Here is a 227,740-nt window from a genome sequence, read left to right on the forward strand (position 1 = left end):
TGCTCTCTGCGTACGACGCCAGCTTCGGGGCCGGCCTGCTGGAAGCCTTAAGTCAGGTGGTGGTCGAACATGCCAGCGCATTGCTGATTGCCTGCGACAGCACGTATCCGGAACCGCTGCACCAGGTGAGGCCGATTCCCGACGAATTCGGGATTGGTCTGGTGCTTGCGCCACAACGCAGCGCCAATTCGCTGGCCAGGATCAGAGTCTGGCTGACGTCCGATAGGGCCGACCAGATGACCGACATCGCACTGGAAAATCTCAGAACCGCAATCCCGGCCGCGCGCGGCCTGCCGCTGCTGCGCGCGCTCGCGAACCGCGCATCGGCCACGCTGGTGCTCGATTACCTGGGCACCACCCGTCTCGCGGTGGAGATCGAATCGTGGGCCTAGTGGACCTGGACCGCGCGTGGATCGCTGCGCACATCCCGCATCAGGGCCAGATGTGCCTGCTGGATCGGGTACAAGACTGGGATGCGCAAGCTGTGCGCTGCAGCGCCATCAGCCATCGGGCAACCGACAACCCGATGCGCGCACACGGGCGGCTGGGGGCTGCCTGCGGCATCGAATACGCGGCCCAGGCCATGGCAGTGCATGGCGCGCTGCTGGCGCTGCAACAGGCACCAGCGCAGACGCCAGCGAAAGTAGGCTTCCTGGCCAGCGTGCGTGCGGCCACATTGCATGTCGGCCGGCTCGACGATATCGCCGCCGATCTGACGGTGGAAGCCAGGCAATTCAGCAGCGATGGCAACAATGTCTTATACGATTTCTGGGTCCGCGCCGAAGGTCGCATCCTGCTGGAAGGCAGAGCGGCGGTGATCCTCAATGCGCGGCAGAGTATTGCGGCGGCTGCCGATCATAAAACCCCCTGACCCCATCAACCTTTGCAAGCGGGACCACATCCATGAAACAAGCTCTTGTTACCGGCGGCAGCGGCGCGATCGGCGCTGCGATCTGCCGCAGTCTGGCGGCAGATGGTCACCATGTGCTGGTGCATGCGAATTCCAGGCCGGCGCAGGCGCAGGCGGTGGTGGACGCGATCAGCGCGCAGGGCGGCAGCGCCGAAGTGCTGGTGTTCGACGTCACCGATGCGGCCGCAGTCGCGGCTATCCTGCAGCCGTTGATTGAGCTCAAACCGATCCAGATCCTGGTCAACAATGCCGGGATTCACGACGATGCAGTGTTTCCAGGCATGCAGCTGGAGCAATGGCAGCGCGTGATCGACGTGTCGCTGCACGGTTTTTTCCACGTCACCCACACCCTGATGATGCCGATGATTCGCAGCCGGTGGGGGCGCATCATCAATATGTCATCGGTGGCTGCGCTGGGCGGCAACCGCGGCCAGGTGAATTATTCCGCCGCCAAAGGCGCACTCAACGCCGCCACCAAGTCGCTGGCGCTGGAAATCGCCAGTCGCGGCATTACCGTCAACGCGGTGGCGCCGGGAATTATCGACAGCGAAATGAGCCGGAGCGCATTCGATGCGCAAGCGATAAATCGCATGGTGCCGATGAAACGCGCGGGCCAGCCGGAGGAAGTCGCCGATTTGGTGAGTTTTCTGGCCTCGCCACGTGCAGCGTATATCACCGGCCAGGTCATTTCGATCAACGGCGGGCTGCTGTGATGCTGTTAGCGCAGCTTGCGCACCAGCAATAACGGCAGGCGCAGCAGGAATCCCAGCAACAGGCGGCTGTGCATCCAGCTCAGCAGCAGGTTGTCGCGCAGATAGCGGAAATGCGACACGCCGCCTTCTTCAACGCTGAAATAGCGCACCGGCGCCGTCAGGTTGAGCGGCTTGACGCCGTACCAGCACAGCCGCACCACCGCTTCCGGATCGAAGTCGAAGCGCCGCATCCAGGGCTGGCCCCGCATCACCGCGCGCAACGGCGCAATCGGATACACCCGGAACCCGAACAGCGAATCGCCGATGCCGGCCCACAAGGTTTCCAGGTTGGCCCACCAGTTCGAGATCTTCCGCCCCTGCACCCGCAGACTCGGCGCGCTGGCGTCGAACCGCGGCAGACCGAGCACCATGCAGCCGGGCTCGGATTGCGATGCGGCCATGAAGGCGGGAATCAGTTCGGCCGGATGCTGGCCGTCCGAATCCATCGTCAGCGCATGGGTGAATCCTAGGGCGGCGGCGTGCTCCAGGCCATGCAATACCGCTGCGCCTTTGCCGCTATTTTTCGGCAAGACAATGACCCGCAAACCGGCGTCGCTGGCAGCCATTGCCTGCAATTGCGCGGTGGTGCCATCGGTGCTGCCGTCGATCACCAGCCAGACCGGGTTCCAGTGCTGCCGCGCTGCGCGCACGGTCTCGTACACTTTCGGGCCGGGGTTGTAACTGGGAATCAGAACCAGGTGGGTCAGGGAGGGAGAGTTCATCGAAGCGGACGCTAAAAATAGGTTAATCGGCAGCTGCCGGGTCCGGTGGCGCAGCAAGCTGAGCGGCAAAATACTGGCTTAATTCTGCCATCAATGCGGCGCTGCTTGCAGGCGCAGGGAAACGCTGACCCACGCGCACCCGGTAATGCATCGGCAGCTGCGGTTTTTTGAACAGCGGCCATTCCTTGCTCAGGAATGGCGAATCGGTTTCAATCAAGACCGTCTGCACCGGCGCCTGGGCGCGGCGTGCGATCACGCCTATGCTGGCTGTCAGAGCGCCGATCGGGTGTCGCACGGTGCGGGTTCCTTCCGGAAACAGCAGCAAGTGGCTGCCACGCTGCAAGTCCTGCACCGCCAGCACCACCATCTTGCGTGACGATGCGTTGCTGATGTAGCGTGCCAGACGGGCGCCGCCGCCAAGAAATATATTCCCGAGGATTTCGGCTTTCATGATGCAGGCGACGTCTGGCAGGCGCGACGCAATCAAGACTACATCCCATAACGATGGATGATTGGAGGCAATAATCAGGGATTTTTCGTTGCGCAGTGCATCCAGTTCGCGCAAATCGAAATGGAAACGGCCCGATAGCTTCAGCGCAGCCAGGGTCAGCCGGAACACAGTCATGATCGCCAGTCGTCCCAGCGCGCGCCCCAGCCGGGCCGGCAGCAGCGGATACAAGACCAGGGCCAGCAGCGACCAGAGCAGCAGCAGCAAGCCGACCCAGACCAAACCAATCCAGCAGACCAGGGTATCGTAAGCCGTCAGCAATATACTCATTCCATTTCTACGCACCATGCTGTGCCCGTCGGAGCGTCGCCCTGTAAAAAAGCGATTAATGCATCCGATAAGCGGCCAGCGGAAGGTTTTTTTGAATTCGGCATGATACAACATGGGCCTGATCCTGCCGCCATTGTTCCCCGCCAGTGGTTGCGGCTATCGCGCAGCATCTCATCTGCCACCGACAAGCAGTTAAGATGCGTGAAGCTGGGTGAAGCTGAAACTCCGCCGCCAAAACTATTTTGGCAATCCATTGCAAGCTGTACTGACAAAAACCCATCTTTCGAAAGATTATTCAAATCATGACTAAAAATCTTGTGCGCGACGTGTTGAGCGCAATCGCGATCTTGCCCGTGACAGCTGTTTGCGTGTCGGCGTATGCCGCGCCCCTGAAAGTCGGCTTCGTGTATGTCAGCCCGATCGGCGAAGCCGGTTGGACCACCCAGCACGACCTGGCGCGCAAGGAAATGGAGAAAAACCTGGGCGCAAAAATCACCACCAAGGTGGTCGAGAACGTACCCGAAGGAGCGGACGCCGAGCGCGTGATCCGCGATCTGGCGCAGCAGGGCAACCAGCTGATTTTCACTACTTCGTTCGGCTACATGAACCCGACGCTGAAGGTTGCCAGGCAGTTTCCGGGGGTGAAATTCGTCCACCTGACCGGTTACAAGACCGCCGCCAACGTCGCCACCGCCAATGCGCGCTTTTATGAAAGCCGCTACCTGGCCGGCGTACTGACTGGAAAAATGAGCAAGACCGGGGTGGCCGGCTACGTCGGCGCGTTCCCGATTCCCGAAGTGCTGCAGGGGATTAACGCGTTCACCCGCGGTTTCCGCAGCGTCAACCCGAAAGCCGAAGTCAAAGTGGTCTGGGTCAACAGCTGGTTCGATCCGGGCAAGGAACGCGATGCGACGCTGACCCTGATCGGCCAGGGCGCCGACGTGCTCACGCATCACACCGATTCCACCGCCGTGATGCAGGCTGCCGAAGAGAAGGGCAAATACGCGGTCGCCTACCATTCCGACATGAAGAAATTCGGCCCCAAGGCGCAAATTGCCGCCGTCACCCACCACTGGGGCAAGTATTACACCCAGCAAGCGCAAGCTGTGATCGACGGCAAATGGAAAACCAGCGCCACCTGGGGCGGCCTCAAGGCTGGCATGGTCAAGCTGGAAGGTTACGGCCCGGCGGTGCCGAACGACGTGAAACTGTTCGTCCAAGCCAAAGAGAAGGAAATCGTGGCCGGCACTTTGACGCCGTTTGACGGCCCGGTCAAAGACAACGAAGGCAAGGTCAGGCTCGAAAAAGGCCACATGAACGATGACGGCCTCAACAAGATGAATTATTTCGTCGAAGGCGTAGCCGGAAAATTGCCTAAAAATTAATCGCGGCAAGGGGCGCAGTGCTGCAAGCAGCGGCGCCCTGTTTTAATTGCAATGGAGTATGCCTATAAACACATGCTTTGCCGCATATATTAATTGCATGAATAAAAAATACTGCCTGATTTAACTTCAATGTCGCAGACGCTGAACAGCCACAAGAAATCTCGCGGAAACAACGTTCGCATATCGCCCTTGCGCGTATGCACTGCCGGGCTGGCGCACCGCACAACCGCACATAGAGCGCTGCGCTCAGGCCTCGGTCAAGCCGATCTTGGCGCTCAACGCTTTGCGCCGCAAGCGCTCCAAGTCTGACGATAATCTGCCATCTAAAAATTCCGTAGGGCAATTGACCTGCGCTAATGATTCCTGTAAAAGTTGGGAGCGCCACCGTTCCAGCATGCCAGCAGCACTGTCCGGTTGATGCCCATACCGCGTCAGGGGCCTGTCGGACTGCGTGAAGCGAAGCGAAAATTAGCTGCGCGATGGCAGATCGATATTGCCACGGCAGCACGTTTGCCAGTTCTGGCTGTTCCATCCCCCGAAGGAGAATCTTTCTTGGTCAAGACTTTATTTGCGGCCGCCATTGCCGCCGCGTTCACCGTCTCGCTGCCGGCCGTCGCGCAGCAGAAATACCAACCTGAATATCGTTTGTCCACCGTGCTCGGCACCGCTTTCCCGTGGGGCAATGGCGGCCAGCGCTGGGCCGATCTGGTCAAGGAAAAAACCCAGGGCCGCATCAACATCAAGATGTATCCCGGCACTTCGCTGGTAGCGGGCGATCAGACCCGCGAATTCACCGCGATCCGGCAGGGCGTGATCGATCTGGCGGTGGGCTCGTCGATCAACTGGTCGCCCCAGGTCAAGGAGCTGAACCTGTTTTCGCTGCCGTTCCTGATGCCGGATTACCGCGCGATCGATGCGCTGACGAAGGGCGAAGTCGGCCGCGATCTGTTCAAGGTGATCGAAAAAAATGGCGTGGTGCCGCTGGCTTGGGGCGAAAACGGTTTTCGCGAAATCAGCAATTCCAAGCGTGAAATCCGCACTCCGGCCGACATGAAAGGCTTGAAATTCCGGGTGGTCGGCTCGCCGCTGTTCAACGATACTTTCACCGCGTTGGGCGCGAATCCGACCCAGATGAGCTGGGCCGATGCGCAGCCGGCGCTGGCCTCGGGCGCAGTCGATGGCCAGGAAAACCCGATCTCGGTGTTCACCGGCGCAAAAATCCACGCGGTGGGACAAAAATACCTGACGGTCTGGGGTTATGTCGCCGATCCGCTGATCTTCGTGGTCAGCGGCAAGGTGTGGAAAAGCTGGAGCAAGGCTGACCAGGAGGCGGTGCGCGCGGCCGCAATCGAAGCCGGCAAGGACGAAACCGCGCTCGCGCGCAAGGGCTTGACCAGCGCCAACAGCGGCATCTACAAGGATGTCGCGGCTCTGGGCGTGAAAGTCACGCACCTGACGCCGGCTGAAGTCGACGCATTTCGCAAGCTGACCAAGCCGACGTACGACAAATGGTCGAAGACCATCGGCGCCGATCTGGTCAAAAAAGCAGAAGTGGCGATTGCCGCCCGCAAGTAACCGGTTTGCGCCGCCGCAGCGCCCCGTTCGCTGCGGGGCGCTTTTTGTTTTTTGATGTTTGTGTCATCAGCCGGGCGCTGCCCCCGACACGTTTAAACCTTGAATGAAATGACCGATGCCATGAGCGATCCATCCGACACCTCCCACCCGACCGAGGAAGCCCCGCGCGTGCCGGTCAAAATCGAAGAATTCTGCGCCGCGATGGCGCTGGCGCTGATTTGCTGCATCACCTTTGCCAATGTGCTGGTGCGTTATTTCACCGATGTCTCGTTTGCCTTCACCGAAGAATTTTCAATTTTCCTGATGGTGGTGCTGACCCTGTTCGGCGCCGCCGCCGCGTTTGCCCGCGACACCCACATTCGCATGACGTTCATCACCGAACGCTTGCCGCGCAAGCTGGCGCGCGTGCTGGAATATCTGGTGCTGGCGCTGGGCGCGCTGATGTTTGCAATCATGGCCTGGTATGGCACTTTTCTGTTCTGGGATGACTGGCAGTACGACACCACGTCGCCCGGCATCGGCATCCCGCAATGGATTTACACGCTCTGGCTGCCGCTGCTGTCGGCGGTGATTTTCCTGCGCATCATCGGCCGCATGCTGCGTTTTAGCCGGCAATCCAGCCCGGCAGATCGGAGTGCAGCATGATCGCCGAAGGCAGTCTGATTTTATTCGCCGGCTTCGCGCTGCTGCTGGCGATCGGCGCGCCGCTGGCGATCGCGCTCGGCATCGCCGGCACCGCGGTGATTCTGATCGAAGGCCTCGGCATCATGGCGGTGCCGACCAACGCTTATGGCGGCATCGCCAAATATCCGCTGCTGGCGCTGCCGGTGTTCGTATTGGCCGGCATGATGTTCGAGCGCGCCGGCGTTGCGCTGCGGATCGTGCGCTTCGCCTCCGCCATCGTCGGCAAGCGGCGCGGCGGCCAAGGCGTGGTGGCAATTCTGGTCTGCATGTTTTTGGGCGGGATTTCCGGCTCCGGCCCGGCCGACGCCGCAGCGGTGGCGATGGTGATGATTCCGAGCATGTTGAAGCAGGGTTATCCGAAGGAGTTTTCGGCCACCTTGATCGCCGCCGCCGGTTCCACCGCGATCCTGATTCCGCCGTCGATTGCGCTGATCGTATATAGCGTGCTGGTGCCGGCAGCGTCGGTGCCGGCGCTGTTTGCCGGCGGCATGCTGCCCGGCATTCTGGCCGGATTGGCGCTGATCGTGCCCACCCTGTACCTGTCGCGCAAGAATGGCTGGGGCTCGGCCTCAGACGAAGAAACGCCGCGCTTGTGGGACAGCTTCAAGGAAGCGATCTGGGGCTTGCTGGCGCCCGTGATCATTCTCGGCGGCATGCGCGCCGGCCTGTTCACGCCGACCGAGGCCGCGGTGGTGGCCGCTTTCTACGGTTTTTTCGTCTACCGCACGCTGGACCTGCACAAGGTATATCGGGTGCTGGTCGAATCGGCCGAAATTTCGGCGGTGGTGCTGATCATCATCTCGCTGGCCGGCGTATTCGCCCATGCCGGCTCGACGCTCGGCGCGTTCGATGCGTTCGCCAAGCTGCTGCTGGGCTTCGCCGGCAATGAAGCGTTGATGCTGGTGATGATCAGCGTGATGCTGCTGATCGCCGGCATGCTGCTGGATGCGGTATCGATCTTTCTGGTGTTCCTGCCGATCCTGCTGCCGATCATGTTGATCTATGGCTGGGACCCGGTCTGGTTCGGCATCGTCATCACGATGAATATGGCGATCGGACAATTCACGCCGCCGATGGCGGTCAACCTGATGGTCACCACCCGCATCGCCGGCGTCTCGATGGAATCGACGGTGCGCTGGGCGTTGTGGATGGTGGGCGCGATGCTGGGGGCGATGACGCTGGTGATGGTGTTCCCGCAGCTGGCGCTGTGGCTGCCGCGTTTGCTGGGCTATTAGCCAGCATATTTGCTGGATGGCGCACCTCCTGCAGCGGCAAGCCGCCCCGGGTTTGTGCCGGCATGGACGGCGCGCACCATAGCATTGACGTGCCGCAAAGGAGGGCGCGCCAAATGCAGCACACTTATCAAAACAACATGATAAGGAGCCAGCCATGCATCTCGCCATACAACTTCCCGATTTCGATATGCTGGCGTCGTTGTATCGGGACGACCCTGAATCCTTCGAAGCGTTTCGCCGTCACGTATTGCGCGAGGTGGTCGATGCCGCGCCGCCGGCCCAGCGTCCCACTCTTGAACTGTTGTTAAGTCATCTTGAGGCGGTCCGCACGGAAGCTGCCACGCCGATGGAAGCGACAATTATCGCTTTTCGCATGATGCAGAATTCGGTTGGCCAACTGCACACACTCTGGGAGCAAACTCAGGAGGCGGTCGCAAGCTTGCAGACTTCGATAATTATTGCCCAGGTGCGTAAATAATCAAGACCGGCCGGGCGGTGACGCCGACCTGATGATCGCCGACGCCACCACCAGCAAGATTGTGGCCTTGCTGCCCGCCTGGCACCGCACACTGCTCGCTGACACCCGCAGTTTCATCGTGCTGCCGCTGGTGGTGCGTTCGGTTCCGCTCGGACTGTTTTATGCCGACCGCACCGCACTGGCGCCGGAAGGCGTGACGCCGGATGAAGCGGCTCTGATCAAGGCCCTGAAAGGGCAAGTGCTGGCGGCGCTGCAGGCGCGGTAATCGCCATCCAGCGTCTATCCAACGTCAATCCGACGCCGCAGCTCACCACTGCGCTGTACCGGCCGGGCTGCCATCGGTTATCCTTGCACTCGTTCCATTAACATCAGGGCTGCGCACTACTTGCACCTTCTTGCGTGCGCCCGCAACCTGAAAAAGACCCGAAAGCCATGGCAAATTACGTCTACACAATGAATAAAGTCGGCAAGATCGTGCCGCCCAAACGTCAAATCCTGAAAGACATTTCGCTGTCCTTCTTCCCCGGCGCCAAGATCGGCGTGCTGGGCCTGAACGGCTCCGGCAAATCGACGCTGCTGAAAATCATGGCCGGCATCGACACCGACATCCAGGGCGAAGCAGTGCCGATGCCGGGCCTGAATATCGGCTACCTGCCGCAAGAGCCGGTGCTCGATCCGGAGCAAACGGTGCGCCAGGTGGTCGAATCCGGCCTGGGCGAAGTATTCGAGGCGCAAGCCAAGCTGGAAGCGGTGTACGCCGCCTACGCCGAAGAAGATGCCGATTTCGATGCGCTGGCCAATGAGCAGGCGCGGCTGGAAGCGATCATTTCGACTGCCGACGGCGGCAACCTGAACCTGCAACTGGAAATGGCCGCCGATGCGCTGGGCCTGCCGGCGTGGGACGCCAAAATCGGCGTGTTGTCAGGTGGCGAAAAGCGTCGCGTCGCACTGTGCCGTTTGCTGTTGTCGAAGCCGGACATGTTGCTGCTGGACGAGCCGACCAACCATCTGGACGCCGAATCGGTCGAATGGCTGGAGCAATTCCTGCTGCGCTTTCCCGGCACCGTGGTCGGCATCACACATGATCGTTACTTCCTCGACAATGCCGCCGAATGGATTCTGGAACTCGATCGCGGCCACGGCATTCCGTGGAAAGGTAATTACAGCTCGTGGCTGGAACAGAAAGGCAACCGCCTGAAGATGGAAGAAGCGACCGAATCGTCGCGCCAGAAAACCATCGCCAAGGAACTGGAATGGGTGCGGCAGAATCCGAAAGGCCGCCAATCCAAGAGCAAGGCGCGGCTGGCCCGCTTCAATGAGTTGTCCGAGCACGAATACCAGAAGCGCAACGAAACCCAGGAAATTTTCATCCCGGTGGCCGAGCGTCTGGGCAATGAAGTGATCGAATTCAAGAACGTCTCCAAAGCGTTCGGCGACCGCTTGCTGATCGACGACCTCAGCTTCACGATTCCGGCCGGCGCGATTGTCGGCATCATCGGCCCCAACGGTGCCGGCAAAACCACGCTGTTCAAGATGATCACCGGAATCGAGCAGCCCGATAGCGGCGAAGTCGCGATCGGCCAGACCGCCCGAGTCTCGATTGTCGACCAATCGCGCGACTCGCTCGACAGCGCCAAAACCGTGTTCCAGGACGTCTGCGACGGCAACGACATCATCACCGTCGGCCGCTTCGAGATGCCATCGCGCGCCTATCTGGGCCGCTTCAACTTCAAGGGCGGCGACCAGCAAAAAATCGTCGGCAATCTATCCGGCGGCGAACGCGGTCGTTTGCATCTGGCGAAAACATTGATGCAGGGCGGCAACGTCTTGCTGCTGGATGAGCCCACCAACGATCTGGACGTGGAAACCCTGCGCGCGCTGGAAGACGCGTTGCTGGAATTTGCCGGTAGCGTGATGGTGATCAGCCATGACCGCTGGTTCCTGGATCGGATCGCGACCCATATCCTGGCCTGCGAGGGCGATTCGAAATGGGTCTACTTCGCCGGCAATTATCAGGAATACGAAGCCGACAAGAAGAAACGTCTAGGCGAAGAAGGCGCGAAGCCGAAGCGGATTCGCTACAAGCCGCTGACGGTGTAAGTTGCTTGCCGGAAGCCGGATGCACCTCAGCATCCGGCTTTTTTTGTTATTTGCTGACGATATTGCGCACCGCCGTAGGATGGGTGAAACCCATCATGCAAGTTCGATATGCGATGGGTTTCGCCCATCCTACGGTGCTGCTTGATATGGAGTATATGCAGTAAACATGCATTCGCCGCATTGTTTTAATGCGCAAAAAATAATACGCACCCCCGTATAGTGCTTACGGCGCGTAAACTACATCCTTGGGAACCACCATGAATCTCCAACTCAGCGATGTCAGTCACATCATCCAACTTTCGATTGCGCCGGTCTTCCTGTTGAGCGGCATCGGGCCGCAGTTGATTGTGCTGACCAACCGGCTCGCGCGCATCATCGACCGCTCGCGCAAGTTGGAAGACTTGCTGCGCCACACCGACGCCCCGGCAAAATCCGAACTGCTGACCCAGCTCACCATCCTGTATCGGCGTGCGCACCAGATCAATTATGCGATCACCCTCAGCACTGCCTGCGCGCTGCTGGTGAGCCTGATCATCGTGGCGTTGTTTATCGGCGACGCGCTGGGTCTGGCGCTGGATCGTCTGATTGCGGTGCTGTTCGTGGTGGCGATGCTGGCGCTGATCGGCAGCTATTCTTTCTTGCTGCGCGAAATATTCATCGCCACCAAGTCGCTCTCGTTGCAGCGGGTGCTCCAACCCAGGCCGTAGGCGCGCCGGCTCAGTCCTGATGCGGGCGCAGCGCGCCGGGAATCCGGTATTGCGTGAGCCCTTCATTGTCGAGCCAGCGCCGGGTGCTGCTAGCGGCGCGTTCGATCAAATCCCTGGCCTGTGAAAAGTCATACGGCGACACCGCCAGCGGGCACAAGGGCGGCACCGTCAATACCGACACTTTGCCGGCCAGCAATTCCAGGTCTTGCACCAATTGATGCGCGATCAGCATGTTCAACGCATGCAGCGCATTGCCTATCGCGCTGATCGGTGGCGCGGTCAGCGCGCAGGCATAGCCGGTGGGCAACACGATCAGCCGGCTGGCTCCCAGCGCCACCGCCGCCATGATCGGGGTATTGCTGGCGATGGCGCCGTCGATCAGGTAATTGTTGCCGAGCAGTACCGCCGGATATATCGCGGGAATAGCGCAGCTGGCCAGGATCGCGTCAATCGCCGGGCCGCTGGAAAGCCGGATCGAGCTGCCGTGCAATAGCTCGGTGGCCATCACATGCACCGGGATTGCGGCTTCTTCCAGCAAGCGGTACGGCAAGTGGTGTTCGATCAGCCGGCGCAGGCCGGATGCTTCGAGCAGCGAGGGCGTATGAGAAAACAGGCCGGCGATGCGTCCCCAATTTACCTGCAGTACATCGCGTCGCCGCAGCTGGCACCAGATCTGTTCTAGCTGCGCCACCCCGGCGGGCGTTGGGTTGCCGGCAAAATAGGCGCAATTGAGCGCCCCGACCGAGGCTCCCACCACCAGATCGGGTTTGATGCCGTGCGCCACCAGCGCCCGCAGCATGCCGACCTGGATCGCGCCGAAGCTGCCGCCGCCGGCGAAAACAAAGGCTGTTTTCTCTACCGTGATATTCGTCATATTCTTCTCCCGAATGGCGCCGCGCAGCGTTTCATCCTGAGGCGTCCAACCCGATTATTGCCTGCTGTAACTGGCACTTAGCTATGTGTGGATCATGGCTTTTTTACCAAGTTTAATGTGAATTGACGCACATCAAAAACAGTTGTGAAAACTCGCATAGGCTGATCTATGTAGTTTTACATTATTCATTGTATGAGTCCCCCAAGGAGATGAACATGAGCTATCAAGATCGCGATAAATATGGGATGTACAGCAACGAGACCAGCGAAGGTCCAGGACCTGGGTTGATGGGTGCGGACACGCTGCTCGGCAACGATGTCTATAACGACCAGGATGAAGATCTCGGCGACATCAAGGAAATCATGCTGGACATGAATACCGGCAAGGTAAGTTATGCAGTGTTGTCTTTCGGCGGATTTCTGGGGATGGGTGAAAAACTGTTCGCGGTGCCGTGGAATGCATTGACGCTCGATACCGTCAACAAGCGCTTCATCCTGAAAGTCGCTAAAGAGCGGATCAAGGATGCGCCGGGATTCGATTCGGATCATTGGCCGGATATGGCAAGCACCGCGTGGGCCGATGAAATTCATTCTTATTACGGCACCCAACCCTATCCGAACGAGCGGGTGCTCTGATTTTCCCTGCAAACTCACATTAAACAGAGTGGTCATTGATCGCCATGCCGCCGTCTTTCCATTGCAAGCGCCGTTGCCGGCATGAATGCAATAGAAGCTGGCGGTCAATGCCTGTTATGCGTTGTCGATAAGCATATTGTTGCCAAGGAGGCTGAAATGAAATGGGACATTATCGAAGGAAACTGGAAGCAATTCAAAGGCAAGGTCAAAGAGCAATGGGGCAAGCTCACCGATGACCACATCGATCAGATCGAAGGCAAACGCGATCAGCTCTCTGGAAAAATCCAGGAGAAATATGGTGTGACCAAAGACGAGGCTGAAAAACAGATCAAGGATTTCGAAGAGCGTAACAAGGATTACAAGCCATGAGTTTTGGTTGGCAACGGGTGCTGGTGCGGGACAGGGCGGGCGTATCGAGTGTCGATAGTCCGCCCGAGACCGTCGCGGGAATAAAAATTCAAAGGAATGAAAATGAAAAAAATACTCGTAAATATTTTTCTCGGTTTCGCCACTTTCAGTTTTGCTGCAGCTGCCTTTGCGGCGACCGATGCAGAGAAAGCCACCTATAAGTCGGCCAAGGACAGCGCTACCGCAACCTATAAAGCGGCGCGCACCCAATGCGATACCTTGAAAGCAAATCCGAAGGATGTCTGCATCGCGGAAGCCAAGGCGGCTGAAAAACACAGCAAGGCGGAAGCCGAAGCCCAGTACAAAAATACCCCGAAAGCGCAGATGGACGCGCGCGTTGCTAAGGTAGATGGAGACTATGCGGTGGCCAAGGAGAAGTGCAACGCCCAAAGCGGAAATGCCAAGGACGTCTGTGTCAAGGAAGCCAAGGCAGTGCATACCAAGGCAGTTGTCGATGCGAAAGCCAGCAAGGAAATCAGCGAAGTGAAAACGGACGCGAAGGTGGATAAGAGCGACGCCGATTACAAAGTGGCAATCGAAAAATGCGACGCCTTAGCGGGTCCCGCGAAGGAAGCGTGCGTCGCATCGGCCAAGTCGAAATATGGCAAATAGATCCGCATAAAAACGCCGGCGGATCACGTCTCAGCCAATGCGCGATCCACCCCGGCGTGCGGCCCTCAAAGACCAGATGTTTTACTTAGCCGGCTATTCGTAGCGTTTCGTTCCATTAGTGCCATGCATGCAGTTTTAGAAAAATATTCCGATGCGCTGCTGTCGGTTATTCAATAAACATAGGAGGCTCACATGAGTATCGGAACAATCCTACTGATCGTCCTGATCCTGATCTTGATCGGAGCGCTGCCGAGCTGGCCCCACAGCCAAGGCTGGGGTTATTTCCCCAGCGGGATTGTTGGCATTGTGGTTGTGATTCTGCTTATCATGCTGCTGACCGGGCGGCTATGAAGCCGGCACACTTTTTTTAACCTAGGGGACTACATGAAAACCATTTCAAGAAAAATGATGCCTGTCTTGTTGGGTGCGCTAAGCGTGGTAATGGTGGCAGGCTGCGCCTCCAAAGCGGGCATGTCCGACGGCAAAACGTCCGACATGTCGAGCAGCAAGGTGCAGAGCATGCCAGACAGCAAGATGCAGAGCATGCCAAGCAGCAAGATGGAGGGCATGTCCGAGATGAAGCTCGACGGCAGTCATGAAGTTCCGCCGGTCAATACCGCAGCTACCGGGCATGGCGCGATTACGGTGTCAGCAGATAAATCGGTAAGCGGCAGCATCATGACCACCGGCATCGAGGCCAAGGTGGCCCATATCCACGAAGGCGCTGTCGGCACCAATGGCCCGGTCATCTTTAAGCTGACAAAAAGCGCCGACGACGCATGGATGGTTCCGGACGGTGCGATGCTTACCGATAAGCAATATGCCAGTTATATGGCGGGCAATCTGTACGTCAACGTCCACAGCGCAGCCTATCCGAACGGCGAAATCCGAGCCCAGTTAAGCCCGAAGTAAGCGTCTTTAATTTGGAAACAGTAGTGGGACAGGCGCGAGTGTGCGCTCTGTCTGTGATGCCGCCGACCAGCTAGGAATCCAAGGCCAGCCGAATCCGGTTGGCCTTTTTCATGTCAACTTTTGGCCGCCAGGAAAGCGAGCAATGCCATGGATCATTACCCGGAACCACCGTCCAGCGCGCAGCAACTCGACGAGCTGATGCAGCAGATCGATCTCGGGGTCGGCAGCTTCGCCGCGTTGAGCGACGAACAGCGGGCCCAGTTAAAAACCGGCTTGAGCGAGGATTGGATCGCCGCCTATCTGGACAAATACCCGGTGCCGGCCGCGCTGGCGGCGGCAACCAGCGAATATCGCGCGATCGAAGCGGGGATTCGGTACCCGAATCTGCCGGAAAATGTGCGCGAAGATATCTTGCTGGAGTTTAATGAACATCACGGCGAGGGCGGCCCGGATCACTGGGCGACTGCTTAAAATCCGGCGCCCGGCTGGCGCAAGTATTCCAGTTCGGCTGCCGTCGATGGGCGGCCCAAAATGCTATTGCGATGTGGAAAGCGGCCAAAGCGGGCAATTACCGCACGATGCTGCAGCGCGTAATCGAGCGCAGCGGCGAAATCGCCGTGTTTTTGCGCACTTTTTTGCTCACTTTCCTGCTGCAACTGGGAAAACAACGCCACCGAACGTTCCTGCAGCGCGAGATCTTCGGCATGCTCAAACGGCAAATAGAGGAACCAGCGTTGTAGCGGCGCAAACTGGCGGTCGGCACCGACGTCAACTAATGCCTGCGCGCCGGCAAGCGCCAGCGCATCGCCGGCAAAGGCACGCGGGCTGTCGCGAAAAGCGTTGCGGGCGAACTGATCGAGCAACAGAATTCGGGCCAGCGCACCGGACGGGCTGGCGTCCCAGTCAGTCAGGCCGCCCGCTTGCGCCTGTTCTAGCAACGGGCCAAAAAGTGAGCGAATTTGTGCATCGAAGGCCGCATCCTTGCGGAACCACGCAGCCCGGGCCTGGCCGTACCCGGGATTGTCGGCTGGCAAAAACCAGAAATCGAGTATCGGCTGCCAAGGTAAGGTATGCATCGTTGCATCTCCGGTTGAACTAACTATAGAGGCAGATCATTACTGTTGCAGATTGCGCCCGGCACCCTGTTTGCGTAGTGCGCTCTATGCTATACATTATATGAATGACATACTTTTTCCTTCTTTTAGCAATTACCTGTACCGCACTGGTATGGAAGAAAGAAGGGACGCTGAATGGCAGCATCGAAGTCAGCGTTAAACGCAATCACGAAAAAGGTCGCATCTTGTTCGAGATACAGGTGAGCGGACTGGTTCGCGCCACGCCGCAGCAGACTTGGGCGGTGCTGACCGATTACGGCCGGCTGTCTGAATTCATACCCGATCTGCTGTCTTCGACGCTGCTTTCGCGCGGTGGCGATGAAGCCATCATCGAGCAACAGGGCAGCATCGGTTTTTTCTTCATGCGGCAAGCAATCCATCTGGTGGTGCGCGTGACCGAACATCCGTTTTCGACGCTCGACGTGGCGCTGGTGGCGGGCGACATGAAGCACTACGCCTCGCGCTGGGAACTGACGCCGGTGGAGTCGGGCGCCGGCACCTTGATTACCTATCGCGGCAGCATGGAGCCGGATTTTTTCGTGCCATTGCTGCTGGGCCGCGTGATGGTGCAGGCCGATGTGCACAAAATGCTGACGGCGGTAGTAGCCGAAGTCGAGCGGCGTCTCTGAGCTGCGTCTGCCGCGGGTAGCCGGGCGGCAGAGGGTGGTCTGCTAGGCTTCGATCCGAAGCGCGGCATTCCACTTTGCCGGCGTGACAGGATAAAATCGGCCAGTTCACACTTTTTTGGCGCATGCATGCGAATTCGGCCCTGGTACATTCTCGGCGTTGCACTGGCAACGAACTTGTTTTTGTCTTCCTGCGATCGGCTCGGTTTTGTCGATCCGGCCAAGGAGGTGGCAAGCCGCGATGCGGAATCGAGCGCCACCGGCAGCGCCTGCCGTTACGCCGGCCGGGGGATTGAAGATTGTTTTGCGCGCAATCCCGATACCAGGCGGGCTGCGGTTTTCAGCGGCTGGAAGGAAATGGACGGCTATATGCGCGAAAACAAGATCGATATCGTCAAGCCTGAAGCAGCCTTGCCTCCGGCCCAAAATGCCGGGCTAGCAGCCAAGGAAGCAATTGCCAACTAAGCTGAATTTTGAAACCGATGAAATGCTCCAATAGCATACAAATCTGATGCAACCAACCATGGCTGAACGCCCGGAATCCCGCGAGCACGACACACCGCACAAGCAGCAGGCGGCGCGGCGCAGTATTTTGGTCAGCGTCTTCGTCAATCTGATATTGACTGCGCTGCAAGTCACGGCCGGCCTGTTCGCCAGTTCGCAGGCGCTGATTGCCGACGGCATCCATTCGCTCTCGGATTTGCTGGCTGATTTTGTCGTCCTGCTGGCCAGTAGGCACAGCAGCAAAGCCGCCGATGCAGATCATCATTATGGCCATCATCGTTATGAAAATGCGGCGTCGCTGGTGCTGGGCGGCCTGTTGCTGGCGGTTGGTCTGGGCATGCTGTGGACGGCCTTCGTCAAGATCGAATCGCCGCACACGATTTCCCAAGTCCATGTGATCGCGCTGTATGTGGCGCTGGGCGCGTTGCTGGCCAAGGAATTGCTGTTTCGCTACATGCTGGCGGTCGCCAAGCGCCTGCGCTCTTCGCTGTTGGTAGCCAACGCTTGGCATGCACGTTCGGATGCGGCGTCCTCGCTGGTGGTGGCGCTTGGGATTGGCGGCAACCTGCTGGGTTTTGCGCTGCTGGACCCGATTGCGGCCCTGGTGGTGGGCCTGATGGTGACGCGGATGGGCGCTATCTTTGCCTGGAATGCCTTGCATGACCTGATGGACCGCGCGGTCTCAGTCGAAGAGATCGCCGCCATCGACCAGACGTTGCGCCAGACTCCCGGGGTATTGGGATTGCACGACTTGCGCACGCGTCGGGTGGGCGACCTGGCTATCGTCGATGTGCATCTGGAGCTGGATGCCGGCATGACCGTTGCGCAAGGCCACGATATAGCAGTCGATGCGCGCCAGCGCGTGATGGCGCGGCATCAGGTGCTCAGTCTGATGACCCACGTCGATCCTGTGGTGCCGGCTGCGCGGTCGCTTTAACGCTCAAAAAACTGCCGGATTTGTGCCGGGCGGATTTTTTTCCGGCAAGTTAGGGATATCCGATTGCGCATTATCTCTCGTGGCTATTTCAAGCCTGATCAATGCATCAGATTCCTGTCGCGCAATAAGTGAATGAATTGGTCGGCCGCAGGGGAAAGCGCGCCGCCTTTCCTGGTCACGATGCCGAAGGTTTGGTATTTCGATTTCAATTCCAGCGGAAGAATCCGGATCATCTTATGCCGGACAAAAAAATCGGCTACGTCGGTGGGCAATAACGCCACGATGTCAGTACTGCGCTGCAAGATTGAAATGGTGACGAAGGTCGATGCAGTTGAAATTTGATTCGATGGCATGCTCAAGCCGGCCAGATCCATTTCCCTCTCCAGTAGCGCATGCATCGGCATGTGGCTTGGATACACCAGCCAGCGGTGATCCTTTAAGTCATGAAAGATAAGTTCTTTCTTCTCAAGTGGAGGGTGCGCATAACCTACCACCACTGAAATTGGCTCATCCCGCAGCGGTTGATAGTGATATTTTCCAGGTTGATCACTGACGCTCGAGCGTCCTATCACCAAATCCAGGCGTCCATCGTCAAGCATCGAGAGCATCCGACGACTTGTATCTTCAATTACCTCGATCGAGAGATTTGGCTGTCTGGTATGGAGCCAGTTCAAGATCGGCACCACTACGTCCGGAATTGCACCCATGATGGTCCCAATGGCCAACCGGCCACCCTTGCCGGATCGTATTTCAGCAATGTCCTGACACAAGGCTGACAGATCTGCCGCCAAAAGCCGCGCATAGCGAATGATGCAATGGCCGAACTGGTTTGGCAGCATGCCGCTTTTAGATCGCTCGAACAACGGTGCTTCAAACATGGATTCAAGTTCATGCAGCGCCTTGCTTGCTGCCGACTGCGTCATGGCCATCACGCCTGCGGCCTTGTGCAGCGATTTGTGATCGTCGAGCGCAATCAATAGCTGTAATTGCTTCATTCGCAGCCTGGACATCAGTACGTCAATCGTGCTTTTCATGTGAGTCGTAAAAGTGATCACGTTATGGAAACAATTCAATATACAGCAGGAGCGAGCCCACCTATAGTCGCTGCATAAAATGATATCCCGGCGAAACGCCAGGGAAATAGGCAAAGTCAGATAAAGACGCCTACAGGAGACAGCATGCGATTAATTCAATTCTTGGACGATAAAGAGCGGCGCCGCGTCGGGGTTATCCGGACTGACGACGAACGTGTCGGTGTCGTCAAGGATGTCCGTTCGACGCGCCGGATTGCGATGGCCGCGATCGTCAACCGGCGCAGCCTGGAAGCCGAGGTCGAGGCGCTGGGCGAGGAGGGAGATGATTCCTATAAGGCAATTCTCGCGGAATCTCGCATTCTGGTTCCACTGGACCATGACGAAGATCCCGCGCATTGCCTGCTTAGCGGAACCGGGCTGACCCATCTGGGCAGCGCCTCCCTGCGCGATGCGATGCATCAGGATCAAGTTCCGCATGAAGCGATGACCGACTCGATGCGGGTATTTCGCTGGGGGCTAGAAGGCGGCCGTCCGCCATCGGGCACGCCAGGGGTGCAGGCAGAGTGGTTCTACAAGGGCGACGGCAGCATTCTGATCCATCCGGGTTGTGCGATTCCGGTTCCCGGATTTGCCGAAGATGCCGGGGAAGAGCCCGAACTGACCGGGCTTTATGTTATCGGACCTGATCGCAAACCTTACCGACTGGGCTTTGCGGCCGGTAACGAGTTTTCCGATCACATCATGGAGCGGCGCAACTACCTTTACCTTGCGCATTCCAAATTGCGCTATTGCTCATTCGGCCCCGAGCTGCGGGTCGGCACTTTACCCAAGAAGCTGTCCGGCTTTAGCCGCATCTTCCGCGACGGCGAATTGTTGTGGGAAAAGCGCTTTCGGACCGGCGAAGAGAATATGAGTCACACCATAGAGAACCTTGAATATCACCATTTCAAATATGCGCAATTTTTGCGCCCGGGCGATGTGCATGTGTATTTCTTCGGCTCCGCCAGCGCGTCTTTTTCGGATGGCGTCGCCACCTGCGAGGGCGATATCTTTGAAATCAGTTTGCCGGGATTCGGCGAGCCGCTGCGCAATACATTCAAACGTGTCAGCAACGTCTTCAATGCAGGTGACGTCAACCAACTCTAATAATAAAAGCACCGTCGATTGACGCGTGCAATCAAGGAGATAACACAATGGATTACGAATTCGACTTCAGTTTTTTGGCAACGCACTGGCGCGACATACTCGATGGCATCTGGCTCACCATCCGCATGTCGGTTCTCAGCATTGCCTTCGGTTTCATCGCCGGCGCGGCCTTCTCGATCGCGCGCGTGTACGGGCCGCCATGGGCCCGCAAAGCGGTGACGTGGTACGTGGATGTGATCCGCAATACGCCGTTGGTGATTCAGGCGTTCTGGCTGTTTTTCGGGTTGGCGGCGATGCATGTCCGGGTTCCCGCCTTGGCCGCTGCGATCTTTGCGCTGGTCATCAATGTCGCGGCCTACAGTACCGAAATCATTCGCGCTGGAATCGAGTCCATTCCCAAAGGTCAGCTGGAAGCGGCCGAGTGCCTCGGCCTGCCGCGCTGGCGTGTGATTTGGCACGTGATCCTGCCGCAAGCGGTGGAAAAAATGTATCCATCCCTGATCAGCCAGTTTGTCCTGATGATGCTGGCGACATCAATCATGTCGCAAATTTCGGCGGAAGAACTGACGGCGATCGGCTATCGCATCCAGTCCGAGACATTCCGGGGGTTTGAAATCTACATCGTGATCGCCGTTGTCTACCTGGTCTTGTCGTGGCTGTTGCGCTTGATCATGGAACAGGGCGCCGATATTGCCTTCCCGCGCCGCCGCCGTCTGAAGGCTAATGGTTAATCCTCAGGAGACTGACATGCACGGAATAACAATCGATCATTTGTTTTTCATCTTTAAAGGCGCCGGCTGGACCATCATCCTGTCCGCCCTGGGCTTTGTCGGCGGCACGCTGCTTGGATTGCCGATCGCCCTGGCGCGCAGCAGTCGCAATAAATGGATCAGCAAGAGCTCCGGCTTGCTGGTTCAGCTGATCCAAGGCGTACCACTGCCGATCATTATGTTCATGGTGTATTTCGGCATCAGCGTGACAGGATTTAACCTGCCTGCCCTGGTGGCTGCCGGCATTGCCATGACTGCTTATTCTGGCGCGTATTTGGGCGAGATCTGGAAAGGCTGTATTCAAGCTGTACCGCGCACCCAATGGGAAGCAGCCGAATGCCTGGCGCTGTCGCCGGTAAAAACGGCCGCGCATGTGATCTTGCCTCAGGCGGCCCGGCTTGCGGTGCCGCCTACGGTCGGGTTTCTGGTTCAGATTGTGAAGAATTCTTCCTACGCGGTAGTGATTGGCTTCTTTGATCTGACCTATTCGGCTCGGGTGGTAAACAACTCTACGTTCGAGCCCTTCATCATCTTTACCATCGCCGCAGTCATTTATTTCGCAATGTGTTATCCGCTTTCCCGACTCGCCGCCAGGCTTGAGCGGAAATTCAAAAGAAGCTAACAGGAACCAGGAGACCAGCCATGAACACCATCGTCAAGTTTGACAATGTCCGCAAATCCTTCGGAGCCACGGAGATATTGAAAGGCGTCAGCTTTGAAGTGACCAAGGGCCAAGTCGTAGCCCTGATCGGTCGCAGCGGGTCCGGCAAGAGCACCGCGTTGCGCTGCATTAACGGACTTGAGAGCATCAACAGCGGCGAACTCTATGCGTGCGGCCGCGCGATGCACCAGCCGAATGTCAACTTGCATGCGCTACGCAAGGACGTCGGCATCGTTTTTCAAAGTTACAACCTGTTTCCGCATCTCACTGTGGAAGAAAACATCACGCTTGCGCCGCGCAAGGTGAACGGCGTCAGCGGACATGATGCACGCGACCTGGCGCGCGATGTGTTGAAAAAAGTGGGGCTCGAAGACAAGGCCGACGCATATCCGGAACAACTGTCCGGCGGCCAGCAGCAGCGCGTCGCCATTGCGCGCTCGCTGGCCATGAAGCCGACTCTGATGCTGTTCGATGAAGTGACGTCGGCACTGGATCCGGAATTGACCGGCGAAGTATTGAAAGTCATCGAGAACCTGGCCGCCGACGGCATGACGATGGTTCTGGTAACGCATGAAATGGCCTTTGCGCGCAACGTGGCAGACCAGATTTTGTTCATGCATCACGGGGTTGTATGGGAGCGCGGGAACGGGGACATGCTGCAGCAGCCCATTACCGCCGAGTTGAATCAATTTGTTTGTAGCGGACTGTAATTAACCGGCCGCAAGGCCAATAACGGAGTGAGACCATGAAAAAACATAATCTATTAATCGGCAGCATGTTGGGACTTTGCCTGGTGAGCCTGTCATCCTTCGCCAAGGCGGATACTCTGGACACCGTCCGTCAGCGCAAGAAAATCATGATCGCCGTCGATATCGGCGCGCCTCCTTACGGCATGCTCGATGGGCAGGCCAGGCAAAGCGGCTCGGACATCGAAACTGCGCAACTGCTGGCAAAAGACCTTGGCGTAGAACTCGAAGTAGTGCCCGTGTCCGGACCGAACCGGGTTCCTTTCCTGTTGACCAAGAAAGCGGACGTCGTCATCGCATCTTTTTCAATCACCGATGAGCGCAAGAAGGTAATCGATTTCTCGGTTCCGTATGCAGTGATCCAGGTGGTAGTCGGCGGCCCGTCCAAGAGCAAAATCACTGCGTTTTCCGACCTCGCCAATAAAACCATTGCGGTCACGCGCGGCACCACCAGCGATCAGGAATTGTCGCGCGGCGTGAAAGAAGTCGCCGACGTCAATATCGTCCGCTACGAGGATGACGCGACCACCAATACCGCCGTTTCAACCGGACAGCAAGACTATATCGCTGCCGCGATGAGCGTTATTCCGGCCGTCAAAAAGAACAATCCGTCACGCGATGTCGAGCCGAAATTCGTGATGAAGATGTTCCCGCTCGGTCTCGGCATTCGCAAGAATGATCCTGAACTGAAGGCATGGCTGGACAAATGGACCCAGGCCAACCTGAAAAACGGCAAGCTCAACGAGATTTACAAGAAGTACTTTGGCGTGTCGTTGCCTAAAGAAATGCTCAATTAAACTGGATGGATTCCGAAATGCCTACAACGCAAGACGTGATGAACGCCCCAGTGGCAACGCCGGCTGCTTCGATGCAAGCGGTACGGCTGCATAAAGACGATGACGTCGTCATCGCTCGCAGCCAGTTAGTTGGCGGAACTGTATTGTCCGGCGAGGGTATCAAGGTATCGGGCTTGATACCGGCCGGCCATAAGGTCGCCGCGAAACGGATCGAGCAAGGCCAGCCCGTCAAGCGTTATGGGCAAATCATCGGTTTCGCCAGCCGTACGATTGTTCCTGGCGAGCATGTCCATACGCACAACCTGGCGATGGGCGAGTTCACCCGCGACTATGCGTTTTGTGCGGATGCCAAGCCAACGGTGCTGGCGGAAAATCCGGCCACCTTCGACGGCATCGTCCGTCCTGACGGCCGGGTTGCAACGCGCAATTACATCGGCATCCTGACCTCGGTGAATTGTTCGGCGACGGTGGCGCGCGCGATTGCCGAGCGCTTTCGCCGCGATGTGTATCCGCAAGCGCTGGCGGCTTTCCCGAACGTGGATGGAGTGGTGGCGCTGACCCATGGCGCCGGCTGTGCGGTTGATCCTGAAGGCGAGGGCCTGGCCATGCTCCAACGCACGCTGGGCGGCTATGCAACACATCCGAACTTCGCGGGCGTGCTGGTGATCGGCCTGGGCTGCGAAACCAATCAAATTTCCAAAATCATGGAAACCCAGGGCCTGGTTGAAGCCGAGTTTCTGAAAACCTTCAATATTCAGGACACCGGCGGCACCGCCAAAACCATCGCGCTCGGCGTCGAACTGGTCAATGCGATGCTGGCTAAGGCGAACCAGATCAGCCGGCAGCCGGTTCCGGCAAGCCACCTGATCGTCGGCTTGCAATGCGGCGGTTCGGACGGCTATTCCGGCATTTCGGCCAATCCTGCGCTCGGTGCCGCGGTTGATCTGCTGGTGCAGAACGGCGGCACGGCGATCCTCTCGGAAACACCGGAAATTTACGGTGCCGAACATCTGCTGACCCGGCGCGCGGTCAATCGCGAAGTCGGCGAAAAACTGATCCGTCGCATTCACTGGTGGGAAGACTACTGCGCCCGCAATCACGCCGCGATGAACAATAATCCATCGGCTGGAAACAAGGCCGGCGGCCTGACCACCGTGCTGGAAAAATCCCTGGGCGGCATCGCCAAGGCCGGCAATACCAATCTGATCGAGGTCTACGAATACGCGCAACAAGTGAGCGCCAAAGGATTGGTATTCATGGATACCCCAGGCTATGACCCGATCTCCGCGACCGGGCAAGTGGCGGGCGGCGCCAACCTGATTTGCTTCACCACCGGCCGCGGCTCGGCCTATGGCTGCGCGCCGACGCCATCCCTGAAAATCGCCACCAATAACGTGCTATGGAATCGCCAGCAGGAAGACATGGACGTGAATTGCGGCACGATTTTGACCGGTGAAGCGACCATTGAGGAAAAGGGCCGGGAACTGTTTCAACTGATGCTCGATACCGCCTCCGGCAAGCAAAGCTGCAGCGAAAAACACGGCTATGGCCAAAATGAATTCGTGCCCTGGCAAATCGGCGCGATCACTTGATTTTTAATTGCTCGGCATGAACCGGAGCCGACGTAGAGCGCTGCAAAAAATCGCCGGCCTTGCGTCACTTACCATTTGAAATCGGAAGCAAAAATTCATGAACAATAAAACTATCAAACCTTATTACCGCGGCGTTTTCCCGGTGGCTCCAACAATTTTCACCGATCAGGGCGCGCTTGATCTGGACGGCCAGCGCCGCTGTCTCGATTTCATGATCGATGCGGGTTCCGAAGGCATTTGTATTCTCGCCAATTTCTCGGAACAGTTCGTTCTCAGCGATGACGAGCGCACGATTTTGATTCGTACCGCGCTGGAGCATGTAGCCGGGCGGGTGCCGGTGGTCGTCACCACCACGCACTTCAGCTCGCGCATCTGTGCCGAGCGCAGCCGCAGCGCGCAAGATGCCGGCGCGGCAATGGTGATGATCATGCCGCCGTATCACGGCGCCACCTTCCGGGTTGCGGAACGCGGTATTTATGAATTTTTCAACACCGTATCCGATGCGATAGATATCCCGATCATGATTCAGGATGCGCCCGCCAGCGGCACCCATTTGTCCGTGTCATTCCTGGCAAAAATGGCCAAGGAAATTGAAAACGTTTCTTACTTCAAGATTGAAGTGCCGCAGGCTGCGGCCAAGCTGCGCGAACTGATAGCGTTGGGCGGCGACGCCATTGTCGGGCCATGGGACGGCGAAGAAGCGATTACGCTGATGGCCGATCTCGATGCCGGCGCCACCGGTGCGATGACCGGCGGCGGCTTCCCGGACGGGATTCGCAAGATCATTGATGCTTACGTCGCCGGCGATACCGAACTGGCGGCCGAACATTACCAGCAATGGCTGCCGCTGATCAACTTCGAAAATCGGCAAAGCGGGCTGGCTTCCTCCAAGATTCTGATGAAGGAAGGCGGCGTGATTGCCTCGGACGCGGTGCGCCATCCGCTGCAACCGGTTGATCCTGCGACGCGCGCCGGCTTGCTGCAGATTGCCCGTCGCCTGGACCCCCTGGTTCTGCGCTGGGGCAAATAAAGCGCACAGCGATGCGGCGGCTGCGCTGAGGGCGAGCGGAACATGCTTTCGGCCGCCGCATTTTCATTTTTTTTCAAGGAATCAGGAATGAACATTTTGGGCAATTTACTGATTGGCGATCAAGCGGTGCATGGCACCAATGGCGCGATCAAGGGCATTAATCCCGCCAGCGGCGCGACGCTGGAACCATCGTTCGGCGGCGCCACCCGCGAACATCTTGAGCAGGCTTGCGCACTGGCATGGCAGGCATTCGATCTGTATCGCGAAACTTCGCTGGAAGCACGTGCAAAATTTCTGGAAACGATTGCCGAAAACATCCTGGAAATCGGCGACGCCTTGATTGAGCGCTGCGTTAGCGAAAGCGGCCTGCCGCGTGCGCGCATCGAGGGCGAGCGCGGGCGTACAGTCGGCCAGCTGCGCATGTTCGCCGGCGTGGTCAGAAACGGCGACTTTCTGGAATTGCGGATCGACCCGGCGCAACCGGACAGAAAACCTCTGCCGCGCGTCGATTTGCGGCTGCGCAACATCGCGCTGGGTCCTGTTGCGGTTTTCGGCGCCAGCAACTTTCCGCTCGCCTTTTCGGTCGCCGGCGGCGATACCACATCGGCGCTGGCGGCAGGATGTCCGGTAATCGTCAAAGCGCATTCCGCCCATCCCGGCACTTCCGAACTGGTCGGGCGGGCGATTCAAAAAGCAGTCAGGGATTGCGCTTTGCCGCCAGGGACGTTTTCGCTTTTGTTCGATAGCGCACGCGATATCGGGCAAGGACTGGTTTCAGATCGTCGCATCAAGGCCGTTGGTTTTACCGGATCGCGCGCGGGCGGCACCGCATTGATGCAGCTTGCAGCAGCCAGAAGCGAGCCGATCCCGGTGTATGCCGAAATGAGCAGCATCAACCCTGTGTTGCTGTTTCCGCATGCGCTGTCCAAGCGCGCCGCAGCAATCGGCAAGGCATTCGCAGCTTCGCTGGTGATGGGCTCAGGACAGTTTTGCACCAATCCCGGGCTGGTTCTGGCGGTTGACGGTCCGGAACTGGACAGTTTCATCGAAGCGGCCGAGGCGGCGCTGTCCGAAGTCCCTGCATCGACCATGCTGACGCCCGGCATTCATCAGGCTTACGATTCTGGCGTTGCAACGTTTGCGTCCCACCCCGAGGTGAAAACCGAGGGGCGCGGCAAGAGCGGCGCGCAGCATCAAGGCCAGGCCGCGCTGTTTTCCACTACTGCAGCATCGTTCCTGAAACATGCGGGCTTGCGCGACGAGATATTCGGCGCAGCGTCGCTGGTTGTGCGCTGCCCCGATCTGGCGACCATGCTGGAAATTGTGGAAGGACTTGAAGGTCAATTGACCGGCGCTCTTCACATCGATGAAGCCGATTATGGCGACGTCCGGAATTTTCTGCCCGCATTGGAACGGCGTGTCGGCCGGATCTTGGTCAACGGCTTTGGCACGGGTGTGGAAGTCGGTCACGCTATGGTGCATGGCGGGCCTTATCCATCCACCTCCGACGGCAAGTCCACTTCCGTCGGCAGTCTGGCCATTTTCCGTTTTCTGCGACCGGTCAGCTATCAGGATATGCCGGCGTCACTGCTGCCGGAGGCATTGAGAACAGACAATTCCCTCAATCTTGTACGCCGGATAGATGGCGTACTACAGAGCAAGAAATAGTTTCTGAGGCGCTGCTGCAGCCGTTTTGCAGCAGCGCGAAGAGCCAAAGGCAGCGTCAATGTGCCGAAAGAAAAGCTGCCACTCCCAAATTCGGCAGCTTTTTTTGAGCGTCAAAGGACTCTCGGCGTGACGATCGTGGGCATGGCCGCCCGGATTAACCGCTGGGCTTCTGTTCGTGGCGGCGTTGTGCCAGTTGTTGGGTGGCATCGGCCAGCGCACCATACAGCGTACCCGCCGCGCTATCCCAGGCGGTGACTGCCGCTTGCTGTTTGGCTACGGTGGCCAGATCGCCGCGCGCAATCGGCCCGGTCAGCGCCTGTTCGGGACCGAGCCTGAAAATGTTGGCGAGGGTTTCGGAAATCAAAGGTTGCGCCATCTGGCGCGCCAGATCGGGCGCGATGCCGGCGGCAATATAAGCCCGCAGCGCAGTATCGATAATCGTCGTCAGATAATTGCAGGCAAACACCGACGCCGCGTGATACAGCGTCTTGGCGCTGGCATCCAGCGGCACCGGCTGCGCGTCAATCGCCAGCAAAGCCGGCTGCAATACCTGCAACGCGCGCGCGTCGCCTTCGACGCCGCAAAAAGTGCCGGCGAATTGCTGCGCCACCGCTTCGGCATCGGCAAAGCTGCGCACCGGATGCACGCTTGCCACCGCCGCACCGCAAGCGCGCGCGGCCGACAATACTTCTGACGACAACGCGCCGCTGCAATGAAACACGATGCTGTCTTTGTTCAGCAAACTCGTTGCCGCCAGCGCCGCGCAAGCCGCGCTGATCTGGTCGTCCGGCATGCCCAGCAGCGTGATATCTGCACTGTGCAATTCCGCCATATCGGAGCAGGCCCGGCCGGCACCGATAAAGGCCGCCGCGTCGCTGGCGCTGGCCAGTGAACGCGTCAGCACATCCTGCACCAGAAATGCGTTTTGTTGCGCAAACAAGCGCCCCAGAACGCTTCCGACGTGGCCGCAACCGATGATGTTCAGGCTTGGCTTCAGAACCTGACCGGTTTTCGATATTTGCATATACTACAATCTGTATTATTTAATAACGCATAGTATATATGCGGACAATGCTATAAATAATGCCATACTCCCTGTTTTTTAAGATGCATGGAAGGTGCGCAAGCCATTCACATCGACGATCAGGATGCCGCCGTAATCGACCCGCAACAAGCCGGCTTTTTCCAGCACTTGCAGCGCCTGGTTGGCGCGCTGGCGGGAGGTGCCGGACAAGTAGCCGATTTCTTCCTGCGAAATTTGCAAATGGCTGGCGCTGCCCGGATACAGGTGCGGATTGAACATGCTGGCCAGACAGCGTGCCACGCGCGCGTCGACATCGAGCAAGCGGTCGTACTCGACGGTGGCGATGAATTGCCCGAGCCGCTCATTGAGCTGCATCAGTAGGAACTGGGTAAACGGCAAACTGTGATCGAGCAGCCAGCGAAACGTGCTGCCGGGCATGCGTGCAATCCTGCTGTCGCGCAAAGCCATCACGTCATATTTGCGCGGCTCATCCTTGAGCAGCGAGCCCTCGCCGAACCAGCCGCCGGTAGGCACTCCGGTAAAAGTCACCGATTTACCATTCAAAGACAGGTTGTTGATTTTGACCAGGCCATCGATGACGCCGATCCAGGCTTCAACCTTTTCGCCTCTGTGGCAGACGTAACCGCCGGCCGGAACCTGTTGCTCGATAATTTCGGTTTCAACATGCTGCATCTGCAGCGGGGTTAAGCATTGCGCCCATATAGTCTGGCGCAGCGCATCTAATAGGCTGGAACGGGGAATTGTCATGGTGCGTCGCAATATCAAAAGTCGCTAAATTGTCACTACATTGTCTTTGAAATGACAGCAGCACTGCATCCTGCAGCCTATTATCATCCCATAAATACACGGTGCGTTGAAGTAACAGACACTGTAAGACCGACGTAAGCGTGCTGTCTGAAACTGGCAGTCGCAATACATATAAGAGGTTGGAGATGATGGAGACAAAACAAAGTCCGGGGGGACTTACTTTTCCCCGGCTATTGCTGCAACACGCACAAACGCGTCCAGGCAAGCCTGCTTACCGCGAAAAAGATCTGGGCATCTGGCAAACCTGGAACTGGCTGCAAGTCAATGAAGAAGTGCGTGCGCTGGCCTGCGGCCTGGCGGCGCAAGGCTTTCAGCGCGGCATGCACCTGGCGATTGTCGGCGACAACCGGCCTCGCCTGTACTGGGCAATGATTGCCGCCCAATGCCTGGGCGGGATTGCGGTGCCGTTGTATCAGGACGCGCCCGCCGCCGATATGGCGTATGTGCTCGACAATGCCGAAATCTCTTTCGTGGTGGTGGAAGATCAGGAGCAGGTCGATAAGCTGATGGAGCTCAAGGCCCAATATCCGGGCGTGGCCCACATCGCTTATGAAGACGAACGCGGCATGCGCCATTACGCGCAGTCGGAACTGATCTCTTACCGCAAGCTGCAAGAGCTAGGCCGTGACTATGACCGCGCCCATCCGACTTTCTTTATGGATACCGTCAATGCTGGCCAGCCCGACGATGTTGCCGTCATGCTGTACACCTCCGGCACTACCGGCAAGCCAAAAGGCGTTTGCCAGACCCATGCGGCGCTGATCTCCGCGGCGACTGGCGGCGCTTCGTTCGACAAGCTCACCGAAGACGAAGATATCCTGTCCTATCTGCCGATGGCATGGGTCGGCGACAACCTGTTTTCCTATGCGCAAACGCTGGTGGTCGGTTTCACCGTGAATTGCCCGGAATCGAGCGAAACCGTTTTGAACGACTTGCGCGAAATCGGCCCGACCTATTATTTCGCGCCGCCGCGGGTGTTCGAAAACATGCTGACTTCGGTGATGATCCGGATGGAAGACGCCGGTGCCATCAAGCGCCGGATGTTCCATTACTTCATGGAAGTGGCGCGCCGGGTTGGGGTCGATATCCTGGATCGCAAGCCGATCTCGATGCTGGATCGGCTGCAATACACGCTGGGCAATCTGTGCATTTACGGCCCGCTGAAAAACGTGCTGGGACTCAGCCGGGTGCGGGTCGCGTACACCGCCGGCGCTGCCATCGGCCCCGACCTGTTCCGTTTCTATCGCTCGATCGGGGTCAATCTCAAGCAGTTGTACGGCGCTACCGAAACTTGCGCTTATGTCTGCTTGCAGCCGGACGGCAATATCAAATTCGACAGCGTCGGCATGCCGGCGCCGGGGGTCGAAGTCAAGCTGTCCGAGAATGGCGAAGTGCTGGTCAAATCGGTCGCGATGCTCAAGGAATATTACAAGCGTCCGGACGCCACCGCCGAGGTGATCGATGCGGAAGGTTACTTCCACACTGGCGACGCCGGCATTTTCGACGACGACGGCCATCTGAAAATCATCGACCGTGCGGCCGATGTCGGCAAGATGCACAAGGGCGACATTTTTGCCCCCAACTACATCGAAAACAAGCTTAAATTCTTCCCCTTCATCAAGGAAGCGGTTGCCTTCGGCAGCGAGCGCGATACCGTGTGCGCGTTTATCAATGTCGATATCGCAGCGGTCGGCAACTGGCTGGAACGGCGCGGCATTGCCTATTCCGGTTACGCCGATCTGGCCGGCAAGAAGGAAACCTACGACCTGATCAACGAGTGCATCGAAAAAGTGAATGCCGACCTGGCCACCGAAGCGATGATGTCCGGCACCCAGATTTCCCGCTTTCTGGTGCTGCACAAGGAGCTCGACCCGGACGACGACGAACTGACCCGCACCCGCAAGGTGCGGCGCAAGTTCATCGCCGAAAAATACGCGGTGTTGATCGACGCCTTGTATGCAGGAAAATCCAGCCAGTTCATCGAGACGCTGGTGAAATTCGAAGACGGACGGCAGGGCAATGTCAGCGCCGATCTGCAAATCCGCGACGTCAAGACTTTCCCGCCGCTCCATAAAGCCGCGTAAGCCAGAGATAGGGACACCAGCATTATGACGACTGAAAATAACATTAGCGTGGCCGGCCGACGCAAGATCGGTGAAGTGATCCTCGACCTGCAAGGAATTTCACTTTCGTTCGGCGGCGTCAAGGCGCTGACGAATATTTCCTTCGATGTCAAACAGCACGAAATCCGCGCGATCATCGGCCCCAACGGCGCCGGCAAGAGTTCGATGCTCAACGTGATCAATGGCGTGTATCACCCGCAACTGGGCGACATCGTGTTTCACGGCAAGCGACGCCACGAGATGGACCCGACCAAAGCCGCGAGCCAGGGGATTGCCCGCACTTTCCAGAATATCGCGCTGTTCAAGGGCATGTCGGTGCTGGACAACATCATGACCGGGCGCAATACCAAAATGCGCTCCGGCTTTCTGGCCAATGCGCTGTGGATCGGGCCGGCCCGTAGGGAAGAGAACGAACATCGTCAAAAGGTCGAGGAAGTGATTGACTTCCTGGAAATCCAGCACATCCGCAAGACGCCGGTCGGACGCTTGCCCTACGGCTTGCAAAAACGGGTCGAGCTGGCGCGCGCGCTGGCTGCCGAGCCCAGCATGTTGCTGCTGGACGAGCCGATGGCCGGCATGAACGTGGAAGAAAAACAGGACATGTGCCGTTTTATCCTGGATGTGAACGACCAGTTCGGCACCACCATCGTGCTGATTGAACACGACATGGGGGTGGTGATGGATATTTCGGACCGCGTGGTCGTGCTCGATTACGGCAAGAAAATCGGTGACGGCACGCCGGCTGAAGTCATGAGCAATCCTGACGTGATCAAAGCCTATCTCGGCACCTCGCACTAGCTCCCAGTTACAGGCCGCATTCTCTCTGCCGTCGCTCCCGCTTGCGGGCGCGACGAGCGAAGCGAGTCGCTACGCGGCTTTTACGTTAAAAGGATAAAACGATGCAATTCTTTTTTGAAGTCACCATCAACGGCCTGCTCTCGGGTTTGATGTATTCACTGGTCGCGCTGGGCTTTGTGCTGATTTACAAGGCTTCCGGCGTGTTCAATTTTTCCCAGGGCGCAATGGTGTATTTCGCCGCGCTGGCGGTGGTTGGCCTGATCGACATGGGCCTGCCGATATGGATTGCCATCATCGGCTCCTTTTTAGTGATGTTGGTCATGGGTCTGGCGACCGAGCGTTTTGTGCTGCGCAAGTTGGTCAATCAACCGCCGATCACGCTGTTCATGGCCACCATCGGCCTGACTTTCTTCCTCGAAGGGCTGGGCCCGCTGCTGTTCGGCAACGAGGTGCGCGCGATCAATCTGGGCATCGTCGATGAACCGATCAACGCCATCATGGAAAGCACCGGCCTGATCATTTCCAAATTCGACCTGTTTGCCTCCGGCACCGTGCTCTTGCTAGTCACCGTGCTGACGCTGTTTTTTCAGAAAACCAAAATCGGCCGCGCATTGCGGGCGGTGGCGGATGACCATCAGGCGGCCTTGTCGCTGGGCATTCCGCTGCAGCATATCTGGGCCATCGTCTGGGGTGTGGCGGGCTTCGTGGCGCTGGTTGCCGGGCTGTTGTGGGGCTCGCGCAACGGGGTGCAGTTCGCGCTCACGATGACCGCGTTGAAAGCCTTGCCGGTGCTGATCCTGGGCGGCTTTACCTCGGTGCCCGGGGCAATCATCGGCGGCCTGATCATCGGCGCCTCCGAGAAGCTGGCGGAAATCTATATTCCACCGGTGATGCAGGACATGTTCGGTGGCAACTTCGGCGGCATCGAAGGCTGGTTCCCTTACGTGTTTGCACTGATTTTTCTGCTGTTTCGGCCGGAAGGGCTGTTTGGCGAAAAACATATCGATAGGGTGTAGAGCGGTAAGTACAAAACAGCACGCTTCAGAACGTATAAAAACCCATGCAATACATGTGCGCCGCACCAAGATGCATCGCATTGATCAGGAGAAGAGCCCATGCTTTACCGTGAAACCGGCCAGTTCAAGACTTCGTATGTAGCCGATAGTCAGATTTTCCCGATTCGCCAGGACCGTATCGGCGTCGGCCTGTTGCTGGCGGTAGCCTTTCTGGTAGTGCCGCTGGTGGCCAGCGAGTACTGGTTTTCAGCCTTGCTGATTCCATTCCTGGTGTTCGCGCTGGCCGCCCTGGGCTTGAATATCCTGACCGGCTATTGCGGCCAGTTGTCGCTCGGCTCGGCCGCTTTCATGGCGGTGGGCGCTTATGCAGCCTATAACTTCCAGCTGCGCATCGAGGGCATGCCGATTTTGCTGTCGTTCGTGATGGGAGGGCTGTGCGCGGCTGCGGTAGGCGTGTTGTTTGGCTTGCCATCGCTGCGCATCAAGGGTTTTTATCTGGCGGTGGCAACGCTGGCGGCGCAATTCTTCGTGGTCTGGGTATTGACCAAATTTTCCTGGTTTTCGAACAACAGTTCATCCGGCGTAATTGATGCGCAAAAGCTGGAAATGTTCGGCTATGCGATCGATACCCCGATGCAAAAATATTTGTTCGTGTTGGTCATCGTCTCGGTACTGGCACTGCTGGCCAAAAACCTGGTGCGCTCCAGCACCGGCCGCGCCTGGATGGCGGTGCGCGACATGGATGTCGCCGCTGAAGTGATCGGCATTCCGCTGATGAAAACCAAGCTGCTGGCGTTTGCGGTCAGTTCGTTTTATTGCGGAATGGCGGGCGCACTGTACGCGTTTTGCTATCTGGGTTCGGTCGAGCCGGATGGCTTTTCGCTGGACCTGTCGTTCAAGATCCTGTTCATGATCATCGTCGGCGGCGTCGGCAGCATCCTTGGCTCGTTTCTGGGCGCTGCGTTTATTTTGCTGCTGCCGATCTTTCTCGACAATCTGCTGCCGCCGCTGGCGGGGCTGCTGCACCTGCCATTCACCAATGCCAGCGTGTCGCATATTCAGATGATGGTGTTCGGCGGCCTGATCATTTTTTTCCTGATCGTCGAGCCAAACGGCCTGGCGCGTCTGTGGCAAATCGCCAAGGAAAAGCTGCGTTTATGGCCCTTCCCGCATTGATCCCAACTTTTTTACCAGCACCACGTACCTCGCACCACGTTTTATCCGCTTATAAATATGAAGGAGACACGCATGAAACCCATTAAAAAAATCCTGCTGGCTGCGGCCGCTGTAGCTACTTTAGTGCTGCCAATCGGCCAGGCGCTGGCGCAAGCGAATGAACAGTTCATCGCACTGCCGAGCTACCGCGTCGGCCCGTACGGCGCCAACGGTCAGGCCTATTACGGCGGCATGATTGACTACATGACTTACGTCAATATGAAAGAAGGCGGCATCAATGGCGTCAAGCTGGCGTGGGAAGAATGCGAGACCGAGTACAACAACGCCAAGGGCGTCGAGTGCTACGAGCGCCTGAAGGCCAAGGATCCGGTTGCGCACGGCACCGTTTTCAACGTGATGGCGACCGGCATTACCTATGCGCTGATCGAAAAATCAGTCCAGGACAAAGTGCCGCTGCTGTTCCCCGGCTACGGCCGTACCGATGCGGTGGACGGATCGGTGTTCCCGTATGCGTTTCCGCTGGTGACTACGTATCAGATGCAGATATCGGCCATCGTCAAGTTCCTGGCGTCGAAAAACAAAGGCTCGCTGGCCGGCAAGAAAATTGCCTATATGTATCACGACTCGGCCTACGGCAAGGAGCCTATCGCGGCGCTGGATGCCGAAGCCACGCTCGGCAAGTTCAAGGTGATACAGATTCCGGTCGCCCATCCCGGCAATGAGCAGGGTGCGCAGTGGCTCAGGATTCGCCAGGAAAAACCGGATTATGTGATTTTCTGGGGTTGGGGCGTGATGAACCAGACCGCAATGAAAGCGGCGCAGAAAGTCGGCTACCCGCGTGACCAGATGATCGGCTCCTGGTGGGCTGGCTCGGAAGAGGATACGGTGCCTGCCGGCGAAGCCGCCAAGGGTTACATGAGCGCCACTTGGAATGTTGCCGGCGACACGCCACCAGCCATTGCCGGCATCAAGTCGGTTGTGTATGGCGCCAACAAGGGCAATATGCAGGACAAGAACAAGGTCGGCTCGGTGCTGTACAACCGCGGCGTATCGATTGCGATTGTCACCGTTGAAGCAATCCGCAACGCACAGGCGAAATTCGGCAAGGGCAAAACCATCACCGGCGAACAGATGCGCTGGGCGCTGGAAAACCTCGACTTGAACAATGCGCGTCTGAAGCAGCTCGGCGCAACTGGTTTGTTGCCTGAAATCAAGACTTCCTGCCAAAACCATGAAGGCTCGGGCAAGATCAAGATCCAGCAATGGGATGGCAGCAAATGGGTCATGGTGTCAGACTGGATCGAAGGCAACAAAAATCTGATCCATCCGCTGTTCAAGGCTAGCGCAGCCAAGTATGCAAAAGAAAAAGGCATCACTCCGGGCTGCATGAAGTAATCCGGATCGTGCGCGGCGAGCCGGAACCGGATCGCCGCTCAGAGCCAATAAGTGCAGGAAGCAGGATGCGCCATGCGCATCCTGCTTCTAACCAGCGCAGCAAAAAAGCACAGCAACACGTGTAGCAAAAAGCGGAGCCGACATGAGCGCAGGACTAAGCATCAACAATATCGAAGTCATTTATAACCACGTGATTCTGGTCCTCAAAGGCGTGTCGCTGGAGGTGCCGGAAGGCAAAATCGTGGCCCTGCTGGGTGCCAACGGCGCCGGCAAAAGCACCACCCTGAAAGCCATTTCGAATCTGCTGGCGGCCGAACGCGGCGATGTCACCAAGGGCAGCATCGAATACCGCGGCGAGCGGATCGATCAGCTGACGCCGAACGGCCTGGTCAAGCGCGGCGTGATCCAGGTTATGGAAGGCCGCCATTGCTTCGCCCATTTGTCGATTGAAGACAATCTGCTGACCGGCGCTTATACGCGCGAGATCAGCAACGCCGAGGTGAAAGTCGAGCTGGAAAAGATTTACGACTACTTCCCGCGCCTGAAAACCCGCCGCAAGTCGCAGGCCGGCTACACCTCGGGCGGCGAACAGCAAATGTGCGCGATCGGCCGCGCGATGATGGCCAAGCCGTCGATGATCCTGCTCGACGAACCGTCGATGGGTCTGGCGCCGCAGATCGTCGAAGAAATTTTCGAAATCGTCAAAGACCTCAACAGCAAGGAAAACGTGTCTTTCCTGCTGGCCGAACAAAACACCATGGTGGCGCTGCGCTACGCCGACTTCGGCTACATCCTGGAAAACGGCCGGGTCGTGATGGAAGGCAAAGCTAGCGATCTGGCCACCAATGAAGACGTGAAAGAATTTTATCTCGGCATCTCCGGTGCCGGGCGCACCAGTTTCCGCGACATGAAGTTCTACCGCCGGCGCAAACGCTGGCTGGCCTGATGGTCGTACGGGTGTAGTAGGGGTTTCGAATGGCACGCCATTCGCCTACGAAACGACACAGGCTTGCAAGCCTGTGTGCGCCCTGCAAGGGCGCATGACGCACCGTACGCTTTTTCCAGCACTACTCACTCGATTACACCTCTGCTCACTAGCGCTTGCGCCCCTGAAATAGGTTCCCCATGTCCCAATATCTTGATGCACTAGAAATCCGTGCGCCCGACGCACGCGAACGCGAGCTGATGCTGCGCCTGCCAAAATTGATCGCACTGGCACAACAGGCCGCTGGCTGGCAGCGCATCCTGGGCCAAACGGTGGCCGCCGACATCACGTCGCGCGCTGCTTTGGCACAGTTGCCGGTAACGCGCAAATCGGACCTGCATGACTTGCAGCGGCAGGCGCTGCCATTCGGCGCGATGACCACCAAAACGCCGTCGCAGATGCGCCATTTGTTCATGTCGCCGGGGCCGATTTTCGACCCGGAAGGGCAGGGCCAGGATTGGTGGCGCTTTGCGCGGCCGATGTACGCGCTGGGTTTGCGCGCCGGGCAAGTAGTGCAAAACTGTTTTTCCTACCACTTCACGCCGGCCGCTTTCATGGTCGAAAGTGCGGCGGCGCAACTCGGTTGCCCGGTGATCCCGGCCGGCAGCGGCCAGACTGAAATGCAGGTGCAGGCGATGGTTGCGCTCAAGCCCGATGCCTATGTCGGCACCCCGAGTTTCCTGAAGATCATCGTCGAGAAGGCGATTGAGATGGGGGCCGACATCAGCAGCGTGCAGCGTGCGCTGGTCGGTGCCGAAGCGCTGCCGCCGTCGCTGCGGAAATGGCTGCAAGAGCATGGCGTGCCGCACGTGCTGCAGCTGTATGCGTCGGCCGACATCGGCAATATCGCTTTTGAAACCGAAACCGAGGGCCAGATCAATCCCGGCATGGTGCTCGATGAAGATATCCTGCTGGAAATCGTGCGCCCCGGCACCGGCGATCCGGTCGCGGCCGGCGAAGTCGGCGAAGTCGTCGTCACTTCGTTCAATCCCGATTACCCGTTGATCCGCTTCGGAACCGGCGATCTGTCGGCGATCCTGCCGGGCATTTCGCCGTGCGGGCGCACCAATATCCGCATCAAAGGCTGGATGGGCCGCGCCGACCAGACTACCAAAGTGCGCGCGATGTTCGTGCATCCGTCGCAAGTGGCGCAAATCGTCAACCGCCATCCTGAAATAGCCAAGGCGCGGCTGGTGATCTCCGGCGTCATGGCCAATGACATCATGACGCTGCACTGCGAAGCAGCAGAAGCGCTGTCGGACGCTGCCGCGCTAGCCATCGTCGAGACCATCCGCGATGTCACAAAATTGCGCGGCCAGGTGCAACGAGTGGCCGCCGGCACGCTGCCCAACGACGGCATCGTGATCGAAGATGCGCGCAAGTATGAGTGAATGGTTGATTCAAAGCTGACGGTGCATTGACGGTTAATGGGCTGCTAATCGACGGTTGCAACGGTGTTGCCGTTGCGGATTTGGTGGCACAATTCCATTCCCGTCATTTTTATCGTCAGCGAGATTACCGTATGCCGCATTTCCACGCACAACAGGCCCGAGAGATTCTCGCCAATGCCGAACTGATTTTTGATGAAACCGCAGTCCAGGCAGCGGTGGACCGGATCGCCGCCGACCTCAATGCACGCTTTGACCATGCCGATAGCGAAGCCTATCCGTTGGTCCTGGGCGTGATGGGCGGCGCAGTCGTATTCGCAGGCCAGTTGCTGACGCGCCTGAAATTCCCGCTCGAATTCGATTACATCCACGTCACCCGTTACGGCAACCAGGATCAGGGCGGCCATATCGAATGGAAAGTCGAGCCGCGCGCCGATGTCCGCGGCCGCACCCTGATCGTGCTCGATGACATCCTCGATGAAGGCGAAACCCTGGCGCACGTCAAGCAACGACTGCTGGACATGGGCGCCAAGGAAGTCGTGCTGGCGGTGTTTTCGGACAAGGATATCGGCAAGAGCAAGCCGGTCGCGGCGGATTATGTCGGCCTGGTGCTGCCCAACAAATTCGTCATCGGTTACGGCATGGATGCCTACGGTTACTGGCGCAACCTCGGCAGCATCTGGGCGATTACGCCGAAGTAGTGTGATGTGCTGGTAGGTGCGAATTTATTCGCACCTAAGGCGCTGCTGTCACAACGTGAAAAAACGCGACTGTGCGCAGAGCATCTACGATATGTGGCGTATTGCACTATTTTTATGAATTTCATATGGAGTATATGCAGAAATACTGCTTTTTCCGCATATATTCATTGCGTTACATAAAAATACAAATAGCAGTATAAGATCAAGCGCCTTTCTGGTCGCGCAACTGGCGGCGCAGAACCTTGCCAACGTTAGTTTTCGGCAATTCTCCGATAAATTCAATCTGCTTCGGCCGTTTGTAGCCGGTCAGTTGATGCGCGCAATACTCTTTCAGCGCCTCGGCGGTCAGCGCCGGATTGCGCTTCACCACGAACAGCTTGACCGCTTCGCCCGAGTGCTGGTCCGGCAAGCCGATGACCGCGCATTCGAGCACGTCCGGATGCGCGCCGACCACTTCCTCGATCTCGTTCGGATAGACGTTGAAGCCGGACACCAGGATCATGTCTTTCTTGCGGTCGACGACCTTGATGAAGCCGCGCTCGTCCATGACGCCGACGTCGCCGGTCTTGAAGTAACCGTCGGGCGTCATCGCGTCTGCCGTTTCTTGCACCCGCTGCCAGTAGCCCTGCATCACTTGCGGCCCGCGCAGCGCGATTTCGCCGGGCGCGCCCGCGTCCACATCAAAGCCGTCGTCGTCCAGCAGGCGCACTTCGACGCTCGGCATCGGCAAGCCGATGGTGCCGCTGTGCTTCACCAGCGTGGCGGGATTGCAGATCACGGCGGAGGCGGTTTCCGACAGCCCGTAACCTTCGGCAATCGGGCAGCCAGTGATTTCCAGCCATTTTTGCGCCACCGATGCATGCACCGAAGTGCCGCCGCCGACCGTCATCGACAGTTGCGAAAAATCGAGCTTGGCGAACTCAGGGTTGTTGGCCAGCGCATTGAACAGGGTATTGACCGCCGGGAAGAACTGCAGCGGATACTTCGACAGCGTCTTGACCGTGGCCGCAATGTCGCGCGGGTTCGGGATCAGCACCACCAGGCCGCCGGTGCGCATGCCGAGCAGGCCGCACGTGACGAAAGCGAACACGTGATACAGCGGCAACGCGCAAATCAGCGTCAACTGGCCGTCGATCGGCTTGCGGTCGAGGCCGGGTTGCATCCAGGCCTGGGTGGATAGAAGATTGGCAAGGATGCAACTGTGCAGCAGCGTCGCGCCCTTGGATACGCCGGTGGTGCCGCCGGTGTATTGCAGCACGGCGACGTCATCGGCCTTGATGTCCGGCCGGTGCAGCCGCAGCGTGCGGCCCAGCTTGATCGCGCCGTTGAAGCGCACAGCGCCCGGCAGCGCATAGGCCGGCACCATTTTCTTGCGCTTGCGCAGCACATAATTGACGATGCCGCCCTTGATGGCGCCGAGCATGTCGCCCAGGCTTGCCAGCAGGATGTGCTTGATCGACATATGTTGGAGCACTTCCTCTAAAGTGCTGGCAAAGTTCTCCAGAATGATGATTGCCTGCACGTCGGCGTCCCGCAACTGGTGTTCCAGCTCGCGCGGGGTGTACAGCGGATTGACGTTGACCACGATAAAACCGGCGCGCAGGATGGCCGCCACCGCGACCGGATATTGCAGCACGTTGGGCAGCATCACTGCAACGCGATCATTGCGTTGCAAGCCGCGCGACTGCAGCCAGGCGCCGAGCGCGGCAGAGAGCGTGTCGATGTCGCCGTAAGTGATTGCCTTGTCCATGCACACGTAAGCCTGGCGTGCCCGGTACAGGCTAAAGCTCTCTTCCAGCAGGGCCACGATGGAACTGTATTTGCTGACGTCGATGGTGGCGGGTACGCCGGCTGGGTAGTACTGCAGCCACGGGCTGTTGTTCATGCATTCTCCTTGCGCCAGGTTGACCTGGTCGATGTTTGGCGGCGGTGCTGGGCTGGTTGGGCTGCTTGCTCCGGAGTCATCCTGAAGCAAACACATCGGCATTTTAGCCGCACAAAGGGCGCTGCGGACGCCGTCCGACAATATTTTTGACCGATCGTGCTATTTTTAGGTCGAGTGAAAATTTGGGGGCTTGTATTTTTTCTGGTGTTGCGGTAGTGAGTTAAAGATCAGTAGGGCGGAAAAGCATAGTCCTACGGTGCTGTCCCCTATTTCTCCGGGAACGGGCCGGCGCGAACGAGGTTGATTTCAGGACACATTCAATTCACCGGCCTGTTCCCGGTCGGGTCTAGCGTTTTGTTAGGCGTTTCGGCCAAGAGTTTCTCAGCGGTCGCGTCAAGAAGTCGAGTCATGCGCGCAGCAAAAATAGGGGCCAGTCCTGCCAAAGCTGCGAGCGAGATGCCGACCACTATACGCACGGCATGAGAAAACGACGGCTCATTGAAGTCGCACGCAAGCGCGACTCCAAAGTAAAAGAGGGGAAGCGCGAACGCCATCAGAGCATGCCTCAACTGGAGAAGCTCAAGAGCCTCTTTCAGGAGCTGTGGCTGCTGAAAGGATTCGATTCGACTGACGAGCAATAATTCGCTTTCGGTCGCGTCCGCGAGGTGCCTGAAAGCCACGCTGGAGGCGGCGAAATTGATCATGCCGATGACGTAAGCGGTAAGAGCAATGATCACGATGAAAATGTTTTTGAACTCGTTGTTCAGCATTGCGGCGACCTGGTCAAATGCGCTCTCTCCACTTCCAAATACGTCGGCCCAAAAAAGGGTTCCGGCCATTAGCAGGGCGCCGGAATGGAACGCGACGACTACTCGACTAAACGTCTGGAGAAATTCAAGCATAAAATTTGAATCGCCTGCTAGATATGTCCGAACAACTATGACGCGCATACGGACTTGTGACAGATAACGTTTCTCGGAAAAAACCCGCGAAACACCCTTGCAGCTTGGCTCTCAAGAGATGTTCTGATATGTCATACGGTCAAAAATATTTTACGAAACTGGTCGCTGCGATTACTTTGCATTCTACGAAGCTTCTTGGTCGTGTCAAGGAGACAATCTTTGATAAGCATTACAGTCTGATGTGACGCAAGCCACCAAGCTTATGGCTCTAGGTAGGTAGGTTGGTGTTGGGCTTGCGAAGCCCAACATTCGATAGCGAACGCTGTATGTTCCAAATGTTGGGCTTTGCAGCCCAACCTACCGCGCTATGCATTTATTTTGTCATCATTTGATGCCATAATATGTGCATACATTAACGGAGAACGATATGCGCACCACACTTGTACTTGATGATGATTTGCTGGAAAAAGCCCTGCTGCTGACTGGCCCGATGGAAAAGACCGCTTTAGTGCGCGAAGCTCTCAAGGCATTAATTCAGCGCGAGAGCGCCAAACGGTTGGCCTTGCTGGGAGGCTCGCAACCTTTGCTGGATGCCGTCCCACGACGCCAGTCGGAGCCAGCGTGATTCTGGTTGATACCTCGGTCTGGATCGACCACTTGCGGTACGGTGATGCGGGATTAACGGGGCTTTTGAACGCGGGCCAGGTGCTGGGTCACCGGTTCGTGACGGGCGAACTGGCATTGGGCAACTTGCAGAATCGCAATATGGTCCTGAGTTCCCTGCAAGACTTGCCCCAATCGGGTGTTGCCACCGACGAGGAAGTTATGCGTTTCATCGCCCAAAACGCACTGTTCGGAATCGGAATTGGCTATATCGACGCTCACTTATTGGCCGCTGTGCGGCTTTCACCCGGCGCGTTGCTATGGACGCGTGATAAGCGTCTGCTTGCGGCAAGTGCCCGGCTTGGCTTGTCTGCAAACCTGACGCATTAACTTGCTAAGGAAAAAGCCATTGTCAAGGCCAAGGGGCTTGCCTGCGGTTGACCCCGGAGCTTTTCCGCCCTCCAGCTTCTAGCGCTAGCGCACTCAGCTTGCGTGATGGGTAAGTTTGGCCACCAATGGAAATTTGCTAGGGTCGCGAATTGATTCCACCGCCAGATCAACATCAAGCAGAGGCCAGTAGAGATGATTGGGCGTTGGCCATTCGACGGTAGTGATCTGTTCCATCGTGGCTTGCTTGAACCAGGGAAATTCCGCGTAAGGGACAAACAGTTCCTCGTCCTTTAAAAGCAACCAGAAACCCTTGTTGGATGCCAGGGAAACCTCGACCTCAGAAGTGCCTATGCCATGCATCGGTGATCTCCTTGTAATGATCTTGCACCAGCGATGATGCTTCATGGAGCTGCGTTTTGGAAAGTCCTTGATTCATCGCCAACACAATTTCAGCACTGTAGGGCGGAAAAGCGCAGCGCCTTCCGCCGTATGCCTATGCCTCCCTTTCGCCGACAGCCAAGTCAGGCGCCTCGCCTGCCCAATCATCCGGATACATCCCCGCAGTCACGAACCGATGAAATGACGAGTAGGGCCATGCGCTCACCTGTCGCACCAGTCCATGCTTGAACGGATTGATATGCACGTAATCGACATGCGCCGCATAGTCCCGCTCATCACGAATCGTATGTTCCCAAAATCGTCGTTGCCAAATGCCACGTTCGCCTTTGCGTGCACGTACTGCCGACAAGCGCTCGGTTTTCGGTAGCGACTTCGAAAAGGCAATCTTGATCGCTTTCCAGCGGGCGGAATAGTCGCTGTCACCGGGTGGAAGAGTCCAGATGCAATGGGTATGGTCCGGCAACACTACCCACGCATCGATGTGAAATGGCCGGCGCGCACGCACCTGTCGCACCGCTTCACGAAAGGCGTCGATGTGCTCGACCAGCAAGCCGCTACGGCGTTCGAGCAGATTGACGGTGAAAAAATACGTCCCTCCGGGGACGCGATTGCGGCGGTAGTCTGGCATCGATGAAGTGTGGCTGGGAGTTGCGTGCGGGTTGCATGCGGCGGAAGGCGCTGCGCTTTTCCGCCCTACGGCCTATTGCTTAGTTGCAGACACGCATTTGAAAGTAAGTTCGTCACTAGCAGCATTGACGAACATGCGTCCGTCTTTGGCCCAAGGCCGTAAGCCGTACACCGTAGGGCGGAAAAGCGCAGCGCCTTCCGCCGCAGGTACATGCAAAAATCTGAATGCGTAACGATATACACGCCCGGTACACGTGTGGGATTGGGAATTTCCCTTCGTGAAAAATGGTGAGCGAAATGAGTGGTGATTAGGCGGAAGGCGCTGCGCTTTTCCGCCCTACGTATCTACTACGTACCTACATATTCCGCCGATACTGCCCGCCGACCTCAAACAGCGCGGTAGTGATTTGCCCCAGCGAACACACCCGTACCGCGTCCATCAGTTTCTCGAACACGTTTTCGTTGTTGACCGCAGCTTGCTGCAATGCTGCCAGTGCTTGCGGGGCTTCGGCCGCATGGCGGCTCTGGAAATCGGCCAAGCGGGTCAGTTGCGACTGCTTTTCGGCTTCGGTCGAGCGCGCCAGTTCGATTTTTTGCGGGGTGCCGCCGGCTTTCGGGTTGCGGAAGGTGTTGACGCCGACGATCGGCAGCGTGCCGTCGTGCTTCATGTGTTCGTAGTGCATCGATTCTTCCTGGATCTTGCCGCGCTGGTAACCGGTTTCCATCGCGCCCAGCACGCCGCCGCGTTCGGCGATGCGTTCGAACTCTTGCAGCACCGCTTCTTCCAGTAGATCGGTCAATTCTTCGATGATGAAGCTGCCCTGGATCGGGTTTTCGTTCTTGGCCAGGCCCCATTCGCGGTTGATGATCAATTGAATTGCCAACGCCCTGCGCACCGATTCGTCGGTCGGCGTGGTGATCGCTTCATCGAAGGCGTTGGTGTGCAGGCTGTTGCAGTTGTCGTAGATCGCGATCAGCGCCTGCAGCGTGGTGCGGATGTCGTTGAAGTCGATTTCCTGCGCATGCAGCGAGCGGCCTGACGTCTGGATGTGGTATTTCAGCTTCTGGCTGCGGTCGTTGGCGCCGTATTTGTCGCGCATCGCCACTGCCCACAAACGGCGTGCGACGCGGCCCAGCACCGTGTATTCCGGGTCCATCCCATTGCTGAAAAAGAACGACAGATTCGGCGCGAAATCGTCGATGTGCATGCCGCGCGCCAGATACGCTTCGACGAAGGTGAAACCGTTCGACAGCGTGAAGGCCAGTTGCGAGATCGGATTGGCACCGGCTTCGGCGATGTGATAGCCGGAGATCGAGACCGAATAGAAGTTGCGCACCTGGTGGTGGACGAAATATTCCTGGATGTCGCCCATCACCTTCAGGCTGAATTCGGTCGAGAAAATGCAGGTGTTCTGGCCCTGGTCTTCCTTCAGGATGTCGGCCTGCACCGTGCCGCGCACGTTCTGCAATACCCATGCACGGATTTTGGCGGCTTCGTCGGCGGTCGGATCGCGGCTGTTGTCGCTGACGAACTTGCCGAGTTGCTGGTCGATGGCGGCGTTCATGAACATCGCCAGGATGGTCGGGGCCGGGCCGTTGATGGTCATCGAAACCGAGGTGGTCGGGCTGCACAGGTCGAAGCCGTCGTACAGCACTTTCAGGTCGTCCAGCGTCGCAATCGAGACCCCGGAATTGCCGACCTTGCCGTAGATATCGGGCCGGATCGCCGGGTCGGCGCCGTACAGCGTGACCGAGTCGAACGCGGTCGACAGCCGCTTGGCGTCCATCCCTTCGGATACCAGCTTGAAGCGGCGGTTGGTGCGAAACGGATCGCCTTCGCCGGCGAACATGCGGGTCGGGTCTTCGTTTTCGCGCTTGAAGGCGAACACGCCGGCCGTGAACGGGAACGAGCCGGGGACGTTTTCCAGCATCAGCCAGCGCAGGATTTCGCCGTGGTCCTCGAACTTCGGTAGCGCAACCTTGCGGATCTTGGTGCCGGACATGGAGCTGGAGACCAGTTGAGTGCGGATTTCCTTGTCGCGGATTTTGACCACGTATTCGTCGCCCGCATACGATTTTTGCATGACGGGCCACATCGTCAGCAGCTTTTTGGAACCGGCGTCGAGATTGGCGTCGCGCTCGGCGATCAGGTCGTCGAAGTCAGCATTCTTGCCGGCAGCGTTCAACATACGCTTGGCTTCCTGCAACTGCTGACGCTCGCGCGCCAGCAGCACTTGCTTGCGGGTAGATTTGTGATAACCGCGCAGCGTGTCGGCGATTTCGGCCAGATAACGGCTGCGTGCCGGCGGCACGATCACGTTCTTGCTGCTGGAAAACTTGGCGGTGATGGGAGCCAGTTTGCTGGCATTGGCTTTCAGGCCGTGATCAATCAGTTTTGGCAGCAAGCCCTGGTACAGCGCGGTTACGCCGTCGTCGTTGAAGCGCGACGCCTGGGTGCCGAATACCGGCATGTCGTCCGGCCGCAAGGTCCACAGTTCGCGGTTGCGCTGGTATTGCTTGGCGACATCGCGCAGCGCGTCTTGCGAGCCTTTGCGGTCGAATTTGTTGATCGCGATGAAATCGGCAAAATCGAGCATGTCGATTTTTTCCAATTGCGAGGCGGCGCCGAATTCCGGCGTCATCACATACGTGCTGACATCCACATGCGGCACGATCGCGGCGTCGCCCTGGCCGATGCCGGAAGTTTCGATAATGACCAGATCAAAGCCGGCCACCTTGCAAGCGGCAATCACGTCCGGCAGCGCCTGCGAAATTTCGGAACCGGCTTCGCGCGTGGCCAGCGAACGCATGAAGACCCGCACTGGCGCGCCATCCTTGCCACCCCACGGGTTGATTGCATTCATGCGGATGCGGTCGCCCAGCAGCGCGCCGCCCGATTTGCGGCGCGACGGGTCGATCGAGATCAGCGCGATATTCAGCGCATCGTCCTGATCGATGCGGATGCGACGGATCAGTTCATCGGTCAGCGAGGATTTGCCGGCGCCGCCGGTGCCGGTAATGCCCAGCGTCGGGGTGCGCAGTGCGGCTGCGGCTGCATGCAATTGCGCCTTCAGTTCCGCGCTGACCTGGTCGTTTTCCAGCGCGGTAATCAATTGCGCCAGCGATCGGTGTCGGGAGGCAACATCGCTGTCCTGCAGTGCAGCCAGTTCGGTCGGGGCAAAGACGGACAGATCGACATCGCAGGCCTGGATCATCGACTGGATCATTCCGACCAGCCCCATGCTTTGACCGTCTTCCGGACTGAAAATGCGGGTCACGCCATACGCGTGCAAATCGGCAATTTCTTCCGGTACGATCACGCCGCCGCCGCCGCCGAACACCTTGATATGCGCGCCGCCGCGTTCGCGCAGCAAGTCGATCATGTACTTGAAGTATTCGACATGGCCGCCCTGATAACTGGAAATGGCGATGCCTTGCGCATCTTCCTGCAATGCCGCGGTGACGATTTCATCCACCGAGCGGTTGTGCCCGAGGTGGATCACTTCCGCGCCATTGGACATCAGGATGCGGCGCATGATGTTGATCGACGCATCGTGGCCGTCAAACAGGGAAGCTGCGGTAACGAAGCGAATTTTGTTGGCAGGTTTGTATGCAGTGAGCTTGTCGACGATGGACAGATCGGTCATGGTGGTCTCCGGGGTGGCGGGGTGTTGTGCGCTCTTATGCGACGGTTTACATGACGTTTACGTAAACGTCACAAAAAACCGAGTATAGCGCGAAAAAAACAGTTTATCTGTCGTCCGGATGTCAGTTTTTCAGGCTATTGCGCGCTACGCAAAAAACCGCTGAACTTGGCGGCCGCATAGATATGCATTGCCGACGAAAAACCCGAAAAGAACGAACCGGATTCGCGCCATAACGAGTTTCGTAAAAACAAGGAGTATCGTTATTTTCATGGCATTGCACGCATATATTAATTGCATGTATTAAATATACTCAACAAATATTTGAAATGTACCGAAGCCTCGCCTGAACCTGGGCTGCTGTTCCTGCCACTCTGTTGCCACTTTTTTTCGTGGACATTGTTTTCCAGCATGATGCGCACTGGCGAGAACCCGTTAAACACCAGCCCATGCCGGCGAACCCGGCCATCCAAAGCGCCGCGCGCCCAATTAAAAACCGCCCCAATCAGGGGCGGTTCGATGCAGCTTTGCCATCCGCACTGCCAACTTAATTGCGGCGCGGGTCGTTCGGCCTGTGGTCTTGACGGTTTGGCACGCCATCATGGTCGCGATCACCATGACCCTTGCCTCGATTTCCGTTGCGGTTGTCATGGCGATTGTCATGGCGTTCGCCGCGCTGCCATCCACCGCGGTTTAGCTGCCAGCCATTATTGCTGTGACGCCATTCAGGACGCTGATAGTGCTGACCGACGCGGACGCGTTCCCAATGACCAGCCACCCACACATGTCTTCTGCCATTCCAATTCCAATAACCGGGTGCCCATTCATAGCCTCGACGGGAGGCTGGAACGACCTCATATCTTGCCGGCGGAGGTGCGTTACCAATAACGATATTGATACCTACTTGCGCGATCGCTTGCGTAGGGATAAAAGCAGCAGTACTGAGAGCAACAATTGCTGCGGCAGTGCAGAGAATACGTTTCATACCAATCTCCAAACGACGTTGTGTACGCTTCAATATATAGAGTTGCCAACGCCAGACAACAAGTGATGCATCTGCTTACAACAGATACATTTGGTCCGCGCTGCTCTGCCTGGCAGCGAACAGACAGCAGTGATAGATGCAGGACGGAGTGGGACGGTTTCTGAACCGCTGCGGCGGCAGGTGGAACTTGAGGCTGAAATTGCCCTCGAACCGCTGCTGCAACCCGGTACCGCAAGTGGCAGCGCGGGTGGTCGGGATCGACGCGGGGTTTCTGCCTGCATGCGGGTCTTATTGCTAACTTGTTATTATCTGGCCTCCTGAGATCAGGCAGCGCGGCGCAGCGAGCACGTTTTGGCTTTGGCGTCGCCATTCCAGCCCGCAATCGTGTGATCGCGGGCAATGTTGTGCTGAACCGAAGAACAAACTCATAGTGATTCTTTCCAGGCTATCTTTTCGCCAACTGCTGCTGACTGCTTTTCTGATGATTGTGGCGCTCTTGAGCGCGACCTCGGTGCAAGCCTTATTGACGCTGGAACGACTGGCCAGCCATAGTCGTCAAACCGCGCAAGATGCGGTGCAACTGACCGAAGATGCGCAGCGCCTGGCGGAACGGACCATCGCGATGGAACGCAGTGCGCGCCAGTTTCTGGTGCTCAACGATCCCAGCTTTCGGAGCCGTTACCGCGAAGTGTGGAGCGAGGCGCGGGCCGCCTTGAGCGCGCTTTCGATGCAGTTGCCAAAGGTGCCGGCGCGTGAATTCAAGGACTGGAGTGCGCAGAGTGAATCGGCCTGGGCCTTGTTGCAGGCCGATCCCCTGCAGCGCCAGCAAAATCAGGAAATTCTGGCGCGCGTTTTTGTCCGCTTGCCGGCCATCAATAGCCTATTGTCCAGAGAGAGCAAGCTTGAAGTCGAGCGCCGCAACAACGCGTTGCTGGCAGCACTGGAGCAGCAACGCAGCGTCTTGAAAGCGCAGGTGATCGGCGCCATCGCGCTGGCTGCGCTGTTTGCGTTTTGTTTTGGCCTCTGGCTGTCGCGCCCGTTGGGGCGGATTGAAGCTGCCATCAGCCGTCTGGGCCAGAACCGTTTCGATCAGGCGATCGAGGTGCATGGGCCGGCCGATCTGCGCCGGCTCGGCAGCCAGTTGGACTGGTTGCGCCGGCGGCTGGCCGATCTGGAAGCCGACAAGGCGCGTTTCTTGCGCCATATTTCGCATGAATTGAAAACCCCGCTGGCGTCCTTGCGTGAAGGCGTGGCGTTGCTGGAAGAAGAAGTGGCCGGCCCGCTATCGGACAATCAGCGCGAAATCGCCGCCATTTTGCGTCAGAACACGCTCGCGCTGCAGACTCAGATCGAAGATTTGCTGCGCTACAATACCGCGGCATTCAACGCCCAGCAGCTGCATTGTGTGCCGACCGCACTGCACGCTTTGCTGCAGCAGGTGATCGACGTGCAGCGCCTGCAATGGCAAGCGCGCGATTTACACATCGACCTGAGCGGCCCGGAACATGTCGCCAGCGTTGATCCCGACAAGCTGCAGGTGGCCCTGGCTAATTTGTTATCGAACGCGATCCGTTTTAGCCCGCAGGGTGGCACCATCCGCCTGGTGCTGGACGCCCAGCCGGATTGCATCACGGTCGATTGCATAGACCAGGGCCCGGGCATTGCGCAGGCCGACGTGGCGCGCATATTCGAGCCGTTCTATCAAGGTCAACGTCAGCCGCCGGGGGCGCGCAATGGCAACGGCATCGGCCTGTCGATCGTGCGTGAATATGTTGCCGCCCATCGCGGCACGGTACAACTTTTGCCGCGTGCAACGGGCGCCCATTTTCGGATTTCGCTACCTAATAAAAATATAGAAAACAATGAAAACTAAAATTTTGATCACTTTGCTGTGCGCCCTGTCGGCGGCCTGCACCACTGCGCCATCGCAGAGGTCGACGCCCATGTCAACGCCGGTCCCGGTGGAAGAACCGGCTACTGTGATCGCTTCCCAGCCTGCGCCGGGCGGGTTGAATGCGTCGCGCGAAATTGGTGTCTTGCTGGCCTATCACCAGTGGTTGCGTGAATTAACGCCGGCCGCACTGACCAAGGAACTGGCAGTTCTGCAAGCGCAGCCCAAAAACGCGCAATTCGCGCTGAAAAAATCGATGCTGCTGACCTTGAGCCATAACAATGACGATTTGGCGCGAGCTCAGAGCTTGACCGACGGCGTCATCAAATCGACCGAGCCGGATGCGCTGGCCGTCAAGCCATTGGCCCAGATTCTTGCCGCCAACACCACCGAAATGCGTCGCCTCAGCGACCAGGCCGATAAATTTAATCAGCAGAGCCGGGACAGCCAGCGGCGCGTCGAGCAACTCAAGCAAACGCTGGAAGAGCTGAAGGCGATCGAACGCACGCTGCCGGCGCGTCCGAATGGCGCGCCGGCAGCCGCGCTCACAAAAGGGACGCCATGACGACCGCACATGCGCACATCCTGCTGGTCGACGACGATCCCGATTTGCTGCGCTTGTTGTCGATGCGCTTGAGCGCCGCCGGCTATCGGGTCGCTGCGGTAACCAGCGCGGAAGCGGCGCTGGAACGTCTGGCGCTCGAATTGCCGGCCCTGGTGATCAGCGACATCCGGCTGCCGGAGCGCGACGGACTGGCGCTGTTCGATGAAATCCGCAGCCAGCATTCGGCGCTGCCGGTGATCCTGTTGACCGCACACGGCACCATTCCGGATGCGGTCGAAGCCACCGCACGCGGCGCTTATGCCTATCTGACCAAGCCGTTCGACGGTAAAGTGCTGCTGGAAAAAATCGCCCAGGCGCTCAGACTGAGCGTGTCATCGCCGCTGTCATCGTTGCTGCCAACGTCAAGCGACGAAGCATGGCGCGCAGGCTTGATCAGCCGCAGCCAGCGCATGAATGCGCTGCTGGCCGAGGCCAAGCTGGTGGCGGCAACCGAGGCCAGCATCCTGATTCGCGGCGAGAGCGGCAGCGGCAAGGAGCTGCTGGCCTGCGCGATCCATCGCGCCAGTCACCGCGCCAACGCGCCTTTTGTGGCGGTCAATTGCGGCGCGATTCCTGAGCAACTGCTGGAATCCGAATTATTCGGACACGTCAAAGGCGCTTTCACCGGCGCTGTGGCCAACCGTCCCGGCCTGTTTCAGGCGGCGCATGGCGGCACCTTGTTTCTGGACGAAATCGGCGACATGCCGCTGTTGCTGCAAGTGAAGTTGCTGCGGGTGCTGCAGGAGCGCGCGGTGCGGCCGGTCGGCGCCGACCAGGCGTTGCCGATCGATGTGCGCATTGTCTCGGCGACCCACCGTGATCTCGATGCCGCGCTGGCTGACGGGCAGTTCCGCGAGGATCTGTATTACCGCCTCAACGTGGTGACCTTGAGCCTGCCGCCGCTGGCCGAGCGGCGCGAAGATATCGCCCTGCTGGCCAACCATTTCCTGCAACTGCTTGCCAGCAAATATCACAAGCCGCTGAACGGCTTTGCGCCCGATGCGCTGGCGGCGCTGATGACCGCAGCGTGGCCCGGCAATGTGCGCCAGCTTAATAATGTGGTCGAGCAAGTCTGCGCGCTGGCCACCACGCCGCTGGTGCCCTTGTCGCTGGTGCAGCGCGCGCTGCGCGTGCCGTCGCTCGAAGTATTGAGTTACGCCGAGGCCAAGCAGCGTTTCGACCGCAATTACCTGATCCAGCTGTTGAAGCTTACCGACGGCAATGTTGCCGACGCGGCGCGGCTGGCCGATCGCAACCGCACCGAGTTCTATCGCTTGCTGCAAAAATCCGGCCTGACGCCGAGCCTGTTCCGGGCCGACGAGGTTTCTGTCGCCGAAGAGCGACAGAAATAATTCCCTTAAAATCAACGGCCTGCGTGATTCAACGCGGCCAGTTGTCGCCTGGGAGCGACACAAATCGCATCAAAATCGCGCTTTTGCCGCCACCACAATCGTGGATTTTTCTTAAGTCTTTGAATTGATTGATTTTTTAACATGCTGGCACAGTGCTTGCTATGAAGGTATTTGTAACGTTAGTACGGCGTTGCTTAGTTCAGTACTACTACTAACCACTATCCTTACTACGAAAGAAACCATCATGCAAAATCATAAAATGTTGTCCCGCCTGCTTGTTGCCGCACTGGTATCTTTAACTTCCGTCGCTGCAGTGCAAGCCGCAGATGCATCCACATCCACTACCGCAGCGACCAGCCTTTCGGGCCCAGCCTCTGCTCCCAGCACCACCTCTAATCCCGCTGCTACCTCCGCCTACGCTGACGATGCAATGATCACCACCATGGTCAAAGCTGCGCTGGTCGAAGACAAGAAAGTGCAAGCCCTGAAAATCAGCGTGTCTACCGAACAAGGCGTGGTGAAAATGTCGGGCATCGTGCCCAATGCTGAAGCTGGCAAGCGCGCGCTGCAACTGGCCGCCGGAGTTCAGGGCGTCAAGGACGTCCAGAGCGAACTGAAGGTAAAAAAGGGTAGCTAATCCTATTGAAAGACAGTTGCGTTGAGCTAGTTTCAAACCGTCGCTCCCCAGCGCGGCAGTTTGCTTGACGGTAATTTCACTACAGCAACGCACTACAGCAAATAAGCGGCCCGCAATTTTATGCGGGCCGTTTTTGCATGCCAGCCTTGAAGCAGCCCTCTGGCAACCTGTCGGGCAGGCGCAATCGAAGCAAAAAATTCGCTGAACGCGATGAATTCCATCGGATTTGTGACGTTGTTAATAGCGTGCTATTGACCAAAAAAATGGTGAAATAGGGGCTTTTCATAGTATTTAGTCACGTCTAGTAAATTTTCATCCTTCTAACTATAATCAGCGCAGCCTAAAGAAGGCCACCCACGGGCAGTGCCCAGAAAGTTTTTTGTGTCATCTTTTCCAGAACCGTCGCCGCGCATCGCTGTCGCCCCCACCCTATGCGCGCAACCGCGTTTTGATACTCTTGTCAATCGTATCGACGGGATCGTCTGGGAGGCGGATCCAGCCACTTTTCGCTTCACTTTTGTTAGTGCGCAAGCCGAGCGCATCCTGGGCTACCGGATTGAAGACTGGTACGCCGAAGGCTTTTGGGCCGCCCACATCCACCCGCAGGATCGCGAACGTGCAGTCAACTATTGCACCCTGCAAACCAGGAGCGGCAACAACCACGCGTTTGAATACCGGATGCTGGCCGCCGACGGCCGGGTGGTCTGGCTCAAGGATTCTGTCAGCGTCGGAATAGGTGCCGATGGTGCCGATCAAGTGGTTTCCTTGTGCGGCATCATGGTTGACATTACCGAGTTTGAGCGCTCCGAACAAGCGTTGCGGCTATCGGCCACCGTGTTTGAAAGCAGCAGCGACGGTATCGTGATTACCGATGCCAATACACGCATTCTCAAGGTCAACCGGGCCTTTTGCGCGATTACTGGATACGCCGCCGACGAGGCGTTGGGCCAGACCCCTGCGCTGTTGCAATCGGAACAGCAGGATGCCGCGTTCTACCAGGCGATGTGGCAATCGATTGCCGAACACGGCAGCTGGAGCGGAGAAATCTGGAACCGCCGCAAATCGGGCGAAATTTTCATCGAACGGCTGTCGATCAACCAGGTACTCGACGCCGATGGCACTGTTACCAATTACATCGGTATTTTCAGCGATATTTCGCACGCCAAGGCGGCGCAAAGCCAGATCGAGCGACTGTCGTATTTCGATGCGCTGACCAATCTGCCCAACCGGGCGCTGCTACAGGATCGACTGCAGCATGTGCTGCGCAACGCGGAGTCCAAAAACCAACGGGTCGCGCTGCTGACGATGAATATTGAACGCCTGGCCCACATCAATGACACTTTGGGGCACGATGTCGGCGACCAAGTCATCGTCGCGGTGGCCCAACGTCTGGCGGCCAGCGTGCGCACCGCCGATACCGTTTTCCGTCATCTCGGCGACGAGTTCGCGGTCATCCTGGAAGGCCTGGACGGCGCGCATGCTGCGGCCGACATGGCCGAGCGCGTGTTGAGCGCGCTCAGCCCAGCCTTCCGGCTCGAAGAACACGAGATCAGCGTGGGCGCCTGCATCGGCATCAGCCTGTTTCCGGACGACGGCAGGACCCCTTTGATGCTGCTCAAAAATGCCGATGTCGCGCTGCACCACGCCAAGGGCAGCGGCAATTTCCAGTTTTTTCGGGAAGAAATGAATGCCGCTTCGATGGAACGGCTGCTGATCGAAAACAGCCTGCGACTGGCGCTGCAACGCAATGAGTTCCGGGTTTTTTATCAGGCGCAGCTCGATTTTGCCAACGGCCAGATCACCGGAATGGAGGCGCTGGTGCGCTGGGTGCATCCCGAGATGGGGCTGGTGTCGCCGCTGCGGTTTATTCCGGTGGCCGAAGAAACCGGGCAAATCGTCGAGATCGGCTTGTGGGTATTGCGCACCGCGTGTCAGGAAACGCGGCGCTGGCACCAACAGGGCTATGACCATTTGCGGGTGGCGGTGAATGTGTCGGCCAAGCAATTCAACCAGGACGATTTCGCCGCGCAAGTGAAACAGGTGCTGCAAGACACCGGCCTGGCGCCCGAGCGGCTGGAACTGGAACTGACCGAAAGCCTGATCATGCAGCGCCCCGAGCGCGTGATCGGCACCATGGAAGAGTTGCGCGCACTCGGAGTGCGATTCTCGATCGATGACTTCGGCACCGGCTATTCCAGCCTGGCGCAGCTCAAGCGCTTCCCGATCGACAAGCTCAAAATCGACCAGTCGTTTACCAGCGATATCGGGAAAGATGTCAACGGCGCCGCGATTACCCGCGCCATCATTGCGCTGGGCGCCAGCATGCATTTGCAGGTGATCGCCGAAGGGGTGGAAACCTCCGAACAACAGCGCTTCCTGATCGACAACGGCTGCCACAGCATGCAAGGCTATTTGTTCAGCCGCCCGATCCCGGCCGCCGAATTTTCGTGCTTGCTGGCGTCGCACGACGCAAGTCCGTATCTAGATGCGCTGCTCTGAAGCAGTTTTCTGCGCCAGCTATTGGCTAGCAGGGGCAGGGGCGGGTGAGCGGGTCGTTCCTGGCGGGCTGAAAAATTAGTGCGGATGCAATGCATGCGCGCCCAGCCAGCGGCCGTTTTCGCATAGCGTTTGGGTCACTTCCAGCACCAGCCGCTCGACTGCCGCGGCGGCATTAGTGAGCGGAATATTCTTGGACGCACACAAGGCCACGGTGCGTGAAATTTGCGCCCCGCCGATCGGCCGCGCCACCATGTCGCCGCGTTCGATTTCGGCCAGCACCGGCGCCACCGGCAGGATGGTCGCGCCAATATCCGCCAGCAATGCGGATTTCAGAATGGCGATCGAATTGATGTCGATCACATTGTCGATCGACAGCCCGGCGCTGCGCGCGAGGTTTTCAATGCGCGCCCGCACGCCGTGTTGCAAGCCGGGCAGAATCAACGGCGCCCGCACCGCGTCGGCCAGCGCGATCGACGTGCCGCGGGCCTCGAAGCGCGAACCGCTGCCGGTGATGTACAGCATGTCTTCTTCCACCAGCGGGGTAACGGTGAAGGCGCTCAGTTGCCCATCGTCGAACAGCACTGCCAGATTGATGCGGCCCGATTTCAGTTGTTCGATCAGGCTGCCGGAGAGTTCCTCGGTCAATTGCAGCGTGATGTCGGGGTAGGTTGCACGTATCGCCGTCAGCAAGGGCAGCGCCAGCGCGCCGGAAATGCTTTGCGGCAGACCGAGCGCGACGGTGCCGGTGGGCCGGTCCATCGATTGGGCCACGGCCGATTTGGCGTCGCCCACCTGTTTCAGGATCGCTTGCGCGTGTTCATAAAATAGCGTGCCGGCATCGGTGGAGAGCACGCCTTGGGCCGAGCGGTGCAGTAATTTCGCGCCCAGTTCCTCTTCCAGCTGGCGCAATTGCTGGGTCAGCGCAGGCTGGGCGATGTGCAGCACGCGGGCCGCGCGCGACAGCGAGCCGTGATCGACGATGGCGACAAAGTAACGCAGCTGGCGCAGTTCCATAGGGGTGTATTTTTAATTTAGCAATTAAGTTATGCGGGAAATGCACAATTTATGGTGATACTCCCACAATAATTAATATCTATCAGGCCTGGATTAAAAGAATTCCACCATGTCGTTCGATGTCTCCGACTTCAGCTGGCCGCCTTCCACCAGCTGCTCGTAATAACAGACCTGGTTGCGGCCGTGGGTTTTCGCATGGTAGAGCGCCAGGTCGGCATGTCCGAGCACGACCACCGGGGTCGCATTCAAGCCGATGCGGGTAAAACCGATGCTGACGGTGACCTGGCCGACTTGCGGAAAATGGAATTTCTCGACGTTGCTGCGAAAACGCTCGAAAATGCGCAGCGCATCTTCCAGTGCGGCGGCCTGCAATAAAATCACGAATTCTTCGCCGCCGAAGCGGAACAGCCCGTCATGCGGGCGGAACGAGGTGCGGATCAAGTTGGCCATCAACAGCAGCACTTCGTCGCCATACAGGTGGCCGAACTCGTCGTTGACGCGTTTGAAATGGTCGATGTCGACCACCGCCAGCCACTGATTCTTGTTTGCCTCGGTATGCCGGCGCTCCTCCGGTTGCGACTCGGAGGGCGTGTCGCACTGCGCCAACGAGCGCAATATTTTCGAAAAATTCTCGTCAAAGGTTTTGCGGTTAAGCAAATCGGTCAGCGAATCGCGCTGGCTGTAATCGAGCAGGCTGCGATGGTTGGCATAAATGGTGATGATGGCCTGCGCCATTTCCAGCGTCTTGTCGTCGCATGCGGCCGGATTCCAGAGTTCCAGGCAGGCGATGAAGTTATCATCCTGCCAGACCAGCAGCCACAATATGTGGGTTCCGTCCGGCATGATTTTTTGGGCGCTTAATTGATGCTGGCTTACCGCAGCCGCCAGTGCCGGCTCGAGCGCCACCGATTCGCTGCTGCACCGGATGTGATTGCATTCTTCACAGGCATGGAGTCTGCAGGCGCTGAGTTTGAGGCGTATTTCATCGCGCACCCGCAACACTTCCAGTTTGCGCACCTGACTGGCCGCAGTCACCTCTGCCAGCGCCTCGATGACCGACGCGTCGAGTAACGCATGGTCGCGTTGCCGTGTCATGGACGTCAAGTGCTGTAGCAGGGTTTTCATCTGGAATCCTAGAGCGTATCTGCACAAAGCGGATGCATCCGCTTTGTGTAAGTGTATCCCAGCAAGATTCTGGAGATTGCTTAAGATTGGGTTTTGCGGGCAGTGCTGCTAAGTTAAGTGCCGCTGCGAGAGAATTTAGCCGCGAGCTGACCTAGTTTTTCAGCGTGCTGGCGCTGGGTTTCTTCAGCTTTACGCTTGGCTTCCTCAGCTTCGCGGTGCGCCTTGCGCTGCTCGGCGTCTTTCTTGAAGCGCTCCCGCAACACCTCGGACGCATGGGCGCGATGTTCATCCGTGATGGCGTCGGTTGCATTGCCATCGAGGTCAAACCTGGCCGTCGCTTTTTCCATACCCTTCATGTACCGCAACGATCTGGTGTGGAGGCCCAATGCAATGCGCAGGGTTTTGCGATTTGTCTGCGGCAGCAGCGCGATGAGTTGCTTGTCGATGCCGATCGCCAGCGGCAGGTAATCACGAAAAGCCACGAATTTTTCCTGCAGTTCCTTGAGCAGTGCGCGTGCAGCGTGAATCGGGTTGGGAGCAGTGACGGGAGCAGTAACAGGGGTAGAGCCGGGGACAGGATTGGGCGTATTCATTGACAGCAATTGTGCAGTTTATTCTGGGCCTGCAAGGATATCACGGGGAAGTTGCGTGGCAACGATTACCGCGCTCCGAATTGATGCTCTGCACATTCTTCATTAATATCGTATTATGGCGATATTAATTTCATAAAATAACAATATTTGATTCTTCAGAAAACGAAATACGAGCATTGATTATGGACTTCGACGCAATTCACAAGGCACTGGCCAATCCGGTGCGGCGGCAAATACTCGGTTGGCTTAAAGAACCGAATCGCTATTTTTCCAATCAGGAATATCCGCTCGATCTGGGCGTCTGCGCCGGTTTGATCAATCAGCGCGCCGGTCTGTCCCAATCGACGGTCTCCGCCCATCTGGCGATTTTGCAGCAGGCAGAACTTGTCACCGCAAAACGCGTGGGGCAATGGATTTTTTTCAGCCGCAATGAGCAGACGATTACCGCATTTCGCGCCTATATCAATGACGATTTGTGCTGTGAAAAAAGTAATGTGCAATCCGGTACAGCCGCTTTTTGAAGCTCGAAACATCCTGCAAAAAACACCTGCAGCATCAAACCCAACCTCTCTGAACTTTATTGAAAGTGACTATGACACCTTTATTTAATCCAATCAAAATCGGCGCGCTCAACCTCCCAAACCGCATCATCATGGCGCCTCTGACACGATCCCGTGCCGTCGGGGAAGGGCGTGTGCCGAATGCGCTGATGACGCAATATTATGTCCAGCGCGCATCCGCCGGCCTGATTATCAGCGAAGCCACTGCGGTGACACCGCAAGGCGTCGGTTATGCCGATACGCCAGGCATCTGGTCCGACGAACAAGTTGCCGGTTGGAAGCAAGTGACCGACGCCGTGCATGCGGCAGGCGGGCGCATTGTGATGCAGCTGTGGCATGTCGGCCGCATTTCAGACCCAAGCTTACTGGACGGTGCGTTGCCGGTTGCGCCGAGCGCGATTGCAGCACAAGGACATGTCAGCCTGTTGCGCCCGTTACGTGATTACGTCACGCCAAGAGCGCTCGATCTGGCGGAAATCCCGGGCATCGTCGCGGCTTACCGCAAAGGCGCTGAAAATGCCAAGGCGGCAAACTTTGACGGCGTTGAAATTCATGGCGCGAATGGTTATCTGCTCGATCAATTCTTACAGGACGGCAGCAATAAGCGTACTGACATCTACGGCGGATCGCTTGAAAATCGCGCTCGCCTGATGCTGGAAGTAACCGATGCCTGTATCGCGGTATGGGGCGCGGAGCGAGTCGGGATGCATCTGGCGCCGGCTTGCGATACCCACAGCATGGGCGACTCCAATCCGGCCGAGACTTTCGGCTATATTGCGCGAGAACTGGGCCAACGCGGCATCGCCTTCATCTGCGCGCGGGAACCGCAAAGCGAAAACCGGCTCGGCCCGCAACTCAAGAAAGCATTCGGCGGCGTCTACATCGCCAATCAGCAATTGACCAAGGCCACAGCCGAGCAAGTGCTGAACGCGGGCGAGGCCGATGCGATCGCGTTCGGGCAGTTGTTTATCGCCAACCCGGATCTGCCGCGCCGGCTGAAGATCAATTCGCCATTGAATGTGCCGAATTCGGCTACCTTCTATCAACCAACCGCTGAAGGTTACATCGACTATCCGGCTCTGGCATGATGGATGCCCACGGCCGTTGCCAACGCGCTGCCGTGGGTTTTTTTATTGAGTTCGCCATTGGACGAAGTTGCGCATGTTCATTTTCTAGAAAAGCAGTGTCCACGAAAAACGTGGAAAAAATGTAGTTGATCGCCATCCATAAGCATGAGTATGTTTTATATAAGCAATTAAAATATGCGTGAAATGCCATAAAAATCGCTATACACCATACCCTTTAAGAATGTCATTGCGCCATGAAGCCCTTTCATGACCTTCAATGACCTTCATGGACACGTAAGCAACGTCAGTCCACAAATTATTCCGCCCGCATTCCTTATGCACTCTCTGCCGCACACATGAATCTGTGCGTGTGTTGTCGCAAATCAAATTTTTAAGATTTCTTTATGTCAATATTAATTCTCGTAAATATACGATATTTGTTGCGACGCACAAGCGGCAGCGCGCCCGTCAAACATGGCGCGCGCGTTCCTATGTGCCGCGCCGCAATGTCGATTGCACGAATCGCCGCCATTAGCTGGTTCATAGCCAAATAATTGTTTAATTTTTGAGTTCGAGGGACATACGATGAAATCGTATTTTTTAGTGGTATGCCGTTTTTTTCTGTCAGTGTTTTTTATCAACATGTTGTCGGGCGGGGCGGGGGCGCAAGCGCTACCAAAACCGAAAGGCCCTGTCATTTTGTCTGTCGGAGGAAACATCAGCCATCGCAATGCCGGAGACTATGCCGAATTCGATGCCGAAATGCTGGATGCGCTGCCCGTTACCCAATTTTCCACAACGTCGCCCTGGCACGCAATTCCGGTCACCTATGCCGGCCCCTCGCTCAATAGTGTTTTAAATGCGGTTGGAGCGCAAGGCAAGGTGCTGCGTTTGACGGCGATGAATAAATACGAGATCAAGATGCCTTTTGACGATGCCGCCGAGTTTGAGCCGGTGCTGGCGCGCCGGGCGGATGGAAAGGAATTGATGGTGCGCAGCAAGGGCCCTCTGCTGATGATCTATCCGTTTGACAGCAAGCCCAGGCTCAAGAACGACACCTATTACACGCGTTCGATCTGGCAACTGCAAAAAATTGTTGTTGAGTAAGCCTTCGTGAGTTCAGTAATCGAATGTCCCGAGCTTAGGCGCTCCATGAAAATTCGTGATTTTTATGCGGATATAAGGAAGCCGGTTCGCCGCTTTTTACTCGGGGTCGCAACTATCATTTTGGTTGCGGTGACTGGCCTATGCTGGTTTCAATTCCAGCAGATTGAACGGGTAGCCCGCGGTACTGTTCAGGGACACGACAATTTTGCATGGGAGTTTTACCAGCTTGAGTTGGACCTGATGCGCTACCAGAGTGCCTTGCAAGAGGCAGTACACCAACCCGATAAGCCCGGTTTGCTGGCGGAAACGAGTAATTACTACAACATTTTTGCAAGCCAGGTGCTGCTATTCGAGACTAGTGTCAGCGGCAACCTCATGAAGGAGAATGCGACATTCAGGCAAGCATATGCCGAGGCGCGGTCGTATCTGAAAAAAGCAGATTCCTACCTGGAAGAAATTCCCAAAACACTGGATGCCGCGACGTTGCAAACGCTGCAGCAGGACATCAATCGGCTGCATCCGGTTATTCACAGACTTTTGCTGGATGTGCATGAAGTACAAAACATGCGTTCGAGCCAGATGCTGGGTGACGTTCGGCAGTTCGCTCTTTACGAGGGCATCACGTTGACTGTTTTGTTGATTCTGTCAGTGATTTTTGGCCTGTTTGCGATTCAGCAGCTCGCGCTGACCGGTCGCCGGCAGCGCGAGCTGGAAACCTTGCACCTGGAGGTCAGCCACCGTGCGGCCCATGATTCTCTGACTAATCTGGTGAACCGGTTTGAATTCGAAAAGCATTTGGGCCGTGCGCTGGACTTGTCGCGCAATCAGGGCATTGAATCCGCGGTGATGTTTGTCGATCTGGATCGCTTCAAGATTGTCAATGACACCTGTGGACATAGTGCCGGCGATCAGTTGCTGCGTGACGTGGTGCAGGTCATCAGCCGCTGCGTGCGGTCCACGGATACCTTTGGCCGACTGGGGGGCGATGAATTTGGCGTGATTCTGACGCACTGCGGCCCGCAAAAGGCCGCCGAGGTGGCCGAGCAGATTCGCAAGGCCGTGGACGACTACCGGTTTGAGCATGGCGGTCGCCGTTTTCATATTGGCGCCAGTATCGGCTGGGTGCAGATGCATAGGAAGTGGCAGTCCACTGCAGCCGTCCTGAATGCGGCCGACTCGGCTTGTTATGTGGCCAAGCATTCGGGGCGCAACCGCGTCCATGCCTATGAAAATAACGACAAGGGTGTGCTGGCCCAAAAAGACGGAATCCAGTGGGCACAGCGCATTGAAGAGGCTCTGGCTGAAGGGCGCTTCGAATTGCACTGGCAGCGCATTGTGGCGATTCAACCCGAACACAAGCACGGCGGGGTGCATGGTGAAGTTCTGTTACGCATGATCGATACCGATGGCAGGCTGGTGTCGCCAGGCGATTTTGTGCCAATTGCCGAACGTTTCTTTCTGGCAAGCAGAATGGACCGATGGGTGTTGCGCGCAGTTTTCGAATGGATGGTGCAGCATGAAAACGCACTGCAGCACCTGGACCGGCTCTCAGTCAATCTGTCTGGCCAATCGGTGGGTGACCCGGTATTTCGTGCCGATGTGCTGGCCATGATGGACAGCATGCCGGTGGACTATCGCAAGATATGCTTCGAGGTCACCGAGACTGCAGCCATCATCAACCTCAACGAGTCGGTGGCTTTCTTCATCGCACTGCGTGACCGTGGCGCGCGCATTGCGCTCGATGATTTTGGCAGCGGCATGACATCGTTTGGTTACCTCAAGACACTCCCCGCGGATGTGCTGAAAATTGACGGCCAGTTCATGCGCAACCTGCTGACCGATCCGGTTGACCGGGTCTGCATCCAGAGCATGGCGCAACTCGCCAAGGCCACACACATGGAAACCGTAGCCGAATGGGTCGAAACGGTAGAGGTGGAAGCCTTGCTGCGCGAGCTGGGAGTGGACTACGCCCAGGGCTATTTGCATCACCGGCCTGAGCCACTGGACCACTTGCTGAGAATCGCAACGGAGGCTGTTTGAGTCGCCAAATTCCGTAAATACAAGGAGTATGGCAATTTTTATGGCGTTTTACGCATATACTTATTGCGTATATAAAATATACTCAATAAGTATTCGAACTTATTTGGTTCGGCGTTGCAGGGAATTGAGCTAATTAACAGTATCAATCCTATTCCGGCTGGTCTGGTTTGGGACGGGCGCGGGGAGGTCAGCGCTTGCGAAGCGGGGCTAGCAAATGCGTCAAAGCATTGTGGTCCAACTCATACATCAGCGCTATCAGACCGCCGAGCTCGCCGGAGGGAAAGCCTTCCCGCGCAAACCAGCCAAGGTAATGTCCCGGCAGGTCGGCGATCAGCCGACCTTTATACTTCCCATAAGGCATTTTACGAGTGACTAAAAGCTCCAGGTGTTCGGGATTCATCGTCGACTGCAGCCTGCCTGCGAAAGGATGATATTGGCGCTATCGCTCAAGCCAGCGCTTTGTGGACGTCTGCTGTGATCTCATACGAGCGCAGACGCGCGGCGTGATCGAATATCTGCGACGTGATCATCAGCTCATCCGCATCCGTGCGCGCAATAAACGCCGTCAATTCACGCGAGACCGTTTCGGGCGAACCGATGGCGGAACATGACAGGACCTGGTCAAGCAATGCGCGCTCCTGCGGGCCGATGTGGCTTAAGTAATCTCCCATCGGCGGCGGCAGACGCGAAGGGCGACCGCTGCGCAGGCTCACAAATGATTGCTGCATTGAGGTCGCGTGAAATTGCGCTTCCGCATCGGTGTCGGCGGCAAAGACATTAAAGCCGAGCATCACATACGGCTTATCGAGTTGCTCCGACGGTTGGAATGTGGCGCGGTATAACGCAATCGCCTGCATCATCTGGGCCGGCGCAAAATGCGACGCGAAAGCATACGGCCGACCGAGCGCCGCCGCCAATTGGGCGCCAAACAGGCTCGATCCCAAAATCCAGATCGGAACGTTCAGACCAGCGCCAGGGACGGCCCGCACAGCTTGCTTTGGCGCCGACGAGAAATAATCCATCAACTCCAAAACGTCCTGCGGGAACTCGTCTGCATCGGCGGCCAGATTGCGCCGCAAAGCGCGCGCAGTGATCTGGTCCGAGCCCGGCGCGCGCCCCAGCCCCAGGTCGATGCGGCCGGGAAAGAGGGACTCCAGCGTCCCGAATTGCTCGGCAATCACCAACGGAGAATGATTAGGCAACATGATGCCGCCGGCGCCCACTCTAATTTTTGAGGTGCCGGCTGCCACATGCCCGATCAAGACCGCGGTCGCGGCGCTGGCGATGCCAGGCATGCCATGATGTTCCGCCAGCCAATAGCGGTTATAGCCCCAACGCTCGCCATGCTGCGCAAGATCGAGCGTGTTGCGAAATGATTGGGCCGCATCGCTACCTTCAGCGATCGGAGAAAGGTCAAGGATGGAATATGGGATCATATTTTTTAGTTAGGGGCGGCAAGGCAAAAAGCAAGCCTTAATTAACTGATGTTATCAACGGCTAACGCTATAAGAGTTGATCGTAGCCATTCCCTTGCCCCGCTTCAACTCCGCGCCAAATTCGATCGTGCTGATGTAATCGGTCTGCAGCAAATGATTTTTAGAAACAAGATAATCAATAAACGGCTTCAGGGGAATGGACGCTTTCAGCAACGGTGTTTTGCTTGCGAATACCAAGACCTTCCACTTCCAGTTGTAAGATGCATTTATGACTGTGTGCTCAAACACCTCGAACTGATTCCCGGCAACCGTAACTGTGTCGATAACCGGATCATCTTTCCACGTCTGCTGCAGCTTGATCATGATCTCCGCTTTGTGTGGCCAGTGATCCGCAGTAGCAGTCGAATCTACCCAAATGTCATAGGTAAGATTGTAGTCGCCTGTGGCCGAAATGGTAACGTCGTGATTGACGCTCAACCCGGCGACATCTGCGAATGGGATTGAAGTCATTCCTTTGCCGCCTGGCCTATACAGTATTTCAGGATATGCCTTGATATCTGCGCTGGCGTTGTCAGACGGCCAATCCCAGCTGAATTGCGCCGTCACACCTGTCTGTACAGCCGTATTGTCGATCACGGTTCCGACCGACGCACCGTTGACGCACTGGGTGAAATCCGTGATCTTCTCCCTGCCCCAGGGGTTGCTGTTCAACGCATAATCTCCTAGCGCAAGTGGTGCAAATGACTTATCGCACGATGAAACTGCGACTGGTTTAAAAACTGCCGAGGTAACCGGCGCGCCATGAGCATCAACAGTTTCATGGTTATCTTCAGAACCGGCCGGTGCTGGCGAACTGCCGCCGCCGCAACCCACAAGTGCAGCAACGATGAGGCTGGTCAAAACTAAATTTTTTAACTTCATTTTTCCATTTTCTTGTAATAAGAGGCAGTTGCAAAACGCAATAGCCAGCTTCTCAGGCACCGTAATGGTTTGTGCTGCAAGATACGCTGCTGCGAAGCGACTTCTGAGAGTGCTCGCGAAGCGCTTTTGTTTCAGGCTCGCAGATAATTCTGCTCATTAAAGTCGAGAACACGGAAATTATTTGCCTAGCGCAGTATTAATCTCGCGAAACTGGTCAGAGTCAGAATAAGTAAGCGCAACTGACCTTGATGGCGTCTGTAGCGTCAACGGCAATGCAACTGCGAATAATTGAATGGCAGAAATCGACCCGAAGCAGACTGCCATAGCAGCCGTTCTATATACTATGAAGTCACATTTGGATTAAAAAGATTATGCAATCAACAGCATTAGAAAAGCAGTTAAGTTTTCTAAGAGAAATCGACCGACTGAAGACCGTAGTACGGCAATCACCTCTGCTTGACAAAAGTCGGAAAGAAAATTCTGCCGAGCATTCTTGGCACTTAGCGATGTATGCCTTGCTACTGAATGAGTATGCCTGCGGACCTGTGAATACAAATCGCGTTATACAGATGCTCTTACTGCATGACGTTGTCGAGATAGACGCTGGCGATTTTCCAATCCATAGTGGGTCTTCAAGCGAATTGCAGGCTGAACAAGAATGTAGAGCGGCGGTGCGATTGTTTGGCTTATTGCCACAGCAACAAGGCAACGAACTTCTGGCTTTATGGCAGGAATTTGAGCGTGCAGACACGGAGGACGCGAAGTTTGCGAAGGCGCTCGATCGCTTTCAACCTCTCCTTATCAATGTATTCACGGGTGGAGGAACTTGGACGGAAAACAGCGTTTCACTTGAACAGGTTTTCTCCCGCTATGGTCCCGTCATTAAAAGAGGTGCACCGCAGCTATGGGCCGTGTGTGAGCAATGGGTAGCCCAACACTTTGCAACGCAAGCATCAGGAATGCCGAAGTAAGCTAGTTGAGCACAAGGACAGGGCAATTATGAATGACTCGCCATGCGTACTTTGGTGCGAGAAGAAGTACTTGTAGCGACTGGACCTGTCCCAATAGACTGTTCGCTTCTGGCTGTTAGTTGGCCTTCGACGTGCCTTCGAACTCCCCCATTTTAAAAACCAATTTCCGCATCGAATGCGACAAGTGCTTAGTTGAAATTTCCGGCCACAGTGCAGGAAATATGACGGTTGCTAATCGCGCGGAATTGAGCCAGTTTGTGGAAATATTATCGTCATTGACTGACCCTGCCAGGAGGGATGGAGGACAGCAACTGCGTGGACTATGGGTGATTGAAGCTGGATCAGCCAAAAGCGATATTCGAGGGTCAATTTACCATGATCAGCAACACCCAGGACCTTGCCGGCTCTTAGGCAGAGAGCGCCGGCAAGGCCGCGATCGCGGATCTGCGGGGGCGACATTTTTGCTATGCTAGCGCCTTTCCACTGGCCGGCGCCGCTGCCCGGGCTGGCGGACCCTATTTACGGAGTAGCACATATGGCTTCTTTGCAAGAGCAGTTTTTGAAAGCCGGCCTAGTCGACAAGAACAAAGTCAAACTGGCCCACCAGGACAAGAGCAAGCAGAAGAAGGTGGAACGCCGGACCGGCACGCCCAGTATCGATGAAGCGCGCCTGGCCGCACTCGATACGCAACGCAAGAATGCCGAGCGGGTTCGCGAACTCAATGCCCAGCGCGATGCGGCCGCCACCCAAAAGGCGATCGTGGCGCAAATTGCCCAGATGGTGCAGAAGAATCGCCAGAGCAAAGGCGCCGGCGACATTGCCTACAATTTTACCCACGACAAGAAGGTCATACGGCTGTATGTGTCGGCCGCGGTCCAGGCGCATTTAATAGCCGGACGCCTGGTGATCGTCTGCCAGGGCGACGCTACCGAATTGGTGCCCAGGATTATTGCCGACAAGATCGCCGAGCGCGATGCTTCGCTCGTCGTGCGGGTGAACAAGACCAGCACCGAGATCGATGCGGATGATCCGTATGCCGCCTTCCAGATCCCGGACGACTTGATGTGGTAGCTACGGCGCCTGCCTGGCGTAGCGCGGCAATGACAGACAAGATTGCTACAGACAAGAAAATCAGCGAAGTGAAGACCGAAGCGATTGCAGACAAGAGCGATGCCGACTACAAAATTGTGATTTAAAAGTGTGACGCCCTGTCCGGCCCTGCCAAGGTTGGGTGCAGCGAAGAAGAAAATGTTAGCGCCGACAGACTTTATTCACAGGAACTATTGATAAAAAGCGTTGAACTAAACCGCTGATGCCAACGATGCTGCACGGTTTTACGATACCCATATTGGGTATTGTGATGCCCATTATGGGTATTTATATGGATGCACTTTTTACGAAGACACAACAGCGGGTGTTGGCGGTGTTGTTTGGTCAATCCCAGCGGTCGTTTTACGCCAATGAGATCATCGGCCTGGCGGGGTCGAGTTCCGGCGCGGTGCAGCGGGAACTGGCGCGGCAGGAATCCTCCGGTTTGGTGACGGTGCATCGGATCGGTAACCAGAAGTATTACCAGGTAAATCCTGCTGCGCCGATCTTCGCCGAGCTGCGCGCCGCGTTGCAACCTGTGTGGCCGCTTGTGGAGTTGGCGTTTGTCTATGGTTCGCTGGCCAAGGGCACCGAGCATGCCGGCAGCGATGTGGATCTGATGGTGATCGGGGCGCTGCCGTCGAACGCGGAGTTGCTCGAAGCGCGGATACCAGCGCAGGCGCAACTGGGCCGGGTGGCGCTATCGGCCCTGCGTGCCCACGGCTACCGCAGCGAAAACCGCTATCTGGTGTTCCAGTGTCTGGAGCATACGCTGGGGTTCACGCCGCAGCAGTGGCTGTTGCCCAATCAGGCCCACACCAAACGCAACCTGGCCGAATACGAGGGCGAACTCGATGTCACGGCGTGCTTCGTCGGCGAGTTGATCGCACATGCGGCGTCCCTGATTGTGGCAGCGCAGGCGCTGGAGAACCCCGTCGTGACGGAAAGCGCAGAACCCCGGGCGGTATTGGCGCCGCGACGCCTTGGCTCGTGCGCCTGAATGCCCCATCCCGCTTACCCCCTACTTTTATTCACAGACAGGAAATAAACATGCAAAGAGACTTTTTGGAAATGCCGGACAACCAGGGCTACTTTGGCGAATATGGCGGTCAGCTGGTTCCGCCAGAACTCAAGGCCATCATGGACGGCATCAACGACGCCTATGAAGAAGTGCGCAAGACGGCCGCTTTCCAGGAAGAGCTGAGTGATCTGTACGCCAATTACGTGGGGCGTCCCAGCCCCATCTTTCACGCGCGGCGATTGTCGGCGCGCCAAGGCGGCGCCCGCATCTTCTTGAAGCGCGAAGATCTGAACCACACCGGCGCGCACAAGATCAACCATTGCCTGGGCGAGGCACTGCTGGCCAAACACATGGGCAAAACCAAGGTGCTGGCTGAAACCGGCGCCGGTCAGCACGGCGTGGCGCTGGCCTCGGCCTGTGCGTTAGTCGGCATCGACTGCGAAATCCACATGGGCGAGATCGACATCGCCAAGGAGCACCCCAACGTCGTCAAGATGAAAATCTTGGGCTGCAAGCTGGTGCCGGTCTCGCGCGGCACCCGCACCCTGAAGGACGCGGTCGACAGCGCTTTCGAGGAATATATGAAAGATCCTGTGAACTTCCTGTATGCCATCGGCTCGGTGGTGGGACCGCATCCGTTTCCGAAGATGGTGCGCGATTTCCAGAGCATCATCGGGCGCGAGGCGCGGGCGCAATTTCTGGCGCTGGAAAACACGCTGCCCGACATGGTGGTGGCCTGCGTGGGCGGCGGCTCCAATGCGATAGGGATGTTTACCGAATTCCTGCCCGATGAGACAGTAAAACTGGTCGGCGTCGAGCCGGGCGGCAAGGGGCTGGACACGCCGGACCATGCCGCCACACTGACGCTGGGCAGCAAGGGCGCAATTCACGGCTTTTCCTGCTACACGCTGCAGGACGAGCAGGGCAATCCGTTGCCGGTCTATTCGATCGCCTCGGGGCTCGATTACCCCGGCGTCGGTCCGCAGCATTGCTACCTCAAAGACATCGGCCGTGTGCAATACGAAGCGATTGACGACGCGGAATGCCTGGACGCCTTCATGACGCTCTCACGCACCGAGGGCATCATCCCGGCGCTGGAAAGCGCCCATGCGGTGGCCTACGCCATGAAAATCGCCAAAACCATGGCGCCCGAGCAGACCATCCTGGTCAACCTGTCCGGCCGGGGCGACAAGGATGCGGATTTCGTGGCGAATTATTTGTCGCTTTAAATGCAAACGGCGTGGATTGGAATTCGTAAGGTGACGATGCAATTCACGCCGCCGCCTGACGGCGACAATACTCAATTGTCAGGGGCGTCCAGGGTGAAAATGGCATAGGCCTTGGCAGGTGTCTTCTCGGTCGGCTTCTCAACCTGGATCTGGACGCAGTCTTCCGCCACCAAACTACGCCAATTTGGAATTCCGGCATTTGTGAACGCGGTGTTGGCCTTGGACGCCAGGCTAATGTCCAGCGCCAGTCGGGCATTGCGTGCTCCCGTCTTCGCATAGTTGACGCCCCGCAGTTCAAAGCCGAACACGGTCAACCAGGGTTCCCACAGACCTTTTTCGACGCCGAGTACGATGCGACCAAGCATGTCCTCAAGCGGCAAGCCTTTTTTAATCACGCCGCGCAAAACTTTCAGCGACGGCGCAAAGCGCGCGTCGCTGCTTTGTTTGCCTGCGCCGCGTTCCGAGATAACCTTCAACTCTTTCGAGAATGCCGCGTCACGCTCCGTGTAATCACGCATCCGTGTGTAAAACTCGGTATTTTGGAACGGGTTTTCAGCTCGCCCTGCAGGCGCATCGACTGTTTTTTTCGCTGGAGGCTGTTTCTTGTTCGTCATGGGTTCAGAGCTAGAGTGTGAGGGGCGCAGTTTAGCACTGCCGGCGCGCATCGATTCCGATATTGATGGTGCACTCCCCCGCCGCAATTCGTCACTGACCGACTCGCCCATCGGTATCGTCTTACACGCCTTTTCTGTCGCGCCGGCCAGATTTGGCCGTCCGTTTTTGACCGGTAGCGGCTGTTCGGATCCGACCGTGAGCAACTCTACAACACGAATCAGTGGCGATTTTGATGCGAATACACAGTGAAAAGGGGAGAGAAGTTCAGGATGGGGCTCTCAAATGTGAGGAGGGCATTAAAAAAACCTGCGTGAATTCGCCGATACTGTAACCGCGTGTAAATTTGACGAACCGCTGGAGACGCCATTGATCAAATAGACATTGATCCACCTATTACCTATTGAAAGATGCTCATGAACTGGCGTATGAACAAAGCCGCAAAACGTCTTATATTTTCATCTCTGGCCGCGCTTTCCATTGGCGGATGCGCGGTCTATGAACCAGGGTACTCGAGTGCGCATTCGTCCTATGGCGCGTCTCCGTACGGGCAGCCAGTCTATTCAAGCACTCCGTATTATGCGGCGCCGCCGGTGTCCTTCGGCTTTGGGTTCGAGTCGAGCCATCATGACCATGATGGGTTTCAAGGTAGTCCTAGATTCCGCGATGATCGTGCGGGACCCCGGAGTAGCCGTGACGGATCCTGGCGCGATGGAGCCCGGGGTGGCCGCGATGAATTACAGGGTGGAGAGCGTCGCCAACGTCAGGAGGGTAGAGTTGGGGGTCGCAACAGGGAAGGCAGTCGGCCTCAGGCAGTACCGCAGCGGCGCTCGGACCCTAGCAGAGGTGCTGTGACTAATGGCGGACGAGCAAAAAATCCGGGCGATTACGGACGTTAAAAAGCCCGCGAACCTTACGGTTGCGGGCTTCTGGATTGGTGCTGGTATGTTTCCCGACCGCCAGCGCCGGTAGAGCGAGTAGAAATCAAGCAGGTTTTATGATAGCTGGGGCAGATGACGCTCTTATGACATCGCGCAAAGGCGAGGGAAAGTCTCCAGTGTGAGATGCGTATTCGTACCAATCTTGCCACTGATTCGTGCCCCAAATTCGCCATCTGGCCGGTTTGGAAATTGGCGCCTGCCTGACCCGAAGCAGGCGGTCAGCGGCTTTCCCTAAGCCGCCGTTTTTTTGCCAATCCCGTCATTTACCCAAGCCCAGCAGGCCAGCCTCTCGGTTCGGACAGGGCATGGGCAAATCGATAGTAGATTAAATGATCAGAATCAATCCTAGCGCGGTGTCGGACAGCCTGTTCAGCACCCGCATGCGATAGAATTCGTCCCTTTGTCAATCACCAACGGCTGCAAGCACAAGGAGTAACTCCAATGTCAGGTCATGGATTTCACGTACACGGCCCACACGACCATGAAGTCGAACATGTCACCCAACATGGCGGTGACAGCTTCACCTCGCGTCTAGCGGTGCTGACCGCCATTCTCTCCACGGTCGGGGCCATCTTTGGCTACATGGGTGGGCATTCGCAGAATGCTGCCTTGCTTTACAAAAACGAGGCAGCGATTCAGAAGACTTCGGCCTCGAATCAATGGAATTACTACCAGGCCAAGAGCAACAAACAGAACTTGGCAGAGCTTTCAGTCACACTAAGCAGCGGCGAAGCACAAAATAAATTCAAGCAAGCCATTGAGCGCTACAAACAAGAAAAAGAAGAGATCAAGGTCGAGGCCGAAACGCTCGAGGCAACCGTCAAGGTTGCGGACCACAAGAGCGAACAGGAAATGCATGTGCACGGGCGCTGGGCGCTGGCAACAACACTTCTCCAGATTGCCATTGCGCTGTCGGCCATTACCCTGTTGACCCGAAAGCGCTGGATGTTGGGCGGTGTTTACGGCGCCACTGCCATCGGATTGGTGGTTGGCGTGATGGGGTACTTGCACTTGTGAGCGTGTATGCGCGTTGCTGAACGCATCCGCCAATTGTTGTTAGGGCTAGCCTGCGGGCTGCTCAGTACACTTTCTTTTGCCGAAGAGCCCTGCCGGATCGCCTTTGACATGGGCTCATCCGGAATCAGGGCGGGTGCGTCTAACAGCAAGATGATGATGCATGCCGACATTGATTACCTTGGCCCCCTGTTGGCCGATCACGGTCTGGATGAGACAGTTAAGCCGACGATGGCGGCGCTTCGTGAATTGCCGAATCAGGGTGGCTTCGCCACGGATTGCGCTCGCGTTGCCGGCGGCTTTTCCGCCTGGCGTCTTGCATTGCAACAGGACGCTGGCAAACTCGCATCGACCTTGGCAGACCTTGAGGCCGCCAGCGGTGTCGCCGTGCTGGTGATCCCGCAGAAGGCAGAAGGCGCCTACGGCTATTTCGGCGCGCGCCAGTTGCTGGGTAGGCGCCTGACGAGCAGTCACGTGCTAGACATCGGTGGCGGCAGCCTCCAGATTGCTGGTGAGCGGACCACCTTCGGCGATGCGCTCGGACAAAAAATCTGGCATCACCAACTTTGCCTGGCGATCCGGAACACAACTTCACAGCCATGCGCTCTGCAACCGATGACGAGCGGGGACCTCGCCGAGGCCCGCTCTTTGCTGGCGAAGCAACTTCATGGCATCAGCGCGGCACTTCCGGATACGGTGACGATGACGGCAATCAGCCGCCCGGTGACACAAGGCGTCGCGCCTGCGGTGGCACGCCTGCTCGGCAAACGTTCCGGGCAGGAGGTGCTCTGGCGCTCCGAACTCACGGCTGCCATCGGGCAGATGGCTGGTTTGACGCTTGAGGAAACGGCAATACGGCTCGAAATTCCTCTGAAGTACGCCCCTTACCTGCTTTCCGACATGTTACTGGTCGAAGGGTTAATGCAAGCGACCGACGGGAATTATCTTTACATTGCTGAAATTGATCTGACCAACCTGCCGGGCCTGCTCGCTGATGATATTGCCTTCAGGTGGGTTGGCCGCTACGGCTGTTACCTGGAACGCCTGCGTCGTACCGGCCTCGACGCCTACGCCAGCAATCCTGCAACTTGCCCCGCTGGCGACCGTCAGCCTGGGCCGAACTAGAGACGGTCGGAGGACGCGTCTTGACCGGGGCGGAATCGAACCCGACACAAGGATTTTCAAAGCCAGGCTCTGTCGCTTCCGGGAAAATCAGATGGCATCAGACCGTGGACACGATCTCCACATCGTTGTCGTACACATCGATGCGCTTGTCATACAGGGGAATAGTGGTGCCGTTGACGCGGTTCATGACCAGCTTGCCGAGGTCCACGTCGGCAATCACGATTTGCTCCATGTTGGGTACGCCCTCGGCGGCAATGCCGTCGCGCGCGAAGGGGAAGTCCGACGGCGTGATGATCGCCGCCTGGCCGTAATGCAAGCCCAGACCTTCGACCGGGAGGTTGCCCACGGTGCCGGTGACCGCGACATAAACCTGGTTCTCGATCGCCCTGGCATGGCAGCAATAACGCACCCGTAAAAAACCCTGGCGGTCATCGGTGCACGATGGCACGAAGATGATGTCGGCGCCCATTTCGCACACCATGCGGCTGAGTTCGGGAAACTCGATGTCGTAACAGATCAGGATCGCAATGCGGCCGTAGGGGGTGTCAAACACCTGCAAGTGGTGACCTGGATCCCCTTTCCATTTTTCCTTTTCCCAGCGCGTCAGGTGGATCTTGTCCTGGGTAAAAACTTTCCCCTCGGGCGTGAAAAGATAGGCGGTGTTCAGAAGCTTGCCGTCGCTTATCGTCGGATGGCTGCCGCCGATCACATGCACATTCCACTGCGCAGCCAGTTCCTTGAACAGCTCGATATAACGCGTGGTGTAATCGTTCATGTTGCGCACTGCCTGCCCCAAATCGCTGGTATCCATGAACGACAGCAGCTGGGTGGTGAATATTTCCGGCAGCAGCACAAACTGCGGTTTATAGTCGCCTGCGGCTTTCATCACGAAGCGCACCTGGTTTTCAAAACCGTTCCAGTCGTGGATGGAGCGCAGCAGATATTGCACCGCCGCGATGCGCACGGTGATCTGCTTGGGTTTGTATTCGCTGGTTTTGAGGGTGGTTGTCATCTTAGATATCCTTTGCGGCGGGCGCCGCCAGTTGCAGCCCGGTGGGCTTGGAGGCATCGTAATCTGGGTTGAGCCAGACGATCAGCGACGCGTACCCATGCGATTCTTTGTCATCGACAAGGTAATTCGGCATGATGCCACAGTACCTGAATCCCTCGCGCAGCTGAAAACTCAGCACCGGGTCTGTGATGTCTCCCCACAGCACCTTGCGCGCGTAAAGCTCCACTGGCATCTGGTCTGCCAGCTTGTGGTAGCCCGGCAGTCTGCCGCAGGCAATGATGCGGCGCAGATTCAAAGTCTTGCACACCCGCCGCCGGGCTGCGTACAGCGCATGGCCCACTCGTTTGCCGCGCAGCGCGGGCGCGACGAATACTTCTGCGCCGTACAGCGTGTAGCCGGCCGGGTCATGGGTGTCAAAGGTTCCTCTTGCGGTGACCTCATCCCAGGTATGGGGTTCCATCCACTCATCCCACAGGATCACCAGCGAACTGGCGCAGCCCACCAGCCGATCGTTGTAGAACGCGACGAACTGACCCTCGGGGAACAGTTCGATCTGGCGTGCCACGCGGTCGTGCTGCCAGGCCGGAATGGTCGGATAGACTTCGCGCTGCAGGCGCACCAGCGCGTCAATATCTTGCAGCGTGGTATTGCGGACAATTAGTTTGGACATGTATTTAGTAGGGGGTCAAAGGGGCTGGCCGCAGTTCGCAGGCAGAGCGGTGCAGGTCTGATAGAAACCGGACGGCAGCCGACCGTGGCCGATGGAAAACGAGATGCGTACACCTACGCACCACATTTTTCTCAAATTATCAAGGGAGCGGCATTATGATCGAAAACAGTAAAATCTGCCGGATGTGCCTGCGATTTAAGCATCCGACTTGTTTGGAAATGCAAGATATCCAAACGGCTGCAAGTTATCCCTAGCGCGTGAGCGATATTACTTCGTATCAGGTGCAGCTGCTCATCTCGGCATATCTCCGCACGAAATGCACCGTCAGCGTGCCCAGGTCGCCATACTGAATGGCGATGTCTTCTCCTGTAGGCAAGTCAAAACTCCCCGCATACGAGCCGGTGATCACCGCCTGGCCTGCTTTCAGTCCCAGGCCTTTGCCGCGCAAAAACTCCGCCAGCCAATACAGTGGCGCGCGTGGATCGCCGCTCGGGTGGCGGCCGTCAAGCCGGGTTTGCTCGCCCGTAGCAACGGTGACCCTTATCGCCATCGCGCTGGCGGCGCGCGCCTGCCCGGCATCCGCCTGCGGGCCGATGAGCAGGCCGGAATTGAGCAAGCCGTCCGCCAGATTTTCAGCGAAGCTGGCGTCGTCCGGATCGCTGTAACGGCTGTCGATCAGTTCCAGCGCGAGGTGGGTGCGCGCAATTGCGGCATCGACTTCGGCCGGCGTGTAGGGCCGGCCGCGAACAGGCAGGTCGCGACCGAGGATGAAAGCGAGTTCCGGCTCCACCCGCGCCTGGCCGGCACGGGCTTGCACCGCGCATTGGCCGGTGTCGCCGGCGTCGATGGTGTGGACAGTGCCGGCATAAATAGGTGCCAGCACCCAATTCCCGGCTGCGGGCAAGCCGCACTTCCACCCGGCGACGCCAGCGCCGAGTTGCGCGCCGACCGCCGCCTGTATCGCCAGCGCAGCGTCAAGCCCGGATGGCCGGCAACACTCGGGCAAGCGGGGTCCCCGCTCGCCCGACCTGCGGCGCGCCACCAGGATGGCGGCGGCAATGGCGGCGACATGGTCGGGTTCAGACATGATTGCTTTCAAGTAAGTGATTGATGAAAATCATGTACATATGGCTGTATATTTTAAAAAACTAATAAATATATGCGGAAAATGCACTGAAAATAGCGATACTCCGGCATATTTATGAATAGTAGAGCGTGTTGCTGCCGACTCAGAATTAACCCAGGCTGCCGAATATCGCTGACCCGGAATACCCGTCACCACATGCTTCGAAAACAACACCCCCTGCGGGATTGCATAGGTTCATGGCTCAGTCAAAATCAGCAGCGTGGGTCAAATTCTAGCTAACGTCAACAGCACAACCTCGCATTGCATGTAGGAATGGTGTGAAATTCCCTTACTTTATTAAAGTGCCGTCGCTTCTGTGCAGTGTTGTAATCGTAATATTACCCACTTGGAAATATTTCTATTGTGAAATAATATACGTGGTGCCTTTCGCAATACGTTTCACGCTGAAAAGACTTGGTAGATGTGCTGTCCGACATTCTGACATTCTCATTCGCCTAGCTTGAACAAAAAATGCAGAGAAAATGAATAATTTAAATAACAACAAAAATACTTAATTAGGGGAAAAAGTGATGCAAGAAAATATTAAGTTTCCTAGTGACGCTGCGAAAATTTTTGTTTTCGATCAGGTATACCCGCTTAGTGCCGCAACTGAGCAGGCAATGCAAAAAAAGCTTAATGCATTCGGCATAGTTGCAAAGCTAAATCCATTTAAACACCCAAAAAATGAAACAGTACTTCTTACCAAACACGTACTACGTTACGAGCCATTTTGGCATGTCGTAACAACGCGTGAGGTGGATTTCTCAAGGGAGATCAACTATCCGGTGGACATAGGCAATAGATATGCCAATAAGGTGGTGATTAATCAAACAGAATATCCAATTACAGAACAGGGCAGCAAAAGAACTATTAACTTCTCCGCAGTTGAATTTTGTCATCGCAAAATCGATTATCAAGACTACATTGATGGATTAGCAAGAGCAACGAAAAAAAGTTCGCTAGAGAATTACATCCGTAAGTACAAAATTCAAGAGCATATTGAGCTGCAACTGCCTGAAGCTATTGCGTTGAAGGTATCCGTTGCAACGCTGTTACAAAAAATTAATCAAACCTTGTCAGCTGAAGTTATTAACGCGCACGAATTCCAGCAGGACTTTATAACAATTGAAAAAGCTTATTTATATTACAGACCTGTTTTTGCATTTGAATTTGCTTGGACAACGGAGAATAAGGTAGGGGTAATTGAGGTAGATGGATTAACCGGTGAGATCATTGAAAACGGTGAATGGTTCAAAGAAAAAATCAACTCCATTACCACAAGAGAAATGCTGTTTGAGGCAAGTGCAGAGATCGCTGGCGTGTTTATTCCTGCAGGAGGTTTAGCAGTGAGGGTGATTGAAAAAATTACCGCTGGAGCTTAATTAGCATGCATTAGTATTGATCATGCCGTAATTGAATTTCGATCTGTTCACTCAAATGAAAAAATTGATTATGGCGTAAATAATTTTGCACTTGGAGTTCGATCGCACCCATCTCATAAACTCGCAGAATGCGGGATTTTTTTAATGTTACAAGAAATCGGTTGCAACTCCGAATAATTGAATGGCAGAAATCGACCCACAAGAGACGGTCAATGCGGGTCCCTTAAACGTCTGCAATCTTGCCAAGCTGGGTCAAAATGCAAAATAATTTCGTTGAAAGAAAAATCGAACCCTCTAAACAGTCGCTATGCAATTTTCTTGATGTCGCCAAGGGTGTCCCTATCCACGAATTTTTCCCAGACTTACGTTTTGACACAGCCTCCAGCGAAAGCTGTCGGTGAAACTGGTCGAGAGGCGGACCAACTCGGCTAAATAGTGAAATGCACTGGACGAATAAGTGCCATATCTAGGACTTGTCAATAAATCAGTGAAACTAGCTCAAACTCTCATTATTGTTCATGTCCTCCAATCTGCAATCCTCTTGGCATCATCCAAAATCATCAGGAATTCGCCTCTCGCATGAAGTGTTGGGCTGATTGCATTAATTGCAAGCTCCAGACCAGGCCATTGTTTTTTGGCCCGACCTCCAATAACTGTCGTTTCTCTATATACAACACCATGTTTCTCCAGAAAACGAAAATTCAAGGCAATTCTTATATCATGGTCCTCAACATTTTTTCCTAAATTCCCAGAAACTTGACGACAGCGAGCAGAAAGCAAAAGATCAAGCGCCGCGCAGATGGCCAAAATCTCATTTTTTATCTCAACAAGCCATTGATAGTCATATCGAAATGATACCGTATGGGCTGAACTATGTCGTCGAGTTGCTGCATTTTTATATGATTGCAATAAATCAGGCAGGCCCCCACTAATACTATCCGAAATCGCTTTCAGTTGATTCCAGCCGCCAGAAATACCAAAAGCTCGCAGCAAATCTGGAACTTCGCTTTCACCGATATTAGAGCTAGCTGAAAAAAAGGAAAATCTTGATAGTTCGAATACAGCTTGCTTAGTGGAATGAATTTTCAACGCTTCATCTTGCACCAGCGCTTTCCAGTCACCATTTTCTTTTTTTAGTAATTTTGATTTAAAAGATAATGCGTTTAAGGTTCCAGTGATCGCAGCGGCCTGCAACGGCTCTGGTAGCTTATTAAAAGAGACTGTCGAATCAGAAAGAAATCTAAGCCCCTCATGAGCACGATTTTTAATGTAATCTTCAAGAATATTAAAAGCTACAATCCCCAGCCCTTTTCGAAGCAGATTCGCTACTCCGTTGTGCGTAGATGGCGCAATGCCTTGGTCTATAACTGCAGATAAGTTGATTGCCGCGTCTAGGTATTGCAATCTATCAAAAAGCTCCTGTTTGGCGCTCATTTAAATTTCCCGCAGAATTTTGCAAAATCTCGCAATTCTCAAATTAACGTTATCGGAATTTGAAGTAAATTGCGTTAGCGATTCGGAGAAATCTTCATCATTCGCTAATATTTCAATCAGTGCGGCTCTTACCTTTCTTTTCTTTGCAATAGCATTGGCTTTCTCAATGGTTGACAAAAGACTGGAGCAAACCATATGTATATCGAAAAAACCTTGTAATACACGCGTATTTCCGCCGGGACGCATAAAACCTTCCGGCCCCCACATTGACTTGCAAAATTCGATCGAATCGATGAAGATGGATTTACATTCCCCCAGTTCCTTTTCATTCATTTTGTAGTTGTTACGCATGAATGAATCCATCGCGGCATCCATGTTGCCGGGAAAATTTTCCCAATATGCTCTCATTGTAAAAAAACGAAGAACATATTGCACATCGATCATTTCTTTATATGTCTTGGACTGCTCTGTTGCCTTTAGTTGTTTTTTCAAGTAATCATTTTTTGATAAATCAAAAATCAAATCATTAAATTTTCCTCTATATGCAACATTACGAATTTCTTGTGAGTTTAAAGCAACGCCGGCTTTGTTTAGTCGCAAGAATACTTCATGTTTCAATTCAGAATCAGACTGTCGCAACAGCGTTACTACCCGAAGATATGGTCTTATCTTCAATGCATTAGATAATGAAACTGGCAGTTCTTCAAAAGAATATCCATCTAGCTCTTTAAATTTTTCAAGGCCTGTTAAGCGCAGCGTTCCTTTTAGAAATTTATTAATTGCAGTAACTCGCTGCTTGCCATCAATTACCGAATAAGTTCCATATTCATCCTCCGCCAAATAAATGGGTGGCACAGGAATATTAAGTAAGAATGATTCGATCAATCCGGATTCCTTTATGGGGTCCCATCGCTCGCGACGTTGATACTTTGGGCTAATGTCAATCGCCCCATTTATTACCATGTCAGAGATAGATCCCAAAGAAAGGTCTGATTGCTGAAGTACGAGAGCGCTTTGCGATTTAGCGAATCGGTCTTCAATTTTTTTTTCATTTTTTTTTATCACCACGGTAGCGCCTTTAGCTTCATTGATGGGAAGTGGATTTTCGTGCATAGGTGAGGCATATTACACTTGGCATTTACTCACAGACAAGCTGGCGCGCTCAAGCTCGGATTTGCTTAATATTTCGCCGAATATGAGTATTTAAGGTTTTTCAGTGAAGGGGCAGTCCGCTACCTGTTTGCTTTGGTTCTGGAACTGAGCGGCTGTTTTCTGTAGCCGCCGGTGAAGCATCGCTACCTCACAGGCGGGAATTGGCGAAACTAGTCAACCGAATCCTGTCAACGAATTATCCAGCGATCCCTGCCATGTGCGACAGTCAGCCAACCTATATTGTCCCGATACCGGAAATAGACTGGACACGAGGACTGTTAGGCCCAGCAACAAAAACGCCAACCTTAACCGGTTGGCGTTTCTTTTCTATTGCAAAATAGAAATTTTTAAGACTGTCAATATTACTCTACGGTAACCGATTTAGCCAAATTCCGTGGCTTATCAACATCGGTCCCGCGTGCCAACGCGGTGTGATACGCCAGCAATTGCAATGCCACCACATGCAGAATCGGCGACAGTTGGCCGTAGTGTTCCGGCATGCGGATTACGTGCAGGCCTTCGCCCGGTTTCACGCGCGAGTCGCCGTCGGCGAATACGTAGAGCTGGCCGCCACGGGCGCGCACTTCCTGCATGTTCGATTTCAGCTTTTCGATCAGCGCATCGTTGGGGGCGATGGTGACGACCGGCATCTGGTCGGTGACCAGCGCCAGCGGGCCGTGCTTGAGTTCGCCGGCCGGATAGGCTTCGGCGTGGATGTAGGAAATTTCCTTGAGTTTGAGCGCGCCTTCGAGCGCAATCGGGTAGTGCAAACCACGCCCCAAAAAGAGCGCGTTTTCCTTGCGCGCGAAGTCTTCCGACCAGGCGATGATTTGCGGCTCCAGCGCCAGCACGGCGGCAATCGCTACCGGCAGGTGGCGCATTTGCTTCAGGTAACCGGCTTCATTCTGTTCCGGCAGCGCGCCCTTGACTTGCGCCAGCGTGAGCGTGAGCAGGAACAGCGCGGCCAGCTGGGTGGTGAAGGCTTTGGTCGAGGCGACACCGACTTCGACTCCGGCGCGGGTGATGAAGGCGAGCGCGCACTCGCGCACCATCGCGCTGGTGGCGACGTTGCAGATCGTCATCGTGTGTTCCATGCCGAGTGCGCGAGCGTGTTTCAGCGCCGCCAGCGTGTCGGCTGTTTCGCCGCTTTGGGATAGTGTCAGAACCAGCGAGCGCGGATTCGGCACGCTGTCGCGGTAGCGGTATTCGCTGGCGATTTCGACGCTGACTGGGATTTTGGCAATCGATTCGATCCAGTATTTGGCGGTCATGCCGGCGTAGTAGCTGGTGCCGCAAGCCAGAATCAGCACCGAGTCGATTTGCTTGAAGATGCCGTAGGCGCTGTCGCCGAACAGCTCCGGCATGATGGCGTCGATTCCCTGCAGCGTATTGGCGATGGCGGTCGGCTGCTCGAAGATTTCCTTTTGCATGTAGTGGCGATACGGCCCCAGCTCGGCCGCGCCGGTATGTGCGTGGACGGTGCGCACTTCGCGCTGTACCGATTTGCCGTCGGCATCGACGATCCAGCAGCGCTGCAATTGCAGATCGACCACGTCGCCTTCTTCCAGATAGATGATCTGATCGGTGGTGCCGGCCAGCGCCATCGCGTCCGAAGCCAGGAAATTTTCACCCTGGCCGACGCCGACGATCAGCGGCGATCCTTGCCGCGCGCCGACCACGCGGTGCGGCTCGTCGCGGCAAAATACCGCAATCGCATACGCGCCATCGAGCCGCTTGACCGCTTGCTGTACGGTGTCGAACAGGTCGCCCGCATACATGTGGTCGATCAGGTGGGCGATGACTTCGGTGTCGGTCTGGCTCTGGAACGCATAACCAAGCGCGCGCAGTTCGTCGCGCAGTTCGTCGTGGTTTTCGATGATGCCGTTGTGCACCAGCGCGATGCGCGCATCTTGGTCGCTGGGCGAAAAGTGCGGGTGCGCATTGTCCGAAGAGGGTGCGCCGTGCGTGGCCCAGCGGGTGTGGGCGATGCCGGTGAAGCCGGCCAACCCGGTGGAGGCGACCTGCGTTTCGAGCTCCGCCACGCGCGCGGTGCTGCGCGAGCGCTGCAAGCGGCCATCGACATACAGCGCCACGCCGCAGGAATCATAACCGCGGTATTCGAGCCGTTTCAAGCCTTCGATCAGGATGGGAGTGATATTGCGTTGCGCAACCGCGCCGACGATACCGCACATGGCAGCCTCTTGAGGATTCGTTGTAGGAGCCTGCATCGTAGAGGAGTACGGATGAAATATGCTGTCTTAATTATTTGAAATATGATCGAATATTTCAACACAATGCATTGATGGCATAATATTTCAATAAATTTAAAACTATGGAATATTTATGATTACAGAGCCTATTTTGCAGTTCGATGAACTCGATCGGCGCATTCTGAATGCGCTGCAACTTGATGCGTCGCAAACTAATCATGCTCTGGCGGCGCAAGTGCATGCGTCGCCGCCAACTTGTCTGCGCCGCGTCAAGCGCTTGATGGAAACTGGCGTAATTGCGCGTCAAGTGGCGATTGTTGCGCCCGAGAAGGTTGGTGCCGGATTGAGCGCGATTGTCGAAATCACGCTGGACAACCAGGCGTCTGAGCGGATGGTGGAATTCGAAGTATTGGTGGCGGCGGAAGATGCGGTTTTGCAGTGCTACCGGGTAGCGCCCGGCCCGGATTTTGTGTTGCTGGTGCAGGTGATCGATATGCCGGCATACCACGCGCTGGCGCATCGGCTATTTGCAGGGCAAACCAATGTGCGTAACGTGCGCAGTTATTTTGCGATTCACCGCAGCAAGTTTGAGACCCGGATTGCGGTGTGAAATATTTTTCGCTTAAATGGGGCAATCCATCAGTTATTGTAACTATTCAGCCCGCTATGAATACCCCCTCGCCCGCTTGCGGGAGAGGGATGGGGAGAGGGTGATTGCAAAGTCGACGATTTAATTAATCGCTGTACTCTTCGTGGATGCTTTGTCGGGAGTAGCCCGATAGGTTGGACTATAGTCCAACGAATCACTTTTCTTTGCTTCGCCAAAGAAAAGTAAGCAAAAGAAAGGCGACCGCAGACTTGCCCTTCGGGTACCCGTTTGTGGGCTGCAAAAAATGGGAAATGAAGGAACTCGCTTCCCTTGCAGGGCGCATATCCGCTTGCAAGCGGATACCGTTACGCAGGCGCGGGGCAGTGCCCCACGAAACCCCTGCTACACCTCAGCCAGCCTTCATTTCTAATCCATTTTCTGCAGCACACAAACGGCTGCGTCCCAAGCGGCCTAACATCAAAAACAGCGCCAACACAACCGCCAATGACATAAAGCAGTCACTTGGATATCAACCTCATAATGGGCTGAACAGTTACCAGTTATTAAAAATGGTGGCAGTATATTTTAAGTAGCCATGTTTATATGCGGTAATGGCATTGTTTTTTGTTGTACTGCCTATCTAAAATTAAGCCTTTTGCTTCAGCTTCACCGGCCGCTGCCAGCCGGTCAGCGTCACTTGCCTGGCGCGCGAGATCGTCAATGCGCCGGCTGGCGCATCCTTGGTCAGCGTGGTGCCGGCCCCCAGTGTTGCGCCGCGGCCGACCGTGACCGGTGCCACCAACTGGCTGTCGCTGCCGATGAAGGCGTCGTCCTCGATCACAGTGCGGAACTTGTTGGCGCCGTCGTAATTGCAAGTGATGGTGCCGGCGCCGATGTTGACGCGCGAGCCGATGGTGGCGTCACCCACATATGCCAGGTGGTTGGCCTTGCTGCCGGCGGCGATCTGGCTATTCTTGATTTCGACGAAATTGCCGATGTGTACGCCTTCCGCCAGCGTGGTGCCGGGGCGCAACCGGGCATACGGGCCGATCACGGATTTGGCGCCGACTGTCGCATCTTCGATATGGCAGAACGGCTTGATCTGCGCGTCGCTGGCAATGACGGCATTTTTGATCACGCAATGGGCGCCGACCGTGACGCCATCGGCCAGCGCTACCGTGCCTTCGAAGATGCAGCCGACATCGATCGTGACGTCGCGCCCGCAGGTCAGTGTGCCACGGACGTCGAAGCGCGCCGGGTCGAGCAGCGTCACGCCTTGTTCCAGCAATCCGCTGGCGATGTTGCGCTGGTGAATGCGCTCCAGTTCGGCCAGTTGCACCTTGCTGTTGACGCCCAGCGTTTCCCATACCGCCGCCGGTTGCGCGGACGCTACCGGCACGCCGTCGGCCACTGCGCGGGCCACGATGTCGGTCAGGTAATACTCGCCCTGCGCATTGTTGTTCGACAGCGTCGCCAGCCATTGCTTGAGCTGCGCGGTGGGCGCGACCAGGATGCCGGTATTGACTTCAGTAATCGCGAGTTCGGCCTCGCTGGCGTCTTTCTGCTCGACGATTCTGGTAATGACGCCATGCTCGCGCACGATGCGTCCGTAGCCGGTCGGGTCGCTCATGTGCACGGTCAGGATCGCCAGCTTGTCGTTGCCGGCGGCGGCGATCAGGCGTTGCAGCGACGCCGCATCGGTCAGCGGCACGTCGCCGTACAGCACCAGCGTCGGCACTGCGTCATTGAGATGTGGCGCGGCCTGGGCCACCGCGTGGCCGGTGCCGAGCTGGGGCTCCTGGCGGGCGAAAGTCACGTCGCTTGCTGCCAACAGGTCAGGCACCTGTTCGCCGCCGTGGCCGTAGATCACGCACAGGGTCGAGGGCGAAAGCTGGCGTGCGGTATCGAGCACGTGCGACAGCAACGGTTTGCCGGCCAGCGGGTGCAGCACTTTTGGCAGCGCCGATTGCATGCGTTTGCCCATGCCGGCAGCGAGAATGACGATGTTCATAGGATAGGGTGCGAGGGATTCGGAAAAGCGCAAAAGTGTATCATTTCCCCGCGCCGCAGCAGGAAGATTGCAGCCAGGCTTGCCCAAGAGCAAGGCAAGAGCGCTTATCATGCCCTGCCTTTTCCAATTTCAGGATAAAGCTTGACCGCGGTGCGCCTCCAAGAGTATGCTTCTGGCTCTTCGGAGTGTGGCGCAGCCCGGTAGCGCACCTGGTTTGGGACCAGGGGGTCCAAGGTTCGAATCCTTGTACTCCGACCAGTTTCAAGAAAAAAGATCGTCTTTGACGGTCTTTTTTTCGTTTCTGCGGCAGCTTATTCGTGACGGTGCATCGGCATGCTCTTGATGCTGTTGCATAGTCTGGTGTGTATTTTTCAGGCGACACAAAATGCAAGCGGAAACTGATGTGTTTTTCCTGATACTCCGGAGTTAATGCGAATTTTGGTAAAATGGCCCGACTTGTAGTCGTTGCGCTTCCTCTTCGAATACCTCCTTTTTCACTCACTCCCTCGTTTCCCATGAATCTCGATTTACTTGAAAACTGGCTGGTGCGCCTCACCGGCGGCGACGCCGTGCTCGCCTTGGTGCTGCAGATATTTATTGTCGTGCTGGCCGTTGTGGTGGCGAACCTATTCCTGCGGCGCATCTTGGCAAAGCTGGAGGAGCACACCCGCCTCACCGCCACGCCGTGGGATTTTGCCCTGGTGTCGGCGGCGCGCAAACCGCTGACGGTGCTGGCATGGATCGTCGGTATCGCCTTTGCCGCCCGGATCGTCCAGACCGAGACGAATGCAGCCCTGTTCGAGGCGGTTTCGCCTGCCCGCACTATCGGCGTGATTGCCTGCATGACCTGGTTTCTGATGCGTTTTATAGGCAATGTGCAGGATGGCGTTATGGCCCAGCGTCAGGCGCGCGGCGAGGCGATGGATCGCACCACCGTGGACGCCATCGGCAAACTGCTGCGGGTGTCAGTCCTGATCACCGCGGCGCTGGTGGGTCTGCAAAGCCTGGGGTTCTCGATCTCTGGCGTGCTGGCTTTTGGGGGCATCGGCGGTATCGCAGTCGGTTTTGCGGCCAAGGATATGCTGGCGAATTTTTTCGGCGGCTTGATGGTGTATCTCGACCGGCCGTTTGCCGTAGGCGACTGGATCCGTTCGCCCGAAAAGCAGATCGAGGGCACGGTGGAGGAAATCGGCTGGCGTCTGACCCGCATCCGCACCTTCGACAGTCGCCCGCTGTATGTGCCGAACGCCATCTTCACCCAGATCGCGGTCGAGAATGCGTCGCGGATGACCAATCGCCGCATCAGCGAAACCGTGGGCGTGCGTTACGAAGATCTCGACAAGATCGCGTCCATCGTGGCCGAGATCAAGGCCATGCTGCGCGCCCACCCGGAGATCGATCAGGCGCAGACCACGATCGTGAATTTTCTCCAGTTTGCCGCGTCCTCGCTCGACATCATGCTCTACACTTTTACTCGCACCACGCACTGGGTGGAGTTCCATGAAATCAAGCAGGACGTGATGCTCCAGATTGCAGAAATCATTACACGCCATGGCGCAAAAATCGCATTCCCAACCAGCACGCTGCACCTCGCGGGCGCGGGCGAACACGCTTCGTCCCTGCAGCCGCGGGCGATAGGAATTACGGCCGCATCTGCAGCGGTATGAAATTGGCCGTGCCGGTGGTGGCGCAGGGCTCGTCGTCGAAAGCGATGTCGCCGTTCGGGTTGGCAATGCCATCCATTTTCAAATCCTTGAAATTGAACAAATCGCGGTCCATCAGATGCGACGGCACCACGGTCGACAGCGCCGAAAAAATGCTTTCGACCCGGCCCGGGAATTTCTTTTCCCAATCGCGCAGCATGTGCTTGGTGTGCTTGCGCTGCAGGTTTTCCTGGCTGCCGCACAGATTGCACGGAATGATCGGGAACTGCTTGATTTCGGCGTAGCGGCTCGAATCCTCTTCCTTCACGTAGGCCATCGGCCGGATCACGATATGTTTGCCGTCGTCCGACTGCAGCTTGGCAGGCATCGATTTGAGTTTGCCGCCGAAAAACAGATTCAGGAAGAAGGTTTCCAGAATGTCGTCGCGATGGTGGCCGAGCGCGATCTTGTTGACGCCCAGTTCGTCGGCGACCCGATACAAAATGCCGCGCCGCAGCCGCGAGCATAGCGAGCAGGTGGTCTTGCCTTCGGGTATCACGCGCTTGACGATGCTGTAGGTATCCTGGTTTTCGATGTGGAACGGGATGCCGAGCTTGGTCAGATAAGCCGGCAGCACGTCTTCCGGGAAACCCGGTTGCTTCTGGTCCAGGTTGACCGCGACGATCTCGAAATTGATCGGTGCCCGTTCGCGCATCGTCATCAAAATGTCGAGCAGCGCGTAGCTGTCTTTGCCACCGGACAGGCAGACCATCACGCGGTCGCCATCCTCGATCATATTGAAGTCGCCGATCGCCTGCCCGACCTGGCGGCACAGGCGCTTGTGCAACTTGTTGTTTTCAAAGGCGGTTTTTTCGACTTGCCTGATGCCTGGCGCAGGATTGTCGGGGGTTTCTAATAGGGCGTTCATGTGCTGCTCTTGATCTGGAAGACTTCCACCCCGACGCCTTCGCAATCGGGATAGACGTCGGGTTTCATGGTGGATACGCGCACTGCGCGCACGTTCGGATGTGCCAGCATGCTGCGCGCCACATCGTCGCACAGGGTTTCCTGCAAATGGACGTGGCCTTGCGCGGTGCGGTTGGCGATGGTTTCGCGCATGAAATCGTAATCGACCACCTCGTTGAGATTGTCGTCCTTGGGCGTGGACAGCGCCAGCGGGATGTACAGATCGACGTTAATCAGCACGCGCTGTTCGCCTCTTTTCTCGTAATCGTGGACGCCGATATTGATCAGCACCGCATAGTTGCGCAGGAACAGGCGGCGGCAGTCGATCAGTTCTGGGTGGGACAGGGCGGAAATCATGGTTTTTTCTCAGGTGTGGCGACGAACATCACGTCGCGTTGCAAAGGTGTCAGGTGCTGGCCGCCATCGACCACGATGGTGGTGCCGGTGATGGCGCGGTTTTCAAGCGCGAAGCAGACCGTGGCGGCGATATCCTCGGGCGTGCTGGAGCCTCCCAGCGGCGTGCGCCGGTGCGCGCTGGCAAAGCCGGCTGCGGTCTGGTCGCCCGAGATCAGCGTGATGCCGGGCGCAATCCCGACCACCCGCAGCTTCGGCGCCAGCGCTTGCGCCAGCATGGTGGTGGCGGTGTGCAGCGCGGCCTTGGACAGCGTGTAAGACAAGAAATCCGGGTTCAGGTTGAACAGTTTCTGGTCCAGCAAATTGATCACGACCGCTTGCGCGCCTTCCTTTGTTGCCGCGTGCAGCGCTTGCGCCAGCAGGATCGGCGCGGTCAGATTGGCGCGCATGTGACGCTCCAGCATGGCTTGCGAAAAGTCGGCCGCGCTATCGTGCTCGAACAGGCTGGCGTTATTCACCACGCAGCCAAAACTCGACAGCGGCAGTTGCAGGGCGGTGGCAGCGCGCGCCAGCAGCGTGCGCACCGCGGCTTCATCTGCCAGGTCGCACTGGACCGCGGCGGCGTGCGCGCCGAGCGCACAAATCTGGCGCACGGTGTCGGCGGCATCTAGCCCGGATCGGCCATAATGGACGGCGACGCTCCAGCCGCGCTGCGCCAGCGCCAGCGCGATGACGCGTCCGATGCGCCGGGCGGCGCCGGTGACGAGGACGCTTTTTTGTTGTTGTATATGCATAATGTTGGTATCGACTGCCGACTTAATCACAAACCACGTATTTATAATAATTTAATTACAATCTTCCAGATGCAACTACCTGAACCCCATCCCGACGCGCTGGCAGCATCCAAACAGCTCCAGCATGTGATCGCGGCCGAGATCGCCCGGCATTCCGGCTGGATTCCATTTTCGCGTTTCATGGAACTGGCGCTGTATGCGCCCGAACTCGGCTATTACAGCGGCGGCGCGCAAAAGCTGGGAAAGGACGGTGATTTTACAACCGCGCCGGAAACCACGCCGCTTTTCGGCGCGGCGCTGGCTCAGGTGGCGGCCGATTTGCTGGCGCAGACCGCGCCGCAGATCATGGAATTCGGTGCCGGCAGCGGCAAGCTGGCGTTTGACATCCTGAGCGAATTGGGCGCTTCAGGGGTACACGTCGAGCAATATACGATTCTGGATTTGTCGGGCGAATTGCGGGCCCGGCAAGAACATTTGCTGCGCGACTTTCCGCAAGTGGTGTGGCTCCAACAGATGCCGCCGGCGTTCTCTGGCCTGGTGATCGGCAATGAAGTGCTGGACGCGATGCCGGTGGAGTTGGTGGTGAAGACTGAACTCGGCTGGCAGCAGCGCGGCGTGGGCATGATGGACAACGGATTCTGCTGGATCGACCACCCGTGCGACGCGGTACTGGTAGCGCAGATTCCGCAGGCCGATGCCTTGCCGCTCGGCTACCTGACGGAAGTTCATCCGGCCGCGCAAGGTTTCATCCGTTCGCTGGCCGATACGCTGCAAGCCGGGCGCCGCCTGCACGGCCAGGGCAGCGCGGCGATTTTCATCGACTACGGCTTTCCGGCCGCCGAGTTTTATCTGGATCAGCGCAGCCAAGGCACGCTGATGTGCCATTACCGCCACCACGCGCATGCCGAGCCGTTTTATCTGCCGGGCTTGCAGGACATTACCGCGCATGTCGATTTCACCGCGATGGCGCTGGCGGCGGTGGATGGCGGACTGGATGTGCTGGGCTACACCAGTCAGGCGGGGTTTCTGATGGCGGCGGGCATTGGCGAGCTGTTATTGCGCACGCCGCCGACTGACGCGATGCGCTATCTGCCGCAAGCCAACGCGCTGCAAAAGCTGATTTCCCCGGCGGAAATGGGCGAATTGTTCAAGGTGCTGGTGCTGGGTACCAATGTGGAATTAATGCCTGCGCTATTGCGCAACGACCGCAGCCATCGCTTGTTATGAACATATACCATAATGGGTATTTTTATTGCCGCACTAATATAAAGCGTAAATTTCCATGTTTTTCAAAAAATGACGGGAGTATCTATGTTGACATATAAGGAGTCGCGTCCATGATCCGCTGGGTAATCGTCATCTTCGTGGCGCTGATCGTATTTTCGACGCTGTTGCCGTGGCTGGAAAAACTGGGCATCGGGCGCTTGCCGGGCGATCTTCGCTTCAGGCTGTTCGGTCGCGATTTTTCCTTGCCGTTCGCCTCCACCATCCTGATTTCGCTGATCGTGCTGTTGATCGGACGCTTTCTATAGGGCCGGCACGATGCGAACCGCACATTTTTCCACCATGGCGCCAGCAGGCGACCATTGCCACCCGGCCCACTGAAGCCACCCATGCAACCGACTCTCGAACAATTGCGCGCCCGTTATGGCGCACGCTACAAGTGGTGGGTTTTGCTGACGGTGATGATCGGCACTATGGCGTCGATCCTGTCATCGACCATCGTCAATGTCGCCATTCCCGACCTGAGCCAGTATTTCCATCTGGGGCAGGAGCGCGCGCAATGGGTCTCGTCCGGTTTCATGCTGGCGATGACGATCTCGATGCTGAGTACGCCCTGGCTGCTGTTGCGCTTCGGCCTGCGCCGCACCTACACCGGCGCCATCCTGCTGCTGCTGGCCGGCGGCGTGATCGGCGGTTTCAGCATCAACGTGCCGATGCTGTTGACGATGCGGGTGGTCGAAGGACTGGCGGCCGGCATTTTGCAGCCGATTCCGGTGATCGTCATCATGCGTGCGTTCGACGCCAAGGAACAGGGGCGGGCGCTCGGCATCTTCGGTTTCGGCGTGGTGCTGGCGCCGGCGCTCGGACCCAGCGTCGGCGGTTTTCTGGTCGAACAGTTCGGCTGGCGCTCGATTTTCTTCGTGGTGGTGCCATTTTGCCTGGTGGTGCTGGCGCTGACCCGGCGCATGCTGGCAGTCAATTCGCCGATGATGGGCGATGCCAGAGAGCTTGACTGGAAAGGCTTGCTGCTGGTCGCCATCAGCACCATCAGCCTGCTGAACGGCCTGGTGCATTTGCGCAGCGACGGCTGGCAGGCGGCCGGTTTTCTGGTGCTGGGGAGCCTTAGCCTGATCGCCTTCATCGCGTATCAGTTGCATGCCGAGCAGCCGCTGATGCACATGAAATTGTTTAGCTTCCGACAGTTTTCGATGGGTGCGCTGGTCGCCTTTATCTACGGCATGGGACTGTTCGGTTCGACCTATCTGCTGCCGGTATATATGCAGATGGCGCTGCACTACACGCCGTCGCAGGCGGGATTGATCCTTCTGCCGGCCGGCATCGTGCTGGCCGTGATCATCCCGCTGGCCGGCGCACTGGCCGATCGCTTCCCGCCGAATATTCTGGTCGCCTGCGGACTCGGTCTGCTGGCGTTATCGCTTGCCCTGATGGCATTCGATAGCAGCGCCGGCAGTTATTTTTTGCTGATGACGTGGGCCATTATCGGCCGCATCGGGCTCGGGTTTGTGTTGCCGGCGCTGAGTTTGGGTTCGTTGCGCGGCCTTACTCCCGAGCTGATTGCACAAGGCTCCAGCGCGATTAATTTTGTCCGTCAGCTGGGTGGCGCGATTGGCATCAGCCTGGTCGGCATCGTGCTGGAATGGCGGCTGGCAGCGCACACGAGCGATGCGGGCGGGCGCATTGAAGCGTTTGACGACACCTTTCTGCTGGTTGCCGGCCTGTGCGCACTGGCGATACTGGCAGCCTGGCGGATGCGGGAAGCGCCGAAGTTAGAATGACTTTCTTATGCGGTGCGCAATAACGCGCGCAATTGCTCTGGCGGCCGCCCTATCACGGCGCGCCCCTGATATATCACGATAGGGCGCTGCAGTAGCTGCGGATGCGATGCCAGCGCGGCGAGCAAGGTTTCGTCGCTGGCATGCGTTAGTTGCAGCGTGTCGAAAATTGCCTCGCCATCGCGCACCATGTCGCGCACCGGAATGCCCAGTTGCTGTTGCAAGGTTTGCAATTCAGCAAGCTTTAAAGGCGAAATCTGATAATCGATTACGGACAACGAAATATCGTTGTCGTCAGCGAATTGCTGCGTCAGTGCCAGCGCGGCGCGGGATTTGGAGCAACGCGGGTTATGTAAGATGGTGATCATATGGTCGGGAGCGTGAATAAAGATGAATTACATTCGGGGAGGCCGAAAGATCGATGCAGTCGGTCTTGCGCACGCGGGTAAGTGTATACGGAAAGGCGACCTTCCATTCTGCCTTGGAAAGGATTCCCACCTTCTTCCAGGATCGCCATGCATGCTCGAGCCTTGTGTGCCTGCCATATGCAAACCACGCGCATTCTCGGGGAATGCGCGCTGCATACGCCCGGCAGCTTGAAACGAACTAAATCCATGCTCTTATCGATAATCGCGCAATAACTGTAAAAAATAATATGCAATTAATCGATTAATGGCTGCAATCGGTTGACAATGCCTGGGGAAGCCCCCATAATCCAGGGCTCATTGCGGAGGGGTGGCCGAGTGGTTAAAGGCGACAGACTGTAAATCTGTTCTCTTACGAGTACGCTGGTTCGAATCCAGCCCCCTCCACCAATATTTAGTAATGTTGCAGTAAATAAAGGTTGCGGCTGAAGTGGTCGCCCTCGCGGGTGTAGCTCAATGGTAGAGCTGAAGCCTTCCAAGCTTATGACGAGGGTTCGATTCCCTTCACCCGCTCCAGAATTAAATAGTATGTGCGGGTTAGCGTGCATACGACAGTAGCCCTTGTAGCTCAGTGGTAGAGCACTCCCTTGGTAAGGGAGAGGCCACGTGTTCGATCCACGTCAAGGGCACCAGGTTTAGTCAAGCGTATCAGCAAGAAGTCGGGCGTGTGCCTGGGCATTCTCATCAAAATCGTTAGGAGTCTATAATGGCAAAAAGCAAATATGAGCGGACCAAGCCGCACGTGAATGTAGGCACGATTGGACACGTTGATCACGGCAAGACCACGCTGACGGCAGCGATTGCGACCGTATTGTCGAAGAAATTTGGTGGCGAAGCCAAGGGTTACGACCAGATTGACAATGCGCCGGAAGAAAAAGCCCGCGGCATCACCATCAACACCTCGCACGTTGAGTACGAAACAGAAGCGCGCCACTACGCCCACGTAGACTGCCCAGGCCACGCCGACTATGTCAAAAACATGATCACCGGCGCAGCACAAATGGACGGAGCAATCCTGGTGTGTTCCGCAGCCGACGGCCCAATGCCGCAAACACGCGAACACATCCTGCTGGCACGTCAAGTTGGCGTACCGTACATCATCGTGTTCCTGAACAAATGCGACATGGTAGATGACGAAGAGCTGCTTGAGCTAGTCGAAATGGAAGTGCGCGAGCTGCTCGTCAAATACGAATTTCCTGGCGACGACCTGCCCATCATCAAAGGCTCCGCCAAGCTGGCACTCGAAGGCGACAAAGGCCCGCTGGGCGAAGAAGCCATCCTCGCCCTGGCCAATGCCCTCGACACCTACATTCCGACTCCGGAACGCGCGATCGACGGTGCCTTCCTGCTGCCAGTAGAAGACGTATTTTCCATCTCTGGACGCGGCACCGTAGTAACCGGACGTATCGAGCGCGGCGTTGTCAAAGTTGGTGAAGAAATTGAAATCATCGGCATCAAAGACACCGTCAAAAGCACCTGCACCGGCGTTGAAATGTTCCACAAGCTGCTTGATCAAGGTCAAGCAGGCGACAACGTAGGCGTACTCTTGCGCGGCACCAAGCGTGAAGACGTAGAGCGTGGCCAAGTACTGGCCAAGCCAGGCTCCATCAAGCCGCACAATCACTTTACGGGTGAAATCTACGTATTGTCCAAAGATGAAGGTGGTCGTCACACGCCGTTCTTCAACAATTACCGTCCGCAGTTCTACTTCCGTACTACCGACGTAACTGGCTCGATCGAATTGCCAAAAGACAAAGAGATGGTCATGCCAGGCGACAACGTCTCCATCACAGTCAAATTGATCAACCCGATTGCGATGGAAGAAGGCTTGCGCTTCGCTATTCGCGAAGGTGGCCGTACTGTAGGCGCTGGCGTCGTTGCAAAAATTCTTGAGTAAGAATGCTTGTTCTACGAGGATGAATTAGTCTTCCTCGCAGTGTCAATACAAGTAAATGTTTTAGATGTAGGGGAGTAGCTCAATTGGCAGAGCGTCGGTCTCCAAAACCGAAGGTTGGGGGTTCGATTCCCTCCTCCCCTGCCATGGATTCAGCCGCAATGGCATCGAAAGTCAAACTGTATGTCAAATCATCCCGTTCAAACCGTCACCACGTCGAGCGATAAACTGAAAATCGCACTATCGGTTGGCGCCGTGATTGTGGGTGTAATCGGTTTTTATTATTTGTCGGATAAATCAACGCTACTGCGCGCCGGTGTGTTGTTTGGAGCGATGCTAATCGCTATCGCCATCGCTTGGACATCAACCTCCGGTCGTGAATTTATCGGCTTCGCCAATGATTCGGTACGTGAAACCAAAAAAGTGGTATGGCCGAAGCGTAAGCAAGCGATGCAAATGACGGCCATTGTCTTTGGATTCGTGCTTGTGATGGCTATTTTCCTATGGGGAACCGACAAGTTACTCGAATTCCTGTTGTATGACATCATTCTTGGCTGGAAAAAATAATGAGCGAAAATATGCAAGACGGCACGCAGGAATCTGCCGCAGTTGCACCGCCGGCCAGCAAGAAGCGTTGGTATGTGGTGCATGTCTATTCCGGAATGGAAAAAAGCGTACAGCGTGCATTGACTGAACGTATTGAGCGAGGTGGGATGCAAGATCAGTTTGGACAAATACTGGTCCCTACAGAAGAAGTGATTGAAGTTAAAAATGGTCAGAAATCGGTTACAGAAAGACGTTTTTTTCCAGGCTATGTGTTGGTAGAAATGGAAATGACCGATGAGACCTGGCATCTAGTCAAAAACACCAATAAAGTTACTGGTTTTATTGGCGGAAAATCCAATAAGCCAACCCCTGTCCCGGCTCGCGAGATCAATAAGATCATGCAGCAAATGCAGGATGGTGTGGAGAAGCCCCGTCCTAAGGTTTTGTATGAAGTGGGTGAGTTGGTGCGCATCAAAGATGGGCCATTCACCGATTTCAATGGCAATGTCGAAGAAGTTTTTTACGAAAAATCACGGGTGCGCGTTACTGTAACCATTTTCGGTCGTGCTACACCTGTAGAGCTCGAGTTCGCTCAAGTGGAAAAAGTCTAAGCGGCTTGTCGTCCAAATATTAATCAAGCGCTTACCTGGAGTGCTGCAAAGTCAAATTTGTAAAATCCAGGGAGGAGCCCTAATAACCTGCCGCCGGCAGGGGAACAGGCGCTAATACTCAATCTGAGCGGGAGCCATCATGGCAAAGAAAATTATAGGTTTTATCAAGCTGCAAGTACCAGCTGGTAAGGCAAATCCATCACCACCAATTGGCCCAGCACTTGGTCAGCGCGGTTTGAACATCATGGAGTTCTGCAAAGCGTTTAACGCGCAGACACAAGGCTTAGAAGCGGGCATGCCGATCCCTGTCGTGATTACTGCTTTTGCTGATAAGTCTTTCACTTTTGTGATGAAGACCCCACCAGCAACTTTTTTGATCAAAAAAGCAGCGGGTATTCAGAAAGGTTCTGCCAAGCCACACACAGATAAAGTCGGCACGTTAACGCGTCAGCAGGCTGAAGAAATTGTAACTTTAAAACGACCGGATCTTACGGCGGCTGACATGGACGCAGCAGTGCGTACCATTGCTGGTTCGGCACGTTCGATGGGCATCACGGTGGAGGGTCTGTAATGGCTAAGTTATCCAAACGCGCAAAAATATTCAAGACAAAGATCGATCGCACCAAGGCTTATTCCTTTGACAGCGCAATGTCGATCGTCAAGGAATGTGCAACTGCCAAATTCAACGAATCGATTGATGTATCCGTCCAGTTAGGCGTTGATCCAAAAAAATCCGATCAAGTTGTTCGCGGCTCAGTAGTGTTGCCAGCCGGTACAGGAAAAACAGTGCGAGTGGCTGTGTTTGCTACCGGTGAAAAAGCCGAACAGGCAAAAGCGGCAGGTGCAGATATTGTTGGCATGGAAGATCTTGCTGAACAAATCAAGGCTGGCAATATGCCATTTGATATCGTTATCGCTTCGCCAGATACTATGCGTATTGTTGGTACGCTGGGCCAGATTCTCGGCCCACGCGGCATGATGCCTAACCCTAAGGTTGGCACTGTCACGCCCGATGTTGCGACTGCAGTCAAGAATGCAAAAGCTGGTCAGGTGCAATATCGTACTGACAAGGGCGGCATTATTCACGCAACTATCGGACGCAAGTCGTTCAGTGATGAAGCGCTGAAATCAAACTTGCTGGCACTGATGGACGCGTTGAGCAAGGCTAAGCCAGTGTCCAGTAAAGGCGTTTATCTGCGCAAGGTTTCCTTATCGTCCACAATGGGCGTTGGTGTGCGCGTAGATCAGGGTACTTTGGTCGCCTAATTAGTAGAATCAAGTCCTCCTGCCGGTATGGCAAGAGGCAGATCTTTGGGGTGGAGTTATACCGGCGTCATTGGAATAGCTCCATAAGTCAAAGACCGTTGGGCGGCACGGCTAGTTTTGTGTGACGTTAAACCGCTTATGCGTAATCGTAGGCACCCAACGCAGATGGTGCACCCGATCAAGTTTTGTAGTCTCTATGCTGGTTTGTCAGCTCTGAACTCCTAACTTCGGACGCCGTGTTCGAGTCGATGCAAGATGGCTGTTCGCTTATGAGCAGTATGTTGCGCATCATTAATGGAGGTTGACCGTGAGTCTCAATCTGAATGACAAAAAGGCTGTTGTCGCTGAAATCTCTGCAAAAGTAATATCTGCACAGACGATCGTCGTAGCTGAATATCGTGGCATCCAGGTCAGTCATTTGACACAATTGCGTGCCAAAGCGCGTGCCCAGGGTGTGTACTTGCGAGTGTTGAAAAATACATTGGCACGTCGCGCAGTTGAGGGCACAGTATTTGCAAGCCTCGCCTCCGAGATGACCGGCCCGTTGATCTATTCGATCTCCGAGGACGCCGTTGCTGCTGCTAAAGTTATTTATGACTTTGCTAAGGGCAATGACAAACTGGTTGTTAAGGCAGGTAACTACGCAGGAAAGTCGCTCGATAAAGCGGGTGTTGCTGCGTTGGCAAGCATTCCTAGCCGCGAAGTTCTGCTGGCCCAGATCGTGGGTATGATGCAGGCGCCGGTTGCAGGTTTCGCACGTGGTTTGGCTGCTTTAGCAGCGAAGAAAGAAGCAGAGACAGCATAATTTTGCTATGTATTTAGCATTGTTTTCTCAGCATTATCTTTTGTCAAAATCGATTAGATGTAATTACAGAATCAATTTAGGAGTTTCAAATGGCAATTAGCAAAGACGATATCCTTGAAGCCGTAGGCGCAATGTCCGTAATGGACTTGAATGACTTGGTTAAAGCGTTTGAAGAGAAGTTTGGCGTTTCCGCAGCAGCGATGTCTGTTGCGGGTCCTGCAGCTGGTGCTGCTGTTGCTGAAGAGCAAACAGAGTTCACCGTTATTCTGACTGAATTTGGTGCAAACAAAGTCAGCGTTATTAAGGCTGTTCGTGAACTCACTGGTCTGGGCTTGAAAGAAGCAAAAGACTTGGTTGATGGCGCACCTAAGCCAGTTAAAGAAGCTGTATCGAAAGCAGATGCAGAAGCAGCAAAGAAGAAATTGGAAGAAGCTGGCGCAAAAGCCGAAATCAAGTAATTCCAGTTTGTTAGCGCATATTGCTGCGCCGGAGTCAAAATGCAGAATTCTCTCTGAAAAGAGCGGGTTCTGCTTTGGCTTCTTTGTCGTTTCGGTTATTTGTATGGTTGTACGCAATATTCAAAGTGTTGTTTCCGCAAAGCCAAGCTGATCTTGAAGGGTCGAGACTTGAGGTTTCGTAGATTTATAGGCATTGTTTTTCGATGCACGAATCCTGAATTCTCAATCCTTTCTGTCACTCACGGAGTGTCCATGCATTACTCATTTACTGAGAAGAAGCGCATTCGTAAATCATTCGCGAAGCGTGCTAACGTTTATCCAGTCCCGTATTTATTGGCGACCCAACTCGAGTCATACATAGGCTTCTTGCAAACGGAAAAAACACCTTCCCAGCGCAAAAATGAGGGCTTGCAGTCTGCTTTCACGTCGATTTTCCCGATTGTGTCGCATAATGGCTTCGCTCGCCTTGAGTTCTTATCTTACGTTCTGGGGGACCCACCGTTTGATGTAAAAGAATGTCAGCAGCGCGGCTTAACCTATGCCTCGCCCTTGCGTGCCAAGGTAAGACTGGTGATTCTCGACAAGGAATCGCCTACCAAGCCGGTAGTCAAAGAAATGAAAGAGCAGGAAGTGTATATGGGCGAGTTACCGCTCATGACAATAACCGGTTCTTTTGTCATCAATGGCACAGAGCGCGTCATTGTTTCTCAGTTGCACCGTTCTCCTGGCGTGTTTTTTGAGCACGATAGAGGCAAGACGCACTCATCCGGCAAGTTGTTATTCTCCGCACGCATCATCCCTTACCGCGGTTCGTGGCTCGATTATGAATTCGACCCGAAAGATATTCTGTTTTTCCGTGTCGACCGTCGTCGCAAGATGCCGGTAACGATATTGCTCAAGGCTATCGGGATGAGTCCTGAGCAAATTCTCGCCAATTTCTTCGTCTTTGATAATTTCATGCTGCGTTCTGATGGCGCAGAGATGGAATTTGTAGCGGAGCGTCTGCGCGGTGAAGTCGCGCGCTTTGACGTCGTTGACAAGGCTGGCAAATCTCTGGTGACGAAAGACAAGCGGATCAATGCTAAGCAGGTGCGCGAAATCGAAGCCGCAGGCATCAAGCACCTGTCGGTTCCAGAGGATTATCTGCTCGGACGCGTGCTGGCCAAGAATATAGTTAACGCGGATACTGGTGAAGTCGTAGCTAGCGCCAACGATGAACTGACTGAAGAGTCGCTGGCACGTTTGCGCGAAGCTAATATTTCCGATATACAAACTCTGTATACCAACGATCTAGATCAGGGTGCATATATATCGCAAACTCTGCGCGTGGATGATACAACCGATCAGATGGCGGCAAAGGTTGCGATATATCGCATGATGCGCCCTGGTGAGCCACCTACCGAAGATTCAGTCGAGGCTTTGTTCAACGGCTTGTTCTATAACGCAGATCGTTATGACCTATCAGCAGTAGGCCGCATGAAGTTTAATCGTCGCATCGGACGCGATGAGCTGACAGGTTCGATGACTTTGTCGGATGAAGATGTACTTGCGGTCATTAAAATTCTGGTTGAATTGCGTAATGGGCGTGGCGAAGTTGATGATATCGACCATCTTGGTAATCGACGTGTTCGTTGTGTCGGTGAATTGGCTGAAAATCAGTTCCGCGCCGGTTTGGTGCGTGTCGAACGCGCGGTCAAGGAGCGTCTTGGTCAAGCAGAGGCCGATAATTTGATGCCACACGATCTGATTAACTCGAAACCGATTTCCGCTGCTATTCGTGAATTCTTCGGGTCGTCGCAATTGTCGCAGTTTATGGATCAGACCAACCCGTTGTCCGAAATTACTCACAAGCGCCGCATTTCAGCTCTTGGTCCTGGTGGTTTGACACGAGAACGGGCAGGTTTTGAGGTGCGTGACGTGCATCCTACCCATTACGGCCGAGTCTGCCCGATTGAAACGCCGGAGGGTCCGAACATTGGTTTGATTAACTCGCTGGCATTGTATGCGCGCCTGAACGAATATGGATTTTTGGAAACGCCATATCGTAAGGTGGAAGGCAGCAAGATAACCAGCCAGATTGATTATTTGTCCGCAATCGAAGAAGGCCGCTACATTATCGCGCAGGCGAATGCGTTTATCGATAGCACAGGCAAACTGTCAGATGAGTTGGTTTCCGCTCGTGAAGCTGGAGAAACTCTGCTGGTATCCCCTGAACGGATTCAATACATGGACGTGGCCCCTGGCCAAGTGGTGTCGGTGGCAGCCTCACTCATTCCATTTTTGGAACACGATGATGCGAACCGCGCATTGATGGGTGCCAATATGCAGCGTCAGGCGGTGCCTTGCCTGCGCCCAGAGAAAGCGTTTGTCGGAACAGGAATTGAACGTACCGTTGCGATCGACTCTGGAACTACGGTACAGGCTTTGCGCGGCGGTCTAGTGGATTATATCGATGCGGGTCGTGTAGTGATCCGCGTTAATGATGCTGAAGCGACAGCTGGCGAAGTTGGTGTGGATATCTATAACCTCATCAAATATACGCGCTCGAACCAGAATACCAATATCAACCAGCGTCCGATCGTTAAAGTCGGTGACCGTGTTGCCAAGAATGATGTCATTGCAGACGGTGCTTCAACTGATCTTGGCGAATTGGCACTCGGGCAAAATATGCTGGTCGCATTTATGCCTTGGAATGGTTTGAACTTCGAAGATTCGATTCTGATTTCCGAGAATGTTGTGAAAGATGATCGATATACCTCGATTCATATCGAAGAACTGTCGGTCGTTGCACGTGACACCAAACTCGGTGCAGAAGAGATTACGCGCGATATTTCTAATCTGGCCGAGAACCAGTTAGCCCGTCTGGATGAAGCCGGTATCGTTTATATCGGTGCGGAAGTTACTGCCGGCGATACGCTGGTAGGTAAGGTAACGCCTAAAGGCGAGACGCAATTGACACCTGAAGAAAAATTGCTGCGTGCGATTTTCGGTGAAAAAGCATCCGATGTGAAAGACACTTCGTTGCGCGTGCCTTCCGGCATGATCGGCACCGTCATTGATGTGCAGGTGTTTACGCGTGAAGGTATACAGCGCGATAAACGAGCACAGCAAATTATTGACGATGAATTAAAGCGTTACCGTCTCGATTTGAATGATCAGATGCGTATCGTTGAAGGTGATGCATTCCAGCGCCTGGAGAAAATTCTGGTCGGCAAAACGGTCAACGGCGGCCCGAAAAAATTGGCCAAGGGTGCAAAAGTCACCAGCGAGTACTTGGCTGATCTCGACAAATATCATTGGTTTGATATCCGTCCGTCCGATGATGATAGTGCGACAGCACTGGAAGCCATCAAGGAATCTATTGCCGAGAAACGACATCAGTTTGATCTGGATTTTGAAGAAAAACGCACCAAACTGACGCAGGGCGATGATTTGCCGCCTGGCGTGCAAAAGATGGTCAAAGTGTATCTGGCCGTCAAACGCCGCCTGCAGTCTGGCGACAAGATGGCGGGGCGCCACGGCAATAAAGGTGTGGTATCTCGGATCATTCCGGTAGAAGACATGCCTTATATGGCTGACGGTACGCCAGCGGATGTTGTGTTGAATCCACTGGGTGTGCCATCGCGCATGAACGTAGGGCAGGTGCTGGAAGTTCACTTGGGTTGGGCGGCTAAAGGTTTGGGCCTGCGTATTGGTGAAATGCTGAAGTTGCAGGCAAAAGCAGCTGAATTACGCAAATTCCTGACGACGATTTACAATGAGACAGGTAAGAGCGAAGATCTCGATAGCTTCTCGGATCAGGAAATTCTCGATCTCGCCAATAATCTCAAAAATGGCGTGCCGTTTGCTACGCCGGTATTTGATGGCGCCAACGAAGAAGAGATTAGTCGCATGCTTGATTTGGCTTATCCGGACCCGGTTGCAAAGCAACTTGGCATGACGCCATCCAAAAATCAGGTAACAATGTACGATGGCCGCACCGGCGAAGCGTTCGAGCGTTCGGTCACCGTGGGTTATATGCACATGCTAAAACTACATCATTTGGTTGATGACAAAATGCATGCACGTTCCACTGGTCCGTATTCGCTGGTTACTCAGCAACCTTTGGGCGGTAAAGCGCAATTCGGTGGCCAGCGTTTCGGCGAGATGGAAGTTTGGGCCCTGGAAGCGTATGGCGCCTCGTATGTATTGCAAGAGATGTTGACAGTCAAGTCCGATGACGTGAATGGCCGTACCAAAGTGTACGAAAACCTCGTCAAGGGTGATCACGTCATTGATGCCGGCATGCCGGAATCCTTCAATGTGTTGGTGAAGGAAATTCGTTCGCTGGGCATCGACATTGATTTAGAGCGTAACTAGTCGGATTGCAGGGGCACGATGGCCTTCAATCGGCTGTCGTGGTCCCAGCACGATTTCGAGTCTTAGAGACTCAGTTTCCATAATGAATTTTTTCACGCCAACCTGGAGTGATACATGAAAGCACTGCTCGATTTATTCAAGCAAGTTCAGCAAAATGAACAATTCGACGCGATTAAAATCGGCCTCGCGTCGCCTGATAAAATCCGCTCTTGGTCATACGGGGAAGTTAAAAAACCCGAAACCATCAACTACCGAACTTTTAAGCCTGAACGCGATGGTCTGTTCTGCGCCAAGATTTTTGGCCCGATCAAGGATTATGAATGTTTGTGCGGCAAGTACAAGCGCCTGAAACATCGCGGTGTCATCTGTGAAAAATGCGGAGTTGAAGTCACGCTTGCCAAGGTGCGCCGTGAACGCATGGGCCACATTGAACTGGCCTCGCCGACTGCACATATCTGGTTCCTGAAATCGCTGCCATCGCGCTTGGGAATGGTGCTCGATATGACATTGCGTGATATTGAACGCGTATTGTATTTTGAAGCCTATGTCGTGACCGATCCTGGCATGACGCCGCTGAAAAAGTGTCAGATCATGTCGGAAGACGATTACGCCGCCAAATACGACGAGTATGGTGACGACTTTACTGCTTACATGGGAGCAGAAGGTATTCGCGAGTTGCTGCGCTCGATCGACATTCACCGCGACGCAGAAACGTTGCGCGTAGAACTGAAAGAATCGAAGTCCGAAGCCAAGATCAAGAAATACGCAAAGCGCCTGAAAGTGCTTGAGGCGTTCCAGCGTTCCGGCATCAAGCCGGACTGGATGATCATGGAAGTACTGCCAGTCTTGCCACCCGAACTGCGCCCATTGGTGCCACTCGATGGCGGCCGTTTTGCCACTTCCGACCTGAACGACCTGTATCGCCGCGTCATCAACCGCAACAATCGTTTGAAGCGTTTGATGGAGTTGCGCGCACCGGAAATTATTACCCGCAATGAAAAGCGGATGTTACAGGAAGCAGTCGATTCCTTGCTGGATAACGGCCGTCGCGGCAAAGCGATGACTGGCGCCAACAAGCGACCGCTGAAATCGCTGGCTGAAATGATCAAGGGCAAGGGCGGTCGCTTCCGTCAGAACTTGCTGGGCAAACGCGTCGATTACTCCGGTCGTTCCGTTATCGTGGTAGGGCCGCAGTTGAAATTGCACCAGTGCGGCTTGCCGAAACTGATGGCACTGGAACTGTTCAAACCGTTCATTTTCAACAAGCTTGAACTCATGGGCTTGGCGACCACGATCAAAGCGGCCAAAAAACTGGTTGAAATTCAAGAGCCGGTGGTGTGGGACATCCTGGAAGATGTAATTCGTGAACATCCGGTGATGCTGAACCGCGCGCCGACACTACATCGTCTGGGAATCCAGGCGTTCGAGCCGGTGTTGATCGAAGGCAAGGCGATTCAATTGCATCCGTTGGTGTGTGCGGCGTTTAACGCTGACTTCGACGGCGATCAGATGGCGGTCCACGTGCCATTGTCGATCGAAGCGCAGATGGAGGCGCGCACATTGATGCTGGCTTCCAACAACATCCTGTTCCCATCGAATGGCGAGCCGTCGATTGTGCCTTCGCAGGATATCGTGTTGGGCTTGTATTATGCGACTCGTGAACAGATCAACGGCAAGAATGAAGGCATGATGTTCCCGGACGTGTCTGAAGTGATTCGTGCCTACGATAACAAGGAAGTCGAACTGACATCTCGCGTTACCGTACGCATTACCGAATATCCGAAAGATGCGATTACCGGCGAATTTGTCAAAACGGTAACACGTTATGAAACCACGATTGGTCGTGCGATCCTGTCGGAAATTTTACCGAAGGGCTTGCCGTTCTCAGTGCTGAATCGTGCGCTGAAGAAGAAAGAAATTTCGAAACTGATCAACACTTCATTCCGCAAGTGCGGGTTGCGCGCTACCGTTGTGTTTGCTGACCAGTTGATGCAGTCAGGTTTCCGTTTGGCAACGCGCGCCGGTATTTCGATTTGTATCGATGACATGTTGGTGCCACCACAAAAAGCAACCTTGATTGCCGCTGCAGAACACGAGGTCAAGCAGATCGAACAACAGTATTCGTCTGGCTTGGTGACGTCCGGCGAGCGCTACAACAAAGTCGTGGATATTTGGGGCAAGACCGGTGACGAAGTTGGTAAGGCCATGATGGACCAACTCAAAGTTGAGGATGTCATCAGGCGCGATGGCACCAAGTCGACTCAGGAATCCTTCAATGCGATTTACATGATGGCCGACTCGGGTGCGCGTGGCTCAGCAGCACAGATTCGCCAGTTGGCGGGCATGCGTGGCCTGATGGCCAAACCGGATGGCTCGATTATCGAGACGCCGATTACCGCCAACTTCCGCGAAGGTTTGAATGTTCTTCAATATTTCATCTCCACGCATGGTGCGCGTAAAGGCCTGGCGGATACTGCTCTGAAGACTGCGAACTCCGGTTATTTGACACGCCGCTTAGTTGATGTGACACAGGATTTGGTTGTGATTGAAGATGACTGCGGCACTTCGAATGGCGCAGTCATAAAGGCACTCGTAGAAGGCGGCGAAGTCATTGAAGCATTGCGCGATCGCATTTTGGGTCGGGTTGCGGTAATTGACATTATCAATCCGGAAACACAGGCTACTTTGTATGAATCAGGCACTTTGCTTGACGAAGACATGGTTGAAGAGATTGAGCGCCTGGGTATTGATGAAGTCAAGGTTCGTACGCCATTGACGTGCGATACCCGTTTCGGCTTGTGCGGAAAGTGTTATGGCCGTGACCTAGGGCGTGGTGTGCTGGTCAACGCAGGCGAAGCGGTCGGCGTGATTGCTGCACAATCGATCGGTGAACCAGGCACTCAGTTGACGATGCGTACGTTCCATATCGGTGGTGCGGCATCCCGTGCTGCTGTTGCATCCGGTGTCGAGGCCAAATCCAGTGGCACCATCCGTTTCACTGCAACAATGCGTTATGTCACTAATGGTAAGGGCGACCAGATCGTCATTTCCCGTTCCGGTGAGGTTTTGATTACCGACGATCATGGCCGCGAACGTGAGCGCCATAAGGTTCCGTATGGCGCCACGCTTGCAGTCAAGGATGGCATGGATATCAAGGCCGGTGTTTTGTTGGCGACTTGGGATCCACTGACGCGTCCTATCATCACCGAATATGCCGGTACTGTGCGTTTCGAGAATGTTGAAGAAGGCGTGACGGTAGCCAAGCAAGTCGATGAAGTGACAGGTCTTTCCACCTTGGTTGCCATTGACGGGAAGCGACGCTCGGTCATGAAGACGCTACGTCCGCAAGTCAAGCTGTTGAATGAGCAGGGCGAAGAAGTGAAGATCGCTGGTACCGAACATGCGGTGACGATTGGCTTCCCTAATGGCGCGCTGATCATGGTAAAAGATGGTCAGCAAGCGACAGTGGGTGAAGTACTCGCACGTATTCCGACCGAATCGCAGAAAACGCGCGATATCACCGGTGGTTTGCCACGCGTAGCGGAATTGTTTGAAGCCCGTTCGCCGAAAGATGCCGGTATGTTGGCGGAAGTCACAGGTACCGTTGCATTTGGTAAAGAAACCAAGGGCAAGCAGCGTCTTGAAATTACCGATATGGATGGTAATAAGCACGAGTTCCTGATTGTCAAGGAAAAGCAAGTACTGGTGCATGATGGTCAAGTCGTGAACAAGGGTGAGATGATTGTCGACGGCCCACGCGACCCGCAAGACATTTTGCGCCTGCTGGGAATTGAAGAGTTGGCGCGTTATATCGTCGACGAAGTGCAGGACGTATACCGTCTGCAAGGTGTGAAGATCAACGACAAGCACATTGAAGTGATCGTCCGTCAGATGCTGCGACGGGTGCAAATAGTCGATCCAGGCGATGCCAACTACATCGTGGGTGAGCAGGTTGAACGATCCGAATTGCTGGATGAAAATGATCGTGTAGTGGCAGCAGGCAAGATCCCGGCGACTTATGAAAATATTCTGCTCGGTATTACCAAAGCATCGCTCTCGACTGATTCCTTTATTTCGGCAGCTTCCTTCCAGGAAACTACACGTGTGCTTACTGAAGCTGCGATCATGGGCAAGCGTGACGGCCTGCGCGGGTTGAAAGAAAACGTCATTGTTGGTCGTTTGATTCCGGCAGGTACAGGTTTAGCGTTTCACCGCGCACGCAAACTGAAAGAAACTTGGGAAGCTGAAGAGCGTACTGCACTTTTGCAATCTGAAAAGGCCGCGCGTATCAGCGAGGCTGAAAATGATATTACAGAGGTGAGCGACAGCACGGACGGCGAAGCATAGTCCTGTGCATGCGTAATTAGGAGACGGCACTTGAGTTAGGCTCCGGTGCCGTTTTTATCATTAGGCCAAATTCGATTTACTTTTAAATTAACCGATCGAAGCTGGATTGTATTTAACGGTATTTTGGCTTTGGAGGGTACTGCATTTTTAGGTTATACACACTGTAAGTGTTTAGTGTGTTTTGCGTTTATACGATATTGAAGATAAAGCAAACTATAGCTAGTATTGTATTTATAGCCGTATTATATATACGGTAAATGGCAATATTTGTATGATACCCCCCCCCATACTATTTATTTTTTGATACTTTGCGTTTCCGTTAAACACGCGGGTGCATTCAATATTAAACTTGCTCAAATTGATTGCGTGAAGCGTGGAATAAGTTGAAGGCACTAATGGAAATTATCCTGCGAAAATAATGCATTTGTTGACTAGCGTTTTACACTGCTTTACACTAGGCAGTTCTCGATTTTAGGCTGAGTGTATTTTGTCTTTGCCGATGCCTGCATTTTTGAGGTTATGAAATCAAGTGGCGTATTGCATGCGCTGTTGTACCAAGTATGCGTCCCTTAATTATAGATTTTGGGGTCATGTTATTAACGTTGTAATTTTGTTGGATTTATAACGATGCCAACCATCAATCAATTGATTCGCCAGCCACGCGTTTCTACGCGTGTCAAGAGCAAATCGCCGGCGCTGGAAAACAGCCCGCAAAAACGCGGAGTCTGCACTCGCGTTTATACAACGACGCCAAAGAAACCAAACTCGGCGTTGCGTAAAGTGGCAAAGGTACGTCTCACTAATGGCTTCGAAGTTATCTCGTACATCGGTGGTGAAGGCCATAATCTGCAAGAGCACAGTGTTGTTCTGCTGCGCGGTGGTCGTGTTAAGGATTTGCCTGGTGTTCGCTATCACATGGTGCGCGGCGCACTGGATACGCAAGGCGTTAAGGATCGTAAGCAGTCGCGGTCTAAATACGGTACTAAGCGCGCTAAAGCTGCCAAGAAATAATCATTCCCGCAATGTCTGTTGTTTGCGGAGTTGTTGTCGGTCCCGAATGGGCCGAGTAAGTGGGTGGTTATGATGGCCATTCGCGAATGCGCCTAGAGTGCATTCAACTGAAGAGATAAAGGAATCGAAATGCCACGTCGTCGTGAAGTCCCCAAGCGCGAAATCCTGCCGGATCCAAAATTCGGTAATGTTGATGTCGCAAAATTTGTAAATGTTTTAATGCTTTCTGGCAAAAAATCTGTTGCTGAAAATATTATCTACGGTGCTTTTGAGCATATTCAAAGCAAATCTGGAAAAGATCCGTTGGAAGTATTCGCTGCTGCGATTGGTAATTGCAAGCCGATGGTTGAGGTAAAATCCCGTCGGGTTGGTGGTGCTAACTATCAAGTTCCAGTAGAGGTGCGGCCAGTTCGTCGGATGGCATTGTCTATGCGCTGGTTGCGTGAGGCGGCTAACAAGCGCAGCGAAAAATCCATGCCGCAACGTCTGGGTGGTGAGTTGCTCGAGGCTGCAGAAGGTCGCGGCGGCGCAATGAAAAAACGCGATGAAGTACATCGTATGGCGGATGCGAACAAGGCATTCTCGCATTTCCGCTTTTAACTGATTGAGCGATCGCTCCTTCAGGTGTGCGAAGGTTGCTATCTGCGTGTTTAATTTATTCGAAGCCGGGCACATTTTTTCAGAAAATGGCGCTCGGTTTTATACATTAAAAATTTAGGATTGAATATGGCTCGCAAGACCCCCATAGAGCGTTACCGCAATATAGGCATATCAGCTCATATTGATGCTGGCAAAACAACTACGACTGAACGCGTTTTGTTCTATACCGGTGTGAATCACAAAATTGGTGAAGTCCATGATGGCGCTGCCACCATGGACTGGATGGAACAAGAGCAAGAGCGTGGAATTACAATCACATCTGCTGCCACCACTTGTTTCTGGAAGGGCATGGGCAATAATTTCCCGGAGCACCATATCAATATTATTGATACCCCGGGTCACGTGGATTTCACTATTGAGGTTGAGCGTTCGATGCGCGTGCTTGATGGTGCCTGCATGGTGTACTGTTCCGTGGGTGGCGTGCAGCCGCAGTCTGAGACTGTGTGGCGCCAGGCCAATAAATACAAAGTGCCGCGTTTGGCATTCGTCAACAAGATGGATCGCACCGGTGCAAACTTCTTCAAAGTCTACGAACAGATGCGTACACGTTTGAAGGCGAATCCAATTCCATTGCAAATCCCGATTGGCGCGGAAGAGAATTTCTTGGGTGTAGTTGACCTGGTCAAGATGAAGGCAATCTATTGGGATGATGCCTCGCAGGGTATGAAGTTTGATTATCGTGAAATCCCCGCTGAGCTCTTGGAAACGGCTAAGGAATGGCGTGAAAAAATGGTGGAAGCAGCAGCTGAAGCTACCGAAGAGTTGATGAATAAATACTTGGATGAAGGTGACTTATCCGAATCCGATATTAAAACCGCCCTGCGCCAACGCACCATTGCGAATGAAATAGTGCCAATGATGTGCGGTACGGCCTTTAAAAATAAGGGTGTGCAAGCCATGCTGGATGGCGTAATTGAGTACCTGCCATCGCCAGTGGATATTCCACCTGTCGGCGGGCTGGACGAAGACGATGAGCCTACAACGCGTAGAGCCGCGGATGATGAGAAATTCTCGGCGCTTGCATTCAAGATCATGACGGACCCGTTTGTCGGGCAACTGATTTTCTTCCGTGTATATTCGGGTATGGCGAAGTCGGGCGATACCGTATTCAATCCAGTCAAAAATAAAAAAGAACGACTTGGCCGTATCCTCCAGATGCACGCCAACCAGCGTGAAGAAATCAAGGAAGTACACGCCGGTGATATTGCAGCAGCGGTAGGTTTGAAAGAGGCTACTACTGGCGAAACGTTGTGCGATCCAAGCGCCATTATTACGCTGGAGCGCATGGTGTTTCCTGAGCCTGTGATTTCACAAGCTGTGGAGCCAAAGACCAAGCAGGATCAGGAAAAAATGGGCCTGGCCCTTAATCGCCTCGCGCAAGAAGACCCATCTTTCCGCGTCAAAACAGATGAAGAATCTGGGCAGACCATAATCTCAGGCATGGGCGAGTTGCACCTTGATATTATCGTTGATCGTATGCGACGTGAATTTAACGTTGAGGCAACGGTGGGTAAGCCGCAAGTTGCTTATCGCGAAACGATTCGTAAGACCTGTGAGGAGATAGAAGGCAAGTTTGTCAAGCAGTCTGGCGGCCGCGGTCAATACGGACACGTTGTACTGAAGCTCGAGCCGCAAGAGCCAGGCAAGGGATTCGAGTTCGTTGATGCGATCAAGGGCGGTACCGTTCCGCGCGAATATATTCCTGCAGTCGAAAAAGGCATCAGAGAGACATTAACTTCAGGTGTCATGGCCGGATATCCGGTCGTGGACGTGAAAGTGACATTGTTTTTCGGTTCATATCACGATGTCGACTCGAATGAAAACGCCTTCCGTATGGCGGCCTCTATGGCTTTCAAAGACGGTTGTCGCAAGGCGAGTCCTGTGATCCTTGAGCCAATGATGGCGGTAGAAGTGGAAACGCCAGAAGATTACGCCGGTACTGTGATGGGTGATTTATCTTCCCGTCGCGGCATGGTTCAAGGTATGGATGAAATTGCTGGTGGTGGCGGTAAAGTAATACGCGCAGAAGTTCCGCTTTCAGAAATGTTTGGTTACTCGACATCGTTGCGGTCTGCAACGCAAGGGCGTGCAACTTACACGATGGAATTCAAACATTATGCTGAAGCGCCAAAGAATGTAGCTGACGCAATCGTTACTGCTAAAAGCAAATAAGCATTCAATCGCATCTCTCACTTCGCAAGGAGTGAGTTTTTAAACAAATATATAAATCGTTCTTTTTGAAGGAAAATTTGAAATGGCAAAAAGCAAATATGAGCGGACCAAGCCGCACGTGAATGTAGGCACGATTGGACACGTTGATCACGGCAAGACCACGCTGACGGCAGCGATTGCGACCGTATTGTCGAAGAAATTTGGTGGCGAAGCCAAGGGTTACGACCAGATTGACAATGCGCCGGAAGAAAAAGCCCGCGGCATCACCATCAACACCTCGCACGTTGAGTACGAAACAGAAGCGCGCCACTACGCCCACGTAGACTGCCCAGGCCACGCCGACTATGTCAAAAACATGATCACCGGCGCAGCACAAATGGACGGAGCAATCCTGGTGTGTTCCGCAGCCGACGGCCCAATGCCGCAAACACGCGAACACATCCTGCTGGCACGTCAAGTTGGCGTACCGTACATCATCGTGTTCCTGAACAAATGCGACATGGTAGATGACGAAGAGCTGCTTGAGCTAGTCGAAATGGAAGTGCGCGAGCTGCTCGTCAAATACGAATTTCCTGGCGACGACCTGCCCATCATCAAAGGCTCCGCCAAGCTGGCACTCGAAGGCGACAAAGGCCCGCTGGGCGAAGAAGCCATCCTCGCCCTGGCCAATGCCCTCGACACCTACATTCCGACTCCGGAACGCGCGATCGACGGTGCCTTCCTGCTGCCAGTAGAAGACGTATTTTCCATCTCTGGACGCGGCACCGTAGTAACCGGACGTATCGAGCGCGGCGTTGTCAAAGTTGGTGAAGAAATTGAAATCATCGGCATCAAAGACACCGTCAAAAGCACCTGCACCGGCGTTGAAATGTTCCACAAGCTGCTTGATCAAGGTCAAGCAGGCGACAACGTAGGCGTACTCTTGCGCGGCACCAAGCGTGAAGACGTAGAGCGTGGCCAAGTACTGGCCAAGCCAGGCTCCATCAAGCCGCACAATCACTTTACGGGTGAAATCTACGTATTGTCCAAAGATGAAGGTGGTCGTCACACGCCGTTCTTCAACAATTACCGTCCGCAGTTCTACTTCCGTACTACCGACGTAACTGGCTCGATCGAATTGCCAAAAGACAAAGAGATGGTCATGCCAGGCGACAACGTCTCCATCACAGTCAAATTGATCAACCCGATTGCGATGGAAGAAGGCTTGCGCTTCGCTATTCGCGAAGGTGGCCGTACTGTAGGCGCTGGCGTCGTTGCAAAAATTCTTGAGTAAATAGCACTCTAGATTTGACGGGAATCGTCAAATCATATCGCCGCGAATGCAGTAGCTTTCGCGGCTCGTTCTTTTAAGGAATAATCATGCAAAATCAAAAAATCCGTATCCGCCTGAAATCGTTTGACTATAAATTAATTGATCAGTCTGCGCTTGAAATTGTTGAAACAGCAAAACGAACTGGCGCGGTAGTTAAGGGACCGGTACCATTGCCAACGCGGATTCAACGCTTTGATGTACTGCGTTCACCGCACGTCAACAAAACTTCCCGCGATCAATTTGAAATCCGTACGCACCAGCGATTAATGGATATCGTGGACCCAACAGATAAGACTGTAGATGCATTGATGAAACTGGATTTGCCTGCTGGTGTGGATGTTGAAATTAAATTACAGTAATTAAAGGCGGACATAACATAACTCGTTGTAAAAATAAAGTTATTGAGTTAAAATAATCGGCTTCAGTGTGAGTTCGCAATTTTGCGTACTCACACATTATCAGTAGTACAAACAGTCAGCCCTGCCCAATCGTAGGTGGGAATGGAGAAAACAATGAGCCTAGGCCTTGTTGGTCGTAAGGTTGGTATGATGCGTATTTTTACGGATGATGGGAATTCAGTTCCTGTGACCGTTCTGGACGTATCAAACAATCGAGTAACACAAATTAAAACGCCTGCTATAGATGGTTATTCCGCAGTGCAGGTTGCATTCGGTCAGCGCCGTGCTTCCAGGGTTAATAAGGCAACTGCTGGTCATCACGCCAAAGCTGGTGTTGAGGCTGGTTCCTTCCTCAAAGAATTTCGTGTCGATTCTGCTAAGGCTTCAGAAATGAAGTCTGGCGATGTGGTGGCCGCTAGCTTGTTTGAGGTTGGTCAAAAAGTTGATGTGCAGGGTGTGACTATAGGTAAGGGTTATGCTGGTGTTATCAAGCGCTATCATTTCTCTTCAGGGCGCGCAACGCACGGTAACTCGCGTTCGCATAATGTGCCGGGATCAATTGGTATGGCGCAGGACCCAGGTCGTGTATTTCCTGGTAAGCGCATGACAGGACATCTGGGTGATGCAACGCGCACAGTGCAGAATCTTGAAATTACGCGTATTGACGCTGAACGCCAACTACTGTTGGTTAAGGGTGCTATACCCGGTGCGAAAAATGGTCAGGTCGTTGTAACGCCTGCTATTAAAGCGCAAGCTAAGAAGGGGGCGTAATCAATGGAACTTAAGCTCCTAAATGATCAAGGACAAGCGGGCTCAAATGTTGCCGCTCCAGATGCGGTATTTGGGCGTGACTACAATGAAGCCTTGATACATCAAGTAGTAGTTGCATATCAAGCGAATGCTCGCAGCGGCAATCGCAAACAAAAAGACCGTCAAGAAGTTCATCACTCGACTAAAAAACCTTGGCGTCAAAAAGGTACTGGGCGCGCACGTGCTGGTATGTCATCCTCACCTTTGTGGCGTGGTGGTGGCCGTATTTTCCCAAATTCACCAGATGAAAACTTCACACACAAAGTTAATAAGAAAATGTATCGCGCGGGTGTTTGCTCGATACTTTCCCAGTTGGCACGTGAAGATCGGTTGCTCGTCATCGAAAATTTGACCTTGGAGGCACCGAAAACGAAACTTCTGTCTCAAAAGCTGAAAGCTATGGGTCTGGATTCGGTGTTGGTAATTACTGATTCTCTGGATGAAAATCTATTGTTGGCGTCGCGCAACCTGCCACATGTTTTGGTGGTTGAGCCACACCAAGCTGATCCAGTTTCTTTGGTTCACTACAAGAAGATCGTGATCACAAAGTCGGCATTGGTCAAGATTGAGGAGATGCTGGCATGAACACGACAGTAAAACATAGCGAAGAGCGTTTATTGAAGGTATTGTTGGCGCCTGTAATTTCTGAAAAAGCTACTTTCGTCGCAGAGAAAAACGAGCAAGTCATTTTTCTCGTAATGCCTGATGCTACTAAGCCAGAAATCAGGGCTGCAGTTGAGTTGCTTTTCAAGGTTCAAGTGGAATCTGTGCAGGTCGCCAATCGAATTGGTAAGCAAAAACGCTCAGGTAAATTTAATGGCCGTCGCAATCATACCAAGCGAGCATTCGTGTGCTTGAAGCCGGGCCAAGAAATCAACTTCTCCGAGGAGGCTAAATAATGGCGCTCGTTAAGGTAAAGCCAACCTCGCCTGGTCGTCGTGGCATGGTTAAAGTTGTAAATGCCGATTTATATAAAGGTCGGCCGTTTGCAGCGCTTATAGAAAAAAAATCGAAGAGTGCGGGCCGAAATAATAATGGTCACATTACGACTCGTCACATCGGAGGCGGTCATAAACAGCATTACCGCGTAATCGATTTTCGTCGTAACAAAGATGGGATCGTGGCAAAAGTAGAGCGTATTGAATACGATCCTAATCGTACGGCAAATATTGCGTTGTTATGCTACGCAGATGGTGAACGTCATTACATCATCGCACCAAAGGGATTGTCAGTTGGTGATCAATTGATGAATGGCCCGCAGGCATCCATTAAATCGGGGAACTGCCTTCCCATTCGCAATATTCCTGTCGGTACAACCATGCATTGCGTTGAGATGCTGCCTGGTAAAGGTGCTCAGATGGCACGTACTGCAGGTGCAGGCGTTGTGCTAATGGCTCGCGACGGTACTTATGCTCAAGTGCGCTTGCGATCTGGAGAAGTGCGGCGCGTTCATATTGAATGCAGAGCTACTGTCGGAGAAGTCGGTAACGGCGAGCACAATTTGCGCAAGATTGGTAAGGCCGGTGCAATGCGCTGGCGTGGTGTTCGTCCTACAGTTCGTGGTGTTGTTATGAACCCTGTAGATCACCCGCACGGTGGTGGTGAAGGTAAAACTGCAGCCGGACGTCATCCAGTGTCGCCATGGGGTCAGCAGACCAAAGGTAAGAAGACGCGTCGCAATAAGCGCACGACTTCTATGATTATCTCGCGCCGTGGCAAGAAATAAGGGGTAGCACATGACACGTTCATTGAAAAAAGGGCCTTTCTGTGACGCCCACTTGGTTAAAAAAGTCGAGACAGCGCAAGCTAACAAAGACAAAAAACCAATTAAGACATGGTCTCGTAGATCAACCATCATGCCTGATTTTATTGGCTTGACAATTGCGGTACATAACGGCAGGCAGCATGTACCTGTTTATGTTTCCGAAAATATGGTTGGCCATAAACTTGGTGAGTTTGCGTTGACACGCACGTTCAAAGGCCATGCTGCCGATAGAAAGGCTAAGAGATAAGGTCCATGATGGAAACTAAAGCAACCCTCCGTGGTGTGCGCTTGTCGGCCCAAAAAGGCCGCCTTGTTGCTGACCTAATCCGCGGCAAAAAAATTGACAACGCACTCAATATTTTGACTTTCAGCCCGAAAAAAGGTGCCGTAATCATCAAAAAAGTACTTGAATCGGCAATCGCAAATGCTGAGCACAATGATGGTGCAGACATTGATGAGTTGACAGTGAAAACTATCTTCGTCGAAAAAGGCTCGGTCCTAAAACGTTTTACTGCGCGCGCTAAAGGCCGTGGTGATCGAATTTCCAAGCAATCCTGTCACATATACGTGACTGTCGGCAACTAAGGAGTCACGATGGGACAGAAGATTCACCCTACCGGTTTTCGTCTTTCGGTTACCCGTAACTGGGGATCGCGTTGGTATGCTGGCAATAGCAATTTTGCCGCTATGCTCAGTGAAGATCTCAAGGCACGTGCCTACCTGAAGAGGAAATTGAAGAACGCGTCTGTTAGTCGTGTTTTAATCGAACGACCTGCAAAAAATGCGCGTTTCACTATTTTTAGCTCACGTCCAGGTGTCGTAATTGGTAAAAAGGGCGAGGACATTGAAGTTCTCAAAACTGAATTGACCAAGATTATGGGCGTGCCTGTCCATGTAAATATCGAAGAAATTCGTAAGCCAGAAACAGATGCGCAATTGATTGCGGATTCAATTGCTCAGCAATTGGAAAAACGTATCATGTTCCGCCGTGCCATGAAGCGCGCAATGCAAAATGCTATGCGTTTAGGTGCTCTTGGCATCAAAATCATGTCATCCGGCCGTTTGAATGGTATCGAAATTGCACGTAAAGAGTGGTATCGCGAAGGGCGTGTACCTCTGCATACTTTGCGCGCAGATATCGATTACGGCTTTGGTGAGGCACAGACAACTTACGGCATTATTGGTATCAAAGTATGGGTATACAAAGGCGATCGTTTACCTAGCGGTGAAACGCCTGTAATAGAAACTCCATTCGATGATGAGAAAAAACGCCGCGGCCCACGTCGCGATGACGGTAAGCCAGCAGGCCGACCACGTGCCAAGAGGGTTGACGGGCCAGTTGCTACAACAGCACCTTCCTCCGTAGCTAAGCGTGTTCACACCAAGAAGCCAGATGGCCTCGTTGATAGTGCAGTAGCGGTATCAGCTGAGAAACCAGGAGAATAATCATGCTGCAACCAGCGCGCAGAAAATATCGTAAAGAGCAAAAAGGCCGGAATACAGGAATCTCCCACTCGCGTGGTACAGCTGTATCTTTCGGTGAATTTGGATTAAAGGCAGTCGCACGCGGACGCATCACAGCGCGTCAAATTGAAGCTGCCCGTCGTGCCATGACTCGTCATATTAAGCGTGGCGGCCGTATTTGGATTCGTATTTTTCCGGATAAGCCAATTTCGCAGAAACCGGCGGAAGTTCGTATGGGTAACGGAAAAGGTAATCCGGAGTATTACGTTGCTGAAATCCAGCCGGGAAAAATGCTGTATGAGATGGATGGTGTAGACGAAGCGTTGGCCCGAGAAGCATTTCGTCTGGCAGCGTCTAAATTGCCGTTATTGACTACGTTTGTCGTGCGTCAAGTCGGCCAATAATAGGAGTGAAACATGAATTTATCTGAGCTCCGTGGCAAAGATCAAGCAGCGCTGACGAAAGAGCTGAATGACCTGCTGAAAGCGCAGTTTAGTCTGCGTATGCAAATCGCTACACAGCAATTAAACAATACTTCACAGCTAAAAAAAGTGCGCCGTGACGTTGCTCGCGTGAAGACTGTCATGAATCTGAAGGACGCCAAGTAATGAACGATCAAGTGAAGCAAACGCTTAAGCGTACTCTGATTGGCAAAGTTGTATCAGACAAGATGGATAAAACTGTCACCGTCCAGATTGAGCGCCACGTCAAGCACCCTTTGTATGGCAAGATCATTATGCGTTCGAACAAGTATCATGCGCATGATGAATCAAACCAGGCTAAAGAAGGTGATACTGTTGAGATACAAGAGGGGCGTCCAATTTCCAAAACTAAGGCTTGGACGGTTACTCGTGTCATACAAGTAGCACAATTAGTATAATTATCTCTTGCAGGCCAAGCCGTTAAATGTAATAATGCTTGGCTTCATTCATGAACTTGAATGAATTTTGCAAAGCCTAGTATGGGTTTCGCAATTCAGCCAGTTTTTCTATAACGTCCACCCAAGCAGTGCGCTTAATAAGTGTTCTGGCGGGACCAAGACTGACCGTTTATGCGCTTGCGCTTTAACCGGGTTAAGTTGGAAAAGAGAATATTATGATTCAAACAGAAAGCCGTCTGGAAGTGGCCGACAATACTGGCGCAAAAGAAGTTTTGTGCATTAAAGTGTTGGGTGGTTCAAAACGTCGCTATGCAGGTATTGGTGATGTGATTAAGGTGACAGTTAAAGTTGCAGCCCCGCGCGGTCGTGTGAAAAAGGGTGAAATATACAATGCAGTAGTGGTACGTACTGCTAAAGGCGTTCGTCGTCAAGATGGTTCTTTGGTTAAGTTTGATAGCAATGCAGCTGTGTTGCTTAATGCAAAGCTGGAGCCAATTGGCACGCGTATTTTTGGGCCGGTAACACGTGAGTTGCGCACTGAGCGCTTCATGAAAATCGTGTCGCTTGCGCCTGAAGTCCTGTAAGGAGTCGTTATGGATAAGATTCGAAAAAGCGACGAAGTCATCGTCTTGACTGGTAAAGATAAAGGCAAGCGTGGAGTTGTTCAGTGTCGTGTAGATGCTGAACATGTAGTTGTTGATGGTATTAACGTAGCTAAAAAAGCAGTTAAGCCTAACCCAATGACTGGCGCAACAGGTGGCATCGTTGATAAGTTGATGCCGATTCATGTGTCCAATATTGCTTTGTTTAATGTGGCAACTGGCAAGGCAGATCGTGTTGGCTTTAAAGATGTGGATGGTGTTAAGGTCCGTGTTTTCAAATCCAGTGGCGAAGTTGTTAAGGTTTAAGAGATCATGGCTCGACTCCAAGAATTCTATAAAGAAAAAATTGTCGCTGGATTGACGGAAAAGTTTTCATATAAATCCGCCATGGAAGTTCCGCGCATTCTTAAGATCACTCTGAACATGGGTTTGTCAGAGGCGGTGGCTGATAAGAAAATTATCGAACACGCGGTTGGTGATTTGACTAAAATTTCAGGTCAGAAGCCAGTTGTCACTAAAGCGCGTAAAGCTATTGCGGGTTTCAAAATTCGCGAAGGTTATCCAATCGGCTGTATGGTAACTTTGCGAGGGGCTCGTATGTATGAGTTTTTGGATCGTTTTATTACGGTTGCAATGCCGCGAGTGCGTGACTTCCGGGGTATTTCCGGCCGCGCATTTGATGGGCGTGGGAACTACAATATTGGCGTCAAAGAACAAATTATTTTCCCCGAAATAGAGTACGACAAGATTGACGCATTGCGTGGTATGAACATCAGTATCACGACTACAGCTAAGAACGACGAAGAAGCTAAAGCACTTCTGGTCGCCTTTAAATTTCCGTTCAGAAACTGAGGACGACATGGCAAAATTGTCACTGATTAACCGTGAGCAGAAACGTGCTGACTTGGTAAAGAAATTTGCCGGTAAGCGCGCAGAATTAAAAGCCATAGTTGATGATCAATCGAAGTCGGAAGAGGAGCGTTATGAGGCGCGTCTCAAGTTGCAAGCGCTTCCGCGCAATGCAAATCCGACGCGTCAGCGTAATCGCTGCTCGCTGACAGGTCGTCCACGTGGTACCTACCGTAAATTCGGTTTGGGCCGTATTAAGCTCCGTGAAATAGCCATGCGCGGCGAAATTCCCGGTATGACTAAAGCTAGCTGGTAATAGGAGTAGATGCAATGAGTATGAGCGATCCTATCGCCGATATGCTGACCCGCATTCGCAACGCACAAAGTGTGAGTAAGCCAACGGTATCAATGCCGTCATCCAAGGTTAAAGTTGCGATTGCCAGTGTCCTAAAGGACGAGGGTTACATTGAGGATTTCGCTGTATCCGAAACTGCGGGTAAAGCTGAACTCAAAATCGGTTTGAAATATTATGTAAATCGTCCCGTCATTGAGCGTTTGGAGCGCGTTTCCCGTCCAGGGTTGCGCGTTTATAAAGGTAAAGACGAGATCCCTAGTGTAATGAATGGCCTGGGTGTGGCAATTGTTTCTACGCCAAAGGGTGTCATGACAGACCGCAAAGCACGCGCAACCGGTGTCGGTGGCGAAGTAATTTGCTACGTGGCCTAAGGAGTTTAAGATGTCTCGTGTAGGTAAAATGCCGATTGCTCTGACGGCCGGTGCTGAAGTCACCATTTCTTCAGACAAAATCGTAGTAAAAGGTCCTTTAGGGATGCTTTCTCAGCCTTTGACAGGTTTGGTAAAAGTTACCAACGACAATGGAGCATTGAAGTTTGATGTTTCGAACGATAGTCGAGAGGCAAATGCGATGTCCGGAACTCTGCGTGCTTTAGTCAATAACATGGTTAATGGTGTGACTAAAGGATTCGAGCGGAAATTAAGCTTGGTGGGTGTTGGCTATCGTGCGCAAGCACAAGGAAATAAGTTAAACCTTTCACTAGGTTTTTCGCATCCGGTAGTGCATCAGATGCCAGAAGGCATTAAATGTGAAACACCAACTCAAACTGAGATTTTGATCAAAGGTGTCGATAAGCAGCGTGTAGGACAGGTTGCTGCTGAAGTTCGCGCTTACCGCAGTCCTGAGCCTTATAAAGGCAAGGGCGTCCGTTATTCGGATGAAGTGGTAAAGCTTAAAGAAACCAAGAAAAAGTAATAGGGGCTGACGATGGACAAGAAAGAATCACGGCTGCGCCGCGGACGTCAAACTCGTGCCAAGATCGCAGAGTTAAAAGTAAACCGTTTATCCGTGCACCGTACCAATCTACATATCTACGCGAACCTTATTGGCCCAGATGCAAAAATTCTTGCTTCAGCTTCTACTATGGAAGCAGAAGTGCGGCAAGAGCTGTCTGGACAGTCTGGCAGGGGTGGCAATGCAGCAGCTGCGACTTTGGTCGGTAAGCGCGTGGCGGAAAAGGCACTTAAAGTAGGAATTACCGAAGTTGCGTTTGATCGCTCCGGTTTCCGTTACCATGGCCGTGTAAAGGCGTTGGCTGAAGCCGCGCGTGAAGCTGGTCTGAAGTTCTAAGGAAGAATCGTCATGGCAAAAATGCAGGCAAAAATGCAAAGCGACAAGCCCGATGATGGCATGCGCGAAAAAATGATTGCGATTAACCGTGTAACTAAAGTGGTTAAGGGTGGTCGTATCATGGGTTTCGCTGCGTTGACAGTAGTGGGTGACGGCGATGGCCGTATCGGTATGGGCAAAGGTAAATCGAAAGAAGTGCCAGTTGCTGTTCAAAAGGCGATGGAAGAAGCGCGCCGGAATATGATCAAGGTTAGCCTTAAAGACGGTACGCTGCAGCACACTATAACTGGTAAGCATGGCGCATCCAAAGTTCTTATGGCACCGGCTAAAGAAGGTACTGGTGTTATCGCCGGCGGTGCGATGCGCGCGATCTTTGAAGTCATGGGCGTAACTAACGTTGTGGCAAAATCGAACGGCTCAAGCAATCCATACAATTTAGTTCGCGCAACTCTTAACGGCTTGGCTAAGATGAGTACGCCATCTGAAATTGCTGCCAAGCGCGGCAAGTCAGTTGAAGAAATCTTAGGCTAAGGAAGCTCTGATGACAAACACAGTAAAAGTGCAATTAGTCAAAGGCCTGATTGGTACGCGTGAATCTCACCGTGCGACAGTGCGAGGTCTTGGCTTACGCCGTATTAATTCGATTTCTGAGTTGCAGGACACGCCGTCTGTGCGTGGCATGATCAACAAAGTATCGTATCTTGTAAAAGTTGTTGCATAAGGCGTGCAGCCTTACGAACGGAGTAAATCATGGAATTAAATACAATTCAACCTGCCGATGGAGCGAAACACGCAAAGCGTCGTGTTGGCCGCGGTATTGGTTCGGGTCTTGGGAAAACTTCCGGGCGTGGGCATAAGGGTCAAAAATCACGCTCTGGTGGATTCCATAAAGTCGGTTTTGAGGGGGGGCAAATGCCGCTTCAAAGACGGCTGCCAAAACGTGGTTTTAAATCTACAGCTACGCCATTTAAGGCCGAGGTGCGATTATCTGATTTAGAAGCATTGCCATTAGCAGAAATTGACATGTTATCGTTAAAACAGGCTGGTGTAATTGGACAGCTAGCAAAAGTAGTCAGAGTAATTTTTTGCGGTGAACTTACCAAAAAGATTACCACTAAAGGCTTAATTGTGACTAAGGGTGCAAAAGTTGCAATTGAAGCTCTTGGCGGCTCAGTAGCTTAAGTAGTTGGAGTAATCGGAGCATTATATTGGCGACTAGTCCAGCAATAGCTAAAGGAGCATCCGGAGGGTTCCCTTGGGGCCGTCTTTGGTTTCTTCTTTCGGCCTTAGTGGTTTACCGTGTTGGGTCTCATATTCCAGTTCCTGGCATTGATCCTACCCAGTTGGCGCAACTGTTTAAACAAAACCAGGGTGGCATTCTTGGTATGTTTAATATGTTTTCTGGGGGTTCTCTTTCTCGCTTTACCGTATTTGCACTTGGTATCATGCCGTATATTTCGGCCTCGATTATTATGCAACTCATGGCGATTGTGTCACCACAGTTAGAGGCTCTCAAAAAAGAGGGAGAGTCAGGTAGACGCAAGATTACACAATATACGCGTTACGGAACCTTGGTATTGGCCCTTTTTCAAGGTTTTGGAATCGCGGTTGCACTTGAGTCACAAGCTGGGTTAGTAATTGATCCCGGCATGGCGTTCAGATTCACCTCTGTAGTAACGTTACTCACAGGCACAATGTTTTTAATGTGGCTGGGTGAGCAAATTACTGAGCGCGGCTTGGGTAATGGCATCTCGATAATTATTTTTGCCGGTATAGCGGCAGGATTGCCAGGAGCGGTTACTGGCCTGTTTGAGTTGGTTCGTACGGGCTCCATGAATGCTCTGTCTGCAATATTTATTTGTTTAGTTGCAGTTGGTGTCACTTTTGTGGTTGTCTTCATTGAACAAGGACAACGCAAGATTCTGGTCAATTATGCAAAGAGGCAAGTTGGTAACAAAATTTATGGAGGGCAAAGTAGTCATTTGCCGTTAAAACTTAATATGGCGGGTGTAATCCCTCCAATTTTTGCTTCATCAATAATTTTGTTTCCCGCTACAATCACCAGCTGGTTTACGTCTGGGGATACTTCAAGCGGATTTGTTCGTTTTTTAAAAGATTTGGCGTCATCAATGGCGCCCGGCGAGCCAATTCACGCATTATTGTACTCAGGCGCAATTATATTCTTCTGTTTCTTTTACACTGCTCTGGTTTTTAATAGTAAGGAAACGGCAGATAACTTGAAAAAGAGCGGTGCATTTGTGCCAGGAATAAGACCAGGCGATCAAACTGCTCGCTATATTGATAAAATCTTGATGAGATTAACTCTAGCGGGCGCTGTATATATAACGCTTGTGTGCTTATTACCAGAATTTCTTATCGCAAGATGGAAAGTGCCATTTTATTTTGGTGGCACATCGTTGTTGATTATTGTTGTTGTAACGATGGATTTTATGGCGCAGGTACAGAATTACGTCATGTCTCAGCAATATGAATCGTTGCTTCGTAAAGCGAATTTCAAGGGCTGAATTCCTTAGCGATAACCGCCCATTAGAAAGAGCAGACCGAATGGCAAAAGATGATGTTATACAGTTGCAGGGAGAAGTGCTTGAGAATCTTCCAAATGCAACATTTCGAGTTAAGTTGGAAAATGGTCATGTGGTTTTAGGTCATATCTCCGGCAAGATGCGCATGAATTATATTCGTATATTGCCGGGCGATAAGGTAACTGTGGAGTTGACGCCATATGATCTAAGCAGGGCGCGGATTGTTTTCCGTACAAAATAGTTTTTAATACGAATCGAACCAAGAAGTGAAAGAAGAGGGCAAAAATGAAAGTTCTCGCATCAGTTAAGCGGATCTGCCGCAATTGCAAAATTATCAAGCGCAAAGGCGTTGTTCGTGTTATTTGCACTGAGCCGCGTCATAAACAGCGCCAAGGTTAATTAGCGTTATTATTGAGGAATAACGAATGGCACGTATTGCAGGGGTTAATATCCCAAACCATCAGCACACTATCATTGGCTTAACAGCCATTTATGGTGTAGGGCGCCCGCGGGCCCAAAAAATTTGTGATAAAACAGGTGTCTTGACGACTAAAAAAGTCAAGGATCTGGATGATAACGAATTGGAAAAACTTCGCGACGAAATAGGTAAATTTATCGTTGAGGGTGATCTGCGTCGTGAAATATCGATGAACATCAAGCGCCTTATGGATCTTGGTTGTTATCGTGGTATGCGCCATCGCAAAGGCTTGCCTTGCCGTGGTCAGCGTACTCGTACCAATGCTCGTACTCGCAAGGGTCCGCGCAAAGCCGCTCAGTCGCTGAAAAAATAATCCGGCGTCAGCTTGATTAGTCTTCGGATTCAAGGAAATAATTATGGCAAAAGCACAGAATAGCGCCGCAGCAGCACGTGTGCGCAAGAAAGTTAAGAAAAACGTTGCTGAAGGTATTGCGCATGTGCATGCCTCTTTCAATAACACCATCATCACCATTACAGATCGCCAAGGTAATGCGCTTTCGTGGGCTACTTCTGGTGGGGCCGGTTTCAAAGGCTCGCGTAAATCGACGCCATTTGCAGCGCAGGTAGCTGCTGAAGCCGCAGGTAAAGTAGCGGTTGAGTGCGGCGTTAAAAATCTGGAGGTCCGTATCAAGGGTCCTGGCCCTGGTCGCGAATCAGCAGTACGCGCATTAAATAATTTGGGTATTAAGATTACACAAATTCAAGATGTGACACCGGTGCCGCATAATGGATGCCGGCCACCTAAGCGTCGCCGCATTTAATCTGCTGTTAATTTCTAAAGCAGATGCAATTACCCGCCAAATAATTTGGCGGTATTTTTTTAAGACCACCGTGTGATTGCAGAGTAATCATACTAGCGCTCGGCTAATCGAAGTTCGATTATGCTTTTGGAGCGTCAATAATTAAAAGGAAATTCCGTGGCACGTTATATTGGACCTAAAGCCAAGCTTTCACGTCGTGAAGGCACTGATCTGTTCCTCAAGAGCGCTCGTCGCTCATTGGATTCAAAATGCAAACTGGATGTGAAGCCTGGTCAACATGGCATCAAGTCTGGCGCTCGCACCTCTGACTATGGTAATCAGTTGCGCGAGAAGCAAAAAGTTAAGCGCATGTACGGTATTCTGGAACGCCAGTTCCGTCGCTATTTTGCGGAAGCAGACCGTCGTAAGGGTAATACCGGCGAGAGTCTACTAACGTTGCTCGAATCACGCTTGGATAATGTTGCGTATCGTATGGGTTTTGGCTCTACCCGCGCTGAAGCGCGCCAATTGGTCAGCCATAAAGCTTTTACGGTAAACGATATCGTTGTTAATATCGCCTCTTATCAAGTTAAGCCAGGTGATGTGATTGCTGTACGTGAGAAATCCAAGAAGCAAGTGCGCATTTTGGAAGCACTTTCTCTGGCAGAGCAAATCGGCATGCCGTTGTGGGTTTCTGTCGATAGCAAAAAAATGGAAGGCACTTTCAAGTCCGTTCCTGATCGCAGCGATATCGCTAAAGATGTCAATGAATCCTTGATCGTCGAACTGTACTCACGTTAATTAACAATTTGGTCGCATTTATCGCCTACTGGTTCACCGGTAGGTATTCTTCATTGTGCCATCAGCCTTATTGGTGTAACGAGCCGAGGGTATTGAAAAGGTCATTTCATGCAAAACAGTTTACTAAAGCCCCGTATTATTGACGTTGAAACCTTGGGTGCGAGTCATGCCAAGGTTGTGATGGAGCCATTCGAGCGGGGTTACGGCCATACACTTGGCAATGCATTACGTCGTGTATTGCTTTCTTCCATGGTTGGCTTTGCACCAACGGAAGTAACGATAGCGGGCGTTGTGCATGAATATTCTTCCCTTGATGGTGTGCAGGAAGACGTTGTTGATTTATTGCTGAACTTGAAGGGGGTTGTATTCAAGGTTCATAACCGCGATGAAGTCACTCTGACTCTTAAAAAAGAGGGTGAAGGCGCTGTTCTGGCTTCGGATATCGATTTGCCGCACGACGTTGAACTCATTAACCCAGATCACGAAATTGCGCATCTTACTGCAGGTGGCAAACTGGACATGCAGATCAAGATTGAAAAAGGTCGTGGCTACGTACCTGGCAACGTTCGTCGATTGGCCGAAGATACAAATAAGACAATTGGCCGAATCATTTTGGATGCCTCTTTCTCGCCAGTGCGTCGGGTGTCATATTCAGTTGAATCGGCGCGCGTTGAGCAGCGCACGGATCTGGATAAATTAGTCATCAATATTGAAACCAATGGTGTAATTTCACCTGAGGAAGCGATTCGTCAATCTGCACGAGTACTGGTTGAGCAGCTGAATGTATTTGCCGCGCTGGAAGGCACAGAAACTGCTGCAGAAGCGCCGTCACGTACGCCTGCAGTTGATCCAATTCTGCTGCGTCCAGTTGACGATCTGGAGTTGACAGTGCGCTCCGCCAACTGCCTCAAAGCCGAAAACATTTACTATATTGGCGATCTGATCCAGCGTAGTGAAAATGAACTGCTCAAAACTCCAAATCTGGGTCGCAAATCCTTGAATGAAATTAAGGAAGTGCTCGCTTCGCGCGGTTTGACTTTGGGCATGAAGCTTGAAAACTGGCCACCTGTCGGTTTGGAAAAGTAATAATTGACGTAAAAATTAACGTGAATAATATTTAATTTATTTGCGACTTGTTTAGTATAATTACGCACTTAATTTTACCGGCCCGCGTAATGGCAGATCAATGCCACTACGATAGAAGAGCTGGGACCAAACTTAACTAGAAAGGAATTACCATGCGTCATCGTCACGGTCTTCGCAAGCTCAATCGCACTTCTTCACATCGTCTAGCTATGCTGCGCAACATGACAGTATCTCTGCTGCGTCATGAAGCGATCAAAACAACACTGCCTAAAGCCAAGGAATTGCGCCGCGTTATTGAACCAATTCTCACTTTGGGTAAGACAGATTCACTGGCTAACAAGCGCCTGGCATTTAACCGTCTGCGCGACCGCGAAATGGTAGTGAAACTATTTGCTGAGTTGGGCCCGCGTTATGCCAATCGTAATGGTGGTTATCTGCGCATCCTGAAGATGGGTTTTCGCGTCGGTGATAATGCGCCTATGGCCTTTATCGAATTGCTTGACCGTCCAGATACAACTGAAGCGGTAGAAATTGCTGATGCTGAATAAGTAGCTGCATTTTAAAAGCGCTTCATCATCAAAAGCCAGGCTATGCCTGGCTTTTGTTTATTTGGGGGCGCGCAATCTGACCTTGCTGATCGAACAGCTCGGACTGAGGGGGAAATGGCGGTAGGATGGCGTTTATCAATTATGTAGCTAAGGAACTATCGGATGCTGCAGTCTGACATCTTAACTGTGGAAAACCTGCATAAATCCTATGGCAAAGGTAATCTGAAAAGCGTCGTAGTAGATAAGCTGTGTTTTTCCTTGCGGCGCGGCGAATGCTATGGATTGCTGGGGCCAAATGGCACCGGCAAGACAACCACGCTGCGTTTATGTCTTGGATTGGCAGCGCCCGATAGCGGCCGAATTACTCTGGCAGGACAAAGTATCCCATCGCATGCCCGGCAGGCCCGTTTGCGTGTAGGAGTAGTGCCGCAGTCAGACAATCTTGATCCCGACTTTACTGTGGCGGAAAACCTGCTGGTCTTCGGGCGCTATTTTGGCATTCCTGACGCGGTCATCAAGACCCGCATTCCCGCCCTGCTTGAGTTCGCCAACTTGACTGCGAAAAAAAATGCGGGCATAGCGGAGTTGTCTGGTGGTATGAGACGGCGCCTTATGCTGGCCCGCGCACTAGTCAATGATCCTGAACTGATTTTCATGGATGAGCCGACTACGGGGCTGGACCCGCAGGCGCGGCATATGCTTTGGGAGCGCCTGAAGACGCTTGTGAGTCAGGGCAAAACCATTCTATTAACCACCCATTTCATGGATGAGGCTGAGCGTTTGTGTGATCGTCTGGCTGTGATCGATCATGGCAGGATGATTGCGGAAGGTTCCCCCAGAAATTTGATTGCCCTGCATATTGAGTCCGAAGTGGTCGAGGTGTACGGTGAAGGCGCCCGCCATTGGTGCGATAGTCTGGGGCGCCATCAATCGGCCCGGATCGAGGTGAGCGGTGAAACGGTTTTTTGTTATACCAATGACGCGCAACAATTGCTGACCAGTTTGCATGCGACAACGGATGTTCGCTTTGTACATCGTCCGGCGAATCTGGAAGATTTGTTTCTAAAACTGACCGGTAGAGCAATACGGGATTAGGATGCATTCTTCAATCTACGCATTACCTTCGTTTTCGCTGCGTTTTCGGTCTATCTGGCAAAGAAATTTCCTGGTCTGGAAAAAACTCGCCATCGCCAGCATTCTCGGCAATATCGCCGATCCATTGATTACTTTGGTGGCCTTTGGCTATGGACTGGGAAGCTTGCTCAAACAAATAGAAGGCATTCCTTACATCAATTATCTCGGCTCAGGCACGATCTGCATGTCGATCATGATGGCAGCCTCTTTCGAGGCGCTGTATTCAGCATTTTCACGCATGCATGTGCAAAAAACCTGGGACGCCTTGCTTAATGCACCGCTGGGGCTGGATGACATCATTCTGGCCGAGATGCTATGGGCCGCTAGTAAAGCCTTGTTTTCAGGCTTGGTTATTCTGGGCGTGCTGCTGTTTTTGGGTATCGGCCAGAACCCGCATACAGCGCTGGTGGTGCCCTTGTCGATTCTCATTGGTATGACATTTGCATCGATGGGGCTGGTAGTCAATGCGCTGGCGCGGGGATATGATTTTTTTACCTACTACTTTACGATGGTACTCACGCCGATGGTATTTTTGTCGGGAGTGTATTATCCGATTGCGCAATTACCGGACTGGTTGCAACTGGTTTCGCGGGTACTGCCGCTGGGCGCTGCCGTCAATCTGGTGCGGCCCTTGATTCTCGGCGCCTGGCCTGCAACGCCGTTGCGCGATTTGGCCTTATTGCTGGCGTATTGCGTGGTGGGATTTTATCTGGCGACGGTGCTGACGCGACGGCGCTTGCTAAAATAATCGTCTTTTTTGGCGCGGCAACGAAGGAACATCTGAATGTTGAAGTGCTTATCCCTAAATCTATCATTCCGGCAATCTGCGTTTGTCTGGATGCTGTTAATTGCATTGCTGGGCATCTTGTCGCCGCGCGCATTCGCGAATGAAGATTTCCTGGAGCCGGAAGCGGCCTTCAAGTTTGCCGCCAAGATGCAGGACCCGAAAACGATCGTGCTGACTTTTGCCATCGCCGATGGCTATTACATGTATCGCGAGCGGTTCCAGTTCAAGGCTGCGGGCGCTACTTTGGGTACGCCTGAATTGCCGCGTGGGATCATTAAATACGATACAACATTTGAGAAAGATGTTGAAAGCTATCGCAAGCAGGTGACGATTACGCTCCCGGTTCAGGCTAGTACACCGTTTGTGCTCACCGTGGTTTCGCAGGGTTGCACGGACCAGGGATTATGTTATGCACCGATGGAGTCGGTCGCAAAATTGTCGCCGACGGGCAGCGGCGGTTTGCTGGCTGCGGTGGAGGCGATACAGGGCACTTTAGTGCAGAGTGATACAAGTAGCAACGCCCAGACTAGCCAGATAAATGCAGCGTCAACGCAGGCGGTTCCGGCTGCGGGCTGGCCGGATAGTGGCATGGGCGGCATCGAATCATCGCTGGAAAGCCGCAAATTGCTTGTGATCCTGCCGTTATTCTTTCTGTTGGGCCTCGGTCTGGCATTCACTCCTTGCGTGTTGCCGATGGTGCCGATTCTGTCGTCGATCATCATGGGAGAGGGCGCCCAAGTGCCCCGTTCGCGCGCCTTTATTCTGTCGGTTGCATACTCGCTCGGCATGGCTATCGTGTATACCGCGCTTGGCGTGACCGCCGGTCTGATCGGCGAAGGCTTGGCTGCCACCTTGCAAAATCCCTGGGTGCTTGGCATCTTTGCGCTTGTAATGGTGGTTCTGGCGCTGTCGATGTTCGGGGTCTATCAATTGCAGGTTCCAGCGGTGATTCAATCACGCCTGATGCGGGCGTCCAAGCACCAGTCCGCCGGCAAGTTGTTCGGAGTCTTTGCCATGGGTGCCATCTCCGCCCTGATTGTCGGGCCTTGTGTGGCAGCGCCCTTGGCCGGTGCTTTGGTGTATATCAGCCAGACCCGTGATGTGGTGATCGGCGGCGGCGCTCTGTTTGCCATGGCGGCGGGGATGAGCGTGCCGCTGCTGCTGATCGGAGTTTCTGCTGGTGCCCTGCTGCCGCGGGCTGGCGCATGGATGGAAACGGTGAAATGCTTTTTCGGCGTGCTGATGCTGGCGCTGGCGTTGTGGATGGTGGTGCCGGTTCTGCCTGCCTGGCTGGTGATGCTGGGCTGGGCGACACTGGGCCTGGGTTATGGCATCTTCTTGTTGCGCCCGCTTACCGGTGGATTTTCGATTGCGTCCGGCCTCGTGTTGGCGGTATTCGGTCTGGCGCAACTGGTGGGCGTTGCCAGCGGTGGCCGTAGTGCTTGGGCGCCGCTGTCGCATTTGGTCGGCAATGCCGAGAAACCGCTGCAATTTACCCGCGTGCGCTCGCTAGCGGAACTCGATGCGGTGCTGGCGTCGGCGCAGGGCAAGACGGTGATGCTCGATTTTTACGCCGACTGGTGCGTTTCCTGCAAGGAAATGGAGAAGCTGACCTTTACCGACCCGCGCGTGCGTGCGCAGATGACCACGCTGTTGCTGTTGCAGGTGGATGTGACTGCGAACAATGCGGATGACAAGGCGCTGCTCAAGCGTTTCAAACTGTTCGGCCCGCCCGGTATCATCTTCTTCACCGCGCAAGGCTCGGAGATCCAGGGCCGACGCGTGATCGGCTATCAGAATGCGGAGCGATTTGCGCGTTCCTTGGCACCGGTACTTTGATGCCAACTGAATATACCTGGAGTATTTTAAAAATCGCCATGAAATTACGCGAGAAATTGCGGTTTTCTCTGCATACTTCATATTTATCTGATTTAGGCCAGGCTAGTCGATAGCGCTGCCGCGGCATGGCAGGCTAATCCTGCCGTAGCCGTAGCCGTAGCCGGTCAGGCCTGTTTCAGCAGGCGTGCGATGTCGCGCGCGAAATAGGTCAGCACGCCGTCGGCGCCGGCGCGCTTGAAGGCCATCATCGATTCCATCATGATCTTGTCGTGCTCCAGCCAGCCGTTGTGGGCTGCCGCTTTCAGCATCGCGTATTCGCCGCTGACCTGATAGGCGAACGTCGGGACCTTGAATTCATCCTTGACGCGCCGCACGATGTCCAGATACGGCATACCCGGTTTGACCATCACCATGTCGGCGCCTTCGGCCAAGTCGAGTGCGACTTCGCGCAATGCTTCGTCGCTATTGGCAGGGTCCATCTGGTAGGTCGCCTTGTCGCTTTTGCCCAGATTGCCGGACGAACCGACCGCGTCGCGAAACGGTCCGTAAAAAGCAGACGCGTATTTGGCCGAATACGCCATGATGCGGGTGTGAATATGGCGGTAGGTTTCCAGCGCGCTGCGGATGCTGCCGATACGGCCGTCCATCATGTCGGACGGCGCCACGATGTCCACTCCGGCCTCGGCCTGGGTCAGCGCTTGCTTGGTCAGCATCGCGCAGGTTTCATCATTCAAAACATAGCCGTTGGCGTCCAGCAGGCCGTCCTGGCCGTGGCTGGTATACGGGTCGAGTGCGACATCGGTCAGGATGCCCAGCTCCGGAAAGCGGCGCTTCAGTTCCCTGACCGCACGCGGCACCAGCCCTTTCGGATTGGTTGCTTCGCTGCCGTCAGGCGTTTTCAGCGACGCTTCGATGACGGGAAACAATGCCATCACGGGAATCCCCAGCGCCACGCAGTCTTCCGCCACTTCCAGCAGCAGGTCGACCGAGAGTCGCTCCACGCCCGGCATCGAAGCCACCGCTTCGCGTTGCTGTGTGCCTTCCAGGACGAAGACCGGATATATCAGGTCGGACGCGCTAATACAATTTTCGCGCATCATGTTGCGCGAAAAAGCATCCTTGCGCATGCGGCGCATACGGGTGGCGGGAAAGTGGATTGGTGTGGTTAAAAGTTTCATGGCATGGACCGAAAAAGTGGTTGAAATTGAATGAACTTTTTGCATGATAGGTAATCCTATTATCAGGCAGGTTCGCTTGCCTCCCGCTTCTCCTCCCTGAGCGGGTGCCGTATCGCGCCATGCGCGAAAAGGCTTTTATCCCTGGAGATCATTCCCCTTTCTCCGGGGATTTTTTATTTTCCGCCATTTTTATGGCTGTATATATACTTATATTGGTATATTTTAAATCGCGCATTTAACATGCGATAAACAATGCCTTTTCTATCATACTCCTTATAATTTCATTATTCCTGAGGCGATGCAAGATCTGCCGCGTCGGGTATTTGTGCAGGACTTGCGATTGCCGTCAGGCCACACAAGTCTATAATTTTCTGGTCTGCCTCTTCCATGCCAATGCGTTTCAAAGATGAAAACAATTGGGCGGTGTAAGGGAAGGGCTTGCCTTCGCTGTCAACGTAGCTCGCCAAAATGGAGTGCGTAAGGCGCAGCGCGTTGGCCGATTCATTGCGATTAAGCTTGTCGGCTTTGGTCAGCAGGCAATGCACCGGTTTGCCGGTGGTGGCGAACCAATCCAGCATCTGCGTATCGAGTGTGGTAAACGGCCGGCGCGCATCCATGATGAGTATCAGCGCCGCCAGTTGCTCCCGCCTACGCACATAATCACCGAGCAATTCCTGCCAGTGCAGCTTGGCCGAGCCGGAAACTTCTGCATAGCCGTAGCCAGGCAGATCGACCATTAGCGCGCGGATCTCGTCGACGATGGTTTCATCCTTGCGATGCTGGCCGACGCGAGCGCCGCCGATCGAAAAGTAATTGATATGCTGGGTGCGCCCCGGCGTTTTGGAAGCGAACGCCAATTTCTTCTGGTTGCACAAAAGATTGATGGCAGTGGATTTGCCTGCGTTGGAGCGGCCGGCAAAAGCGACTTCCGGGACGTGGGTATCCGGCAAATTACGAAGATGATTTACCGTGGTAAAGAAGCGGGCTTGCCAAAGTATGGACATAGGTTTAATGAATAAATGCAGCTAAAATGGGCAAAAACGCCAGAAAGCTATTGTACAATAAGGGGTTACGTATGGTTGCGCCGCAAATAAGCGAAGTCACTCTCAATGACTGCAGCAATTTATGCAAACGTAGCAGGGTAACTGCCATTAGGGCAAATTTTAATATTCAGTCTCAAGGTGCGTGAATGAACCGTGTTTTTTTGCCAATTGTAAAATCCCTGTTTGTTGTGGCCCTGGCCGCATCCACCGTTGCCAGCGCAGGTGCCGCTGAACAAAAGGTTGCAGCCAAAGTCGATCCAGCCAAAGGCGAAGCGCTTTACGCCAATGGCGACAGTGCCCGAAATATTATTGCGTGCGCTTCGTGCCATGGCGCAGCCGGCAATTCCAGCATTGCGCAGAATCCGAAACTGGCGGCGCAGCATGAAGCCTACCTGCACAAGCAGTTGGTCGACTTTACTGGACCCACGCGCAATAACGCCGTCATGACCGGCTTCGCCAAGGCTTTGAGCGACGAAGACATGAAAAACATCGCCGCGTATCTTAGCGCGCAAAAGGCCAGTCCCGGCGCTGCAAAAAACAAGGATACCGTCGACATCGGCAAGAAAATTTTTCGCGCCGGCATTGCCGAGGCAAATATTCCGGCTTGCGCCGGTTGCCACAGCCCAAATGGGGCTGGCAACCCGGCTCAGTTTCCGCGCATTGGCGGCCAGCATCAGGATTACACGGCGGCGCAGTTGACCAGTTACCGCGCCGGCACTCGTAGCAACAGTGCGCAGATGACTGCTATCACCAAACGTATGTCCGATGATGAAATCAAAGCTGTGGCAGACTACGTGGCCGGCCTGCAGTAACGAGACATTCATCGTAATTCCATTCCTAAATCAACCGTGTACTTATCGGCTTCGCTTGCGGTACCTATGTACTGCCTGCACTTCGCTTTCACGTTCACGATTGATGGTGAATAGGAATAAAAATTACAAAATGTACTGAAGGGGCGGCCACGGCTGCCCCCTTTTTTTTGTTTGAACGTGGCATTTTTTAAAGATGACGATTGCCTAGCATGAGCACAAGCACTGCCGGATTACAGATCAAGACCAACCGCCGCTGGCTCGCCGACGCGGTTGAACTCCTTTCCTCCATGCGCTTCGCAATCAGCCTGTTGACGCTGATTGCGATTGCTTCCGTGATCGGTACGGTGTTGAAGCAGAATGAGCCGATGGCGAATTACGTCAACCAGGTCGGTCCGTTCTGGTTTGAAATATTCGGAAAATTCGGCTTGTACACCGTCTATTCGACCTGGTGGTTCTTGCTGATCATGGCTTTTTTGGTGCTGTCGACATCATTGTGCATCTTCCGCAATGCGCCCAAAATGTTCAAGGACATGCGTAGTTGGCGCGAAAACGTGCGGGAAGAATCCCTGCGTAATTTTCATCACAAAGCTGAGTGGGCTTCCAGCGCATCCCGCGCCAGCCTGACGCAGCGTCTTGTCGCCCAGTTGGCCGACAAGGGGTACAAAACCAAAGTCGTCGAAAAAGAGCGGGCAACCCTGATCGCTGCCAAACAAGGGGCAGCTAACAAATGGGGCTATATTTTCGCCCATAGCGCAATCGTCATCATATGCGTCGGCGGCTTGCTGGATTCGGACATGCCGATCCGATTCCAGCAGTGGTTCATGGGCAAGACGCCCTTTGCCGGCAACGGCATCATTGCCGACATCCCTGAACAGCACCGGCTGAGTCTGGCCAATCCAACTTTTCGCGGCAACACGCTGATCCCCGAAGGCGCCACCAGCAATACGGCCATCATTCCACAGCAGAATGGCGTGCTGATTCAGGACTTGCCGTTCTCGATTCTGCTCAAAAAATTCACTATCGACTTCTATTCCACCGGCATGCCAAAGCTGTTTGCCAGCGATGTGGTCGTGACCGATCACCAGAGCGGCAAGACTTTCCCGGCTACCATCAAGGTCAACGAGCCGCTGATTTACAAGGGTGTTGCCATTTATCAATCGAGTTTTGAGGACGGCGGCAGCAAGCTGGAGCTGGCCGGTTATCCGATGGCAGGCAACAAAGCATATACATTCCCGATGGCCGGCGTGGTCGGCAACACGACAGTATTGAGCAAGACCGATCAGCCGGGCAGTGGCGGCGAATACACGGTGGAGTGGTCCGGATTTCGCCCCTTCAACATTGAAAACATGGGTCAGGGCCAGGATCTGCGCTCGGTTGACAAGTCTTTTAACCAGAAATTATCCAGCACGCTGGACAGGCATCTTGGCTCCGCTGCCAAAAATGCCAACGATAAGAATTTGAAAAATGCCGGCCCTAGCGTGCAGTACAAATTACGCGACAAGAACGGCCAGGCGCGCGAATTCCAGAATTACATGCAGCCGATACTGCTCGACGGCGCCTACGTGTTTCTGGCGGGCACGCGTGACACGCCAGCGGAACAATTCCGTTTCCTGCGGATTCCAGCCGACGATAACAATACCGTGCAGGAATGGATGCGCTTGCGCGCCGCCTTGCTCGACCCCAGCCTGCGTCAACAGGCGGCGCAACGCTATGCGCGGCGCGCGTTGCTGGGCGTGCCCGATAGCGGCGATAAGCTGGGTCCCCAATTGCAACAGTCCGCGAATAAAAGTTTGTCGGTGTTCGCTGGCGACAGCGCGGCAGGCGGTTATGTTGCGGTATCGAAGTTTCTCGATAATATTCCGCCCGCTGAACAGGAAAAGGCAGCAAATATTTTCATGAAGGTGTTGAACGGCAGCATGTGGGATCTGTGGCAGGCGGCCCGCGAAAAAGATGGTTTGAAGCCCATCGAAGCCACCGACAAGCATGCGCGTTTTCTGCAATTGAGCACCAGCGCGTTATCCGACGCGTTCTTTTATGGCGCGCCGGTGTATTTGCAACTGCAAGGTTTCGAAGAAATCAAGGCTTCCGTGTTCCAGGTCACCCGCTCACCCGGTAAAAAAGTGGTGTATTTCGGTTGTCTGCTGCTGACGCTGGGGATATTTTCGATGTTTTATATCCGCGAGCGCCGCTTGTGGGTCTGGCTCAAGGATGGCGATACAGGTTCGGTCGCCCTGATGGCAATGAGCTCGCAGCGCAAAACGCTCGATTTCGAGAAAGACTACCGCGCCATCAAGCTGCAAATGACGCAGCCGGACCCGCTTGTGCAGTAATGGCGGGATGACGCTACACTTCTGAATTGGTTATTGAACAGGTTGCCATGGTACTAACTTGACAACAACGGAGAAACATCATGCAATTGACACAACACGCAATCTATTCGCCGCAACCCGGTTTTTTTAAGCGACTGTCGCCGCTCGACTGGCTGTATGCGGTAGCGCTAGTCGCAGCCTCGCTGGTTGGTTTGGGCATGTACGGCCAGCACATGGATATCTATGAAAAGTCGATTCTGGTTCTGGCTGCGCCGACCTTCGCCTGGCTGGGTTGGAACTGGAAGCCGGTGCGATTGCTGTTTGTTTTGCTGGCGATCCTGAGCCTGTCCGCCATCGCGCTGTACGGCGGTGCGCTCGAAATGGCTAACCAGAAATTTTTGCTCAAATACCTGCTGTCGAGCCAGTCGGCGATCCTGTGGATGGGGACTTTATTCCTGCTGTCGACCATCTTCTATTGGATCGGCTTAGTTGCCAGGTCGGATTTCGGTTCTTCGGTCGGTTCAATATTGTGCTGGGCTGCGGTGGTGATGGGTTTTACCGGCATGCTGGTGCGCTGGTATGAATCGTATTTGATTGGCGCTGACATTGGCCACATACCAGTGTCAAACTTGTATGAAGTATTCATCCTGTTCTCGATGATTACCGCATTGTTTTATCTGTATTACGAACAGCAATATGCGACCCGCCAGTTGGGGCCGTTCGTGCTGCTGGTGATTTCTGCTGCTGTCGGTTTCCTGCTCTGGTATACCGTCTCGCGCGATGCCGCCAATATCCAGCCGCTGGTGCCGGCGCTGCAAAGCTGGTGGATGAAAATCCATGTGCCCGCCAATTTCATCGGTTATGGCACCTTCTCACTGGCGTCGATGGTAGCGGTTGCCTACCTGCTCAAGTCCAAAGGCATCCTGGTTGATCGTTTGCCGTCGCTGGAAGTGCTGGATGACGTGATGTACAAGGCGATTTCAGTCGGCTTCGCATTTTTTACCATTGCCACCATCCTGGGCGCGCTATGGGCTGCAGAAGCTTGGGGCGGCTACTGGTCGTGGGACCCGAAAGAAACCTGGGCGCTGATCGTCTGGCTCAATTATGCGGCCTGGCTGCACATGCGCCTGATGAAGGGCTTGCGCGGGCGGGTGGCGGCATGGTGGGCGCTGGGCGGCTTGGTGGTTGTTACATTCGCTTTCCTGGGCGTCAACATGTTCCTGTCCGGCCTGCATTCTTACGGTGAATTGTAAAATTATAAATAATTCGCGCCGGATGGAATAAAGCCCGGGTCCCGCTGTCAAACTAGGGTGTGCTGCAGGCGTAGCACACCCGACTGACCAGACTGATGAGGATCACCATGAAAATCATTCCATCTGCATATTCCCTTTTAGCCGCAGCGCTATTGGCAGGATCGGCCTCAATGGCGGGTGCGCAAATGCCGGCCAAGACGACCGACGGCATTTTGACAAATGCTGCCGGCATGACCCTATACAACTTCGACAAAGATACTGCGAACAGCGGCAAGAGCGCCTGCAATGGCCCCTGCGCGGCCAACTGGATACCGTTCGCAGCGCAAAAAGCCGATCAGGAAAAGGGTGATTACAGCATCATCATGCGCGATGACGGCCAGAAGCAATGGGCTTTTCGGGGCAAGCCGTTGTACCTGTGGAGCAAGGACAAGAAGCCCGGCGATAAGACCGGCGATGGCTTCAACAGCGTCTGGCACATCGCTAAATAAATCCTCACCAGCCGATGTCGCCTTGGCCGGATTGACTGGCAATACGGTTTCTGGCTCTCGGGCTCCATTGCCCAGGCGCGTATGCGGTAAGCACCAATTCAAATAATTTAATAGAATTGCGCCAACGCCCCCAAACACACCAACTTACCGTCTATATCGCGCTCTGGAGTCATCATGCTGATCAAGCGTAGCCCGAACGGAATCGAGATTCCCTTTTCTTCCGAACTTACCCCAAGGAACATCTTTGAATCGCGCCGCAGCTTCATCAAGCAGATCGCGGTCGGATCAATCGCCAGCGGCGCGCTGCTAGAGATGGCTGCGCGCCAGGCGCTGGCACAGAATGTCGCTCAGAAACTGGTCGGCAAGCCCAATCCCGCCTATGTCGTGATGGACCGGCAGAGCGCCTACAAGGATGCGACCACCTACAATAATTTTTATGAATTCGGCACCGACAAGGCAGACCCATCCAAGCACGCCGGCAGCCTGAAGACGCGGCCCTGGAGCATCGCCATCGAAGGCGAAGTCAAAAAGCCCATGACGCTGGATCTGGATAGCCTGATGAAGTTGGCTCCGCTGGAAGAACGCATCTATCGCTTGCGCTGCGTGGAAGGCTGGTCGATGGTGATCCCGTGGATCGGTTACTCGTTGTCGACGCTGATCAAAAAGGTGGAGCCGACCAGCAATGCAAAATTCATTGAATTCGTCACGCTGGCCGATCCGAAACAGATGCCCGGCTTGCGCAGTTCGGTGCTGGACTGGCCGTACGTCGAAGGCTTGCGCATGGACGAAGCCAATCATCCGCTGGCGCTGCTGACTTTCGGCATGTACGGCGAAGTCTTGCCGCACCAGAACGGCGCGCCGGTACGCGTGGTGCTGCCATGGAAATACGGCTTTAAATCCGCCAAGTCGATCGTCAAGATTCGCTTCGTCAAGGAACAGCCGAAGACCGCCTGGAATCTTGCCGCAGCGCAGGAATACGGCTTTTATTCGAACGTCAATCCGGCAGTCGATCATCCGCGCTGGTCGCAAGCCAGCGAACGGCGCATTGGCGAAGACGGCTTCTTTACCAAAAAGCGCAAGACACTGATGTTCAACGGCTACAACGAGGTCGCATCCCTATATACCGGGATGGATCTGAAGAAATTTTTCTAAGGTTGCACTGCGATGAGCCCAGCCGGCAGCATGTCATTTCACCCGACGCCGAAGCAATTCAGCGGCATCAAGGTCAGCCTTTTTCTGCTGTGCCTGATACCGTTTTTGCGTTTGGTACTATTTACGCTGACCGACCGACTGGGTGCCAATCCGATTGAATTCATTACCCGCAATAGCGGCGACTGGACGCTGTATTTCCTCTGCATCACCTTGACCGTGACGCCGTTGCGCAAATGGTTGCAGTGGCCCTGGCTGATCAAGTTGCGCCGCATGTTCGGTTTGTTCGTCTTCTTTTACGCCAGCCTGCACTTCACGACTTTCATCTGGTTCGACCATTTTTTCGATCTGGCCGAAATGTTCAAGGACGTCATCAAGCGCCCTTTCATTACGATCGGCTTCATCAACTTCCTGCTGCTGATTCCGCTGGCGGCCACCAGCACCAACCGCATGGTGCGCCTCATGGGCGGCAAGCGCTGGCAATGGCTGCATCGCCTTATTTACCTGATCGCTCCACTGGCGATCGTGCATTTCTGGTGGATGAAGGCGGGCAAACACGATTTCGCCCAGCCGACCCTGCTGGGCCTGATCGTGGCAGCGCTGCTGCTGGTGCGGATCGTGTCCTATATCAGGCAAAAACGGCCGCAAAAACGTTTCATCAAAATATCGCCGATTTGAAACATTTGGGGCTTACGTAGAATATTGCTGTTGACAGTAGCGCAGAGACGGCGACCTGCACTACTTAATGCTGCGCGGGTCTTCCCGAAACTTCATCATTAAATTTATAAATAACGTGGGGTATGCCAAAAAACACAGGCATCCCCGCATAATTTATATACGGAACGTAAAAATACATGATGCAGTAACTGTCAGTGTGAAAATCAATCAGGCGATCAGAGTTTCCAGCGCGAACAGATCGGCCACCGTTTCGCGCTTGCGAATCAGGTGGACCTGGCTGCCATCGACCATCACTTCTGCCGCGCGTGGGCGGGTATTGTAATTCGACGCCATCGTCATCCCATAAGCGCCGGCTGACATGATCGCCAGCACATCGCCAGGCTCCAGCGCCAGTGCGCGACTGCGCGCCAGCCAATCGCCCGATTCGCAAATCGGGCCGACTACATCAAAGATCTGGGTTTGCTGTTCGCGCGGCGCCACCGCCTGCACGCCGTGCCAGGCTTGATACATGGCCGGGCGCATCAGATCGTTCATGGCGGCATCGACTACCGCAAAATTCTTGCTTTCGCCATGTTTCAAATACAGCGTCTGGGTCAACAGGACTCCGGCGTTGCCGACGATCGAACGGCCCGGTTCGAACAATACCTTGATCGGCGCGCCGCCATGCTTTTCTGCGCGCCAGCCATCGATTCTGGCGAACAGGCGTGCCAGGTAGGCGCTAATCGGTACTGGCTGTTCATCGTCATAGGTGATGCCGATGCCGCCGCCGATGTCGAGATGATGGATTTGGATTCCTTCATCCGCCAGCGTATCGATCAATTCCAGCAGCTTGTCGAGCGCTTCCAGCAGCGGCGCATCGTCCAGCAGTTGCGAGCCGATATGGCAGTCGATGCCGAGCACCGCCAGATGCGGCAATGCGGCTGCGGCGCGATAGGTGGCCAGCGCATCGTCATAGGCGACGCCGAATTTGTTGTCCTTCAAACCGGTCGAGATGTACGGATGGGTATTGGCGTCGACATTCGGATTGATGCGCAGGCTGACTGGCGCGGTTCTGCCCATCTCACCGGCGACTTCGTTCAATAGATGCAATTCGGGAATCGATTCGACGTTGAAGCACAGGATGCCGTGCTCAAGCGCCAGGCGCATTTCGGCGCGGGTCTTGCCGACGCCGGAGAACAGGCATTTGCCGGTGTCGCCGCCGGCGGCAATCACGCGCTGCAGTTCGCCGCCCGACACCAGATCAAAGCCGGCGCCCTGTTGGGCCAGCAGATTCAGGATGGCGAGATTGGAATTGGCTTTCACCGCATAGCACACCAGCGCATCGCGGCCGCTGCAGGCATCGGCGTAAGCGGCGAAATTCTGGGTTAGCGCGGCCTTGGAATAGACATAGGTCGGAGTCCCGAACTGCTCGGCAATGCTGTTCAAGGACGTGCTTTCGGCGCACAGAACGCCATTCTGATAAGAAAAATGCGACATAAGGAATGAGATTTGTAAAATTTATTGAACTGCTGGAATCGGTGTGCTGGCGGGCTTAGTGGCCGGTGTTGCTTCAGGCGTTGCTGCTGGAATTGCGGCGGAAGTTGCTGCAGAATTTGTGGTGGAAATTGTTGCAGAAGCGGGTGCTGGCTTGGCCTGCAGATACAGCGGCCCTTTTTGACCGCAGGCGCTCAGCAGGCAGGTCAGGGTGGCAAAAGCGGCAATGGCGCCAAAGCGCGACAAACTGAAAGGGGAGTTCACAATGAGAATCACGATTAGAATCACGGTTACATAAACGCATGGGAGTGTAGCATGACCGAATCAGAATTTTTGGCGCTGGCCGAGTCGACATTGAGCGCAATCGAAGCCGCGCTGGAACGCGCCACCGAGTCCGGCGATCTGGATGTTGAATGCAGTCGCAGCGGCAACGTGCTGGAAATCGAATTTATCGACAACGGCTCCAAAATCATCGTCAATAGCCAGGCACCGATGCAGCAGATGTGGGTCGCGGCGAAATCAGGCGGATTTCATTACAAACACGAGGATGCGCACTGGATCAATACGCGCGACGGCTCGGAACTATGCGCCGCCCTGTCGCGCATAGTGAGCGAACAAGGTGGCGTCAGTGTGGCGCTGGACGGATTCTGAGCGTATAGGAGGCGGCAGGCTTAGAACAGTTCGTTCTTGACTTCGTTGCCGGTCGGAGTGCCGGCTTCGTCCAGGCCTAGACTTTGGACGCCGGTGCCGGGCGGATTTTCAGCATAGTAATAGTCGCCATTGGCGGCGACGATGCCGTTCGGTATCGGGCGCTCTTCAATCGGCAGGGTGTTGACGACCTTTTGCATGTAATCGATCCAGATTGGTAGCGCCAGGCCGCCACCGGTTTCCCGGTTGCCCATATTCTTGGGTTTATCAAAGCCCATCCAGGCGATGCCAACCAGTTTCGGCTGGTAACCGGCGAACCAGGCATCGATCGAATCGTTGGTGGTGCCGGTCTTGCCGGCCAGATCAGGGCGTTTCAGCACCAGTGCCTTGCTGGCAGTGCCATGACTGACCACATCCTTGAGCATGTTGTCCATTAGGAATGCATTGCGTTCGTCAATCACTCGATTGCTTTCGTCGCCTGCATTGTCAGGTACTACCTGCGACAACAGATTGCCGTCGGCATCGGTGATTTTCGAGATGATATAGGGACTGACCTTGTAGCCGCCATTGGCAAATACCGAGTAAGCACCGGCCATTTGCAGCGGAGTGACCGCGCCGGCGCCCAGCGCGAGCGTCAGATACGGCGGATTCTTGTCGGCATCGAAGCCGAACCGGGTCGCGTATTCCTGCCCGTACTTGGCGCCGATCTTGTTCAGTATCCGTACCGAAACCAGGTTTTTTGATTTGGTCAGGCCCCGGCGCATCGTCATCGGGCCTTCGTATTTGCCGTCATAATTTTTCGGTTCCCATGACTGCCCGCCGGTCAGCCCGCCGCCGAAAGTGATCGGCGCATCGTTGATGATAGTAGCCGGCGACATGCCTTTTTCCAGCGATGCGGAATAAATGAAAGGCTTGAACGCAGAGCCGGGCTGGCGCCAAGCTTGGGTGACATGATTAAACTTGTTGCGGTTGAAGTCGAAGCCGCCAATCAGGGAGCGGATTGCACCATCTTCGGGGCTGACCGAGACGAACGCCGCCGACACTTCAGGCATGTGCGTAATGCTCCAGCCCTTGCCGCCTTGGGTCACGCGAATCACTGCGCCGCGTGTGATGCGGTGATTCGGCGCGGCCTTGCTGGAGAGCCAGCTACTGGCAAAACTCAGGCCGCTGCCGGCAATGTCGATTTCTTCGCCGGAAGACAGCACCGCACGGACTTTTTGCGGCGTTGCGTCGAGTACGATCGCGGCCACCAGATCGTCGCTATCGGCATAGTCGGCCAGGGTTTTTTCGATCGCATCGTCAGCCTCGGCCTTGTTCGACGGGAGTTCCATGAAGCCTTCCGGCCCGCGATAGCCATGGCGCCTCTCGTAATCCATCACGCCGCGGCGCAGCGACAAATAGGCGGCGTCCTGATCGGTCTTGCGGATCGTGGTGTATACATTAAGACCGCGGGTATAGGTATCTTCCTTGTACTGCTCATAGACCAGTTGCCGGGTCATTTCGGCCACATATTCGGCATGCATGCCGAATTCATTGCTAAAGCTCTTGATGCGCAGGGTTTCGTTTTTTGCCTGTTCCAATTGCGCGTCGTTGATGTAGCCGAGCTGGTGCATCCTGCTCAGGATGTATTGCTGGCGGGTTTTGGCGCGCTTGGGATTGACCACCGGATTGCTCGACGAAGGGGCTTTCGGCAGCCCGGCCAGCATCGCTGCTTCCGCGGTGGTGACATCCTGCAGTCTTTTGCCAAAATAAATCTGGGCGGCCGAGGCAAAGCCGTAGGCGCGCTGCCCCAGATAAATCTGGTTCATGTACACCTCAAGAATCTGGTCCTTCGACAGGCTTTTCTCGATTTTCCAAGCCAGCAGCGCTTCATATATCTTGCGTTTGAAAGTTTGTTCGCTGGATAGAAAGAAATTGCGCGCCACCTGCTGAGTGATGGTGGAAGCACCCTGTCTGGCACCGCCACTCAGGTTGTGGACCGCGGCCCGGATGATGCCCTGATAGTCAATGCCGCCATGTTCATAAAAGCGATCATCCTCGATCGCAAGAACCGCTTTTTTCATCACATCGGGAATATCCTTGATGCGCACCATGCTGCGCCGTTCTTCGCCAAACTCGCCAATCAGCACATTATCGGCAGAAAAGATGCGCAATGGCATCTTTGGCCGGTACACTGTGAGCGCATCCAGCGCCGGCAAATTCGGGTATGCCAGCGCGATTGCAATGCCGAGCACCAGTACGCCAATCAGTACCAATCCTATTGCCAACCCTGTTGCTCCGATCAGGATTCGGGCAGTCCAGCCAAGTGGGCTTGAGGGTGATTTTTTTGTGGATTTTGCAGCGTTGTTGGATGTCATGCGCGGTGTCTGGTTGAAGTCGTTATCGGCGACATTATAGCGGTAGCCGTAAATAATCCCTCTTGAATGCAAGGGGTGGAACCGCGTGCCGGGCCAATTGTGTATGAGCCGCGTTGCAGGTAAATCGGATTTTGGCAACGCATATTATTGTTTCTTTGTGGAAATTTCTTTACATATTCGGGCGCTTATTGCTACGATTTAAAGTAATTTTAAAAAGTTTGATCTAAATCACTACCTTACAAGAAAAATAAATTTGCATTTTTACACCGCTCCGCAAATTGGACCGCCATTTGGATGTTGCGTTCACACGGCGCGTCACATTAAGTCACCTTAAGAGAGGCTGTCTTTGGCTATTGAAATTAGATCGTTATTCGGCGCCAGAAATCCGCCATTGATAGGCCTGGATATCAGTACCTCAGGAGTGAAGTTAGTCGAGTTGTCAGAGGTCAGTAAGGGCGAATTGCGACTGGAGCGGGCCGCATTTGAAGCATTGCCGCGCGGCGCCATCGTGGATGGCAATATTGAAAATATCGAGCAGGTTGCTGAGGCGGTACGTCGCCTCTGGAAGAAAAGCGGCGCCCGCGCAAAAAATGTTGCATTGGGAATGCCGTCGGCTTCGGTCATCACCAAGAAGATTGTCTTGCCGGCAGGAATGTCAGAACTGGAGCTGGAGCTGCATGTCGAGTCGGAAGCCAGCCAGTATATTCCGTTTGCACTGGACGAAGTCAGCCTCGATTTTGATGTGATTGGCCCATCCGGCAATTCCCCCGACGATGTAGATGTCTTGCTCGCGGCCTCGCGTAAAGAAAAGGTGGAGGATCGGGTGGCGGTTGCCGAGTCGGCTGGCTTGAAGCCGGTAGTCATGGACATCGAATCGTACGCGGCCAGGTCCGCGCTCCTACGCATCAATACGGTGCAGCCCAAGGCCGGCAAGGGACAAATCATCGCATTGTTCCAGATTGGTGCGCAGTTGACGCATATCTCCGTAGTGCTGGATGGTCAGGTAATTTACGAGCGCGAGCAACCATTTGGCGGCAATCAGCTGACCCAGGATATCGTGCGCACCTATGGCTTGGCCTTTGAAGAGGCCGAGATCAAGAAGAAGGTGGGCAATTTGCCCGACAACTATGCGGCTGAACTGCTTACGCCGTTTCTGGAAAGCGCGGCGCAAGAGATCACCCGTGCGATACAGTTCTTTTTCACCTCGACGCCGCATGCCCGCATCGACCGGCTGTTTCTCTCCGGGGGCTGCGCTACCATCCCCGATTTGGTCGATATCGTTGCCAGCAGAACAAAGATTGCCAGCGCGGTCGTCAACCCTTTTGCCGGCATGAAACTGAGTGATGGGATACGTGAAAAACAATTGCGCATCGATGCGCCTGCTTATTTAGTCGCTTGCGGCCTGGCGCTGCGGAGGTTCGATCTATGATCAGGATTAACCTGCTTCCGCATCGGGAAGAAAAGCGTAAAAAACGCCAAAGTGAATTTTACGCAATGCTGGGTTTGGCCGGCACTGTGGCGGCGCTGATTGTGATTCTGGTGGGCTTTGGCATTGGAAATAAAATTTCCGTACAAGAGCAGCGCAATAACTTCATCAGGACCGAAAATGCCAGGCTCGATATCCAGATCAAGGAAATCTCTACGCTGAAACAAGAGATTGAGGCGTTAACGGCGCGCCAGCAGGCGGTAGAGGATTTGCAGGGAGACCGCAACCAGCCAGTCTACCTGATGGATGAGTTGGTCAAGCAAACTCCTGAGGGCGTCTATTTGCGCGCCTTCAAGCAGGACGGACAGCGTGTGGTCCTGAATGGCTACGCACAGTCGAATGAGCGGGTTTCGGAATTTTTGCGCAACCTCAGTAATAACTCTTCCTGGCTTAACTTGCCCGAGCTGATTGAAATCCGCTCCACCAACCTTGGGCAAGGCAAGGACGCCAAAAAAGTCTTCGAATTCACCGTCAATGTGGGTATCAAGCGGCCGCGTGACAAAGAGCCAGAGGCGGCCGCAAATGCCAGAGTCTCCCCTGCGCAATCCTGACAACAAAGCAAGAGAGACGCTTCATGGCAGATGTAAAACAAGTAATCGATTCACTCGCAGCACAATTTCAGGACCTTGATGGACGACAGCCAGGTCAGTGGCCGCTTGCGCCACGCCTGCTATGCGCATTCGGGGCCCTGTTTGCGGTACTGGTGCTGGGCTGGTATTTTTACTGGAGTGACCAGATTGCAGCGCTGGACGCCGGAGTGCATCAGGAGCAAAAGCTCAGAGATGAATACCGCAGCAAGATCGCGCAAGCCATGAATCTTGACGGTCTGCGCAAACAAAAAGAGCTAGTGGGCCAATATGTCGCCACCCTGGAAAAGCAATTGCCGAACAAGGCTGAGATGGATGCGCTGCTGTCCGACATCAATCAGGCCGGCATTGGGCGGGGCTTGCAATTCGAATTGTTCAAGCCGGGTCAGGTGGCAGTCAAAGACTACTATGCCGAGCTGCCGATCAATATCAAGGTTGTCGGTAGTTATCACGATGTCGGTGCGTTCACCAGCGATATCGCTCATTTGCCGCGCATCGTCACGCTCAACAGCATGAATCTGGTTGCAGGCAAGGATGGCGCATTAAGCCTGGAAGCGGTCGCCAAGACGTTTCGCTACCTGGACCCGGAAGAAGTTGCAGCCCAGCGCAAGCTGGCTACCGACAAGAAGGGTGGCAAAAAATGATGTGTTTCCGATGGGTAAAGAGTTTGCCGCTGGTGCTGCTGTTGACCAGCTTGGGCGGGTGCGGCGACAGTGAGCAACTGGAAGTCACGCAATGGATGAAAGATGTCAAGCGTGAAACAAAAATTATCATTCGCAAAATTGACGAACCCAAACAATTCACGCCGTTTGCCTACAGTGCCGCTGATGCGGTCGACCCTTACGACCCAATCAAGCTGTCGGTGGCGCTGGCGAAAATGCGGGCCAAATCGAATAGCATGCTCAAGCCTGATCTTGATAGGCGGCGGGAAGTGCTGGAAGCTTATCCGCTGGACACGCTGAAAATGGTCGGTACTTTGCAAAAACCCGGGCTGAGTTATGCGCTATTGCAGGTTGATAAGGCTGTGTTCCAGATCAAGGTAGGCAATTATGTCGGTCAAAACTTCGGAATGGTGACCAAAGTAACCGAAACCGAATTGGAATTAAGGGAAATTTTTCAAGATGCGTCAGGGGAGTGGACTGAGCGCCAAGCCACGCTAGAGTTGCAGGAGAGTAAAAAATGAACGCATTAAAAAAACAATATAAAAGCTTGGATGCTATGGCAACTGCAGCCGCAAAGCGGGCAGCACAGAAGTCGGTAGTGCTCTGCCTGTGGTTAGTCAGCGGTTTCGCGCTGGCGCAGGCGCCTGCCGATAATGCAATTGAGTCGATTGTCGCCAATCAGCAGGGCGCGAACGTGATAGTCAAGGTGACGCTTAAAAAGCCGCTGATCAAAGCGCCGCTCGGTTTTGCGATCACCAGTCCGGCCCGTATTGCGCTGGATTTCGCCGGTGTTAGCAATGCCACTGGCAAATCGGTGCAGGACATCAATCTGGGCGATGTCACCAATGTCAACCTAGTGCAGGCAGCGACGCGTTCGCGTCTGGTGTTCAATCTGAAGCGGCCCCTGCATTACGCCACCGTGGTCGAAGGCAATATGGTCATTGTGACGATTGACGGTTCCGGCGGCATTGCTACTCCAACAGGCGCATCCGGCTTGCCGGTAGTGGCCGCAGCACCCGCGGTGGCCGGCAAGCAAGATATCCATTACATCGACTTTCGCCGTGGGGTGGCAGGCGAAGGGCGCATTATCGTTGACTTGCCGAACAGCCAGATTGGTGTCGATGTGCGCCAGCAGGGTCAAACGATTGTGGTGGATTTTCTGAAAGCAAGTCTGCCGGAAGTATTGCGCCGCCGGATGGATGTGGCCGATTTCGGTTCGCCCGTGCAAACCATCACGACGCTGCCGCAAGGAAATAATGTGCGCATGACCATCGAGCCCAAAGGATTGTGGGAGCACAGCGCTTATCAGAGCGAATCCCAACTGGTGATCGAAGTCAGGCCGATCAAGGAAGACTCCAACAAGCTTACGCAAGGAACGCAGGGCTACCGGGGTGAAAAGCTGTCGCTGAATTTTCAGAATGTCGATGTGCGATCCGTACTGCAAGTCATCGCTGATTTCACCGGGCTCAATATCATTACCAGCGATAGCGTGAGTGGCAATCTTACCCTCAGATTGAAGGACGTGCCGTGGGATCAGGCGCTTGATATCGTGATGCAAGCCAAAGGACTGGATATGCGCAAGAACGGCACTGTGATGTGGATTGCACCTAAGGATGAGTTGCTCACGAAAGAGAAGCTGGAGTTGGAGCAAAAGGCGCAAATCGCAGAACTGGAACCGCTGCGCTCGGAAGCTTTCCAGTTGAATTACCAGAAGGCAGACGCATTCAAACTGGTATTCGGCCTGGATGGTGCCGCCGACAGCAAAAATCGCATCCTGTCGAAACGCGGCAGCGCCGTCATCGACCAGCGCACCAATCAGTTGTTCGTGACCGATATTGCATCGAAGCTGGACGATATCCGCAAACTGATCCAGAAAATCGATATTGCTTCACGCCAAGTCCTGATCGAGGCGCGCATCGTTGAGGCCAGCGACAGCTTCAGCAAGAACCTCGGCGTCAAGCTTGGCTTCGCAGATCTGCGCACTATTCGTGGCGGGGATAGCGGTTACCAGATTAGTGGTAATAACCGTGCTGCCGTCACCGGGAGCCTGCAAGGTGTCGCCGAGCAAACAGGTCAGGTGGCAGTGTCGACAGCGACGCAAAGTGCTACTCAATTTGTCAATCTGCCGGCGGCCGGGCTCAATTCATTTAACGCCGGCAATCTCGCGGTTAGCCTGTTCTCGGCTGCCGCCAACCGCTTCCTGAATCTGGAAATTTCGGCACTGGAGGCTGATGGCAACGGCAAAGTCATTTCCAGTCCGCGTGTCGTCACCTCCGACCAGCAGCAGGCGCTGATCGAACAGGGCGAGGAAATCCCTTATCAGGAGGCGACCAGCAGCGGCGCGACCGCGATCCAGTTCAAAAAAGCAAACCTGATGCTGGAAGTGACGCCGCAGATCACGCCTGACGGCAACATCATCCTCGATGTCGATGTCACCAAAAACAGCCGCGGCGCTGCGGTGGGCGGCAACTTCGCGATCAACAACAAGCATGTCAAAACGCAGGTGCAAGTTGAAAATGGCGGTACCGTGGTGCTCGGCGGCATCTACACCCAGCAGGAACTCGAGCAAGTGACCCAGGTTCCGTTGCTGGGCGATATTCCTGTTCTCGGCAACTTGTTCAAGAACAAGAGCCGCACCAATGACAAGACGGAATTACTGATATTTATCACACCGAAAATCGTGGCAGATCGCTTGACGACGCGTTGATTAAAAGTTTTAAAAACAGTAAGGGTAAGGGGAAAATAATGCGATTTGGTCTGAAAAATAGTTCGAGGAATATGCTTCTGAATATTGGTGCAGGAGCTTTGGCTGCAATCATGATGGCGGCTTGCGGCGGCGGCGGGGGATCGCCGGGATCGAATCCAAATCAGGTAACACCACCTGTTTCAACTAGCCCCACCGTTGCTTCCATCTTGGTAACCTCTGATAGTGGCGTTATTCAATCAGCCGGCATTGAAGGTTCAGAGGTAACGATTAAAGCTGTAGTCAAAAATGCTAACAATAACGTGGTCTCCGGCGCGACAGTAACTTTTAGTGCCGACTCGGGTGACATTACTGGGATTAATCCGGTTTCTGATGCAAACGGACTCGTGACTGCGAAATTGAGTATTGGTGGGGATCCTACGACACGTCTGATTACAGTGACTGCGAAAGCCGCTGGCGCCACATCAAAAACAACAACTGTGAATGTTGTCGGTACCAAACTCGTTATCAACGCTAGCGCTGGCGTCAATATCAATACGGTCTCGGATATCTCCGTGACTTTGAAAGATTCAGCCGGCTCTCCTCTCAAAGGCAAGTCAGTCACTTTCAGTGCCATTACCAATGGATTGGCAGTCAAAAGCGGGGGGGCGGCAATCACCGATTCCAGTGGCCAGCTTATTTTGTCTTTTACGGCGAAAAGCGGAACTGCGGACACAGTATCCGTCGCGGCATTGGGTGAGAAAGCATCTACGCAAATCAAAATTAACGCCTCAAATTTTATTGTGAAGGTGGTAAATGGCGGTGGAACGATGCTAACCCAGGCTAGCACTTATACTTGTCAGAAAGTCAGTATTCATCATGACGTCGCTGGAGTAGCGCAGTCCGGTGTAGTAAATTTGAATAGTTCACTCGGCAGTGTATTTAGTGATGCCGTATGTGCCGCAACATTGAACGCGCCGCTTGCTTTGGATGGCAGCGGAAACGCAACTGCCTATATACAAGCGAGTACTCCAGGGGTGGCGACACTTAACGCTACACTGAGTTCTACAGGAACCACCGCACAAGGAACGATTGAATTTATCGCACCATTAACTTCTAACGCGACGATTAGTTTGCAGCCGGATTTTGCTATTATTGGCACAAATACCAGTGGTAGTTCGGCCCAGCAAAGTACGCTTCGCGCCGTAGTGCGTGATGGCACCGCGCAGAATAATTTAGTAAAAAATGCGTCGGTAAATTTTTCCATTGTGTCAGACTCAAGTGGCGGCAGTTTGCAGCAGCCTTCCGTTGCAACGACCGGCAGTGACGGTTCCGCTTTAGTGGTTTATATTGCAGGCACCACTTCTACCGCACTGAATGGCGTTCAAATTCGGGCGCAGATTCAGGGTGCATCGACTGCCGCGACTATCGCTACACTGACGGTTTCCAAGCAGTCACTGTTTATCAGCGCAGGAACTGGCAATACAGTAGCAACACCGACTTCTGCAACGTATCAAGTGGACTATGCCGTATTTGTGACAGATGCTTCTGGTAATGCTGTTTCAGGAGCGACTGTGGCAGCTTCAGTTCGGCCGCGTACTTATTACAAAGGGCGTTGGGCAGTTGTTGTCTCTAATTTGGAGCCTAAATGGGCACAAGTATCTCCGATTTATCAGTGTTCTAATGAAGATGCGAATAGCAATGGGATACTTGATGCAGGGGAAGATTTCAATGGTAATGGCCGGCTTGATCCCGGTATCCCTGTGACGGTGACGTCTACTGGCAAAACGGATGCAACCGGATCGGCGACTATCTCATTAGTTTATCCGCGCGACCGTGCAGCTTGGACGGATGTGGCGATGACAATAACTGGTGCAGTGGCTGGAACCGAAGCGCGCTATATTGCTTCATTCGGTTTGCCAGGGCTAGCCTCAGATTACGATGACACTGATGTATCGCCACCTGGTCAAACCAGCCCTTATGGTGTAGAAGAATGCGCGTCTCAGTATTAAAAGAAAATATCTTCCTCGTCGGCTTGATGGGCGCTGGCAAAACTACCGTTGGCCGCGCCCTGGCCAAGAAGCTGAACAAGCGTTTCGTTGATTCGGACCATGAGATCGAGGCGCGCACTGGCGCCTCGATCCCGTGGATTTTTGAAATCGAGGGGGAGGGCAGCTTCCGTCGGCGGGAAGCGGAAGTGATTCGCGACCTGACGGCGGAGCAGGGCATCGTGCTGGCTACCGGCGGCGGTGCGATTCTCGATGCAGAGAGCAGGGCTTACTTGCATGCGCGCGGTACGGTGGTGTATTTGCGCACCAGTGTGCAAAATATTTTGCAGCGCACCGGGCATGATAAGAACCGTCCGTTGTTGCAGACTGCCGATCCGCGCAAACTGCTGGAAGAACTCAGTCGCCAGCGCGATCCGCTGTATCGCGAAATTGCCCATCTCGTCATCGATACCGGGCGGCCAAATGTACAATTCATGGTGCACTCCATATTGCACCACTTGGGACTGTCAGTGCAGTCTGAGCAGACCGCACACTCTTGTGCGCTTGACGAACCCCAGAATAAACGGCAACAGATGAATACTTTACAACACCATTCCATGCAACTGAAAGTCGATCTGGGCAACCGCAGCTATCCGATCATCATCGGCCAGTCGCTGCTGACCGACCCCATTCTGCTCGGTCGGCATATCCAGGGCCAGCGGGTGGCGGTGGTGACCAACGCCACTGTGGCGCCTTTGTATCTGGAGCCGTTTGTGCAGGCGCTGCAGGCAGCCGGCAAACAGGTAATGACCATCATCCTGCCCGACGGCGAGGAGTATAAAAACTGGGCCAGTCTGATGCAGATTTTCGATGCATTACTGGACGCAAAATGCGACCGCAAGACCACCCTGATTGCGCTGGGCGGCGGTGTCATCGGCGACCTGACGGGGTTTGCGGCCGCCAGTTATATGCGCGGGATTCCCTTCATTCAAGTCCCGACCACGTTGCTGTCGCAGGTCGATTCTGCCGTCGGCGGCAAGACCGGCATCAACCATCCGCTGGGCAAAAACATGATTGGCGCGTTTTACCAGCCGCAGGCAGTGATTAGCGACATCAGCACGCTGGCCACCTTGCCGGCGCGCGAATTGGCCGCCGGTCTGGCCGAAATCATCAAGATGGCGGCCATCATCGATGCCCCATTCTTCGACTGGATCGAGAGCAATATCGCCAAACTGGTGGCGCGGGATACTGCCGCGATTACCGCGGCAATCCACCGTTCCTGCGAAATCAAGGCCGATGTGGTGCGCCAGGATGAGCGCGAGGGCGGTTTGCGCGCGATTCTCAACTTCGGCCATACTTTCGGCCATGCGATCGAATCCGGACTCGGTTACGGCAAGTGGCTGCACGGCGAAGCGGTCGGCTGCGGCATGGTGATGGCGGCCGATTTGTCGTACCGGCTGGGATTCATCGACTACGTGACCAAGATTCGCGTCAATACTCTGGTGCAGGCGGCAGGTTTGCCAGCGGTAGCGCCGGATCTGGGCCAGGCGCGCTGGCTGGAGCTGATGGAAGTCGACAAGAAAAACGAAGGCGGCCAGATCAAATTCATCCTCCTCAAGCCGCTCGGAAAACCCGCTATCATGAGCGTGCCGCCAGACATTCTGCTGGCAACGCTGCAAGCTGCAATTCATTAAATCAAATTAAATTTGACTCCAGGCCCATGAACCTCAACGCCGATCTTGCTCCCTATGCAGCCCAGCCGGCCACATCGCAAGGCCGGCGTTTTGCGGAGCCGCCGCCTTTCTCGCGCACCGAGTTCCAGCGCGACCGTGACCGCATCATCCATTCTGCCGCCTTCCGCCGTCTGGAATACAAGACGCAAGTTTTCGTCAATTACGAAGGCGATCTGTTCCGCACCCGTTTGACGCATAGCCTGGAAGTGGCGCAAATCGCCCGCTCGGTGGCGCGCAACTTGCGCCTGAACGAAGATTTGATCGAAGCCATCGCGCTCGCGCATGATTTGGGGCACACGCCATTCGGCCATGCCGGCCAGGATGCGCTGAATGCCTGCATGCAGGGCTATGGCGGCTTTGAACATAATCTGCAAAGCTTGCGTGTGGTCGATGCGCTGGAACAACGGTATGGCGCTTTCGATGGCTTGAACCTGACCTTCGAGACCCGTGAAGGAATTCTCAAGCATTGCTCACTGGAAAATGCGGCCAAGCTTGGCGCCATCGGCCAGCGTTTCATCGACCGCAGGCAGCCGTCGCTGGAGGCGCAGCTGGTCGATCTGGCCGACGCCATCGCTTATAACAATCACGATATCGATGACGGCTTGCGCTCCGGCTTGCTGACGGTGGAACAATTGGATGAAGTCGATCTGTTCGCGCGCCACCGGCACGAAGTCGAAGCGGTATTTCCCGGCATCAGCGGGCGGCGGGCGATCTATGAAACGGTGCGCCGCATGATCAACGCGTTGATCGTCGATTTAATCCGGACTTCCGAAGCCCGCATCGCGCAGGCGCAGCCGGCATCGATCGACGCGGTGCGCAGCGCCGGCACGCTGATCGCGTTTTCGGACCAGATGCGCCAGGACGCCGCCCTGATGAAGCATTTCCTGCATGAGAATCTGTACCGCCATTATCTGGTCAACCGCATGACGACCAAGGCGCGCCACATCATTACCGCGCTGTTTGAAGCCTTCATGGAAGAGCCGAACCTGCTGCCGCCGGACCATCGCCTGCCTGCCGGGCAGAACGACTTGCAGGCGCAGGCGCGCAAAATTGCCGACTATATTGCCGGCATGACCGACCGTTATGCGACGCGCGAACATCGGCGTTTATTCATGGTGGAAGAACTCTGATAATTGGAGCATTAAAAAATACGCCTCCAGGTATTTTTTAATTCCGCATATATAATATGCGGAAAATGCATTGTTTTTAACTATACTCCCTGTTTTTAAATGGTTATGCGAGGCTTCGCAGCGGATGCGCATGCGGCGGCCAGACCGGCGCGAAGAAGCCGGCGATCATGTCCGGCGTTACCTCCGCCAGCGTGGCCGGATTCCACTGCGGCGCGTTGTCCTTGTCCACCACCAGCGCCCGCACCCCTTCGATGACTTCGCCCTGCTCGAAGCAATGACGCACCATGGTGCGCTCCATGCGCAGGCAATCGGCCACGCTCAGTGCGGCGCTGCGCCGGAGCTGCTCCAGCGTCACGCACATCATCAGCGGCGAGCGTTTTTGCATGAGGGCCAGGGTCTGTTGCGCGAACGGCGCATCGTCCTGCGCCAACGATTTGATGATGGCCGGCACTGTATCCTGTGCGAAATGGCGATCGATTGCGGCCCGATGGACCGCCAGCAGGCTGGCCTCGGGCGCAATGCCGTGGTTGAAGCCGGCTGCGAAGTCGCATATGGCCGTTCGCACATCGATATCGTCGCCCGACTGGAGCATGTCTGTTAGCCGCACCAATTGCGCCGACGGCAGGAAGAAATCGGCCAGGCCGGCGTACAAAGCGTCTGCGGCTGTGATGATGTCGCCGGTAACGCCCAGATAGGTGCCGAGTTGCCCCGGACACCGCGACAGAAAATAGCCGCTGCCAACATCCGGGAACAGGCCGATATTGACTTCCGGCATCGCCATCTTGGTGCGTTCGGTCACGATGCGCAGCCGGCTGGCGGGGCCGGCTTGCGCCACGCCCATGCCGCCGCCCATCACCACGCCATCCATCAGCGCGATATACGGTTTCGGATAGTGATGGATCAGGTGGTTGAGCGCATATTCTTCGGTGAAAAAATCTTCCAGCAAGGCGCTGCCGCCACGCGGCGTCGCGATGCCTATATCGTAAAAGAATCGAATATCGCCGCCCGCGCAGAAAGCTTTTTCGCTGCTGCTGCGGATCAACACCGCGTGGATGCCGGTGTCGGCGCGCCACGCCAGCAGCACTTCAGTAATAGTTCGGATCATCTCCAGCGACAAGGAATTGAGCGCCTTGGGACGATTCAGAGTGATGCAGCCGATCTGGTTTTCGGTCGAAATGTGAACGTGTTCTGTCATGGTGAAGGTGCGCCTTGGCTGGAATGGTGAATTTACGTAAGTTTTATCTACTGATGTCACTCAAAAATTCGGAATTCTTTTCAAGTGTTGCAAGCACTGCGCGTATCTGGCATCAGTTTTAATCAGGTGTCAAAAAGGGCGCATCTTGCGCCCTTGATTGTTGCGAGTCGAATTGTTCGACTCTGCGTATCTCCTCTCAGGAAACCGCGGATTCTTCCGGCAGCTCGGGTTCTCCGTCCAGGTGCTTGATGGCATCGTGTGGGCGGTCTTGTACCTTGCCTTTGTGCTTGATGATCTGGCGGTCGAGCTTGTCGATCATCGTATCAATGGCTGCGTACAGGTTTTGGTCCGCGCTTTCAGCGTGTAACGTTTTCCCGCTGAGATTCAGGTTGATTTCAGCGCGCTGCCGTTTTTCTTTTTCAGGGAGCTTGTCAACGCTCAGAATGAGCGCGATATCAATGACATGATCGAAGTGGCGCGTAATGCGCTCGACTTTGGATTGTACATATTCGCGAATGGCGGGGGTTACTTCGAGGTGATGTCCACTGATGGTGAGATTCATAAAGCACTCCTATGGAAATTGTCACTGCCTGCCTCGGGCCTGGTGGGCCGGCCAGAGCCAAAATGCAGCAACAGCAACTGCATTGCAAGGACTTCAGACGACTGGACTACAAAGACTTTCGCAAATTGACAGGTGGGATTTTGAGCGCTTCGCGGTATTTTGCGACGGTACGGCGAGCGATGACCATACCTTGCTCGCCCAGCATGTCGGCGATTTTACTGTCGGAAAGTGGTGTTTTCTGGTGTTCAGCTCCTATCAGTTGTTTGATGAGTGCGCGGATTGCGGTGGAGGAAGCTTCTCCTCCGGTTTCGGTGGCGACATGGCTGCCGAAGAAGTATTTCAACTCAAACATACCATGCGGTGTGAGCATGTATTTTTGGGTGGTGACGCGGGAGATTGTGCTCTCGTGCAGGTTTAGTGTATCAGCAATTTCACGCAAGACAAGAGGCCGCATGGCGACTGCGCCGTGGCTGAAAAAATTCCGTTGCCGCTCGACTATCGCTTGTGCAACCCGCAAAATCGTATCGAAACGCTGCCGCATATTTTTGATCAGCCACTTCGCTTCCTGCAGCTGCGACGTCATCGAGCCGCTTCCCTTGTCTTGCTTGAGGATGTTGGCATACAGCGCATTGACCCGCAGGCGCGGCATGACTTCATGGTTCAAACTGACTTGCCAGCCATTTTTGCCGGGCCTGACTATGACGTCGGGTACCACATAGTCGGCACTGCCGCTGCCGAAAATGGCGCCCGGATGCGGGTTGCATTGCCGGATTAGCGTCTGTGCTTCGCGTAAATCTTCATCGTCGCAATCGAGCAGTTTTCTGAGTTTGTTAAAGTCGCGTTGCGCAAATAATGCCAGGTGCTGTTCGACGATGGCCAGCGCCAGACGGCGCGTAACGAACGGCGCTTTAGGCAAGTGGCGGATCTGCAGCGCCAGACATTCCGACGGGCTGCGCGCGCCAACTCCGGCCGGGTCGAAGCTTTGCAGCAGGGCCAGCGCGAACGTCAGATCTTCCGGTTCGATACCGAGTTCGGGCGGCAAGCGAGCATGGATGGCGTCAAGAGACTCTTCCAGGTAGCCATTGTCATCGAGCGCATCGATCAGCAATTCCAGCAACGCGCGGTCGCGCTGTTGCTGCAAGCTTAAATGGGCTTGCTCCAGCAGGTGCTCGCGCAGAGTGCATTCGTGCGCGCCGAGCTGGGCCCGGCCGTCGTCGTCTTCCGGCGCTTTGCTGGTGCGCGCCACATCGTCAAAACTCCAGTCCGATGCGGCCGTCTGTGCATCGGGCGTATCCAATCCGGCATCTGCTTCGGCGGCGCTGCCGCCTTGCGTACCGGCTGGATCGGTTTCAGTTGAGGCTGTGGTGGCAGGGCTGGTGCTGATTACGCCATCGGCCAGCAAACGCACCGAATGGTCGAGCGGATCGTCCAGCCGTTCCAGCAGCGGGTTGTCGCACAGAATCTGTTCTAGTTCCTGATGCAGCTCCAGCGTCGACAGTTGCAGCAGGCGAATCGATTGCTGCAACTGCGGCGTCAGCGCAAGATGCTGCGAAGTGCGCAGCTGGAGTGATTGCTTCATACCGAAAGGACTTGTCGCATCAGGTGGTTTATCTTCACATGCGGAAATGTTCGCCCAGGTACACCCGCCGCACCGAGGCATCTTCAATGATGTCGTCGGGCTGACCGCTGGCCAGCACGGCACCCTGGTTGATGATATAGGCACGATCGCAGATGCCGAGGGTTTCGCGCACATTGTGGTCGGTGATCAGCACGCCGATGCCGCGCTCCTTGAGGAAACGCACGATGCGCTGAATCTCGATGACGGCAATCGGGTCGATCCCGGCAAACGGTTCATCGAGCAGGATGAAGCGCGGGTTGGTGCCCAGCGCCCGGGCGATCTCGACCCGCCGGCGTTCGCCGCCGGAAAGCGACAGCGCCTGATTTTCGCGCAATTTTTCAATTTGCAAGTCGGCCAGCAGCTTGTTCAGGCGTTCTTCAATGGCAGCTTTCGAGAGCGCTTTACCATTTTCTTTTTGCAATTCCAGTACTGCACGGATATTGTCCTCGACCGTCAGTTTACGAAAAACCGAGGCTTCCTGCGGCAGGTAAGACAGACCGAGTAACGCGCGGCGATGGATCGGCAGGCGCGAAATGTCGACGCCGTCGAGATCGATGGTGCCGGCGTCGGATGGCACCAAACCCACGATCATGTAAAACGATGTCGTCTTGCCGGCCCCGTTGGGGCCTAGCAAGCCGACCACTTCGCCGCTTTTTACTTCCAGCGAGATGTCGCGCACGACCAGCCGTTTGCTGTAACTTTTTTGCAGGCCGCGCACGCTCAGGGTACTGCCTGGGATACTGGATTGGCTCATCTTATTGGCCCTTTACAGTACGCGGCTGGATGGTCACCTTGATGCGCCCGTTGCCCGGCGTGCCGACACCGCTGGCGCTGTTGGTAACGTTGAAGAATTCGCTGCCGCTGTTGTAGGAAATGAATTCGCCTTCGACTTCGTCGATGGTCTTGCTGCCATCGAGCCGCTTGAGCTTTGCGTGCGAAAACAATTTGGCTATTTCTGCCTTGGTATCGTATTCGATCCGTTCTGCCTGTCCTTCCACCCACAGGTTGGGACCGCCATCGCGCTTCTGGCGAAAGGTTGCCACTGCACCCGGTGCGCCGTACAAGGTGGCGAACTGATAGCCGGCCGGGTCTGTCGTGACGACCACCTTGCCTGCTTTCATCAGCAGCGTGCCGCGCGTTAAGACCACGTTGCCGATGAAGGTGTTGATCTGCTTGAGATCATCGTAAGCCATTTGGTTGGCTTCAATGTTGGTCGGCTTGTCTGCATCGGCTTTTTCGGCCAGCGCGCTCGCCGAAAAAATCATCCCGGCCAGCGTCAGGGACATCAGAAAAAACCGTTTCATAACGCTATTCCTATCAAAGAGGGTGGGTTGCCGCAGGCTCGGTGCCTCGGTGCAATAAGCATCAATGCGCCGACGATGCCGGGAGGCTGCCGCGCACATTGCCCGTTACACGCAATTCCCGGGTGGCGTTGTTGGCAAACAGGCCATTGCCCGAGAGCGTGGACTGGCCCAGCAGCACTTTCACCGGCTGGTCCGACTGCATCACATCTTCGTCGGGCAGCAGCAGCAGGTATTCGGTTTCGAGGTGCAGGGCTTGGCTCTGGCCGGAGGCCGGGCGATCGATTCGCACATTCTTGTGCAGATGCATCTTGCTGTTATTGTCTTCGATGATTGCGCTTTCGGCGCGCATCGTCATCGGTGCGCGTGCCTGGCCCGGGTTGATGATGACCGGTTGCGTGATTTGGTAAGAGTCATGCAGTGGCTCGTGGGTGAGCCTGTCGCCGGACATCTTGTAGTGTAGCTGTCCGTTTTTGGCGAGTTGGATGAATTTAAAATTATCGACATAGAAATCAGGCTCGCTGCGGGCAATATTCGGTGCGTTATCGATACTGCTTTTGCGCATCACTTCCAGCACCCAGAAACTGCCCAGCGTCATGACTATACCCAGCGCAATGATTACGATCAGGCGCAGGCGGTAGGTCGCGCCGGCGGTTTTCATGTCAGGTACGGTGCCAGCGCCGCCTCGTAATTGCCTTGCGCGCGCAGGATGAAGTCGCAAATTTCGCGCGCCGCACCGCGCCCGCCGCCGGCTTGCGTCACGTAATGGACCCGACACTGCACTTCGGGGTGGGCGTTCGGCACGCTGGCGGCAAAACCTACCCGGGTCAGGATCGGCAGATCGATCACATCATCGCCGATAAAGCCGCAGGATTGCATCGGGATTCCGGTTTGCGCCAGCAGTTGCTCGAAGGCGTGCCGCTTGTCATGAATGCCCTGCTGCACATGCACAATGCCCAGATCGGTTGCGCGGCGCGCCACGATGGCCGACTGGCGCGCGCTGATGATGGCGGTGGCTACACCCGATTGCTGCAACAGCTTGATGCCGTGGCCGTCGAGTACGTTGAAGCTCTTGATGACTTCGCCTTCCGGGCCGAAGTGCAGGCTGCCGTCGGTCAGGACGCCGTCGACGTCGAAGATCATCAACCTGACCTGGGCTGCGCGCTGCCGGGCGCGTTCGATACGGTCATTGTCCTGCGTCATCAGATGACCTTGGCGCGGGTCAGGTCGTGGATATGCAGCGCCCCGATCAGGACCCCGTCAGTGTCGGCCACCAGCAACTGGTTGATGCGGAATTGTTCCATGATTTCAACCGCTTCCACCGCCAGCTGGTCGGGGCCGATGGTGCGCGGGTTGGCGTGCATCACATCGGCGATCAGCAGTTTGCTGAAATCCTGGACATGTTCGATCAGGCGCCGCAAATCGCCGTCGGTAAATACGCCGACGGCGTGAAACCCGTCGTCCACCACGGCGGTCATGCCGATGCTTTTGCGGGAAACTTCCAGCAGGGCGGCGCTCAACGTGGCGTCGACCGTTATGGCCGGAACCGCGTCGCCGCTGCGCATGACATCGCGCACACGGGTCAGCAAGCGGCGGCCGAGTGCGCCGCCAGGGTGCGAGCGGGCAAAATCTTCGGCCCGGAAGCCGCGCGCATCCAGCAGCGCCACCGCCAGCGCATCGCCCAGCGCCAAGGTGGCGGTGGTGCTGGCGGTCGGAGCCAGATTCAGCGGGCAGGCTTCCCGGTCGACCCGGACGTCCAGATGCACATCGGACAGCAGCGCTAGGCTGGAAGCATCATTGCCTGTCATGGCGATGTGTTTGGCGCCCATGCGCTTGATGATCGGCACGATAGCCACCAGTTCCGCCGCTTCGCCCGAATTGGAAATCGAAATGAAAACATCCTGCGCGGTCACCATGCCGAGATCGCCGTGCGCCGCTTCCCCCGGATGCAAGAACAAAGCCGGAGTGCCGGTTGAGGCCAGGGTCGAGGCGATCTTGCGGCCGATGTGGCCGGATTTGCCCATCCCGGACACCACCACACGACCGCGGCAAGCGAACAAAATAGCGACAGCCCGGCCCATGCGGTTGTCATCGACGCACAGCCGCTCCTTAAGCGCCAATATCGCATCAGCTTCGATTTGCAGCGTTTCACGCGCCAAATCGAGCGCGCGCAGCGCCTGGGCGGGACCGAATTCTGTTGGCAAGTTTTTTGCAGTAGGTTGATTCATACTGAAAGTATAATCGAATTAGCAAAGCAAAAAACCTGCCAGTGGCAACAAAGCTGTCTGCCCTGCGCCAACTTATTAAAAATCATGTTCTCAGCCCTGGAAATTACCCTTATTTTGTTAAGCGCCGCCGTGTTGGGCGTGGTCGCTTTTCGCATGCTGCAAATGCCGCCGATGCTGGGGTATCTGGTGGTAGGCATGCTGATCGGGCCGCACGCACTCGGTTTGGTGGAAGACAGCAAAAATACCCATCAGCTGGCGGAATTCGGCGTGGTTTTCCTGATGTTTTCGATTGGCCTGGAATTCTCGCTGCCGAAGCTTTTCGCCATGCGCAAAACCGTGTTTGGGCTGGGCATGGCGCAGGTGCTGTTTACGATTGTCGCCACCATGGCATTTGGCTGGATGATGGCGACTTTGTTGCCGCAGCTGATGTCGATCAGCTGGCAGGCCTCGTTTGCATTGGGCGGCGCGCTGGCGATGTCATCGACCGCGATTGTGTCGAAGATGCTGACCGAACGCATGGAACTGGAAAGCGAACACGGGCGGCGCATTATCGCCATCCTGCTGTTTCAGGATCTGGCGCTGGTGCCGTTGCTGATTATGGTGCCGGCGCTGGCCGGGGATCAGGGGCATTTGCTCGAAACGCTGGCCTGGGCCGGCTTCAAGGCGGTGATTGTGCTGGTCTTGCTATTGTTCATCGGCCAGAAGCTGATGCGCTGGTGGTTTCAGGTGGTGGTCAAGCGGCGCTCGCAAGAGCTGTTCATGCTCAATCTGTTGCTGATCGTGCTGGGAGCGGCCTGGATTACCGAAATGGCCGGCTTGTCGCTGGCGCTGGGCTCGTTCATCGTCGGCATGCTGATTTCCGAGACCGAATACAAGCATCAGGTGGAAGAAGACATCAAGCCGTTCCGCGATGTCTTGCTCGGCCTGTTTTTCATTACCATCGGCATGCTGCTCAACGTTACGCTGGTGTTGCAGAACTGGTGGCTGGTGCTGTTATTGCTGCTGGTGCCGGTGCTGTTCAAGTTCGTGCTGATTGCCGGCCTAGCCAAAGCCTTTGGCGCTTCCGCCGGAATTGCGTTGCGCACCGGGCTGGGACTGGCGCAGGCGGGTGAATTCGGTTTCGTTTTGCTCAATCAGGCCGGTGCCCTGCGGCTGGTCGATCCGTTCATCATCCAGCTGATTTTGGCCGCGATGGTGTTGTCGATGCTGCTGACGCCGTTCATCCTGGCAAAGTCGGACGCCATTGTATTGAAGCTATCGGCCAACGAATGGATGGTCCAGTCACTGGCGCTGACCCAGATTGCCTCGCGCACGATGTCGAACCAAAAGCACGTGATCATTGCCGGCTTCGGCCGTGGCGGACAGAGCCTGGCCAAGCTGCTCGAAGAAGAGGGCCGGGCCTATCACGCGCTGGACCTGGACCCGGAACTGGTGCGCGATGCGCAAGCGTCAGGCTCGCATGTCTCGTATGGCGATGCGGCGCGCCGGGAAAGTCTGGTCGCGGCCGGCATCAATCGCGCCGCCGTGCTGGTGGTCACTTATGCCAGCACGCCGTCGGCGCTCAAACTGTTGCATTGCGTGCATGAGTTGGCGCCGAATCTGCCGGTCATCGTGCGCAGTTACGACGATGCCGATCTTGAAAAATTGCGCGCTGCGGGCGCTACGGAGGTGGTGCCGGAAGCGATTGAAGGCAGCATGATGCTGGCTTCGCATGCGCTGGTGCTGCTGGGCGTGCCTTTGCGTCGCGTGGTGCACCGGATCAGGGCCGCGCGGGGCGAGCGCTATGCATCGTTTCGCGGTTATTTTCACGGCATGGCGGTAGACGCCAATGACATTGATTACTTGCAGATACGCTTGCGCACCGTGACGTTAAGCGATGAGGCCAGAGCAATAGGCAAGTCGCTAGAGACGCTGGAACTCGACGCCATAGAGGTCGACATCATGAACGTGCGCCGCGGTCTGCAGAATCTTGCGTTGTCCGCCAACCTGATTCTGGCGTTGGGCGACATCATCGTGCTGCGCGGCACCATCAGGGCAATAGCGCTGGCAGAAGCGCGTTTATTGAAGTGAAAATGGTGGCGGGTACGGCTTCATCGCCCCGCGCGCGCCAGACGAACCGCCACCCAAGCAAGGTGGCTTTTCCAATATCGTTGTGCATGTCCGCGTGGGCGCAAAAGCGTGCCCATCCTATGAAAATAAATAACACCAGGAAATCAGATGGAAGTATTTGAACGCATCCTCGGCATTATCTTGCCGGTTTTTTTCATCATCGCGATTGGCTTTGCGTTTGCCCGCTTTCGCGGCTCGGCGGCCAAGTCCGATATGGCTGCGGTGAATCGGATCAGCATGGATGTGCTGTGCCCGTTGCTGGTGTTTACCGCGCTGGCGGCAAAAGATTTCAACCTGGCCCAAAACGCCACCCTGATTCTGGCCGGCGTGCTGATTTCGCTCGGCTCCGGCTTGCTGGCATGGCCGGTGGCGCGCTTGTTTGGCTACGATCCGCGCAGCTTCGTGCCGCCGATGATGTACAACAACTGCGGCAATATGGGGCTGCCGCTGGCGGTGCTGGCGTTTGGCGAGACCGGCCTGTCGGCAGCGGTGGCGCTGTTCATGGCATGCAACCTGATTTACTTTACCGTCGGCGTCAAGGTTCTTGAATCCGGCCGTGCCAAAAGCGGCGCATCCCACTGGGCTTTCCTGAAAGGCCCGATGATGCTGTCGATGATCATCGGCGTGATTTTTTCGGTGGCGAAAATCCCGATCCCGGCACCGCTGTTCCAGGGCATGAAAATGCTGGGAGAGGCGTGCATCCCGATCATGCTGTTCGCGCTCGGCGTGCGCATGCTCGACATTACCTTCCAGAGCTGGCATATCGGCCTGGTCGGCGCCATCGTCTGCCCGCTTGCCGGGCTGATCGTCGCCTTCGGGCTGGATCAAGTCCTGAGCATGGACCCGGCGCAGCGCGGCCAGATGTACCTGTTTGCCGCGCTGCCGCCGGCCGTGTTCTGTTTCATGATGGCGGAAAAATATCAGCAAGAGCCGGACAAGGTGGCCTCGATTGTGCTGCTAGGAAACCTGGCTGCGCTCGCCTTCGTGCCGCTCGGTTTGTGGATGGGTTTGCGTTGAACCAGGCTACGGGAAACTTGTTATAGATATTATTACTGCATCCTAGTATGGAAAAAAACACGGTATTTCGCGCACGTTTGCATTTGTGTTTTAAAAATACCCCTATAAAACAGCAGGTAGGATGGGTGCAACCCATCGCATTGGGCGGTCGATCAGGATGGGTTTCACCCATCCTGCGAAACTTCCGACCTACTTATTCGGCAAGATGTGAAACTCGCCATCCGCGATTAACCCATCATCGGCTTCAGTCACCGCCACACATTGCACCTGCGCGCCGGCCGGCCCATGCTCGGCCCAGGCGATGATGTGCTTGAGTGCCTGCGTTTCGCCGGCAACGCTGGCTTCGACCGAGCCGTCGAGGCGGTTGCGGACCCAGCCGGAGAGCTTCAGCGCGCGGGCTTGCGTCGTGAAGGCGGCGCGATAGCCGACGCCTTGCACCAGACCGACGATACGCATGTTTTTTGCCATGGATTGCTCTCCTGTCGGACTATTTCTTTTGCAATAACGGTGCCAGATATTGCCCGGTGACGCTGGCCGGATTGGCCGCCACTTGTTCCGGAGTGCCGGTCGCAATAATCTGGCCGCCGCCGGCGCCGCCTTCCGGGCCCAGGTCGATCAGCCAGTCGGCGGTTTTGATCACGTCCAGGTTGTGCTCGATGACGACGATGGTGTTGCCCTGGTCGCGCAGCCGGTGGATCACTTTCAGCAGCAGGTCGATGTCGTGGAAGTGCAGGCCGGTGGTCGGCTCGTCCAGGATATACAGCGTGCGGCCGGTATCGCGTTTCGACAGTTCCAGCGATAGTTTTACCCGTTGCGCTTCGCCGCCGGACAGCGTGGTGGCGCTCTGGCCGAGCCGGATGTAGCCGAGGCCGACATCGAGCAGGGTGTGCAGCTTGCGCGCGATGACCGGCACCGGCTTGAAGAATTCGTGCGCTTCTTCGACCGTCATGGCCAGCACTTCGGTGATGTTCTTGCCCTTGTATTGCACTTCCAGCGTTTCGCGGTTGTAGCGTTTGCCGTGGCAGACGTCGCACGGCACGTAGACGTCGGGCAAAAAGTGCATCTCGACTTTGATCACGCCGTCGCCCTGGCAGGCTTCGCAGCGCCCGCCCTTGACGTTGAACGAAAACCGTCCGGCCGAATAGCCGCGTTCCTTGGCCATATTCACGGTCGAGAATAGGTCGCGGATCGGCGTAAACAGGCCGGTGTAGGTGGCCGGATTGGAGCGCGGCGTGCGCCCGATCGGGGCTTGATCGACCGAGATTACCTTGTCGAAATGTTCCAGACCCGCAATCGATTCGTGCGCGGCCGGTTCCGCGTGCGAACCGTACAAATGCCGTGCGGCGGCCAGATACAGCGTGTCGTTGACCAGCGTCGATTTGCCCGAGCCGGAGACGCCGGTAACGCAGGTCAACAGGCCCACCGGCAAATTCAGCGTGACGTTTTTCAGGTTGTTGCCGGCCGCGCCCGAGATGATGAATTGCTTGTCGAGGTTGACGGCGGTGCGCTTGGCGGGGGTGGCGATTTCCAGCGTGCCGTTCAGGTATTTTGCGGTCAGCGATGTTTCGCTTTTCAGGATGTCGGCCAGCGTGCCTTGCGCGATCACTTCGCCGCCATGGATGCCGGCGCCGACGCCCATGTCGACCACCCAGTCGGCGGTGCGAATCGCGTCTTCGTCGTGCTCGACCACCAGCACGCTGTTGCCGATGTCGCGCAGATGGCGCAGGGTGTCGATCAGGCGATCGTTGTCGCGCTGGTGCAGGCCGATCGAGGGTTCATCCAGCACGTACATCACGCCGGTCAGGCCGGAGCCGATCTGGGAGGCGAGGCGGATGCGTTGCGCTTCGCCTCCGGACAAGGTATCGGCGCTGCGGTCGAGCGACAGGTAATCGAGCCCGACGTTGTTGAGAAAAGTCAGGCGCGAGATGATTTCCTTGACCACCCGGTCGGCGATTTCCTTTTTTGCGCCGTGCAATTCGAGGCGCTCGAAAAATGCCAGCGTGGTGCGCAGCGGCATGCCGGCAACTTCATAGATCGCGCGTTCCTGCGCGCCGCTGCCGACCTTCACGAAGCGCGCTTCGACCCGCAGCCGCGCGCCGTGGCAGGACGGGCATTGCTTCTCGTTGATGAATTTGGCCAACTCTTCCTTGACCGCCATCGAATCGGTTTCGCGGTAGCGCCGTTGCAAATTGGTGACCACGCCTTCGAACGTGTGCTCCCGGATCACGCTCTTGCCGCGCTCGTTCAGATAGGCGAACGGAATCTTGTCCTTGCCGGAGCCGTACAGCACCATCTGCTGCGCTTCGTGCGTCAATTGCTCGAACGGCGTATCGAGGTCGAAGCCGTAATAATCGGCCAGACTGGTCAGCATCTGGAAATAGAACTGATTGCGCCGGTCCCAGCCTTTGACCGCGCCGGAGGCCAGCGACAGATTCGGGAAGGCGACGATGCGTTTGGGATCGAAAAACTCGATATGGCCGAGGCCGTCGCACTCCGGGCAAGCGCCCATCGGATTGTTGAATGAGAACAGGCGCGGCTCCAGCTCCTGCAGCGAATAGCCGCAGTGCTGGCAGGCGAATTTGCTGGAAAACACTTGCTCGGCAGCGCTGTCCATTTCCATCGCGATCGCGCGACCGTTGGCCAGCCGCAGCGAAGTCTCGAACGATTCCGCCAGCCGCTGCTTGATGTCGTCTTTTACCTTGACGCGGTCGACCACCACGTCGATCGTGTGCTTTTCGGTTTTTTTCAGCTTCGGCACGTCGTCGATCTCATAGATTTTGGCTGCGCCGGTGCCGCTTTGGACCCGGAAACGCACAAAACCCTGGGCCTGCATTTGCTCGAACAAGTCGAGATGCTCGCCCTTGCGGTTGGCCACCACCGGCGCCAGGATCATCAGCTTGGTGTCTTCCGGCATCGCCAGCACCGCATCGACCATTTGCGACACCGATTGCGCGGCCAGCGCGGTTTCCGGATGGTCGGGGCAGTAGGGGGTGCCGACGCGGGCGTACAACAGGCGCAGATAATCGTGGATTTCGGTGACGGTGCCGACCGTGGAGCGCGGGTTGTGTGACGTTGCTTTCTGCTCGATGGAAATCGCCGGCGACAAGCCTTCGATCAAATCCACATCCGGCTTTTCCATCAATTGCAGGAACTGGCGCGCGTAGGACGACAGCGATTCGACATAACGGCGCTGTCCTTCCGCGTACAGCGTGTCGAACGCCAGCGACGATTTGCCGGAGCCGGACAGGCCGGTAATGACGACCAACTTGTTGCGTGGCAAGTCAAGATTGATGTTTTTGAGGTTGTGCGTGCGCGCACCCCGAATGCGAATTTGGTCCATGTACAACTTTCTGCGGTTTGGTTCTTGGGGGCGAGAAGACAGGACGAAACCGGGCACTGGAGGCATGGAGCGCTGCGGGTTTTCGCTGGGTCATCTGCGGCTGAACTTGTATTGGGTACTGGATATCATGCGCTGCTGGCGCAACACATGCATTGTCCACGAAAGACACGAAAAGCACGAGCCGGACTCACAATCCGATGATTTTCGTAAAAATAAGGAGTATCTTCATTTTTATGGCATTCTCCGCATAGTCTAGTTGCGTTAGTTAAATATACTACTAGCTAGTAGTAGCATGGGTGAAAGCCACGCAGTTTGATCGCACGAAAAGCGCGGGTCTCACCGCACTGTCTTGCTTTTCGTGTCTTTCGTGGACATTGTTCTTCGCCATGATGAAGATACGTAACATCCGTTGGTATTTTTAAAGCGGCAAATCCGGCCTTCGCAAGCAGGCCGGACAATCAACCTGATACTATAGCTTCTTTTAAAATCCGCTGTAAAACCCGCTTCTTCTCCCATATCGTCACTATTGCACATGTCTGCCAATACAAGTACAAGTCACACCTTGCCCGCCGCCATGACGCGCGCTGAAATCAAATCCACCACTTCGCTGGCATCTATTTTCGCTTTGCGCATGCTCGGCCTGTTCCTGATTCTGCCGGTTTTTGCGATCCATGCCAAAACCTTGCCGGGTGGCGACAGCGCCTTCCTGATCGGTCTGGCGATGGGGATTTACGGCCTGACCCAGTCGTTCGGGCAAATTCCGTTCGGCGCTGCGTCCGACAAATACGGCCGCAAGCCCGTCATCATCATCGGCCTGATCCTGTTTGCGATCGGCTCCTTCATCGCCGCTGCCGCCGACGACATGCTGTGGATGATTATTGGCCGGGCGATCCAGGGCGCCGGCGCGATTTCAGCCGCCGTGACCGCTTTCATCGCCGACTCGACCCGCGAAGAGCACCGCACCAAGGCCATGGCGATGGTCGGCGGCTCGATCGGCCTGACCTTTGCCTTTTCGCTGGTGGCTGCGCCCTTGTTGTACAAGGTCGTCGGCATGGGCGGGATTTTTGCGTTGACCGGCATCTTGTCGGTGCTGGGAATTCTGGTGGTGCTGTATCTGGTGCCCGCCGCGCCGGCGCGGCCTGCTGCGCGCGTGCCGTTCTCGGCCGTGTTGCGCAACAGCGAACTGATGCGCCTCAATTACGGCGTGTTTGCATTGCATCTGATGCAGATGGCGATGTTCGTCGTGGTGCCGCCGGCGCTGGTGAAGTATGCGAATCTGCCGGTAGCCGAGCACTGGAAAATCTATTTGCCAGTGGTGCTGGCCTCCTTCGTCGTGATGCTGCCGCCGATCTTCATCGGTGAAAAACGGGGCAAGATGAAGCAAGTGTTCGTCGGCGCGATTGCGCTGCTGCTGTGCGTGCAGCTCGGGATGTGGCAATTTCTGACCCATCCGATGGCATTGATCGCGCTGTTGTTCGCCTTCTTTGTCGCTTTCAATATCATGGAGGCCAGCCTGCCGTCGCTGGTGTCGCGCATTGCGCCGCCGGCTGCCAAAGGCGCGGCGCTGGGTGTGTATAACACCTTGCAGGCGCTCGGGCTGTTTTGCGGCGGGGCATTGGGCGGCTGGCTGAAACAGGTTGCCGGGCCGAATTCGGTCTTCATCCTCGGCGCAGTGTTGACGGTAGGCTGGCTTATAATCGCATTCAATATGCAGAATTTACCGCGCCGCAGTAAGCCTCAGGTTGCGGCCGTCTAGTACTGAACGTCCAGTACCAAACACCACAGAAAATCAGGAGAATCACATGGCCTCAGTCAATAAAGTCATCATCGTCGGCAATCTCGGACGTGACCCGGAAATGCGCTACATGCCCAGCGGCGACGCCATCGCTACCATTGCCGTGGCCACCACCGACAGCTGGAAAGACAAAGCCACTGGCGAAAAGAAAGAAGCCACCGAATGGCATCGGATCACCGCTTTCGGCAAGTTGGCTGAAATCATGGGGCAATACCTGAAAAAAGGTTCGCAAGTGTATATAGAAGGCAGCCTGAAAACGCGAAAATATACCGACAAGGATGGCGTTGAAAAATACGCGACCGACATCCGCGCCGACACCATGCAAATGCTGGGCAGCCGTCAGGGCAGCGGCAGCGCCGGCATGGATGACGGCGGCTACAGCAGCGCATCGGCCCCGCAGCAACGTCAAAATAGTCCGCAGCAACAGCAGTCGCGGCCACAGGCTCCAGCCGCGCGGCCGGCATCGAACTTCTCCGACATGGATGACGATATTCCGTTCTAGGACATACATTATTGAAAATGTAGCAAAAGCCCGCGAAAGCGGGCTTTTTTACTTTGTAACGAGAAAAACTGTTGATGATAAATTTTTAAGGCAGGAACGGCGTTGCCTCGCCGGCTTGTTCATCGATATGGCGAGTGGCTGTTACTCAGCCAGCTTGACCATCTCACGATACAAATCAGCCTTGCCTTCGAAGCCGATACCCGGCAGTTCTGGCAGGATGATGTGGCCGTTGTCAACCGCGACGCCGTCCGGGAAGCCACCGTAGGGCTGAAACAAGTCGGGATAGGATTCATTGCCGCCCAGGCCAAGGCCGGCTGCGATGTTGAGCGACATCTGATGGCCGCCGTGGGGAATGCATCGTTTCGGTGACCAACCGTGCTCGCGCAGCATGTCCAGCGTGCGCAAGTATTCAACCAGGCCGTAGCTCAGGGCGCAATCGAACTGCAGCCAGTCGCGGTCCGCGCGCATGCCGCCGTAACGAATCAGATTGCGTGCGTCCTGCATGGAGAACAGATCCTCGCCGGTTGCCATCGGGTTCTTGTAATAATTGCGCAGTGTCGCCTGGAGCTCGAAGTCGAGCGGATCACCCGGCTCTTCGTACCAGAACAGGTCGTATTGCGAGAGCGCCTTGGCGTAAGCCACGGCGGTATCGAGGTCGAAGCGTCCGTTGGCATCGACCGCCAGCTTCTGGCCGTCCTGCAGCACGCTGAGCACAGAATCGATGCGGCGCAGGTCCTCGTCGAGCGAGGCGCCGCCAATTTTCTTCTTGACCACCGTGTAGCCGCGGTCGATGTAGCTGCGCATTTCATCCTTCAGCTTGTCGTGGCTCTGGCCCGGATAATAGTAGCCGCCGGCTGCATAGACAAAGATCTTCCGGTCCGGCGTGCCATTGCCATAGCGATCGGCCAGCAACTGGAACAGGGGCTTCCCTTCGATCTTGGCAACGGCGTCCCAGACCGCCATGTCGATGGTGCCGATCGCGACCGAGCGCTCCCCGTGGCCGCCCGGCTTCTCATTGGTGAACATGCAGTTCCAGATCTTGTGCGGGTCGAGGTTGGCGCCGCTGTCGTCGATCAGGCTTGCCGGGTCCGCTTCTAGCACACGCGGAATGAAGCGTTCACGCATCAGCTTGCCCTGGCCGTAGCGGCCGTTCGAATTAAAGCCATAGCCGATCACCGGTTTGCCATCGCGGATGACGTCGGTCACTACCGCGACCAAGCTCAATGTCATTTTGCTGAAGTCGATGTAGGCGTTGCGGATTGGGGAACTGATGGGTACGGTTTTTTCGCGGATTTCAACGATTCTCATGAAGTGTCTCCTAGGATTGTGGACGAAGCTGGTTTTACAGGGCAGGTGCCAAGCTTACTCTTCAAACATGAAGATATAATTCGCCTCAATTAAAACCATTATTAACTTCAAGTGAAAATTGAAACCGCCCCTGACTTGACGTTCTTTGTGCTGCTTGCCAAGCTGGGCAGCATGTCGGCAACTGCGCGCGAACTCGGCCTTACCCCGCCGGCCGTCACAAAACGCCTGATGATGATGGAGCAGCGCCTTGGCGTGCGCCTGGTCAACCGCACTACGCGCCGCATCAGCCTGACAAGCGAGGGCGAGAGCTACTTGGCCCAAGCGACGCAGATCCTGGGTAGCATCCGCGATATGGAGGAATCTGTGTCAAGCGGACGAGTCGCTCCGAAAGGCTTGTTGCGGGTGAACGGCACTCCGGGGTTTGGTCGCACCCGAATTGCGCCCCTGGTGTCGCAGTTCGCGCACGCTCATCCAGAAGTCGAAGTAGAACTGCAGTTGACCGACCGGCCGATCAGTCTGGTCGAGGAGGCCTACGACCTTGCGATCCGTTTTGGCGAACTGCCTGACACGCGACTCAGTGCACGCAAGCTCATGTCGAACCGGCGTTTCTTGTGCGCCTCGCCAGCGTATTTGAAAAAAGCAGGCGAGCCGCAGACACCTGCCGAGTTGCATCGCCACCGTTGCATCCTTCACCGACAGAACGATGACGTGTACGGCACCTGGAGACTCGAAAAGGGCCGCAAGGTTGAACTGGTCAAGGTAAGGGGCGCGGTATCGAGCAACGACGGCGACGTTGTAATGAATTGGGCTTTGGATGGCCACGGTATCGTGCAACGCTCCGAATGGGACGTAGCAAAATACCTCGCTAGCGGTCGTCTCAAGGAAGTCATGCCGGGATATTCGCTGCCGCCGGCCGATTTGTATGTCTATTATCTAAGCCGGCGCAATCTGCCGGCGAAGGTGCGCGCGTTCATTGATTTCCTGGTGGCCGAATTTAGCTGCTGAAAGACTCTCTTGAGCAATCTGCTCTTGCCAAAATTGGGCGTGCGCCAAGAGTTAAGGCTGCGTTTTTAATCTCTGAATGTGCAGATGCCTGCGCTTTTTCTGCCTGGAACAGCGCGCACTTTCGCTTAAAATGGTGCGCTGCGCTAAAGTAGCGTGTCGGGATCAAGGAGCATTACATGATATTAGTCACTGGCGGCGCCGGCTTTATCGGCGCAAATTTCGTACTCGACTGGCTGGCACAAAGCGACGAGCCGGTCGTCAATCTCGACAAGCTGACCTACGCCGGCAACCTGAACAACCTTGCGAGCCTGCGCGACGATGCGCGCCATGTGTTTGTCAAAGGCGACATCGGCGATACGGCGTTGGTAGCCAGCCTGCTTGCCAGCCACCGGCCGCGTGCGGTGCTGCACTTTGCCGCCGAAAGCCATGTCGACCGCTCGATCCTCGGCCCGGCTGCCTTTATCGAAACCAACGTCAACGGTACTTTCGCTCTGCTCGAAGCGGTGCGCGCCTACTGGGGCGGCTTGCCGGAGGCGGACAAATCCGCATTCCGCTTCCTGCACGTTTCCACCGACGAGGTGTACGGCACGCTCGGCCCGGACGATGCACCATTTACCGAAACCACCGCTTACGCGCCCAACAGTCCGTATTCCGCCTCCAAAGCCGCATCCGACCATCTGGTGCGCGCCTATCACCACACTTATGGCTTGCCGACGCTGACCACCAATTGCTCCAACAATTACGGCCCGTACCACTTCCCGGAAAAGCTGATCCCGCTGATCATCACCAATGCCCGCGCCGGCAAGGCGCTGCCGATCTATGGCGACGGCCAGCAAGTGCGCGACTGGCTCTATGTTAGCGACCATTGCGCCGCGATTCGCCGCGTATTGGCAGCCGGCCGGCTGGGCGAAACGTATAACATCGGCGGCTGGAATGAAATGGCCAACCTCGATGTAGTGCACACCCTGTGCGACATCCTCGATGCGCTTGATCCGAAAGCCAATGGCAAGGATGGATCGAATACTTATCGCGACCAAATCACCACCGTCACGGATCGTCCCGGCCACGACCGCCGCTACGCCATCGACGCCGGCAAAATCGAGCGCGAACTGGGCTGGAAACCAGCCGAAACCTTCGAGACCGGCATCCGCAAAACCGTGCAGTGGTATCTGGACCATCAGGAATGGGTGCGCGACGTGCAATCCGGCGATTACCTGAAATGGGTGGAAAAACAATACGGCTGATGTAACTTGTCGGATGGGTTTCACCCATCCACCGTAGATAGTTCCTGCATATAAACAGTAGTAATTTTTAACATACTCATTAATATGAAACTTAAACGCAAAGGCATCATCCTGGCCGGCGGCTCCGGCACCCGTTTGTACCCGGTCACGATGTCGGTTTCCAAGCAATTGCTGCCGGTGTACGACAAGCCGATGATTTATTACCCGCTGACCACACTGATGCTGGCAGGCATGCGCGAGATTCTGATCATCTCCACCCCGCAAGACACCCCGCGTTTTCAGGAGTTGCTGGGCGATGGCAGCCGGTGGGGCATCAACCTGAGTTACGCGGTGCAGCCGACGCCGGACGGTCTGGCGCAAGCCTTCATCATCGGGCGCGAATTCGTCGGCGACAGTCCTTCGGCGCTGATTCTGGGCGACAACATTTATTACGGTCATGAGCTTGATGCGAAACTGAGTGCAGCCTCCGAGCAAACGGCTGGCGCAACCGTCTTTGCCTATCATGTGCAAGATCCGGAACGCTATGGCGTGGTTGAATTCGATGCGCAACGCCGCGCCGTCAGCATTGAAGAAAAGCCGATCACGCCGAAATCCAATTACGCGGTGACCGGCCTGTATTTTTACGACAGCCAGGTCTGCGACATCGCCGCCAACATTAAGCCATCCGCCCGGGGCGAACTGGAAATCACCGACGTCAACCGCGTCTATCTGGAGCGCAACCAGCTCAATGTCGAATTGATGGGGCGCGGCATGGCATGGCTCGATACCGGCACCCATGAATCCCTGCTTGAGGCAGGCCAATTTATCGCCACCATCGAAAATCGCCAGGGACTAAAAGTCGCCTGCCCGGAAGAAATCGCCTACCGCAAAGGTTATATCGACGCCGCGCAACTCGAAAGTCTGGCGCAACCGCTCAAAAAGAACGGCTACGGCCAATACCTGCTGCGCCTGTTGAATGACAAGATATTTTGAGTATCTAGGTTGTGTATAAGCGGGGAGTATCATATTAAAATGGCACTTTTCCACATATAAATAAGGCGACATAAAAAATACATATTACTGTATCTAAACTATATACAGAAATGCAGCTTGCTCACAAAAATACCCACCGAATAAACACTATGCAAATCCAGACCACCGCCATCCCAGACCTGCTCATCATCGAACCCAAAGTCTTTGGCGACGACCGCGGCTTTTTTTATGAAAGCTTTAATGAACGCCGCTTCACTGAGCTCATAGGCGTCAAGACCAATTTCGTGCAGGACAACCACTCCAAATCCGCCAAAAATGTGCTGCGCGGGCTGCATTACCAGATCCAGCAACCGCAAGGCAAACTGGTGCGCGTAATTGCTGGCGAAGTGTTCGATGTCGCCGTTGATATCCGCAAAAGCTCGCCCACCTTCGGCCAATGGGTCGGCGTCACGCTCACCGCCGACAACCAGCGCCAGTTATGGATACCGGAAGGCTTCGCCCACGGCTTCGTCGTCACCAGCGCATCGGCGGAATTCCTGTACAAAACCACCGATTACTGGGCGCCGGAATTCGAACGCAGCATCCTGTGGAATGACCCAGCCATCGGCATTCAATGGCCGATAGATGCGGAACCGCTGCTGTCCGGCAAGGACAAAGTAGGTAAATTGCTTGCCGAGGCCGATGTCTTCGCATGAAAATCCAGCGCACCGCCTAAATCCCCTCGCGCCTGGCAGGAGCGCATCCGGGCGCGAAAGCAGTCGCCAGACTGCAGCCATTGATCGCGCCCAAGCACGCTCCAAAAAACGTGCCATTTCGACAGTATTGGCACAAATCGCTTAGTTCAGGCAGGTATAATCACCTCCCCCGCAGTATCTAAAATGGTAATCGTTTTCGAGCCCAAGGCATGTCCTGAGTATTTCGGAAGGGCGCCTCTGCCAAAGATGCCGTCTGTATCATGTTTGTCTGGTTTTCCAATCAGTGAATTCGGAGGCGCGCAAGCCGTAACGCGCCAGCACGCCCTCGTGTATGTTCGGCTGATCCCAACGATTCCTGTCATTGTCAAATCATCCCATCAGTCCTCTAAACGCATCGGAAAGTGCTGTTATAAGTGCCGTTGAAAAAAACTCATACCTTTGACGCTAAACGCACCACATGCAGATGCGTTATCAAGATCAATGCGAATTCCTTTGATATGTTTCATTGTCAACCAACGAGGAGAAGCATCAAGGGGGATAATCAGAGACCCGTCATCCGCAGTGAATCTTACGCTGGAGGCTTCAAAAGGACCGTTATGATCATCTCCCCACCAAAACACTTGTATTCTTGGTTCCGCGCTCCTGCTTACGCACGAGAAATCGAATCTTAAAAGACCAGCATCACGTCCGGAAAGGCCAAGACTCGAAATGTCGAAACTAAGTAGAGGATCAATTCCAGTGACTTTGTAGCCACCATTTTCAGGACTCAGTTGAAAAAGACTCGGAGACAGTCCATCAAATCCCTTGATTAGTGTCATTTTCTTCTCTAAAGATTTCTCTGAGCTACCCCATGCAATCGGAATTTTCTGAAAATCTGATTGTGCGAATGCTTTCTGGAAAAGGGACACGCTGTATTCAGCTTCTATTTGTGTGCTAACGGCAATCTTAATCCGATTTGGGTAAGCAGCTACAGCCGGATCAATAACGGAACCATCAAGCCATATCGCATTTCCTTCAATCCAGACTCTGGTAATTTTTCGAATATCACTAGTTCCAATACGAACTCGAGCACCTACTGTGGGGAGGGGCATCAGTGCAGAGTCTGCCACGATAACAGCCGGTTCCAGACGATGGATGCCCTGATCCCAATTTACATCCGTCAGATTTTTGACAGCAACATCAATCGTTGACTCGTGATTATTACCTTTTCCAATTTTCTTGTAGCCAATAATGAATCCATCTTCGAGTCTTGGTGTGTAGTTATCAAGAATGAATCGGTACAGATATGGATTACGCAACGCAAGACCGCCGCCATCGTGAATAATATTAGCTCCATCTAGGAGCACCAATCGCGGCAAGTTTTGCGAAAGCAGTTCTACTGCACGTTTTTGCTGAGATGGCGACACCATGTTGTATGGAGCAGTTACAGCCATCATTGGCCTTCGATCCAAATAAAAGTACTGCGCATTTCGAGATGTTAAGTCGAGGTAGCTTTCATTCAGTGCAAGCTTGCTGTTTAGCAGTGCGTTCAGCCTAGTGAGACGGTCCCAGTGCTCATCCTGAACGGTAGCTTTCCCAATATTGAATAGTCCTGCACTATGTCCGTCCTTTAACGGACCAGTGCTAATCTGAGCAGATGCAGCTGAAACTAAATTGGAAAAAGAGAGAGGCGCGAAATTCAAGGTGGCACTCATGCAAGCTACTAAGAGAATTAGTGGGGCCCTGTTCGCAGGTTTTAATAAACCCCACACAGCGAGGGGGAGCAAGATCGCCCAGCCGAAAATTGCAACAATACCGGGCCTCGATACGCCGCCAGGATCAATACGTCCCATAGAGTATGGGATTAGTAACAAAGCAAATAAGAGAACAACGATGGCTGGAAAAAGGACATTTTTTCGAGCTGTCTGATCTTTCATGCTCACGTAAATTATTGCCAAGCACGCAACGGGAATTGCCGCCCAGGACATGCGGATGGCTTCAAATACAAAACCCGTCTTTGCCCCTACATTCCAGCTTAGTGCCCAAGGTACGCCATAAGCTACTTGATTGATGGGGCCATTTTCCAATACGTAACGGATAGCGCCAAACAACATGGGGACCAATGGTGTGACAAGCCCTAAAACAATGAGGATCGTTAAAGATATTCCAATACCCCTCCATGCTCTCTCTTCGGGGTTGCGCCAAAGGTGCCATGCAAAATTGGCAGCCATAACTCCAGACGCCGCAACCAACAGTAGACCTTGGCCAGGCACGCCTAAAATGACAATGGGTGTTGTCAGCATCCAGATGCACAGCCATTTTGTCGGATTCATCCTCAACGAACGGCTAAACCACAGGCAGAGAAAAGGGGTGAAAAAAAGCCAAGCAATATAGCCGCCAACGAAAAAAGTCGATATAAAAGCAAGTCCTATGCTGCCAGAGAAGCGGTAGATAGACATAAAAGTAGCGAACCCTAGTAATGCATAGCCTAAACGACTCGCATCAATAAAGCTTCCAGCCGTGCCATCATAAAAAGTAAAAGAAAGGAATGCAGCGAGGTCGTCTGGTATCACCCCATGCGCTGGCACATACCCTACATAAGGAATTGCGCCATGCAGATAAGACCACCAGCCAAGCACCATTTCGCCAAAATGATAGTCATCAGGGCTAATATGGGGGGAAACGGTATTCCCAGCCTTGAGTGCCACCAAAAGTGCAAACAAGGCTACAGGTGAAAGTAAATGCGCCCAGTTACTATTAGTGCTTTCAGAGTATTTTCGGTAGCGGCGTACCACGTCAAATATGCCCACTATAATTATTCCTACTACGAGAAATTTGAGTCCCCACGTAGTTTGGTACTTTGTAACTACACCATTGGGCTGCAAAAGCCTGGCAGGATAAAGGGTTAGGAATAGTGTTGGTAAGCCAACTTGTCCTATTAGGGTAAGTTTCGGTAAAAAGCGCGATAATTTTTCTGGATGGCGTATTGCATAGAACAATCCAGTAACTATCCCAAATCCAATGATGATGTACGTCGCCATCTCATAGCGAGCAAGATTAATGTTGCCAGCTAACGTCATTGGTGCCCGCCCAAGTACAAGAGCGATTTCTAACGGTATGAGACCTGTGAGAATAAATGCGAACGCGCTTAAACCAATAAACTCTGGGCTAATATTTATTCGTCTCGATGCGTTATAGGCTGAAGCGATTGCAATAAAGCCAATGCCGACAGCAGAGATGGCGAATAGTGTTTGGTCGATTGTTGCGCCTAAAATCAGGCTGGAAATAGCGGCAAAAGATGGTATAGACCACCATATCAATTGATTAGACAGTTTGGTGGCGTAGTCGCTGCCAAATTGCTGTTTTTGCTTGCCCAACTGAAGCGATAAAAATAAAAATCCAAAAAATAAAACTGCAATAAAGACTGGTGCTGCAATAAGATCTTGCAGCTTTGTGTCGGCTCGCCAGGTAATGTTTCCGACAATAAAATCAGTATAGGTTGGCGCAAGCGTCAGCTTGAGACAGGCAAAAAGTGCTAGAGCGGCGAGAACGCATGAGGCGGCGGCGACGGCAAGTTTTTCCGCAGTCGAAAGTTGATTAAGCATTAGAGCATTCACAATTAATTATTCTTTGGGTTATAAGCGCCAAAACAAGCCTGAAACAACACCTGGAGCACCGATAGATTCCCCTTAACGCTGCTGATCTTGGTTGGCACTTCCCCTTTGGGGTAGCGCCGAATGGTCGATAGTTCGAGACAGCGATAGCCAAGTTTGGGCGCGCGATAGGAAAGATACGCAAGTAACTCATAGGTCATGAATACATCGCGGAACGGTGCGATTTTGGGATCGAGCAGCATTTTCCGACTGTAGGCGCGGAAGCCCTGGGTAGTATCTGTCCATCGAAATCCAGAAAACATACTCAGCATCGGTGCATGAATGAAGCGGATGGCGAAGTCTCGCAATCTAGGCGTGTTCTCTGCGACTCCCCCTGCGATGAAACGGGAAGCCTGTACGAAATCCACACCTTGTTTCAGCGCTTCAATGAAACGCGGTATCGCCTCCGGATCATCCTTGTCATTACCGTCAATGCTGATGATTCCTTCATAGCCTTGGTCAAGTGCAAAAGCGTAAGCGCAACGTAGCTGGGCGCTCAATTTTCCCGGCCCCGTCTTGACCAGCAGTCCGCGCACGCCGTTCTGCTGCAGTGACCCCAACTCCAGCGAGTCATCGGTACTGCCACCATCGACGATGATGATGTCGGCGATCCCGTCGATTTTGAGAGCCGTCATTCTGAAAAGCAGGCTCTTGATTCTTTCGCCTTCATTAATGACCGGAATCACGACACACCACGGGTGCTGTCGTCCAAACCATAGGGGTGTTTCAAAGGTTGGTATTTGCCAATTGGCGCGCACTGCAGAAACACTATCAATCGTCATTTTTTCTTCTTTTTTAACCATCAGGCCACTCGTGCCGTAATCAGTGCTACACCAGCGATCACCAGGGCGATCCCGGCTCCCGTAGTCCAGTGGAAAGGTTCACGAAAAATCAGTACCGAAGATAGGGCAACCGTCGCCACCGCACCGGCAGTCAGAACGGGATGCGCCACATTCAGCGGCAACCGTGCCAAGGCGGCGGCGTAGAGCAGGAATGCTCCGCCGTAAAGCCCCAGACCCAGCCAGAATGGCCAATTACTTAACGCCGCCATGGGTTCACTGAGGGATGGAAATTTGCGAGGTGGCATCATGGCCATCTTGACCAAGACGCTGGCCGAGGCGTTCGAAGCAATACCGAGAATCAGAATGAGCCACTTCATGTGTTGGCTCCGACTCTGTCATTGCGGTAGTGTCGAATTGCCACATCTAACGCACGTTCAATCGATACAAGATGCGGCTCATTCTTGGTTGCCAGCATCTCGATAGTCACCAAGTGATCTGGCAGATACAGCATCAAAGCTTCGAGCATTTGGGCATGGTCAGTTTCACCGTCCCCCAGTGGTACCAGATTCGGCTCGCTGGCATGAATGTGACCTATCAGTCCGACGCACGATTGCAACACGGTGATGGGGTCTTCACTATTGATAGCCAGAGCACCAGTATCGAATTGCATGCGAATGGCCGGGTGGGTGATCTGTGCCACCACCTGCGCTGTCTCGGCATTTGTGGTCATGAAGTTGGCGCCGTAACAGGTTGGGTTGGGCTCCAGGCAGATCATCACGCCATGCGAGCTAGCGATATCGCCTAGCCGCCTGAAAAAAGATACAGCGATCGCCATCGTCTCGGCGTCATTCAAGCCGCTGCGATCGCGATTTTTTGGCGAGCCAAACACCACGCGGGTTGCACCCAGACCGGCCCCAATACGGCAAACGGCATCGAGGTGTTGCAACATCGCATCCTGCGACTCAGGCGTGCCAAAAACGTTCAAGCCGGTGGTACCAAACAACAGTGCCTGCATGCCGGTAATTTCGATGCCACGTTCAGACCACCAGTTCTTGACGCGAGCAATGTCTTCGTCTATCGCCTTGGCTGGTTCAGGGAAATACTTCCCTGGTGCGACATCAATCGCATCGACACCAAAACGATGAAGCAACGTGGCTATCGCTTCATCTTCAGCGGTATCCCAGGCAATGTTTGAAATGGCCAGCCTCATGATTTCGCCTCCGGGGCGGACTTGATCGTTAGTGGCTCAGACTGCGCATAGGCCCTAATGGCTTGAACGGTTTCACGCGCGCTGTATTGGTAATGTCCGGATGCACCAAAAACTTTAGCGTGGCAGGTTCGCAGGTCATAGATTGCCGGGGTGTTAGCCAAGGCATGGTCGAAGGATTTGCCAAAACCTTGTTTGGAAACATCCGCTACGCTGATCGGTTCTGCCGTAAGGTGTACCAATTTCAGCCCGGCGTTGAGCGCTGTTTGAATGTCGTACCAGAGGCTGACCATCGGGTAGAACTGGAAAACACCCCTGCTCTCAATAGCGTGAAGATTATTGTCATTTAAGAAGTCGAAGATGACATTCTTGCGCAGTCCTGGACCGACCAATCCGGGAAGACGAACGATCAGATGGTTTGCGAAATGGTTTGCGACAAATTTTTCCAGCAGGCGGCGATGCAGGCCGTAAGCGTGAAGTCCTGACTCGTCAACAGAGGTACTTTCATCAACCCCTATCGGACTTTTGAACACATCGACGGTGCTGATCAGGATAAAAGTTTTGCACTGGATGGTCTTCAGGTGCGCGATCAGGCCATCAATCTTTTGACGATCCGCCTCAGGTTCCCGGTTGGCGATCCACTTCTGCGCGGGGGCGCCGGCACACACTACGGTATCGAACGATTCACCCTCGATATCACTGATATTTGTTGAGCGATAAAGCGATTCGAAGCGTGCCTGCTTAAGTAGTGTACTTCCTACGAATCCTGAAAAACCTATTAGTGCATTCATTTTGTAATTTCACTAGTGATAATGGCCGTAGAACCATCGTTGTGGGTAACGGTTGCCTTTGTATATTTTGGTAGATCAGGAAACGCCAACGTGCCTTCTAAGTAAACAGAAGCGCATGCATTTCTATTTGCCAAAAGTTCAGGAACCTCTTGAAAAGATTTACCCTCATGGATACCGCGATGAAAAAGTAAATTCGCATAACCTCGTACCCCTAAATTCGAAGAAAAGACCGCGCATTTCATATCTACCTTATTTGAGATTCGCGATACAAACTGTCTATTTTCAGTGTCAATAGAGCCCCATGATGAATAACCACTCATATCTGCTTTGTAGCTTTTGTAACCATGAAAACTCGAAAGTAGTATAAGAGCCAATAAAATAACTCGTCTCTTTGTTTCGAATCGAGCAAATGAGAAAGCCAATATCAACGCGGCTGGAAAAATAAATTTCAACCTATCAAAAGAAAATTGTGTGGCATGTTGAAGCATTACGATATTTTCAAGCAGTGGTATACACGCTGCGACGAATATGAAAAATGTTGTCTGTTGTCTGTTGTCTGTTGTCTGTTGCTTGTCGCCCAAATAGGCTAGGGTAAGAATTGAGAATATCGTCAGAATAAATAACCCATATGAAAGGCCGTAGCCTTGAATCAGCCCGACAACGCTACCTACTGAAGTATTTCTTGCAATAAATCTCCCTAAAAAGGCCTCAATTGCTGGCCCGAAACCGACAGCAAAACTAAAGTGCATAACAGTCAGAATTCCTGCAATCGCGGTTACGATAAATATCTGTATCGCAAGGACCTTTGAAGACACCAAATCGCGGCTATTTAACCACAAGAGAAAAATCAGACCAGTATTAAATACATAGCCAGTCCACTCAATCAGTGGCCCAATAAAAGCCATAATGATGATTGCTACTGAATATAAGAGGCGGCTTTTTTTGGTTTCGCCTGTTAGATACCTGAATATTAAGTAGAGAGAAAGAATTAAGATCGGCTGGTATAGGCTCTGGCTCCAATAAATCACTCCCTGCGATAGCAACGCTTCACGGCTAAATATTCCTATAGTGCTGCCAACTAGCGCCCCGCCAACTGAAGTCCATGGGCCGTACCCATTAAATTTGAGCAGACTTACTAATAGTAAAAAAAGAGCGAATGCGCTCAGGCTACCGAGAATAAAATTGAAGTGAGCTAAATTTTTTACTGATGTTTCTAAGTCAAAAGCTTTAAACCAAAAATAGGGGGCCAGAAAACCGAGGGGAGTAAAACTCGAATAGATATAGTCGCCAGTCTTGGTGGGAATAGTCGCACCCCATGGAATATGCTTGTCAGACTCCCTTCCTAACGAGACAGTAGGAAGATACAGATGATTTTCTGCAGAACTTTCATTCAGCGCAGTAGCAGTCAGAAGCACGTGGTAAGTTGCCTCTAAATTTGGGGCACCAGCCACCCTTTTGAAATCCTGCTGCCTCAAGCTCAAAGAAAATATCAGCAACAAAATCAGGATGAATGCACCCGCAAAAAATGGGTTGCGGAGCGTGTTGTTAAAATTTCTCAGCATCTAGCTTTTCTAGAACATCATAAATATTGTCAATTTTCCCACCCAATACCGAGTAGCAACCCGGCAGCTCAAGGTGTTTCTCAAACAAAATAGGTCTTCCGTCATCACTTTCGTTCTTTACCAGGACGGTTTTAACCTCGAATAGCGAATCGATATATTTGGCATCAAGCACTGCAGGGAGATACCGCCCAACGTCCCTGACCATACGATCTACACGGCTTGCGCGTTCGTACTGCTTGAGTTTTTCGTAAGGATCGATACCTTTCTCGTCGTTCCAGTGCAGATGTGGGGTGTAGCGGACATGGGAAAGCGTATGCAAGCCACGAGCAGGAAACGGCATCATCGAGAAGAAAGGGCCGTCCATCACCGTAATGCCCAGGCCCTCAAGTGCTGGCGGGGCCTGCATCAGTGCCATTTCAGTGATTTCTTGTTTTAGGCCAGTTTGGGTCCCTGAGAAATCACCCTTGAATTGGTTGAGTCCGCTATAGGTACAGTTGAATACGTAGCGGCAGGAGATTAGCTCCTCGGTCCGGCGATTGGGTTGTGTGACAACCTGCAGTGTTTCACTTGGCCCGTTTGAGATAGCAGTAACGCGCGTTTCAAAGCGAATCTGTACGCCACATTCTTTCAGTTCATGCTCAGCCCAACTTGCCAGCTTCGTGGCATCGAAAGCATATTCTTCAACCAAAAACACATCTTCGATCAGGCGGGGCTCGAACAATGCCAGTAGCGCCGGATCTGCTGGTTGAATCTTGGCGCCAATCTCCCGACAGAACCGCTCAAACTGTTTGGCTGTGACCTTGGAGTTACGGCGTGCGATCGCGTACAGCTTTGTGAAATCTTGCTTCACCGCATCCGGCCAGTCACGCACGAACTTGGGCAGATTGACCTGACTTCGATATGCTGTCGTGAAACTGCGTGGATAGTGATAGCCGTTATGTACGCGAGCCTGATTGTTGTAGGAGGCACGCGTAAGCAGAGCCGGCTCACGCTCTACAAGGATGATGCGCTTGAGGCCGCGCTGTCTGGACAAGTAAATGGCAATAGCTGCACCGTAAAACCCGCCCCCGATAATGACTGCGTCTTGGTTTGTGTCCGTAGCCGGCATCAAGCAACCAGCTCAGGGGAAGTGCCTGACCTGTGCGTCGTCTTTGACGCAGCCTCTTCAATGTTCAGCTTCTCGCGCCGGGTCATGCGGGCACTGGTGAACTCTTGTCCTACGTGATAAAGCGGTCCTTCATTCGACAGGCTCGTCATGTGCAGGATGTACTCGCCAAGTACAAGAAGGACGAGCGAGATCAAGAAAAACATGCCGGACTGCTGGAGAGACAGGCTGACCCAGCCGGGTGCAACATTTACCTTCAGGAAACCGATGGCGACGACGTAGACGGAATACACAAGGTTGGCGACCGCACCAAACAAAGAGAGCGAAGTAACGAGACGCATCGGAGCGCGGGTTGTCGAAACCAGCAAACGCGTCCCCCGGTCGATGCTTTCGCCCAAATGCTTGGTATGCGAAATTTTTGGCGTTGCACTGTAGTTGAGATTGGCGCGTGCGAATCCCCCAGTGGCTGGAAGATGGCGATAGGTCATCGAGGGCTGAGAATGCTGAAGAATGAAGTTGACGACTCTCTTGCTCAGGACGCGGTACTGCGGCGCTTCCTTGGCCAGATGGATGCCATTGAACCACTTGTAGAGTCGATTAAAAACAACGTAAGCACCCCGATAGGCAAGGCTCTGAGCGATTTTTTTCTGATTACTGGCGAACACCACATCGGCGCCGCTGACTGCCTTGTCGAGCATTTCCGGCAAAAATCCGATGTCGTCTGCCAAAGGATCAATGACGGCCACGAAGTCACCCAAGGCATTTTCCAACCCAACCCATGACGCAGTGTCAGCATCCACTTCTTTGGTTAATGCATATACCTGCAAATTGGCTTGTCCATTCTCGCCCGTTAGCTTTTTTAGGATTGAAACGCTGTCGTCATCGGACGCGTTGTCTACGATGATTAGTTCATAATCGCTAACGAGGGAAGAAATGCCAGCAGCGGCGTCTAATATTATTTTTTCAATATGGTCCGACTGGTTGCGCACAACGAACACAACAGAAATAAAAACAGGAAAAAACGCCATTCGAAGCCCTTTTAAACGCTAACGGCAAGTTTAGCGCTGTGATTTGTAAAAAAATTTCGCTATTCTACTTCGTATGGTTGGTACGCCGCCCTCTTTGCACGATTTCACCCTCATTCCTTTCTACCGGCAACTTGGCACCCGGCCTCACAACACGAAGTTACTCATTCATAGCTTGCCATAGACACATCAAGTCCCATAAGTTGCATTTTAGACGACCGCATGTACTTTATCAATTCGGCGGAGACGACCTAATGCTCACACCGACACACATTTTTTCCTAAATGTCGCCTACTGGAACACGCCCGCACAAGGATGAAGGTAGACGATACTGCTGATCGCGCACAGCTACACCGCTACAAAACATGCCATTTTGTCAGCACCTCCATAAACCGCATATTTCAGGCAGGTATAATCACCTCCCCCGCATGCCTCGCCACACAACTAAAATACACTCTATGACCCGCATCCTACTAACAGGAAAAACCGGCCAAGTCGGCTACGAACTGGAGCGTAGCCTGCAAGGTCTGGGCGAAATCATCGCCCTGGACCGCAGCCAGATGGACCTCGCCAACCTGGCCCAGGTGCGCGACGTCATCCGCCAAATCAAGCCCAACCTGATCATCAACCCCGCCGCCTACACCTCAGTGGACAAGGCCGAAAGTGAGCCTGACTTAGCGATGCGCATCAACGGCGAAGCGCCCGGGGTGATGGCGGAAGAAGCCAAAAAGCTCGGCGCAGCGATGATCCACTACAGCACCGACTACGTCTTCGACGGCACCAAAACCACGCCTTACACTGAAGATGATCTAACCTGCCCCATCAACGTCTATGGCGCCACCAAACTAGCAGGCGAGCAAGCGATCCAGGCTGCAGGCATTCATCACCTGATCCTGCGCACCAGTTGGGTGTACGGCATGCGCGGCAACAATTTCTTGCGCACCATTCTGCGGCTAGCCCAAGAACGCGAAGAACTGCGCATCGTCGCCGACCAGCACGGCGCACCGACATGGTGCCGCACCATCGCCGACACTACTGCCCACATCGTAGCGCTTGCCAAAGGTGCGCAAGATGCACGGGAATGGTGGCAACAACGCTCAAGCATTTATAATCTGACCGCGCAAGGGCAAACCACGTGGTACGGATTCACCCAAGCCATCCTGGAAAACGCAACTATTGCCAACAAGCCGCGCCTAACCGCCATTGCAACCCAGGATTACCCGCTGCCTGCCAAGCGCCCGACATATTCAAGCCTGTCATGCGAGCGGTTGATGAATACCTTTTGTGGATTGCCGGAATGGGAAAATGCTTTAAGGCTTTGCCAGAACTAAAATGATAAAAATAAGGCATAACGCAAAGCACTAATGAATGCACAAATTGTAGGAGCGCCCATAGGCGCAAACAAAGTTCCCAAGACGCTACACGGGCAAGTCCGTCCATACAAAATTAACTGTTATGGTTTGTGTGGATAAGAATACTGTCATGGGGTATCCATGTAGTCGCTATGAAATCGTGTGGGAACTATTATGTTTTTGGCTATACTCCGCCAATAAGTTGTCTCCGTATAAATTTTCAATAAATGAATAATCCAAATTTGGTCCATCAAAACCGTAGTGTTTCGGATAATGATCTGCAGGCGGCCACATTTCATGCGGCAGCAAGGCTTTGAGCTAGATGTGGAAAAACACGACATGGAACATCTTGGGCATGGTCATTCCAAGCCTAATCGCCATTCCAGCCATGGCATTCATGGCACGCATACTTGGAGTCGAAAAATTTGGTTTATTTATGTTGGCATTCTCGGTGTTGGGTTACGCGGGAATTTTTGATGGCGGTCTTACTCGGGCAGTGATACGCGCGGTTGCCATGCATGATGGCGATAGGCTAAAACACAAACTTGTGATCGGTACGGCGAGTTGGGCAGTAATTGCACTTTCCGCTGTTGCCTGTTTACTAGTGTATGGGTTTTCGTCCGAACTGGTCGGTTTGCTCAACGTGACTGCCGAATCCGCACCGGACGCCAAAGCGGCATTCGAATTGTTGGCATTCGTGATTCCGCCATTTTTGCTTGGTTTGATCTGGTTTGCCTATCCAGAGGGCTGTCAGAACTTTTTCACGCTTAATATTTACAAAACATTCAGCGGCGCACTGGTGGCGCTCCTGCCGGTGCTCGCTATCTTGTATGAGCCCACACTTTCCAGTGCGATCCTAGGCTTGCTAGTTTCCCGGGTGCTTGGCCTTGCGTTGGCATTTATTCCATGTTGGCAGGGCTTAGGCGGCAATTTTTTTGTGTTTAACTGGTACACGTTGAAGGAGCTTTTCAGTTTTGGTGGCTGGATAACCTTTTCCAACATCGTCAGCCCTCTGATGGCCTACGCGGATCGCTTCCTCCTTTCCAACCTTGTCGGCGCTCAGCGAGTGGCTTTTTACACTGCTCCTTCGGAAGCCATCGCCCGAATGTCTATTGTCCCTGGTGCGGTATCTCGCACTATCTTCCCGATGTTCAGCAAATTACAGGGCGAAACTGGCAGTACGGCCAGTCGCGCCCACAAAGGCTTGCTGATAGCCAGTCTGTTAATGGCCCTCCCGGTATTCCTGCTAGCCCCACAAATTCTTGAACTCTGGCTCGGCGTACCTTACGGTCATGAGTCTTCCGCCATTCTTCGCATTCTTCTGGTGGGTTTTGTATTCAATGCCATTGCCCAAATCCCTTTTTCACGCATTCAGGCACACGGCAAGGCGCGAGTTACAGCAATGATTCATCTTGCCGAGCTCCTCCCTTACCTGGGCGTGTTCGCACTACTGGTCTATTTTTATGGCCTGTTGGGTGCTGCCATGGCCTGGACGCTGCGAGTAACTGCGGACTTCTGCATACTTCAGTATTTCTCTCGCCGGCTGGGAAATTAAGGAATGAATTATCATCTGTATGCGCTGATGCTCATAAGCGCGGTTCTTGCACTTGCAGCGATTCGCCGGTGCTCGCTGTATTCGCCACTCGTAATCAGTGCATCGATCTGGCTGCTGGTGTTCGTAGCAGGCCTTTTCTTTCAAGACCGTTTCTACCCACTCCAAGAGCAGGCATTTATTGCGTGGTTGGTTTGGTTTTTTATTACCAGCCTGATTTTCTTCATGCTTTACCCGTCAAAAGAAGAAAATAACGGGTTAATCTCTGACACGCGTAAGCTTCCTTTCGATTACACCGTGCCTTTACTTGTCCTGATCGTATGGCTGGGATACAGGATATGGGTATTGGGTAGTACGGGACCGTCACACTTCTTTCTCAATCTTCGCCTCTCGTCCAATGCCTTGGAAGGTTATGAGCTAATGGGATGGGTGGGCAGGTTTTATCCATTAGTATTCGCTGCGTTTCTCTTTGAACATGTGTATTCATGTAATGAAAACAGGCGTTTGCGCATCTTGCTCTGGGGTTGGATGCTGTTATTCGCGGTAGCCACCATGGGGAAATTTGCGATTCTGACCCCCATACTGTCTTGGGTAGTCATTCAGGGACTAAAGGGGCAGTTAAAGATACGCACTATCGGACTGTTGGCGAGCTTTACTTTGGTCTTGATGCTAGCTTTACATCTCATCCGTGCAGGGGAAGAGGATGAATCGACGATAGTGGATGTTCTGGCTATTTATATTTATTCGCCCTTGGTAGCTTTAGGGTATTTAGATGTTGACAGTTCTCAGCCGTTCGGAGCTTACATTTTTCGATTTTTTTATGCGGTTGGCAATTTTTTTAACATATCTTTTGAGCCTGTGGACGTTATCCTACCTTATGTTGATGTTCCAGAACTTACCAATGTTTATACAGTAATGCATCCTTTCTACTATGATTTTGGAATTTTCGGCGTTTTTCTAGGAGCAGTATTTTACGGCACCTTCTTTGCTTATTTATATTCCTTAGCTGTGAGGAGGCTCGGGCTAGCTTTGATTTTATTTTCAGGCTATTCCATTATTTTGATGGGACAGTTTCTTGGTGATTTATTGGTAACTACGCTATCTGGGAATATTCAGATTTTTTTGTGCGTACTGTTTATTTTTATGGTTTCAAAAAGGACTGAGCATGTCTGTTGATATTCTGATGGCCACTTACAACGGCGAGAAGTATCTTCGCAATCAATTGCTTTCGCTTCAGCAGCAGACGTATTCTGACTGGATGTTATGGGTGCGTGACGATGGTTCCACAGATAATACCTTGGCTATCCTCGAACAATTTACCAAGACTGATGGACGGATCAGAATCGTTGAAGAAGATAGCGGAAAAGGTTTGGGGCCTGGTAAAAATTTTCTGGGTTTAACGCAATATGCAACGGCGGATTATGTGGTTTTTTGCGATCAGGATGATATTTGGTTTGAAAAAAAAATTGAGATACTTGTCGATTATGCAGATCGCAATTTCTGTAAGGAACGTCCGTGTCTGGTTACATGCGATGGGTATGGATATTCTGATGAAGAAGGGATAATTACTTCTGATTGTGTTTGGCTATGGTATGCCAAGAATTTAAAAGAATTTTTATTTTTCAATTCTGGATATCAGGGCTGCAATATTCTTTTCAACGCAAAATTAAACGATATTGCCAAAATATATAAGGCAGATTATTTTTACATGCATGATGATGTTGTTTCTCTCTTAGCGCATGTTTTTGGAGAGGTTCATTTTTTAAATAAAAGATTGATGTTGTATAGGCAGCATAAAAATAATGTAACAGGAAATATTACTGTAAAGTTTTGGTCGCGCGTGTATTTATTCTTCAGAAATCGAACTTTTGTTTTGAATAGGAAGCATTTTGAGGAGAGAAAGTCTTTTTTTTTGGCATATCATTCATCTATGAAAGTCGAATATAAAAATCTTTTTCATGAGTATTTGCGTTTTCCAGAAGTTTCTTTTTTTGAGAGAATTTTTATTCTGCTTCGCAACGATTTTAGTCTTGGCGGAGATAGGATTCCACTTTATTTAAAGTCAATTATTAGAAGGCCTCTTGAGTAATTTTTTATGAATATTTGCTTTCTAATTACGGGCCTGGGAATGGGAGGCGCTGAACGCCAAGTAGTTGATTTGGCAGACGAATTTGTTTCTCATGGTCATGATGTAATAATAATCGCTTTAACTGGTAAAGCCATTGTTCAACCAGTGTCGAAAAAAGTGCGAGTTGAGCTTCTTGGTATGCATAAAACACCAGCTGGATTTATATCTGCTTATATGCAAACACGTAAGCTTATTCGTGATTTCTCCCCGGATGTTGTGCATAGTCATATGGTGCACGCCAATTTATTAGCACGGTTACTGCGTTTAACAGTACCTATTCCTCGTCTTATCTGTACCGCGCATAGTACGAATGAAGGCGGTAGATTGAGGATGCTGGCTTATCGATTAACTGATCCATTGGCCGACATGTCAACAAATGTGAGCCAAAATGCTGTTGATGCCTTTGTAAAGCAACATGCCGTTTCTGCTGGCAAAATGTTTGCAATGCACAATGGGATCGATACTTTAAAATTTCGTTTTAATGCAGAAAATAGGCAGCAAATTCGGGGCGAATTTGACATAAATGCAGATGTTCAGGTATTGCTTGCTGTCGGGAGAATGGTTCAGGCAAAAGATTACCCTAATTTATTACGCGCTTTTGCTTTGCTACATTCACAATCGGTTAATTGTGTTTTATGGATTGTCGGAGCTGGACCGCTAGAAATTGAATTACGTTCTTTGGCAGAGTCGCTTGGTGTAGTTGAAAAAATTCGTTTTTTGGGTTTGTGCCAGGATATTCCGGGGATAATGAGTGCTGCAGATATACTGGTTTTATCTTCGGCATGGGAGGGATTTGGGCTAGTTGTAGCGGAAGCGATGGCGTGTGAACGGTTGGTGGTTGCTACAGATGCAGGAGGGGTGAGTGAAGTGATTGGCGATGTTGGCTGGTTGGTTCCCACTCGGAACAGCGAAAAATTAGCCAATGCGATCAAAGCAGCAATCACCCTAGACACCAGCGAACGATTCGCCCGAGGACGTGCCGCGCGTAAACGGGTCATGCAGAATTATTCACTGGCTACGGTGGTTACTCGTTGGCTGGAAATTTATCAGGGAAATTATACCGCGCATTGATGAGCGTTTTACATTCCAATTTACTGGACGCTTATGCCTTATACAATTTGGCAAGTTCGGCAGTATTTTTGAATGCACTACACGACGGTACGCTGAGCGCTTCGGAAATTTGAGGGAAAAAGAAATAAGGTTTTGTAATGTTGGATTTGGCATCATTTTTCTTTACATATAAGTGGGATTACTTTGAAAATTGTTTTTGTAATCACACGCTCTGATGTTATTGGCGGTGCGAGTGTGCATCTGCTTGATCTTGCTCAAGGAGTGCAGCAAGCGGGACACAAAGTTATTATCTTAGTCGGTGGTGATGGAATATTTTTGGAACATGCCAGGGAGCGTGATCTGCGCTGTATTTCATTGCGGTATATGGTTCGTGAAATAAACCCTATTAAGGATTTATTGGGCTATTTTGAACTTCGAAGAGTTGTTTCAAATATCAATCCGGATATTGTCCATCTGCACTCTTCAAAAGCGGGTATGTTAGGAAGAATGGCGGCAAAGAGTTTGTCAATTCCTGCTGTTTTTACTGCACATGGATGGGCTTTTACCGAAGGGGTTTCTACTGCGAATCGTATTCTGTATCGGGCTATTGAGCGATTTATGGCACGCTTTACAGGCAGGATAATTGCGGTTTCCGAGTATGACAGAAAGTTAGCCCTTAATTGCGGCGTGGGTAATGCGTCGCTAGTAACGACAATTCACAATGGTATGCCCGATTCACTAATTACGAACGCATTCCGATCATCTGAAGATGCTGTGAAGATGATTATGGTAGCTCGTTTTGATATTCCGAAAAATCATCGTGCTTTATTGGAGGCCCTTGCTCATGTCAAGCATCTTGCATGGACAATGGAATTTGTTGGGGATGGCCCTTTGTTGAGTAGTGCGCGCCAGTATGCGCAAGATTTAGGGTTGGCTACACGCGTTATTTTCTCGGGTGCTTGCAATGATGTGGTTTCCCGTTTGGCTGGGGCAGACGTTTTTTTTCTGATTTCCAACTGGGAAGGTTTGCCTTTGACCATTCTGGAGGCGATGCGGGCTGGCTTGCCAGTTGTCGCTTCGCGGGTTGGTGGTGTGCCTGAGGCGGTTGACGAAGGTGAAACAGGGTTTCTTATTGATCGTGATGACAGGCGTGCTCTGGTTACAGCAATTAATAGCCTCGTAGAGTCAGAAGATAAAAGACGCTGCATGGGGGGAAATGGCAGGATAAAATTCGCAAACAATTTTACTTTTGAAAAAATGCTACAGAAAACACTTGCTGTATACGCTGAAGTATTGCGCGGCAAGTGATGAATGTTCTTGAGCCTGCGGGATGTAGCGTTGCATGCGCCAAAAATGGATTTTAAATGACTAAAAAAATTATTTTATTAACAGGTGCGACTGGCTATATTGGCTCCCACACATGGTGTGCTTTGTTGGCTGCTGATTATGATGTGATTGGCCTGGATAATCTATGCAATAGCTCTGTGAAGGTGCTTGATCGCATTGCAGAAATTACGCAGCAGACGCCCAATTTTGTTGAGGGCGATGTGCGGGATGCTGCTTTGCTGGATGTTATTTTCTTGCAAAACAATATCCGTGCAGTAATCCATTTCGCTGCATTAAAGGCCGTGGGTGAATCTGTGCAAAATCCGCTTGATTATTATGATAATAATTTAATCGGTTTGTTGACTTTGAATAAAGTAATGCAGAAACATGATGTGAAGACTTTCGTATTTAGCTCTTCCGCAACAGTCTATGGCGACCCGCATGCGGTGCCGATAATGGAAGATTTTCCTTTATCGGCGACCAATCCATACGGTCAAACCAAGCTCATGAGCGAACAAATTTTGCGTGATCTGGAGAAATCAGATAGTAACTGGCGTATTGGGTATTTACGTTACTTCAATCCGGTTGGTGCGCATGAAAGCGGTTTGATCGGCGAGGACCCAGGTGGTGTGCCGAATAATCTGATGCCATATGTGGCGCAAGTGGCGATTGGCAAGCTTGATAAATTGCGTGTATATGGCGACGATTATCCAACGCCGGATGGCACAGGAGTGCGCGATTATATTCATGTGATGGATTTGGCGCAGGGACATGTCGCTGCTTTATTGCATCTATTCGATAAGGGCGATTCGTTCACAGTTAATCTCGGTACCGGGCAAGGTTATAGCGTATTGGAAGTGATTGCCGCTTATGCTAAGGCAAGCGGTAAATTGATTCCATATGACATGGGTGCAAGACGCGCTGGTGATATTGCTGCCTGTTATGCACAGCCATCGTTGGCGGCAGAGCTTATAGGTTGGCGTGCGACTAGGGGATTGGATGATATGTGCGCGGATTCCTGGCGCTGGCAGAGTTTGAACCCGAGCGGGTTTAGTGATGCTTAAAGTATTGGTAACTGGTGCCAATGGCTTTGTTGGTAGCGCGCTTTGTCAGTTACTCTTAAATAATAAAATTAATGTTATTGCGACAGTGCGTATAAAGTCTTCGAATAATGAATTTCCAATAGGCGATTTATCTGCATCAACTGATTGGAGTCGTGCTCTTTTAGGATGTAGCACGGTCATTCATTTGGCTGCACGTGTCCATGTGATGAATGACAAGTCTAGCAACCCGCTTACACTTTTTCGGGCAGTGAATGTGGACGCGACAATGAACTTAGCGCGGCAGGCAGCACAGATTGGCGTAAAACGATTTATTTTCATAAGCTCTATAGGCGTAAATGGAGCAGAAACTTTTTTGGCGCCGTTTTCGGAGTTATCAAAGCCGCAGCCGCACTCGGATTATGCTTTATCGAAGTTTGAGGCGGAGGAGGGATTGAAAGATATCTGTGCTAAGTCTAGTATGGATTTTGTGATAATTAGACCTCCTTTGGTATATGGTTCGAATGCACCTGGAAATTTTTGGAGTTTGTTAAGATTTGTTCACAAGGGCTTCCCCTTGCCACTAAGTTTAGTTAAAAACCAGCGATCAATGGTGGCACTCGAAAATTTAATCGATTTCATCAAAGTTTGCATCGAACACCCACAGGCTGCGAATCAAATTTTCTTGGTGGCTGATAATGAAAGCGTTTCTACACCGGAACTGATTCGTGTATTGAGTGAGGGCATGGGTAAGCCAGCTAGATTATTTCCATTGCCAGTGCAAGTCCTGAAATTGGGTGCCTCTTTGTTGGGAAAGAAAAGCATGTATCAACAGCTTTGTGGTTCACTTCAAGTGGATATTACTAAAGCGCAAAGTATGCTGGGCTGGGTGCCGCCGGTGCGTGTGGATGATGGATTGCGTCGTGCAGCCAAAGGGTATTTATATGAAAAGATTATTTGATTTTGGTTTGGCTTTATTCGCATTGCTGATTTTATTGATACCACTTTGTTTGGTGGTGGTACTCGTTAAATTGACCTCTGCTGGTCCTATCGTCTATTGGTCCGATCGCGTCGGGCGGTTTAACAAAATTTTCAAAATGCCGAAATTTCGGACCATGCGGGTCGATACGCCGGCCGTGGCTACACATCTTTTATCGGACCCGAAGCAGTTTTTGACGCCTGTGGGTTCTTTTTTGCGTAAATCGAGTCTGGATGAATTGCCGCAGCTTTGGAGTATTTTCAAGGGCGATATGAGCTTTGTTGGCCCACGGCCGGCTTTGTTTAATCAGGATGATTTGGTGGCATTGCGTACGCAATATGGCGTTGATAAGGTGTTGCCGGGGTTGACCGGCTGGGCGCAGATCAATGGTCGGGATGAGTTGCCTATTCCGGATAAGGTCAAGCTAGATGTCGATTATGTGCGCCGCCAATCGTTTTGGCTGGATTTGAAGATCATATTTTTGACCTTTTTGAAGGTGGTGCGGCGGGATGGGGTGACGCATTGAGGTTAGTTACTGAATCAAGGACAGGCATGTGTTGAAATCTCTGGGGTTGTGAGGCCGTCAGTGCCTGGTTCTGTAGCAGGCCGGTGACATACATGAAAATGTTGGGTTTCTCTGCGCTCAACGCCAGCCTTCCACCTACTTTCCTATTTTTCACTTAAATTTTTTTTGTAGGGGTATGTCAAATAACATGCCATTCTTCGCATATAAAGCATACGGAATGTAAAAATACCCCGTAGGTTGGTGTTGAGTAATGCGCAGACCAGCATTGTTTGAATCGCCCTCACGCTCACGGTAGTTGAGCGATTCATAACGGGTTCAATAGTTGCAATGTGTGACCGTATGGCGCACGGCTATTTCGAGATTAACCTTGATGCTGTTTGAGATGCCGTGCAGCTTTCGCTGCCAGAGCTTGAGCAGAAAACGCTTGTTTATTTGGATTACTCATTAATGTTGAAGTCACTCTTGGATTTTTCCCGTTTCCATAAACAGATCATCGCTGCAATGGTGGATCTGTTTTGTTTGCCGTTGACGTTTTGCATGGCAGTCTGGTTGCGTTATGACGGTTTCAATATTGCATCTCTGGAGCCGTACGTTTGGCTAATTCTTGCTGCGCCGCTGGTTTCGATTCCAATTTTCATCAAGCTGGGCTTGTATCGTGCGGTTATTCGATTCATCGACCACAAGATTGTGTATGTTGCGGTGATTGGGGTAACGCTTTCGGTGGTGGTGCTGCTGTCTTTGGCGGCATTCGCAACCCATATGATGGGGTTGTCGCGCGGCGTATTCGGTATTTACTGGGTGAGTGCGATCCTGTATGTGGCTGCCAGCCGGTTTGCGGCGCGCAGTTATTTTGTGCATGCCAGCGGTATTTCCGGCGGCACGCAGGTGGCAATTTATGGCGCGGGAGGCACTGGCAATCAACTGGCCAATGCCTTGAACCATACCAGCGATTACCGGCCAGTGGCTTTTATTGATGACAACAGAGAACTGCGGGGCGCAACGATAGCCGGCATTAAAGTGTATGCGTTCGATGCTTTGCCCCAGCTGTGTATCGATCGTGAAATCAAAGAGGTTCTGCTGGCGATGCCGTCGCTGAAGGGGGTGCCGCTGAAGCGCATTCTCGAGCGGCTGGCGCCGCTGAAGGTGAAGATCAAGGTGACGCCGCCTCTTCGAGATATCCTCAATGGCAAGGGCGTGTTGCGCCTGCAGGATGTGCGCGAGATCGAGATCGAGGATTTGCTCGGGCGCGACCAGGTCGAGCCGAATCCGCGGCTGATTACAGCGTGCATCACTGGCAAGTCGGTGATGGTGAGCGGTGCCGGTGGCTCAATCGGCTCGGAGTTGTGCCGGCAGATACTGCGCCACCAGCCTGCCAGGCTGATTTTGCTGGAGATGTCGGAGTTCGCGCTGTATTCCATCGAGCAAGAGTTGCGTTTGTTGCAAAAGACGCTGGGCGGTGCGGTGGAGTTGATGCCTTTTCTCGGCTCGGTGCTGGAGAGCGAGAAGTGCCAGCGCATCATGCGCACTTTTGCAGTGGAGACGGTTTATCATGCGGCCGCTTACAAGCATGTGCCGCTGGTCGAACATAATCCGATCGAGGGTATTCGCAATAACGTCTTTGGCACGCTCAGCATTGCGCAAGCGGCGATGGCCGTCGGGGTGAAGAATTTCGTGCTGATTTCAACCGATAAGGCGGTGCGCCCGACCAATGTGATGGGCGCCACCAAACGCCTGTCGGAACTGATTTTGCAGGCATTTGCCCGACAGCAATGTGCAAAGCTGCTCCACGGACAAGCGCATACGCGTTTTTGTATGGTGCGCTTTGGCAATGTGCTGGGCTCGTCGGGCTCGGTGGTGCCGCTGTTTCGCAAGCAGATCATGGCGGGCGGCCCGATCACGCTGACGCATCCGGAGATTACGCGCTATTTCATGACGATTCCGGAAGCGGCGCAACTGGTGTTGCAGGCCGGCTCGATGGGCGCGGGCGGCGACGTCTTTGTGCTGGATATGGGGGAGCCGGTCAAGATCATGGATCTGGCCAAGCAGATGGTGCGTTTGAGCGGGCTGGAGGTCAAGAGCGAAGCGACCCCAGAAGGTACGATCGAGTTGCTTCACGTCGGCCTGCGCCCGGGCGAAAAATTGTATGAAGAATTGCTGATCGGCGATAACGTCGAAGGCACCGATCACCCGCTGATCATGCGTGCGCAAGAAGCAGAAATTCTCTGGCCAGAGCTGCAGGACCTGTTGCAGGAATTGGGAAATGCCTGCGAGCGCTTTGATTTTGAAGAGCTCAGGGCGGTATTGCAGCGCGCAGTAGGTGAATATGCGCCGCAGTGCGGGATCGAGGATCTGGTATGGCGCGAGAAGAATAAGTCAACGACGGTGCCTGTGGCTGCGATGTTGCATCAAGATAGGATTGTGGCTTTGTAAGAGCGCAGTGTGGTTTTTGTAAGGGTGGGGTCGATCGCAATAGTGGTCAAGCTTGGATGATCCAGTTGGCAACGTAATAAATACCACCATCACTCCCGCTTGCTCTGGAATCTATAAGTGGGTTATGCCGCGATATATTCCGGCAGATCATCAGACAGATCGCGCACGCAAGGTTTCTTGCTGAATCAATTTTATCTTCCGCGCACTAATTAATTAGCGATAAATAAATATAGTTATAACTATTCGTCCTTCGAAAGATTTAATCTGTGACGAATGGTTTTTAAATATACAATTGGGACATTGAAAAATGAAATGGTGTCGTCCAATCCAATTGACTATAGCTTTAATTATTGTAAAAACAAAATGTCATGCAGAAAGATTCATTTAGTGTCCGGAACTGACGATTAAAATGTGATTAAGATTTCTCTGTCGGACCACAAGGGATTTTTTGCAGCATATATAATCGGTGACCTATTTTCCAAATAGGTACAGGACAAAAAACTGGGTTTGGTCAATGGTATTCATTATTTGCGTAAAATCTTTGTTTCGTGCGCGGAAATTGTAAAATCGATTAAACCGGTTTATCTGTTACTTAAGAATCTGGATGATGAGATTGTAAAGAAGTTTGCAACACGATCACGATGGATAACCAGATTGCGATCAACGGGCATTTCGAAAAACTCCGTTTTATTGTCGGCCCGACCTTATCCACCGGACCATCTGCACACGCGACAATGGTATTGGTTAGCTGCTTTATGTTTGGGGTATTTTTGTCGATGGTATTTGTGTTTGATCGCAATTGTTGGTGCGAAAATCGAAGCAAAATATACGATTGAGAATTGCCCATAGAAAATAATTGTCCATATCGTTTGAACCCAGATGAATGGACTTGGTGGAACACAGTTGTGAATGTGGTTGCAGTATTTTTCAAGGAGACATAATGGATTTATCAAAGCTGTCAATAGCGGAATTGCATGCGCTGCAAGACCAGATCGCCAAAGCGTTGAAAGATCGCGAGCAGGCCGAACGCGCAAAGGCACGCGAACAGATCATGGCGATTGCGCAAGGCGTGGGCATTCCGCTCAAGGAATTGATGGGCGCGCAGGTGCGCACAGCCAAGACTGCTTCAGTGACGAAAGTTGCAGTCCGTTATCGGCATCCTGCCGATGCTTCCCTGCAATGGACCGGCCGAGGACGCCAGCCGAAGTGGGTGCATGAGTGGCTTGCATCGGGCCAATCGTTGGATGCGTTGAAGGTATAAGGATTAGTTGAATATGCTGCCACTCTCAAAGACCATTTTCAAAGCCTACGACATTCGTGGCATCGTCGGCAAGACGCTGGATGCCGGTATTGCACACCAGATCGGTCAGGCTTTCGGTTCTGCGGCGCGGGCCAGGGGCGAGCGCACCGTGGTTATCGGTCGTGATGGCCGGCTGTCGGGGCCGGAGCTGGCAGCAGCACTGGCCGCCGGTCTGCAAGCGTCCGGCGTGGATGTGATTGATCTCGGCGTGGTCGCTACGCCGATGCTGTATTTCGGTACTCATATACTAGGTGCGCAATCCGGCGTGATGGTCACCGGCAGCCATAATCCACCCGATTACAACGGCTTCAAGATGGTGCTGACTGGCGAGGCGATTTACGGCGCAACGATTTTGGCGCTGCATCAAGCCATTGTGGACGACGATTTCACGCATGGAGCCGGCGGTTACGACACCCACGATATCCGGGACGCGTATTTGCAGCGCATCGTAGGCGACGTGAAACCGGCGCGGCCGATCAAGATTGCGATCGATTGCGGCAATGGCGTGGCCGGCGCATTCGCCGGGGATTTATACCGCGCCATGGGTTGCGAGGTGATCGAACTGTTTTGCGAAGTCGATGGCAATTTCCCGAATCATCATCCGGACCCGGCGCATCCCGAAAATCTGCAGGATTTGATTAAATGCTTGCAGGAAACCGATGCTGAAATCGGCCTGGCTTTCGATGGCGACGGCGACCGTCTGGGAGTGGTGACGAAGGATGGCCAGATCATTTATCCGGATCGTCAATTGATGCTGTTTGCCGCCGATGTGCTGACGCGCAACCCGGGGCGCGAGATTCTGTACGACGTCAAATGCACCCGCCATATTGCGCCGTGGGTCAAGGAACATGGCGGCATTCCACTGATGTGGAAGACCGGGCATTCGTTGGTCAAGGCCAAGATGCGCGAGACTGGCGCGCCGTTGGGCGGCGAAATGAGCGGCCATCTGTTCTTCAAGGATCGCTGGTACGGTTTTGACGACGGCATGTACGCCGGCGCGCGCATGCTGGAATTGCTCACGCGCGTGATTGATCCTTCTGCGGTGCTGAACGCGTTGCCGCAATCGATCAGTACGCCGGAGTTGCAACTGGAGCTGGCGGAAGGCGAGAATTTCAGCCTGATCGAGAGTTTGCAGCGCGATGCGCGCTTCCCGGATGCGCAGCAGATCATTACGATCGACGGCTTGCGGGTCGAGTATGCGGACGGTTTCGGCCTGGCGCGCGCATCCAATACCACGCCGGTAGTGGTGATGCGCTTCGAAGCGGAATCGCAAACGGCGCTGGAGCGGATTCAGGCCGATTTCAAGCGCGTGATTCTGGTGGCGAAAGCGGATGCGGTGTTGCCGTTTTAATGGGCTGCATGAGTTAGTGTCCGGTAATGTCGCGCCCGGGCCGGTAGAGGTCGGACCTGGGTGCCGCTCCTATGGCGGCGCCGTTGATATGTAGTCACAGCGCGACTACAATCTAACTTCAAAAACCGTTTATAGGAAAATTGCCATGAGCACTGCCGACACCTACGTTCGCGCTCGCATTGATACCGAAACCAAGGAACGCGCCGCCGAGGCGCTGGCAGCAATGGGCTTGTCCATCTCGGATGCCATCCGCTTGCTGATGCTGCGTATAGCGGATGAGCGCCGTTTGCCTTTCGATGTGAAAGTGCCAAACGCGACCACTCGCAAGGCCATTGCCGAGCTTGAAGCGGGCAAGGGCAAGAGCTTCAACAGCGTCGATGCGCTGATGGCGGACTTGAATGCGGACGATTGAACGCGCATCAGCATTTAATCGTGATTACAAACGCGTAAAGGCAACGCCGCGTCACAGCAAGGACGTTGATTCGCTTGTTTCTGCAATCGTGGCGCTGCTGCTGGCTGATCAACCCTTGCCGGAAAGTAACCGCGATCACACATTGAACGGTGATTGGGCCGGCTACCGCGAGTGCCACATCAAGCCCGACTTGCTGCTGATTTACCGAAAGCCGGACGAAGAAACCTTGCGACTAGCGCGGCTTGGTTCCCACAGTGCGTTATTTCGTTAAGCCGGTGACATTCCGTCGGCTTAATGGATTTTATGCTCCGTTTTCTGATGTGATTCTCCTACCAGGCTTTTGATTAAATTGGATTTGCGTTGAATATTCTGATAGTCCGGGTCTCTTCCCTCGGTGACGTGGTGCATAACATGCCGATGGTGGCGGATATTTTGCGTCATTATCCCGCTGCGAAAATCGATTGGGTGGTTGAAGAAGGGTACGCCAGCCTGGTGCGCCTGAATCGCGGCGTGCGCAATGTGATCCCGTTTGCATTGCGGCGCTGGCGCAAGAGTTTGTTCGCGCCGCAAACGCGGGCCGAAATCGCTGCTTTTTATCGCATCCTGCGCCGCGAATCGTATGACCTCGTGTTCGATACCCAGGGCTTGCTGAAGACCGGGGTGGTGATGCGGATGGCGCGCCTGAATTCTGGCGGCAAGCGCTTCGGCCTGGCCAATGGAACCGAAGGCTCCGGCTACGAAGGTCTTTCCCGCATATTTCACACCGATAGCGTGGCGGTCGGCCGTTTCACCCATGCGGTGGCGCGCTCGCGGCTGGTGACGGCGGCGGCGTTCGGCTACACCTACACAATCGATAGCCCTGCCGATTTTGCCTTGCAGGCACCGGAGTTGCAGCCGCAGCCAACCTGGCTGCCGCCAATTCCGTATGCGGTTTTTTTCCATGCGACTGCGCGTCCGGCCAAGCAATGGGCGCCGGCAAACTGGATACAACTGGCACATAGCTTGGGGCAGCGCGGCTTGCCGATCCTGCTGCCGTGGGGCAGCGCTGGCGAGAAGCGCGCCGCCGATACTCTGGCTGAAAATATCCCGAATGCGCAGGTATTGCCCAAGCTGCCGATGATGGAGGCGGTGGTATTGGCGCAACGCGCGGCGCTGGTGGTCGGCGTCGATACCGGCTTGACCCATGTCGCCGCCGCATTCGAGCGTCCAACCATCGAGTTGTATTGCGATTCGCCGCGCTGGAAGACCGAGGGTAACTGGTCGCCGAATATCATCAATCTGGGCGACCGCGGCACTCCGCCTGCGGTGGCCGAGGTCGAGGCGGCCGTGACGCAATTGCTGGGCGCATGCGGTCGATGAGGCCGAATCTGGCGCGACGCTTATATTCGCTGGCGTGGTGGCTGTCCATGCCGGTCGTGCTGGCGCGGCTGTGGTGGCGTGGCCGCAAGGAAGCCGGCTATCGGCAGCATCTGGCTGAACGGTTTGGCTGGTATAGCGGTGCGGCGTTAAACCTACACGGCCGCAAGATTCTGTGGCTGCACGCGGTGTCGGTCGGCGAGACACGCGCCGCCGAGCCGCTGATCGAAGCGTTGCTCACCGCCTATCCCGAACACACGGTTTTGCTGACCCACATGACGCCCACCGGGCGCGCCACCGGCCGCGCGCTGTTTGCCAAACATGCGCCGCGCGTGCTGCAGAGTTACCTGCCCTACGATACCGGCTGGATGGCGGCGCGCTTCCTGCGCCATTTTTCGCCGCAGATATGCATGTTGATGGAAACCGAGGTATGGCCGAATCTGATCGCAGCATGTGTGGCGCAGCGGGTGCCGGTGGCGCTGCTCAATGCCCGGCTGTCAGCGCGTTCCTTGCGCCGGGCCCAGCACTTTTCCGGCTTGATGCGCGAGGCGGCGCAGGGCTTGTCGTGCGTGGCGGCACAAACGCCGGCAGATGCAGCGCGCCTGCAGCACATCGGCGCGCGCGACGTGCAGGTTACTGGCAGCATCAAATTCGATGTGTTGCCGCCGGCCGCGGCGCTGGCGCTGGGGGAAGCTTTGCGCGCGCGGATCGGCGCGCGCCCGGTATTGTTGTGCGCCAGCACGCGTGAAGGGGAAGAAGCATTGATCCTCGACGCGCTGCAAGCTGCAGGCACGGGTCCAATGTTGCTGCTGCTGGTGCCGCGCCACCCGCAGCGTTTCGATGCGGTGGAACAGCTGCTCAAGGCGCGCGGCCTGATCCTGCAGCGCCGTTCGTCGCTCGACGCTGCAATGGCGGGAGAGCCGATAGCGCCGACTGTGCAGGTGTTGCTGGGCGATTCGATGGGGGAAATGTTTGCCTATTACGCGGCTTGCGATGTCGCCTTCATCGGCGGCAGCTTGCTGCCCCTGGGCGGGCAGAATCTGATCGAAGCTTGTGCGCTGGGCAAGCCGGTGCTGACCGGGCCGCATACTTTCAATTTTGCCGATGTGACCGAAGAAGCGATCGTCGCCGGTGCCGCGCGGCGTGTTGCCGACGCCGCCGAACTGCTGCGCGCGGCAGCAGTTTTATTGTCCGAAGCTGGGCAGCGGGAGTCTGCCGGACGCGCTGCGCAAGCCTTTGCGCAGCGCCATCGCGGTGCCACCAAGCGCACCTTGGCTTTGCTGCAGGCGCTGATTCCGGATTGATGTAGTTGCCATCTTCAACCTGAAATCAGCATCGTAGGATGGGAGAAACCCATCATTTGCGTTGATAACAATGGGAAAGTGATGGGTTTCACCCATCCTACGCACCCATCCTACGCCCCCATCAAAACATCATTTTTGCGCTTAAAACGGCAAAACTTACGCCGCCGTTCGGCTGCTTGATCCCGCCGTTGGAGAAATGCTGGACTTTCAGGCCGAGATCGAGCTGGTTGGCAAATACATAGCCTATTCCTATGTGATCTCCGAACTGAAAGGCGGTCGAGAAAGTACGGCCATTATTGTCATATACATGGGAGAGCAGGTGGGCGCCAATGCCTGCTTCTGCATAAGGACCGGTTTTGCTATCGCGCTGGAAGCGAAACACCGGCGTAATGCCGATGTCGGTAATATTTTGCGTGGCATCCGGCCGATTCTGATAGCGCGTGCCGCGCCATTGTGCCAGTGTCAAATCCCAATAACCGCCGAGATGGGTATTGTTCGATTGCCACCATGTATTGGCCCAGTTCCATTGGGCGCCGAGACGAACCATCTGCGTCTTGTTGCCGGTGGCTGCCTCGATGGAGGCGGAATCAACCGCATAACTGCTGGTCTGCATGCCGATAATTGTGATGTTTGCGCACAGAATTTTGATGGCGATTTGCTTCAGATGTGGAGTCATGGCAACTTTCTAGTGTCAATAAAAAGCGTTTCGTTACTGGATTACTTCTATTTAATATTGTGCCATCGTTATCGAAGCTCTGGGTCTACGATCCTGGTTTTGGTGGTGCCAACCCGGCCGCGATTGGTCGTTATTCGGTTTTGCTATTCAGGTACATTGTCAGTCCTTTCAGGACTGTTCGCGGCCTGGTCCGCTCCACCACACTGCATTTATTATAATTAAAAATTGTGGAGTATATCGATTTTGTGGTGTTTCTACGCATATAAATAAAGCGTAATAAAAATATACATTATCTAGTATGATTTATTCTTTCAAATCCTTCCGGGCAAGTAATACTTGCGCCAGCCTGACCCAGTACGTGGCTCCGATCGGCAGCAGCGCATCGTTGAAGTCGTAGCTGGGGTTGTGCAGATTGCACGGCCCCAGCCCGTGCCCGTTGCTGCGGTGATCGCCGTCGCCATTGCCGATGAATACATAGCAGCCTGGTTTTTCCTGCAGCATGAAGGCGAAATCTTCGGCGCCCATCGTGGGCTCGACCTGCGCATCGACCCGCTGCGGCCCCACGATGGATTGCAGCACGGCCACCGCGTCCGCGGTTTGCTGCGGATGGTTGATCAGCGGCGGGTAATTGCGCTTGAATTCGAACTTTATCTCGGCGTCGAAGGCGCTGGCGGTGTGCTGCGCAATCTCGCGCATGCGTTGCTCGATCAGGTCCAGCACGTCGATGTTGAAGGTGCGTACGGTGCCGATCAAGGTGGCGTGATCCGGAATCACGTTGGTGGCGCTGCCGGCGTGGATTTGCGTAATCGACAGCACCGCAGCATCGTTCGGATTCTTGTTGCGGCTGATGATGGTTTGCCAGCTTTGCGCAATCTGCACCGCCACCATGACCGGATCGATGCCTTTGTGCGGTTGCGCCGCATGGCCGCCTTTGCCGCTGACGATGACTTCAAATTCGTTGCTGGACGCCATCATCGGCCCCGGCGTGACGCCGAAACTGCCGACTGCTATGCCGGGCCAGTTATGCATGCCGTACACCGCATCCATCGGACATTCTGTAAACAAACCGTCGTCCATCATCTGGCGCGCGCCGCCGCCGCCTTCCTCGGCCGGCTGAAAAATCAGGTAGACGGTGCCGTCGAAATCGCGCTGTTGCGACAGATAATGGGCGGCCCCGAGCAACATCGCGGTATGGCCGTCATGGCCGCAGGCGTGCATCTTGCCGTCATGGCGGGACGCGTGCGCGAAGGTGTTGATTTCCTGCATCGGCAGCGCATCCATGTCGGCCCGCAAGCCGATCGCGCGTTTGCTGTCGCCGTTCTTGATGATGCCGACCACGCCGGTGCCGCCCATGCCGCGCAGGATCGGAATGCCCCATTCGGTGAGTTTGGCCGCCACCACATCGGCGGTGCGCTGCTCTTCGTAGCAGAGTTCGGGATGGGCGTGGATGTCGCGCCGGATCTGTTGCAGCTCGGCCTGGAACTGCAGGATCGGATCAAGTAATTGCATGGTGTTCTCCACATTCTTTTGTTGCCGGCAAGGCTGGCAATACGCATGGTCATGGTAACTCCATCGGTAATGCGCGTGTGAATGCGGCGCGCCCAGTTTCGGATGGCGGCGGCGCTGCTTCGGCCCATTTGGATTACAGTGCAGGGTACAAATCTACCAAAGCAAAGCGAAAATCCGATGACAACTTCGATCGTCCGTGCGGTTTGCCCGCACGATTGCCCCGATACCTGCGCGCTGCTAGTGACGGTCCAGGATGGCGTGGCCACTGAGGTGCGCGGCGCCCCGGATCATCCGACTACGGCCGGCGTACTCTGCACCAAGGTGGCGCGGTATGCCGAGCGCACATATCACAAGGACCGGCTGCTGTCGCCGATGAAACGCATAGGAAAAAAAGGCGAGGGCAAGTTCGCGCCGATCAGTTGGGATGAGGCAATGACAACCATCGCGGCGCGCCTGCACAGCATCACTGCGCGCGGCGGCGATGCCGCCCAAGCAATTCTGCCCTACAGCTATGCCGGCACCATGGGTTTGGTGCAGGGCGAATCGATGGCGATGCGGTTTTTCCACAAGATCGGCGCGTCCCGGTTGGAGCGTACCATTTGTTCCACCGCCGGCGGCGAGGGCTACAAATACACGATTGGGGCGCGGATCGGCACCGATGTCGAGCAGACCGAACATGCTAAATTAATCCTGATCTGGGGCGGCAACCCGATTGCTTCCAACCTGCATTTCTGGATGCGGGCGCAACAGGCCAAGCGCAACGGCGCCAGGCTGATCGCGATCGATCCGTACCGCTCGCTGACGGCGGAGAAGTGCCATCAGCATATTGCGTTGCTGCCTGGCACCGATGCCGCACTGGCGCTCGGGCTGATGCATGTGCTGATCGCCGAGAACCTGGTGGATCAGGATTACCTGGATCGCTACACCGAAGGCTTCGCGCAACTTAGCGAACGGGTGGCCGAGTGGCCGCCGCAGCGGGTGGCTGCGACCTGCGGCATCAGCGTCGATGAAGTGCTGCAACTGGCGCGCGATTACGGCAGTACTGCACAGCGCGGCGAAGCGACCCTGATCCGGCTTAATTACGGCGTGCAGCGGACCGGCGGCGGCGGCATGGCGGTGCGCAATGTTGCGTGTCTGCCGGCGTTGGTGGGCGCCTGGCGGCATGCTGCGGGTGGGGTTTTGCTGTCCTCTTCGGACGCCTTCCCGAAAGATCATGCGGCGCTGGAACGGCCCGATTTGCTGGCCGGGCGCACGCCGCGCAGCATCAACATGGTGACTATTGGCGACGATTTGCTGCGCGCTGTGAGCCCGGAATTCGGCCCCAAAATCGAAGCGCTGATCGTGTACAACTCGAATCCGGTGGCGGTGGCGCCCGAGTCCGGCAAAGTGGCGCAGGGCTTTGCGCGGGAAGACTTGTTTACCGTGGTGATGGAGCATTTCCAGACCGACACCGCCGATTACGCCGACATCCTGTTGCCTGCCACCACGCAGCTGGAGCATGTCGATATCCATTCGACCTACGGCCATTTGTACATGATGGCGAACAATCCGGCGATTGCCCCGCTGGGTCAGGCGAAACCGAATACAGAAATTTTTCGTATGCTGGCGGCGCGCATGGGGTTTGCCGAGCTCTGTTTCCAGGACAGCGACGACACCATCGCAGCGCAGGCATTCCGCACTGACGACGCGCGTGTCGCCGGCCCCTACTGGGAACAACTGAAGCAGCGCGGCTGGCAAAAAATGGTGATGCCAGACGCGCCATTCGCGCACGGCGGCTTTCCAACCGCATCGGGCAAATGCGCGCTGTATTCGCAGCCGATGGCCGACGCCGGCCTCGACCCGTTGCCGGCTTACAACGCGCCGCATGAATCGGCGGCCAGCAACCCGGAACTGGCGGCCCGTTATCCGCTGGCGATGATCTCGCCACCGGCCCGCAATTTCCTCAATTCCACCTTCGTCAACGTGCAAAGCTTGCGCGCTACCGAAGGCGAGCCGCATCTGGACATGCATCCGGCCGACGCCGCAGCGCGCGCCATTGTGCAAGACGACAGGGTGCGCATCTTCAACGACCGCGGCAGCTTCGTGTGCCGGGTGCGCATCACCGACAAGGCGCGCCCCGGTCTGGTGGTGGGGCTGTCGGTCTGGTGGAAAAAATATGCGGCCGACGGCAAAAACGCGAATCAGGTTACCAGCCAGCACCTGACCGACATGGGGCGCGGACCGACTTTTTATGACGTGCTGGTCGAGGTAGAGAAGGTGTGAAACCGGTGTGAAAACCCGTGCAAAAACCAGCATGAAAACGCCTTGGCGCATGGCCGCCATGGCCGGCCTGTGCGGCTTGCTGTGCAGTTGTGCGCAAGTGGGCTATCTGGTGCAAGCCGCACATGGACAATCCGCGCTGCTGTCAGCGGCGCGGCCGATCGACGATTGGCTGGCCGATCCGCAAGCCGACCGGAGTTTGAAGAACAAACTCGTCACCGCCCAGGCCATCCGCGCCTTTGCGGTGCGCGAACTGGCGCTGCCGGACAACGCCAGCTACACCACTTACGCTGCGCTGCGGCGGCCGTTCGTGCTGTGGAACGTGATCGCCACACCCGCCTTGTCGCTGCAGCCGAAACAATGGTGTTTTCCGGTGGCTGGCTGCGTCAGTTATCGCGGCTATTACCAACAGGAACAAGCCGAGGCCGAGGCGCTGAAATTGCGCGCCGAAGGGTATGACGTGCAGGTTACAGGGGTGCCGGCTTACTCGACGCTGGGCTGGTTCAAGGACCCGGTGATTTCCACTTTCATTCACTATCCGGATGCCGAACTGGCGCGGCTGATTTTTCACGAGCTGGCGCATCAGGTGGTGTATGCGCCGGGCGATTCGGCGTTCAACGAATCCTTTGCGACCGCGGTGGAGCAGGCCGGTTTGCAGCGCTGGCTTGCAGTGCATGGCGACGCCAAGATGCGCCAAGCGTACCTGGTGTATGCAGCGCGCAAGCGGGATTTTCTGGCGTTGCTGCTGCGGCATCGGCAGGCCTTGGAAGCCAACTATGCAGGCAAAGTTTTTGATGCGGAAAAATTGCTGCACAAGGCTGAAATCTTCCAGACGTTGCAGCAGGAATATCAAACCCTGAAACAATCGTGGGGCGGTTATGCCGGCTACGACCGCTGGTTTGCCGAGCCGCTGTCGAACGCCCATCTGGCGGCGCTGGCGACTTATCATGATTTGGTGCCGGGGTTCCGCGCTTTGCTGCAAAAAGACCAGCGTTTCGAGCGTTTTTATGCGGACGTCAAGACCTTGGCGCATCTCGACCGGCAGCAGCGCCACCAGCGCTTGCAGGAATTTGCAGGGGCCCGGAGCGTTGCCTGTGTTGGCGATTCATCGTTGTCAAAAAGTAATGTCCAGTCGGATCTGTCGTCGGCGTGTTGAAGGCCAGCGCACAACGGCGATTTCCAACTAAGCATGTTGCATTGCAACGCATTTTGCAGGTAGAGAACTTACTCTGTAATTGTGCAAAGGGCTTGCGCCGGCACGCGGCGACCGATAGGATTGCAAAATAAAAAGAAACAACCGTGCTTTTTATGGAACCTGATAATAACAATCGAGACAAGGGATTTACCATGGATAAAATCTGGCTGAAACACTACCCGGCAGGTGTACCTAGCGAAATCGACTTCACCGAATATCGCTCGCTGACGCAGTTGTTCGACGAGGCATTTCATAAATATGCAGCGCGCAACGCCTTCGTCTGCATGGATAAATTTCTCACTTACGGCGAAGTGGATGGGCTTTCCAGGAAATTCGGCGCTTGGTTGCAAGGCCTCGGTCTGGCAAAAGGCGCGCGGGTCGCCATCATGATGCCGAACGTGCTGCAGTATCCGGTGGCGGTTGCAGCCATCCTGCGGGCCGGCTACACGGCAGTCAACGTCAACCCGCTTTACACCCCGCGCGAACTGGAGCATCAGCTCAAGGATAGCGGCGCCGAAGCCATCATCATCCTGGAAAATTTCGCCACCACGCTAGAGCAAGTGATCGCCAAAACCAGCATCAAGCATGTGGTGGTGGCCAGCATGGGCGATCTGCTGGGCGGCATGAAAGGCGCCATCGTCAATTTCGTGGTGCGCAATGTAAAGAAAATGGTGCCGGCGTACAGCTTGCCGAACGCGATCCGCTTCAACCGGATGATGTCGGATGCCGCCAGCATGAGCTTGCGCCCGGTCGAGCTTAATCACGACGATATCGCATTTCTGCAGTACACCGGCGGCACCACCGGCCTGTCCAAAGGTGCGATGCTGTCGCATCGCAATGTGATCGCCAATGTGCTGCAAAATGAGGCATGGCTGCAACCGGCTATAACTAAAGAGCCGCGCGTTGATCAGTTGACGATGGTGTGCGCGCTGCCGCTGTACCACATCTTTGCGCTGACGATTTGCGGTCTGCTGGGCACCCGCATCGGGGCCCTCAATATCCTGGTGCCGAATCCGCGTGACTTCGCCGGCTTCATCAAGGAATTATCGAAATACAAATTCAATGTTTTCCCGGCCGTCAATACGCTGTTCAATGCGCTGCTAAATACCCCCGGCTTCGACAAGCTCGATTTCTCCGGCCTCAAGATATCCAACGGCGGCGGCATGGCAGTGCAGAAAGTGGTCGCCGATAAATGGTTCAAGATAACCGGTTGCCCGATTACCGAAGGCTACGGTTTGTCCGAGACCTCGCCGGTAGCCACCGCCAATCCGGCCGACAGCACCGAATTTTCCGGCACCATCGGGCTGCCGATCCCGTCCACCGAAGTCGCCATTCTCGATGACAACGGCCAGCCGGTGCCGCTAGGCCAGAGCGGCGAGATCGCGATCCGCGGTCCGCAAGTGATGGTCGGCTATTGGCAGCGTCCTGACGAAACCGCGCAAGTGATGACGCCGGACGGATTTTTCAAATCGGGCGATATCGGCGTCATGGATGCGCGCGGCTATACCTGCATCGTCGATCGCAAAAAAGACATGATTCTGGTGTCCGGGTTTAATGTCTATCCGACCGAGATCGAAGGCGTGGTGGCCGAGCACCCGGGCGTGATGGAGTGCGCCTGCATCGGGGTGCCGGATGAACATTCGGGCGAAGCGGTGAAGCTGTTTGTGGTGCGCAAGGATACCTCCCTGACAGTCGAAGAACTGCAGCGCTTTTGCAAGGAACAGTTGACCGGTTACAAGCGGCCGAAGTACATCGAGTTCCGCACCGAGCTGCCAAAGACCAACGTTGGTAAAATCCTGCGCCGCCAGTTGCGCGAGGAGAAAAAAGCTGCTTGAGAAATGAAGCATCTTCTGTCGTGCCAGTAAAAAAACCGCCTTTTCGAAGGCGGTTTTTTATCGGAAAAGCATATTATTTGCGAGATTTTCGTCGATTGATTTATTTGACTTATTTTGGTCTTGGCCGATCCAAATCAGCGTCCGGCGTCGACAGACTTCCTGCTCTTATTTCGGCCACCGCATTCACCACGGCGCTGGCAACATTGCGCACCTCCTGCTGCATCGCCAGGTCGCGATCCAGGACTTCGTGGCTTTCTGCATACGATTCGTAATAGCCGACAAACCGGTCCAGCCGCGATAATGCGCCGGCATCGATCAAGCCCATCCAGTCCAGCCAATCCGACAATCCCCGGCGTACGCCTTCTATGCCGGCGACATCGCCATGCACTACCAAGCCATAGGCGCGGCCAGCCAGATGCTTGGGGTAAGGCCAACCCTTGAGTTCCAATTCCTTGGCTTTTTTTGCGTTCTTGCCTGAGGTAGTGGTCGGGTCCGGATTGCCGCCGTCGGCACACACCAGTCTGTCTATCATCTGCTTCAAGACCCCGGGCGTCTGGTACCAGTACACCGGCGTCATGATGATGACCGCGTGCGCCGCGACCCATTTTTCATAGATCTCGGCCATCCAGTCATTGGTCTGGCGCTGGCCGTGATTGGGGTAGCAACTGCAAGGCCAATGACAGAGCGGCATCGCGGTCGAGACACAGCCTTTGCAAGGATAAATATGCTTGTCGTAGGATGAAATGAGCTGGCTGAGGTCCAGCAGATCGACTTCTACATCGCTGGCTTCCAGTGTTTCAGCGGCGAATTTAACCATCCGGAAAGTCTTGGAAATTTCGCCAGGGCAACTGCCGTCATTGCGTGCCGAGCCGCAGATCAACAACACCCTGGATTGGGTGGTAGGATCTTTTTGCCTGGTCTCCGCCGCGATCAATCTGTCGCGGGTAGCTTTCCATTCCACCGATATATCATAATCAGGGTCGGCAAATTCAGGTCCCGCCTTTGCGGTGATTGGAGCCTTGTTGCCGTTGATGTAATTTTCCCAGGCCACCTGCTCAATTTTAGCGATTTCCGGCTGCACCGCATCAAACGTGGGGTCTACAAAAGAGCGTCGGAATTCGAGGTGAAATTCATCTCTTTTAAGCACTGCAGGCGCTTGGCCTTTACGCGGTTCCGTCACGGTAATCTCCTGTTGCGATTTGAGGAGCGGCTGTTTTCGGTTATTTAAAGATTTTGATTTCTTCGGCGCAGAGCGGGTGACCGCTCAGGACAGCGCCGGCGTGCCCCCGACTGCGCCGGGTTTGCCTGTCGCTTCAACCATTGATGCGCCGATGATCTGCTGCGCGTAAGACGTCCCTTCCTCGGTGGCGGCATGGGCGACCAGGACCACATGGCCGGAGGCCAGCGCATCCTTGACCAAATCGGAGATATCACCCTTGCTGCTTTTGGCGCCGGTTGCCACACCGACGATGCCGCCGAGGCCAGCTCCCCAGCCGAGCATGGCGAGCGCGCCGACCACCGGGCTCGCCATGAACAGGCTGATGTTCGCCGCCGCCAGCGCGATGGTGCCGGCCGCGCCGGCGAGCGTGCCGACTGCAGTTCCAATCGCACCCTCCCGCAGCACTTCCTTCAACACGTCGTCACTGTCGGCCTTGGCCTCCTGGCCCGCTTCGTCGTTGGCGCTGCCGGGCTCCAGTATCTTCACATTCTCCGGAGGCATGCCGTGTTCGGTGAGTTGGGCAGCTGCGGCTTCGGCCGCCGCGCGCGTGGCGTAAATGCCCAATACCCGGTGCAGGTAGTTTTCCATTGCGTTGCTCCTGTTCGCCTGACGGCGCCATTAACAAGCTGTTTTTTTGAGGAGGGATGCGATCCATATCGGGCAAGAATTGTTGATGCATTGTTGATGTTTACATACGATATGTGGGACAGTTATAGTGCATTGACATGCTGTAGTCAATCTTTGAATTCTAGTATCTATTGCGCCTACTGCAAGAGGCTTTCAGGCCGAAGTTGTTGTAGGAGCGGACCTGGCCGCGACCAACGGCTGCAGTCTGGCGACTGCTTTCGCACCCGGCTGCGCTCCGACAAAATTCTGCCACCGCATTTTGCTTGATATGGTTCTGAATAAATGCATGAAAACGTAATATTAGCGGGGTATATCAAAAAATACGACTAATACGCACGTCCTAAAAGCGCATTAGAAAAATACAATATCAAGTATGTTTTTAATGCGCAGTATCGTCGGCTGGTGTCGTGAGCGATTTCAGCGGTGGAATCTGGCGCGGTTTGCGGTCTTCGCTGGTGGCTACGTAGGTCAGGGTGGCTTCGGTGACTTTGACCGTTTCGGCTTCCAGCCGGTTGCGCTCCGCATACACTTCGACGTTGACGGTGATCGAGGTGTTGCCGACCCGGACCACTTCGGCATAGAACGACAGCAAATCGCCGACGAATACCGGATGCTTGAACAGGAAGGAATTCACCGCGATGGTCGCGACCCGGCCATTGGCGCGCCGGGTGGCGGGAATCGCGCCAGCGATATCGACCTGGGACATGATCCAGCCGCCGAAAACGTCGCCGTGGATATTCGCATCCGACGGCATCGGCATCACGCGCAGCGTTGGCATCAGGCCTGGAGGCAAGCCTGTGTGGATGGTGGTTGTGGTTTTGTTGGCTGGCGTCGGCATCATGGATTTTCTCGGAAGGGCTACAATTCAGGGCTGTTGTTTTCTATAGGATTTTTGCGCAACAGTCGCGCAAAATCCTCCCTGATTGAATCATAAAAGAGCCATTCGTGCCATGCGTCGTCACTCTAGTTCACCGCCACCTCCCGCCTCGCAAGGCCACCGCAACGACTGGGCCACGCTAAAAACCCTGTTTCCCTATTTGTGGGTATACAAATGGCGGGTGATTTTTGCGCTGCTGTTTCTGGTCGGCGCGAAACTGGCCAATGTCGGCGTGCCGCTGGTGCTGAAAGCCCTGGTCGACCGCATGACGCTCAGTGCAACCGATCCGCACGCGTTGCTGGTGTTGCCGCTCGGGATCCTGGTGGCGTATGGTGTGCTGCGGATGGCGACCACGTTGTTTACGGAATTGCGCGAATTCATTTTCGCCAAGGTCACGCAGCGGGCGGTGCGCACCATCGCGCTGCGGGTGTTCCGGCATTTGCATGCGTTGTCGCTGCGGTTCCACCTGAACCGGCAGACCGGCGGCATGACGCGCGATATCGAACGCGGCACGCGCGGCATCTCGACGCTGGTGTCGTTTACGCTATTTAATATCCTGCCGACTTTGATTGAAATCGCGCTGGTGCTCGGTTATCTGGCGCTGCATTACGACATCTGGTTTTCGGTCATTACGGTGGTGGCGCTGGTTTCCTATATCGGCTTTACCGTGCTGGTGACCGAGTGGCGCACGCATTTTCGCCGCACCATGAACGATCTGGAGTCGAAAGCCAGCACCAAGGCGATGGATTCGCTGATCAATTACGAGACGGTCAAGTATTTCGGCAACGAAGCTTACGAGGCCAATCGCTACGATGAGGGCTTGCAGGGTTATGAAGCTGCTGCGGTGAAGTCGCAGACCTCGCTATCGCTGCTCAACACCGGTCAGTCGATCATCATCGCCACTGCGGTCACGCTGATTCTGTGGCGCGCGACCCAGGGCGTGATCGACGGCACGATGACGCTGGGCGATCTGGTGCTGGTCAACGCTTTCATGATTCAGTTGTATATTCCGCTGAATTTTCTGGGCGTGATTTATCGCGAAATCAAGCAAAGCCTGGCCGACATGGAGCGGCTGTTCGCGCTGCTGGACCAAAACCGCGAGGTGGCCGACAGCGCCGACGCCAAACCGCTGCAGGTCAAGGGCGCCGAGCTGCGCTTTTCGCATATCGATTTCAGTTACGAGCCGAACCGGCAGATTTTGTTCGATGTCGATTTCACGATTCCCGCCGGCACCACGACGGCGGTGGTCGGCCATAGCGGCTCGGGCAAATCGACGCTGTCGCGGCTGCTGTTCCGTTTTTATGATCTGGACGCCGGCAGCATCACGATCGATGGCCAGAATCTGCGCGACGTCACGCAAGGCTCCTTGCGCGGCGCGATTGGCATCGTGCCGCAGGATACCGTGCTGTTCAATGACACGATCGAATACAACATCGCCTACGGCAAGCCGGGCGCCGGCAAGGAAGAGATCGTCAGCGCGGCCAAGGCGGCGTATATCCACGACTTCATAGAAAGCTTGCCGGACGGGTACGCCACAAGGGTCGGCGAGCGCGGCCTGAAGCTGTCGGGCGGCGAAAAACAGCGGGTAGCGATTGCCCGCACCGTGCTGAAAGACCCGGCGATTCTGGTTTTCGATGAAGCCACCTCGGCGCTGGATTCCAAATCCGAGCAAGCAATTCAGGCGCAACTCAAAGAGATCGCCAAAAACCGCACCACGCTGGTGATTGCGCATCGCCTGTCGACCATCGCCGACGCCCAGCAGATTCTGGTGCTCGACCACGGCCGCATCATCGAGCGCGGCACCCATACCGCGCTGCTGGCGGCGGATGGCGCTTATGCGCAAATGTGGCAGCGCCAACAGGCGCGCCAGGATGAATTGCTGGACTCGCCGTCGGCGGGTGCGTCCGATCCCGAGCAGATGGCTGTCGTCTAGGAAGCTATGGATACCAAATGGCTTGAAGATTTTATTTCTCTGGCGGAAACCGGCAGTTTTAGCCGTTCCGCTGCGCTGCGCCATGTCACGCAGCCGGCGTTTTCACGGCGCATTCAATCGCTCGAATCGTGGCTCGGCACCGATCTGATCGACCGCACTTCGTACCCGACCCGGCTGACGTCAGCCGGTGACGTGTTTTACGAGCAATCGTTGGAAGTGCTGGGACAGATCAATAATGCCCGGGCGCTGTTGCGCGGCAAGCACAAGACGGCTCTGACCACCATCGATTTCGCAGTGCCGCACACCTTGTCGCTGACTTATATGCCGAAGTGGATGACCGCGCTGGAAGACGGTTTCGGCCACATCAGCACCCGTCTGATTGCGCTCAATGTGCATGACGCGGTGATGACGTTAGTCGAAGGCGGCTGCGATTTGCTGCTCTGCTACCACCATCCGCTGCAGCCGCTGCAGCTCGATCCCAGCCGCTATGACATGCTCACGCTGGGGCGCGAATCACTGCGCGCGTATTCCCGTTGCGACAAGACGGCGACGCCGAAATTTCTGCTGCCGGGCAGCAGTGCGGCGCCGCTGCCATTTCTGTCGTATACCAATAATGCCTATTTCGGCCGCATGGTGGAGCTGATTCTGGCCAATACCAAAACCGTCCTGCATCTGGATAAATGCTATGAAACCGATATGGCCGAAGGCTTGAAAATGATGGCGCTGGAAGGACGCGGCGTGGCGTTTTTGCCGGAATCCGCGGTGACGCGCGAGCTGAAGGACAAGCGCCTAGCGCGGGCCGACGGCGGCAGCGGCAGCGACAGTAGCGCTTGGGAGGTCGAAATGGAGATCCGCTTATATCGCGAGCGACCTTCTGTGCTGCATCCGGGCAAGCCGCTGGTCGCGCGCATGTGGGAGTATTTGCTGCGCCGCAGTCAGACGGAAGTGCCGCTGAAATCGAAGCGGAAACCGGCCTGATTCTTTGCGAATCCTGATATTTCCGGGGAAATATTCCAGTTGTGAAATAACGCACCAATATGTTTACTTGCAACTATGTGCATATTGCATAGTTGCATGCATACAAAGCATTTGCCTTGGCAGGGAGCGCCCCTTTACGATGCTGTGTCGCCTTGCTACAGCAGCCGTTTGCTTAATGTTTGCTTCGTTTGCTTAATTATTGGCGTATAAAATTTCCGGCGTATAAATTTTCAGGGAGCGGTTCTCACCATGTCCAGCAAGCACATTATTCCCTCGTATCTTGATCCCAGCAATTTAGGCCCTTGGGGTGTGTATCTCGAGCAAATCGATCGCGTCACGCCTTATCTCGGCTCTCTGGCGCGTTGGGTGGAAACGCTCAAGCGTCCCAAGCGCATCCTGATCGTCGATGTGCCGATCGAGCGCGATGACGGCAGCGTCGCGCACTTCGAGGGCTACCGGGTCCAGCACAATCTGTCGCGCGGCCCCGGCAAAGGCGGCGTGCGTTTCCATCAGGATGTGACGCTGTCGGAAGTGATGGCCTTGTCGGCCTGGATGACGGTCAAAAATGCTGCGGTGAACGTTCCTTACGGCGGCGCCAAAGGCGGCATCCGGGTCGATCCCAAGACGCTTTCGAAAGGCGAGCTGCAGCGCATGACGCGCCGCTACACCAGCGAAATCGGCATCATCATCGGCCCCACCAAGGATATTCCGGCACCCGACGTCAACACCAACGAGCAAACCATGGCGTGGATGATGGACACGTACTCGATGAACGTGGGTGGCACCGCAACCGGGGTTGTTACCGGCAAGCCGATTTCCCTGGGCGGCAGTCTGGGACGGCGCGAAGCGACCGGACGCGGCGTGTATGTGGTCGGTTGCGAGGCGGCAGAAAAACGTGGCATGGAAATCAAGGGCGCACGCGTTGCGGTTCAGGGTTTTGGCAACGTCGGCGGGATTGCGGCACGATTATTCGCCGAAGCGGGCGCCAGGGTGGTGGCGGTGCAAGATCATGTCAGCACCATATATGACGAGCGAGGCCTGGATGTGCCGGCATTGCTGGCGCATGTGGCCGAAAACGGTAGCGTCGAAGGTTTTGCTGCTGAAGCGGTGCTCAAGAGCGAACAGTTCTGGGGCGTCGATTGCGACATCCTGATTCCTGCCGCGCTGGAGCAGCAGATCAACGCCTCGAATGCGCACCTGATTCGTGCAAAAATCATCCTGGAAGGCGCCAATGGCCCGACTACCCCAGAGGCCGACGATATTTTGCACGAGAAGGGTGTGCTGATCGTGCCGGACGTGATTGCCAACGCGGGCGGCGTAACCGTCAGCTACTTTGAGTGGGTGCAGGATTTTTCCAGCTTCTTCTGGAGCGAGGATGAAATCAACCAAAGGCTGACCCGCATCATGCGCGAAGCGTTTAATTCGATATGGGAAGTGGCGCAACAACACAAGACTTCGTTTCGCACCGCAGCTTTCATCGTCGCATGTACGCGCGTGCTGCAGGCGCGTGAAGTGCGCGGTTTGTATCCGTAAGCATGGTCTGAATGACGCCGATATATTTAGGGAAATTATCCCGCGCTATGCGGGATAATTCACGCTAAATAGTTTCTACGTGGTAACCCTTATATACAGCGTTTTTGATTCGGCATAAGTTGTCCTTGCGAATTGATGGCATGAAAAATGCATGCTGCGCATATTGCATATAGTGCGCCGGGCATTTATCATTCCACTGGTTTCATCTCCGCCGGTGGCTGGAATAATTCTTTCTCCGGGAGGAAAAAGGCTTCCGCAGGAGTTGTTCAATAGAACCATCAGCGCACAGATGCTGAGAAATCAGGTGTTATCCATATCACTGAAGTATTTTCAAGGAGTTAGATTCATGCAAATCCATACAATGACAAAATGTGTTGTTGCTCTCATCGGTGCCGGCCTGTTCGCAGGTGCGGTTCAGGCTGCAGAGCTGACCGGTACGCTCAAAAAAATCAAGGATACCGGGACCATCACGTTGGGTGTGCGCGATTCTTCGATTCCGTTTTCTTACCTCGATGACAAACAGTCCTATCAGGGCTATTCAATTGATCTGTGCCTGAAGGCAGCCACCTCGATCCAGAAACAGCTAGGAATGACCGCGCTCAATGTCAAGATGGTTCCGGTCACTTCTGCTACCCGGATCCCTTTGATCTCGAACGGCACCATTGATCTGTCTTGCGGCTCGGCTACCAATAATGCCGAACGCCAGCGCGTCGTGGCTTTCGCTCCGACCATGTTCATTACCGCCAACCGTCTGCTGGCCAAAAAATCAGCCAACATCAAAACGCTGGCAGACATGAAGGGCAAGACCATCGTCTCGACTTCCGGCACTTCGAATCTGAAGCAAATCACGGTATTGAATGGCGAACGTAATCTGGGCATGAATATCCTGGCTGCCAAAGATCATGCCGAGGCATTTTTGATGGTGGAAACCGGGCGCGCAGTGGCGTTTGCGATGGATGACATCCTGTTGTCTTCGCTGGCTGCCAGCTCCAAGGCGCCAGCCGAGTACGCGGTCACCACCGAAGCATTGTCGGTTGAGCCATACGGCATTATCGAACGCCGCAATGACCCTGAATTCAAGAAAGCGGTCGATACAGCATTGTCGAACGTCTACAAATCGGGCGAAATCAACGCAATCTACAAAAAATGGTTCCAGTCTCCAATCCCACCAAAAGGCATCAATCTGAATGTGCCGATGAGTGCGGAATTGAAGGCGGCATTTGCTAAGCCGACCGATTCTGCTGATCCTGCTGCCTACGCCGTCGTACCGGAAGCGCAAAAGGGTTCTTCCAAGAAAAAATAAATTCGGTATTTCCATCAGTAAAATAGGGGGGCGCAAGCCTCCCATTTTTGTTTTAACTGCTGTGGCACGCGCCCTGAAACACTGATGACAGCGCAATAATTCTGGCCCCACTCCCATCAAAGAGGAGATATAAAATGCATTACCCCTGGAACTGGAACATTTACTGGCAAGAATCTCCTGACGGCGTCCATACCTATATGGATACGCTGTTCGCCGGTCTGCAATGGACGCTTGCCACCGCTGTCAGCGCCTGGATCATGGCGCTCATCATCGGCACTGTAATTGGCACCGTGCGCACTATGCCCAACAAGTGGCTGGTGCGCTTGTCGAACGCCTATATCGAATTATTTCGCAATATCCCGCTGATCGTGCAAATGTTCCTGTGGTATTTCGTGATGCCGGAACTGGTTCCGGCAAGCGTCGGCAATGCGCTCAAATCGATGCCAAACGCGTCCTTCATCACGGCCTTTCTGGCGCTGGGATTCTTTACCTCGGCGCGGGTCGCGATCCAGGTTTCGACCGGAATCGAGGCCTTGCCGCGTGGCCAGAAAATGGCGGGAACCGCGCTCGGATTAACCCTACCGCAAACCTATCGCTATGTATTGTTGCCAATGTCGTTTCGCATCATCATTCCGGCGCTTACCAATGAATTTGCGGCGATCATCAAGAACAGTTCGGTAGCGCTGACCATCGGCCTGGTGGAGCTGACTGCCGCCGCTTACTCGATGCGCGAATTCACATTCCAGACTTTCGAATCGCTTACCGCCGCGACCATCATTTACATCATTGTGTCGGCGTTTGCGCTGTTTTTGGCGCACTGGCTGGAACGCAGAACAGCGGTTCCGGGGTTTATTGTCGCCAGCAGCAACACGGGAGGACACTAATCATGTTTGCAAATTTCGATTTCGACGTTATCCAGCGCTCCTGGGTGTACCTGTTTACCACCGGCATGAAGTTCACGCTGACGCTGACCTTCTTTGCGATGCTGGGCGGCATCATATTCGGCACTTTGCTGGCGATGATGCGCTTGTCTCACAACAAAGCGCTTGGGTTTGTCGCCGGCAGTTACGTCAATCTGATCCGCTCGATTCCGTTGATCCTGGTGATCTTCTGGTTTTACTTTCTGGTGCCGTACATCGGCGCCTGGATTACCGGTGCTTCCCAGCCGATTCCGGTCGGCGCATTTTCATCGGCGTTGATTACCTTCGTATTGTTTGAGGCCGCCTATTATTGCGAGATCATGCGCTCCGGAATTAAGTCGATTCCACGCGGCCAGGTTGCAGCCGGCTACGCGATTGGCATGAATTACTGGCAAATGATGGGCAACGTGGTTTTGCCGCAGGCGTTCCGCAACATGATTCCGATTCTGCTCACGCAAACCATCATCCTGTTCCAGGACGTATCGCTGGTGTATGTATTGGGCTCGGTGCCCGACTTTGTCAGTGTGGCGTCGAAGATCGCGCAGCGCGACGGCCGTCTGGTAGAGATGTATTTGTTTGTCGCCGTGGTGTATTTCGTGATGAGTTTCGGCTTGTCCATGCTGGTCAAAAAACTGCAGGCAAAGGTCGCGATCATTCGTTGACAGGTTTACGCACGACTGGCACGACCGATCCAGACACTTGAAACCGCATTCAGAAATTAGGAGAAACAAGATGATTGAACTTAAGAACGTCAGCAAGTGGTATGGCGATTTCCAGGTCTTGGCCGACTGCACAACCGCGGTTGAAAAAGGCGATGTAGTAGTGGTGTGCGGCCCGTCCGGCTCGGGTAAATCGACCCTGATCAAGACCGTCAACGGACTGGAGCCATTTCAGAAAGGCGAAATCATCGTCAACGGCGTCTCGGTTGGCGCGCCCAAGACCAACTTGTCCAAACTGCGTTCGCAGATCGGCATGGTATTCCAGAGCTTCGAATTGTTTCCGCATATGTCGATTACCGAAAATCTGACCATCGGCCAGATCAAGGTGCTCGGGCGCAGCGTCGAGGAAGCGCGCGAGCGCGGCTTCAAATATCTTGAGCGGGTCGGCCTGATCTCGCAAAAGGACAAATTTCCCGGCCAACTCTCGGGCGGCCAGCAACAACGGGTGGCGATTGCGCGTGCGCTATCGATGGACCCGATAGCGATGCTGTTCGACGAACCGACTTCGGCGCTCGATCCCGAGATGATCAACGAAGTGCTGGACGTGATGGTCGGCCTGGCGGAGGAAGGCATGACCATGATGGTCGTCACGCACGAGATGGGGTTCGCCAAAAGAGTCGCGAACCGCGTCATCTTCATGGATCAAGGTCGCATCGTCGAAGACTGCACCAAGGATGAATTTTTCGACACCGAGCGTTCTGAGCGCGCCAAGGATTTCCTGTCGAAAATCATTCATTGATAAATTTTGCTGCGTTGCTGTTCTGCAGGCATCTTGCGCCTGCAGAATTTAATGGGAGTATAGGCAAAAACATTGCCTTTTCAGCATATTAACTATGCAGGAATAAAAAATACAATAGCGGGTATGTTTTCATGGCGTGATTTCATATGGCCGGGTGAGCGGGAGCGCTGCTCCCGTTCCCAAAATTCTCATCATTGACCGGCTTATCTTCAGTTCCCCATAGAATGCCTGGCGCAGCCTGCCTCGGTCAGGTAGTTCTTGCCGTCACCGACTGCCTTACTTGTCCGGTTGCCGCATCGCATCGCAACGCATACGCGGCGGATGGATTGGGCATAAATAGCCATAATGCAACGCGCGCCGTCCTGAACTAAATCAGAATGCAGCTTGATGTAAATCAGTTAACTTTCAGGATTCGGCCTGACGATCGAATCTTTTTTAGGGCTGATTCAGTATATTTACTGAGCTGAAGCCGCATTCATCCATTCATCTTTTGCATCAGCTTCCCCAGCGGTCATTATCAGCAATGCGATATGAGAGCCTCATGTCCCCCTGCAACTTTACTAATGATTGGATCGTGTCATGCACACCACCTTGAGCAGAAAGGTACTGGCAGCCGCCATCGGCGCAATCAGTGCCGCAGCCTGTTTTCCGGCCACGGCTTCGAGTCATCGCGAAGCACCGTTCATCAGCGGCCAGCCGCGCGTGGACGCCACCGATTTTTATATGTTTCGCAGCTACGCGACGGGCCGGCAGGATTATGTGACCCTGATCGCGAATTACATGCCGTTTCAGGACCCGCAGGGCGGTCCGAATTTTTACCAGTTCGATCCCAATGCGCTGTACGAAATCCACGTCGTCAATGACGGCGGCAGCAAAGAAAATATCAGCTTCCGGTTCCGTTTCAAGAGCGCCTCGAAACGCACCGCTTTGCCTGTCGGCGGCAAGCAAACCCTGATTCCGTTGATTAACTCCGGCGTCGTCAGCGGCGTCAATCCGGCGACCTTGAATGTGCGCGAAACCTACACCGTCGATATCGTGCGCGGCGACCGCCGGGTCGGCAACGTGAGCGCCGTCACCAATGCGGCCGGCGGGGCCAGGGAGTTTGACAAGCCGGTCGACAATATCGGCGACAAGTCCTTCGGCAGCGCGACCGCGTATGAAGCCTATGCGAACCAGCATATCTATGACGTGGCGATTCCGGGCTGCGGCAACGGCCGGGTCTTCGTCGGCCAGCGCAAGGAATCGTTCTCGATCGCGGTCGGCCAGATATTCGACTTGTTCAACCTCAACCCGTTGGGGCCGGAAACCGGCAACAAGAACGATCTTGAAAACAAGAACATCAGTTCCATTGCGCTGGAAGTTCCTATTGCCTGCCTGACCAATGGCACTGAACCAGTCATCGGCGGCTTTACTACAGCCAGCGTTCGTCAGGGCCGTTTGATCAACCCGTCGCCGGCATCGGGCAACAACAACGCAGTAAAAGAAGGCGGCCCCTGGGCGCAGGTGTCGCGGCTGGGCATGCCGCTGGTCAATGAAGTCGTGATCGGCATGGACGACAAGGATCGTTTCAACGCATCGCGGCCGAGCGGCGATGCGCAGTTCGCAGATTACGTCACCAATCCTGCGCTGCCGGCGCTGGTCCAATCGTTGTTCCCGACCGCGCCGGCCCCCACCAACTTCCCGCGCACCGATCTGGTGGCGGCGTTCCTGACCGGCATCAAAGGGGTCAATCAGCCGGCAAACGTTAAAGTCAGCGAAATGTTGCGCCTCAATACCGCAGTCCCGATCGCGCCGACGCCGCAAGCCTCGCAAAATCCGCTGGGCGTGGCCGCAGGCGACATGGCGGGATTCCCGAATGGCCGCCGTCCCGCCGATGATGTGGTCGATCTGTCGTTGCGCGTAGCAATGGGGGCGTTGTGCGTGCTGACCGGAGCCACCGACACGCTGGGTGTCGGCTGCAAACCCGCCGATGCACCAGCCGGCGGCGCGGCATTGACGGACGGTGTGCGCAAGGTTGCGACAGACTTCAAACCAGCCTTTCCGTATCTGAACACGCCGCTGCCTGGCAACAACTAAGGAGCCCGCCATGATCACCAAAAAGTCCATGCTGGGTCTCGGCTCGGCACTTGTGCTGTCCATGCTGGCGGCCGGTTGCGGTAGCGACCACGATGATGACCGGCGATTCGACCGCAGCGGCAGGAACAATACTGCCGAACCGGTCGCTGCGCAGGACGCCTTCGTCGATGCCGTGAAAGCGGTAGTCGCGGCAACCTCCGACACCACCGAACCGGGCTCCATCGATGCGATTACGGTAACCAGTCCGAACAATACCGCACCTGTCCCGATCAGCTAGCGTCTTTGTCGTTAAGCGTAGTTGGCACCCGGAAGCTTTAAACGTTGGTGGCGGTCGCAGTTGCCGCTTTCAATGTTTATTCTTCCAGCGTGCCGTCAGCTTCTGTTTCACCGTCGCTTTCTTTGTAACGCGGGCATCCATGACATCCTTCAAAGCCTTGGCAATTGCGCTGTTGTTTTCGGCTGTTGCGCCTTCGATATGGGGTGCGCCACGGATTCCGGCGAGCGACGCCGAAGTGATCGAACATTTACCGCGACGCACCGATCCGGCGCAGCAGGAATTCAGGGCCTTGCGCAGCCGCCTGGCAGCATCGCCCGACGACATGCCGCTGGCGCTGACGCTGGCGCGGCGCTATATCAGTCAGTCGCGCATCGAAGGCGACCCGCGCTATCTCGGTTATGCGCAAGCTGCACTGGCGCCCTGGTATGACAAGGCCGATCCGCCGACGGAAATCCGCGTGATGCGCGCCATGCTGCTGCAAAGCACGCATCAGTTTCCGGCCTCGCTGCGCGATCTGGACGCGGTCTTGAACGCCGATCCGTACAATGCGCAGGCTTGGCTGACCCGAGCTACTGTGCTGCAGGTCATGGGCGAATTTGCGCAAGCCACGCAAAGTTGCAATGCACTGCGCCCGCTGGTGCCGGTCCTGATCACCATTGCTTGTCTGTCGAATGTCGCCAGCCTGAATGGACATGCGCGCCAGAGTTATGCGTACCTGAAATCGGCGCTTGCGATGGCGCCGGATGTCGAACCCGGCATTCGGATATGGGTAACCACTTTGCTGGCCGAAATGGCGCAACGATTAGGCGAATCTCCGGCGGCAGAGGAACACTTCAAAGCTGCGCTCGCGGCTGACGACGCCGACAGTTATCTGCTGGGCGCTTACGCAGATTTTTTACTCGATCAGAAGCGCAACGGCGAAGTGATCCGGCTGCTGAAAGACCAGACGCGGGTCGATGCGCTGTTGTTGCGTTACGCCATTGCCCTCACCTTGCAGCCGGCCGACAGCCGCGCTGCCGCCAATCACATCGCGGCGCTCAGTTCCCGCTTCGCCGCGGCCATGTTGCGTGGCGACACTGCGCATCAGCGCGAACAGGCACGCTTTGAATTGCAACTGATGCATCGTGCACCGTTCGCATTGCAATTGGCGCAGCGCAACTGGGCGATACAAAAAGAGCCGGCGGACGTGCGCATATTTCTTGAAGCCGCGCTCGCCGCGAATGACAAGGCCGCGGCCGCACCGGTGCTGGAGTGGCTGAAAAAGGCCCGGCTCGAGGATCATGCGGTCAATGCGCTGGCAGCCAAATTCGCAACAGGTGTCTGAGATGAAGCGCATTTTGGCAGCCCTGATACTGGCAGCGACCGCATTGATGTGCGCTGCCGCCCATGCCCACAAGCCGAGCGACAGTTATCTGACACTGAAGGTCAGCGACCAGACTGTCGAAGGGCAATGGGACATCGCACTGCGCGATCTCGATTTCGCCATCGGTCTGGACCAGGACGGCAACGGTGAATTGCGCTGGGGCGAGATTCGCGCGCGTCATCGCGACATCGCTGCCTACGCATTGGGGCGTTTGACGCTTGCCAATGCCGGCGCACTCTGCCCGATTACGGCCGGCCAGCAGCAGGTCGACGACCACAGCGATGGCGCTTATGCGGTGCTGCGTTTTAGCGCCCACTGCAATGCGGCAATTGAAAAACTCGATGTCGATTACCGCCTATTGTTTGATATCGATCCGCAGCACAAGGGCTTGCTGCACCTGCAGTCCGGCGCGCAGGCATCGACCGCGATTTTTTCGCCGGATACCGCGCGCCAGACGCTGGTATTGCGCGCGGCCAGCAAATTGGCGCAGTTTGGCGACTACGTTGTGACAGGCATCTGGCACATCTGGAACGGCTTCGATCACATCCTGTTTTTGCTGTCGCTGCTGTTGCCCGCCGTGCTTAAAATAGTCGACCGGCAGCATCGCCCCTCCGACAGCTTCAAGGCATCGTTCTTCGATGTGCTGAAGATCGTCACCGCCTTTACGCTCGCGCATTCGATCACGCTGACGCTGGCAACCTTCCAGGTGATAACGCTACCTTCGCGCTGGGTCGAATCCGCAATCGCCGCCTCGGTCATATTGGCCGCGCTGAACAACTTGCTGCCGCTATTTCAGGGCAAGCGCTGGATGGTGGCGTTTGCCTTCGGTCTGATTCACGGCTTTGGCTTTGCCAGCGTATTGACCGATTTGGGCTTGCCGCAATCTGCGTTATTGCCGGCCTTGGTCGGCTTCAATCTTGGGGTGGAAATAGGACAGCTGGCGATCGTCTCGGTATTTTTGCCGCTGGCGTATGCGATTCGCAAAACAACTTTTTATCGCAGCGCCGTGTTTACCGCTGGTTCCAGCCTGATCGTGCTGATAGCGACGGTATGGCTGGTGGAGCGCGTGTTCGACTTGACGATTTTTTCGGTGTTTGTGTAGGCGAGCTCGGGCTGTTGTCGGTTTCGCTTGACGGCCAATTACGCCGGGCGATTTGTTTGTCACCGGACCGACGCGCACCAATGTCAACGATTATCAGGAGATCCTGATTCTTTAAAAAGTGCAGGCAGGTAAAATGGAGGCACTCCATAGAAAGCGCCGCCATGATCATGACCACCACCACACCGATCGATACACTCACCATCACCCGCCCCGACGATTGGCATTTGCACTTGCGCGACGGCGCGGCGCTGGCTTCCGTGTTGCCGCACAGCGCACGCCAGTTCGGCCGCGCAATCGTGATGCCGAATCTGAAATCGCCGGTCACCACCACCGCGCAAGCGGCGGAATATCGCGAGCGCATTCTGGCTGTTTTGCCCGCCGGCATGGCTTTCGAACCTTTGATGACGCTGTACCTGACCGACAACACGCCGCCGGATGAAATCCTGCGGGCAAAAGACAGCGGCTTCATCCATGCGATCAAACTGTATCCGGCCGGCGCCACCACCAATTCAGACGCCGGCGTGACCGATCTGACCAAGTGCTATAAAACGCTGGAAACGATGCAGGAAATCGGCATGCCGTTTCTGCTGCATGGCGAGGTGACCGATCCGGAAATCGACATTTTCGACCGGGAAGCGGTCTTCATCGAGCGCGTGCTGCAACCGCTGCGCCTGGCGATGCCGGCGCTGAAAATCGTCTTCGAGCACATCACCACCAAGGACGCCGCGCAATACGTGAGCGAGGCCGACGGCCCGATTGCGGCCACCATCACCGCCCATCATTTGTTGTACAACCGCAACGCCATCTTCAAGTGCGGGATTCGCCCGCATTACTTTTGCCTGCCGGTGCTCAAGCGCGAAGAACATCGCCAGGCGCTGGTGACGGTGGCCACCAGCGGCGATGAACGCTTCTTCCTCGGCACCGATTCGGCCCCGCATCCCAAGGGATTGAAGGAAGCCGCCTGCGGTTGCGCCGGTTGCTACACCGCCTTGCACGCGATGGAACTGTATGCGCACGCGTTCGATCTGGCCGGCGCGCTGGACCAGCTGGAAGCGTTTGCCAGTTTCAACGGCCCGGCGTTTTACGACTTGCCGCGCAACGCCGGAACGGTCACCTTGCAGCGCCAGGATTGGACATTGCCGGCTGAACTGCCGCTCGGCGACGCCACCATCATGCCTTTGAACGGCGGCGAAACGATTGCCTGGAAACTGCTGTAGGCGGCTTGCTCGATTCTTTGCAAAATTTGATACAGGGTGCCGTATTTTTATATTCCGCTTTATTAATATGCGGTAATCCCAATATTTTTACCTATACTCCCGCTTATTTTAATTTGATTGGATCTGGATGAACGGGATTCCTGTGGCCGCGACGCTTGAACCTGCACTCGCGGCGGTGCATGCGCCGATAGACTGGACGCGGCCCTGGTTGACGGCAATCCAAGTAGCGGCGCAGCGCGTGACGGGCGCTGCCGACTGGCGGCAGGCGCTCAATGCGTGCGCCGCCGCCGATGGCTTGCGCAACCACGCCGGCTTGCCGCTGTCCTTCGTGCCGCAGGCTGCGTTGCCGGCGGGCGTCGCTTATGAAGCTTTCATCAGCGCCGCCGGTTGCGTGCCGACCCGCGCCAATTTGCACGATTTCTTCAATGCGCTGGTCTGGCTCAGTTTCCCGAACATCAAGCGCCAGCTCAATGCCTTGCAGGCGGCGCAGATCACGCAGTCCGGCGTGGGCAAGGAACGCGGTCCGGCCCGTGACGCGGCCACAATTTTCGATGAAAATTCGGCGCTGCTGGTGGTGTGCGATGCGCCGTCGGGCCGCGCGCTGGTGGACGCGTTGCGCAATCACCAATGGCAGGATGCGTTCATCGAACAGCGCGCCGATTTCGGCAGCGCGGCCGAAGTCTGGCTGTTCGGCCATGCGTTGATGGAAAAACTGGTGTCGCCGTACAAGGCGATCACCGCCCACGCCCGCTTGGTGATGGTGGAGGGCGCTTATTTTGCGCTGGATCCCGCAGCGCGGCGGGACTGGATAGACCGTCAGATCGCGCAGGAACTGACAAACCAAGGCTTGAGCACAGCCGACTTCACGCCGCTGCCGGTACTCGGGGTGCCGGGCTGGTGGCCGGCGCAGGATGCCGCG

Annotated in this window: 220 protein-coding genes and 5 tRNA genes (2 of these 225 only partly in view); 164 read left to right on the forward strand and 61 right to left on the reverse strand. The window is 54.6% G+C overall.

The annotated features are described in order from the left end of the window. The 3 genes in view from FKCLFG_RS00240 to fabG are tightly spaced (at most 32 nt apart) and all read left to right on the forward strand, a layout consistent with a single transcriptional unit that may run on beyond the window. Positions 1–392, forward strand: the 3' end of a protein-coding gene (locus FKCLFG_RS00240) for a beta-ketoacyl synthase chain length factor (RefSeq protein WP_472614253.1). 409 nt of this gene lie to the left of the window's left edge; 392 of the gene's 801 nt are visible here — the last part of the coding sequence; its start codon lies off the left edge, out of view; it ends in the stop codon at positions 390–392. Beyond that, complete coding sequence (locus FKCLFG_RS00245) at positions 383–871, forward strand: hotdog family protein (RefSeq protein ID WP_472614254.1); 489 nt, start codon at positions 383–385, stop codon at positions 869–871. Before FKCLFG_RS00240 ends, FKCLFG_RS00245 begins: the two co-directional genes overlap by 10 nt. A gap of 32 nt (positions 872–903) precedes the next feature. Next, complete coding sequence (fabG, locus tag FKCLFG_RS00250) at positions 904–1,623, forward strand: 3-oxoacyl-ACP reductase FabG (protein ID WP_472614255.1); 720 nt, start codon at positions 904–906, stop codon at positions 1,621–1,623. 5 nt (positions 1,624–1,628) lie between these two features. On the opposite strand, the gene FKCLFG_RS00255 is transcribed toward fabG, so the two are convergent. From FKCLFG_RS00255 to FKCLFG_RS00265, 3 genes are read right to left on the reverse strand one after another with little or no spacing between them, the layout of a single operon-like run. Beyond that, positions 1,629–2,384, reverse strand: a complete 756-nt coding sequence (locus FKCLFG_RS00255; RefSeq protein ID WP_472614256.1) for a glycosyltransferase family 2 protein — start codon at positions 2,382–2,384, stop codon at positions 1,629–1,631. Positions 2,385–2,406: 22 nt separating this feature from the next. Beyond that, positions 2,407–3,162, reverse strand: coding sequence for a lysophospholipid acyltransferase family protein (locus tag FKCLFG_RS00260; RefSeq protein ID WP_472614257.1), 756 nt, complete (start codon positions 3,160–3,162; stop codon positions 2,407–2,409). Continuing rightward, the gene (locus FKCLFG_RS00265) at positions 3,159–3,461 is read right to left on the reverse strand and encodes a hypothetical protein (RefSeq protein WP_472614258.1); all 303 of its coding nucleotides are present in this window, start codon (positions 3,459–3,461) and stop codon (positions 3,159–3,161) included. Before FKCLFG_RS00265 ends, FKCLFG_RS00260 begins: the two co-directional genes overlap by 4 nt. 3 nt (positions 3,462–3,464) lie before the next feature. Between FKCLFG_RS00265 and FKCLFG_RS00270 the strand changes: the two genes are divergently transcribed. The 8 genes from FKCLFG_RS00270 (at position 3,465) to FKCLFG_RS00305 (ending at position 11,326) form a co-directional block, all read left to right on the forward strand. Then, positions 3,465–4,547 (forward strand): BMP family ABC transporter substrate-binding protein, encoded by a 1,083-nt coding sequence (locus FKCLFG_RS00270; protein WP_472614259.1) that lies wholly within the window; start codon positions 3,465–3,467, stop codon positions 4,545–4,547. A 552-nt stretch (positions 4,548–5,099) separates the two neighbouring features. Then, on the forward strand, positions 5,100–6,122 hold the full coding sequence (locus tag FKCLFG_RS00275; RefSeq protein ID WP_472614260.1) for a DctP family TRAP transporter solute-binding subunit: 1,023 nt from the start codon (positions 5,100–5,102) through the stop codon (positions 6,120–6,122). A 108-nt stretch (positions 6,123–6,230) separates the two neighbouring features. Then, entirely contained in the window at positions 6,231–6,767 is a 537-nt protein-coding gene (locus FKCLFG_RS00280; RefSeq protein ID WP_472615886.1) for a TRAP transporter small permease, read from the forward strand. After that, positions 6,764–8,041 carry a TRAP transporter large permease gene (locus FKCLFG_RS00285; RefSeq protein WP_472614261.1) on the forward strand — a complete coding sequence of 426 codons (1,278 nt, stop codon included), beginning with the start codon at positions 6,764–6,766 and terminating at the stop codon, positions 8,039–8,041. The genes FKCLFG_RS00280 and FKCLFG_RS00285 overlap by 4 nt, the downstream gene beginning before the upstream one ends. Positions 8,042–8,195: 154 nt before the next feature. After that, on the forward strand, positions 8,196–8,519 hold the full coding sequence (locus FKCLFG_RS00290; protein ID WP_472614262.1) for a DUF3135 domain-containing protein: 324 nt from the start codon (positions 8,196–8,198) through the stop codon (positions 8,517–8,519). Then, positions 8,500–8,784, forward strand: a complete 285-nt coding sequence (locus tag FKCLFG_RS00295) for a hypothetical protein (protein WP_472614263.1) — start codon at positions 8,500–8,502, stop codon at positions 8,782–8,784. The genes FKCLFG_RS00290 and FKCLFG_RS00295 overlap by 20 nt, the downstream gene beginning before the upstream one ends. 167 nt (positions 8,785–8,951) lie before the next feature. After that, positions 8,952–10,619 carry an energy-dependent translational throttle protein EttA gene (gene ettA, locus FKCLFG_RS00300; RefSeq protein WP_472614264.1) on the forward strand — a complete coding sequence of 556 codons (1,668 nt, stop codon included), beginning with the start codon at positions 8,952–8,954 and terminating at the stop codon, positions 10,617–10,619. 257 nt (positions 10,620–10,876) lie between these two features. Beyond that, on the forward strand, positions 10,877–11,326 hold the full coding sequence (locus tag FKCLFG_RS00305; protein ID WP_472614265.1) for a DUF2721 domain-containing protein: 450 nt from the start codon (positions 10,877–10,879) through the stop codon (positions 11,324–11,326). A gap of 10 nt (positions 11,327–11,336) precedes the next feature. On the opposite strand, the gene FKCLFG_RS00310 is transcribed toward FKCLFG_RS00305, so the two are convergent. Further along, on the reverse strand, positions 11,337–12,200 hold the full coding sequence (locus FKCLFG_RS00310) for a patatin-like phospholipase family protein (protein ID WP_472614266.1): 864 nt from the start codon (positions 12,198–12,200) through the stop codon (positions 11,337–11,339). A 215-nt stretch (positions 12,201–12,415) separates the two neighbouring features. On the opposite strand from FKCLFG_RS00310, the gene FKCLFG_RS00315 reads away from it, so the two are divergent. The 6 genes from FKCLFG_RS00315 (at position 12,416) to FKCLFG_RS00340 (ending at position 15,238) form a co-directional block, all read left to right on the forward strand. Beyond that, positions 12,416–12,835 carry a PRC-barrel domain-containing protein gene (locus tag FKCLFG_RS00315; RefSeq protein WP_472614267.1) on the forward strand — a complete coding sequence of 140 codons (420 nt, stop codon included), beginning with the start codon at positions 12,416–12,418 and terminating at the stop codon, positions 12,833–12,835. Positions 12,836–12,991: 156 nt separating this feature from the next. Then, positions 12,992–13,204 carry a CsbD family protein gene (locus tag FKCLFG_RS00320; protein WP_472614268.1) on the forward strand — a complete coding sequence of 71 codons (213 nt, stop codon included), beginning with the start codon at positions 12,992–12,994 and terminating at the stop codon, positions 13,202–13,204. Between the two features lie 102 nt (positions 13,205–13,306). After that, positions 13,307–13,855, forward strand: a complete 549-nt coding sequence (locus FKCLFG_RS00325; protein WP_472614269.1) for a hypothetical protein — start codon at positions 13,307–13,309, stop codon at positions 13,853–13,855. A 192-nt stretch (positions 13,856–14,047) separates the two neighbouring features. Next, a complete protein-coding gene (locus FKCLFG_RS00330; protein ID WP_472614270.1) occupies positions 14,048–14,206 on the forward strand; it encodes a DUF3309 domain-containing protein in 159 nt (52 codons plus the stop codon). Between the two features lie 33 nt (positions 14,207–14,239). After that, positions 14,240–14,767, forward strand: coding sequence for a CHRD domain-containing protein (locus FKCLFG_RS00335; RefSeq protein ID WP_472614271.1), 528 nt, complete (start codon positions 14,240–14,242; stop codon positions 14,765–14,767). A 147-nt stretch (positions 14,768–14,914) separates the two neighbouring features. Further along, positions 14,915–15,238, forward strand: coding sequence for a hypothetical protein (locus tag FKCLFG_RS00340; RefSeq protein WP_472614272.1), 324 nt, complete (start codon positions 14,915–14,917; stop codon positions 15,236–15,238). On the opposite strand, the gene FKCLFG_RS00345 is transcribed toward FKCLFG_RS00340, so the two are convergent. Continuing rightward, positions 15,235–15,843: a DUF924 family protein gene (locus FKCLFG_RS00345; RefSeq protein ID WP_472614273.1), complete on the reverse strand. Its 609-nt coding sequence runs from the start codon at positions 15,841–15,843 to the stop codon at positions 15,235–15,237. The genes FKCLFG_RS00340 and FKCLFG_RS00345 overlap by 4 nt on opposite strands. A gap of 104 nt (positions 15,844–15,947) precedes the next feature. On the opposite strand from FKCLFG_RS00345, the gene FKCLFG_RS00350 reads away from it, so the two are divergent. The 3 genes from FKCLFG_RS00350 (at position 15,948) to FKCLFG_RS00360 (ending at position 17,949) form a co-directional block, all read left to right on the forward strand. Then, positions 15,948–16,511 carry an SRPBCC family protein gene (locus tag FKCLFG_RS00350; RefSeq protein ID WP_472614274.1) on the forward strand — a complete coding sequence of 188 codons (564 nt, stop codon included), beginning with the start codon at positions 15,948–15,950 and terminating at the stop codon, positions 16,509–16,511. A 126-nt stretch (positions 16,512–16,637) separates the two neighbouring features. After that, positions 16,638–16,973 carry a hypothetical protein gene (locus FKCLFG_RS00355; protein ID WP_472614275.1) on the forward strand — a complete coding sequence of 112 codons (336 nt, stop codon included), beginning with the start codon at positions 16,638–16,640 and terminating at the stop codon, positions 16,971–16,973. Positions 16,974–17,019: 46 nt separating this feature from the next. Continuing rightward, complete coding sequence (locus FKCLFG_RS00360) at positions 17,020–17,949, forward strand: cation diffusion facilitator family transporter (RefSeq protein WP_472614276.1); 930 nt, start codon at positions 17,020–17,022, stop codon at positions 17,947–17,949. A gap of 98 nt (positions 17,950–18,047) precedes the next feature. On the opposite strand, the gene FKCLFG_RS00365 is transcribed toward FKCLFG_RS00360, so the two are convergent. Next, a complete protein-coding gene (locus FKCLFG_RS00365; RefSeq protein ID WP_472614277.1) occupies positions 18,048–18,983 on the reverse strand; it encodes a LysR family transcriptional regulator in 936 nt (311 codons plus the stop codon). A 144-nt stretch (positions 18,984–19,127) separates the two neighbouring features. On the opposite strand from FKCLFG_RS00365, the gene araD1 reads away from it, so the two are divergent. The 8 genes from araD1 (at position 19,128) to FKCLFG_RS00405 (ending at position 27,393) form a co-directional block, all read left to right on the forward strand. Then, positions 19,128–20,129, forward strand: coding sequence for an AraD1 family protein (gene araD1 / locus FKCLFG_RS00370; RefSeq protein ID WP_472614278.1), 1,002 nt, complete (start codon positions 19,128–19,130; stop codon positions 20,127–20,129). Between the two features lie 47 nt (positions 20,130–20,176). Then, on the forward strand, positions 20,177–20,860 hold the full coding sequence (locus FKCLFG_RS00375) for an amino acid ABC transporter permease (protein WP_472614279.1): 684 nt from the start codon (positions 20,177–20,179) through the stop codon (positions 20,858–20,860). A 16-nt stretch (positions 20,861–20,876) separates the two neighbouring features. Then, the gene (locus FKCLFG_RS00380) at positions 20,877–21,521 is read left to right on the forward strand and encodes an amino acid ABC transporter permease (protein WP_472614280.1); all 645 of its coding nucleotides are present in this window, start codon (positions 20,877–20,879) and stop codon (positions 21,519–21,521) included. Positions 21,522–21,541: 20 nt separating this feature from the next. Further along, complete coding sequence (locus tag FKCLFG_RS00385; RefSeq protein WP_472614281.1) at positions 21,542–22,270, forward strand: amino acid ABC transporter ATP-binding protein; 729 nt, start codon at positions 21,542–21,544, stop codon at positions 22,268–22,270. 35 nt (positions 22,271–22,305) lie between these two features. Continuing rightward, entirely contained in the window at positions 22,306–23,103 is a 798-nt protein-coding gene (locus FKCLFG_RS00390) for a transporter substrate-binding domain-containing protein (RefSeq protein ID WP_472614282.1), read from the forward strand. 38 nt (positions 23,104–23,141) lie between these two features. After that, on the forward strand, positions 23,142–24,695 hold the full coding sequence (locus FKCLFG_RS00395; protein ID WP_472615887.1) for a UxaA family hydrolase: 1,554 nt from the start codon (positions 23,142–23,144) through the stop codon (positions 24,693–24,695). Positions 24,696–24,792: 97 nt separating this feature from the next. After that, positions 24,793–25,725: a dihydrodipicolinate synthase family protein gene (locus FKCLFG_RS00400; RefSeq protein ID WP_472614283.1), complete on the forward strand. Its 933-nt coding sequence runs from the start codon at positions 24,793–24,795 to the stop codon at positions 25,723–25,725. An 87-nt stretch (positions 25,726–25,812) separates the two neighbouring features. Beyond that, positions 25,813–27,393, forward strand: a complete 1,581-nt coding sequence (locus FKCLFG_RS00405; RefSeq protein WP_472614284.1) for an aldehyde dehydrogenase (NADP(+)) — start codon at positions 25,813–25,815, stop codon at positions 27,391–27,393. Positions 27,394–27,547: 154 nt separating this feature from the next. On the opposite strand, the gene FKCLFG_RS00410 is transcribed toward FKCLFG_RS00405, so the two are convergent. Together FKCLFG_RS00410 and FKCLFG_RS00415 are read right to left on the reverse strand one after the other, a co-directional pair. Further along, positions 27,548–28,417, reverse strand: coding sequence for a Rossmann-like and DUF2520 domain-containing protein (locus FKCLFG_RS00410; RefSeq protein WP_472614285.1), 870 nt, complete (start codon positions 28,415–28,417; stop codon positions 27,548–27,550). A gap of 78 nt (positions 28,418–28,495) precedes the next feature. Further along, positions 28,496–29,185, reverse strand: coding sequence for a Crp/Fnr family transcriptional regulator (locus FKCLFG_RS00415; protein ID WP_472614286.1), 690 nt, complete (start codon positions 29,183–29,185; stop codon positions 28,496–28,498). 188 nt (positions 29,186–29,373) lie between these two features. Between FKCLFG_RS00415 and FKCLFG_RS00420 the strand changes: the two genes are divergently transcribed. From FKCLFG_RS00420 to FKCLFG_RS00455, 8 genes are all read left to right on the forward strand, one after another. Beyond that, positions 29,374–31,329 (forward strand): AMP-binding protein, encoded by a 1,956-nt coding sequence (locus FKCLFG_RS00420; RefSeq protein WP_472615888.1) that lies wholly within the window; start codon positions 29,374–29,376, stop codon positions 31,327–31,329. A gap of 24 nt (positions 31,330–31,353) precedes the next feature. After that, entirely contained in the window at positions 31,354–32,166 is an 813-nt protein-coding gene (locus FKCLFG_RS00425) for an ABC transporter ATP-binding protein (protein WP_472614287.1), read from the forward strand. Between the two features lie 101 nt (positions 32,167–32,267). After that, positions 32,268–33,182, forward strand: coding sequence for a branched-chain amino acid ABC transporter permease (locus FKCLFG_RS00430; RefSeq protein WP_472614288.1), 915 nt, complete (start codon positions 32,268–32,270; stop codon positions 33,180–33,182). Positions 33,183–33,281: 99 nt separating this feature from the next. Then, complete coding sequence (locus FKCLFG_RS00435; RefSeq protein ID WP_472614289.1) at positions 33,282–34,358, forward strand: branched-chain amino acid ABC transporter permease; 1,077 nt, start codon at positions 33,282–33,284, stop codon at positions 34,356–34,358. A gap of 72 nt (positions 34,359–34,430) precedes the next feature. Beyond that, entirely contained in the window at positions 34,431–35,753 is a 1,323-nt protein-coding gene (locus tag FKCLFG_RS00440) for an ABC transporter substrate-binding protein (RefSeq protein ID WP_472614290.1), read from the forward strand. A gap of 142 nt (positions 35,754–35,895) precedes the next feature. Then, entirely contained in the window at positions 35,896–36,699 is an 804-nt protein-coding gene (locus tag FKCLFG_RS00445) for an ABC transporter ATP-binding protein (RefSeq protein ID WP_472614291.1), read from the forward strand. Positions 36,700–36,878: 179 nt separating this feature from the next. Then, positions 36,879–38,129, forward strand: a complete 1,251-nt coding sequence (locus FKCLFG_RS00450) for a phenylacetate--CoA ligase family protein (RefSeq protein ID WP_472614292.1) — start codon at positions 36,879–36,881, stop codon at positions 38,127–38,129. Positions 38,130–38,260: 131 nt separating this feature from the next. Then, complete coding sequence (locus FKCLFG_RS00455; RefSeq protein ID WP_472614293.1) at positions 38,261–38,827, forward strand: hypoxanthine-guanine phosphoribosyltransferase; 567 nt, start codon at positions 38,261–38,263, stop codon at positions 38,825–38,827. 202 nt (positions 38,828–39,029) lie between these two features. Here FKCLFG_RS00455 and FKCLFG_RS00460 read toward each other — a convergent pair whose 3' ends face one another. Beyond that, positions 39,030–40,712: a long-chain-fatty-acid--CoA ligase gene (locus FKCLFG_RS00460; protein WP_472614294.1), complete on the reverse strand. Its 1,683-nt coding sequence runs from the start codon at positions 40,710–40,712 to the stop codon at positions 39,030–39,032. 317 nt (positions 40,713–41,029) lie between these two features. Beyond that, positions 41,030–41,614: a hypothetical protein gene (locus tag FKCLFG_RS00465; RefSeq protein ID WP_472614295.1), complete on the reverse strand. Its 585-nt coding sequence runs from the start codon at positions 41,612–41,614 to the stop codon at positions 41,030–41,032. 427 nt (positions 41,615–42,041) lie between these two features. On the opposite strand from FKCLFG_RS00465, the gene FKCLFG_RS00470 reads away from it, so the two are divergent. After that, complete coding sequence (locus FKCLFG_RS00470) at positions 42,042–42,239, forward strand: type II toxin-antitoxin system VapB family antitoxin (protein ID WP_472614296.1); 198 nt, start codon at positions 42,042–42,044, stop codon at positions 42,237–42,239. Continuing rightward, on the forward strand, positions 42,236–42,607 hold the full coding sequence (locus FKCLFG_RS00475; RefSeq protein ID WP_472614297.1) for a type II toxin-antitoxin system VapC family toxin: 372 nt from the start codon (positions 42,236–42,238) through the stop codon (positions 42,605–42,607). Before FKCLFG_RS00470 ends, FKCLFG_RS00475 begins: the two co-directional genes overlap by 4 nt. Before the next feature lie 93 nt (positions 42,608–42,700). Here the strand turns inward: FKCLFG_RS00475 and FKCLFG_RS00480 are convergent, their stop codons facing one another. The 4 genes from FKCLFG_RS00480 to FKCLFG_RS00495 all read right to left on the reverse strand — a co-directional run bounded on the left by FKCLFG_RS00480 (position 42,701) and on the right by FKCLFG_RS00495 (position 48,262). Next, positions 42,701–42,967, reverse strand: coding sequence for a DUF2442 domain-containing protein (locus FKCLFG_RS00480; protein ID WP_472614298.1), 267 nt, complete (start codon positions 42,965–42,967; stop codon positions 42,701–42,703). 133 nt (positions 42,968–43,100) lie between these two features. After that, entirely contained in the window at positions 43,101–43,634 is a 534-nt protein-coding gene (locus FKCLFG_RS00485; protein WP_472614299.1) for an REP-associated tyrosine transposase, read from the reverse strand. A 355-nt stretch (positions 43,635–43,989) separates the two neighbouring features. Beyond that, positions 43,990–47,280 carry a fused isobutyryl-CoA mutase/GTPase IcmF gene (icmF, locus tag FKCLFG_RS00490; protein WP_472614300.1) on the reverse strand — a complete coding sequence of 1,097 codons (3,291 nt, stop codon included), beginning with the start codon at positions 47,278–47,280 and terminating at the stop codon, positions 43,990–43,992. A 544-nt stretch (positions 47,281–47,824) separates the two neighbouring features. After that, entirely contained in the window at positions 47,825–48,262 is a 438-nt protein-coding gene (locus FKCLFG_RS00495; RefSeq protein WP_472614301.1) for a YXWGXW repeat-containing protein, read from the reverse strand. Positions 48,263–48,695: 433 nt separating this feature from the next. Here FKCLFG_RS00495 and FKCLFG_RS00500 point away from each other — a divergent pair, with 433 nt between their 5' ends. The 5 genes from FKCLFG_RS00500 (at position 48,696) to FKCLFG_RS00520 (ending at position 55,245) form a co-directional block, all read left to right on the forward strand. Beyond that, a complete protein-coding gene (locus FKCLFG_RS00500) occupies positions 48,696–50,135 on the forward strand; it encodes a sensor histidine kinase (protein WP_472615889.1) in 1,440 nt (479 codons plus the stop codon). A gap of 70 nt (positions 50,136–50,205) precedes the next feature. After that, a complete protein-coding gene (locus tag FKCLFG_RS00505) occupies positions 50,206–50,718 on the forward strand; it encodes a hypothetical protein (protein ID WP_472614302.1) in 513 nt (170 codons plus the stop codon). After that, complete coding sequence (locus tag FKCLFG_RS00510; RefSeq protein WP_472614303.1) at positions 50,715–52,109, forward strand: sigma 54-interacting transcriptional regulator; 1,395 nt, start codon at positions 50,715–50,717, stop codon at positions 52,107–52,109. The genes FKCLFG_RS00505 and FKCLFG_RS00510 overlap by 4 nt, the downstream gene beginning before the upstream one ends. A gap of 244 nt (positions 52,110–52,353) precedes the next feature. After that, complete coding sequence (locus tag FKCLFG_RS00515) at positions 52,354–52,746, forward strand: BON domain-containing protein (RefSeq protein WP_472614304.1); 393 nt, start codon at positions 52,354–52,356, stop codon at positions 52,744–52,746. 381 nt (positions 52,747–53,127) lie between these two features. Continuing rightward, entirely contained in the window at positions 53,128–55,245 is a 2,118-nt protein-coding gene (locus FKCLFG_RS00520) for a putative bifunctional diguanylate cyclase/phosphodiesterase (RefSeq protein ID WP_472614305.1), read from the forward strand. A gap of 75 nt (positions 55,246–55,320) precedes the next feature. Here the strand turns inward: FKCLFG_RS00520 and FKCLFG_RS00525 are convergent, their stop codons facing one another. From FKCLFG_RS00525 to FKCLFG_RS00535, 3 genes are all read right to left on the reverse strand, one after another. After that, the gene (locus tag FKCLFG_RS00525; protein WP_472614306.1) at positions 55,321–56,259 is read right to left on the reverse strand and encodes a LysR substrate-binding domain-containing protein; all 939 of its coding nucleotides are present in this window, start codon (positions 56,257–56,259) and stop codon (positions 55,321–55,323) included. 93 nt (positions 56,260–56,352) lie between these two features. Then, positions 56,353–57,384, reverse strand: coding sequence for a GGDEF domain-containing protein (locus FKCLFG_RS00530; RefSeq protein WP_472614307.1), 1,032 nt, complete (start codon positions 57,382–57,384; stop codon positions 56,353–56,355). A 113-nt stretch (positions 57,385–57,497) separates the two neighbouring features. After that, the gene (locus FKCLFG_RS00535) at positions 57,498–57,977 is read right to left on the reverse strand and encodes a ProQ/FINO family protein (RefSeq protein WP_472614308.1); all 480 of its coding nucleotides are present in this window, start codon (positions 57,975–57,977) and stop codon (positions 57,498–57,500) included. Positions 57,978–58,159: 182 nt separating this feature from the next. On the opposite strand from FKCLFG_RS00535, the gene FKCLFG_RS00540 reads away from it, so the two are divergent. The 4 genes from FKCLFG_RS00540 (at position 58,160) to FKCLFG_RS00555 (ending at position 62,751) form a co-directional block, all read left to right on the forward strand. Beyond that, positions 58,160–58,498 carry an ArsR/SmtB family transcription factor gene (locus FKCLFG_RS00540; protein WP_472614309.1) on the forward strand — a complete coding sequence of 113 codons (339 nt, stop codon included), beginning with the start codon at positions 58,160–58,162 and terminating at the stop codon, positions 58,496–58,498. 71 nt (positions 58,499–58,569) lie between these two features. Continuing rightward, a complete protein-coding gene (locus FKCLFG_RS00545; protein ID WP_472614310.1) occupies positions 58,570–59,625 on the forward strand; it encodes an alkene reductase in 1,056 nt (351 codons plus the stop codon). A gap of 678 nt (positions 59,626–60,303) precedes the next feature. Further along, entirely contained in the window at positions 60,304–60,711 is a 408-nt protein-coding gene (locus FKCLFG_RS00550) for a putative pterin-binding protein (protein ID WP_472614311.1), read from the forward strand. A gap of 45 nt (positions 60,712–60,756) precedes the next feature. Continuing rightward, positions 60,757–62,751 carry a putative bifunctional diguanylate cyclase/phosphodiesterase gene (locus tag FKCLFG_RS00555; protein WP_472614312.1) on the forward strand — a complete coding sequence of 665 codons (1,995 nt, stop codon included), beginning with the start codon at positions 60,757–60,759 and terminating at the stop codon, positions 62,749–62,751. 187 nt (positions 62,752–62,938) lie between these two features. On the opposite strand, the gene FKCLFG_RS00560 is transcribed toward FKCLFG_RS00555, so the two are convergent. The 3 genes from FKCLFG_RS00560 to FKCLFG_RS00570 are packed head-to-tail and all read right to left on the reverse strand — an operon-like array spanning position 62,939 to position 65,168. After that, on the reverse strand, positions 62,939–63,151 hold the full coding sequence (locus FKCLFG_RS00560) for a DUF3820 family protein (protein WP_472614313.1): 213 nt from the start codon (positions 63,149–63,151) through the stop codon (positions 62,939–62,941). A 46-nt stretch (positions 63,152–63,197) separates the two neighbouring features. Then, positions 63,198–64,187, reverse strand: coding sequence for an LLM class flavin-dependent oxidoreductase (locus FKCLFG_RS00565; RefSeq protein ID WP_472614314.1), 990 nt, complete (start codon positions 64,185–64,187; stop codon positions 63,198–63,200). 54 nt (positions 64,188–64,241) lie between these two features. Then, positions 64,242–65,168 (reverse strand): GH12 family glycosyl hydrolase domain-containing protein, encoded by a 927-nt coding sequence (locus FKCLFG_RS00570; protein ID WP_472614315.1) that lies wholly within the window; start codon positions 65,166–65,168, stop codon positions 64,242–64,244. A gap of 311 nt (positions 65,169–65,479) precedes the next feature. Between FKCLFG_RS00570 and FKCLFG_RS00575 the strand changes: the two genes are divergently transcribed. From FKCLFG_RS00575 to trpB, 4 genes are all read left to right on the forward strand, one after another. Next, the gene (locus FKCLFG_RS00575; protein ID WP_472614316.1) at positions 65,480–66,079 is read left to right on the forward strand and encodes an HD domain-containing protein; all 600 of its coding nucleotides are present in this window, start codon (positions 65,480–65,482) and stop codon (positions 66,077–66,079) included. Between the two features lie 535 nt (positions 66,080–66,614). After that, complete coding sequence (locus FKCLFG_RS00580) at positions 66,615–67,151, forward strand: DUF2058 domain-containing protein (RefSeq protein ID WP_472614317.1); 537 nt, start codon at positions 66,615–66,617, stop codon at positions 67,149–67,151. Between the two features lie 310 nt (positions 67,152–67,461). After that, entirely contained in the window at positions 67,462–68,169 is a 708-nt protein-coding gene (locus tag FKCLFG_RS00585) for a nucleotidyltransferase domain-containing protein (protein ID WP_472614318.1), read from the forward strand. Between the two features lie 50 nt (positions 68,170–68,219). Further along, a complete protein-coding gene (gene trpB / locus FKCLFG_RS00590) occupies positions 68,220–69,419 on the forward strand; it encodes a tryptophan synthase subunit beta (RefSeq protein ID WP_472614319.1) in 1,200 nt (399 codons plus the stop codon). Between the two features lie 71 nt (positions 69,420–69,490). Here the strand turns inward: trpB and FKCLFG_RS00595 are convergent, their stop codons facing one another. Further along, positions 69,491–70,033, reverse strand: coding sequence for a hypothetical protein (locus tag FKCLFG_RS00595; RefSeq protein WP_472614320.1), 543 nt, complete (start codon positions 70,031–70,033; stop codon positions 69,491–69,493). Between the two features lie 1,380 nt (positions 70,034–71,413). On the opposite strand from FKCLFG_RS00595, the gene FKCLFG_RS00600 reads away from it, so the two are divergent. Then, positions 71,414–71,989 carry a DUF4337 domain-containing protein gene (locus tag FKCLFG_RS00600; protein WP_472614321.1) on the forward strand — a complete coding sequence of 192 codons (576 nt, stop codon included), beginning with the start codon at positions 71,414–71,416 and terminating at the stop codon, positions 71,987–71,989. Positions 71,990–71,995: 6 nt separating this feature from the next. Next, entirely contained in the window at positions 71,996–73,111 is a 1,116-nt protein-coding gene (locus FKCLFG_RS00605; RefSeq protein ID WP_472614322.1) for a hypothetical protein, read from the forward strand. 97 nt (positions 73,112–73,208) lie between these two features. Here FKCLFG_RS00605 and FKCLFG_RS00610 read toward each other — a convergent pair whose 3' ends face one another. The 3 genes from FKCLFG_RS00610 to FKCLFG_RS00620 form a co-directional block, all read right to left on the reverse strand. Next, a complete protein-coding gene (locus FKCLFG_RS00610) occupies positions 73,209–74,123 on the reverse strand; it encodes a carbon-nitrogen hydrolase family protein (RefSeq protein WP_472614323.1) in 915 nt (304 codons plus the stop codon). A 1-nt stretch (position 74,124) separates the two neighbouring features. Then, positions 74,125–74,793 (reverse strand): GNAT family N-acetyltransferase, encoded by a 669-nt coding sequence (locus FKCLFG_RS00615; RefSeq protein WP_472614324.1) that lies wholly within the window; start codon positions 74,791–74,793, stop codon positions 74,125–74,127. Between the two features lie 277 nt (positions 74,794–75,070). Beyond that, complete coding sequence (locus FKCLFG_RS00620; protein ID WP_472614325.1) at positions 75,071–75,880, reverse strand: 2-keto-4-pentenoate hydratase; 810 nt, start codon at positions 75,878–75,880, stop codon at positions 75,071–75,073. Positions 75,881–76,449: 569 nt separating this feature from the next. Here FKCLFG_RS00620 and FKCLFG_RS00625 point away from each other — a divergent pair. Continuing rightward, positions 76,450–77,301, forward strand: coding sequence for a hypothetical protein (locus FKCLFG_RS00625; RefSeq protein ID WP_472614326.1), 852 nt, complete (start codon positions 76,450–76,452; stop codon positions 77,299–77,301). Between the two features lie 516 nt (positions 77,302–77,817). On the opposite strand, the gene FKCLFG_RS00630 is transcribed toward FKCLFG_RS00625, so the two are convergent. From FKCLFG_RS00630 to glmS, 3 genes are all read right to left on the reverse strand, one after another. Further along, on the reverse strand, positions 77,818–78,735 hold the full coding sequence (locus FKCLFG_RS00630; RefSeq protein ID WP_472614327.1) for a HEPN domain-containing protein: 918 nt from the start codon (positions 78,733–78,735) through the stop codon (positions 77,818–77,820). After that, positions 78,736–79,848: a DUF262 domain-containing protein gene (locus tag FKCLFG_RS00635; RefSeq protein ID WP_472614328.1), complete on the reverse strand. Its 1,113-nt coding sequence runs from the start codon at positions 79,846–79,848 to the stop codon at positions 78,736–78,738. 401 nt (positions 79,849–80,249) lie between these two features. After that, positions 80,250–82,079: a glutamine--fructose-6-phosphate transaminase (isomerizing) gene (gene glmS / locus FKCLFG_RS00640; RefSeq protein ID WP_472614329.1), complete on the reverse strand. Its 1,830-nt coding sequence runs from the start codon at positions 82,077–82,079 to the stop codon at positions 80,250–80,252. A gap of 151 nt (positions 82,080–82,230) precedes the next feature. Here glmS and FKCLFG_RS00645 point away from each other — a divergent pair, with 151 nt between their 5' ends. Next, positions 82,231–82,707, forward strand: a complete 477-nt coding sequence (locus FKCLFG_RS00645; protein WP_472614330.1) for an Lrp/AsnC family transcriptional regulator — start codon at positions 82,231–82,233, stop codon at positions 82,705–82,707. A 625-nt stretch (positions 82,708–83,332) separates the two neighbouring features. On the opposite strand, the gene glmU is transcribed toward FKCLFG_RS00645, so the two are convergent. Continuing rightward, positions 83,333–84,697, reverse strand: a complete 1,365-nt coding sequence (gene glmU, locus FKCLFG_RS00650) for a bifunctional UDP-N-acetylglucosamine diphosphorylase/glucosamine-1-phosphate N-acetyltransferase GlmU (protein ID WP_472614331.1) — start codon at positions 84,695–84,697, stop codon at positions 83,333–83,335. Between the two features lie 181 nt (positions 84,698–84,878). Here glmU and FKCLFG_RS00655 point away from each other — a divergent pair. Beyond that, positions 84,879–84,955 (forward strand) — tRNA-Pro (locus FKCLFG_RS00655). A 257-nt stretch (positions 84,956–85,212) separates the two neighbouring features. Further along, positions 85,213–86,364 (forward strand): mechanosensitive ion channel family protein, encoded by a 1,152-nt coding sequence (locus tag FKCLFG_RS00660; RefSeq protein ID WP_472614332.1) that lies wholly within the window; start codon positions 85,213–85,215, stop codon positions 86,362–86,364. Here the strand turns inward: FKCLFG_RS00660 and ttcA are convergent. From ttcA to FKCLFG_RS00675, 3 genes are read right to left on the reverse strand one after another with little or no spacing between them, the layout of a single operon-like run. Then, positions 86,339–87,268, reverse strand: a complete 930-nt coding sequence (ttcA, locus tag FKCLFG_RS00665) for a tRNA 2-thiocytidine(32) synthetase TtcA (RefSeq protein WP_472614333.1) — start codon at positions 87,266–87,268, stop codon at positions 86,339–86,341. The two genes, FKCLFG_RS00660 and ttcA, sit on opposite strands and share 26 nt — an antisense overlap. After that, positions 87,265–87,663, reverse strand: coding sequence for a dihydroneopterin aldolase (locus FKCLFG_RS00670; protein ID WP_472614334.1), 399 nt, complete (start codon positions 87,661–87,663; stop codon positions 87,265–87,267). Before FKCLFG_RS00670 ends, ttcA begins: the two co-directional genes overlap by 4 nt. Continuing rightward, positions 87,660–88,454: an SDR family oxidoreductase gene (locus tag FKCLFG_RS00675; RefSeq protein WP_472614335.1), complete on the reverse strand. Its 795-nt coding sequence runs from the start codon at positions 88,452–88,454 to the stop codon at positions 87,660–87,662. Before FKCLFG_RS00675 ends, FKCLFG_RS00670 begins: the two co-directional genes overlap by 4 nt. A 69-nt stretch (positions 88,455–88,523) precedes the next feature. Here FKCLFG_RS00675 and FKCLFG_RS00680 point away from each other — a divergent pair, with 69 nt between their 5' ends. The 3 genes from FKCLFG_RS00680 to FKCLFG_RS00690 all read left to right on the forward strand — a co-directional run bounded on the left by FKCLFG_RS00680 (position 88,524) and on the right by FKCLFG_RS00690 (position 91,474). After that, positions 88,524–89,681, forward strand: a complete 1,158-nt coding sequence (locus tag FKCLFG_RS00680; protein WP_472614336.1) for a class I SAM-dependent methyltransferase — start codon at positions 88,524–88,526, stop codon at positions 89,679–89,681. A 110-nt stretch (positions 89,682–89,791) separates the two neighbouring features. Then, a complete protein-coding gene (locus FKCLFG_RS00685; protein ID WP_472614337.1) occupies positions 89,792–89,986 on the forward strand; it encodes a DUF2905 domain-containing protein in 195 nt (64 codons plus the stop codon). Positions 89,987–90,067: 81 nt separating this feature from the next. Next, entirely contained in the window at positions 90,068–91,474 is a 1,407-nt protein-coding gene (locus tag FKCLFG_RS00690; protein ID WP_472614338.1) for a DHA2 family efflux MFS transporter permease subunit, read from the forward strand. Positions 91,475–91,479: 5 nt separating this feature from the next. Here the strand turns inward: FKCLFG_RS00690 and arsC are convergent, their stop codons facing one another. Continuing rightward, on the reverse strand, positions 91,480–91,839 hold the full coding sequence (gene arsC / locus FKCLFG_RS00695; RefSeq protein WP_472614339.1) for an arsenate reductase (glutaredoxin): 360 nt from the start codon (positions 91,837–91,839) through the stop codon (positions 91,480–91,482). Between the two features lie 361 nt (positions 91,840–92,200). On the opposite strand from arsC, the gene FKCLFG_RS00700 reads away from it, so the two are divergent. The 49 genes from FKCLFG_RS00700 (at position 92,201) to dsbD (ending at position 129,706) form a co-directional block, all read left to right on the forward strand. Further along, positions 92,201–92,286: transfer RNA gene (locus tag FKCLFG_RS00700), tRNA-Tyr, on the forward strand. A gap of 52 nt (positions 92,287–92,338) precedes the next feature. After that, positions 92,339–92,412 (forward strand) — tRNA-Gly (locus tag FKCLFG_RS00705). Between the two features lie 41 nt (positions 92,413–92,453). Continuing rightward, positions 92,454–92,528 (forward strand) — tRNA-Thr (locus FKCLFG_RS00710). A 74-nt stretch (positions 92,529–92,602) separates the two neighbouring features. Beyond that, positions 92,603–93,793 (forward strand): elongation factor Tu, encoded by a 1,191-nt coding sequence (gene tuf / locus FKCLFG_RS00715; RefSeq protein WP_472614340.1) that lies wholly within the window; start codon positions 92,603–92,605, stop codon positions 93,791–93,793. A gap of 68 nt (positions 93,794–93,861) precedes the next feature. Next, positions 93,862–93,937 (forward strand) — tRNA-Trp (locus tag FKCLFG_RS00720). Positions 93,938–93,973: 36 nt separating this feature from the next. Then, positions 93,974–94,357 (forward strand): preprotein translocase subunit SecE, encoded by a 384-nt coding sequence (gene secE / locus FKCLFG_RS00725; RefSeq protein ID WP_472614341.1) that lies wholly within the window; start codon positions 93,974–93,976, stop codon positions 94,355–94,357. Then, complete coding sequence (gene nusG, locus FKCLFG_RS00730; protein WP_472614342.1) at positions 94,357–94,947, forward strand: transcription termination/antitermination protein NusG; 591 nt, start codon at positions 94,357–94,359, stop codon at positions 94,945–94,947. Before secE ends, nusG begins: the two co-directional genes overlap by 1 nt. Positions 94,948–95,086: 139 nt before the next feature. Next, positions 95,087–95,518 carry a 50S ribosomal protein L11 gene (gene rplK, locus FKCLFG_RS00735; RefSeq protein ID WP_472614343.1) on the forward strand — a complete coding sequence of 144 codons (432 nt, stop codon included), beginning with the start codon at positions 95,087–95,089 and terminating at the stop codon, positions 95,516–95,518. Further along, positions 95,518–96,213 (forward strand): 50S ribosomal protein L1, encoded by a 696-nt coding sequence (gene rplA / locus FKCLFG_RS00740; RefSeq protein WP_472614344.1) that lies wholly within the window; start codon positions 95,518–95,520, stop codon positions 96,211–96,213. The genes rplK and rplA overlap by 1 nt, the downstream gene beginning before the upstream one ends. Positions 96,214–96,520: 307 nt before the next feature. After that, positions 96,521–97,018 carry a 50S ribosomal protein L10 gene (gene rplJ, locus FKCLFG_RS00745; RefSeq protein WP_472614345.1) on the forward strand — a complete coding sequence of 166 codons (498 nt, stop codon included), beginning with the start codon at positions 96,521–96,523 and terminating at the stop codon, positions 97,016–97,018. Positions 97,019–97,107: 89 nt separating this feature from the next. Next, positions 97,108–97,476 (forward strand): 50S ribosomal protein L7/L12, encoded by a 369-nt coding sequence (rplL, locus tag FKCLFG_RS00750; RefSeq protein WP_472614346.1) that lies wholly within the window; start codon positions 97,108–97,110, stop codon positions 97,474–97,476. Positions 97,477–97,728: 252 nt separating this feature from the next. Further along, the gene (rpoB, locus tag FKCLFG_RS00755) at positions 97,729–101,835 is read left to right on the forward strand and encodes a DNA-directed RNA polymerase subunit beta (RefSeq protein WP_472614347.1); all 4,107 of its coding nucleotides are present in this window, start codon (positions 97,729–97,731) and stop codon (positions 101,833–101,835) included. Between the two features lie 114 nt (positions 101,836–101,949). Further along, entirely contained in the window at positions 101,950–106,182 is a 4,233-nt protein-coding gene (gene rpoC / locus FKCLFG_RS00760) for a DNA-directed RNA polymerase subunit beta' (RefSeq protein ID WP_472614348.1), read from the forward strand. 627 nt (positions 106,183–106,809) lie between these two features. Next, positions 106,810–107,193, forward strand: coding sequence for a 30S ribosomal protein S12 (rpsL, locus tag FKCLFG_RS00765; protein ID WP_472614349.1), 384 nt, complete (start codon positions 106,810–106,812; stop codon positions 107,191–107,193). Between the two features lie 129 nt (positions 107,194–107,322). Then, positions 107,323–107,793 carry a 30S ribosomal protein S7 gene (gene rpsG / locus FKCLFG_RS00770; protein WP_472614350.1) on the forward strand — a complete coding sequence of 157 codons (471 nt, stop codon included), beginning with the start codon at positions 107,323–107,325 and terminating at the stop codon, positions 107,791–107,793. Positions 107,794–107,919: 126 nt separating this feature from the next. After that, positions 107,920–110,025, forward strand: a complete 2,106-nt coding sequence (fusA, locus tag FKCLFG_RS00775; RefSeq protein ID WP_472614351.1) for an elongation factor G — start codon at positions 107,920–107,922, stop codon at positions 110,023–110,025. A gap of 82 nt (positions 110,026–110,107) precedes the next feature. Then, entirely contained in the window at positions 110,108–111,298 is a 1,191-nt protein-coding gene (gene tuf / locus FKCLFG_RS00780) for an elongation factor Tu (protein ID WP_472614340.1), read from the forward strand. An 86-nt stretch (positions 111,299–111,384) separates the two neighbouring features. After that, a complete protein-coding gene (gene rpsJ / locus FKCLFG_RS00785; RefSeq protein WP_472614352.1) occupies positions 111,385–111,696 on the forward strand; it encodes a 30S ribosomal protein S10 in 312 nt (103 codons plus the stop codon). Positions 111,697–111,837: 141 nt separating this feature from the next. Next, positions 111,838–112,506 carry a 50S ribosomal protein L3 gene (gene rplC, locus FKCLFG_RS00790; RefSeq protein WP_472614353.1) on the forward strand — a complete coding sequence of 223 codons (669 nt, stop codon included), beginning with the start codon at positions 111,838–111,840 and terminating at the stop codon, positions 112,504–112,506. Between the two features lie 3 nt (positions 112,507–112,509). Further along, positions 112,510–113,130, forward strand: coding sequence for a 50S ribosomal protein L4 (rplD, locus tag FKCLFG_RS00795; RefSeq protein WP_472614354.1), 621 nt, complete (start codon positions 112,510–112,512; stop codon positions 113,128–113,130). Further along, positions 113,127–113,444: a 50S ribosomal protein L23 gene (gene rplW / locus FKCLFG_RS00800; protein ID WP_472614355.1), complete on the forward strand. Its 318-nt coding sequence runs from the start codon at positions 113,127–113,129 to the stop codon at positions 113,442–113,444. Before rplD ends, rplW begins: the two co-directional genes overlap by 4 nt. Then, positions 113,444–114,271 (forward strand): 50S ribosomal protein L2, encoded by an 828-nt coding sequence (gene rplB / locus FKCLFG_RS00805; protein ID WP_472614356.1) that lies wholly within the window; start codon positions 113,444–113,446, stop codon positions 114,269–114,271. Before rplW ends, rplB begins: the two co-directional genes overlap by 1 nt. 10 nt (positions 114,272–114,281) lie before the next feature. Beyond that, positions 114,282–114,557 (forward strand): 30S ribosomal protein S19, encoded by a 276-nt coding sequence (gene rpsS, locus FKCLFG_RS00810; protein ID WP_472614357.1) that lies wholly within the window; start codon positions 114,282–114,284, stop codon positions 114,555–114,557. Positions 114,558–114,562: 5 nt separating this feature from the next. Further along, on the forward strand, positions 114,563–114,895 hold the full coding sequence (rplV, locus tag FKCLFG_RS00815; protein WP_472614358.1) for a 50S ribosomal protein L22: 333 nt from the start codon (positions 114,563–114,565) through the stop codon (positions 114,893–114,895). A 9-nt stretch (positions 114,896–114,904) separates the two neighbouring features. Further along, positions 114,905–115,756, forward strand: a complete 852-nt coding sequence (gene rpsC / locus FKCLFG_RS00820; protein ID WP_472614359.1) for a 30S ribosomal protein S3 — start codon at positions 114,905–114,907, stop codon at positions 115,754–115,756. 2 nt (positions 115,757–115,758) lie between these two features. After that, positions 115,759–116,178 carry a 50S ribosomal protein L16 gene (rplP, locus tag FKCLFG_RS00825; protein WP_472614360.1) on the forward strand — a complete coding sequence of 140 codons (420 nt, stop codon included), beginning with the start codon at positions 115,759–115,761 and terminating at the stop codon, positions 116,176–116,178. A 12-nt stretch (positions 116,179–116,190) separates the two neighbouring features. After that, complete coding sequence (gene rpmC, locus FKCLFG_RS00830) at positions 116,191–116,382, forward strand: 50S ribosomal protein L29 (protein ID WP_472614361.1); 192 nt, start codon at positions 116,191–116,193, stop codon at positions 116,380–116,382. Then, complete coding sequence (rpsQ, locus tag FKCLFG_RS00835; protein ID WP_472614362.1) at positions 116,382–116,654, forward strand: 30S ribosomal protein S17; 273 nt, start codon at positions 116,382–116,384, stop codon at positions 116,652–116,654. The genes rpmC and rpsQ overlap by 1 nt, the downstream gene beginning before the upstream one ends. A 215-nt stretch (positions 116,655–116,869) precedes the next feature. After that, a complete protein-coding gene (gene rplN / locus FKCLFG_RS00840) occupies positions 116,870–117,238 on the forward strand; it encodes a 50S ribosomal protein L14 (RefSeq protein ID WP_472614363.1) in 369 nt (122 codons plus the stop codon). Between the two features lie 9 nt (positions 117,239–117,247). Then, positions 117,248–117,562, forward strand: coding sequence for a 50S ribosomal protein L24 (rplX, locus tag FKCLFG_RS00845; protein WP_472614364.1), 315 nt, complete (start codon positions 117,248–117,250; stop codon positions 117,560–117,562). Between the two features lie 6 nt (positions 117,563–117,568). Then, positions 117,569–118,108, forward strand: a complete 540-nt coding sequence (gene rplE, locus FKCLFG_RS00850; protein WP_472614365.1) for a 50S ribosomal protein L5 — start codon at positions 117,569–117,571, stop codon at positions 118,106–118,108. Between the two features lie 7 nt (positions 118,109–118,115). Continuing rightward, positions 118,116–118,421, forward strand: a complete 306-nt coding sequence (gene rpsN / locus FKCLFG_RS00855) for a 30S ribosomal protein S14 (RefSeq protein WP_081801525.1) — start codon at positions 118,116–118,118, stop codon at positions 118,419–118,421. A 14-nt stretch (positions 118,422–118,435) separates the two neighbouring features. Continuing rightward, positions 118,436–118,831 carry a 30S ribosomal protein S8 gene (gene rpsH, locus FKCLFG_RS00860; protein ID WP_472614366.1) on the forward strand — a complete coding sequence of 132 codons (396 nt, stop codon included), beginning with the start codon at positions 118,436–118,438 and terminating at the stop codon, positions 118,829–118,831. Between the two features lie 10 nt (positions 118,832–118,841). Further along, on the forward strand, positions 118,842–119,375 hold the full coding sequence (gene rplF, locus FKCLFG_RS00865) for a 50S ribosomal protein L6 (protein WP_472614367.1): 534 nt from the start codon (positions 118,842–118,844) through the stop codon (positions 119,373–119,375). 12 nt (positions 119,376–119,387) lie between these two features. Further along, entirely contained in the window at positions 119,388–119,750 is a 363-nt protein-coding gene (rplR, locus tag FKCLFG_RS00870) for a 50S ribosomal protein L18 (RefSeq protein ID WP_472614368.1), read from the forward strand. Between the two features lie 12 nt (positions 119,751–119,762). Next, positions 119,763–120,281 (forward strand): 30S ribosomal protein S5, encoded by a 519-nt coding sequence (gene rpsE, locus FKCLFG_RS00875; RefSeq protein WP_472614369.1) that lies wholly within the window; start codon positions 119,763–119,765, stop codon positions 120,279–120,281. Between the two features lie 10 nt (positions 120,282–120,291). Further along, entirely contained in the window at positions 120,292–120,471 is a 180-nt protein-coding gene (rpmD, locus tag FKCLFG_RS00880) for a 50S ribosomal protein L30 (RefSeq protein WP_472614370.1), read from the forward strand. Between the two features lie 29 nt (positions 120,472–120,500). Next, positions 120,501–120,932, forward strand: coding sequence for a 50S ribosomal protein L15 (rplO, locus tag FKCLFG_RS00885; protein WP_472614371.1), 432 nt, complete (start codon positions 120,501–120,503; stop codon positions 120,930–120,932). 26 nt (positions 120,933–120,958) lie between these two features. After that, positions 120,959–122,275, forward strand: coding sequence for a preprotein translocase subunit SecY (gene secY / locus FKCLFG_RS00890; RefSeq protein WP_472614372.1), 1,317 nt, complete (start codon positions 120,959–120,961; stop codon positions 122,273–122,275). A 40-nt stretch (positions 122,276–122,315) separates the two neighbouring features. After that, positions 122,316–122,534 (forward strand): translation initiation factor IF-1, encoded by a 219-nt coding sequence (gene infA / locus FKCLFG_RS00895; protein ID WP_472614373.1) that lies wholly within the window; start codon positions 122,316–122,318, stop codon positions 122,532–122,534. Between the two features lie 44 nt (positions 122,535–122,578). Continuing rightward, positions 122,579–122,692: a 50S ribosomal protein L36 gene (rpmJ, locus tag FKCLFG_RS00900; RefSeq protein WP_014004415.1), complete on the forward strand. Its 114-nt coding sequence runs from the start codon at positions 122,579–122,581 to the stop codon at positions 122,690–122,692. 26 nt (positions 122,693–122,718) lie between these two features. Next, a complete protein-coding gene (gene rpsM, locus FKCLFG_RS00905; protein WP_472614374.1) occupies positions 122,719–123,084 on the forward strand; it encodes a 30S ribosomal protein S13 in 366 nt (121 codons plus the stop codon). A gap of 43 nt (positions 123,085–123,127) precedes the next feature. After that, complete coding sequence (rpsK, locus tag FKCLFG_RS00910) at positions 123,128–123,532, forward strand: 30S ribosomal protein S11 (protein WP_025917968.1); 405 nt, start codon at positions 123,128–123,130, stop codon at positions 123,530–123,532. A 156-nt stretch (positions 123,533–123,688) separates the two neighbouring features. Beyond that, positions 123,689–124,312, forward strand: a complete 624-nt coding sequence (gene rpsD, locus FKCLFG_RS00915; protein WP_472614375.1) for a 30S ribosomal protein S4 — start codon at positions 123,689–123,691, stop codon at positions 124,310–124,312. Positions 124,313–124,420: 108 nt separating this feature from the next. After that, positions 124,421–125,398 carry a DNA-directed RNA polymerase subunit alpha gene (locus FKCLFG_RS00920; protein ID WP_472614376.1) on the forward strand — a complete coding sequence of 326 codons (978 nt, stop codon included), beginning with the start codon at positions 124,421–124,423 and terminating at the stop codon, positions 125,396–125,398. 152 nt (positions 125,399–125,550) lie between these two features. Continuing rightward, positions 125,551–125,946 (forward strand): 50S ribosomal protein L17, encoded by a 396-nt coding sequence (gene rplQ, locus FKCLFG_RS00925; RefSeq protein ID WP_472614377.1) that lies wholly within the window; start codon positions 125,551–125,553, stop codon positions 125,944–125,946. Positions 125,947–126,108: 162 nt separating this feature from the next. After that, entirely contained in the window at positions 126,109–127,041 is a 933-nt protein-coding gene (locus FKCLFG_RS00930; RefSeq protein WP_472614378.1) for an ATP-binding cassette domain-containing protein, read from the forward strand. Between the two features lies 1 nt (position 127,042). Next, a complete protein-coding gene (locus FKCLFG_RS00935) occupies positions 127,043–127,828 on the forward strand; it encodes an ABC transporter permease (RefSeq protein ID WP_472614379.1) in 786 nt (261 codons plus the stop codon). A gap of 90 nt (positions 127,829–127,918) precedes the next feature. After that, the gene (gene dsbD / locus FKCLFG_RS00940) at positions 127,919–129,706 is read left to right on the forward strand and encodes a protein-disulfide reductase DsbD (RefSeq protein WP_472614380.1); all 1,788 of its coding nucleotides are present in this window, start codon (positions 127,919–127,921) and stop codon (positions 129,704–129,706) included. Between the two features lie 164 nt (positions 129,707–129,870). Here the strand turns inward: dsbD and hemB are convergent, their stop codons facing one another. Together hemB and yihA are read right to left on the reverse strand one after the other, a co-directional pair. Then, positions 129,871–130,884: a porphobilinogen synthase gene (gene hemB, locus FKCLFG_RS00945; protein WP_472614381.1), complete on the reverse strand. Its 1,014-nt coding sequence runs from the start codon at positions 130,882–130,884 to the stop codon at positions 129,871–129,873. Positions 130,885–131,168: 284 nt separating this feature from the next. Continuing rightward, the gene (gene yihA, locus FKCLFG_RS00950; protein ID WP_472614382.1) at positions 131,169–131,888 is read right to left on the reverse strand and encodes a ribosome biogenesis GTP-binding protein YihA/YsxC; all 720 of its coding nucleotides are present in this window, start codon (positions 131,886–131,888) and stop codon (positions 131,169–131,171) included. 185 nt (positions 131,889–132,073) lie between these two features. On the opposite strand from yihA, the gene FKCLFG_RS00955 reads away from it, so the two are divergent. The 6 genes from FKCLFG_RS00955 to FKCLFG_RS00980 all read left to right on the forward strand — a co-directional run bounded on the left by FKCLFG_RS00955 (position 132,074) and on the right by FKCLFG_RS00980 (position 138,616). Further along, on the forward strand, positions 132,074–132,739 hold the full coding sequence (locus tag FKCLFG_RS00955; protein ID WP_472614383.1) for a c-type cytochrome: 666 nt from the start codon (positions 132,074–132,076) through the stop codon (positions 132,737–132,739). 209 nt (positions 132,740–132,948) lie between these two features. After that, positions 132,949–135,069, forward strand: coding sequence for a cytochrome c biogenesis protein ResB (locus tag FKCLFG_RS00960; RefSeq protein WP_472614384.1), 2,121 nt, complete (start codon positions 132,949–132,951; stop codon positions 135,067–135,069). 80 nt (positions 135,070–135,149) lie between these two features. Beyond that, a complete protein-coding gene (gene ccsB / locus FKCLFG_RS00965; RefSeq protein ID WP_472614385.1) occupies positions 135,150–136,301 on the forward strand; it encodes a c-type cytochrome biogenesis protein CcsB in 1,152 nt (383 codons plus the stop codon). 107 nt (positions 136,302–136,408) lie between these two features. Further along, the gene (locus tag FKCLFG_RS00970) at positions 136,409–136,789 is read left to right on the forward strand and encodes a COG4315 family predicted lipoprotein (protein WP_472614386.1); all 381 of its coding nucleotides are present in this window, start codon (positions 136,409–136,411) and stop codon (positions 136,787–136,789) included. Positions 136,790–136,963: 174 nt separating this feature from the next. Beyond that, positions 136,964–137,941 carry a protein-methionine-sulfoxide reductase catalytic subunit MsrP gene (gene msrP, locus FKCLFG_RS00975; protein ID WP_472614387.1) on the forward strand — a complete coding sequence of 326 codons (978 nt, stop codon included), beginning with the start codon at positions 136,964–136,966 and terminating at the stop codon, positions 137,939–137,941. Between the two features lie 30 nt (positions 137,942–137,971). Then, the gene (locus FKCLFG_RS00980) at positions 137,972–138,616 is read left to right on the forward strand and encodes a protein-methionine-sulfoxide reductase heme-binding subunit MsrQ (protein WP_472615890.1); all 645 of its coding nucleotides are present in this window, start codon (positions 137,972–137,974) and stop codon (positions 138,614–138,616) included. A 207-nt stretch (positions 138,617–138,823) separates the two neighbouring features. On the opposite strand, the gene lysA is transcribed toward FKCLFG_RS00980, so the two are convergent. Both lysA and lptM read right to left on the reverse strand, forming a co-directional pair. Then, positions 138,824–140,092 carry a diaminopimelate decarboxylase gene (lysA, locus tag FKCLFG_RS00985; protein WP_472614388.1) on the reverse strand — a complete coding sequence of 423 codons (1,269 nt, stop codon included), beginning with the start codon at positions 140,090–140,092 and terminating at the stop codon, positions 138,824–138,826. A gap of 21 nt (positions 140,093–140,113) precedes the next feature. Continuing rightward, positions 140,114–140,353 (reverse strand): LPS translocon maturation chaperone LptM, encoded by a 240-nt coding sequence (lptM, locus tag FKCLFG_RS00990; protein WP_472614389.1) that lies wholly within the window; start codon positions 140,351–140,353, stop codon positions 140,114–140,116. 51 nt (positions 140,354–140,404) lie between these two features. On the opposite strand from lptM, the gene cyaY reads away from it, so the two are divergent. After that, positions 140,405–140,740 (forward strand): iron donor protein CyaY, encoded by a 336-nt coding sequence (gene cyaY, locus FKCLFG_RS00995; protein ID WP_472614390.1) that lies wholly within the window; start codon positions 140,405–140,407, stop codon positions 140,738–140,740. A gap of 20 nt (positions 140,741–140,760) precedes the next feature. Here the strand turns inward: cyaY and FKCLFG_RS01000 are convergent, their stop codons facing one another. Next, on the reverse strand, positions 140,761–143,094 hold the full coding sequence (locus FKCLFG_RS01000) for a penicillin-binding protein 1A (protein WP_472614391.1): 2,334 nt from the start codon (positions 143,092–143,094) through the stop codon (positions 140,761–140,763). A gap of 346 nt (positions 143,095–143,440) precedes the next feature. On the opposite strand from FKCLFG_RS01000, the gene FKCLFG_RS01005 reads away from it, so the two are divergent. The 8 genes from FKCLFG_RS01005 to FKCLFG_RS01040 are packed head-to-tail and all read left to right on the forward strand — an operon-like array spanning position 143,441 to position 153,363. Beyond that, positions 143,441–144,523 (forward strand): pilus assembly protein PilM, encoded by a 1,083-nt coding sequence (locus FKCLFG_RS01005; protein ID WP_472614392.1) that lies wholly within the window; start codon positions 143,441–143,443, stop codon positions 144,521–144,523. Then, the gene (locus FKCLFG_RS01010) at positions 144,520–145,131 is read left to right on the forward strand and encodes a PilN domain-containing protein (protein ID WP_472614393.1); all 612 of its coding nucleotides are present in this window, start codon (positions 144,520–144,522) and stop codon (positions 145,129–145,131) included. The genes FKCLFG_RS01005 and FKCLFG_RS01010 overlap by 4 nt, the downstream gene beginning before the upstream one ends. Before the next feature lie 23 nt (positions 145,132–145,154). Beyond that, positions 145,155–145,811 carry a type IV pilus inner membrane component PilO gene (locus tag FKCLFG_RS01015; RefSeq protein WP_472614394.1) on the forward strand — a complete coding sequence of 219 codons (657 nt, stop codon included), beginning with the start codon at positions 145,155–145,157 and terminating at the stop codon, positions 145,809–145,811. A 32-nt stretch (positions 145,812–145,843) separates the two neighbouring features. Continuing rightward, the gene (locus FKCLFG_RS01020) at positions 145,844–146,350 is read left to right on the forward strand and encodes a pilus assembly protein PilP (RefSeq protein WP_472615891.1); all 507 of its coding nucleotides are present in this window, start codon (positions 145,844–145,846) and stop codon (positions 146,348–146,350) included. Between the two features lie 35 nt (positions 146,351–146,385). Then, complete coding sequence (pilQ, locus tag FKCLFG_RS01025; RefSeq protein ID WP_472615892.1) at positions 146,386–148,536, forward strand: type IV pilus secretin PilQ; 2,151 nt, start codon at positions 146,386–146,388, stop codon at positions 148,534–148,536. A gap of 38 nt (positions 148,537–148,574) precedes the next feature. Continuing rightward, entirely contained in the window at positions 148,575–150,524 is a 1,950-nt protein-coding gene (locus FKCLFG_RS01030; protein WP_472614395.1) for an autotransporter outer membrane beta-barrel domain-containing protein, read from the forward strand. Next, entirely contained in the window at positions 150,506–152,194 is a 1,689-nt protein-coding gene (gene aroKB, locus FKCLFG_RS01035) for a bifunctional shikimate kinase/3-dehydroquinate synthase AroKB (protein ID WP_472614396.1), read from the forward strand. The genes FKCLFG_RS01030 and aroKB overlap by 19 nt, the downstream gene beginning before the upstream one ends. Positions 152,195–152,220: 26 nt before the next feature. Continuing rightward, the gene (locus FKCLFG_RS01040) at positions 152,221–153,363 is read left to right on the forward strand and encodes a deoxyguanosinetriphosphate triphosphohydrolase (RefSeq protein ID WP_472614397.1); all 1,143 of its coding nucleotides are present in this window, start codon (positions 152,221–152,223) and stop codon (positions 153,361–153,363) included. A gap of 103 nt (positions 153,364–153,466) precedes the next feature. Here the strand turns inward: FKCLFG_RS01040 and FKCLFG_RS01045 are convergent, their stop codons facing one another. The 8 genes from FKCLFG_RS01045 to FKCLFG_RS01080 form a co-directional block, all read right to left on the reverse strand. Further along, on the reverse strand, positions 153,467–154,558 hold the full coding sequence (locus tag FKCLFG_RS01045) for an enoyl-CoA hydratase/isomerase family protein (protein ID WP_472614398.1): 1,092 nt from the start codon (positions 154,556–154,558) through the stop codon (positions 153,467–153,469). A 196-nt stretch (positions 154,559–154,754) separates the two neighbouring features. Beyond that, positions 154,755–155,120, reverse strand: coding sequence for a ribosome hibernation-promoting factor, HPF/YfiA family (gene hpf, locus FKCLFG_RS01050; RefSeq protein ID WP_472614399.1), 366 nt, complete (start codon positions 155,118–155,120; stop codon positions 154,755–154,757). Positions 155,121–155,226: 106 nt separating this feature from the next. After that, entirely contained in the window at positions 155,227–156,699 is a 1,473-nt protein-coding gene (locus tag FKCLFG_RS01055; RefSeq protein WP_472614400.1) for an RNA polymerase factor sigma-54, read from the reverse strand. A 34-nt stretch (positions 156,700–156,733) separates the two neighbouring features. Beyond that, complete coding sequence (gene lptB, locus FKCLFG_RS01060; protein ID WP_472614401.1) at positions 156,734–157,492, reverse strand: LPS export ABC transporter ATP-binding protein; 759 nt, start codon at positions 157,490–157,492, stop codon at positions 156,734–156,736. Between the two features lies 1 nt (position 157,493). Then, positions 157,494–158,042 (reverse strand): lipopolysaccharide transport periplasmic protein LptA, encoded by a 549-nt coding sequence (lptA, locus tag FKCLFG_RS01065; RefSeq protein WP_472614402.1) that lies wholly within the window; start codon positions 158,040–158,042, stop codon positions 157,494–157,496. Positions 158,043–158,103: 61 nt separating this feature from the next. Next, positions 158,104–158,700 (reverse strand): LPS export ABC transporter periplasmic protein LptC, encoded by a 597-nt coding sequence (lptC, locus tag FKCLFG_RS01070; RefSeq protein ID WP_472614403.1) that lies wholly within the window; start codon positions 158,698–158,700, stop codon positions 158,104–158,106. After that, positions 158,697–159,242, reverse strand: coding sequence for a KdsC family phosphatase (locus tag FKCLFG_RS01075; RefSeq protein WP_472614404.1), 546 nt, complete (start codon positions 159,240–159,242; stop codon positions 158,697–158,699). The genes lptC and FKCLFG_RS01075 overlap by 4 nt, the downstream gene beginning before the upstream one ends. Then, positions 159,242–160,267 carry a KpsF/GutQ family sugar-phosphate isomerase gene (locus tag FKCLFG_RS01080; RefSeq protein WP_472614405.1) on the reverse strand — a complete coding sequence of 342 codons (1,026 nt, stop codon included), beginning with the start codon at positions 160,265–160,267 and terminating at the stop codon, positions 159,242–159,244. The genes FKCLFG_RS01075 and FKCLFG_RS01080 overlap by 1 nt, the downstream gene beginning before the upstream one ends. 84 nt (positions 160,268–160,351) lie before the next feature. Between FKCLFG_RS01080 and FKCLFG_RS01085 the strand changes: the two genes are divergently transcribed. After that, positions 160,352–162,337: a cation:proton antiporter domain-containing protein gene (locus FKCLFG_RS01085; protein WP_472614406.1), complete on the forward strand. Its 1,986-nt coding sequence runs from the start codon at positions 160,352–160,354 to the stop codon at positions 162,335–162,337. A gap of 147 nt (positions 162,338–162,484) precedes the next feature. After that, positions 162,485–163,393 carry an AEC family transporter gene (locus FKCLFG_RS01090; RefSeq protein ID WP_472614407.1) on the forward strand — a complete coding sequence of 303 codons (909 nt, stop codon included), beginning with the start codon at positions 162,485–162,487 and terminating at the stop codon, positions 163,391–163,393. Positions 163,394–163,582: 189 nt separating this feature from the next. Here the strand turns inward: FKCLFG_RS01090 and FKCLFG_RS01095 are convergent, their stop codons facing one another. Next, on the reverse strand, positions 163,583–163,861 hold the full coding sequence (locus FKCLFG_RS01095; RefSeq protein ID WP_472614408.1) for an acylphosphatase: 279 nt from the start codon (positions 163,859–163,861) through the stop codon (positions 163,583–163,585). 19 nt (positions 163,862–163,880) lie between these two features. After that, entirely contained in the window at positions 163,881–166,733 is a 2,853-nt protein-coding gene (gene uvrA, locus FKCLFG_RS01100; RefSeq protein ID WP_472614409.1) for an excinuclease ABC subunit UvrA, read from the reverse strand. 574 nt (positions 166,734–167,307) lie between these two features. Between uvrA and FKCLFG_RS01105 the strand changes: the two genes are divergently transcribed. Next, positions 167,308–168,489: an MFS transporter gene (locus FKCLFG_RS01105; RefSeq protein WP_472614410.1), complete on the forward strand. Its 1,182-nt coding sequence runs from the start codon at positions 167,308–167,310 to the stop codon at positions 168,487–168,489. A gap of 46 nt (positions 168,490–168,535) precedes the next feature. Further along, entirely contained in the window at positions 168,536–169,030 is a 495-nt protein-coding gene (gene ssb, locus FKCLFG_RS01110) for a single-stranded DNA-binding protein (RefSeq protein ID WP_472614411.1), read from the forward strand. Between the two features lie 141 nt (positions 169,031–169,171). Here ssb and FKCLFG_RS01115 read toward each other — a convergent pair whose 3' ends face one another. Further along, entirely contained in the window at positions 169,172–170,338 is a 1,167-nt protein-coding gene (locus FKCLFG_RS01115; protein WP_472614412.1) for a mandelate racemase/muconate lactonizing enzyme family protein, read from the reverse strand. Positions 170,339–170,449: 111 nt separating this feature from the next. Here FKCLFG_RS01115 and FKCLFG_RS01120 point away from each other — a divergent pair, with 111 nt between their 5' ends. The 4 genes from FKCLFG_RS01120 (at position 170,450) to rfbC (ending at position 174,254) form a co-directional block, all read left to right on the forward strand. Continuing rightward, entirely contained in the window at positions 170,450–171,343 is an 894-nt protein-coding gene (locus FKCLFG_RS01120) for a LysR family transcriptional regulator (RefSeq protein ID WP_472614413.1), read from the forward strand. Positions 171,344–171,519: 176 nt separating this feature from the next. Continuing rightward, positions 171,520–172,587 (forward strand): dTDP-glucose 4,6-dehydratase, encoded by a 1,068-nt coding sequence (gene rfbB, locus FKCLFG_RS01125; RefSeq protein WP_472614414.1) that lies wholly within the window; start codon positions 171,520–171,522, stop codon positions 172,585–172,587. A gap of 84 nt (positions 172,588–172,671) precedes the next feature. Next, positions 172,672–173,559 (forward strand): glucose-1-phosphate thymidylyltransferase RfbA, encoded by an 888-nt coding sequence (rfbA, locus tag FKCLFG_RS01130; protein ID WP_472614415.1) that lies wholly within the window; start codon positions 172,672–172,674, stop codon positions 173,557–173,559. Positions 173,560–173,708: 149 nt separating this feature from the next. After that, complete coding sequence (rfbC, locus tag FKCLFG_RS01135; protein WP_472614416.1) at positions 173,709–174,254, forward strand: dTDP-4-dehydrorhamnose 3,5-epimerase; 546 nt, start codon at positions 173,709–173,711, stop codon at positions 174,252–174,254. A gap of 407 nt (positions 174,255–174,661) precedes the next feature. Here the strand turns inward: rfbC and FKCLFG_RS01140 are convergent, their stop codons facing one another. Genes FKCLFG_RS01140 through FKCLFG_RS01175 form a run of 8 tightly spaced genes read right to left on the reverse strand, consistent with a single transcriptional unit; the run spans position 174,662 to position 184,361 of the window. Next, the gene (locus tag FKCLFG_RS01140; protein ID WP_472614417.1) at positions 174,662–177,838 is read right to left on the reverse strand and encodes a hypothetical protein; all 3,177 of its coding nucleotides are present in this window, start codon (positions 177,836–177,838) and stop codon (positions 174,662–174,664) included. Between the two features lie 14 nt (positions 177,839–177,852). Continuing rightward, positions 177,853–178,689 (reverse strand): glycosyltransferase family 2 protein, encoded by an 837-nt coding sequence (locus tag FKCLFG_RS01145; protein WP_472614418.1) that lies wholly within the window; start codon positions 178,687–178,689, stop codon positions 177,853–177,855. Further along, entirely contained in the window at positions 178,689–179,045 is a 357-nt protein-coding gene (locus FKCLFG_RS01150) for an EamA family transporter (protein WP_472614419.1), read from the reverse strand. The genes FKCLFG_RS01145 and FKCLFG_RS01150 overlap by 1 nt, the downstream gene beginning before the upstream one ends. After that, positions 179,042–179,878 (reverse strand): sugar phosphate isomerase/epimerase family protein, encoded by an 837-nt coding sequence (locus tag FKCLFG_RS01155; RefSeq protein WP_472614420.1) that lies wholly within the window; start codon positions 179,876–179,878, stop codon positions 179,042–179,044. Before FKCLFG_RS01155 ends, FKCLFG_RS01150 begins: the two co-directional genes overlap by 4 nt. Next, on the reverse strand, positions 179,875–180,666 hold the full coding sequence (locus FKCLFG_RS01160; protein WP_472614421.1) for an NAD-dependent epimerase/dehydratase family protein: 792 nt from the start codon (positions 180,664–180,666) through the stop codon (positions 179,875–179,877). Before FKCLFG_RS01160 ends, FKCLFG_RS01155 begins: the two co-directional genes overlap by 4 nt. Continuing rightward, entirely contained in the window at positions 180,663–182,228 is a 1,566-nt protein-coding gene (locus FKCLFG_RS01165) for a hypothetical protein (protein ID WP_472614422.1), read from the reverse strand. Before FKCLFG_RS01165 ends, FKCLFG_RS01160 begins: the two co-directional genes overlap by 4 nt. Beyond that, the gene (locus tag FKCLFG_RS01170; RefSeq protein WP_472614423.1) at positions 182,212–183,336 is read right to left on the reverse strand and encodes an NAD(P)/FAD-dependent oxidoreductase; all 1,125 of its coding nucleotides are present in this window, start codon (positions 183,334–183,336) and stop codon (positions 182,212–182,214) included. The genes FKCLFG_RS01165 and FKCLFG_RS01170 overlap by 17 nt, the downstream gene beginning before the upstream one ends. Then, entirely contained in the window at positions 183,336–184,361 is a 1,026-nt protein-coding gene (locus FKCLFG_RS01175) for a glycosyltransferase family 2 protein (RefSeq protein WP_472614424.1), read from the reverse strand. The genes FKCLFG_RS01170 and FKCLFG_RS01175 overlap by 1 nt, the downstream gene beginning before the upstream one ends. A 455-nt stretch (positions 184,362–184,816) precedes the next feature. Between FKCLFG_RS01175 and rfbD the strand changes: the two genes are divergently transcribed. The 16 genes from rfbD to waaA all read left to right on the forward strand — a co-directional run bounded on the left by rfbD (position 184,817) and on the right by waaA (position 202,464). After that, entirely contained in the window at positions 184,817–185,689 is an 873-nt protein-coding gene (gene rfbD / locus FKCLFG_RS01180; protein WP_472614425.1) for a dTDP-4-dehydrorhamnose reductase, read from the forward strand. 343 nt (positions 185,690–186,032) lie between these two features. Then, positions 186,033–187,265 (forward strand): flippase, encoded by a 1,233-nt coding sequence (locus FKCLFG_RS01185; RefSeq protein ID WP_472614426.1) that lies wholly within the window; start codon positions 186,033–186,035, stop codon positions 187,263–187,265. Positions 187,266–187,268: 3 nt separating this feature from the next. Further along, entirely contained in the window at positions 187,269–188,438 is a 1,170-nt protein-coding gene (locus tag FKCLFG_RS01190; RefSeq protein ID WP_472614427.1) for an O-antigen polymerase, read from the forward strand. After that, on the forward strand, positions 188,428–189,351 hold the full coding sequence (locus FKCLFG_RS01195) for a glycosyltransferase family 2 protein (protein ID WP_472614428.1): 924 nt from the start codon (positions 188,428–188,430) through the stop codon (positions 189,349–189,351). Before FKCLFG_RS01190 ends, FKCLFG_RS01195 begins: the two co-directional genes overlap by 11 nt. A gap of 6 nt (positions 189,352–189,357) precedes the next feature. After that, the gene (locus tag FKCLFG_RS01200; RefSeq protein WP_472614429.1) at positions 189,358–190,461 is read left to right on the forward strand and encodes a glycosyltransferase; all 1,104 of its coding nucleotides are present in this window, start codon (positions 189,358–189,360) and stop codon (positions 190,459–190,461) included. Positions 190,462–190,644: 183 nt separating this feature from the next. Continuing rightward, positions 190,645–191,748, forward strand: coding sequence for a glycosyltransferase family 4 protein (locus tag FKCLFG_RS01205; protein ID WP_472614430.1), 1,104 nt, complete (start codon positions 190,645–190,647; stop codon positions 191,746–191,748). A gap of 56 nt (positions 191,749–191,804) precedes the next feature. Further along, positions 191,805–192,830, forward strand: coding sequence for a UDP-glucose 4-epimerase GalE (galE, locus tag FKCLFG_RS01210; RefSeq protein WP_472614431.1), 1,026 nt, complete (start codon positions 191,805–191,807; stop codon positions 192,828–192,830). Next, positions 192,823–193,767: a UDP-glucose 4-epimerase family protein gene (locus FKCLFG_RS01215; protein ID WP_472614432.1), complete on the forward strand. Its 945-nt coding sequence runs from the start codon at positions 192,823–192,825 to the stop codon at positions 193,765–193,767. Before galE ends, FKCLFG_RS01215 begins: the two co-directional genes overlap by 8 nt. Continuing rightward, entirely contained in the window at positions 193,751–194,311 is a 561-nt protein-coding gene (locus FKCLFG_RS01220) for a sugar transferase (protein WP_472614433.1), read from the forward strand. Before FKCLFG_RS01215 ends, FKCLFG_RS01220 begins: the two co-directional genes overlap by 17 nt. A gap of 450 nt (positions 194,312–194,761) precedes the next feature. After that, entirely contained in the window at positions 194,762–196,741 is a 1,980-nt protein-coding gene (locus FKCLFG_RS01225; protein WP_472615893.1) for a polysaccharide biosynthesis protein, read from the forward strand. 940 nt (positions 196,742–197,681) lie between these two features. Continuing rightward, entirely contained in the window at positions 197,682–198,002 is a 321-nt protein-coding gene (locus tag FKCLFG_RS01230; RefSeq protein WP_472614434.1) for an H-NS histone family protein, read from the forward strand. A gap of 13 nt (positions 198,003–198,015) precedes the next feature. Next, on the forward strand, positions 198,016–199,392 hold the full coding sequence (locus FKCLFG_RS01235) for a phosphomannomutase/phosphoglucomutase (protein ID WP_472614435.1): 1,377 nt from the start codon (positions 198,016–198,018) through the stop codon (positions 199,390–199,392). Between the two features lie 145 nt (positions 199,393–199,537). Continuing rightward, on the forward strand, positions 199,538–199,804 hold the full coding sequence (locus tag FKCLFG_RS01240) for a type II toxin-antitoxin system RelB/DinJ family antitoxin (RefSeq protein WP_472614436.1): 267 nt from the start codon (positions 199,538–199,540) through the stop codon (positions 199,802–199,804). Beyond that, positions 199,791–200,075: a type II toxin-antitoxin system YafQ family toxin gene (locus tag FKCLFG_RS01245; protein ID WP_472614437.1), complete on the forward strand. Its 285-nt coding sequence runs from the start codon at positions 199,791–199,793 to the stop codon at positions 200,073–200,075. Before FKCLFG_RS01240 ends, FKCLFG_RS01245 begins: the two co-directional genes overlap by 14 nt. Positions 200,076–200,164: 89 nt before the next feature. Beyond that, positions 200,165–201,163 carry a lipopolysaccharide heptosyltransferase I gene (gene waaC / locus FKCLFG_RS01250; protein WP_472614438.1) on the forward strand — a complete coding sequence of 333 codons (999 nt, stop codon included), beginning with the start codon at positions 200,165–200,167 and terminating at the stop codon, positions 201,161–201,163. Then, a complete protein-coding gene (gene waaA, locus FKCLFG_RS01255) occupies positions 201,160–202,464 on the forward strand; it encodes a lipid IV(A) 3-deoxy-D-manno-octulosonic acid transferase (protein ID WP_472614439.1) in 1,305 nt (434 codons plus the stop codon). Before waaC ends, waaA begins: the two co-directional genes overlap by 4 nt. Positions 202,465–202,585: 121 nt before the next feature. Here waaA and FKCLFG_RS01260 read toward each other — a convergent pair whose 3' ends face one another. Together FKCLFG_RS01260 and FKCLFG_RS01265 are read right to left on the reverse strand one after the other, a co-directional pair. Further along, entirely contained in the window at positions 202,586–203,140 is a 555-nt protein-coding gene (locus tag FKCLFG_RS01260) for an acyloxyacyl hydrolase (RefSeq protein WP_472614440.1), read from the reverse strand. Between the two features lie 303 nt (positions 203,141–203,443). After that, entirely contained in the window at positions 203,444–204,649 is a 1,206-nt protein-coding gene (locus FKCLFG_RS01265) for a M20 aminoacylase family protein (RefSeq protein WP_472614441.1), read from the reverse strand. 177 nt (positions 204,650–204,826) lie between these two features. Here FKCLFG_RS01265 and FKCLFG_RS01270 point away from each other — a divergent pair, with 177 nt between their 5' ends. The 3 genes from FKCLFG_RS01270 (at position 204,827) to FKCLFG_RS01280 (ending at position 209,938) form a co-directional block, all read left to right on the forward strand. After that, positions 204,827–206,911 carry a molybdopterin-containing oxidoreductase family protein gene (locus FKCLFG_RS01270; protein WP_472614442.1) on the forward strand — a complete coding sequence of 695 codons (2,085 nt, stop codon included), beginning with the start codon at positions 204,827–204,829 and terminating at the stop codon, positions 206,909–206,911. A 31-nt stretch (positions 206,912–206,942) separates the two neighbouring features. Beyond that, positions 206,943–208,064, forward strand: coding sequence for an aminopeptidase (locus FKCLFG_RS01275; RefSeq protein ID WP_472614443.1), 1,122 nt, complete (start codon positions 206,943–206,945; stop codon positions 208,062–208,064). Between the two features lie 191 nt (positions 208,065–208,255). Beyond that, positions 208,256–209,938, forward strand: a complete 1,683-nt coding sequence (locus FKCLFG_RS01280; RefSeq protein WP_472614444.1) for a long-chain-fatty-acid--CoA ligase — start codon at positions 208,256–208,258, stop codon at positions 209,936–209,938. Between the two features lie 109 nt (positions 209,939–210,047). Here the strand turns inward: FKCLFG_RS01280 and FKCLFG_RS01285 are convergent, their stop codons facing one another. From FKCLFG_RS01285 to FKCLFG_RS01295, 3 genes are all read right to left on the reverse strand, one after another. Beyond that, complete coding sequence (locus FKCLFG_RS01285; protein ID WP_472614445.1) at positions 210,048–211,118, reverse strand: flavodoxin family protein; 1,071 nt, start codon at positions 211,116–211,118, stop codon at positions 210,048–210,050. 84 nt (positions 211,119–211,202) lie between these two features. Further along, positions 211,203–211,658: a hypothetical protein gene (locus FKCLFG_RS01290; protein ID WP_472614446.1), complete on the reverse strand. Its 456-nt coding sequence runs from the start codon at positions 211,656–211,658 to the stop codon at positions 211,203–211,205. A gap of 505 nt (positions 211,659–212,163) precedes the next feature. Beyond that, positions 212,164–212,622 (reverse strand): acyl-CoA thioesterase, encoded by a 459-nt coding sequence (locus FKCLFG_RS01295; protein ID WP_472615894.1) that lies wholly within the window; start codon positions 212,620–212,622, stop codon positions 212,164–212,166. A gap of 112 nt (positions 212,623–212,734) precedes the next feature. On the opposite strand from FKCLFG_RS01295, the gene FKCLFG_RS01300 reads away from it, so the two are divergent. From FKCLFG_RS01300 to FKCLFG_RS01360, 13 genes are all read left to right on the forward strand, one after another. After that, positions 212,735–214,594: an ABCB family ABC transporter ATP-binding protein/permease gene (locus FKCLFG_RS01300; protein ID WP_472614447.1), complete on the forward strand. Its 1,860-nt coding sequence runs from the start codon at positions 212,735–212,737 to the stop codon at positions 214,592–214,594. A 6-nt stretch (positions 214,595–214,600) separates the two neighbouring features. Beyond that, a complete protein-coding gene (locus FKCLFG_RS01305) occupies positions 214,601–215,572 on the forward strand; it encodes a LysR family transcriptional regulator (RefSeq protein WP_472614448.1) in 972 nt (323 codons plus the stop codon). A 249-nt stretch (positions 215,573–215,821) separates the two neighbouring features. Further along, the gene (locus tag FKCLFG_RS01310) at positions 215,822–217,105 is read left to right on the forward strand and encodes a Glu/Leu/Phe/Val family dehydrogenase (RefSeq protein ID WP_472614449.1); all 1,284 of its coding nucleotides are present in this window, start codon (positions 215,822–215,824) and stop codon (positions 217,103–217,105) included. A 361-nt stretch (positions 217,106–217,466) separates the two neighbouring features. Further along, positions 217,467–218,408 carry an amino acid ABC transporter substrate-binding protein gene (locus FKCLFG_RS01315; protein ID WP_472615895.1) on the forward strand — a complete coding sequence of 314 codons (942 nt, stop codon included), beginning with the start codon at positions 217,467–217,469 and terminating at the stop codon, positions 218,406–218,408. 134 nt (positions 218,409–218,542) lie between these two features. Further along, positions 218,543–219,292, forward strand: coding sequence for an amino acid ABC transporter permease (locus FKCLFG_RS01320; RefSeq protein WP_472614450.1), 750 nt, complete (start codon positions 218,543–218,545; stop codon positions 219,290–219,292). 2 nt (positions 219,293–219,294) lie between these two features. Next, complete coding sequence (locus FKCLFG_RS01325; RefSeq protein ID WP_472614451.1) at positions 219,295–219,990, forward strand: amino acid ABC transporter permease; 696 nt, start codon at positions 219,295–219,297, stop codon at positions 219,988–219,990. Between the two features lie 70 nt (positions 219,991–220,060). Continuing rightward, the gene (locus tag FKCLFG_RS01330) at positions 220,061–220,786 is read left to right on the forward strand and encodes an amino acid ABC transporter ATP-binding protein (protein ID WP_472614452.1); all 726 of its coding nucleotides are present in this window, start codon (positions 220,061–220,063) and stop codon (positions 220,784–220,786) included. A 579-nt stretch (positions 220,787–221,365) separates the two neighbouring features. Further along, positions 221,366–222,862, forward strand: coding sequence for a DUF4331 domain-containing protein (locus tag FKCLFG_RS01335; protein WP_472614453.1), 1,497 nt, complete (start codon positions 221,366–221,368; stop codon positions 222,860–222,862). 10 nt (positions 222,863–222,872) lie between these two features. Continuing rightward, entirely contained in the window at positions 222,873–223,139 is a 267-nt protein-coding gene (locus FKCLFG_RS01340; RefSeq protein WP_472614454.1) for a hypothetical protein, read from the forward strand. Positions 223,140–223,278: 139 nt separating this feature from the next. Further along, complete coding sequence (locus tag FKCLFG_RS01345) at positions 223,279–224,463, forward strand: hypothetical protein (RefSeq protein ID WP_472614455.1); 1,185 nt, start codon at positions 223,279–223,281, stop codon at positions 224,461–224,463. 1 nt (position 224,464) lies between these two features. After that, positions 224,465–225,604, forward strand: a complete 1,140-nt coding sequence (locus tag FKCLFG_RS01350; RefSeq protein ID WP_472614456.1) for a HupE/UreJ family protein — start codon at positions 224,465–224,467, stop codon at positions 225,602–225,604. A 167-nt stretch (positions 225,605–225,771) separates the two neighbouring features. Continuing rightward, positions 225,772–226,821, forward strand: coding sequence for a dihydroorotase (gene pyrC, locus FKCLFG_RS01355; RefSeq protein ID WP_472614457.1), 1,050 nt, complete (start codon positions 225,772–225,774; stop codon positions 226,819–226,821). A 127-nt stretch (positions 226,822–226,948) separates the two neighbouring features. Further along, positions 226,949–227,740: the 5' portion of a DUF3025 domain-containing protein gene (locus FKCLFG_RS01360; protein ID WP_472614458.1), read on the forward strand. It continues 45 nt past the right edge of the window; the window shows 792 of its 837 coding nt (coding positions 1–792); the start codon lies at positions 226,949–226,951; its stop codon lies off the right edge, out of view.

The sequence above is a fragment of the Gelidimonas denitrificans genome, assembly GCF_055694065.1.

What these genes read in the sequence shown, in the direction of transcription:
- fabG (WP_472614255.1), top strand. Translation starts at nt 904, where the DNA reads ATGAAACAAGCTCTTGTTACCGGCGGCAGCGGCGCGATCGGCGCTGCG.
- FKCLFG_RS00255 (WP_472614256.1), bottom strand. Translation starts at nt 2,384, where the DNA reads ATGAACTCTCCCTCCCTGACCCACCTGGTTCTGATTCCCAGTTACAAC.
- FKCLFG_RS00260 (WP_472614257.1), bottom strand. Translation starts at nt 3,162, where the DNA reads ATGAGTATATTGCTGACGGCTTACGATACCCTGGTCTGCTGGATTGGT.
- FKCLFG_RS00270 (WP_472614259.1), top strand. Translation starts at nt 3,465, where the DNA reads ATGACTAAAAATCTTGTGCGCGACGTGTTGAGCGCAATCGCGATCTTG.
- FKCLFG_RS00280 (WP_472615886.1), top strand. Translation starts at nt 6,231, where the DNA reads ATGACCGATGCCATGAGCGATCCATCCGACACCTCCCACCCGACCGAG.
- FKCLFG_RS00285 (WP_472614261.1), top strand. Translation starts at nt 6,764, where the DNA reads ATGATCGCCGAAGGCAGTCTGATTTTATTCGCCGGCTTCGCGCTGCTG.
- FKCLFG_RS00290 (WP_472614262.1), top strand. Translation starts at nt 8,196, where the DNA reads ATGCATCTCGCCATACAACTTCCCGATTTCGATATGCTGGCGTCGTTG.
- ettA (WP_472614264.1), top strand. Translation starts at nt 8,952, where the DNA reads ATGGCAAATTACGTCTACACAATGAATAAAGTCGGCAAGATCGTGCCG.
- FKCLFG_RS00305 (WP_472614265.1), top strand. Translation starts at nt 10,877, where the DNA reads ATGAATCTCCAACTCAGCGATGTCAGTCACATCATCCAACTTTCGATT.
- FKCLFG_RS00310 (WP_472614266.1), bottom strand. Translation starts at nt 12,200, where the DNA reads ATGACGAATATCACGGTAGAGAAAACAGCCTTTGTTTTCGCCGGCGGC.
- FKCLFG_RS00315 (WP_472614267.1), top strand. Translation starts at nt 12,416, where the DNA reads ATGAGCTATCAAGATCGCGATAAATATGGGATGTACAGCAACGAGACC.
- FKCLFG_RS00320 (WP_472614268.1), top strand. Translation starts at nt 12,992, where the DNA reads ATGAAATGGGACATTATCGAAGGAAACTGGAAGCAATTCAAAGGCAAG.
- FKCLFG_RS00325 (WP_472614269.1), top strand. Translation starts at nt 13,307, where the DNA reads ATGAAAAAAATACTCGTAAATATTTTTCTCGGTTTCGCCACTTTCAGT.
- FKCLFG_RS00330 (WP_472614270.1), top strand. Translation starts at nt 14,048, where the DNA reads ATGAGTATCGGAACAATCCTACTGATCGTCCTGATCCTGATCTTGATC.
- FKCLFG_RS00335 (WP_472614271.1), top strand. Translation starts at nt 14,240, where the DNA reads ATGAAAACCATTTCAAGAAAAATGATGCCTGTCTTGTTGGGTGCGCTA.
- FKCLFG_RS00340 (WP_472614272.1), top strand. Translation starts at nt 14,915, where the DNA reads ATGGATCATTACCCGGAACCACCGTCCAGCGCGCAGCAACTCGACGAG.
- FKCLFG_RS00345 (WP_472614273.1), bottom strand. Translation starts at nt 15,843, where the DNA reads ATGCATACCTTACCTTGGCAGCCGATACTCGATTTCTGGTTTTTGCCA.
- FKCLFG_RS00350 (WP_472614274.1), top strand. Translation starts at nt 15,948, where the DNA reads ATGACATACTTTTTCCTTCTTTTAGCAATTACCTGTACCGCACTGGTA.
- FKCLFG_RS00355 (WP_472614275.1), top strand. Translation starts at nt 16,638, where the DNA reads ATGCGAATTCGGCCCTGGTACATTCTCGGCGTTGCACTGGCAACGAAC.
- FKCLFG_RS00360 (WP_472614276.1), top strand. Translation starts at nt 17,020, where the DNA reads ATGCAACCAACCATGGCTGAACGCCCGGAATCCCGCGAGCACGACACA.
- FKCLFG_RS00365 (WP_472614277.1), bottom strand. Translation starts at nt 18,983, where the DNA reads ATGAAAAGCACGATTGACGTACTGATGTCCAGGCTGCGAATGAAGCAA.
- araD1 (WP_472614278.1), top strand. Translation starts at nt 19,128, where the DNA reads ATGCGATTAATTCAATTCTTGGACGATAAAGAGCGGCGCCGCGTCGGG.
- FKCLFG_RS00375 (WP_472614279.1), top strand. Translation starts at nt 20,177, where the DNA reads ATGGATTACGAATTCGACTTCAGTTTTTTGGCAACGCACTGGCGCGAC.
- FKCLFG_RS00380 (WP_472614280.1), top strand. Translation starts at nt 20,877, where the DNA reads ATGCACGGAATAACAATCGATCATTTGTTTTTCATCTTTAAAGGCGCC.
- FKCLFG_RS00385 (WP_472614281.1), top strand. Translation starts at nt 21,542, where the DNA reads ATGAACACCATCGTCAAGTTTGACAATGTCCGCAAATCCTTCGGAGCC.
- FKCLFG_RS00390 (WP_472614282.1), top strand. Translation starts at nt 22,306, where the DNA reads ATGAAAAAACATAATCTATTAATCGGCAGCATGTTGGGACTTTGCCTG.
- FKCLFG_RS00395 (WP_472615887.1), top strand. Translation starts at nt 23,142, where the DNA reads ATGAACGCCCCAGTGGCAACGCCGGCTGCTTCGATGCAAGCGGTACGG.
- FKCLFG_RS00400 (WP_472614283.1), top strand. Translation starts at nt 24,793, where the DNA reads ATGAACAATAAAACTATCAAACCTTATTACCGCGGCGTTTTCCCGGTG.
- FKCLFG_RS00405 (WP_472614284.1), top strand. Translation starts at nt 25,813, where the DNA reads ATGAACATTTTGGGCAATTTACTGATTGGCGATCAAGCGGTGCATGGC.
- FKCLFG_RS00410 (WP_472614285.1), bottom strand. Translation starts at nt 28,417, where the DNA reads ATGCAAATATCGAAAACCGGTCAGGTTCTGAAGCCAAGCCTGAACATC.
- FKCLFG_RS00415 (WP_472614286.1), bottom strand. Translation starts at nt 29,185, where the DNA reads ATGACAATTCCCCGTTCCAGCCTATTAGATGCGCTGCGCCAGACTATA.
- FKCLFG_RS00420 (WP_472615888.1), top strand. Translation starts at nt 29,374, where the DNA reads ATGGAGACAAAACAAAGTCCGGGGGGACTTACTTTTCCCCGGCTATTG.
- FKCLFG_RS00425 (WP_472614287.1), top strand. Translation starts at nt 31,354, where the DNA reads ATGACGACTGAAAATAACATTAGCGTGGCCGGCCGACGCAAGATCGGT.
- FKCLFG_RS00430 (WP_472614288.1), top strand. Translation starts at nt 32,268, where the DNA reads ATGCAATTCTTTTTTGAAGTCACCATCAACGGCCTGCTCTCGGGTTTG.
- FKCLFG_RS00435 (WP_472614289.1), top strand. Translation starts at nt 33,282, where the DNA reads ATGCTTTACCGTGAAACCGGCCAGTTCAAGACTTCGTATGTAGCCGAT.
- FKCLFG_RS00440 (WP_472614290.1), top strand. Translation starts at nt 34,431, where the DNA reads ATGAAACCCATTAAAAAAATCCTGCTGGCTGCGGCCGCTGTAGCTACT.
- FKCLFG_RS00445 (WP_472614291.1), top strand. Translation starts at nt 35,896, where the DNA reads ATGAGCGCAGGACTAAGCATCAACAATATCGAAGTCATTTATAACCAC.
- FKCLFG_RS00450 (WP_472614292.1), top strand. Translation starts at nt 36,879, where the DNA reads ATGTCCCAATATCTTGATGCACTAGAAATCCGTGCGCCCGACGCACGC.
- FKCLFG_RS00455 (WP_472614293.1), top strand. Translation starts at nt 38,261, where the DNA reads ATGCCGCATTTCCACGCACAACAGGCCCGAGAGATTCTCGCCAATGCC.
- FKCLFG_RS00460 (WP_472614294.1), bottom strand. Translation starts at nt 40,712, where the DNA reads ATGAACAACAGCCCGTGGCTGCAGTACTACCCAGCCGGCGTACCCGCC.
- FKCLFG_RS00465 (WP_472614295.1), bottom strand. Translation starts at nt 41,614, where the DNA reads ATGCTTGAATTTCTCCAGACGTTTAGTCGAGTAGTCGTCGCGTTCCAT.
- FKCLFG_RS00470 (WP_472614296.1), top strand. Translation starts at nt 42,042, where the DNA reads ATGCGCACCACACTTGTACTTGATGATGATTTGCTGGAAAAAGCCCTG.
- FKCLFG_RS00480 (WP_472614298.1), bottom strand. Translation starts at nt 42,967, where the DNA reads ATGCATGGCATAGGCACTTCTGAGGTCGAGGTTTCCCTGGCATCCAAC.
- FKCLFG_RS00485 (WP_472614299.1), bottom strand. Translation starts at nt 43,634, where the DNA reads ATGCCAGACTACCGCCGCAATCGCGTCCCCGGAGGGACGTATTTTTTC.
- icmF (WP_472614300.1), bottom strand. Translation starts at nt 47,280, where the DNA reads ATGACCGATCTGTCCATCGTCGACAAGCTCACTGCATACAAACCTGCC.
- FKCLFG_RS00495 (WP_472614301.1), bottom strand. Translation starts at nt 48,262, where the DNA reads ATGAAACGTATTCTCTGCACTGCCGCAGCAATTGTTGCTCTCAGTACT.
- FKCLFG_RS00505 (WP_472614302.1), top strand. Translation starts at nt 50,206, where the DNA reads ATGTCAACGCCGGTCCCGGTGGAAGAACCGGCTACTGTGATCGCTTCC.
- FKCLFG_RS00510 (WP_472614303.1), top strand. Translation starts at nt 50,715, where the DNA reads ATGACGACCGCACATGCGCACATCCTGCTGGTCGACGACGATCCCGAT.
- FKCLFG_RS00515 (WP_472614304.1), top strand. Translation starts at nt 52,354, where the DNA reads ATGCAAAATCATAAAATGTTGTCCCGCCTGCTTGTTGCCGCACTGGTA.
- FKCLFG_RS00525 (WP_472614306.1), bottom strand. Translation starts at nt 56,259, where the DNA reads ATGGAACTGCGCCAGCTGCGTTACTTTGTCGCCATCGTCGATCACGGC.
- FKCLFG_RS00530 (WP_472614307.1), bottom strand. Translation starts at nt 57,384, where the DNA reads ATGAAAACCCTGCTACAGCACTTGACGTCCATGACACGGCAACGCGAC.
- FKCLFG_RS00535 (WP_472614308.1), bottom strand. Translation starts at nt 57,977, where the DNA reads ATGAATACGCCCAATCCTGTCCCCGGCTCTACCCCTGTTACTGCTCCC.
- FKCLFG_RS00540 (WP_472614309.1), top strand. Translation starts at nt 58,160, where the DNA reads ATGGACTTCGACGCAATTCACAAGGCACTGGCCAATCCGGTGCGGCGG.
- FKCLFG_RS00545 (WP_472614310.1), top strand. Translation starts at nt 58,570, where the DNA reads ATGACACCTTTATTTAATCCAATCAAAATCGGCGCGCTCAACCTCCCA.
- FKCLFG_RS00555 (WP_472614312.1), top strand. Translation starts at nt 60,757, where the DNA reads ATGAAAATTCGTGATTTTTATGCGGATATAAGGAAGCCGGTTCGCCGC.
- FKCLFG_RS00560 (WP_472614313.1), bottom strand. Translation starts at nt 63,151, where the DNA reads ATGAATCCCGAACACCTGGAGCTTTTAGTCACTCGTAAAATGCCTTAT.
- FKCLFG_RS00565 (WP_472614314.1), bottom strand. Translation starts at nt 64,187, where the DNA reads ATGATCCCATATTCCATCCTTGACCTTTCTCCGATCGCTGAAGGTAGC.
- FKCLFG_RS00575 (WP_472614316.1), top strand. Translation starts at nt 65,480, where the DNA reads ATGCAATCAACAGCATTAGAAAAGCAGTTAAGTTTTCTAAGAGAAATC.
- FKCLFG_RS00580 (WP_472614317.1), top strand. Translation starts at nt 66,615, where the DNA reads ATGGCTTCTTTGCAAGAGCAGTTTTTGAAAGCCGGCCTAGTCGACAAG.
- FKCLFG_RS00585 (WP_472614318.1), top strand. Translation starts at nt 67,462, where the DNA reads ATGGATGCACTTTTTACGAAGACACAACAGCGGGTGTTGGCGGTGTTG.
- trpB (WP_472614319.1), top strand. Translation starts at nt 68,220, where the DNA reads ATGCAAAGAGACTTTTTGGAAATGCCGGACAACCAGGGCTACTTTGGC.
- FKCLFG_RS00595 (WP_472614320.1), bottom strand. Translation starts at nt 70,033, where the DNA reads ATGACGAACAAGAAACAGCCTCCAGCGAAAAAAACAGTCGATGCGCCT.
- FKCLFG_RS00600 (WP_472614321.1), top strand. Translation starts at nt 71,414, where the DNA reads ATGTCAGGTCATGGATTTCACGTACACGGCCCACACGACCATGAAGTC.
- FKCLFG_RS00605 (WP_472614322.1), top strand. Translation starts at nt 71,996, where the DNA reads ATGCGCGTTGCTGAACGCATCCGCCAATTGTTGTTAGGGCTAGCCTGC.
- FKCLFG_RS00610 (WP_472614323.1), bottom strand. Translation starts at nt 74,123, where the DNA reads ATGACAACCACCCTCAAAACCAGCGAATACAAACCCAAGCAGATCACC.
- FKCLFG_RS00615 (WP_472614324.1), bottom strand. Translation starts at nt 74,793, where the DNA reads ATGTCCAAACTAATTGTCCGCAATACCACGCTGCAAGATATTGACGCG.
- FKCLFG_RS00620 (WP_472614325.1), bottom strand. Translation starts at nt 75,880, where the DNA reads ATGTCTGAACCCGACCATGTCGCCGCCATTGCCGCCGCCATCCTGGTG.
- FKCLFG_RS00625 (WP_472614326.1), top strand. Translation starts at nt 76,450, where the DNA reads ATGCAAGAAAATATTAAGTTTCCTAGTGACGCTGCGAAAATTTTTGTT.
- FKCLFG_RS00630 (WP_472614327.1), bottom strand. Translation starts at nt 78,735, where the DNA reads ATGAGCGCCAAACAGGAGCTTTTTGATAGATTGCAATACCTAGACGCG.
- FKCLFG_RS00635 (WP_472614328.1), bottom strand. Translation starts at nt 79,848, where the DNA reads ATGCACGAAAATCCACTTCCCATCAATGAAGCTAAAGGCGCTACCGTG.
- glmS (WP_472614329.1), bottom strand. Translation starts at nt 82,079, where the DNA reads ATGTGCGGTATCGTCGGCGCGGTTGCGCAACGCAATATCACTCCCATC.
- FKCLFG_RS00645 (WP_472614330.1), top strand. Translation starts at nt 82,231, where the DNA reads ATGATTACAGAGCCTATTTTGCAGTTCGATGAACTCGATCGGCGCATT.
- glmU (WP_472614331.1), bottom strand. Translation starts at nt 84,697, where the DNA reads ATGAACATCGTCATTCTCGCTGCCGGCATGGGCAAACGCATGCAATCG.
- FKCLFG_RS00660 (WP_472614332.1), top strand. Translation starts at nt 85,213, where the DNA reads ATGAATCTCGATTTACTTGAAAACTGGCTGGTGCGCCTCACCGGCGGC.
- ttcA (WP_472614333.1), bottom strand. Translation starts at nt 87,268, where the DNA reads ATGAACGCCCTATTAGAAACCCCCGACAATCCTGCGCCAGGCATCAGG.
- FKCLFG_RS00670 (WP_472614334.1), bottom strand. Translation starts at nt 87,663, where the DNA reads ATGATTTCCGCCCTGTCCCACCCAGAACTGATCGACTGCCGCCGCCTG.
- FKCLFG_RS00675 (WP_472614335.1), bottom strand. Translation starts at nt 88,454, where the DNA reads ATGCATATACAACAACAAAAAAGCGTCCTCGTCACCGGCGCCGCCCGG.
- FKCLFG_RS00680 (WP_472614336.1), top strand. Translation starts at nt 88,524, where the DNA reads ATGCAACTACCTGAACCCCATCCCGACGCGCTGGCAGCATCCAAACAG.
- FKCLFG_RS00685 (WP_472614337.1), top strand. Translation starts at nt 89,792, where the DNA reads ATGATCCGCTGGGTAATCGTCATCTTCGTGGCGCTGATCGTATTTTCG.
- FKCLFG_RS00690 (WP_472614338.1), top strand. Translation starts at nt 90,068, where the DNA reads ATGCAACCGACTCTCGAACAATTGCGCGCCCGTTATGGCGCACGCTAC.
- arsC (WP_472614339.1), bottom strand. Translation starts at nt 91,839, where the DNA reads ATGATCACCATCTTACATAACCCGCGTTGCTCCAAATCCCGCGCCGCG.
- tuf (WP_472614340.1), top strand. Translation starts at nt 92,603, where the DNA reads ATGGCAAAAAGCAAATATGAGCGGACCAAGCCGCACGTGAATGTAGGC.
- secE (WP_472614341.1), top strand. Translation starts at nt 93,974, where the DNA reads ATGTCAAATCATCCCGTTCAAACCGTCACCACGTCGAGCGATAAACTG.
- nusG (WP_472614342.1), top strand. Translation starts at nt 94,357, where the DNA reads ATGAGCGAAAATATGCAAGACGGCACGCAGGAATCTGCCGCAGTTGCA.
- rplK (WP_472614343.1), top strand. Translation starts at nt 95,087, where the DNA reads ATGGCAAAGAAAATTATAGGTTTTATCAAGCTGCAAGTACCAGCTGGT.
- rplA (WP_472614344.1), top strand. Translation starts at nt 95,518, where the DNA reads ATGGCTAAGTTATCCAAACGCGCAAAAATATTCAAGACAAAGATCGAT.
- rplL (WP_472614346.1), top strand. Translation starts at nt 97,108, where the DNA reads ATGGCAATTAGCAAAGACGATATCCTTGAAGCCGTAGGCGCAATGTCC.
- rpoB (WP_472614347.1), top strand. Translation starts at nt 97,729, where the DNA reads ATGCATTACTCATTTACTGAGAAGAAGCGCATTCGTAAATCATTCGCG.
- rpoC (WP_472614348.1), top strand. Translation starts at nt 101,950, where the DNA reads ATGAAAGCACTGCTCGATTTATTCAAGCAAGTTCAGCAAAATGAACAA.
- rpsL (WP_472614349.1), top strand. Translation starts at nt 106,810, where the DNA reads ATGCCAACCATCAATCAATTGATTCGCCAGCCACGCGTTTCTACGCGT.
- rpsG (WP_472614350.1), top strand. Translation starts at nt 107,323, where the DNA reads ATGCCACGTCGTCGTGAAGTCCCCAAGCGCGAAATCCTGCCGGATCCA.
- fusA (WP_472614351.1), top strand. Translation starts at nt 107,920, where the DNA reads ATGGCTCGCAAGACCCCCATAGAGCGTTACCGCAATATAGGCATATCA.
- tuf (WP_472614340.1), top strand. Translation starts at nt 110,108, where the DNA reads ATGGCAAAAAGCAAATATGAGCGGACCAAGCCGCACGTGAATGTAGGC.
- rpsJ (WP_472614352.1), top strand. Translation starts at nt 111,385, where the DNA reads ATGCAAAATCAAAAAATCCGTATCCGCCTGAAATCGTTTGACTATAAA.
- rplC (WP_472614353.1), top strand. Translation starts at nt 111,838, where the DNA reads ATGGAGAAAACAATGAGCCTAGGCCTTGTTGGTCGTAAGGTTGGTATG.
- rplD (WP_472614354.1), top strand. Translation starts at nt 112,510, where the DNA reads ATGGAACTTAAGCTCCTAAATGATCAAGGACAAGCGGGCTCAAATGTT.
- rplW (WP_472614355.1), top strand. Translation starts at nt 113,127, where the DNA reads ATGAACACGACAGTAAAACATAGCGAAGAGCGTTTATTGAAGGTATTG.
- rplB (WP_472614356.1), top strand. Translation starts at nt 113,444, where the DNA reads ATGGCGCTCGTTAAGGTAAAGCCAACCTCGCCTGGTCGTCGTGGCATG.
- rpsS (WP_472614357.1), top strand. Translation starts at nt 114,282, where the DNA reads ATGACACGTTCATTGAAAAAAGGGCCTTTCTGTGACGCCCACTTGGTT.
- rplV (WP_472614358.1), top strand. Translation starts at nt 114,563, where the DNA reads ATGATGGAAACTAAAGCAACCCTCCGTGGTGTGCGCTTGTCGGCCCAA.
- rpsC (WP_472614359.1), top strand. Translation starts at nt 114,905, where the DNA reads ATGGGACAGAAGATTCACCCTACCGGTTTTCGTCTTTCGGTTACCCGT.
- rplP (WP_472614360.1), top strand. Translation starts at nt 115,759, where the DNA reads ATGCTGCAACCAGCGCGCAGAAAATATCGTAAAGAGCAAAAAGGCCGG.
- rpmC (WP_472614361.1), top strand. Translation starts at nt 116,191, where the DNA reads ATGAATTTATCTGAGCTCCGTGGCAAAGATCAAGCAGCGCTGACGAAA.
- rpsQ (WP_472614362.1), top strand. Translation starts at nt 116,382, where the DNA reads ATGAACGATCAAGTGAAGCAAACGCTTAAGCGTACTCTGATTGGCAAA.
- rplN (WP_472614363.1), top strand. Translation starts at nt 116,870, where the DNA reads ATGATTCAAACAGAAAGCCGTCTGGAAGTGGCCGACAATACTGGCGCA.
- rplX (WP_472614364.1), top strand. Translation starts at nt 117,248, where the DNA reads ATGGATAAGATTCGAAAAAGCGACGAAGTCATCGTCTTGACTGGTAAA.
- rplE (WP_472614365.1), top strand. Translation starts at nt 117,569, where the DNA reads ATGGCTCGACTCCAAGAATTCTATAAAGAAAAAATTGTCGCTGGATTG.
- rpsN (WP_081801525.1), top strand. Translation starts at nt 118,116, where the DNA reads ATGGCAAAATTGTCACTGATTAACCGTGAGCAGAAACGTGCTGACTTG.
- rpsH (WP_472614366.1), top strand. Translation starts at nt 118,436, where the DNA reads ATGAGTATGAGCGATCCTATCGCCGATATGCTGACCCGCATTCGCAAC.
- rplF (WP_472614367.1), top strand. Translation starts at nt 118,842, where the DNA reads ATGTCTCGTGTAGGTAAAATGCCGATTGCTCTGACGGCCGGTGCTGAA.
- rplR (WP_472614368.1), top strand. Translation starts at nt 119,388, where the DNA reads ATGGACAAGAAAGAATCACGGCTGCGCCGCGGACGTCAAACTCGTGCC.
- rpsE (WP_472614369.1), top strand. Translation starts at nt 119,763, where the DNA reads ATGGCAAAAATGCAGGCAAAAATGCAAAGCGACAAGCCCGATGATGGC.
- rpmD (WP_472614370.1), top strand. Translation starts at nt 120,292, where the DNA reads ATGACAAACACAGTAAAAGTGCAATTAGTCAAAGGCCTGATTGGTACG.
- rplO (WP_472614371.1), top strand. Translation starts at nt 120,501, where the DNA reads ATGGAATTAAATACAATTCAACCTGCCGATGGAGCGAAACACGCAAAG.
- infA (WP_472614373.1), top strand. Translation starts at nt 122,316, where the DNA reads ATGGCAAAAGATGATGTTATACAGTTGCAGGGAGAAGTGCTTGAGAAT.
- rpmJ (WP_014004415.1), top strand. Translation starts at nt 122,579, where the DNA reads ATGAAAGTTCTCGCATCAGTTAAGCGGATCTGCCGCAATTGCAAAATT.
- rpsM (WP_472614374.1), top strand. Translation starts at nt 122,719, where the DNA reads ATGGCACGTATTGCAGGGGTTAATATCCCAAACCATCAGCACACTATC.
- rpsK (WP_025917968.1), top strand. Translation starts at nt 123,128, where the DNA reads ATGGCAAAAGCACAGAATAGCGCCGCAGCAGCACGTGTGCGCAAGAAA.
- FKCLFG_RS00920 (WP_472614376.1), top strand. Translation starts at nt 124,421, where the DNA reads ATGCAAAACAGTTTACTAAAGCCCCGTATTATTGACGTTGAAACCTTG.
- rplQ (WP_472614377.1), top strand. Translation starts at nt 125,551, where the DNA reads ATGCGTCATCGTCACGGTCTTCGCAAGCTCAATCGCACTTCTTCACAT.
- FKCLFG_RS00930 (WP_472614378.1), top strand. Translation starts at nt 126,109, where the DNA reads ATGCTGCAGTCTGACATCTTAACTGTGGAAAACCTGCATAAATCCTAT.
- FKCLFG_RS00935 (WP_472614379.1), top strand. Translation starts at nt 127,043, where the DNA reads ATGCATTCTTCAATCTACGCATTACCTTCGTTTTCGCTGCGTTTTCGG.
- dsbD (WP_472614380.1), top strand. Translation starts at nt 127,919, where the DNA reads ATGCTGTTAATTGCATTGCTGGGCATCTTGTCGCCGCGCGCATTCGCG.
- hemB (WP_472614381.1), bottom strand. Translation starts at nt 130,884, where the DNA reads ATGAAACTTTTAACCACACCAATCCACTTTCCCGCCACCCGTATGCGC.
- yihA (WP_472614382.1), bottom strand. Translation starts at nt 131,888, where the DNA reads ATGTCCATACTTTGGCAAGCCCGCTTCTTTACCACGGTAAATCATCTT.
- FKCLFG_RS00955 (WP_472614383.1), top strand. Translation starts at nt 132,074, where the DNA reads ATGAACCGTGTTTTTTTGCCAATTGTAAAATCCCTGTTTGTTGTGGCC.
- FKCLFG_RS00960 (WP_472614384.1), top strand. Translation starts at nt 132,949, where the DNA reads ATGAGCACAAGCACTGCCGGATTACAGATCAAGACCAACCGCCGCTGG.
- ccsB (WP_472614385.1), top strand. Translation starts at nt 135,150, where the DNA reads ATGCAATTGACACAACACGCAATCTATTCGCCGCAACCCGGTTTTTTT.
- FKCLFG_RS00970 (WP_472614386.1), top strand. Translation starts at nt 136,409, where the DNA reads ATGAAAATCATTCCATCTGCATATTCCCTTTTAGCCGCAGCGCTATTG.
- msrP (WP_472614387.1), top strand. Translation starts at nt 136,964, where the DNA reads ATGCTGATCAAGCGTAGCCCGAACGGAATCGAGATTCCCTTTTCTTCC.
- FKCLFG_RS00980 (WP_472615890.1), top strand. Translation starts at nt 137,972, where the DNA reads ATGTCATTTCACCCGACGCCGAAGCAATTCAGCGGCATCAAGGTCAGC.
- lysA (WP_472614388.1), bottom strand. Translation starts at nt 140,092, where the DNA reads ATGTCGCATTTTTCTTATCAGAATGGCGTTCTGTGCGCCGAAAGCACG.
- cyaY (WP_472614390.1), top strand. Translation starts at nt 140,405, where the DNA reads ATGACCGAATCAGAATTTTTGGCGCTGGCCGAGTCGACATTGAGCGCA.
- FKCLFG_RS01000 (WP_472614391.1), bottom strand. Translation starts at nt 143,094, where the DNA reads ATGACATCCAACAACGCTGCAAAATCCACAAAAAAATCACCCTCAAGC.
- FKCLFG_RS01010 (WP_472614393.1), top strand. Translation starts at nt 144,520, where the DNA reads ATGATCAGGATTAACCTGCTTCCGCATCGGGAAGAAAAGCGTAAAAAA.
- FKCLFG_RS01015 (WP_472614394.1), top strand. Translation starts at nt 145,155, where the DNA reads ATGGCAGATGTAAAACAAGTAATCGATTCACTCGCAGCACAATTTCAG.
- pilQ (WP_472615892.1), top strand. Translation starts at nt 146,386, where the DNA reads ATGGCAACTGCAGCCGCAAAGCGGGCAGCACAGAAGTCGGTAGTGCTC.
- FKCLFG_RS01030 (WP_472614395.1), top strand. Translation starts at nt 148,575, where the DNA reads ATGCGATTTGGTCTGAAAAATAGTTCGAGGAATATGCTTCTGAATATT.
- aroKB (WP_472614396.1), top strand. Translation starts at nt 150,506, where the DNA reads ATGCGCGTCTCAGTATTAAAAGAAAATATCTTCCTCGTCGGCTTGATG.
- FKCLFG_RS01040 (WP_472614397.1), top strand. Translation starts at nt 152,221, where the DNA reads ATGAACCTCAACGCCGATCTTGCTCCCTATGCAGCCCAGCCGGCCACA.
- FKCLFG_RS01045 (WP_472614398.1), bottom strand. Translation starts at nt 154,558, where the DNA reads ATGACAGAACACGTTCACATTTCGACCGAAAACCAGATCGGCTGCATC.
- hpf (WP_472614399.1), bottom strand. Translation starts at nt 155,120, where the DNA reads ATGAATCTCACCATCAGTGGACATCACCTCGAAGTAACCCCCGCCATT.
- FKCLFG_RS01055 (WP_472614400.1), bottom strand. Translation starts at nt 156,699, where the DNA reads ATGAAGCAATCACTCCAGCTGCGCACTTCGCAGCATCTTGCGCTGACG.
- lptB (WP_472614401.1), bottom strand. Translation starts at nt 157,492, where the DNA reads ATGAGCCAATCCAGTATCCCAGGCAGTACCCTGAGCGTGCGCGGCCTG.
- lptA (WP_472614402.1), bottom strand. Translation starts at nt 158,042, where the DNA reads ATGAAACGGTTTTTTCTGATGTCCCTGACGCTGGCCGGGATGATTTTT.
- lptC (WP_472614403.1), bottom strand. Translation starts at nt 158,700, where the DNA reads ATGAAAACCGCCGGCGCGACCTACCGCCTGCGCCTGATCGTAATCATT.
- FKCLFG_RS01075 (WP_472614404.1), bottom strand. Translation starts at nt 159,242, where the DNA reads ATGACGCAGGACAATGACCGTATCGAACGCGCCCGGCAGCGCGCAGCC.
- FKCLFG_RS01080 (WP_472614405.1), bottom strand. Translation starts at nt 160,267, where the DNA reads ATGAATCAACCTACTGCAAAAAACTTGCCAACAGAATTCGGTCCCGCC.
- FKCLFG_RS01085 (WP_472614406.1), top strand. Translation starts at nt 160,352, where the DNA reads ATGTTCTCAGCCCTGGAAATTACCCTTATTTTGTTAAGCGCCGCCGTG.
- FKCLFG_RS01090 (WP_472614407.1), top strand. Translation starts at nt 162,485, where the DNA reads ATGGAAGTATTTGAACGCATCCTCGGCATTATCTTGCCGGTTTTTTTC.
- FKCLFG_RS01095 (WP_472614408.1), bottom strand. Translation starts at nt 163,861, where the DNA reads ATGGCAAAAAACATGCGTATCGTCGGTCTGGTGCAAGGCGTCGGCTAT.
- uvrA (WP_472614409.1), bottom strand. Translation starts at nt 166,733, where the DNA reads ATGGACCAAATTCGCATTCGGGGTGCGCGCACGCACAACCTCAAAAAC.
- FKCLFG_RS01105 (WP_472614410.1), top strand. Translation starts at nt 167,308, where the DNA reads ATGACGCGCGCTGAAATCAAATCCACCACTTCGCTGGCATCTATTTTC.
- ssb (WP_472614411.1), top strand. Translation starts at nt 168,536, where the DNA reads ATGGCCTCAGTCAATAAAGTCATCATCGTCGGCAATCTCGGACGTGAC.
- FKCLFG_RS01115 (WP_472614412.1), bottom strand. Translation starts at nt 170,338, where the DNA reads ATGAGAATCGTTGAAATCCGCGAAAAAACCGTACCCATCAGTTCCCCA.
- rfbB (WP_472614414.1), top strand. Translation starts at nt 171,520, where the DNA reads ATGATATTAGTCACTGGCGGCGCCGGCTTTATCGGCGCAAATTTCGTA.
- rfbA (WP_472614415.1), top strand. Translation starts at nt 172,672, where the DNA reads ATGAAACTTAAACGCAAAGGCATCATCCTGGCCGGCGGCTCCGGCACC.
- rfbC (WP_472614416.1), top strand. Translation starts at nt 173,709, where the DNA reads ATGCAAATCCAGACCACCGCCATCCCAGACCTGCTCATCATCGAACCC.
- FKCLFG_RS01140 (WP_472614417.1), bottom strand. Translation starts at nt 177,838, where the DNA reads ATGCTTAATCAACTTTCGACTGCGGAAAAACTTGCCGTCGCCGCCGCC.
- FKCLFG_RS01145 (WP_472614418.1), bottom strand. Translation starts at nt 178,689, where the DNA reads ATGGTTAAAAAAGAAGAAAAAATGACGATTGATAGTGTTTCTGCAGTG.
- FKCLFG_RS01150 (WP_472614419.1), bottom strand. Translation starts at nt 179,045, where the DNA reads ATGAAGTGGCTCATTCTGATTCTCGGTATTGCTTCGAACGCCTCGGCC.
- FKCLFG_RS01155 (WP_472614420.1), bottom strand. Translation starts at nt 179,878, where the DNA reads ATGAGGCTGGCCATTTCAAACATTGCCTGGGATACCGCTGAAGATGAA.
- FKCLFG_RS01160 (WP_472614421.1), bottom strand. Translation starts at nt 180,666, where the DNA reads ATGAATGCACTAATAGGTTTTTCAGGATTCGTAGGAAGTACACTACTT.
- FKCLFG_RS01165 (WP_472614422.1), bottom strand. Translation starts at nt 182,228, where the DNA reads ATGCTGAGAAATTTTAACAACACGCTCCGCAACCCATTTTTTGCGGGT.
- FKCLFG_RS01170 (WP_472614423.1), bottom strand. Translation starts at nt 183,336, where the DNA reads ATGCCGGCTACGGACACAAACCAAGACGCAGTCATTATCGGGGGCGGG.
- FKCLFG_RS01175 (WP_472614424.1), bottom strand. Translation starts at nt 184,361, where the DNA reads ATGGCGTTTTTTCCTGTTTTTATTTCTGTTGTGTTCGTTGTGCGCAAC.
- rfbD (WP_472614425.1), top strand. Translation starts at nt 184,817, where the DNA reads ATGACCCGCATCCTACTAACAGGAAAAACCGGCCAAGTCGGCTACGAA.
- FKCLFG_RS01185 (WP_472614426.1), top strand. Translation starts at nt 186,033, where the DNA reads ATGTGGAAAAACACGACATGGAACATCTTGGGCATGGTCATTCCAAGC.
- FKCLFG_RS01190 (WP_472614427.1), top strand. Translation starts at nt 187,269, where the DNA reads ATGAATTATCATCTGTATGCGCTGATGCTCATAAGCGCGGTTCTTGCA.
- FKCLFG_RS01195 (WP_472614428.1), top strand. Translation starts at nt 188,428, where the DNA reads ATGTCTGTTGATATTCTGATGGCCACTTACAACGGCGAGAAGTATCTT.
- FKCLFG_RS01200 (WP_472614429.1), top strand. Translation starts at nt 189,358, where the DNA reads ATGAATATTTGCTTTCTAATTACGGGCCTGGGAATGGGAGGCGCTGAA.
- galE (WP_472614431.1), top strand. Translation starts at nt 191,805, where the DNA reads ATGACTAAAAAAATTATTTTATTAACAGGTGCGACTGGCTATATTGGC.
- FKCLFG_RS01215 (WP_472614432.1), top strand. Translation starts at nt 192,823, where the DNA reads ATGCTTAAAGTATTGGTAACTGGTGCCAATGGCTTTGTTGGTAGCGCG.
- FKCLFG_RS01220 (WP_472614433.1), top strand. Translation starts at nt 193,751, where the DNA reads ATGAAAAGATTATTTGATTTTGGTTTGGCTTTATTCGCATTGCTGATT.
- FKCLFG_RS01230 (WP_472614434.1), top strand. Translation starts at nt 197,682, where the DNA reads ATGGATTTATCAAAGCTGTCAATAGCGGAATTGCATGCGCTGCAAGAC.
- FKCLFG_RS01235 (WP_472614435.1), top strand. Translation starts at nt 198,016, where the DNA reads ATGCTGCCACTCTCAAAGACCATTTTCAAAGCCTACGACATTCGTGGC.
- FKCLFG_RS01240 (WP_472614436.1), top strand. Translation starts at nt 199,538, where the DNA reads ATGAGCACTGCCGACACCTACGTTCGCGCTCGCATTGATACCGAAACC.
- FKCLFG_RS01245 (WP_472614437.1), top strand. Translation starts at nt 199,791, where the DNA reads ATGCGGACGATTGAACGCGCATCAGCATTTAATCGTGATTACAAACGC.
- waaA (WP_472614439.1), top strand. Translation starts at nt 201,160, where the DNA reads ATGAGGCCGAATCTGGCGCGACGCTTATATTCGCTGGCGTGGTGGCTG.
- FKCLFG_RS01260 (WP_472614440.1), bottom strand. Translation starts at nt 203,140, where the DNA reads ATGACTCCACATCTGAAGCAAATCGCCATCAAAATTCTGTGCGCAAAC.
- FKCLFG_RS01265 (WP_472614441.1), bottom strand. Translation starts at nt 204,649, where the DNA reads ATGCAATTACTTGATCCGATCCTGCAGTTCCAGGCCGAGCTGCAACAG.
- FKCLFG_RS01270 (WP_472614442.1), top strand. Translation starts at nt 204,827, where the DNA reads ATGACAACTTCGATCGTCCGTGCGGTTTGCCCGCACGATTGCCCCGAT.
- FKCLFG_RS01275 (WP_472614443.1), top strand. Translation starts at nt 206,943, where the DNA reads ATGAAAACGCCTTGGCGCATGGCCGCCATGGCCGGCCTGTGCGGCTTG.
- FKCLFG_RS01280 (WP_472614444.1), top strand. Translation starts at nt 208,256, where the DNA reads ATGGATAAAATCTGGCTGAAACACTACCCGGCAGGTGTACCTAGCGAA.
- FKCLFG_RS01290 (WP_472614446.1), bottom strand. Translation starts at nt 211,658, where the DNA reads ATGCCTCCGGAGAATGTGAAGATACTGGAGCCCGGCAGCGCCAACGAC.
- FKCLFG_RS01295 (WP_472615894.1), bottom strand. Translation starts at nt 212,622, where the DNA reads ATGCCGACGCCAGCCAACAAAACCACAACCACCATCCACACAGGCTTG.
- FKCLFG_RS01300 (WP_472614447.1), top strand. Translation starts at nt 212,735, where the DNA reads ATGCGTCGTCACTCTAGTTCACCGCCACCTCCCGCCTCGCAAGGCCAC.
- FKCLFG_RS01305 (WP_472614448.1), top strand. Translation starts at nt 214,601, where the DNA reads ATGGATACCAAATGGCTTGAAGATTTTATTTCTCTGGCGGAAACCGGC.
- FKCLFG_RS01310 (WP_472614449.1), top strand. Translation starts at nt 215,822, where the DNA reads ATGTCCAGCAAGCACATTATTCCCTCGTATCTTGATCCCAGCAATTTA.
- FKCLFG_RS01315 (WP_472615895.1), top strand. Translation starts at nt 217,467, where the DNA reads ATGACAAAATGTGTTGTTGCTCTCATCGGTGCCGGCCTGTTCGCAGGT.
- FKCLFG_RS01320 (WP_472614450.1), top strand. Translation starts at nt 218,543, where the DNA reads ATGCATTACCCCTGGAACTGGAACATTTACTGGCAAGAATCTCCTGAC.
- FKCLFG_RS01325 (WP_472614451.1), top strand. Translation starts at nt 219,295, where the DNA reads ATGTTTGCAAATTTCGATTTCGACGTTATCCAGCGCTCCTGGGTGTAC.
- FKCLFG_RS01330 (WP_472614452.1), top strand. Translation starts at nt 220,061, where the DNA reads ATGATTGAACTTAAGAACGTCAGCAAGTGGTATGGCGATTTCCAGGTC.
- FKCLFG_RS01335 (WP_472614453.1), top strand. Translation starts at nt 221,366, where the DNA reads ATGCACACCACCTTGAGCAGAAAGGTACTGGCAGCCGCCATCGGCGCA.
- FKCLFG_RS01340 (WP_472614454.1), top strand. Translation starts at nt 222,873, where the DNA reads ATGATCACCAAAAAGTCCATGCTGGGTCTCGGCTCGGCACTTGTGCTG.
- FKCLFG_RS01345 (WP_472614455.1), top strand. Translation starts at nt 223,279, where the DNA reads ATGACATCCTTCAAAGCCTTGGCAATTGCGCTGTTGTTTTCGGCTGTT.
- FKCLFG_RS01350 (WP_472614456.1), top strand. Translation starts at nt 224,465, where the DNA reads ATGAAGCGCATTTTGGCAGCCCTGATACTGGCAGCGACCGCATTGATG.
- pyrC (WP_472614457.1), top strand. Translation starts at nt 225,772, where the DNA reads ATGACCACCACCACACCGATCGATACACTCACCATCACCCGCCCCGAC.